Annotated in this window: 215 protein-coding genes, 1 tRNA gene, 1 other RNA gene and 2 pseudogenes (2 of these 219 only partly in view); 93 read left to right on the top strand and 126 right to left on the bottom strand. The window is 68.2% G+C overall.

What is annotated here, in order from left to right; translation table 11 throughout:
- From murQ to AC5Y4S_RS03595, 6 genes and pseudogenes are all read right to left on the bottom strand, one after another.
- Positions 1-434, bottom strand: the 5' end (the start) of a protein-coding gene (gene murQ, locus AC5Y4S_RS03620; RefSeq protein ID WP_500032114.1) for an N-acetylmuramic acid 6-phosphate etherase. It extends 457 nt beyond the left edge of the window; 434 of the gene's 891 nt are visible here — the first part of the coding sequence; the start codon lies at positions 432-434; its stop codon lies off the left edge, out of view.
- 105 nt (positions 435-539) lie between these two features.
- A pseudogene (locus AC5Y4S_RS03615) lies at positions 540-1262 on the bottom strand (BadF/BadG/BcrA/BcrD ATPase family protein); the annotation flags it as partial.
- Positions 1263-1304: 42 nt separating this feature from the next.
- On the bottom strand, positions 1305-1658 hold the full coding sequence (locus AC5Y4S_RS03610; protein WP_500029899.1) for a UBP-type zinc finger domain-containing protein: 354 nt from the start codon (positions 1656-1658) through the stop codon (positions 1305-1307).
- Positions 1659-1693: 35 nt separating this feature from the next.
- Positions 1694-2710, bottom strand: coding sequence for an NADP-dependent oxidoreductase (locus tag AC5Y4S_RS03605; RefSeq protein WP_500029894.1), 1017 nt, complete (start codon positions 2708-2710; stop codon positions 1694-1696).
- A gap of 3 nt (positions 2711-2713) precedes the next feature.
- Positions 2714-3679: an LLM class F420-dependent oxidoreductase gene (locus AC5Y4S_RS03600; protein WP_500029892.1), complete on the bottom strand. Its 966-nt coding sequence runs from the start codon at positions 3677-3679 to the stop codon at positions 2714-2716.
- Entirely contained in the window at positions 3676-4800 is a 1125-nt protein-coding gene (locus AC5Y4S_RS03595; protein ID WP_500029890.1) for an acyl-CoA dehydrogenase family protein, read from the bottom strand. The genes AC5Y4S_RS03600 and AC5Y4S_RS03595 overlap by 4 nt, the downstream gene beginning before the upstream one ends.
- An 80-nt stretch (positions 4801-4880) precedes the next feature.
- Between AC5Y4S_RS03595 and AC5Y4S_RS03590 the strand changes: the two genes are divergently transcribed.
- Entirely contained in the window at positions 4881-5363 is a 483-nt protein-coding gene (locus AC5Y4S_RS03590) for a winged helix-turn-helix transcriptional regulator (protein WP_500029886.1), read from the top strand.
- A 30-nt stretch (positions 5364-5393) separates the two neighbouring features.
- Here the strand turns inward: AC5Y4S_RS03590 and AC5Y4S_RS03585 are convergent, their stop codons facing one another.
- From AC5Y4S_RS03585 to lipY, 3 genes are all read right to left on the bottom strand, one after another.
- Positions 5394-5633 (bottom strand): hypothetical protein, encoded by a 240-nt coding sequence (locus AC5Y4S_RS03585; RefSeq protein WP_500029882.1) that lies wholly within the window; start codon positions 5631-5633, stop codon positions 5394-5396.
- Between the two features lie 76 nt (positions 5634-5709).
- Positions 5710-8733, bottom strand: coding sequence for a hypothetical protein (locus AC5Y4S_RS03580; protein ID WP_500029879.1), 3024 nt, complete (start codon positions 8731-8733; stop codon positions 5710-5712).
- A gap of 157 nt (positions 8734-8890) precedes the next feature.
- A complete protein-coding gene (gene lipY, locus AC5Y4S_RS03575; RefSeq protein WP_500029875.1) occupies positions 8891-10081 on the bottom strand; it encodes a triacylglycerol lipase LipY in 1191 nt (396 codons plus the stop codon).
- 203 nt (positions 10082-10284) lie between these two features.
- Between lipY and AC5Y4S_RS03570 the strand changes: the two genes are divergently transcribed.
- The gene (locus AC5Y4S_RS03570) at positions 10285-11880 is read left to right on the top strand and encodes a protein kinase family protein (RefSeq protein WP_500029873.1); all 1596 of its coding nucleotides are present in this window, start codon (positions 10285-10287) and stop codon (positions 11878-11880) included.
- Here AC5Y4S_RS03570 and AC5Y4S_RS03565 read toward each other — a convergent pair.
- The 13 genes from AC5Y4S_RS03565 to prfB form a co-directional block, all read right to left on the bottom strand.
- The gene (locus AC5Y4S_RS03565; protein ID WP_500029868.1) at positions 11867-12775 is read right to left on the bottom strand and encodes a DUF808 domain-containing protein; all 909 of its coding nucleotides are present in this window, start codon (positions 12773-12775) and stop codon (positions 11867-11869) included. The genes AC5Y4S_RS03570 and AC5Y4S_RS03565 overlap by 14 nt on opposite strands.
- Positions 12776-12800: 25 nt before the next feature.
- Complete coding sequence (locus tag AC5Y4S_RS03560; RefSeq protein ID WP_500029864.1) at positions 12801-13610, bottom strand: crotonase/enoyl-CoA hydratase family protein; 810 nt, start codon at positions 13608-13610, stop codon at positions 12801-12803.
- Positions 13611-13688: 78 nt separating this feature from the next.
- Positions 13689-14156 carry a glucose-6-phosphate dehydrogenase gene (locus AC5Y4S_RS03555; protein WP_500029862.1) on the bottom strand — a complete coding sequence of 156 codons (468 nt, stop codon included), beginning with the start codon at positions 14154-14156 and terminating at the stop codon, positions 13689-13691.
- Positions 14157-14342: 186 nt separating this feature from the next.
- Positions 14343-14710, bottom strand: a transfer-messenger RNA (tmRNA) gene (gene ssrA, locus AC5Y4S_RS03550).
- 176 nt (positions 14711-14886) lie between these two features.
- The gene (locus AC5Y4S_RS03545; protein ID WP_500029860.1) at positions 14887-15849 is read right to left on the bottom strand and encodes a ferritin-like domain-containing protein; all 963 of its coding nucleotides are present in this window, start codon (positions 15847-15849) and stop codon (positions 14887-14889) included.
- Between the two features lie 148 nt (positions 15850-15997).
- Entirely contained in the window at positions 15998-16843 is an 846-nt protein-coding gene (locus AC5Y4S_RS03540) for a maleylpyruvate isomerase family mycothiol-dependent enzyme (protein ID WP_500029858.1), read from the bottom strand.
- A 33-nt stretch (positions 16844-16876) separates the two neighbouring features.
- Positions 16877-17722, bottom strand: coding sequence for an EamA family transporter (locus AC5Y4S_RS03535; protein ID WP_500032111.1), 846 nt, complete (start codon positions 17720-17722; stop codon positions 16877-16879).
- Positions 17719-18228 carry an SsrA-binding protein SmpB gene (gene smpB, locus AC5Y4S_RS03530; RefSeq protein WP_068175674.1) on the bottom strand — a complete coding sequence of 170 codons (510 nt, stop codon included), beginning with the start codon at positions 18226-18228 and terminating at the stop codon, positions 17719-17721. The genes AC5Y4S_RS03535 and smpB overlap by 4 nt, the downstream gene beginning before the upstream one ends.
- 2 nt (positions 18229-18230) lie before the next feature.
- Entirely contained in the window at positions 18231-19124 is an 894-nt protein-coding gene (ftsX, locus tag AC5Y4S_RS03525) for a permease-like cell division protein FtsX (RefSeq protein WP_067153867.1), read from the bottom strand.
- Positions 19125-19814, bottom strand: a complete 690-nt coding sequence (gene ftsE / locus AC5Y4S_RS03520) for a cell division ATP-binding protein FtsE (RefSeq protein ID WP_067153866.1) — start codon at positions 19812-19814, stop codon at positions 19125-19127.
- A 43-nt stretch (positions 19815-19857) separates the two neighbouring features.
- Complete coding sequence (locus AC5Y4S_RS03515) at positions 19858-20343, bottom strand: Rv3103c family proline-rich protein (protein ID WP_500029850.1); 486 nt, start codon at positions 20341-20343, stop codon at positions 19858-19860.
- The gene (locus tag AC5Y4S_RS03510) at positions 20340-21338 is read right to left on the bottom strand and encodes a mechanosensitive ion channel family protein (RefSeq protein ID WP_500029846.1); all 999 of its coding nucleotides are present in this window, start codon (positions 21336-21338) and stop codon (positions 20340-20342) included. Before AC5Y4S_RS03510 ends, AC5Y4S_RS03515 begins: the two co-directional genes overlap by 4 nt.
- Positions 21328-22446 (bottom strand): peptide chain release factor 2, encoded by a 1119-nt coding sequence (gene prfB, locus AC5Y4S_RS03505; RefSeq protein ID WP_500029844.1) that lies wholly within the window; start codon positions 22444-22446, stop codon positions 21328-21330. The genes AC5Y4S_RS03510 and prfB overlap by 11 nt, the downstream gene beginning before the upstream one ends.
- Positions 22447-22586: 140 nt before the next feature.
- Here prfB and AC5Y4S_RS03500 point away from each other — a divergent pair, with 140 nt between their 5' ends.
- A complete protein-coding gene (locus AC5Y4S_RS03500) occupies positions 22587-23957 on the top strand; it encodes an FAD-dependent oxidoreductase (RefSeq protein ID WP_500029839.1) in 1371 nt (456 codons plus the stop codon).
- Positions 23958-23966: 9 nt separating this feature from the next.
- Here AC5Y4S_RS03500 and AC5Y4S_RS03495 read toward each other — a convergent pair whose 3' ends face one another.
- Both AC5Y4S_RS03495 and AC5Y4S_RS03490 read right to left on the bottom strand, forming a co-directional pair.
- A complete protein-coding gene (locus AC5Y4S_RS03495) occupies positions 23967-24617 on the bottom strand; it encodes a response regulator (RefSeq protein ID WP_500029837.1) in 651 nt (216 codons plus the stop codon).
- A 9-nt stretch (positions 24618-24626) separates the two neighbouring features.
- A complete protein-coding gene (locus AC5Y4S_RS03490; protein WP_500029833.1) occupies positions 24627-25415 on the bottom strand; it encodes a universal stress protein in 789 nt (262 codons plus the stop codon).
- A gap of 400 nt (positions 25416-25815) precedes the next feature.
- Between AC5Y4S_RS03490 and AC5Y4S_RS03485 the strand changes: the two genes are divergently transcribed.
- On the top strand, positions 25816-26976 hold the full coding sequence (locus AC5Y4S_RS03485; protein WP_500029830.1) for a PPE family protein: 1161 nt from the start codon (positions 25816-25818) through the stop codon (positions 26974-26976).
- A 3-nt stretch (positions 26977-26979) separates the two neighbouring features.
- On the opposite strand, the gene AC5Y4S_RS03480 is transcribed toward AC5Y4S_RS03485, so the two are convergent.
- The gene (locus tag AC5Y4S_RS03480; protein ID WP_500029828.1) at positions 26980-27309 is read right to left on the bottom strand and encodes a hypothetical protein; all 330 of its coding nucleotides are present in this window, start codon (positions 27307-27309) and stop codon (positions 26980-26982) included.
- A gap of 100 nt (positions 27310-27409) precedes the next feature.
- Between AC5Y4S_RS03480 and hisN the strand changes: the two genes are divergently transcribed.
- From hisN to AC5Y4S_RS03465, 3 genes are all read left to right on the top strand, one after another.
- Positions 27410-28186: a histidinol-phosphatase gene (gene hisN / locus AC5Y4S_RS03475; protein WP_500029826.1), complete on the top strand. Its 777-nt coding sequence runs from the start codon at positions 27410-27412 to the stop codon at positions 28184-28186.
- Positions 28187-28275: 89 nt separating this feature from the next.
- The gene (locus AC5Y4S_RS03470) at positions 28276-29697 is read left to right on the top strand and encodes an acyl-CoA dehydrogenase family protein (protein ID WP_500029824.1); all 1422 of its coding nucleotides are present in this window, start codon (positions 28276-28278) and stop codon (positions 29695-29697) included.
- 32 nt (positions 29698-29729) lie between these two features.
- Positions 29730-30935 carry an acyl-CoA dehydrogenase family protein gene (locus AC5Y4S_RS03465; RefSeq protein WP_068102903.1) on the top strand — a complete coding sequence of 402 codons (1206 nt, stop codon included), beginning with the start codon at positions 29730-29732 and terminating at the stop codon, positions 30933-30935.
- Here the strand turns inward: AC5Y4S_RS03465 and AC5Y4S_RS03460 are convergent.
- Complete coding sequence (locus tag AC5Y4S_RS03460; protein ID WP_500029821.1) at positions 30928-31449, bottom strand: GNAT family N-acetyltransferase; 522 nt, start codon at positions 31447-31449, stop codon at positions 30928-30930. The two genes, AC5Y4S_RS03465 and AC5Y4S_RS03460, sit on opposite strands and share 8 nt — an antisense overlap.
- On the bottom strand, positions 31449-32306 hold the full coding sequence (locus AC5Y4S_RS03455; RefSeq protein WP_500029819.1) for an oxidoreductase: 858 nt from the start codon (positions 32304-32306) through the stop codon (positions 31449-31451). Before AC5Y4S_RS03455 ends, AC5Y4S_RS03460 begins: the two co-directional genes overlap by 1 nt.
- Positions 32307-32377: 71 nt before the next feature.
- On the opposite strand from AC5Y4S_RS03455, the gene AC5Y4S_RS03450 reads away from it, so the two are divergent.
- The 26 genes from AC5Y4S_RS03450 to nuoN all read left to right on the top strand — a co-directional run bounded on the left by AC5Y4S_RS03450 (position 32378) and on the right by nuoN (position 58380).
- Complete coding sequence (locus AC5Y4S_RS03450; RefSeq protein ID WP_500029817.1) at positions 32378-33349, top strand: NADPH:quinone oxidoreductase family protein; 972 nt, start codon at positions 32378-32380, stop codon at positions 33347-33349.
- A 257-nt stretch (positions 33350-33606) separates the two neighbouring features.
- The gene (locus AC5Y4S_RS03445) at positions 33607-34698 is read left to right on the top strand and encodes a homogentisate 1,2-dioxygenase (protein ID WP_500029815.1); all 1092 of its coding nucleotides are present in this window, start codon (positions 33607-33609) and stop codon (positions 34696-34698) included.
- Entirely contained in the window at positions 34698-35873 is a 1176-nt protein-coding gene (locus tag AC5Y4S_RS03440; RefSeq protein ID WP_500029813.1) for an alpha/beta hydrolase family protein, read from the top strand. The genes AC5Y4S_RS03445 and AC5Y4S_RS03440 overlap by 1 nt, the downstream gene beginning before the upstream one ends.
- Positions 35870-37069: a CaiB/BaiF CoA transferase family protein gene (locus AC5Y4S_RS03435; protein WP_500029811.1), complete on the top strand. Its 1200-nt coding sequence runs from the start codon at positions 35870-35872 to the stop codon at positions 37067-37069. The genes AC5Y4S_RS03440 and AC5Y4S_RS03435 overlap by 4 nt, the downstream gene beginning before the upstream one ends.
- Positions 37066-37962 (top strand): hydroxymethylglutaryl-CoA lyase, encoded by an 897-nt coding sequence (locus AC5Y4S_RS03430; protein ID WP_500029809.1) that lies wholly within the window; start codon positions 37066-37068, stop codon positions 37960-37962. The genes AC5Y4S_RS03435 and AC5Y4S_RS03430 overlap by 4 nt, the downstream gene beginning before the upstream one ends.
- Entirely contained in the window at positions 37962-38579 is a 618-nt protein-coding gene (locus tag AC5Y4S_RS03425) for a TetR/AcrR family transcriptional regulator (protein ID WP_500029806.1), read from the top strand. The genes AC5Y4S_RS03430 and AC5Y4S_RS03425 overlap by 1 nt, the downstream gene beginning before the upstream one ends.
- 2 nt (positions 38580-38581) lie before the next feature.
- Positions 38582-39820, top strand: coding sequence for an acyl-CoA dehydrogenase family protein (locus AC5Y4S_RS03420; protein ID WP_500029804.1), 1239 nt, complete (start codon positions 38582-38584; stop codon positions 39818-39820).
- Entirely contained in the window at positions 39817-40815 is a 999-nt protein-coding gene (locus tag AC5Y4S_RS03415) for a phosphotransferase family protein (protein ID WP_500029800.1), read from the top strand. The genes AC5Y4S_RS03420 and AC5Y4S_RS03415 overlap by 4 nt, the downstream gene beginning before the upstream one ends.
- Positions 40812-41153, top strand: coding sequence for a DUF6285 domain-containing protein (locus AC5Y4S_RS03410; RefSeq protein WP_500029797.1), 342 nt, complete (start codon positions 40812-40814; stop codon positions 41151-41153). The genes AC5Y4S_RS03415 and AC5Y4S_RS03410 overlap by 4 nt, the downstream gene beginning before the upstream one ends.
- Positions 41154-41164: 11 nt before the next feature.
- Positions 41165-41566 (top strand): nuclear transport factor 2 family protein, encoded by a 402-nt coding sequence (locus AC5Y4S_RS03405; RefSeq protein ID WP_500029794.1) that lies wholly within the window; start codon positions 41165-41167, stop codon positions 41564-41566.
- A gap of 34 nt (positions 41567-41600) precedes the next feature.
- Positions 41601-42137 (top strand): YceI family protein, encoded by a 537-nt coding sequence (locus AC5Y4S_RS03400; RefSeq protein WP_500029791.1) that lies wholly within the window; start codon positions 41601-41603, stop codon positions 42135-42137.
- A 29-nt stretch (positions 42138-42166) separates the two neighbouring features.
- Positions 42167-42568, top strand: a complete 402-nt coding sequence (locus AC5Y4S_RS03395; protein WP_068175606.1) for an Rv3143 family two-component system response regulator — start codon at positions 42167-42169, stop codon at positions 42566-42568.
- A gap of 263 nt (positions 42569-42831) precedes the next feature.
- Positions 42832-43209, top strand: coding sequence for an NADH-quinone oxidoreductase subunit A (locus tag AC5Y4S_RS03390; RefSeq protein WP_068138774.1), 378 nt, complete (start codon positions 42832-42834; stop codon positions 43207-43209).
- Between the two features lie 8 nt (positions 43210-43217).
- Positions 43218-43772: a NuoB/complex I 20 kDa subunit family protein gene (locus AC5Y4S_RS03385; protein ID WP_500029787.1), complete on the top strand. Its 555-nt coding sequence runs from the start codon at positions 43218-43220 to the stop codon at positions 43770-43772.
- A complete protein-coding gene (locus AC5Y4S_RS03380) occupies positions 43769-44497 on the top strand; it encodes an NADH-quinone oxidoreductase subunit C (RefSeq protein ID WP_500029784.1) in 729 nt (242 codons plus the stop codon). Before AC5Y4S_RS03385 ends, AC5Y4S_RS03380 begins: the two co-directional genes overlap by 4 nt.
- Positions 44497-45795, top strand: a complete 1299-nt coding sequence (gene nuoD, locus AC5Y4S_RS03375; protein WP_500029779.1) for an NADH dehydrogenase (quinone) subunit D — start codon at positions 44497-44499, stop codon at positions 45793-45795. The genes AC5Y4S_RS03380 and nuoD overlap by 1 nt, the downstream gene beginning before the upstream one ends.
- Positions 45792-46550 carry an NADH-quinone oxidoreductase subunit NuoE gene (nuoE, locus tag AC5Y4S_RS03370; protein WP_500029776.1) on the top strand — a complete coding sequence of 253 codons (759 nt, stop codon included), beginning with the start codon at positions 45792-45794 and terminating at the stop codon, positions 46548-46550. The genes nuoD and nuoE overlap by 4 nt, the downstream gene beginning before the upstream one ends.
- A complete protein-coding gene (nuoF, locus tag AC5Y4S_RS03365; RefSeq protein WP_500029774.1) occupies positions 46550-47884 on the top strand; it encodes an NADH-quinone oxidoreductase subunit NuoF in 1335 nt (444 codons plus the stop codon). The genes nuoE and nuoF overlap by 1 nt, the downstream gene beginning before the upstream one ends.
- Positions 47885-47891: 7 nt before the next feature.
- Entirely contained in the window at positions 47892-50387 is a 2496-nt protein-coding gene (locus tag AC5Y4S_RS03360) for an NADH-quinone oxidoreductase subunit G (RefSeq protein ID WP_500029768.1), read from the top strand.
- Positions 50388-50395: 8 nt separating this feature from the next.
- Positions 50396-51655: an NADH-quinone oxidoreductase subunit NuoH gene (gene nuoH, locus AC5Y4S_RS03355; protein ID WP_500032106.1), complete on the top strand. Its 1260-nt coding sequence runs from the start codon at positions 50396-50398 to the stop codon at positions 51653-51655.
- Positions 51648-52193, top strand: coding sequence for an NADH-quinone oxidoreductase subunit NuoI (nuoI, locus tag AC5Y4S_RS03350; protein ID WP_500029765.1), 546 nt, complete (start codon positions 51648-51650; stop codon positions 52191-52193). Before nuoH ends, nuoI begins: the two co-directional genes overlap by 8 nt.
- A complete protein-coding gene (locus tag AC5Y4S_RS03345) occupies positions 52190-52975 on the top strand; it encodes an NADH-quinone oxidoreductase subunit J (RefSeq protein ID WP_500029761.1) in 786 nt (261 codons plus the stop codon). The genes nuoI and AC5Y4S_RS03345 overlap by 4 nt, the downstream gene beginning before the upstream one ends.
- On the top strand, positions 52972-53271 hold the full coding sequence (gene nuoK / locus AC5Y4S_RS03340) for an NADH-quinone oxidoreductase subunit NuoK (RefSeq protein WP_007168303.1): 300 nt from the start codon (positions 52972-52974) through the stop codon (positions 53269-53271). Before AC5Y4S_RS03345 ends, nuoK begins: the two co-directional genes overlap by 4 nt.
- 12 nt (positions 53272-53283) lie before the next feature.
- Positions 53284-55170 (top strand): NADH-quinone oxidoreductase subunit L, encoded by a 1887-nt coding sequence (nuoL, locus tag AC5Y4S_RS03335; RefSeq protein ID WP_500029758.1) that lies wholly within the window; start codon positions 53284-53286, stop codon positions 55168-55170.
- A gap of 64 nt (positions 55171-55234) precedes the next feature.
- Complete coding sequence (locus tag AC5Y4S_RS03330; protein WP_500029753.1) at positions 55235-56803, top strand: NADH-quinone oxidoreductase subunit M; 1569 nt, start codon at positions 55235-55237, stop codon at positions 56801-56803.
- On the top strand, positions 56800-58380 hold the full coding sequence (gene nuoN, locus AC5Y4S_RS03325; protein WP_500029751.1) for an NADH-quinone oxidoreductase subunit NuoN: 1581 nt from the start codon (positions 56800-56802) through the stop codon (positions 58378-58380). The genes AC5Y4S_RS03330 and nuoN overlap by 4 nt, the downstream gene beginning before the upstream one ends.
- Positions 58381-58392: 12 nt before the next feature.
- On the opposite strand, the gene AC5Y4S_RS03320 is transcribed toward nuoN, so the two are convergent.
- From AC5Y4S_RS03320 to AC5Y4S_RS03300, 5 genes are read right to left on the bottom strand one after another with little or no spacing between them, the layout of a single operon-like run.
- Positions 58393-58842: a hypothetical protein gene (locus AC5Y4S_RS03320; RefSeq protein ID WP_500029749.1), complete on the bottom strand. Its 450-nt coding sequence runs from the start codon at positions 58840-58842 to the stop codon at positions 58393-58395.
- Complete coding sequence (locus AC5Y4S_RS03315) at positions 58839-60098, bottom strand: DUF58 domain-containing protein (protein ID WP_500029747.1); 1260 nt, start codon at positions 60096-60098, stop codon at positions 58839-58841. Before AC5Y4S_RS03315 ends, AC5Y4S_RS03320 begins: the two co-directional genes overlap by 4 nt.
- Positions 60099-60103: 5 nt before the next feature.
- Complete coding sequence (locus AC5Y4S_RS03310; protein WP_068102835.1) at positions 60104-61072, bottom strand: AAA family ATPase; 969 nt, start codon at positions 61070-61072, stop codon at positions 60104-60106.
- The gene (locus AC5Y4S_RS03305) at positions 61069-61551 is read right to left on the bottom strand and encodes a hypothetical protein (RefSeq protein ID WP_500029744.1); all 483 of its coding nucleotides are present in this window, start codon (positions 61549-61551) and stop codon (positions 61069-61071) included. The genes AC5Y4S_RS03310 and AC5Y4S_RS03305 overlap by 4 nt, the downstream gene beginning before the upstream one ends.
- Positions 61548-62507 carry a DUF4129 domain-containing protein gene (locus tag AC5Y4S_RS03300; RefSeq protein ID WP_500029742.1) on the bottom strand — a complete coding sequence of 320 codons (960 nt, stop codon included), beginning with the start codon at positions 62505-62507 and terminating at the stop codon, positions 61548-61550. The genes AC5Y4S_RS03305 and AC5Y4S_RS03300 overlap by 4 nt, the downstream gene beginning before the upstream one ends.
- A gap of 446 nt (positions 62508-62953) precedes the next feature.
- Between AC5Y4S_RS03300 and AC5Y4S_RS03295 the strand changes: the two genes are divergently transcribed.
- From AC5Y4S_RS03295 to AC5Y4S_RS03250, 10 genes are read left to right on the top strand one after another with little or no spacing between them, the layout of a single operon-like run.
- Positions 62954-63847 (top strand): MlaE family ABC transporter permease, encoded by an 894-nt coding sequence (locus AC5Y4S_RS03295; protein ID WP_500029740.1) that lies wholly within the window; start codon positions 62954-62956, stop codon positions 63845-63847.
- 9 nt (positions 63848-63856) lie between these two features.
- A complete protein-coding gene (locus AC5Y4S_RS03290) occupies positions 63857-64717 on the top strand; it encodes an MlaE family ABC transporter permease (RefSeq protein WP_500029738.1) in 861 nt (286 codons plus the stop codon).
- Positions 64718-64720: 3 nt separating this feature from the next.
- Complete coding sequence (locus AC5Y4S_RS03285; RefSeq protein ID WP_500029735.1) at positions 64721-65776, top strand: MlaD family protein; 1056 nt, start codon at positions 64721-64723, stop codon at positions 65774-65776.
- Entirely contained in the window at positions 65773-66783 is a 1011-nt protein-coding gene (locus AC5Y4S_RS03280) for an MlaD family protein (RefSeq protein ID WP_500029733.1), read from the top strand. The genes AC5Y4S_RS03285 and AC5Y4S_RS03280 overlap by 4 nt, the downstream gene beginning before the upstream one ends.
- Positions 66783-67805: an MlaD family protein gene (locus AC5Y4S_RS03275; RefSeq protein ID WP_500032104.1), complete on the top strand. Its 1023-nt coding sequence runs from the start codon at positions 66783-66785 to the stop codon at positions 67803-67805. Before AC5Y4S_RS03280 ends, AC5Y4S_RS03275 begins: the two co-directional genes overlap by 1 nt.
- A 1-nt stretch (position 67806) precedes the next feature.
- On the top strand, positions 67807-68964 hold the full coding sequence (locus AC5Y4S_RS03270) for an MlaD family protein (RefSeq protein ID WP_500029731.1): 1158 nt from the start codon (positions 67807-67809) through the stop codon (positions 68962-68964).
- Positions 68961-70022, top strand: coding sequence for an MlaD family protein (locus AC5Y4S_RS03265; RefSeq protein ID WP_500029729.1), 1062 nt, complete (start codon positions 68961-68963; stop codon positions 70020-70022). Before AC5Y4S_RS03270 ends, AC5Y4S_RS03265 begins: the two co-directional genes overlap by 4 nt.
- On the top strand, positions 70019-70984 hold the full coding sequence (locus AC5Y4S_RS03260) for an MlaD family protein (protein ID WP_500029727.1): 966 nt from the start codon (positions 70019-70021) through the stop codon (positions 70982-70984). Before AC5Y4S_RS03265 ends, AC5Y4S_RS03260 begins: the two co-directional genes overlap by 4 nt.
- A 16-nt stretch (positions 70985-71000) precedes the next feature.
- Entirely contained in the window at positions 71001-71729 is a 729-nt protein-coding gene (locus tag AC5Y4S_RS03255; RefSeq protein WP_500029725.1) for a hypothetical protein, read from the top strand.
- A 10-nt stretch (positions 71730-71739) separates the two neighbouring features.
- Positions 71740-72513, top strand: coding sequence for a hypothetical protein (locus AC5Y4S_RS03250; RefSeq protein ID WP_500029723.1), 774 nt, complete (start codon positions 71740-71742; stop codon positions 72511-72513).
- 4 nt (positions 72514-72517) lie between these two features.
- On the opposite strand, the gene AC5Y4S_RS03245 is transcribed toward AC5Y4S_RS03250, so the two are convergent.
- Positions 72518-72859: a hypothetical protein gene (locus AC5Y4S_RS03245; protein ID WP_500029721.1), complete on the bottom strand. Its 342-nt coding sequence runs from the start codon at positions 72857-72859 to the stop codon at positions 72518-72520.
- 103 nt (positions 72860-72962) lie between these two features.
- Here AC5Y4S_RS03245 and AC5Y4S_RS03240 point away from each other — a divergent pair, with 103 nt between their 5' ends.
- Complete coding sequence (locus AC5Y4S_RS03240; RefSeq protein WP_500029719.1) at positions 72963-73568, top strand: class I SAM-dependent methyltransferase; 606 nt, start codon at positions 72963-72965, stop codon at positions 73566-73568.
- 106 nt (positions 73569-73674) lie between these two features.
- Here the strand turns inward: AC5Y4S_RS03240 and AC5Y4S_RS03235 are convergent, their stop codons facing one another.
- Both AC5Y4S_RS03235 and AC5Y4S_RS03230 read right to left on the bottom strand, forming a co-directional pair.
- Entirely contained in the window at positions 73675-74547 is an 873-nt protein-coding gene (locus AC5Y4S_RS03235; protein WP_500029717.1) for an SDR family NAD(P)-dependent oxidoreductase, read from the bottom strand.
- Positions 74544-75146, bottom strand: a complete 603-nt coding sequence (locus AC5Y4S_RS03230) for a TetR/AcrR family transcriptional regulator (protein WP_500029715.1) — start codon at positions 75144-75146, stop codon at positions 74544-74546. Before AC5Y4S_RS03230 ends, AC5Y4S_RS03235 begins: the two co-directional genes overlap by 4 nt.
- A 58-nt stretch (positions 75147-75204) precedes the next feature.
- On the opposite strand from AC5Y4S_RS03230, the gene AC5Y4S_RS03225 reads away from it, so the two are divergent.
- Positions 75205-76338: a phosphotransferase family protein gene (locus AC5Y4S_RS03225; protein ID WP_500029713.1), complete on the top strand. Its 1134-nt coding sequence runs from the start codon at positions 75205-75207 to the stop codon at positions 76336-76338.
- A complete protein-coding gene (locus AC5Y4S_RS03220) occupies positions 76338-77453 on the top strand; it encodes an Rv3169 family protein (protein WP_085187060.1) in 1116 nt (371 codons plus the stop codon). Before AC5Y4S_RS03225 ends, AC5Y4S_RS03220 begins: the two co-directional genes overlap by 1 nt.
- A gap of 32 nt (positions 77454-77485) precedes the next feature.
- Here the strand turns inward: AC5Y4S_RS03220 and AC5Y4S_RS03215 are convergent, their stop codons facing one another.
- From AC5Y4S_RS03215 to AC5Y4S_RS03205, 3 genes are all read right to left on the bottom strand, one after another.
- Positions 77486-78862 (bottom strand): LLM class flavin-dependent oxidoreductase, encoded by a 1377-nt coding sequence (locus tag AC5Y4S_RS03215; RefSeq protein WP_500029710.1) that lies wholly within the window; start codon positions 78860-78862, stop codon positions 77486-77488.
- A gap of 4 nt (positions 78863-78866) precedes the next feature.
- Positions 78867-80105: an MFS transporter gene (locus AC5Y4S_RS03210; RefSeq protein WP_500032102.1), complete on the bottom strand. Its 1239-nt coding sequence runs from the start codon at positions 80103-80105 to the stop codon at positions 78867-78869.
- Positions 80106-80237: 132 nt separating this feature from the next.
- Positions 80238-81215: a TIGR03617 family F420-dependent LLM class oxidoreductase gene (locus tag AC5Y4S_RS03205; RefSeq protein WP_500029708.1), complete on the bottom strand. Its 978-nt coding sequence runs from the start codon at positions 81213-81215 to the stop codon at positions 80238-80240.
- Between the two features lie 80 nt (positions 81216-81295).
- Here AC5Y4S_RS03205 and AC5Y4S_RS03200 point away from each other — a divergent pair, with 80 nt between their 5' ends.
- Positions 81296-82642 carry a flavin monoamine oxidase family protein gene (locus AC5Y4S_RS03200; RefSeq protein WP_500029706.1) on the top strand — a complete coding sequence of 449 codons (1347 nt, stop codon included), beginning with the start codon at positions 81296-81298 and terminating at the stop codon, positions 82640-82642.
- Here AC5Y4S_RS03200 and AC5Y4S_RS03195 read toward each other — a convergent pair.
- A complete protein-coding gene (locus AC5Y4S_RS03195) occupies positions 82637-83566 on the bottom strand; it encodes an alpha/beta fold hydrolase (protein WP_500029704.1) in 930 nt (309 codons plus the stop codon). The two genes, AC5Y4S_RS03200 and AC5Y4S_RS03195, sit on opposite strands and share 6 nt — an antisense overlap.
- A gap of 149 nt (positions 83567-83715) precedes the next feature.
- Between AC5Y4S_RS03195 and AC5Y4S_RS03190 the strand changes: the two genes are divergently transcribed.
- Positions 83716-85071: a flavin monoamine oxidase family protein gene (locus AC5Y4S_RS03190; RefSeq protein ID WP_500029702.1), complete on the top strand. Its 1356-nt coding sequence runs from the start codon at positions 83716-83718 to the stop codon at positions 85069-85071.
- Between the two features lie 6 nt (positions 85072-85077).
- Here AC5Y4S_RS03190 and AC5Y4S_RS03185 read toward each other — a convergent pair whose 3' ends face one another.
- The 3 genes from AC5Y4S_RS03185 to AC5Y4S_RS03175 are packed head-to-tail and all read right to left on the bottom strand — an operon-like array spanning position 85078 to position 87748.
- Positions 85078-85515, bottom strand: a complete 438-nt coding sequence (locus tag AC5Y4S_RS03185) for an SRPBCC family protein (RefSeq protein WP_500029700.1) — start codon at positions 85513-85515, stop codon at positions 85078-85080.
- A gap of 47 nt (positions 85516-85562) precedes the next feature.
- Positions 85563-86627 carry a helix-turn-helix transcriptional regulator gene (locus AC5Y4S_RS03180; protein WP_500032098.1) on the bottom strand — a complete coding sequence of 355 codons (1065 nt, stop codon included), beginning with the start codon at positions 86625-86627 and terminating at the stop codon, positions 85563-85565.
- Entirely contained in the window at positions 86609-87748 is a 1140-nt protein-coding gene (locus AC5Y4S_RS03175; protein ID WP_500029698.1) for a glycosyltransferase, read from the bottom strand. The genes AC5Y4S_RS03180 and AC5Y4S_RS03175 overlap by 19 nt, the downstream gene beginning before the upstream one ends.
- Positions 87749-87927: 179 nt before the next feature.
- Here AC5Y4S_RS03175 and AC5Y4S_RS03170 point away from each other — a divergent pair, with 179 nt between their 5' ends.
- Entirely contained in the window at positions 87928-88785 is an 858-nt protein-coding gene (locus tag AC5Y4S_RS03170; protein WP_500029696.1) for a chemotaxis protein CheB, read from the top strand.
- A 30-nt stretch (positions 88786-88815) separates the two neighbouring features.
- On the opposite strand, the gene AC5Y4S_RS03165 is transcribed toward AC5Y4S_RS03170, so the two are convergent.
- Genes AC5Y4S_RS03165 through AC5Y4S_RS03155 form a run of 3 tightly spaced genes read right to left on the bottom strand, consistent with a single transcriptional unit; the run spans position 88816 to position 92480 of the window.
- Positions 88816-90657, bottom strand: coding sequence for a CheR family methyltransferase (locus AC5Y4S_RS03165; RefSeq protein WP_500029694.1), 1842 nt, complete (start codon positions 90655-90657; stop codon positions 88816-88818).
- A 52-nt stretch (positions 90658-90709) separates the two neighbouring features.
- Positions 90710-91468 carry an STAS domain-containing protein gene (locus tag AC5Y4S_RS03160; protein WP_500029691.1) on the bottom strand — a complete coding sequence of 253 codons (759 nt, stop codon included), beginning with the start codon at positions 91466-91468 and terminating at the stop codon, positions 90710-90712.
- Positions 91461-92480 carry a chemotaxis protein CheB gene (locus AC5Y4S_RS03155; RefSeq protein WP_500029689.1) on the bottom strand — a complete coding sequence of 340 codons (1020 nt, stop codon included), beginning with the start codon at positions 92478-92480 and terminating at the stop codon, positions 91461-91463. Before AC5Y4S_RS03155 ends, AC5Y4S_RS03160 begins: the two co-directional genes overlap by 8 nt.
- A 96-nt stretch (positions 92481-92576) precedes the next feature.
- On the opposite strand from AC5Y4S_RS03155, the gene AC5Y4S_RS03150 reads away from it, so the two are divergent.
- Both AC5Y4S_RS03150 and AC5Y4S_RS03145 read left to right on the top strand, forming a co-directional pair.
- Complete coding sequence (locus AC5Y4S_RS03150; protein ID WP_500029687.1) at positions 92577-94697, top strand: catalase; 2121 nt, start codon at positions 92577-92579, stop codon at positions 94695-94697.
- 21 nt (positions 94698-94718) lie between these two features.
- Complete coding sequence (locus AC5Y4S_RS03145; RefSeq protein ID WP_500029685.1) at positions 94719-94976, top strand: DUF7218 family protein; 258 nt, start codon at positions 94719-94721, stop codon at positions 94974-94976.
- A 149-nt stretch (positions 94977-95125) separates the two neighbouring features.
- Here AC5Y4S_RS03145 and AC5Y4S_RS03140 read toward each other — a convergent pair whose 3' ends face one another.
- Entirely contained in the window at positions 95126-95695 is a 570-nt protein-coding gene (locus tag AC5Y4S_RS03140; RefSeq protein ID WP_500029683.1) for a nucleotidyltransferase family protein, read from the bottom strand.
- Between the two features lie 167 nt (positions 95696-95862).
- On the opposite strand from AC5Y4S_RS03140, the gene AC5Y4S_RS03135 reads away from it, so the two are divergent.
- From AC5Y4S_RS03135 to AC5Y4S_RS03120, 4 genes are read left to right on the top strand one after another with little or no spacing between them, the layout of a single operon-like run.
- Positions 95863-96816: an acyl-CoA dehydrogenase family protein gene (locus AC5Y4S_RS03135; RefSeq protein ID WP_500029681.1), complete on the top strand. Its 954-nt coding sequence runs from the start codon at positions 95863-95865 to the stop codon at positions 96814-96816.
- Positions 96813-97586, top strand: a complete 774-nt coding sequence (locus tag AC5Y4S_RS03130) for a PIG-L deacetylase family protein (protein ID WP_500029677.1) — start codon at positions 96813-96815, stop codon at positions 97584-97586. Before AC5Y4S_RS03135 ends, AC5Y4S_RS03130 begins: the two co-directional genes overlap by 4 nt.
- Positions 97583-98152 carry a class I SAM-dependent methyltransferase gene (locus AC5Y4S_RS03125; protein WP_500029675.1) on the top strand — a complete coding sequence of 190 codons (570 nt, stop codon included), beginning with the start codon at positions 97583-97585 and terminating at the stop codon, positions 98150-98152. Before AC5Y4S_RS03130 ends, AC5Y4S_RS03125 begins: the two co-directional genes overlap by 4 nt.
- A 45-nt stretch (positions 98153-98197) precedes the next feature.
- On the top strand, positions 98198-98962 hold the full coding sequence (locus tag AC5Y4S_RS03120) for an endonuclease/exonuclease/phosphatase family protein (RefSeq protein ID WP_500029673.1): 765 nt from the start codon (positions 98198-98200) through the stop codon (positions 98960-98962).
- Positions 98963-98966: 4 nt separating this feature from the next.
- Here AC5Y4S_RS03120 and AC5Y4S_RS03115 read toward each other — a convergent pair whose 3' ends face one another.
- Both AC5Y4S_RS03115 and mbp1 read right to left on the bottom strand, forming a co-directional pair.
- On the bottom strand, positions 98967-99242 hold the full coding sequence (locus AC5Y4S_RS03115) for a DUF3349 domain-containing protein (protein ID WP_500029671.1): 276 nt from the start codon (positions 99240-99242) through the stop codon (positions 98967-98969).
- Positions 99243-99354: 112 nt separating this feature from the next.
- On the bottom strand, positions 99355-99591 hold the full coding sequence (gene mbp1, locus AC5Y4S_RS03110; protein ID WP_500029668.1) for a microaggregate-binding protein 1: 237 nt from the start codon (positions 99589-99591) through the stop codon (positions 99355-99357).
- A 168-nt stretch (positions 99592-99759) separates the two neighbouring features.
- Here mbp1 and AC5Y4S_RS03105 point away from each other — a divergent pair, with 168 nt between their 5' ends.
- The 5 genes from AC5Y4S_RS03105 (at position 99760) to AC5Y4S_RS03085 (ending at position 107434) form a co-directional block, all read left to right on the top strand.
- Positions 99760-100602 carry an SDR family oxidoreductase gene (locus tag AC5Y4S_RS03105; protein ID WP_500029666.1) on the top strand — a complete coding sequence of 281 codons (843 nt, stop codon included), beginning with the start codon at positions 99760-99762 and terminating at the stop codon, positions 100600-100602.
- A gap of 280 nt (positions 100603-100882) precedes the next feature.
- Positions 100883-101281, top strand: a complete 399-nt coding sequence (locus AC5Y4S_RS03100) for a heme-binding protein (RefSeq protein ID WP_500029664.1) — start codon at positions 100883-100885, stop codon at positions 101279-101281.
- 111 nt (positions 101282-101392) lie between these two features.
- Positions 101393-102448 (top strand): DNA topoisomerase IB, encoded by a 1056-nt coding sequence (locus AC5Y4S_RS03095; RefSeq protein WP_500032096.1) that lies wholly within the window; start codon positions 101393-101395, stop codon positions 102446-102448.
- A gap of 270 nt (positions 102449-102718) precedes the next feature.
- On the top strand, positions 102719-104512 hold the full coding sequence (locus AC5Y4S_RS03090; protein WP_500029662.1) for a thiamine pyrophosphate-requiring protein: 1794 nt from the start codon (positions 102719-102721) through the stop codon (positions 104510-104512).
- Positions 104513-104527: 15 nt separating this feature from the next.
- The gene (locus AC5Y4S_RS03085; protein ID WP_500029660.1) at positions 104528-107434 is read left to right on the top strand and encodes an FAD-binding and (Fe-S)-binding domain-containing protein; all 2907 of its coding nucleotides are present in this window, start codon (positions 104528-104530) and stop codon (positions 107432-107434) included.
- On the opposite strand, the gene AC5Y4S_RS03080 is transcribed toward AC5Y4S_RS03085, so the two are convergent.
- Both AC5Y4S_RS03080 and AC5Y4S_RS03075 read right to left on the bottom strand, forming a co-directional pair.
- On the bottom strand, positions 107431-108084 hold the full coding sequence (locus AC5Y4S_RS03080) for a UdgX family uracil-DNA binding protein (protein ID WP_500029657.1): 654 nt from the start codon (positions 108082-108084) through the stop codon (positions 107431-107433). The two genes, AC5Y4S_RS03085 and AC5Y4S_RS03080, sit on opposite strands and share 4 nt — an antisense overlap.
- A 14-nt stretch (positions 108085-108098) precedes the next feature.
- A complete protein-coding gene (locus AC5Y4S_RS03075; RefSeq protein ID WP_500029655.1) occupies positions 108099-108659 on the bottom strand; it encodes a hemerythrin domain-containing protein in 561 nt (186 codons plus the stop codon).
- Between the two features lie 164 nt (positions 108660-108823).
- Here AC5Y4S_RS03075 and AC5Y4S_RS03070 point away from each other — a divergent pair, with 164 nt between their 5' ends.
- Together AC5Y4S_RS03070 and AC5Y4S_RS03065 are read left to right on the top strand one after the other, a co-directional pair.
- On the top strand, positions 108824-109858 hold the full coding sequence (locus AC5Y4S_RS03070) for a YncE family protein (RefSeq protein WP_500029653.1): 1035 nt from the start codon (positions 108824-108826) through the stop codon (positions 109856-109858).
- Positions 109859-109874: 16 nt separating this feature from the next.
- Complete coding sequence (locus AC5Y4S_RS03065) at positions 109875-110246, top strand: hypothetical protein (protein WP_500029650.1); 372 nt, start codon at positions 109875-109877, stop codon at positions 110244-110246.
- On the opposite strand, the gene AC5Y4S_RS03060 is transcribed toward AC5Y4S_RS03065, so the two are convergent.
- Genes AC5Y4S_RS03060 through AC5Y4S_RS03050 form a run of 3 tightly spaced genes read right to left on the bottom strand, consistent with a single transcriptional unit; the run spans position 110218 to position 112513 of the window.
- Positions 110218-110505: a hypothetical protein gene (locus AC5Y4S_RS03060; protein WP_500029645.1), complete on the bottom strand. Its 288-nt coding sequence runs from the start codon at positions 110503-110505 to the stop codon at positions 110218-110220. The genes AC5Y4S_RS03065 and AC5Y4S_RS03060 overlap by 29 nt on opposite strands.
- A gap of 2 nt (positions 110506-110507) precedes the next feature.
- On the bottom strand, positions 110508-111998 hold the full coding sequence (locus AC5Y4S_RS03055; protein WP_500029641.1) for a molybdopterin-dependent oxidoreductase: 1491 nt from the start codon (positions 111996-111998) through the stop codon (positions 110508-110510).
- An 8-nt stretch (positions 111999-112006) separates the two neighbouring features.
- Positions 112007-112513 (bottom strand): oxidoreductase, encoded by a 507-nt coding sequence (locus AC5Y4S_RS03050; protein WP_500029638.1) that lies wholly within the window; start codon positions 112511-112513, stop codon positions 112007-112009.
- A gap of 178 nt (positions 112514-112691) precedes the next feature.
- On the opposite strand from AC5Y4S_RS03050, the gene AC5Y4S_RS03045 reads away from it, so the two are divergent.
- A complete protein-coding gene (locus tag AC5Y4S_RS03045) occupies positions 112692-113630 on the top strand; it encodes a sensor domain-containing protein (RefSeq protein WP_500032093.1) in 939 nt (312 codons plus the stop codon).
- A gap of 21 nt (positions 113631-113651) precedes the next feature.
- On the top strand, positions 113652-114620 hold the full coding sequence (locus AC5Y4S_RS03040; protein WP_500029634.1) for an aldo/keto reductase: 969 nt from the start codon (positions 113652-113654) through the stop codon (positions 114618-114620).
- On the opposite strand, the gene AC5Y4S_RS03035 is transcribed toward AC5Y4S_RS03040, so the two are convergent.
- The 5 genes and pseudogenes from AC5Y4S_RS03035 to AC5Y4S_RS03015 all read right to left on the bottom strand — a co-directional run bounded on the left by AC5Y4S_RS03035 (position 114617) and on the right by AC5Y4S_RS03015 (position 119936).
- Positions 114617-115375: an SDR family oxidoreductase gene (locus AC5Y4S_RS03035; RefSeq protein WP_500032090.1), complete on the bottom strand. Its 759-nt coding sequence runs from the start codon at positions 115373-115375 to the stop codon at positions 114617-114619. The genes AC5Y4S_RS03040 and AC5Y4S_RS03035 overlap by 4 nt on opposite strands.
- A 104-nt stretch (positions 115376-115479) precedes the next feature.
- Entirely contained in the window at positions 115480-117630 is a 2151-nt protein-coding gene (gene glgX, locus AC5Y4S_RS03030) for a glycogen debranching protein GlgX (protein WP_500029631.1), read from the bottom strand.
- Positions 117631-117699: 69 nt separating this feature from the next.
- Complete coding sequence (locus AC5Y4S_RS03025; RefSeq protein ID WP_500029626.1) at positions 117700-118881, bottom strand: zinc-dependent alcohol dehydrogenase; 1182 nt, start codon at positions 118879-118881, stop codon at positions 117700-117702.
- Between the two features lie 64 nt (positions 118882-118945).
- A pseudogene (locus AC5Y4S_RS03020) lies at positions 118946-119386 on the bottom strand (ANTAR domain-containing protein); the annotation flags it as partial.
- Positions 119387-119558: 172 nt separating this feature from the next.
- Positions 119559-119936 carry a MerR family transcriptional regulator gene (locus AC5Y4S_RS03015; RefSeq protein ID WP_500029623.1) on the bottom strand — a complete coding sequence of 126 codons (378 nt, stop codon included), beginning with the start codon at positions 119934-119936 and terminating at the stop codon, positions 119559-119561.
- 155 nt (positions 119937-120091) lie between these two features.
- Here AC5Y4S_RS03015 and AC5Y4S_RS03010 point away from each other — a divergent pair, with 155 nt between their 5' ends.
- Entirely contained in the window at positions 120092-120541 is a 450-nt protein-coding gene (locus tag AC5Y4S_RS03010; RefSeq protein WP_500029619.1) for an Hsp20/alpha crystallin family protein, read from the top strand.
- 65 nt (positions 120542-120606) lie between these two features.
- Positions 120607-121299 (top strand): PAS and ANTAR domain-containing protein, encoded by a 693-nt coding sequence (locus tag AC5Y4S_RS03005; protein ID WP_500029617.1) that lies wholly within the window; start codon positions 120607-120609, stop codon positions 121297-121299.
- On the opposite strand, the gene AC5Y4S_RS03000 is transcribed toward AC5Y4S_RS03005, so the two are convergent.
- Positions 121289-122668: a WS/DGAT/MGAT family O-acyltransferase gene (locus tag AC5Y4S_RS03000; RefSeq protein ID WP_500029615.1), complete on the bottom strand. Its 1380-nt coding sequence runs from the start codon at positions 122666-122668 to the stop codon at positions 121289-121291. The genes AC5Y4S_RS03005 and AC5Y4S_RS03000 overlap by 11 nt on opposite strands.
- Positions 122669-122776: 108 nt before the next feature.
- On the opposite strand from AC5Y4S_RS03000, the gene ppsA reads away from it, so the two are divergent.
- Complete coding sequence (gene ppsA / locus AC5Y4S_RS02995; RefSeq protein WP_500029613.1) at positions 122777-125173, top strand: phosphoenolpyruvate synthase; 2397 nt, start codon at positions 122777-122779, stop codon at positions 125171-125173.
- A 193-nt stretch (positions 125174-125366) separates the two neighbouring features.
- On the opposite strand, the gene AC5Y4S_RS02990 is transcribed toward ppsA, so the two are convergent.
- From AC5Y4S_RS02990 to AC5Y4S_RS02970, 5 genes are all read right to left on the bottom strand, one after another.
- Positions 125367-126254 (bottom strand): 3-oxoacyl-ACP synthase, encoded by an 888-nt coding sequence (locus AC5Y4S_RS02990; RefSeq protein ID WP_500029611.1) that lies wholly within the window; start codon positions 126252-126254, stop codon positions 125367-125369.
- Positions 126238-127341 carry a 3-oxoacyl-ACP synthase III family protein gene (locus AC5Y4S_RS02985; protein WP_500029609.1) on the bottom strand — a complete coding sequence of 368 codons (1104 nt, stop codon included), beginning with the start codon at positions 127339-127341 and terminating at the stop codon, positions 126238-126240. The genes AC5Y4S_RS02990 and AC5Y4S_RS02985 overlap by 17 nt, the downstream gene beginning before the upstream one ends.
- A 15-nt stretch (positions 127342-127356) precedes the next feature.
- Positions 127357-128367 (bottom strand): Acg family FMN-binding oxidoreductase, encoded by a 1011-nt coding sequence (locus tag AC5Y4S_RS02980; protein WP_500029604.1) that lies wholly within the window; start codon positions 128365-128367, stop codon positions 127357-127359.
- A gap of 108 nt (positions 128368-128475) precedes the next feature.
- Positions 128476-129939, bottom strand: a complete 1464-nt coding sequence (locus AC5Y4S_RS02975) for a bifunctional aminoglycoside phosphotransferase/ATP-binding protein (RefSeq protein ID WP_500029602.1) — start codon at positions 129937-129939, stop codon at positions 128476-128478.
- Between the two features lie 38 nt (positions 129940-129977).
- Complete coding sequence (locus AC5Y4S_RS02970; protein WP_500029600.1) at positions 129978-130865, bottom strand: universal stress protein; 888 nt, start codon at positions 130863-130865, stop codon at positions 129978-129980.
- A 126-nt stretch (positions 130866-130991) separates the two neighbouring features.
- On the opposite strand from AC5Y4S_RS02970, the gene otsB reads away from it, so the two are divergent.
- Positions 130992-134663 (top strand): trehalose-phosphatase, encoded by a 3672-nt coding sequence (gene otsB, locus AC5Y4S_RS02965; protein ID WP_500029598.1) that lies wholly within the window; start codon positions 130992-130994, stop codon positions 134661-134663.
- 71 nt (positions 134664-134734) lie between these two features.
- Positions 134735-135574, top strand: a complete 840-nt coding sequence (locus AC5Y4S_RS02960; protein ID WP_500029594.1) for a universal stress protein — start codon at positions 134735-134737, stop codon at positions 135572-135574.
- Positions 135575-135592: 18 nt separating this feature from the next.
- On the opposite strand, the gene AC5Y4S_RS02955 is transcribed toward AC5Y4S_RS02960, so the two are convergent.
- From AC5Y4S_RS02955 to AC5Y4S_RS02910, 10 genes are all read right to left on the bottom strand, one after another.
- Positions 135593-136957: an HNH endonuclease signature motif containing protein gene (locus tag AC5Y4S_RS02955; protein ID WP_500029592.1), complete on the bottom strand. Its 1365-nt coding sequence runs from the start codon at positions 136955-136957 to the stop codon at positions 135593-135595.
- 73 nt (positions 136958-137030) lie between these two features.
- Positions 137031-137405: a SpoIIAA family protein gene (locus AC5Y4S_RS02950; RefSeq protein WP_500029590.1), complete on the bottom strand. Its 375-nt coding sequence runs from the start codon at positions 137403-137405 to the stop codon at positions 137031-137033.
- Positions 137402-138286: a universal stress protein gene (locus AC5Y4S_RS02945; protein ID WP_500029586.1), complete on the bottom strand. Its 885-nt coding sequence runs from the start codon at positions 138284-138286 to the stop codon at positions 137402-137404. Before AC5Y4S_RS02945 ends, AC5Y4S_RS02950 begins: the two co-directional genes overlap by 4 nt.
- Positions 138274-138822, bottom strand: coding sequence for a GNAT family N-acetyltransferase (locus tag AC5Y4S_RS02940; protein WP_500029582.1), 549 nt, complete (start codon positions 138820-138822; stop codon positions 138274-138276). The genes AC5Y4S_RS02945 and AC5Y4S_RS02940 overlap by 13 nt, the downstream gene beginning before the upstream one ends.
- A gap of 58 nt (positions 138823-138880) precedes the next feature.
- Entirely contained in the window at positions 138881-140533 is a 1653-nt protein-coding gene (locus AC5Y4S_RS02935) for a sensor histidine kinase (protein ID WP_500032088.1), read from the bottom strand.
- Positions 140534-140769: 236 nt separating this feature from the next.
- Positions 140770-141441, bottom strand: coding sequence for a hypoxia response regulator transcription factor DosR/DevR (gene dosR / locus AC5Y4S_RS02930; protein ID WP_500032086.1), 672 nt, complete (start codon positions 141439-141441; stop codon positions 140770-140772).
- Positions 141442-141500: 59 nt separating this feature from the next.
- Positions 141501-142325 (bottom strand): universal stress protein, encoded by an 825-nt coding sequence (locus tag AC5Y4S_RS02925; RefSeq protein ID WP_500029580.1) that lies wholly within the window; start codon positions 142323-142325, stop codon positions 141501-141503.
- Positions 142326-142335: 10 nt separating this feature from the next.
- On the bottom strand, positions 142336-143118 hold the full coding sequence (locus AC5Y4S_RS02920; RefSeq protein WP_500029577.1) for a universal stress protein: 783 nt from the start codon (positions 143116-143118) through the stop codon (positions 142336-142338).
- Positions 143119-143185: 67 nt separating this feature from the next.
- Positions 143186-144163, bottom strand: coding sequence for a 1-phosphofructokinase family hexose kinase (locus AC5Y4S_RS02915; RefSeq protein ID WP_500029574.1), 978 nt, complete (start codon positions 144161-144163; stop codon positions 143186-143188).
- 16 nt (positions 144164-144179) lie between these two features.
- Positions 144180-144449, bottom strand: a complete 270-nt coding sequence (locus tag AC5Y4S_RS02910; protein ID WP_500029572.1) for a DUF1918 domain-containing protein — start codon at positions 144447-144449, stop codon at positions 144180-144182.
- Between the two features lie 250 nt (positions 144450-144699).
- Between AC5Y4S_RS02910 and AC5Y4S_RS02905 the strand changes: the two genes are divergently transcribed.
- Both AC5Y4S_RS02905 and AC5Y4S_RS02900 read left to right on the top strand, forming a co-directional pair.
- Positions 144700-145677 carry an Acg family FMN-binding oxidoreductase gene (locus tag AC5Y4S_RS02905; RefSeq protein WP_500029570.1) on the top strand — a complete coding sequence of 326 codons (978 nt, stop codon included), beginning with the start codon at positions 144700-144702 and terminating at the stop codon, positions 145675-145677.
- Positions 145678-145737: 60 nt separating this feature from the next.
- Positions 145738-146172 (top strand): pyridoxamine 5'-phosphate oxidase family protein, encoded by a 435-nt coding sequence (locus tag AC5Y4S_RS02900; RefSeq protein ID WP_500029568.1) that lies wholly within the window; start codon positions 145738-145740, stop codon positions 146170-146172.
- A 137-nt stretch (positions 146173-146309) separates the two neighbouring features.
- On the opposite strand, the gene AC5Y4S_RS02895 is transcribed toward AC5Y4S_RS02900, so the two are convergent.
- The 10 genes from AC5Y4S_RS02895 to AC5Y4S_RS02850 form a co-directional block, all read right to left on the bottom strand.
- A complete protein-coding gene (locus tag AC5Y4S_RS02895) occupies positions 146310-146783 on the bottom strand; it encodes a hydrogenase maturation protease (protein WP_500029564.1) in 474 nt (157 codons plus the stop codon).
- A complete protein-coding gene (locus AC5Y4S_RS02890; RefSeq protein WP_500029561.1) occupies positions 146780-148072 on the bottom strand; it encodes a Ni/Fe hydrogenase subunit alpha in 1293 nt (430 codons plus the stop codon). The genes AC5Y4S_RS02895 and AC5Y4S_RS02890 overlap by 4 nt, the downstream gene beginning before the upstream one ends.
- Complete coding sequence (locus AC5Y4S_RS02885) at positions 148069-148827, bottom strand: NADH-quinone oxidoreductase subunit B family protein (protein WP_500029557.1); 759 nt, start codon at positions 148825-148827, stop codon at positions 148069-148071. Before AC5Y4S_RS02885 ends, AC5Y4S_RS02890 begins: the two co-directional genes overlap by 4 nt.
- Complete coding sequence (locus AC5Y4S_RS02880) at positions 148828-149643, bottom strand: FAD/NAD(P)-binding protein (protein ID WP_500032084.1); 816 nt, start codon at positions 149641-149643, stop codon at positions 148828-148830.
- 31 nt (positions 149644-149674) lie between these two features.
- Positions 149675-150793 carry a 4Fe-4S dicluster domain-containing protein gene (locus AC5Y4S_RS02875; protein WP_500032081.1) on the bottom strand — a complete coding sequence of 373 codons (1119 nt, stop codon included), beginning with the start codon at positions 150791-150793 and terminating at the stop codon, positions 149675-149677.
- A gap of 8 nt (positions 150794-150801) precedes the next feature.
- Entirely contained in the window at positions 150802-151779 is a 978-nt protein-coding gene (locus AC5Y4S_RS02870) for an Acg family FMN-binding oxidoreductase (protein ID WP_500029555.1), read from the bottom strand.
- A 127-nt stretch (positions 151780-151906) separates the two neighbouring features.
- Positions 151907-152131, bottom strand: coding sequence for an Rv2628 protein family (locus tag AC5Y4S_RS02865; RefSeq protein ID WP_500029554.1), 225 nt, complete (start codon positions 152129-152131; stop codon positions 151907-151909).
- Between the two features lie 98 nt (positions 152132-152229).
- Complete coding sequence (locus AC5Y4S_RS02860; protein ID WP_500029550.1) at positions 152230-153384, bottom strand: cation:proton antiporter; 1155 nt, start codon at positions 153382-153384, stop codon at positions 152230-152232.
- Positions 153385-153487: 103 nt separating this feature from the next.
- Positions 153488-154426, bottom strand: a complete 939-nt coding sequence (gene phoU / locus AC5Y4S_RS02855; RefSeq protein ID WP_500029547.1) for a phosphate signaling complex protein PhoU — start codon at positions 154424-154426, stop codon at positions 153488-153490.
- Between the two features lie 103 nt (positions 154427-154529).
- Positions 154530-154967: a cupin domain-containing protein gene (locus tag AC5Y4S_RS02850; protein WP_500029543.1), complete on the bottom strand. Its 438-nt coding sequence runs from the start codon at positions 154965-154967 to the stop codon at positions 154530-154532.
- Positions 154968-155099: 132 nt separating this feature from the next.
- Here AC5Y4S_RS02850 and AC5Y4S_RS02845 point away from each other — a divergent pair, with 132 nt between their 5' ends.
- Together AC5Y4S_RS02845 and AC5Y4S_RS02840 are read left to right on the top strand one after the other, a co-directional pair.
- The gene (locus AC5Y4S_RS02845; protein WP_500029541.1) at positions 155100-155489 is read left to right on the top strand and encodes a heme-binding protein; all 390 of its coding nucleotides are present in this window, start codon (positions 155100-155102) and stop codon (positions 155487-155489) included.
- Positions 155490-155503: 14 nt separating this feature from the next.
- The gene (locus AC5Y4S_RS02840; protein WP_500029540.1) at positions 155504-155794 is read left to right on the top strand and encodes a hypothetical protein; all 291 of its coding nucleotides are present in this window, start codon (positions 155504-155506) and stop codon (positions 155792-155794) included.
- Positions 155795-155808: 14 nt separating this feature from the next.
- On the opposite strand, the gene AC5Y4S_RS02835 is transcribed toward AC5Y4S_RS02840, so the two are convergent.
- From AC5Y4S_RS02835 to AC5Y4S_RS02810, 6 genes are all read right to left on the bottom strand, one after another.
- Entirely contained in the window at positions 155809-158028 is a 2220-nt protein-coding gene (locus AC5Y4S_RS02835) for an acyltransferase family protein (protein WP_500029538.1), read from the bottom strand.
- Positions 158029-158103: 75 nt separating this feature from the next.
- Positions 158104-158586, bottom strand: a complete 483-nt coding sequence (locus AC5Y4S_RS02830) for a MarR family winged helix-turn-helix transcriptional regulator (RefSeq protein ID WP_500029536.1) — start codon at positions 158584-158586, stop codon at positions 158104-158106.
- A 64-nt stretch (positions 158587-158650) separates the two neighbouring features.
- Positions 158651-159592 carry an NADP-dependent oxidoreductase gene (locus AC5Y4S_RS02825; protein WP_500029535.1) on the bottom strand — a complete coding sequence of 314 codons (942 nt, stop codon included), beginning with the start codon at positions 159590-159592 and terminating at the stop codon, positions 158651-158653.
- Positions 159593-159711: 119 nt separating this feature from the next.
- The gene (locus AC5Y4S_RS02820; protein ID WP_500029534.1) at positions 159712-160095 is read right to left on the bottom strand and encodes a DUF4267 domain-containing protein; all 384 of its coding nucleotides are present in this window, start codon (positions 160093-160095) and stop codon (positions 159712-159714) included.
- 19 nt (positions 160096-160114) lie between these two features.
- Positions 160115-160426: an NIPSNAP family protein gene (locus AC5Y4S_RS02815; protein ID WP_500029533.1), complete on the bottom strand. Its 312-nt coding sequence runs from the start codon at positions 160424-160426 to the stop codon at positions 160115-160117.
- A 33-nt stretch (positions 160427-160459) separates the two neighbouring features.
- Positions 160460-160936: a DUF1772 domain-containing protein gene (locus AC5Y4S_RS02810; RefSeq protein ID WP_500029532.1), complete on the bottom strand. Its 477-nt coding sequence runs from the start codon at positions 160934-160936 to the stop codon at positions 160460-160462.
- A 98-nt stretch (positions 160937-161034) separates the two neighbouring features.
- On the opposite strand from AC5Y4S_RS02810, the gene AC5Y4S_RS02805 reads away from it, so the two are divergent.
- Positions 161035-161625 carry a TetR/AcrR family transcriptional regulator gene (locus AC5Y4S_RS02805; RefSeq protein WP_500029531.1) on the top strand — a complete coding sequence of 197 codons (591 nt, stop codon included), beginning with the start codon at positions 161035-161037 and terminating at the stop codon, positions 161623-161625.
- Between the two features lie 806 nt (positions 161626-162431).
- On the opposite strand, the gene AC5Y4S_RS02800 is transcribed toward AC5Y4S_RS02805, so the two are convergent.
- Entirely contained in the window at positions 162432-165245 is a 2814-nt protein-coding gene (locus AC5Y4S_RS02800) for a PE family protein (RefSeq protein ID WP_500029530.1), read from the bottom strand.
- Between the two features lie 212 nt (positions 165246-165457).
- Between AC5Y4S_RS02800 and AC5Y4S_RS02795 the strand changes: the two genes are divergently transcribed.
- Positions 165458-165730, top strand: coding sequence for a hypothetical protein (locus AC5Y4S_RS02795; protein ID WP_500029529.1), 273 nt, complete (start codon positions 165458-165460; stop codon positions 165728-165730).
- Positions 165731-165911: 181 nt separating this feature from the next.
- On the opposite strand, the gene AC5Y4S_RS02790 is transcribed toward AC5Y4S_RS02795, so the two are convergent.
- The 5 genes from AC5Y4S_RS02790 to AC5Y4S_RS02770 all read right to left on the bottom strand — a co-directional run bounded on the left by AC5Y4S_RS02790 (position 165912) and on the right by AC5Y4S_RS02770 (position 170859).
- Positions 165912-165985, bottom strand: a tRNA-Met gene (locus AC5Y4S_RS02790).
- Between the two features lie 65 nt (positions 165986-166050).
- Entirely contained in the window at positions 166051-166662 is a 612-nt protein-coding gene (locus AC5Y4S_RS02785; protein ID WP_500029528.1) for a DsbA family oxidoreductase, read from the bottom strand.
- Positions 166655-167800 (bottom strand): glycerate kinase, encoded by a 1146-nt coding sequence (locus tag AC5Y4S_RS02780; RefSeq protein ID WP_500029527.1) that lies wholly within the window; start codon positions 167798-167800, stop codon positions 166655-166657. Before AC5Y4S_RS02780 ends, AC5Y4S_RS02785 begins: the two co-directional genes overlap by 8 nt.
- Positions 167800-169488: an L-lactate permease gene (locus AC5Y4S_RS02775; RefSeq protein ID WP_500029526.1), complete on the bottom strand. Its 1689-nt coding sequence runs from the start codon at positions 169486-169488 to the stop codon at positions 167800-167802. The genes AC5Y4S_RS02780 and AC5Y4S_RS02775 overlap by 1 nt, the downstream gene beginning before the upstream one ends.
- A complete protein-coding gene (locus AC5Y4S_RS02770) occupies positions 169489-170859 on the bottom strand; it encodes an FAD-binding oxidoreductase (RefSeq protein WP_500029525.1) in 1371 nt (456 codons plus the stop codon).
- A 249-nt stretch (positions 170860-171108) separates the two neighbouring features.
- On the opposite strand from AC5Y4S_RS02770, the gene AC5Y4S_RS02765 reads away from it, so the two are divergent.
- The 4 genes from AC5Y4S_RS02765 (at position 171109) to AC5Y4S_RS02750 (ending at position 175482) form a co-directional block, all read left to right on the top strand.
- Positions 171109-171969: a hydroxypyruvate isomerase family protein gene (locus tag AC5Y4S_RS02765; RefSeq protein ID WP_500029524.1), complete on the top strand. Its 861-nt coding sequence runs from the start codon at positions 171109-171111 to the stop codon at positions 171967-171969.
- Complete coding sequence (locus AC5Y4S_RS02760; RefSeq protein WP_500029523.1) at positions 171966-172850, top strand: 2-hydroxy-3-oxopropionate reductase; 885 nt, start codon at positions 171966-171968, stop codon at positions 172848-172850. Before AC5Y4S_RS02765 ends, AC5Y4S_RS02760 begins: the two co-directional genes overlap by 4 nt.
- A gap of 4 nt (positions 172851-172854) precedes the next feature.
- Positions 172855-174621, top strand: a complete 1767-nt coding sequence (gcl, locus tag AC5Y4S_RS02755; RefSeq protein ID WP_500029522.1) for a glyoxylate carboligase — start codon at positions 172855-172857, stop codon at positions 174619-174621.
- Between the two features lie 90 nt (positions 174622-174711).
- Positions 174712-175482, top strand: a complete 771-nt coding sequence (locus AC5Y4S_RS02750) for an IclR family transcriptional regulator (protein ID WP_500029521.1) — start codon at positions 174712-174714, stop codon at positions 175480-175482.
- 120 nt (positions 175483-175602) lie between these two features.
- Here the strand turns inward: AC5Y4S_RS02750 and AC5Y4S_RS02745 are convergent, their stop codons facing one another.
- From AC5Y4S_RS02745 to AC5Y4S_RS02735, 3 genes are all read right to left on the bottom strand, one after another.
- Positions 175603-177000 (bottom strand): FAD-dependent oxidoreductase, encoded by a 1398-nt coding sequence (locus tag AC5Y4S_RS02745; RefSeq protein WP_500029520.1) that lies wholly within the window; start codon positions 176998-177000, stop codon positions 175603-175605.
- Between the two features lie 321 nt (positions 177001-177321).
- The gene (locus tag AC5Y4S_RS02740; protein WP_500029519.1) at positions 177322-178362 is read right to left on the bottom strand and encodes a methyltransferase; all 1041 of its coding nucleotides are present in this window, start codon (positions 178360-178362) and stop codon (positions 177322-177324) included.
- An 866-nt stretch (positions 178363-179228) separates the two neighbouring features.
- Positions 179229-180017 carry an SDR family oxidoreductase gene (locus AC5Y4S_RS02735; protein ID WP_500029518.1) on the bottom strand — a complete coding sequence of 263 codons (789 nt, stop codon included), beginning with the start codon at positions 180015-180017 and terminating at the stop codon, positions 179229-179231.
- Between the two features lie 902 nt (positions 180018-180919).
- Between AC5Y4S_RS02735 and AC5Y4S_RS02730 the strand changes: the two genes are divergently transcribed.
- A complete protein-coding gene (locus tag AC5Y4S_RS02730; RefSeq protein WP_500029517.1) occupies positions 180920-181609 on the top strand; it encodes a helix-turn-helix domain-containing protein in 690 nt (229 codons plus the stop codon).
- A gap of 40 nt (positions 181610-181649) precedes the next feature.
- Here AC5Y4S_RS02730 and AC5Y4S_RS02725 read toward each other — a convergent pair whose 3' ends face one another.
- From AC5Y4S_RS02725 to AC5Y4S_RS02685, 9 genes are all read right to left on the bottom strand, one after another.
- Positions 181650-183206, bottom strand: a complete 1557-nt coding sequence (locus AC5Y4S_RS02725) for a GMC family oxidoreductase (RefSeq protein ID WP_500032079.1) — start codon at positions 183204-183206, stop codon at positions 181650-181652.
- 135 nt (positions 183207-183341) lie between these two features.
- Positions 183342-184049: an alpha/beta fold hydrolase gene (locus AC5Y4S_RS02720; protein ID WP_500029516.1), complete on the bottom strand. Its 708-nt coding sequence runs from the start codon at positions 184047-184049 to the stop codon at positions 183342-183344.
- Positions 184050-184603: 554 nt separating this feature from the next.
- A complete protein-coding gene (locus AC5Y4S_RS02715) occupies positions 184604-185605 on the bottom strand; it encodes an LLM class flavin-dependent oxidoreductase (RefSeq protein WP_500029515.1) in 1002 nt (333 codons plus the stop codon).
- Positions 185602-186240: a DsbA family oxidoreductase gene (locus tag AC5Y4S_RS02710; RefSeq protein WP_500029514.1), complete on the bottom strand. Its 639-nt coding sequence runs from the start codon at positions 186238-186240 to the stop codon at positions 185602-185604. The genes AC5Y4S_RS02715 and AC5Y4S_RS02710 overlap by 4 nt, the downstream gene beginning before the upstream one ends.
- On the bottom strand, positions 186240-187139 hold the full coding sequence (locus AC5Y4S_RS02705; RefSeq protein WP_500029513.1) for an alpha/beta hydrolase: 900 nt from the start codon (positions 187137-187139) through the stop codon (positions 186240-186242). Before AC5Y4S_RS02705 ends, AC5Y4S_RS02710 begins: the two co-directional genes overlap by 1 nt.
- 65 nt (positions 187140-187204) lie before the next feature.
- Positions 187205-188797 carry a UbiD family decarboxylase gene (locus tag AC5Y4S_RS02700; RefSeq protein ID WP_500029512.1) on the bottom strand — a complete coding sequence of 531 codons (1593 nt, stop codon included), beginning with the start codon at positions 188795-188797 and terminating at the stop codon, positions 187205-187207.
- A gap of 30 nt (positions 188798-188827) precedes the next feature.
- Positions 188828-189457 (bottom strand): UbiX family flavin prenyltransferase, encoded by a 630-nt coding sequence (locus AC5Y4S_RS02695; protein WP_500029511.1) that lies wholly within the window; start codon positions 189455-189457, stop codon positions 188828-188830.
- A 234-nt stretch (positions 189458-189691) separates the two neighbouring features.
- On the bottom strand, positions 189692-190405 hold the full coding sequence (locus AC5Y4S_RS02690) for a nitroreductase family protein (RefSeq protein WP_500032073.1): 714 nt from the start codon (positions 190403-190405) through the stop codon (positions 189692-189694).
- A gap of 91 nt (positions 190406-190496) precedes the next feature.
- Positions 190497-191537 carry a methyltransferase gene (locus tag AC5Y4S_RS02685; protein WP_500029510.1) on the bottom strand — a complete coding sequence of 347 codons (1041 nt, stop codon included), beginning with the start codon at positions 191535-191537 and terminating at the stop codon, positions 190497-190499.
- A 143-nt stretch (positions 191538-191680) separates the two neighbouring features.
- Here AC5Y4S_RS02685 and AC5Y4S_RS02680 point away from each other — a divergent pair, with 143 nt between their 5' ends.
- Positions 191681-192652, top strand: a complete 972-nt coding sequence (locus AC5Y4S_RS02680) for a GlxA family transcriptional regulator (RefSeq protein WP_500029509.1) — start codon at positions 191681-191683, stop codon at positions 192650-192652.
- Positions 192653-192676: 24 nt separating this feature from the next.
- On the opposite strand, the gene AC5Y4S_RS02675 is transcribed toward AC5Y4S_RS02680, so the two are convergent.
- The 8 genes from AC5Y4S_RS02675 to AC5Y4S_RS02640 all read right to left on the bottom strand — a co-directional run bounded on the left by AC5Y4S_RS02675 (position 192677) and on the right by AC5Y4S_RS02640 (position 203679).
- The gene (locus AC5Y4S_RS02675) at positions 192677-193579 is read right to left on the bottom strand and encodes an SDR family NAD(P)-dependent oxidoreductase (RefSeq protein WP_500029508.1); all 903 of its coding nucleotides are present in this window, start codon (positions 193577-193579) and stop codon (positions 192677-192679) included.
- 119 nt (positions 193580-193698) lie between these two features.
- Entirely contained in the window at positions 193699-196461 is a 2763-nt protein-coding gene (locus AC5Y4S_RS02670) for a helix-turn-helix transcriptional regulator (protein ID WP_500029507.1), read from the bottom strand.
- A 56-nt stretch (positions 196462-196517) separates the two neighbouring features.
- A complete protein-coding gene (locus tag AC5Y4S_RS02665) occupies positions 196518-199229 on the bottom strand; it encodes an ATP-binding protein (RefSeq protein ID WP_500029506.1) in 2712 nt (903 codons plus the stop codon).
- A gap of 299 nt (positions 199230-199528) precedes the next feature.
- Positions 199529-200032, bottom strand: coding sequence for a Dps family protein (locus AC5Y4S_RS02660; protein ID WP_500029505.1), 504 nt, complete (start codon positions 200030-200032; stop codon positions 199529-199531).
- 43 nt (positions 200033-200075) lie between these two features.
- On the bottom strand, positions 200076-200780 hold the full coding sequence (locus AC5Y4S_RS02655; RefSeq protein WP_500029504.1) for a nitroreductase family protein: 705 nt from the start codon (positions 200778-200780) through the stop codon (positions 200076-200078).
- A 17-nt stretch (positions 200781-200797) separates the two neighbouring features.
- Positions 200798-201448: an HD domain-containing protein gene (locus AC5Y4S_RS02650; protein WP_500029503.1), complete on the bottom strand. Its 651-nt coding sequence runs from the start codon at positions 201446-201448 to the stop codon at positions 200798-200800.
- A 122-nt stretch (positions 201449-201570) separates the two neighbouring features.
- A complete protein-coding gene (locus AC5Y4S_RS02645; RefSeq protein ID WP_500029502.1) occupies positions 201571-202941 on the bottom strand; it encodes an FAD-dependent oxidoreductase in 1371 nt (456 codons plus the stop codon).
- 87 nt (positions 202942-203028) lie between these two features.
- Positions 203029-203679: an HD domain-containing protein gene (locus tag AC5Y4S_RS02640; RefSeq protein ID WP_500029501.1), complete on the bottom strand. Its 651-nt coding sequence runs from the start codon at positions 203677-203679 to the stop codon at positions 203029-203031.
- A 79-nt stretch (positions 203680-203758) separates the two neighbouring features.
- Between AC5Y4S_RS02640 and AC5Y4S_RS02635 the strand changes: the two genes are divergently transcribed.
- On the top strand, positions 203759-204733 hold the full coding sequence (locus AC5Y4S_RS02635) for a GlxA family transcriptional regulator (protein ID WP_500029500.1): 975 nt from the start codon (positions 203759-203761) through the stop codon (positions 204731-204733).
- Positions 204734-204757: 24 nt separating this feature from the next.
- Positions 204758-205771: a TIGR03617 family F420-dependent LLM class oxidoreductase gene (locus tag AC5Y4S_RS02630; RefSeq protein ID WP_500029499.1), complete on the top strand. Its 1014-nt coding sequence runs from the start codon at positions 204758-204760 to the stop codon at positions 205769-205771.
- 79 nt (positions 205772-205850) lie between these two features.
- Here the strand turns inward: AC5Y4S_RS02630 and AC5Y4S_RS02625 are convergent, their stop codons facing one another.
- Entirely contained in the window at positions 205851-208853 is a 3003-nt protein-coding gene (locus AC5Y4S_RS02625; RefSeq protein WP_500029498.1) for a UPF0182 family protein, read from the bottom strand.
- Positions 208854-208977: 124 nt separating this feature from the next.
- Here AC5Y4S_RS02625 and AC5Y4S_RS02620 point away from each other — a divergent pair, with 124 nt between their 5' ends.
- Complete coding sequence (locus tag AC5Y4S_RS02620; RefSeq protein ID WP_500029497.1) at positions 208978-209457, top strand: hypothetical protein; 480 nt, start codon at positions 208978-208980, stop codon at positions 209455-209457.
- Here AC5Y4S_RS02620 and AC5Y4S_RS02615 read toward each other — a convergent pair.
- Positions 209454-210476 carry a YlbL family protein gene (locus AC5Y4S_RS02615; RefSeq protein WP_068188125.1) on the bottom strand — a complete coding sequence of 341 codons (1023 nt, stop codon included), beginning with the start codon at positions 210474-210476 and terminating at the stop codon, positions 209454-209456. The two genes, AC5Y4S_RS02620 and AC5Y4S_RS02615, sit on opposite strands and share 4 nt — an antisense overlap.
- A 77-nt stretch (positions 210477-210553) precedes the next feature.
- On the opposite strand from AC5Y4S_RS02615, the gene AC5Y4S_RS02610 reads away from it, so the two are divergent.
- The 4 genes from AC5Y4S_RS02610 (at position 210554) to AC5Y4S_RS02595 (ending at position 214079) form a co-directional block, all read left to right on the top strand.
- Positions 210554-211936: a zinc-dependent metalloprotease gene (locus AC5Y4S_RS02610; RefSeq protein WP_500029496.1), complete on the top strand. Its 1383-nt coding sequence runs from the start codon at positions 210554-210556 to the stop codon at positions 211934-211936.
- Positions 211937-212011: 75 nt separating this feature from the next.
- Complete coding sequence (locus tag AC5Y4S_RS02605) at positions 212012-212752, top strand: C39 family peptidase (protein ID WP_500029495.1); 741 nt, start codon at positions 212012-212014, stop codon at positions 212750-212752.
- 219 nt (positions 212753-212971) lie between these two features.
- The gene (locus tag AC5Y4S_RS02600; RefSeq protein WP_500029494.1) at positions 212972-213769 is read left to right on the top strand and encodes a hypothetical protein; all 798 of its coding nucleotides are present in this window, start codon (positions 212972-212974) and stop codon (positions 213767-213769) included.
- 55 nt (positions 213770-213824) lie between these two features.
- A complete protein-coding gene (locus tag AC5Y4S_RS02595; RefSeq protein WP_500029493.1) occupies positions 213825-214079 on the top strand; it encodes a hypothetical protein in 255 nt (84 codons plus the stop codon).
- A gap of 67 nt (positions 214080-214146) precedes the next feature.
- On the opposite strand, the gene AC5Y4S_RS02590 is transcribed toward AC5Y4S_RS02595, so the two are convergent.
- Positions 214147-214653 carry a PE family protein gene (locus tag AC5Y4S_RS02590; protein WP_500029492.1) on the bottom strand — a complete coding sequence of 169 codons (507 nt, stop codon included), beginning with the start codon at positions 214651-214653 and terminating at the stop codon, positions 214147-214149.
- Between the two features lie 268 nt (positions 214654-214921).
- Here AC5Y4S_RS02590 and AC5Y4S_RS02585 point away from each other — a divergent pair, with 268 nt between their 5' ends.
- Positions 214922-215782 carry a cyclodehydratase gene (locus tag AC5Y4S_RS02585; RefSeq protein WP_500029491.1) on the top strand — a complete coding sequence of 287 codons (861 nt, stop codon included), beginning with the start codon at positions 214922-214924 and terminating at the stop codon, positions 215780-215782.
- Between the two features lie 62 nt (positions 215783-215844).
- On the top strand, positions 215845-217188 hold the full coding sequence (locus AC5Y4S_RS02580) for a macrolide-binding ATPase MABP-1 (protein WP_500029490.1): 1344 nt from the start codon (positions 215845-215847) through the stop codon (positions 217186-217188).
- 75 nt (positions 217189-217263) lie between these two features.
- On the opposite strand, the gene AC5Y4S_RS02575 is transcribed toward AC5Y4S_RS02580, so the two are convergent.
- From AC5Y4S_RS02575 to AC5Y4S_RS02565, 3 genes are all read right to left on the bottom strand, one after another.
- Positions 217264-217530 (bottom strand): WhiB family transcriptional regulator, encoded by a 267-nt coding sequence (locus AC5Y4S_RS02575; protein ID WP_500029489.1) that lies wholly within the window; start codon positions 217528-217530, stop codon positions 217264-217266.
- Positions 217531-217667: 137 nt separating this feature from the next.
- Positions 217668-217829, bottom strand: coding sequence for a hypothetical protein (locus AC5Y4S_RS02570; RefSeq protein WP_500029488.1), 162 nt, complete (start codon positions 217827-217829; stop codon positions 217668-217670).
- 102 nt (positions 217830-217931) lie between these two features.
- Positions 217932-220043: an ATP-dependent DNA helicase UvrD2 gene (locus tag AC5Y4S_RS02565; RefSeq protein WP_500029487.1), complete on the bottom strand. Its 2112-nt coding sequence runs from the start codon at positions 220041-220043 to the stop codon at positions 217932-217934.
- A gap of 160 nt (positions 220044-220203) precedes the next feature.
- Here AC5Y4S_RS02565 and mrx1 point away from each other — a divergent pair, with 160 nt between their 5' ends.
- Positions 220204-220449, top strand: a complete 246-nt coding sequence (mrx1, locus tag AC5Y4S_RS02560; protein WP_068126539.1) for a mycoredoxin Mrx1 — start codon at positions 220204-220206, stop codon at positions 220447-220449.
- A 7-nt stretch (positions 220450-220456) separates the two neighbouring features.
- Here the strand turns inward: mrx1 and nudC are convergent, their stop codons facing one another.
- Genes nudC through AC5Y4S_RS02540 form a run of 4 tightly spaced genes read right to left on the bottom strand, consistent with a single transcriptional unit; the run spans position 220457 to position 228881 of the window.
- A complete protein-coding gene (nudC, locus tag AC5Y4S_RS02555; RefSeq protein WP_500029486.1) occupies positions 220457-221380 on the bottom strand; it encodes an NAD(+) diphosphatase in 924 nt (307 codons plus the stop codon).
- A gap of 6 nt (positions 221381-221386) precedes the next feature.
- Positions 221387-222457 carry a potassium channel family protein gene (locus AC5Y4S_RS02550; protein WP_500029485.1) on the bottom strand — a complete coding sequence of 357 codons (1071 nt, stop codon included), beginning with the start codon at positions 222455-222457 and terminating at the stop codon, positions 221387-221389.
- A 5-nt stretch (positions 222458-222462) separates the two neighbouring features.
- The gene (locus AC5Y4S_RS02545) at positions 222463-225759 is read right to left on the bottom strand and encodes an ATP-dependent helicase (protein ID WP_500029484.1); all 3297 of its coding nucleotides are present in this window, start codon (positions 225757-225759) and stop codon (positions 222463-222465) included.
- The gene (locus AC5Y4S_RS02540) at positions 225756-228881 is read right to left on the bottom strand and encodes an ATP-dependent helicase (protein ID WP_500029483.1); all 3126 of its coding nucleotides are present in this window, start codon (positions 228879-228881) and stop codon (positions 225756-225758) included. The genes AC5Y4S_RS02545 and AC5Y4S_RS02540 overlap by 4 nt, the downstream gene beginning before the upstream one ends.
- 76 nt (positions 228882-228957) lie before the next feature.
- Here AC5Y4S_RS02540 and AC5Y4S_RS02535 point away from each other — a divergent pair, with 76 nt between their 5' ends.
- Entirely contained in the window at positions 228958-229155 is a 198-nt protein-coding gene (locus AC5Y4S_RS02535; RefSeq protein WP_085183613.1) for an Rv3202a family protein, read from the top strand.
- Positions 229152-229326, top strand: partial view of an alpha/beta fold hydrolase gene (locus tag AC5Y4S_RS02530; RefSeq protein ID WP_500029482.1) — the start only. Its footprint extends 623 nt past the window's final position; 175 of the gene's 798 nt are visible here — the first part of the coding sequence; it begins with the start codon at positions 229152-229154; its stop codon lies off the right edge, out of view. Before AC5Y4S_RS02535 ends, AC5Y4S_RS02530 begins: the two co-directional genes overlap by 4 nt.

The raw sequence follows: 229326 nt of genomic DNA, 5'->3' as shown, positions 1-229326 counted from the left end.
AGCACGTAGGGCGTCCGACCCGACGCCGTGATCCCGACCAGCGCGTCGGCGGCGCTGAGATCGGCGAGGTCGGCGGGGTCGAACGCGTCCTCCGCGCCCTCGATCGCCTCGGTCAATGCCGCGCTCCCGCCGGCGATCACGCCACGCACGAGGTCGGTGCCGAACGTCGGCTTGCACTCGGCCGCGTCGAGCACTCCCAGGCGTCCGGGTGTCCCGGCCCCGACATAGATCAGGCGGCCTCCCCGCTCGAGCCGCGCGACGATGGCTTCGGCAGCCGCGGCGATCCGCGGGACCGCCGCCGTAACCGCTCCGTGCGCCTCGCCCTCGGCGGCGACGAGCAGCGCCACGACATCGCCGACCGGCCTCAGGTCCAGGTCGTCGAGGCCGGGTCGGGAACCTTCGGTGGCGAGCGCGTCGAGCCCATGCCGAGCCATGTTTTCCGGGGCCGCCTGCACGCGGATCACGTGCGGCTCGTGAATCGCGGCGAGCCGCAGCGCGCCGTCGAGCGCGTCGCCGGCGGCCGGGATCAAGTCGAGCTGTTTACGCAGCGCTTCCGCCCCCGCCAGGCCGCCGACCATCGCGACCGGCCCATCCCCGGCCGCGCGGGCGGTCGCGGCAAGCGACTCTGCGGCGGCGTTGACAATTGACGATGCGACGGCGTCGTCCTCCGCCGCCAGGACGTCGGGCGCGAACGACGCGATCGCCGCGGCATCGGTGAGCTGCGCCGGCCAGGATTCCGGCGCACCGAATCGGGCGCGGGCCGCGTCCAACAGGGCCGTGGATCGGCCGCGACCGTCATGGGCGCGCAGCGCCGCGCGCAGGCCCGCGGCGCCGATCCACGCGCCGCCCCCCTCGTCGCCCAGCCACGGGCCCCAGCCGTCGGCGGTTCGCAGCGCGCCGTCCGCGCCGATGGAGAGCGCCACGACTCCGGTCCCGGCGACCAGCACGACGCCCGGCTCCCCGTCCAGCGCACCCGCGTGGGCAATCACGCTGTCACCTGTCACGGCGACCCGCTCGGCCCGCAGCGACGGCAGCAGCGACTCGGCCAGCGCCCGCGCCGCGGCCGGCGCATTCAGCGCCCCGGCGGCCCCCACGATCACCTCGTCGACCGGGCCGAAGTCTCGCGCGACGGCGAGGATCGCCGCCTCCGCGGCCCGCACGCCGCCCGGCGTCGCGAGGCCCGGAGCGCCCGCCCCCTCGGCCCTCCGACCGCCCCCGGACGCTCGACACGACGTCTTGCCCAGGTCGATGGCGAGGATCATTGCACCCATATTTTCATCGCGGTCAGCCGCCGACTCTTGGGCTCAGTCGTGTTGCTGACGGAGCAGTTCGGCCCAGTTGCGCGGCACCCGATCGCGGGGACCTGGGGCCGTCTGGTCCCGGGGACGGCATTCCGGCGGGGAGAGTTGGGGACCCTCGTAGTAGTCATTGGCCTCGTAGTCCCAGAACCAATCCTCGCCCGGCTCGAACGATCGGATGATCGGGTGCCCACTCTCTCGCCAGTGCTTCGTCGCATGCCGTGCCAGCGAATCGTCGCAGCAACCGACGTGGCCGCAGGCGGCGCACCGCCGCAGGTGCACCCACCAGCCGCCGGTGGCATCACACTCGGCGCAGCCGGTCCCACTGGGCGGCACCGATGGATCGACAGCAGCAGTCATCGCGCCTCCCGGAACAATGTGCCAATAATCGGGCCCTAGCGAGGGCCGTCGAGCCCGAGAACCAGTTTGCCGGTGTTATGCCCGCGGAACAACGCCAACAGGACCTCGGGAAAGTCGCCGACGTCGCCGTGGATGACCTGCTCACGCGAACTCAACTCACCGCTGCGCAGCCAATTCGCCAGCTGCGCAACGGCTTCGCCGTATCGATCGGCATAGTCGAATACGACGAAGCCGGTCATCGATGCCCGCGCGACCAGCAGCTGCATGTAGTTCGCCGGGCCGCGGCGTTCGCTCGCGGTGTTGTACTGCGAAACAGCCCCGCAGATGACGACACGCGCGCCGCGCGCCAGCCGCGACAGCGCGGCCTCCAGGGCCTCTCCCCCGACGTTGTCGAAAAAGACATCAATGCCCTTGGGGGCGTGCGTCTTCAGCTCCGCACGAAGGTCGCCGGCCTTGTAGTCGATGGCGGCGTCGAATCCCAGCTCGTCCACGAGCCAACGACACTTGTCCGCGCCGCCGGCGATGCCGATGACCCGACAACCGTTGATCCGGGCGATCTGCCCGACGATGTTGCCCACCGAACCGGCGGCCCCGGAGACGACGACGGTCTGGCCCGGCTCCGGGCGACCAACGTCGAGTAGCCCGAAGTAGGCCGTCAGTCCGCTGCCGCCGAGGGCCCCGAGATGCACCGGAGCGGGCGCGAGGGTGGTGTCGACCGGGGTTACGCCATCCCCATCGGAGAGCGCGTAGCGCTGCACCCCGAACATGCCATACACCTCGTCGCCGACCGCGAAATCCCCGTTACGCGAGTCGATCACGCGCCCGACGCCACCGGCGCGCATAACCTCGCCGATCCCGACCGCCGGCACGTACGACCGCCCCGCGTTCATCCACGTCCGCATCGCCGGATCGACCGACAGGTACTCGACGCGCACGAGGAACTCGCCGTCCGCGGGACTTCCGGCGGGCTCGTCGGTGATCTGCCAATCCGACGGCTTGGGCAGGCCGCTCGGACGCGCAGCCAGGCGGCATTGGGTGTTGATGAGCGTCAAAATTCACCTCTTCTGGATAGCGCCGAGGGTTTCCCGGCCGCCCGGGTCTTCGGCGGTGGAGGGCACCACCGCGACGCAGTCGGCGCCGGCTTCGCGGTAGGCGTCGAGCCGTTCGGCGACTCGATCTGCGGTCCCCAGTGCGCCCACCCGGTCGGGCAATTCGACGGGGATGGCGGCGGCGAGTTCGCGGCGGGTGGCACCGGCACGAGCCTTTCCGACGAGGTCGGCAAAGCCCAAGGCGCTGAACATTTCCCCGTAGCCGGGCGGGCCGAGATAAACCGCCAGCTGAGCGGCCAGCTGGGCGTGCGCGGCGGCACCGGGATTGAGCGCGACCGGCACCCACACCGTCAGGCGCGGGGCGGGGCGCCCGGCAGCGGCGGCTGCGACGTCGATCGCCTCTCGAACCTCGGTGACGCGGGCCGTCGAGGCGAGGTTGAGCACGACCTCGTCGGCGCGCCGCGCGGCCAGGCGGATCATGCCAGAGCCAAACGCCCCCAACGCAATTCGCGTATCGGGCCGCGGATCGCGCAGCCGGAACCCATGGCTGCCGACATGCCGGCCGCTGTACTCGACGCGTGTGCCAGTCAATATCGCCCGCAGACATTCGATGGTTTCCCGCATGACAGGGACGTGGTGCGCCCATTCACGGTCATGCCAGCCGGTCACGATCGCCGGACTGGACGCCCCCAACGCGATGTCGACCCGGCTACCGGTGAGGGAGGCGACCGAACGGACACCCAGCGCCAGTCCCACCGGGCCGCGAACACCAACGGCCAGCGGCCCGATCTTCAGGGTCATGCCGGGCGCGCGCAGCCCGACCGCGGTCGCGAGCGCGAACGCGTCATAGGTGGCCATCTCGCCGATCCACACCGCGTCGAAGCCCGCATCGGACGCCGCCCGCGCGACATCCATTGCCTCGTGGTCGGGCCGGTCGAGCCAGAACGGCAGCGCGACTTCGATGCCGGTCACAGCATCGACGCGTCGGACGGCAGGTCGAGCAGGAGCCGGCCGGGCAGCTCGCGCGATGCCTCGTTGACCTGAAAGTGGGCGGTGGCCGTGAACGCGTCGCGGAACCGGCGCTGCAGGGGTGCGCTGTCGTAGATCGCGCTGCCACCCGCCAGGTCATACATGGTGCGCACCACGTCGGCCGACGTCCGCACCGCGTGCGTGGCCGCCAGCCGGAGCCGGTTGCGCATTGCCACCGGCACCGCGTCAGGATTTTGGCTGGCCCGCCAGGCCTCCTCGATTGCCTCGTAGTACAGCGCGCGGGCGGCGCCCAGCGTGGCCTCGGCGGTCGCCACCGCCGCCTGGGTCGCCGCCCGTTCGGCCAGGGTCCGCGTCGCGCCCAGTCCCTTCTTGCCGCCGGCCAGCTCGACGAGATCGTCGATCGCGGCCCGGGCGTTCCCCAACGCGGCCGCTCCGATGCACAACGCGAAGAATCCGAACACCGGGAAGCGATACAGCGGGCGGTCTATCACCGGCCCGTCGAACACCGAGAGCACGCGATCGGTCGGCACGAAGACCTCGTCGGCGACGGTGTCGTGGCTGCCCGTACCGCGCAGGCCCAACGTGTGCCAGGTGTCGAGCACCTGCAGGTCGTCTTTGGGCAGCGCGACGACGGAGGGCACGCGCTGCTCGTCGACAAAGCAACCGGCGAACATCATGTCGGCGTGGTTGATCCCGCTGCAGAAGGGCCAGCGCCCGGACACCACCACCCCGCCGTCGACCGACCGTGCCTTGCCGCGCGGCGCCCACACGCCCGCCGCGACGCCCCGGCCGCCGCCGAACATCTCGCCGCGGCTCGACGCCGGCAGGTAAGCGACCAGCAACGCGCTGGTGATCGCGATCGACACGCACCATCCGGCCGATGCGTTGCCGCGCGCCACCGCTTCGGCGCACCGCAGTGCGGGTCCGGGCGCTAGCTCCAGCGCCTCGACCTCCCGAGGCATGGTGGCGCGCAACAGCCCGGCCTCGCGCAGCTGGGCTACCAGTTCGTCCGGAAGTCGGCGATCGCGGTCGATCTCGGCCGACATCTCCCGGGCCGTCAGCGCGATCTTCTCGGCGAGGCTGTCGGTGTCGCTATGAGTCATTGGGGCTCCCGGTGGCGGTGGTGGTTCAATTACGTTACCACCTATGGTTCAGCAATTGAACCGGGTAAAGTTATTAAACTATGGCCGCCGATCTGTCCCACCGCTTCGAAGGGGAGTCGGTCGGGCGTGCGCTCGAATTGGTGGGCGAGCGGTGGACGCTACTGATCCTGCGCGAGGCGTTCTTCGGGGTGCAGCGCTTCGGTCAGCTCGCGCGCAACCTCAACATTCCGCGTCCCACGCTCTCGTCGCGGCTGCGGATGCTCGTCGATGTGGGCCTTCTCGACCGGGTGCCCTATTCCCGGGATCCCGAGCGCCACGAGTACCGGCTCACCGATTCGGGACGCGAACTCTTCGGGGCGATCGTCGTGCTCATGCGGTGGGGTGACGAGCACTTGCCGAACCCCGACGGGCCACCGATCGTGCTGCGCCACCAAACCTGTGGCGAGTCCATCGAGCCCCGCCTGATCTGCGCGCACTGCGGCGACGAGATCACCGCACGCAATGTGACACCCGAACCCGGGCCGGGCTTCCGCGCCAACCAGGCATCGCGTAGCTGGCCGTGACCGGCTCAGAAATCGAGATCAGCTGGCACGTCAGCGAACTGGATGTAGTCCCACGGACGCCGGCGCGATGACGTTTCCCGTGACCGGATCCGTGCAGTTGGCGCCCTTCACGTTGCCGCCCGCATGCGCGCAGCAGTAGTCGTTGCCCTGGCCAAGGTTCGTGATGCAGAACTCGTAGAACTGCTGATTGAAGTCGGCGCGCGCGACGGCCGGCGCTACGAACGGACTGACGACGAGCGCAAGTGCGGCGCTGAAGAGGGCGGCAGACACGAGCCGACCTCCAGGTGTATGGCGGGCGGTACTCGTCCTCGGGCGGGTGATCATCGAAAGGCTCCTTTCCCTGTCGTCATGCCGCCGGTCTGGGCGGCTCTTCGGGTTCGGCGTCGCTCACCGCCTGCACCGGGGGTTCGGTCGCGGGGATGCTGCCGTCGCCGGGGACTTTCATAGCACTCACCGCGATGCTGCGGCCAACCTCGGTGTACGCGGCGAACTGCCCCTCGGAAAACCATTGGTCAGATGTGTTGTCGTGGGGGAACTCTGCGCCGCCGTTCTCCGCGGCATAGGTCAAGACCCAGTCGGGCAACTCCCGCCACAACACGGCCTTGGCGATGATCAGCCAACCGGTTCTGGCTTCCTCCGACTCGATTCCGGCTGCGTCGGGATACGTGATTTTTCCCCTCGCCACAGCGCATCTGGTGATCCGGGAGTTGAGGCTGCAAAACGCATTACTTTCGGAGAACTGCTCACCGGATCCCGGTGCGAGGTTTTCCACCCCGAACGGTCCGCCGTTCTCCATGGTGATCTCGACGCCGAGCTCGAACCTGGCGAGCCTGATCGCTTCGGACAGACCGGACAGCAACGGCGGACAGTCGCCGCTGCTGTCGATGCAGTAGATCAGCCGGCACCGCCGACGCAGAGCCTCGACGAGGCCGAGATTTTCGTAGTGTCCACCGTCGGTGACCTGAACGAGTCGCGCATCGAACCTGTTGATCCCCAATAGCTCTCGATAGAAATACCCGGCTCCGCGCACCGAGGGCAGCGCCTTGGGGAACGAAGGGTCGGCGGCTTTGAGTTGAGCGTTCCTGACGAAAAGCGGGTTGGGGAGCCAGGTTCCGAGCCGGGCACCGGACAGCGCGAGCAGCGACTGGATGCCTTTGCTCTCCCTTCCCATTGCCGACGCGAACGCCGCTCCGCTCACCGCCATCGCCGCTTCTACGGTGAGGTCGCGTTGGATGCGCGGGGGTGACGCGTGGCGAAGCTCCGCGGTCTTGAGCCAGCCCAGCGCCGGTCCCCCAACGTAATCGGCGGTCATGACGAACGACACGGCATTCAGGCCGGGCGCCGGGCGGATGTCGCCGTCAGATATGGCGGCGGCCGCGGCAAACACGAATTTCGGTCCACCGGTCTGCGCCTTGCCGTACTGGTCGAGCCACGTCGATTCGCTGGGCTCGTATTCCACTGCCTTCCCGCCGAGGCGGCGCACCGCGAATGTGTGTGCCAATCGTTGCCGATAGAACGGATGCAGGCTCAGCGACGTCACGTCGAAGCAACCCAGGAACAGCGCAAGCAGCATGATCCCACCCAGGTATAGCCACTGCGGGTCCGACGTCAAAGGCTGGCGGCTGCGGCCCGGATGGTCGATCGCTTGTTGGATCTCCATGTTGAAGACGTGACTGGCGACGACTCCGAGTAGCAGCAGCCATGCGACCAGCAGCACACCCAACGTCAAAACCACCAAGGCGATGCGCACGACTCCGGAAGGAACCAATTTCAGCCACCGCGATGGATTTACCGGGCTGTCCTTCTTCGACGTCATCGACAAAAGTGTCGTCGCGTACTGCAGGCCAACCACCGCCACAATGCCACCGATCGCGCCAATGGGGCCTTTATCCGGTCGTTGCAAACACAGCCACATCAGTGCGGGCCCGGCGACGCTGAGACCGAATACCAGCAAGGCCAGCAACGCGGCCCTACGACCCAACCAGACGAACCTGTTTTGCCATGCGGTGCTCCCCCGCGACGTGGAGGCCCACTCACAGACCAGACCGCCGATGACGCACAAGATCACTGCCGCAACGGAAATCGCGATGGCCGCAACCGCCGCCACGGGGCGGGCATGAAGCGCTTCGATATCCAACCGCGGGTGCGCAGTCGGGTTGGCCGGCGATACGCCTTCCCTATAGGGGACCACCGCCCGGAACGGGAAATAGTTGACGAATATGCCCAGCAGCCAGCCCAGAATCACGGCCGACGAGGCCAGGATGAGCAGTGACGCCAGGAGGTTCTTGAAAACCTCGGCGAGTGCCCGCAGCAGCGCGAGCGGCGAATCCGCGAGGTAGTCGCAGCGGCGGCGCAAGGAGTCGAATTCGACTGAGCCCGCGCTGAAACGCTCGGACAGCCGCGCGATCGCGCCACCTACCCCGCCGCCGGGCGTTGGCTCAGGTTGAACACCGAGCACCCGCGCCCCGGCGCTGAACCCGCCCCCCGACACCGAGATCACATAGTCGAAATCGTCAAGCGCAGGCGTCGTTGGCCACGCGTCAGCGACCGCTCCTCGCGGGCCGGCGAGCTGCTGCATTGCGCCCATCGCCACACAGGCAGAGCGGATTCCGCCGCCCGACAGACACAGCGCCGTCGGCGTCGGAACGCAGCCGCCACCGTCATGGCCGCCCGGACCTTCGTCGTCAGGCACGTAATAAGCCCGGCGCCAGGCCGCCTCGATGTCACCCTCCTCCGGCTCCGGCGCCGGGTTCGGCAAAGCGTCGTCCCACCAGTTTCGGCCGCCGTGTTGTCGTCGGTACCTGCGCACGCGCCGGTGCGACAGGGCCGCCCTGATTACCGCGAACACGGAAGCGGGTACCGCCGTCACCGCCACGATGAGCGCGCACCATTTCACGGTCGCGACAGCAGCGGGCGCATAAATCCAAAATGCATCGGGCAGTTGACTGAGCAACCCACCGGGCGTCCGGTGCAGTACGCAGTAAATCAACGCGTCCTCGAGCGCGTGTGCGACCGTGGCGACTACCGCCGCAGCCAGGATGTAACAGCTCATCCTCTTGCCCGCTTCGGAGAACGCCAGAGACCTGAACACCACCGCACAGGTAATGAGCGCCAGGCAGTAACCAGGGATCACCCAGTGGTCGAAGTGCAGGGCGTCACTCAGCGCCTGCGCCACAAAGGGCGGTATTCCCTTCCAGAGAAACTCCGGATTCTTCGAAAAGATCACCGTGAACAGGTATTCCGCGTCGGCCCTCCCCCAGTACGCGGCGAACAGATATGCGCCCAAACCAATCAATATCGCGCTGGCAATGCCATGCCACCAACGAAATCGTCTCGGCACGAAGCTGCGTGGGCTTGCCGCGGCGGTCATGATGGTCCCGCCAGTCGGTCAGTGGCGCACTGGGTCTTTGATTCTTGGGCGTCCATGACTACCCCTTCGCAGCGAACGACGGTGTTGCTGTGTGCTGCTGCTGAGGATTCCGCCGCGGACGCCGGGCCGGCTAGAGTAATCGACTACCTGAGTCGCGTCAGTGCACGAGACCGAGTTCCTGATCGATCTGCGCCCAGTACCGGGGGCCGGTCGGGGTCAGCAGAATCCAGTCGTGAACTTGGCCCTGCGCCAGCACGAAGCCGATCGGGGCGTCGTTTTCCAGGGCTATTTGCTGGAGGGCAAGCGTCTCGTTGTAGAGGGAATCGAACGAGCCCGAGTAGACATACGTCGGCGGAAGGCCCGTCAGTGGCCCATACAGCGGACTCACCTCGGGGTCGGTGATGGAAAGACCACCGGCCCACACCCTGCCGATCTGACCCCCGTCACGCGCCAAGTCCAGCCAGGGGGACAACAAGACCATCGACGACGGCTCGGTTTGACCGTTGGCCGCCAGGTATTTGGCAGCCGCCAGGGCGAGGTTGCCGCCCGCGGAGTCACCGGTCACGCTGACGTGCGAGGCACCGTGCAGGGTGATCTCCTGCGAGATGAGGCCGGCGATATTGGGCACCACCGTGCCCGCGGTGCCGCCCTGCTGCAGCAGCGGGTAGATCGGCACCTCGATGGTCGCGCCGGTCTGATAGGCCATCACCGTGTAGTCGATCCAATGGAAGATCGAGGGCGGGAGGATGAACGCGCCACCGTGAATGGCCACCACATAGTCGCCGTCGGGATGCGCCGGGGTGATCTGCACGACGGGCATCCCGTTATAGGTGGTGTGCTGCACCGTTTCTCCGAGCAGCAACGTCAACAACCGCGGCGGGTTGTTGGTCCCGATGATGCCGGTCAGCGGATTGTCGCCGGTAAGCAGCGCCAACAGCGGCGAATGCGGGTCCGCGAACAGAACATCGAATCCCTGGCTGAATCCGTTCCCCAGCGCCGTGGGGATCTGCTGGATCTCCTGCTGCACACCGAGCAACGCCTGCTCAAAGAGCGCCAGAGGCGATGCGTTGGCCGCCTCGGCGGCGGCATACGCGCCGGATGCGTCGTTCAAGGCCTGCACGAACCAGTTGTGGTAGGCCGCCGCCTGCGCGCTGAGGGCCTGGTAGCCCTGGCCGTGCGCGGAGAACACGGCGGCGATCGCCGCGGAGACCTCGTCCTCGGCGGCGGCCAACACCCCGGTGGTGGCGCCTGCCACGCCGCGGTTTGCCGTCGCGACCACCGAACCAATCGAAGCCACGTCCGTGGCCGCGGCGGACATCACGTCTGGCAACGCAACAACATACGACACCGCGCCGCTCCCATTACCGATCGCCGAATAGCCAGAGCTTATGCCCGCGCGGCGGAGTCGGGAACAAGTTTGCGAGGACTGCCGCCCCTGCGACTACCGGGTTTAAGAGTGTCCACGCCCGGCTATGTATGGATGACCAATATCAGCGTCCGTGCGCGTCCGGCCGATGCGGTCGGTGAGCACCGCGGGAGCGAGACGAAGCGATGACCGCCACGCAACCGGTTGCACCTGATCCGCCGACGGCTGACATTCCCCGCTACTGGGCAGAGCCGTATTCGCCCAGAGAAAAGGCGCCCCTCGTTGCCGGTGCCACGATCGCGGGCGGCCGGATTCGGCTAATGATCTTCTACGGCAAATCTCCGCATCTTCAGTTCTGGCAAGCCGCTGACACGGTCACGGGGCAACATCTGGCCGTCACGGTGGTCGACTCCGAGAACTCTCTGCCGACCAGTACTGTCGACGCGATTCTTTCCAACACGTCAAATCTGCGCGGCATCGCGTCGCCAGGCTTGGCGAGGGTGATCGATGTGGGACGCGACTGGTGCGGCGGAGTAATTGTTTCCGACTGGACGCGCGGTGCCACGCTGAAAGAAGTAGCCCGTACGCAGCCGTCGCCCGTCGGGGTCGCAGACGCGGTGTTATCCCTGGCGGAGACCGCCGACGTCGCGCACGGGGCAGGTTTCGCGTTGTCAATCGACCATCCCGAGCGAATCCGGGTCAGCGTCGACCGGCGCCTGGTGTTGGCTTTTCCGGCGACCATGCCAAATACCACGCCGCGGGATGACCTTCGGGGCATCGGTGCGGTCATGTATGGATTGCTTGTCAACCGCTGGCCTTCCAAAGTCGTTGCCCCGGTTGAGGATTGGGAGAGCGTCGAGACCGATGCGGAGGGCCTGATCCCAGCGCCCGCGGTCCTCAACCCGCAAGTTCCGTTCCTGATTTCATCCACTGCCGCGGGGCTGGTGCGTGATGGCGACGGCATCCGCAGTGCCAAGACGATTTCGACGTTGCTGCGCGAGGCCAGCGAGGACGCCAAGAGTTACGCGGCGCCCTCCACCACTCGCGAGCTGCTCCTACCTCCACCGCCCGGCTGCTATGCCAGCTTTCGCAATTTCGGACCGGCCGAAAAGGCTGAACATGCTCGCCGTCAGCTGTTGAAAACACTGCTAGGGACAGCGGCGGCGGTCTTTCTCGTCGTGTTGATGACGTTCGCTAGCGCGATCAGTCGGATAGTGGGCGCCGTCAACACCGACGCAGCGATGCACCCGGATAGGCTGGGACTTCAGACCACGACGCCGAGTCCGGCGACGCCGGCAGCGCCTCCGCCTGCCGCTCGAAGTGGAACGGTAAAGCCGCTCAAAGCCTCAGTCTTTTCACCCGGCGGCGCCCCGGACAGCCCAGACTCGGCCGGGCTGGCGATTGACGGTAACCCCGCCACGGCGTGGTCGACCGACACTTACTTTGACCCCGAACCGTTCCCAAAGTTCAAGGACGGGGTCGGATTACTGTTGCAACTTCCCGAGCCGACATCCCTGAGTGCCGTGACCGTCGACCTGGACAGCACCGGCACGGTGGCACAGATACGGTCATCGGCGGGCGCAGCTCCCGCCAAGCTCAGCGACACCGTCGAACTCAGCCCGCGCACCGGTTTGCGGCCCGGCCACAACGTCATCGCCGTGAACAAGCCCGCCCCGGTGACCGTCGTAGTGCTGTGGATAAGCACCCTCGGCACCACCGGAGGGAAAAGCCACTCCGACATTTCCGAGGTAACACTTCAGCGGGCAGTCAGTCCGAGGTGACGAACAAAGCAGTCCCGATCTGCTTCGACAGCCGTATGACCACAAAGACCGCGAATCCGACGACCAGCCCAACCACCGCAGATATTCCGGTGTCCACCAACCAGCCCAGCACCGCACCAAGAGGCTTGACACTGTGGCGAACCTGATCCTCGGCATGGTGGAGCAGGTCATACGGCAGGTGCCAACCGAGGCGGTCGCTGCCCGTCAGGAGTATGTGGCCGCCGACCCAGAGCATCGCCAGCGTCCCGACGGCTGACAGCGCCGAGAGCACCATGGGCATCCCAGCGACGAGACCTCGGCCGACCCGTTGCCCGATTCGGGATGTGGTCTCCGTGAGGTGCAGGCCGACGTCGTCCATCTTGACGACGACGGCGACGACGCCGTACACGACGACGGTGAGGACCAAGGCGACGACGATGAGGATGATGAGCCGCGGAACCAACGCCTGGTCGGCCACCTCGTTGAGGGCGATCACCATGATCTCGGCGGACAAGATCATGTCGGTCCGGATCGCTCCGCTCACCACTTCGTGCTCGGCGACTGGCGGAGGATCGGCATCATGACCGCGGATGCTCTCCCAGATCTTCTCGGCGCCTTCGTAACACAGGTAGGTGGCGCCGAGCATCAACAGCGGGGTCAGCAGCCGCGGCGCGAACTGACTGAGCAGCATCGCGACCGGCAGGATCACCACGAGCTTGTTACGCAGGGATCCGATCGCGATGCGTTTGATGATCGGCAGCTCGCGTTCGGCGGCGATGCCGTGGACGTATTGGGGCGTCACCGCGGTGTCATCGATGACGACGCCGGCCGCCTTGGCGGTCGCGCGGCCGGAGGCGGCGGCCAGCCGCGCGAGGACCGCGACGTCGTCGAGCAGCCCGAAAAGCCCGGCACTCATCGCGTCTCCCCGATCGCGTGAGAGGTTACTTGGCTGCGGGGTTGGCGAAGACGGGTTGCTCCCCGGACATTCCGGCGACGACGGCAGCGATCTGGTTGGGCGTGCCGATCAACCCCGTTTGCAGAACTGATTCCCGCGCAAGAGCCGTCGCGGGTTCGTTGCTCATCCATGTTTCGTTGTAGAGGCGCTTCGCGGCCCGGACGGCATCCGGTGACTTCAGCGCGATCTCGCCCGCGAGTGCCAGCGCCGCTGACAGCGGATCCGCGGCTGTCCGGGTGACCAAGCCGAGCTCGGAACCCTCGCTGCCGGAAACGATGCGGCCGGTGAACGTCAACTCCTTCGCGACGTCGATCGGTAGAAGTCTCGGCAGTGTCTGCGTGATGCCCATGTCGGGAACGAGGCCCCACTTGATCTCCATGATGCTCAGCCTCGCGTCCGGCGCCGCGATCCGGATGTCCGCGCCGAGCGCGATCTGCAGACCGCCGCCGAAGCAGTTGCCGTGGATCGCGGCGATGACCGGCGCCGGTACCAACGACCAGTCGTAGCTCACGCGCTGAGCGAGGTTGGCGGGCCGGTCCTGGTCTCTGTCCAACAGGACGCCCGTGCCACGTTCGCCACCCATGAAGCTCGCGACGTCCAAACCCGAGCAGAAGCTCTTGCCCTCACCGTGCAGAACGACCGCGCGGACCGAGGTATCACCGGCCAGCTTCTCCGCGGCGTCCACCAAGGCTTCGAACATCGCTTGGTCGAGCGCGTTGTGTTTGTCGGCGCGCACCATCGTCGCCGTGGCCACTCCGTTGTCCGCGATCCGCACACGGACCCTGTCTTCGCTCACGGTTAGCAATGTATCGGGCCGGCACCCGACCAAGTCGGCCGCGGCAACCAAAGGTGGAGCTGCCGGAAATTCCAATAGCTAACCGGGCAGACCCACTCGCAGCGCAAGGTGCTCATCGAGTATCCGGCGCAGCGCAGCGTCCATCGGATGAGCGGATGCGAGGTCGCGGCCGAACCGATTGTCCACCGCAACCGCCGCGCCTTCACGCAGTTCGGCGGTGTCGACCTGATCGACGAAGGGATCGAACAACGCGGGCGGCGTGGCCAGGTAATACAGCGCCCGGCGCGACTCGGTCAACCCGACGGCATACATCAGTCCGTGTTGGGTGATCACGAAGAGTTCGGAGGTGACCCTGGCATTCGGGGTCTCGGTCTCGCCCCATGCCATTGCGGCGCGGCGGGTCTGCGCCAATCGATCCGGAACGTGGTCGGTGAGCGTGAGCAAACTATCGACGAGTGCTCCACCGGTCCGCGGATATGCGCCGATGGCTGGTCCGAAGTACCGCAGGAAGATCTCGCCGAAAAAGTCGTACAGTTGCTCGCTCATCGCGCACCCCCGGGGTTCAGACAGGCACCTCAATTGTGCGCCCAAAATCGTCAGCTGGGCAGCACGGGTTTGGCCTGAACGCCGACCCCGCTGCCCCGCAATCAATGCCGCACCGCCAGGGTCACGCCCGGAGATGAACTTCCCGCTGGGGTAGGGCTGGACTGTACTTGCCAGCTGCATCTTCTGTTGTGGAGCTGCCGGGAATCGAACCCGGGTCCTACGGCATTCCCTCAAGGCTTCTCCGTGCGCAGTTCGCTATGCCTCTACTCGGATCTCCTGGTCACGCGAACCAGCCAGGATGACGATCCCAGTCGCTGTGTATGTCCCGGTGAGTCCCGCGACCGGACTCACCGGTGGATCCCTCTAGCTGACGCCAGGCTCCGGGTCGAGGGCGTTCCCGGTCTGACGGACTAGCTGTCGCTTAGGCAGCGAGAGCGTAGTCGCGCTGATGTGAATCGGCGCTTATATGGTTGCAACGACGCTTACGGTGGTCTCTTGCCTGCACCGGCACGCTTCCCTTGATTCGATGCGCGAAGTCGAAACCTTTCAGCCCCTTGTCTTTGTTGCTTCGAGCATCCCTGCCGATTTTCGGCAGGACAATCAATGGTACGCGGTAACCAACGACGGGCAACGGAATTAACTTCCCACGCCGACCGCCAAAAGCCGAGTACCCCCGGTCGGGCGACTGCAGGGGGGTACTCGGTGCCGAGGCGGCGCTGTTGGGTATCGGCTACTTGATCCCGACGACGTCCTGCGCGATGGCGGCGACGTGGGTCTGCGCGGCGGAAACGATGCGTTGCCGGTTCTTGTGCGCCTCCTCGTAGGCGATGATCGCCCGAACGTCGCTGGGGTCCGTCAGCTTTCTGATCGCGGCCACCGCCTCGTTGACGTTCAGGTCGTCGTACTTGCGGATCGGCAGCTCCTTTGCGTCCAAGACACCGGCGGCCGTCCGGCCCGAGTGCAAGGCGTTGGCGGCCCCGTCGGCCCCCTCGGACCGGGTGACCCGCTCGGCGGCCTTCAGCGCCGCGCTCTGGGAAGCGGACAGCGCCTTCGCCGCGATCTCGCCGGCGTTGCCGCCCCGCTTGACCAGGTCGTTGAACGCCGGACCCGCCGAGCGCAGCGCCTCAACGGTCCGGTCGACCCCCCGCGCCGACCACGCTGCCGGCAGGTTGACCAGCTTCACCGCGGTGCCGGCGGCCGCCTGCAGCGGCGTGCGGCGCAGCGCGGCCGGCCCGCCAAGCGCGTCCTCGGCCAGCACGGTCGTGATCCAGTCCACGGTCGCCGAATGGGCAGTGATCAGGCGCTCGGCCAAGTTCTCGATGTCCTGGCGCTTTGCGGCGACGGCCAGCGCCTTGAGGTACCGAGCGCGGTCCAACAGCTGGTCCTCGAGCGCGAGATCGCCCAGCAGCGCCTCGTCGAACGGTTGCGCCTGCTCGGTCAGCGCCTTGACTGCCGCGGCGGCACGACCCAGGAACGGACCGATGACGTCGGGGTAACCCCCCACCTTGCGGATCGCGGACTCAAGGGACGCGGCGCGCTTGCGGGCATTGGCCGCGTTCTGCGACAGCTCGCGGCGCACGGCGTCGGTGCGCGCCTGGATAACGCGGGTTTCCGCGATCTGGATCTCGGTGTTGGTCAAGTCGAGCAGCGTGCGCAGCTGCGCGAGCAAACGGGTGGTCTCGGGTGCAGTCATTAGTGTCGGCCTCCTGGCGTTGACGATTTCGATGTCGGCGCAAGGTGCGCCTGTAAGTTCCGGCTACCCGATCGCCCCCGGAGAACAAACCCCCGCGCGCGGGGTGTGAGATTTCGCTTTGTTTATCGCGCGTGCGCCAAATATGTTCTCAGATCACGAAATTGAGGTTTTCAGCGACCTGTCTGGCGATGTCGTCGTCGCCGCCGAGCTCGACGTCCTGGGCGCGCGCAGGGCACATGGGGCGGCCGCCCGAAAGCCGGGTGAACTGCAGCCCGTCCAGCCGAATCGTCGCCGTCGGTTCCTGGTCGCCGAAGTCCTCGACCAGCTGGGCGCGACCGTCCACGCTGACGCGGATGACGCGGGCCACCGGGCCGGTCAACTCGAACAGAATGCGCGAACCGTCGGGCGCCTTGCCGCGCTTGCCAACCACGTAACCCATGGTGGCCGCGATCTCGTCGAGCGAAAGCTCCGACGCGGGCCCGACGAGCTCGTTGTCGGACGACGGCCGCGACAGCGCCTCGCGGATGTCCTGCTCGTGCATCCAGCAGTCGAACGTGCGCACCCGCATGAACCGGCCGTACGTTTCCGGGCCCACCGGCGTCGGCATCACCGCGTTCCACTCCTCTTCCGACATGCCGGCCAGCGCCTTGCGTCGATCGGCGGTGATGTCCCTGAACCGCGCGAGCACTTCCGCGCCCGACTCCCCACTGAGGTGGCGCACCCAGCACTCGTTCATCGCGCCGATGTCGTTGCGCACGTGGTCGAGCGCCGACACGTCGATATCGGGCTGTGGGGCCGCGATGCCGGCCAGGAACGACTCGGTGCCGATGATGTGCGACACCACGGCCTTGACGTCCCACCCGGGTAGCGGCGTCGGCGCCAGCCAATCGCCCTCCGGCAGCCCGTCGAGCAGCGCGTCGATCGAGTCCCACACGGCGAAGAGCCCGGACAGGACGTCGGATTTATCCAGCTGCGTGACGGGGCGGTCGGCCATGGTCGGATACTAGGCCGATCGCGAGCCGATCCGTTAGCTTGCGGCGATCATCGCCACGGAACCCATGGCCATCACCATGCCGACGCCCTGGCATCGGCTCACCCGCTCGCGCAGCACCACCATCGCCAAGACGACCGTCGCCGCCGGATAGAGCGAGATCAGGATGCTGGCCAGCGAAAGCAGCCAGGTGTGCAGCGCCAGCAGCATGGTCACGTTCGCGCAGATGTCCAGCACGGCCACGCCCAGCGCCAGCTTCAGCGGCTTGCCGGCGGGCATCTTCAAGTTCTTGCTCATCGCCGACATGGCGAACACCACCGCGGAGGCGGACAGCCGGGCGAACACCAGCGGCCAGAGTTTGGTCTCGTGCGGCGCCTGATGAAGAAACACCAGGTTCAGCCCCATCGCCGAGCCCGCGACCACCGTGAGCCAGGCGACCTTCGGGGTGAATCGATACGGCGTCACTCCCTCGGCCGCGGCTTCGCGGCTGACCAGCATGACGGCGACCAGGGCCAGCACCACGCCCACCGAGGCCGCGCGACCCGGCCGCTCCCCCAGCGCCACACCGACCGCCACCGGTACCGCGGCATTGAGCACGGCGGCCAACGGTGAGACCACCGATATCGGCCCGGCGCCCAACGCGGCGAAAAACGCCCACATGCCGAACGCCATCCCGACGCCGTACAGGCAGCCCCACACGACCGCGCCGGACTGAATCGGGCCGCCCACCACGACGGCCAGCAGACCGAGCAATACTGCCTCGACGGGGTAGGCCACGAGCATCACTCGCAGCGCCGCTACCCGCCGAGCGGCCACACCGCCCACGAAATCGCTGACGCCGTACGTAACGGCTGACAGCTGGGCGTAAGCCGCCCCGATCAGTTCATGCCCTTGGCGCGTCGCCCCAGTTCGCGAAGCACTTCGCGCTGGGCATCGCGCTGGGCCATGTCCTGACGTTTATCGTGAGCCCGCTTGCCTCGTGCCAGCGCGAGCTCAACTTTGACCTTGCCCTCGGAGAAGTAAAGTGACAGTGGCATCAGGGCGAGGTTACCATCTCGTATCTTGCCGACCAGTCTGTCGATTTGTTGCCTATGTAACAACAACTTTCGATTGCGACGCGGGTCATGGTTGGTCCAGCTACCGTGCTGGTACTCCGGAATGTGCAAGTTACGCAACCACACTTCGCCGTCGTCAATGGTTGCGTAGGCATCGGCTAGAGAGGCGTGCCCTTCCCGCAGGCTCTTTACTTCAGTGCCCTGCAAAGCGACTCCCGCCTCGAAAATCTCGAGGATCGAATAGTTGTGCCGCGCTTTGCGATTGGTGGCCACGATCCGTTTGCTGCCGGGCTTGTCGCCGGCCGCCTTGGCCCCGCGGGAGTCCTTGGCCACAGCTATCGCCGTACGTACAGGCGCAACGTCACGTAGGCGGTCAGGGCGGCCATCGACACGCCGAGCAGGAACAGCCAGGGCGAGATGTAGATGATGTCGGCGTAATCGACCCGGGCGATCAGGTTGGCTTGGTAGAACTGGTTCAGCGCGTTGTCCAAAAACGTTGCCCGTACCAGGATTAACCCCGCAACCGAGATCGCGACACCGACCGCCGCGGCGACCATCGCCTCGACCAGGAACGGCAGCTGGGTATACCAGCGGCTCGCGCCGACCAGGCGCATGATCCCGATCTCCGTGCGGCGCGTATACGCCGCCACCTGGACCATGTTGGCAATCAACAGGATCGCGCCGACGGCCTGCACCAGGGCGACGGCGAACGCGGCCTTGCTCAGGCCGTCCAGGACCGCGAACAGGCGGTCAATCAGATCCTTCTGGTTGAGCACCGAAAGCACGCCGGGCTGTCCCTGCATAGCAGAGTCAAAGTCCTTGTGCTGCTCGGGATTGTCCAGCTTGACGATGAACGAGGCTGGGAAGGAATCCTTTCCGGCAACGTCCTTGTACTGCGGGAACTTCCGGATCGCGTCGTCGTAGGCGTCCTGACGGTTGAGGAAGCGCACCGATTTGACGTCTTGCCGTGCTTCGATCTTTTCCCGCAGCGCCTTGCACGGGTTGGTACCGCAGGACGGGTCGTTGGCGGACACGTCCTCGGTGAGGAACACCTGCGTCTCGACGCGGTCCAGGTAGATGGCGCGGGAATGGTCGGCCAACAGGACCACCAGCAGCCCGCCGCCGAACAGGCCGATCGAGATCGCGGTCGTCAGGATCATCGCGGCCGTCATCGTGACGTTGCGACGAAGGCCGGTCAGGACCTCGTTGAGCAGGAAGCCGAAGCGCACTTAGCGATCCATCCCGTAGATGCCGCGCTGTTCGTCGCGAACCAGCCGGCCCAGCGACAGCTCGACGACCCGCTGCCGCATGGAGTCGACGATGTGGTGGTCGTGCGTCGCCATCAGCACCGTGGTGCCCGTGCGGTTGATCCGCTCCAACAAATCCATGATGTCCTTACTGGTGTCCGGGTCGAGGTTGCCGGTCGGCTCGTCGGCCAGCAGCACCAGCGGGCGGTTCACGAACGCCCGGGCGATGGCGACGCGTTGCTGCTCGCCGCCGGACAACTCGCCCGGCAGCCGGTTGGCCTTCCCGGACAGCCCGACCGTCTCCAGCACCTCGGGCACCGTCCGGTTGATCGCCTCGCGGCGCTTGCCAATGACCTCCAGCGCGAAAGCGACATTTTCGTACACGGTCTTTTGCTGCAGCAGCCGGAAATCCTGGAATACGCAGCCGATGACCTGACGCAGCTTCGGCACGTGGCGCCCGGGGAGCTTGTTCACATGAAACTTCGATACCCGGATATCACCGGTGTTCGGGCTCTCCTCGGCCAGCAACAGCCGCATGAACGTCGACTTGCCCGACCCCGAAGGGCCGATCAGGAAGACGAATTCACCCTTGTCGATTTTGACGTTGATGTCGTCCAGCGCCGGACGAGCCGACGCTTTGTACTTCTTGCTGACGTTGTCAAGGGTGATCATCACGGCACGCCAGTGTAGCCGTGAATTTCGCTGGCGAGCCAAGTCAGCTGACCGGTGGCGGGGAACTCGGCACCGGACCAGGCCCGGGCTGGGGTAGCTGCGACGGTGTCGGCGTCGGACTCGTGCTGGGCGGGCAGAAGGGCGGCGGCAGCAGGCACGGCGGCGTGGGCAACTGGAACGGCGGGGGCGCGGTGGTCGTCGTCGTGACGGGCGGCGGCACGCTGGTGCTTGGAGTCGTGGTCGGCGTCGGCGTCGGCGTGAACGTGACGGTGGCCGGCGGCTGCTGCACGCGGCTGCGCGGCACCCAGGTGTAGTTGGGGTCGGGCACGAAACCCGGCGGCACCACCTGCGGGGCCGGCGGTTTGGGGGCCGTTTCCGGACGGTAGGTGTCGTAGACCCACCACACCGCGAAGAACGCGACGATCAATATCAGCGTGGACGTGCGCATCCGGCCGCCGAAGAGGTGGCTCCAGCGTCGTCGTTGCTTGTCCTCGCTGCGCCTCTCGAGGATGCTCACGGTGAACTTCACCGCCGTTGCACCGCGTCTTCGGCTTTGCCGTCGGTCGACTTCTCGGCGGCCTGGGCGGCCGGCACGGAGGGGTCGTCCTCAACCAGGCCTATCGTCGCGTCCGCCGCGGTCACGATGCCCACCCGGGCCAGCGCCCGAATGACCAGGACACGCAGCTGCCGCCCAACCTCGAACTGCTTGCCGGGCAGGGTGCGGGCCACCACACGCAGGGTGACGGTGTCGACCTCGATGCTTTCCACGCCCATCACGGTCGGCGGGTCCAGCAGCAATTCCCCGAGGACCGGGTTCTCCATCGCGCGGTCGCACTCCTGGTGCAAGACCTCGTTGACCCGGTTCAGGTCGGCGCTGGTCGACACTGGGATGTCCACCACCGCGCGCGCCCAATCCTTGGAGAGGTTGACCACCTTGACGATCTGCCCATTGGGGATGGTCAGCACCTCGCCATCCGGTGAACGCAGTCGCGTCACCCTCAATGTCACGTTCTCGACGGTGCCGGTGGCTTCCGTCGAGGAGACGACGGTCAGGGTGACCAGATCACCGAACCCGTACTGCTTCTCCACCAGGATGAAGAAGCCGGAAAGCAGATCCCGCACCAGCTGCTGGGCGCCGAAACCCAGCGCGGCCCCGACCACGGTCGCGGGCGCGACCAGTCCTCCTACGGAAAACTGCAGCACGTTGGCGATCTGCATCATGACCCAGATGCCGATGATGACGACCGACACCCAGGAGATCACCGACGCCAGCGCCTGACGGTGCTTGGATGTCTCCGAGCGCACCAGCGCGTCGCTCTCGGCGAAGCCCTCGGTGAGCTGGCGGGTCACCTGTTGCGCCACCCAGTTGACGAACCGGGCCATCAGGACCGCCGCGATCAGCACCATGACGATGCGCAGGCCGCGGGTGATGATCCATTGGCCGGCCTCGCCGCGCCAGAAGTCGTGCCAGCCCAGCGCCTTTATCGAAGCGGTCGATGCAAGAACAGTGGTGTTAGTCGTCATCTTTTCGGTTGCGCCACCGGATTCCCGCTTCCAGGAACCCGTCGATGTCTCCGTCCAGTACGGCGGCCGGATTGCCCACCTCGTATTCGGTTCGCAAATCCTTGACCATCTGATACGGGTGCAGTACGTAGGAGCGCATCTGGTTACCCCAGGAGCTGCCGCCCTCACCCTTCAACGCGTCCAGCTCAGCGCGCTCTTCTAATCGCTTGCGCTCCAACAACTTTGCCTGAAGCACTCGCATTGCCGAGATCTTGTTCTGCAGTTGCGATTTTTCGTTCTGGCAAGTCACGACGATACCCGTTGGGATGTGGGTTAAACGAACCGCCGAGTCGGTGGTGTTCACCGACTGACCGCCGGGACCGCTGGAACGGTAGACGTCCACCCGCACGTCCCCGTCGGGAATGTCGATGTGATCGGTGGTCTCCACCACCGGAAGCACCTCGACTTCGGCGAAGGAAGTCTGACGCCGGCTCTGGTTGTCGAACGGGCTGATCCGCACCAGCCGGTGCGTGCCCTGTTCCACGGACAGCGTGCCGTAGGCGTACGGCGCGTGCACCGCGAACGTGGCGCTCTTGATCCCGGCCTCTTCGGCGTAGGAGGTGTCGAACACCTCGACGCCGTACTTGTGTTGCTCGGCCCAGCGGATGTACATCCGCATCAGCATCTCGGCCCAGTCGGCCGCGTCCACCCCACCGGCGCCCGAGCGGATGGTGACCAGCGCCTCCCGCTCGTCGTACTCGCCCGACAACAGCGTGCGCACCTCGGCGGCCTCTATATCGGCGCGCAACGCCTTTAGTTCGGCGTCCGCCTCGGCGAGCGCGTCGACGCCGCTGGCGGCATCCCCTTCTTCTGCCGCCAGCTCGTACATCACCGGAAGATCGTCGAGGCGCTGGCGCAGCTCTTCGACGCGGCGCAGCTCGCCCTGCGCGTGGGACAACTCGCTGGTCACCCGCTGCGCGTTGCTCTGGTCGTCCCACAGTTTGGGATCGGAGGCCTCGTGCTCGAGCTTCTCGATGCGGCTGCGCAGACCGTCGACGTCGAGCACCCGCTCCACCGTGGTCAGGGTGGAGTCAAGGGCGGCAATGTCGGCTTGACGGTCGGGTTCCACAGCCGCCCACGTTACCGGCGACGAATGCACAAGCCGTCGTCCGGGCCGCAGCGTTTAGCATCAGGTGACCTGTATGTGCAGCCCGGACCGCGACGCTCAGCCCCCTCACGCGCGGCCCGGCACGAGTAGAAGGCTCGAGGATGCGCTTATATCACGTCGCGATTGTCGGCTCCGGGCCGTCGGGTTTCTTCGCCGCGGCATCGTTGCTCAAGGCGGCCGACGCGTCGGAGGACATCGACGTGGCGATCGACATCCTCGAGATGCTGCCGACGCCCTGGGGGCTGGTCCGCTCCGGCGTCGCGCCCGACCACCCGAAGATCAAGTCGATCAGCAAGCAATTCGAGAAGACCGCCGAAGACCCCCGCCTTCGCTTCTTCGGCAACGTGGTGGTCGGTGAGCACGTGAGCGCCGCCGAACTCGCCGAGCGCTACCACGCGGTGATCTACGCCATCGGGGCGCAATCGGATCGGTCGTTGAAGATTCCCGGCGAGGACCTGCCGGGCAGCATGGCCGCCGTCGAATTCGTCGGCTGGTACAACGCGCACCCGCACTTCGAGGCGTCGACCCCGGATCTGTCGGGCGCCCGGGCGGTGGTGATCGGCAACGGCAACGTCGCGCTGGACGTCGCCCGCATCCTGGTGACCGACCCCGACGAGCTCGCGCGCACCGACATCGCCGACCACGCCCTGGAGTCGCTGCGCCCGTGCGGCGTCGACGAGGTGGTGGTCGTCGGCCGGCGCGGGCCGCTGCAGACGGCGTTCACCACGCTGGAGTTGCGCGAGCTGGCGGATCTCGAGGGGGTCGACGTGATCGTCGACCCGGCGCAGCTCGAGGGCATCAGCGACGAGGACGCGGCCGCGGCGGGCAAGACGACGAAGCAGAACATCAAGGTGTTGCGCGACTACGCCGCGCGGGCGCCGCGCCCCGGCCACCGCCGAATAGTCTTCCGCTTCCTGACTTCGCCGATCGAGATCAAGGGCGACGGCAAGGTCGAGAGCATCGTGTTGGGCCGCAACGAACTGGTCACCGATGAGAGCGGGTGGGTGTCGGCCAAGGACACCGGCGAGCGAGAGGAACTGCCGGCCCAGTTGGTGGTGCGGTCCGTCGGATATCGCGGAATGCCCACGGCCGGGCTGCCTTTCGACGACAAGAGCGCAACCATCCCCAACACCGACGGCCGCGTGCACGGTAGCCGCAACGAGTACGTCGTCGGGTGGATCAAGCGCGGGCCGACCGGAGTGATCGGTACCAATAAGAAGGACTCCCAAGACACCGTCGACACGCTGCTGAACGACCTGGCCGGCTCTGAACTGAAGGGCGCGCTCGCAGAGTTCCCCGACGACCACGCCGACAAGCTGGCCGAGTGGCTGGCGTCCCGGCAGCCGAAAGTCGTGACGTCGGCCCACTGGGAGATGATCGATCGCCACGAGCGCGCGGCCGGCGAGCCGCACGGGCGTCCCCGCGTCAAGCTGCCGAGCGTGGCCGAAATGCTACGAATCAGCCACGGCTGACCCGGCGCCTCAAAACCATTGGCGGTAAGCCCGATTGGGCTGGCGGGACACCCCCAGTTTGACCAGCAGGCGCGACACCAGGTTCTTCACGACGTCCTCGGCAAGCAACATCCGGTCGGCGATTTGGCGGTTGGTCAGGCCGTCGCCGAGCAATCCCAACAACGTTCGCTCCCGCTCGTTGAAGGCCCACAACTCGTCGCTGTTCTCGATAGTCCACCACAGCCTCGCCATCAATGCCGCCGCGGCATGAGTGTCGAGCAGCGACCGGCCGGCGCCCACATCCTTGATGGCGCAGGCCAATTCCATTCCCTTGACGTCTTTGACGACATAGCCGCTGGCACCGGCGAGGATCGCGTTCAGCATCGCCTCGTCGGAGGTGAACGACGTCAGGATCAGGCAGCGCAGCTCCAGCATGCGGGACAACAGTTCTCGGCACAGCTCGATGCCGTTGCCGTCGGGCAACCAGTCGTCGAGCACCGCGACGTCCGGGCCGACCGCGGGAATCTTGTTCATCGCCTCGGCGAAGGAACCGGCCTCGCCGACGCAGTCGAGTTCGGGGTCCGCACAAAGCAAATCGACCAGGCCGCGCCGCACCGCCTCGTGATCGTCGACCAGAAATACTCTTAACGCCGCTCCTCCGGAGCCCAACCGAGTCCCCACCCGATGCCTCTACAAGTTGCTCGAACGCGCGGCGAGAACGGAGGTTCCCGGGTGGTGCGCGCCGCACAGGTCGAAACAGGCGCGCGCGTCGGTGACGAACAGCTGATCCCGGTCCCCGTCGGCGGCCAGGTATTGCTCGGCGGACCCGCGCACGACGGCGGATTCGACGCGCACGTCGGGATACAGGCGGGCCCACCGCGCGATGCGTCGCCTCAGCTGTGCTCCCGCCGAACATTCCGTGTCGGCATCGTCGTCCCCCGCGGCCACCGCGATCGCCAGCACCGGCGCGTGCCGCAGCATCGCCTCCTCGAAGGCATGGCGCAGCGCCACCGCGTTGTCCGCCTGCACGATCACGCGGTCGAGCTTGGCGGTTGCCGGCCTGCCCGCCGGGCGGCGGATGACGGCTACCGGACAGAGGGCCGACGCGGCCAGGCTCGCCGACAGGGACCCGGCCCCACGGGCCGCGTGACTCAGTCCGATGGATCCGACACAGATCATCGCCGCCGACCTCGACTCTTCGGCCAGCTTGGCAAGCGGACTGCCCCAAAGGATTTCAGCTTCGATCTTCACCTGTCGCCCCGTCGCCTCGACCGCCCGACGAGCGTCGTGCAACACGGCGCGGGCCGCGGCCAATCGGCCGTCATGAGCCCAACGTGGTGAATCCGGCGGCGCGACCACATAGACCAACCGCAGCGGTATGTCTCGGCTGACCGCCTCGTCGACCGCCCAGCGCGCCGCATCGGTGGCCGTCTTCGACCCGTCGACACCAACGACGACCGTCGGGGCTGGCTGAAGCATCGCGGTCTCCTGTGCTGATCAGAGGGGACAAATCACGGATTCGTCCCACCCAACGGTATTGAGGCGGGACCGGCGCTACCCAGGGGCATTCGGTCTACAAACGGAGGCCATTAGTCCCTATCGATGGCGGGACAGACGGTCGCCTTCGTCGCAATGCCGCATCACATGGCGGAATGCGCTGCGGACGCCCGACCCCATAAATGAATTCGGTCGTTTTCAGGTATCGCAATCCGGCGGACGTTATCACAATGACCCACTTGCCTTTTCGTCTTAAAACTCCAGTAAAGACACGGATTGGCGCCTACATTTTTATGACCATCGCCGACGAGCCGGCGACGGAAAAGGTGCCGATTCGGGCTCGGCACGGTTCACCCGGCACACCCATAGGAGAGATCTGACAATGGATTACGCCTTTTTTCCGCCCGAATTCAATTCCGCCAGGATGTACAGCGGTCCGGGTTCCGGGTCGCTTTTGGCGGCGGCGGGAAGCTGGGACTCGCTATCCGCCGAACTGGGCACCACGGCCGAGACGTATGGCTCGGTGCTCTCGGCCCTGACCACGCTGCACTGGCATGGCCCGGCGTCGGCGGCGATGACCGCCGCGGCGACTCCCTACGTCGAGTGGCTGACCACAACCGCCCAGCAGACGAAGCAGACCGCGATGCAGGCGCGGGCGGCAGCCGCGGCGTTTGACCAGGCGTTCGCCATGACGGTGCCCCCGCCGGTGATCGCGGTCAACCGCGCGCAGCTACAGGCGTTGATCGCGACGAACTTCTTCGGCCAGAACACCGCGGCGATCGCGGCCACCGAGGCCCAGTACGCCGAGATGTGGGCCCAGGACGCCACCGCGATGAACGGCTACGCGGCGACCTCGGCGGCCGCTTCCCGATTGACATCGTTTGCGTCCCCGCAGCAGACCACCAACGCCGATGGCGTGAACGAGCAGACCGCCGCGGCCAATCAGGCGGCCAGCAACCCGTTTGCCGATTTGTACTCGACGCTGCGGGCGTGGAGCGATCAGATTTACGACAACCTCAACGACTTGCTGAAGCTCAGCCCCATTCCCCTCACCTCCAACGGGCTGGACAGCCTGAACGTGCTCGACGGCATCCTGGCCACAAACACGGCGACCAGTTCACTCGCCAACATCGAGGGCATCCCGGTGTCGCTCATCGGCGCCCAAAGCAATCTGACTTATCTCGCCGGCGCTGCCGCGCCCGCGCCCGCGCTCGGGCCCATCGGGTTGGTGCCCAATTTGACCGGTGCGGCGGGCAGCTCCGGACTCGGCGGCATGCCCAACGCGATCACGGTCAGCATGGGGCGGGCCAACGCGATCGGCCCGATGTCGGTGCCCGCCAGCTGGTCGGCGCCGTCAGCCAGCCGCGTCTCGGCGCTGCAGCCCGCCGGCCTCACCACCCTTCCGGGCACCGACGAGCTGGCCGGTTCCGGCTATCCGGGTGTTCCCGGGATGCCGGCGGGGACGTTGGCTCGTGCATCGGGCGTCCTGCCGCGCTACGGAACCCGGCTCACGGTGATGACGCGCCCGCCCGCGGGCGGGTGACCGCTACGCCGCCGGCGGTTCGGCGGGAGCGAACCGCCAATTGTCGGGGTTCTTGGGCGAATAGACCACCGGGAGCAGCTGGCCCATGGTCGGCCAGTGGTCGACGTCGACCGCCATGCGCTGATACACCTCGTACTCGCTGACCGTGGGTCCGTTGATGACGCCGGCGACGGTGACGTACTGCTCGCCGGTCGCGTCCGGCCGCGGGCTGACGCCCGTCACCAGGAGGGTGCCGTGCGCGAGCTCACCGCGGGGGCCGCGCGAGGCGAACCGCTGCGCAAGGGCCACCCCCAGGACCGCCACGAGCAGAATCAACACACCGTATTCCCACATCCGGCCATGGTAGGACTGCTCCATGAGTCGCGCCGACGACGAGGCAGAACGTAGTGATGAGGTGGGGGCACCTCCCGCTTGCGGGGGAGAGCGGGGCCAAATGAGCGACGATCTGGCGCTGGCGCTCGCGTTGGCCGATCACGCCGACGCGCTGACCTCCGCACGGTTCGGGGCGCTTGACCTGCGCGTCGACACCAAACCCGATCTGACCCCGGTCACCGACGCCGATCGCGCGGTCGAAACCGAACTGCGTGACGTGCTCGGGCGCGAACGGCCGGACGACGGCATCGTCGGCGAGGAGTTCGGTGGAACCGCCACCTTCAGCGGGCGGCAATGGATCATCGATCCGATCGACGGCACCAAGAATTTCGTGCGCGGGGTGCCGGTGTGGGCCAGCCTGATCGCGTTGCTCGAGGACGGCGTTTCGTCGGTCGGCGTCGTGAGCGCACCGGCGCTGCGCCGCCGGTGGTGGGCGGCGCGTGGGCGCGGCGCGTTCGCCGCGGTCGACGGCGGTCCGCCGCGAGCGCTGTCCGTTTCCTCAGTGGCACAACTGGATTCGGCGAGCCTGTCGTTCTCCAGCCTGTCGGGATGGGCGCAACGCGGCCTGCGCGATCGCTTCGTCGGCCTGACCGATGCGGTGTGGCGGGTGCGGGCGTACGGCGACTTCTTCTCCTACTGCCTGGTCGCCGAGGGGGCGGTCGACATCGCCGCCGAGCCGGAGGTGTCCGTGTGGGACCTGGCGGCGCTCGACATCCTGGTGCGCGAGGCGGGCGGAACGTTCACCGGCCTGGACGGGACCGCGGGCCCGCACGCCGGCAGCGCCGTGGCGACAAACGGACTGCTGCATGAGCAGGTGCTTTCGCGCCTGCGCGCTTAATCTTTGTGAATTAGTTAACAGGCGGTCGCATCTATCTTACTCCGGAGTAAGATAGGTTTTATCCGCAACGCCCATCGATAGAGGCTGAAATGACCGACACCCGTTCCGGTTCAAAACAGACTTCAGAAAACACTCGCTCACGCAGCCGACGGCGCGGCCGTAAGACCGGCGTCGGGCTGCAACCGCACAAGCGCACGGGCATCGACATCACCCTGGCGCTGCTCACCCCGCTGGTCGGCCAGGAGTTTCTGGACAAATACCACCTGCGCGACCCGCTGAACCGGGGCCTGCGCTACGGCACGAAGACCGTCTTCTCCACCGCCGCGGCCACTTCCCGCCAGTTCAAGCGGGTCCAGAACCTGCGCGGCGGACCGACCCGGCTGAAGTCCGGCGGCAAGGACTACTTCGACCTGACGCCCGACGACGAGCAGAAGATGATCGTCGAGACCCTCGACGAGTTCGCCGCGGAGGTGCTGCGTCCCGCGGCGCACGACGCCGACGAGGCCGCGACCTATCCGCCCGACCTGATCGCGAAGGCCGCCGAGTTGGGCATCACCGCGATCAACATCCCCGAGGACTTCGACGGCATCGCCGCGCACCGCTCCAGCGTGACCAACGTGCTGGCGGCCGAGGCGCTGGCCTACGGCGACATGGGCCTGGCGCTGCCCATCCTGGCGCCCGGCGGTGTCGCCGCGGCCTTGACCCATTGGGGCAGCGCCGACCAGCAGGCCACCTACCTGCAGGAGTTCGCCGGGGAGAACGTCCCGCAGGCGTGCGTGGCGATCGCCGAACCGCAACCGCTGTTCGACCCCACCCGGTTGAAGACGACCGCCGTGCGCACCCCGAGCGGCTACCGGCTGGACGGCGTGAAGTCTTTGGTTCCCGCCGCGGCGGACGCCGAGCTGTTCGTCGTCGGCGCCCAGCTGAACGGCAAGCCCGCGCTGTTCATCGTCGAATCATCCGCCAAAGGCCTTACCGTCAAGGCGGATCCGAGCATGGGAATACGCGCCGCGGCCCTGGGCCAGGTCGAGCTGTCCGGCGTATCGGTGCCGCTGAGCGCCCGCCTGGGCGAACCGGATGCCCCCGACGCGGAATATGACGGGGCCTATTCGGAGGCGATCGCGCTGTCCCGGCTCGGCTGGGCGGCGCTCGCGGTCGGCACCTCGCACGCCGTGCTCGACTACGTCGTCCCCTACGTCAAGGAACGCCACGCCTTCGGCGAGCCGATCGCGCATCGTCAGGCCGTGGCCTTCATGTGCGCCAACATCGCCATCGAATTGGACGGGCTGCGGCTGATCACCTGGCGTGGCGCCGCCCGCGCCGAACAGGGCCTGCCGTTCACCCGGGAGGCGGCGCTGGCCAAGCGGCTCGGCGCCGACAAGGGCATGCAGATCGGCCTGGACGGCGTGCAACTGCTCGGCGGTCACGGCTTTACCAAGGAGCACCCTGTCGAGCGCTGGTACCGCGACCTGCGGGCCATCGGCGTCGCCGAGGGCGTTGTCGTTATCTGAGTCACCACCTTCCCCGAGCCGAAAGTTCAACCATGGCAATCAATCTGGAACTGCCCCGCAAGCTGCAGTCGGTGATCGTCAAGACCCACCAGGGCGCCGCCGAGATGATGCGGCCGATCGCCCGCAAGTACGACCTCAAGGAGCACGCCTACCCGGTCGAACTCGACACCCTGATTAGCCTTTTCGAGGGCGCCTCCGAATCGGTCGCATTCGCCGGGGCCGACGCGCTGCGCGACGAGGACGAGGACAGGGACCGAAACCACAACGGCGCCAACATGGCCGCGCTGCTGCAGACGATGGAAGCCTGCTGGGGCGACGTCGCGATGATGCTGTCGGTTCCCTATCAGGGACTCGGTAACGCCGCCATCTCCGCGGTCGCCACCGACGAACAGCTGGAACGCCTGGGCAAGGTATGGGCGGCGATGGCCATCACCGAGCCCGGCTTCGGATCCGACTCGGCGGCGGTGTCCACCACCGCCAAGCTCGACGGTGACGAGTACGTCATCAACGGCGAGAAGATCTTCGTCACCGCGGGCTCGCGCGCCACCCACATCGTGGTGTGGGCCACGCTGGACAAGTCACAGGGCCGCGCGGCGATCAAGTCGTTCATCGTGCCGCGCGAACATCCCGGCGTCACCGTCGAACGCCTCGAGCACAAGCTCGGCATCAAGGGTTCGGACACCGCGGCGATCCGGTTCGATAACGTCCGCATTCCCAAGGACAATCTGCTGGGCAACCCCGAAATCGAGGTCGGCAAGGGCTTTTCGGGGGTGATGGAGACCTTCGACAACACCCGCCCGATCGTCGCCGCCATGGCCATCGGGGTCGGCCGCGCCGCGCTGGAGGAAATCCGCAAGATCCTCACCGAGGCCGGGGTCGAGATCTCCTACGACAGGCCCTCACACGCCCAAAGCGCGGCCGCCGCGGAGTTCCTGCGGATGGAGGCCGACTGGGAGGCCAGCTACCTGCTGTCGCTACGCGCGGCGTGGCAGGCCGACAACAAGATCCCCAACTCCAAAGAGGCCTCGATGAGCAAGGCCAAGGCCGGGCGGATGGCCAGCGACGTCACCCTCAAGTCCGTCGAATTGGCAGGCACCGCAGGGTATTCCGAGCAGTCGATGCTGGAAAAGTGGGCGCGCGACTCCAAGATCCTGGACATCTTCGAGGGCACCCAACAGATCCAGCAGCTGGTGGTCGCGCGGCGGCTGCTGGGGCTGTCGTCCGCGGAGCTCAAGTAGCGATCGGTCGCGGCGGAGCCGCATCCTCGTCGGGGCCGAGCAGGTCGAGCTGCCACCACTCGACGTCGTGCCAGGCGCCAAGCTTCCACCCCACGCGCGGGTAGTAGCCCACCGGACGAAAGCCGAACGCCTTGTGCAGCGCGTTGCTGGCCTCGTTGGGTTGGGCGATGCCGGCGAACGCCCGCCGGAAACCGCGTTCGGCGAGCCGGTGCAGCAGTTCGGTGTAGAGCAGCCGGCCCCCGCCGGAGCGCAGCCGATCCGGGGCGAGGTAGATGCTCGTCTCGACCGACCATCGGTACGCCGCGCGCGGATTGAATTGGTGCGCATAGGCGTAACCGGTCACGACGTCGTCGTCCTCGAGCACCAGCCATTCACGGGCGCCCGCGATGCGGCGCGCCATCTCCTCGACGGTCGGCACCTCCGTCTCGAACGAGATGACGGTGTCCAGCACGTAGGGCCGGTAGATGTCGACGCACGCCGCGGCGTCGGCGGCGGTGGCGGGTCGGACGCGCATCAAGCAGCGACGGCGTTCAGCCGCTCGCGGGTGTCGTCGTCCAGCTCGACGGACGCGACGTCCATGTTCTCCTCGAGGTGCGCCACCGACGAGGTACCCGGGATCAGCAGCACGTTGGGCGCCACGCTCAGCGTCCACGCCAGCGCGACCTGAGCGGGAGTCCGGCCGAGACGCCGGGCGGTGTCGATCACCAGCGGGTTGGTGAGCACCGGGTTCGGCTTGACGAAGGCCGCGCCGAGCGGAAAGAAGGGGACGAACGCAATCCCCCGCCGAGTGCATTCCTCCAGCACCGCGGCCGACTCTCGCTGAACGAGATTGAAAGCGTTTTGCACACAGGCGATCTCTGTCCGTTCGAGCGCGTGCAGCAGGTGTTCACGGTTGATGCTGCTCAGCCCGATCCCACCGATCAATCCCTCGTCACGCGCGTCGATCATCACCGAGAGCTGCTCGTCGAACAGCTCGTCGGGCCCGTCGCTCTCGAAGAGCCTCAGGTTGACCGCGGCCAGTTGGTCGACGCCGAGGGCGCTCAGGTTGGCTTCGATGTCGCGGCGCAAGTCGGCCGGCTCGTCGACCGGCAGCCAGGCTCCGGATTCGTCACGGCGCCCGCCGACCTTGCTCACCAGGGCCAGGTTCTCCGGGTACGGATGCAGCGCCTCGCGGATGAGCTCGTTGGCCACGTCGGGGCCGTAGAACTGGGCGGTGTCGATGTGGTCGACGCCGAGTTCGACCGCCCGGCGCAGCACCGCCAGCGCTTCGTCACGGTCCCGCGGCGGCCCGAAAACGTTAGGGCCGGGCAGCTGCATTGCGCCGAAGCCGATGCGGGCAACGGAAAAGCCACCGAGTGGAAAAAAATCCATGAGGTGAGGTTAGCGCCGTCGATATGGGCACGTTGCGGGCGGATTCAGAGTCGGCGTTAGGCTGTCCGACCATGCGGGCGGCACGGGTGACTCGGCTAGATGGTCCAGACGCGATCGAGGTGGCGGAGGTCGACGAACCCTCCGGGGACGGTGTGGTCGTCGAGGTGCACGCCGCCGGCGCGGCGTTCCCCGACGCGCTGCTGACCCGCGGTCTGTATCAATACCGGCCGGAGCCGCCGTTCGTGCTCGGAGCCGAGATCGCCGGCGTGGTGCGGTCGGCCCCCGACAACATCCACGTCAAGGCCGGCGACCGGGTCGTCGCGCTGACGATGCTGGCGGGCGGAATGGCCGAGGTGGCCATCGTGCAGCCCGACCGGGTGTTCAAGCTGCCGGACAACGTCAGCTTCGAGGCGGGCGCCGGCCTGCTGTTCAACGACCTGACGGTGTACTTCGCGCTGACCGTGCGCGGCCGCCTGGCCGACGGCGAGTCCCTGCTGGTGCACGGCGCGGCGGGCGGGATCGGGACCTCGACGCTGCGGCTGGCCTCGCTGCTGGGGGCGTCGCGCACCATCGCGGTCGTCAGCAGCGAAGACAAGGCCGACGTCGCGACGGCCGCCGGCGCCACCGACGTGGTGCTGGCCGAGGGGTTCAAGGACGCCGTCAAGGAACTCACCGGCGGCCGCGGCGTCGATGTGGTGGTCGACCCGGTCGGCGGCGACCGCTTCACCGATTCGCTGCGCTCGCTCGCGCCCGGCGGTCGGCTGCTCGTCATCGGGTTCACCGGCGGCGAGATTCCGAGCGTCAAAGTGAACCGGCTGCTGCTCAACAACATTGACGTCGTCGGCGTGGGATGGGGAGCCTGGACCGCGACCCACCCGGACGCGCTGGCCGAGCAGTGGGCCGGGCTCGAGCGCCTGCTGAGCTCGGGCCGGCTGGCCGCCCCCACGCCGGAGGTCTACCCGCTGGAGCAGGCGGCCGCGGCGGTCGCATCGCTCGAGAATCGTACGGCCAAGGGCAAAGTCGTGGTGCGGGTCCGGGACTGACGCACTCCGGTCACATCTGCCACACAGGCCGCAGCGGAGAAGGAATTGCCTCTTTGCCCGCCTCGCAGCGACAGCGGCCGCAGTGGTCTTGCACCAAGGAACAGTCGCTGCGAGGCGGGCACAAAGGGTGTCCCTTCCCCCGGGAGACGCTTGGGGCGGATGTGACCAAAGCTACGAAGCCCTCGCCCCTTGTGCGGCGGAAAAACAAAAAGTAATGTCACTTTCAGTTTTGAGGCGCCGGAGCCAGGAGTCGCCCCATGGAATCCTTCGTTCACCTGCGAAAAGGCAAGACGCCGCGGCGGTTGCACGCCGACCTCGATGGGCTCAAGGACGACGAGCTGGGCCGGGGCGGCTTCACCGGGCGGACCGCCAACATGTACCGGCGCAACGACCCCACCGCCTATCGGTCGGTCGGCCCGCTGCGCCCGGTCGACGTGCTCGCCGGAGAGCTGAAACCCAGCGATGCCACCGACGCCGGCGGCGGCCCGCTGCTGATGTTCAGCAACGACGACTGCCGAATCCTGTTGAGCCGCCGCCACGAGCCGATGCCCTTCTACGTCCGTCACGTCGACGGCGACCTGCTGTGCTTCGTGCACCGCGGCGCGGGCCTGCTGGAGACCGAGTTCGGGCCGCTGCGTTACCGGGAGGGCGACTGGCTCTACATCCCGAAGGCGTGCACCTGGCGGCAGCTGCCCGATACCGAGACGACGCTGCTGATGATCGAGGCCAGCGACGAGTTCCGGGTGCCGCCGCCCGGCGCGCTCGGCCGCCACTTCCCGTTCGACCCGTCGCAGGCCACGATCCCCGAACCACAGCCGTTCGAGGATGACGGGCGCGACGAGTACCAGGTCCGGCTCATCCATGAGGGCGGGCCGACAACGCTGTTCTACCAACACAATCCGATCGATGTCGAAGGCTGGCGCGGTGACAACTTCCCGTTCACCTTCAACATCGCCGACTACAACGTGGTCACTTCGGACAGCGTTCACCTGCCGCCGACCGTGCATCTGTTCATGCAGGCCACCGGCGTCTACGTGATGAACTTCCTGCCCAAACCTGCCGAGGGGGTCCCCGGCACCGAACGCACACCCTGGTATCACCGCAACGTCGACTACGACGAGATCGCCTTCTTCCACGGCGGGTCGCTCTACGGCATCCCGATGCCGCCCGGCCTGATCACCCATGCGCCGCAAGGGGTTCACCACGGCGCGCCGGAGAAGGCGCGGGAACGCGCGCGCCGCAAGTTCGACGAGCATTCGCGGGTGGACTGGCAGGTGATCGCCGTCGACGCCCGTCGGCGGCTGACCCCGTCGCCCGAGGTGCTGGCGCACGACCTCGGGCAGCACTGATGAAACACGAATACGACCGCATCCCGTATCTCGTTGCGTTCCAGAACAATTCCGCGGTCCGCGACGTGTATGGCGGGCTGGCCGAGATCACGGTGCTGGAAAGCTATCTGCTCAAGCCCAGGGACAAGCCGTCCGACACCGTGTTGGTGTTCATGCATCCCATCGGCGGCGGCGCCTACCTGCCGATGACGGGTGCGCTGGCCCGCGCGGGCCACCACGTCATCTACTGCAACAGCCGGTTCCGCGGCACGGATTCGGGACTGCTGATGGAGAAGGTGGTCGAGGATCTCGGCGAGTGCATCAAGGACGCCAAGAAGAGGCTGGGCTACGCCAAGGTGGTGCTGGCCGGATGGAGCGGCGGCGGCTCGCTCTCGATGTTCTACCAGCAGCAGGCCCAGCACGCGACCGTCACGTCGAGCCCGTCCGGGGACGGCCCCGACCTGACGCGGCTCGACCTGCCGGCGGCCGACGGCGTCATGCTGCTCGCCGCGCACATCAGCCGGCACGGCACGCTCACCGAGTGGCTGGACGCGTCGATCCTCGACGAATCCGATCCCACCAAGCGCGATCCCGAGCTCGACCTCTACAACCCCGACAACCCCAACCAACCGCCCTACCGCCAAGAATTTCTGGCCCGCTACCGGCAGGCGCAGATCGATCGCAACCGGCGCATCACCGCATGGGTCAAGGAAAAGCTCGCCGAACTGCGGGCCGCCGGCCGCCCCGACGACGAATTCTGCTTCGTCGTGCACGGGACCATGGCCGACCCGCGCTGGCTGGATCCGACCGTCGATCCCAACGAACGCACCCCCGGAACCTGCTACCTGGGCGATCCTCAAGTGGTGAACATGAGCCCGGTCGGGTTGGCCCGGTTTTCGACGCTGCGCGGCTGGCTGTCGCAATGGAGCTACGACGACGCCCGCGGCGACGGGGTGGCGTGCGGGCGCGACCTCGCGGTCCCGGCGCTGGTGATCGGTAACCTGGCCGACGACGCCTGCACGCCCAGCCACACCCGACGGCTTTACGAGGCGATCGGGCACCCGGACAAGGAGATGCACGAAATTCCCGGCGCCACACACTATTACGCGGGCCCCGACCAGCGGGACAAGCTGCGGCACGCCGTCGACGTCGTCACCGACTGGCTGGTCCGCCACGACTTCGCGAGCAGACAGTGACGGGCCCGCTGGACGGCGTCCGGGTGCTGGAACTCGGCACCCTGATCGCCGGGCCGTTCGCCGGCCGGCTGCTCGGCGACATGGGCGCCGACGTCGTCAAGGTGGAACCCCCCGGCGCGCCGGACCCGCTGCGGACCTGGGGCCAGGCCGAAGTGGACGGGCATCACGTGTTCTGGACGGTGCACGCGCGCAACAAGCGCGCCATCACGCTCGACCTGCGAAAGCCACGCGGCCGCGGGCTGTTCGTCGACCTCGTCGCGAAATCCGACATCGTCGTGGAGAACTTCCGCCCGGGCACCCTGGAGAAATGGGAGCTGGGCTACGACGTGCTCTCCGAGCGCAACCCGGGCATCATCCTGGTCCGGGTCTCCGGCTACGGCCAGACGGGGCCCGAGGCGCACAAGGCCGGCTACGCGTCGGTGGCCGAGGCCGCCAGCGGGCTGCGGCACCTCAACGGATTCCCCGGCGGGCCGCCGCCCCGGCTGGCGCTCTCGCTCGGCGACAGCCTGGCCGGCATGTTCGGCGCCCAGGGCGCGCTGGCCGCGCTGTATCGCCGCGGCGTCACCGGGCGCGGGCAAGTGGTCGACGTTGCGTTGACCGAATCCTGTTTGGCGGTCCAGGAATCCACGATCCCCGACTACGACGTCGGCGGCGTGGTGCGCGGGCCGTCGGGAACCCGGCTGGAGGGCATCGCGCCGTCCAACATCTACCGCAGCGCCGACGGCTCGTGGGTGGTGATCGCCGCCAACCAGGACACCGTGTTCGCGCGCCTGTGCAAGGCGATGGGGCGCCCGGAGCTGGCCACCGACGACCGGTTCGCCACACACGGCGGCCGCGGCCGCAATCAGGACGAACTCGACGAGATCATCGGCGCGTGGGCCGCCGACCGCCAGCCCGGCGAAATCATCGAAACCCTTTCCGCCGCAGGCGTGATCGCCGGGCCGATCAACACCGTCGCCGAGGTGGTCGACGACCCGCAGCTGCGGGCCCGCGGCATGCTGGTCGAGCACTACGACGAACGGGTCGGCCGCAACGTGCTCGGACCGGGCGTCGTCCCGGTGCTCTCGGACTCCCCCGGCAGCGTCCGCTACGCCGGCCCGGCGCGCCCGGGACAACACAACGACGACGTCTACATCGGGTTGCTCGGCAAGACCGCCGCGGAGCTCGAAGAGCTAAGGGCTGAGGGGGTTTTATGACACAACACGTCGACATTCGCGAGGTGGCCCTGCGCGACGGCCTGCAGATCGAAAGGCCAATCCCGTTGGCCGCCAAGTTGGAGCTGCTGGCCGCGGTGGCCGCCACCGGGGTGCGCGAGATCGAGGCCACGGCGTTCGTGTCCCCGTCAAAGGTGCCGTCGATGGCCGATGCCGCCGAAGTCGCCGCGCACCTGCACACCTACCCCGACATCGAGTTCTCCGCCCTAGTAGCCAGCCCCAACGGCACCCGGCGCGCGGTCGCCGCGGGGCTGCGCTCCGTCGAATACGTGGTGGCCGCCAGCGACGCGTTCAGCGAGGCCAACGTCGGGCGCGACAGCGCCGAGGCCACCAGGCAGATCGAGGAGATCGTCGCCATCGCGCACGACGCCGGCGCCACCGTCGAAGTCATCGTCGCCACCGCGTGGGACTGCCCGTTCGACGGGCCGACGCCGCCAGGGCGGGTGCTCGAGATCGGCGCGGCCGCCCGGGAACAACATGTCGACCGGTTCTCCATCGCCGACACCATCGGCACCACCACCCCGCGACGGGTGAGTTCGCTCGTCGCCCAACTGCGTCCGGTGATCGGCGACATGCCGCTGGGCGGCCATTTCCACAACACCCGCGGCACCGGGCTGGCCAGCGCCTACGCGGCCGTCGAATCCGGGGTCACCCGGCTGGACGCGTCGATCGGGGGCCTGGGCGGCTGCCCCTTCGCCCCGGGCGCCACCGGCAACATCGCCACCGAGGACCTCGTCTACCTGTTGACCGACAGCGGTGTCGACGTCGACGTGGACCTGCGGGCCGCGATCGCCGCGGCCGAGGCCGCCAAATCCGTTGTCGGCCACGACCTGCCGAGCGCCCTGCTGCGCGCCGGCGACCGAATCCGGAACTGATGCCGACCGACACGTTGACGGCAAAGGGTCGCCAGACCAGGCAGGCCATCGAACAGGCCGCCCGGAAGCTGTTCGCCGAACGCGGTTTTCACGGCACCACCCTGGCCGACATCACCTCGGCCGCGGGCAAGTCACCCGCCGTGTTCTACCGGTATTTCGACGACAAGGAAGACCTGCTGGCCGCCCTGGCGGAGTCGTTTCTGCACGAGGTCGTGGCGCCGCCCGGACTGCGCCTCGAGCTCCCCGAATCCCCCGACGACGACGCGTTCTTCACGTCGGTGGTCACCGGGTACTGGAACATGTTCAAGCAGAACATCGGCATCATGATCGCGGTGGCACAGCTGGCGGCCACCCAGCCGCGCTTCGCGAACGTACAGAACGAATTCCGGCGCTTCGGCATGGACATCGTCGCCGCCTCGGTACGCCGCGCGCAGCAGCAGGGCTACGGAACCGAGCTCAATCCCCAACACACGGCGGCCGCGATCGCGCTGCTGTTCGAGAACTTCACCACCGTCTTCGCGGGCCCGTCGGGCCTGGACCTTCAGATCAGCGACCACGACGCCATCACCACCTTGTCGACGGTCTGGAAGAAAACCCTCTACGGCGCAAAGGAGTAACCGTGGATTTCACTCTGCCAGAACATCTTCCGGGAGTGCTCGCCGAGATGGATGCGTTCATCGAGTCGGAGATCAAGCCGCTGGAACGTGACAACATCCAGTATTTCGACCATCGCCGCGAGCATGCTCGCACCGATTGGGAGAACGACGGCATCCCGTCACGCGAGTGGGAGGATCTGCTCGCCGAGATGCGCAGGCGCGCCGACAAGGCAGGCTGGCTGCGCTACGGCCTGCCGACGTCGCTGGGCGGCCGCGACGGCACCAACCTGGACATGGCGGTCATTCGGGAACACTTGGCGCACAAGGGCCTTGGTTTGCACAACGACCTGCAGAACGAGTCGTCGATCGTCGGGAATTTCCCCCAGGTGATCATGATGGAGCGCTTCGGCACCGACGAGCAGCGCCGCGACTGGTCGGAGGCGTTGATCACCGGGGAACGGTCGATGGCGTTCGGGCTGACCGAGCCGCGGCACGGCTCCGATGCGACCTGGCTGGAAACCCGCGCCGAACGCGACGGTGACGGGTGGGTGCTCAACGGCTCGAAGCGGTTTAACACCGGGGTGCACCGGGCCACCCACGACCTGATCTTCGCGCGCACCTCCGGCGAGCCCGGGGCCGCGCTGGGCATCACCGCGTTTCTCGTCCCGACGGATGCGCCCGGGTTCCGTGTCCCCTACTACTGGTGGACGTTCAACATGCCCACCGACCACGGCGAGGTCGAGTTGACCGACGTGCGGGTCCCCGCCGACGGGGTGCTCGGCGAAGTCGACCGCGGCCTGGAAGTCGCGCAAACGTTCCTGCACGAGAACCGGATCCGGCAGGCGGCGAGCAGCCTGGGCGCCGCCCAATACTGCATCGACCGTGCCGCCGAATACGCCGGCAGCCGCATGGTTTTCGGCAAGCCGCTGTCGGTCAACCAGGCCGTGCAGTGGCCGCTGGCCGAGCTGCAGACCGAGGCCCAGATGGTGCGGCTGCTGGTGCAATACGCGGCCTGGCATCTGGACCGCAACCACCACATGGAGGTCTCGGACAAGGTGTCGATGGCCAATTACCGCGCCAACCGGCTGGTCTGCGACGCGGCCGACCGGGCCATGCAGGTCTTCGGCGGCCTCGGCTACAGCCGCCACGAGCAGTTCGAGCACATCTACCGCCATCACCGCCGCTACCGGATCACCGAGGGCGCCGAGGAGATCCAGATCCGGCGGGTGGCGCAGCGGCTGTTCAAGTTTGGCCACAAGTGACCGACAACGGCGAACTGGCCGGCAAGCTGGCCCGGGTGCTGGCGCCGGCGCTCGGCGCGAGCCCGGTGATCGAGAACCTGCGGGCGCTGACCGGCGGCGCCAGCCGCACCACGTGGGCGTTCGACGCCGTCGCGGGCGAGCAACGCCGTTCGCTGATCCTGCGCACCGGCCCGCCCGACGACGTGCACGCCGGCATGGAGCTCGAAGCACGCGCCCAGGCCGCGGCCGCGGCGGCCGGTGCGCCGGTCCCCCACATCCTGGTCGCCGACGATTCGGTTGCCGCCCTGGGCAATCCGTTCCTGATCTGCGACGCGATCGGCGGCGAGACCATCGTCCGGCGCATCCAGCGCCAGCTCGACGCTACCGACGGCCACGCGGGCCGCACCCGCCTGCTGCAGCAGTGCGCGCGGGCGCTGGCCGCCATCCATCGCGCCGATCCGGACATTCCCGGCCTGGCACACGAGGACCAACTCGCGCAGTGGCGCGAGCGGCTCGACGCCATGGGCGACACCACCGCCACCTTCGAGTGGGCGTTTCGCTGGCTCGAGGCGAACCGGCCGCAAAAATCCGAGCCGTCGAGCCCCGTTCTGGTGCACGGCGACTACCGGATGGGAAACCTCATCGTCGACGGGTCCGACCTGGCCGCCGTCCTGGACTGGGAGCTGGTCCACCTCGGCGAGGCGTACGAGGACCTGGCCTGGTTCTGCATCCGGGCCTGGCGGTTCGGCGCCCCGGCCGGCCTGGCCGCCGGCGGCCTCGGCAGCATCGAGGCCTTTCTCCGCGCCTACGAGGAGGCCGGTGCCGCCGGCGTCGACCGGGTGGCGTTTCACTGGTGGCTGGTGCTGGCCACACTGCGCTGGGGTGTCATCTGCCGCTACCAGGCCGAGCGGCACCTGAGCGGCGAGTTCCGCTCGGTGGAGCTGGCGACGATCGGGCGCCGGGTCTGCGAGACGGAATGGGACCTGCTCGACCTGCTGGAAGGAGCGCCAGCGTGATCGGCGCATACGGCCGCCCGCTGGCGGCCGAGCTCGTCGCCGCGGTGGCCGAGTTCCTCGAAACCGACGTCCGCGAGGCCACCACCGGGCAGGTCAACTTCCACGCCAGGGTCGCCGCGAACGCGCTGCGCATCGTCGAGCGCGAACTGCTTGACGAGAGCGAGGCGGAGGCCGGCGCGGCGCTGGCCGGCCTGGGCTTCGCGGACGAGGAAGAGCTTGCCGCCGCGATCCGGTCCGGCGAGCTGGACGACCGCGCCAACGACGTCACCGCCTGCCTGCGCACCCTGGTCCGGCGTCGCCTGGCCATCGCGCATCCCGGATACGAGCAATCGGACTAATAGGAGCCCCTATGCCCGCAGCCTCCCAGCAGACCGTCGTCGACGTGGCCGACCGCCTGTTCGCGGCGATCGAGAACACCGACGTGCCCGCGGTCGATCGACTGTGGAGCAACGACATCGCCGTCTGGCGCACCGGCGCGCGCCGCGACAACGACAAGGCCCGGGCGATGCGGGTCATCGACTGGTTCATCACCGCCACCACCGAGCGCCATTACGAAATCCTCGACCGGCGGGTCTTCGATGACGGCTCCGTCGCGGGCTTCGTCCAGCAGCACATCCTGCACGCCACCGGCCATGCCGGCCAATCGATCTCCATGCGGGTCTGCATCGTGATCAGGGTGGGCGCCGACGGGCTCATCGATCGGATCGACGAATACTTCGACCCCGTCGAGATCGCGCCGTTGCTCGCCTAACGGCTAGATTTGCCACGAGTCAGAAGGGGGGACGATGACGACACTGGAGACACTGCTGAGCGATCCCGACCTGGCCGGCGTGTGGAGCCTGGATCCCGATCGCTCGACCATCACCTTCAAGGTCAGAAACTTCTGGGGCCTGCTGAACGTCAAGGGCCGCTTCGGCGAGTTCAGCGGCGACGGACAGCTCACCGGCAAGGGCGCCGTTTTCGGCCGCGTCGACATCCGGGCCTCGTCGCTGTCCACCGGCATCGGCCGCCGCGACAAGCACCTGCGCTCGGCCGACTTCTTCGACGTCGAGCGTTTCCCAGAGATCAGCGTCGTCGTCACCGGAGTGCACCCAACCAAGGGCAACGCCGCGGAACTTCGCGCCAGCTTCACCATCAAGGGCGTCACCGCGCCGCTGGCGCTGCCCGTCACGATCACCGAGCTGGAGGACGGTTCGATTCGGATCTCGGGCGAAACGAAGGTCGACCGGTCCCAATTCGACCTGGGCTGGAACAGGTTCGGCATGGTCGCCGCGACGGCAACGGCGGCGGCGCAGGCGGTCTTCGTTCGGGCAACCCGGTAGGGCTTGCGCGCCACCAGTACCATCTGAGCGTGCCCGACTCCAGCAGCGCCCTGCGGATCCTCGTCTACAGCAACAACGTCGAAACCCGCGAACGGGTGATGCGCGCGTTGGGCAAGCACCTGCACCCGGACCTCCCCGAGCTGACCTACGTCGAGGTGGCGACCGGCCCCATGGTGATCCGCACGATGGACGAGGGCGGCATCGACTTGGCCATTCTCGACGGCGAGGCGACGCCCACCGGCGGCATGGGCATCGCCAAACAGCTCAGGGACGAACTCGAGACCTGCCCGCCGATCGTGGTGCTCACCGGCCGCCGCGACGACGCGTGGCTGGCCAGCTGGTCGCGCGCCGACGCCGCCGTACCGCATCCGCTGGACCCCATCGTGCTGGGCCGCACGGTGCTCGGCTTGCTCCGCGCCCCCGCTCACTAGCAATCACCGCTCTCACCTGCGCCGACACGGAACCGTAGACCGTGTGGGCGGGTGCTCAGCACCCCCGCGACGACTCGCCCGAATGCGGGGACGTTAAAACCGGGCAAATAGCACCACCCCGAGCACGTGCGCCGACGCCAACGACGCTATGTTGAAAGTCACTGTGACGGGCCACAGACCCGGTTCGTCACAGCAGCCCGGTCACCGCCCGGCCGCCCGCTCAGTCGAGAAGGCGGCCGCATTACGACGGATCATGGAGCGAGTTGAACGTCTACATACCCATCCTGGTACTCGGCGGGATTGCCGCCGCCTTTGCCGTCGGCTCGGTCGGAATCGCGAGCCTGGCCGGGCCGAGGCGCTACAACAAGTCGAAGCTGGCGGCCTACGAATGCGGGATCGAGCCCACCGAATCCCCGGTGAGCGGCCCGCACGCGACGGCCGGGCAGCGGTTCCCGGTGAAGTATTACCTGACCGCAATGCTGTTTATCGTCTTCGACATCGAAATCGTGTTCTTGTATCCCTGGGCCGTTAGCTACGACGCGCTCGGGACCTTCGCGTTGGTCGAAATGGTGGTGTTCATGCTCACGGTCTTCGTGGCCTACGCGTACGTGTGGCGCCGCGGCGGCCTGACATGGGATTGAGGTAAAGAGTGGGCCTGGAAGAACAGCTGCCCGGTGGCATCCTGCTGTCCACCGTCGAGAAGGTGGCCGGCTACGTCCGCAAGAACTCGCTGTGGCCGGCGACGTTCGGGCTGGCGTGCTGCGCGATCGAGATGATGGCAACCGCCGGACCGAGGTTCGACATCGCGCGGTTCGGCATGGAACGGTTCTCGGCGACGCCTCGGCAGGCCGACCTGATGATCGTGGCCGGCCGGGTCAGCCAGAAGATGGCCCCGGTGCTGCGCCAGATCTACGACCAGATGGGCGAGCCGAAATGGGTGCTGGCCATGGGCGTGTGCGCGTCGTCGGGCGGAATGTTCAACAACTACTCGATCGTGCAGGGCGTCGACCATGTCGTCCCGGTCGACATCTACCTGCCCGGCTGCCCGCCCCGCCCGGAGATGCTGCTGCACGCAATCCTGAAGCTGCACGAGAAGATTCAACAGATGCCGCTGGGCGTCAACCGCGAAGAGGCCATCGCCGAAGCCGAACAGGCCGCGTTGGCGGTCACGCCCACGATCGAGATGCGCGGACTGCTGCGATGAGCTCTCCCGACCACGACCCGACGGTAGCGGCCAGCGAAGTGGGGGGATCCGTCCCGACGGCCGACGAAGAAGTGATCGACGTTCGTCGCGGCATGTTCGGGGTGCGCGGCACCGGCGACACCTCCGGTTACGGGCGGCTGGTGCGCGAGATCACGCTGCCGGGCAGCAGCCCCCGGCCCTACGGCGGTTACTTCGACGACATCGCCGACAAGCTGGCGGAAGCGCTGGGCCGCAACGGCATCGAATTCGACGACGCGATCGAGAAGGTCGTGGTCGACCGCAACGAGCTGACGCTGCACGTCCGCCGCGATCTGCTGCCGCAGGTCGCCCAGCGGCTGCGCGACGAACCCGACCTGCGGTTCGAGATGTGCCTGGGCGTCAACGGGGTGCACTACCCGCACGAGACGGGCCGGGAGCTGCACGCCGTCTACCCGCTGCAGTCGATCACCCACAACCGTCGGCTGCGGCTGGAAGTGGCTGCGCCCGATAGTGATCCGCACATCCCTTCGCTGTACGGGGTCTACCCCACCAACGACTGGCACGAGCGGGAAACCTACGACTTCTTCGGGATCATCTTCGACGGCCACCCGTCGCTCACCAGGATCGAGATGCCCGACGACTGGCACGGGCACCCGCAACGCAAGGACTATCCGCTGGGCGGCATTCCGGTCGAGTACAAGGGCGCACAGATACCGCCGCCCGACGAACGCAGGGGCTACAACTAATGACTCAAGCTGAAACGGTTCTGGTCGCCGGCGGTCAGGACTGGGACCAGATCGTCGACGCCGCCCGCAACGCGGACCCCGGCGAGCGCATCGTCGTCAACATGGGGCCCCAGCACCCGTCCACGCACGGCGTGCTGCGGCTGATCCTGGAGATCGAGGGCGAGACCGTCACGCAGGCCCGGTGCGGAATCGGCTACCTGCACACCGGGATCGAGAAGAACCTCGAATACCGCTACTGGACCCAGGGCGTCACCTTCGTGACCCGAATGGACTACCTGTCACCGTTTTTCAACGAGACCGCCTACTGCCTGGGCGTGGAGAAGCTGCTCGGCATCACCGACGAGATACCGGAGCGGGTCAACGTCATCCGGGTGATGATGATGGAGCTGAACCGGATCTCGTCGCACCTGGTCGCGCTGGCCACCGGCGGCATGGAACTGGGCGCGATGACCCCGATGTTCGTCGGCTTCCGGGGGCGCGAAATCGTCCTGAACCTGTTCGAATCGATCACCGGCCTGCGGATGAACAGCGCCTACATCCGGCCCGGCGGCGTCGCGCAGGACCTGCCGCCCAACGCCGAAACCGAGATCGCCGAGGCCCTCGAGCAGTTGAAGCAGCCGCTGCGCGAAATGGGCGAGCTGCTCAACGAAAACGCCATCTGGAAGGCGCGTACCGAGGGCGTGGGCTACCTGGACCTGACCGGCTGCATGGCGCTGGGCATCACCGGCCCCATTCTGCGCGCCACCGGGCTGCCGCACGACCTCCGTAAGAGCGAACCCTACTGCGGCTACGAGAACTACGAGTTCGACGTGATCACCGACGACGGTTGTGATGCATACGGGCGCTACATCATTCGCGTCAAGGAGATGTGGGAGTCGATCAAGATCGTGGAGCAGTGTCTGGACAAGCTGCGACCGGGCCCGACGATGGTCGAGAACCGCAAGATCGCCTGGCCCGCCGACCTGAAGGTGGGGCCCGACGGCATGGGCAACTCGCCCGAGCACATCGCGAAGATCATGGGCAGCTCGATGGAGGCGCTGATCCACCACTTCAAGCTGGTCACCGAGGGCATTCGCGTTCCGGCCGGCCAGGTTTACGTCGCGGTGGAATCGCCGCGCGGCGAGCTCGGCGTGCACATGGTCAGCGACGGCGGCACCCGACCCTACCGGGTGCACTACCGGGACCCGTCCTTCACCAACCTGCAGTCCGTCGCCGCGATGTGCGAGGGCGGGATGGTCGCGGACCTGATCGCCGCGGTCGCCAGCATCGACCCGGTGATGGGCGGGGTGGACCGATGACCGGGCCGCAGGGCCAGCCGGTGTTCATCCGGCTCGGACCGCCGCCCGGGGAACCCAACGCGTTCGTGACCGAGGGTGCGCCGCAGTCGTATTCGCCCGAGGTGCGGGCGCGCCTCGAGGTCGACGCCAAGGAGATCATCGGCCGCTACCCCGACAAGCGTTCGGCGCTGCTGCCGTTGCTGCACCTGGTGCAGGCGCAAGACTCCTATATAACGCCGGCGGGCCTGGAGTTCTGCGGCGAGCAGGTCGGGCTGACCGGCGCCGAAGTGTCCGCCGTCGCAAGCTTTTACACGATGTATCGCCGCGGCCCCACCGGCGACTACCTGGTCGGCGTCTGCACCAACACGCTGTGCGCCGTTATGGGCGGCGACGCGATATTCGACTCCCTCAAGGAGCATCTGGGCATCGGCAACGACGAGACCACCGACGACGGGTCGGTCACCCTGCAGCACATCGAGTGCAACGCGGCGTGCGACTACGCGCCGGTGGTGATGGTCAACTGGGAGTTCTTCGACAACCAGACGCCGGGCTCGGCGCGCGAACTGGTCGACTCGCTGCGGGCGGGCAAGCCCGCCGCGCCGACCCGCGGCGCTCCGCTGTGCGTGTTCCGCGAGACGTCGCGCATCCTGGCCGGCCTGCCCGACGAGCGCCCCGACGAGGGCCAGGGCGGCGCAGGCGCCGCGACATTGGCCGGGCTGAAGGTGGCCAGGGAACTCGGCATGGAGGCGCCGCCGGCCCCCGGGAAGGAAGACTGATGGCCTCTGCCGGCGCGCAGGCGACGCCGTTGACTCCGGTGATCAGCCGCTATTGGGACGATCCCGAGTCGTGGACCCTTCAGACCTACCGCCGCAACGACGGCTACCAGGCCATGCAGAAGGCGCTGGCGATGGATCCCGACGAGGTGATGGGGGCCGTCAAGGACTCCGGGCTGCGCGGGCGCGGCGGCGCGGGCTTCTCCACGGGGACGAAGTGGTCGTTCATTCCGCAGGGCGACAGCGGCCCGGCCGCCAAGCCGCACTACCTGGTGGTCAACGCCGACGAGTCGGAACCCGGTACGTGCAAAGACATTCCGCTGATGTTCGCGACGCCGCACCTGCTCGTCGAGGGCGTCATCATCGCCTCCTACGCGATCCGGGCGAGCCACGCGTTCATCTACGTGCGCGGGGAAGTGGTGCCGGTGCTGCGCCGGCTGCAGAACGCGGTGGCCGAGGCCTACGCCGCCGGCTACCTGGGCCGCGACATCAACGGCTCCGGCTTCGACCTGGAGCTGGTGGTGCACGCCGGGGCCGGCGCCTACATCTGCGGCGAGGAGACCGCGCTGCTGGACTCGCTGGAGGGCCGCCGCGGCCAGCCGCGGCTGCGCCCGCCGTTCCCCGCGGTGGCCGGCCTCTACGGATCGCCCACGGTGATCAACAACGTCGAGACCATCGCCAGCGTCCCGCCGATCATCCTCAACGGCGTCGAGTGGTTCCGCTCGATGGGCAGCGAGAAGTCGCCCGGCTTCACGCTGTATTCGCTGTCCGGGCACGTGGCCCGGCCCGGCCAGTACGAGGCCCCGCTGGGAATCACGTTGCGCGAGTTGCTCGCATACGCCGGCGGGGTGCGGGCCGGGCACCGGCTGAAGTTCTGGACTCCCGGCGGATCGTCGACGCCGCTGCTGACCGACGAGCACCTCGACGTGCCGCTGGACTACGAGGGCGTGGGCGCCGCCGGTTCGATGCTGGGGACCAAGGCGCTCGAGATCTTCGACGAGACAACGTGTGTGGTGCGCGCGGTACGCCGCTGGACCGAGTTCTACAAGCACGAATCGTGCGGGAAGTGCACGCCGTGCCGCGAGGGCACGTTCTGGCTGGACAAGATCTACGAGCGGCTGGAAACCGGCGGGGGCACGCTCGAGGACATCGACAAGCTGTCGGACATCTCCGACACCATCCTGGGAAAGTCGTTCTGCGCGTTGGGCGATGGCGCCGCCAGCCCGGTGATGTCGTCGATCAAGCTGTTCCGCGACGAGTACGTCGCCCACGTCGAGGGCGGCGGTTGCCCGTTCGACCCCCGGGATTCCATGCTGAGCGCGAACGGAAAGGCCTGACCCGCCGATGACGAGTGCGGCTAAAACCGAATCCGGCGACGGGGTACGTCCGCCGGACATGGTGACATTAACCATCGACGGCGCCGAGATCAGCGTTCCCAAGGGCACTTTGGTGATTCGCGCGGCCGAGCTGATGGGCGTCCAGATCCCCCGGTTCTGCGACCACCCGCTGCTGGACCCGGTGGGAGCGTGCCGCCAGTGCCTGGTCGAGGTCGAGGGACAACGCAAGCCGATGGCGTCGTGCACCACGGTGGCCACCGACGACATGGTGGTGCGCACCCAGCTGACGTCCGAGGCCGCGGACAAGGCGCAGCACGGCGTGATGGAGCTGTTGCTGATCAACCACCCGCTGGACTGCCCGATGTGCGACAAGGGCGGCGAATGCCCGCTGCAGAACCAGGCAATGTCCAACGGCCGCGCCGAATCCCGGTTCACCGACGTCAAGCGCACGTTCGCCAAGCCGATCAACATCTCCTCGCAGGTGCTGCTGGACCGCGAGCGCTGCATCCTGTGCGCCCGCTGCACGCGGTTCTCCGAGCAGATCGCCGGTGACCCCTTCATCGACATGCAGGAGCGCGGGGCCCTGCAGCAGGTCGGCATCTACGCCAATGAGCCGTTCGACTCGTACTTTTCGGGCAACGCGGTGCAGATCTGCCCGGTGGGGGCGCTGACCGGCACCGCGTACCGCTTCCGGGCCCGCCCGTTCGACCTGGTCTCCAGCCCGAGCGTGTGCGAACACTGCGCCTCGGGGTGCGCGCAGCGCACCGACCACCGCCGCGGCAAGGTGCTGCGGCGGCTGGCCGGCGACGACCCCGAAGTCAACGAGGAGTGGAACTGCGACAAGGGCCGGTGGGCGTTCAACTACGCGACCCAGCCGGACGTCATCACCACTCCCCTGATCCGCGACGCCGACGGCACGCTGCAGCCGGCGTCTTGGTCGCACGCGATCGTGGCGGCGGCCGAGGGACTCGAAGCGGCCCGCGGGCGCACCGGCGTGCTGGTCGGCGGCCGGGTGACCTGGGAAGACGCCTACGCGTACAGCAAGTTCGCCCGAATCACGTTGGACAGCAACGACATCGACTTCCGCGCCCGCCCGCACTCCGCCGAGGAGGCCGACTTCCTGGCCGCCCGCGTCGCCGGCCGGCCGGTGACCGTGAGCTACTCGGACCTGGAGTCGGCGCCCGTGGTGGTGCTGGCCGGCTTCGAGCCGGAGGACGAGTCGCCCATCGTGTTCCTGCGGTTGCGCAAGGCCGCCCGCAAGCACGGACTGCCCGTGTACGCGATCGCGCCGTTCGCGACCCGGGCGCTGACGAAGATGAAGGGCCGGTTGGTCAAGACCGTTCCCGGCGCCGAGGCCGCCGCGCTGGACGGGCTCGCCACCGGCGAAGCGGGCGAGCTGCTCTCGAAGCCGGGCGCCGTCATCATGGTCGGCGAGCGCCTGGCCACGGTGCCCGGCGGCCTGTCCGCCGCGGCGCGAGTCGCCGAGGCCACCGGTGCCCGGCTGGCTTGGGTGCCGCGCCGCGCCGGTGAACGCGGCGCGCTGGAAGCCGGCGCGCTGCCCACGCTGCTGCCCGGCGGCCGCCCCGTCGCCGACGACGCCGCCCGCGCGCAGGTCGCCGCCGCGTGGAACGTCGACGAATTGCCTTCTGCCCCTGGGCGGGACGCCGAAGGCATCCTGGCCGCCGCCGCCGACGGGTCCCTCGCGGCGCTGCTGGTCGGCGGCATCGAACCCAACGACTTCCCCGACCCGGAGGCGGTGCTGGCCGCGCTGGACGCTGCCGGATTCATCGTCAGCCTGGAATTGCGGCACAGCCCCGTCACCGAACGCGCCGACGTGGTGTTCCCGGTCGCGCCGACGACCCAGAAGTCCGGCGCCTTCGTCAACTGGGAAGGGCGCTACCGCGCGTTCGCGCCGGCGCTGCGCGGCACCAGCGGCGAGGCCGGCCAGTCGGACCACCGGGTGCTGGACACGCTGGCCGACGAGATGGGTGTCTACCTGGGAACGACCACCGTCGAGGCGGCCCGCGAGGAACTCGCCGCACTCGGCGCCTGGGACGGCGGACATGTCGCCGACCCGCAGGTCGCGGCGTCGGAACCGGCCACTCCCGGGCAAGGTCAGGCCGTGCTGGCGGGATGGCGGTTGCTGCTCGACGAGGGCCGAATGCAGGACGGCGAACCGCATTTGGCGGGTACCGCCCGCAAGCCCGTCGTGCGGCTGTCGGCCGAAACCGCCGCCGAGATCGGCGCGGCCGACGGTGACAACGTCACGGTCAGCACGCCGCGTGGCTCGATCATGTTGCCGCTGGCCATCACCGACATGCCCGACCGGGTGGTGTGGCTTCCGTTGAACTCGCCGGGTTCGGCGGTGCACCGGAAGTTGGGCGTAACCGTCGGGAGCGTCGTCGAGATCGGAGTGGGCACCGCCGGCGACGATGCACTGGGGGTGCCCCCAGCCGCGCAGCGGCGAGGGGGACGGAGCGATGAGGAGGAGCGGCGCAAATGACGGTCCCCTTGTCCGCCTTCGGACACGACCCGTGGTGGTTGGTGCTCGGCAAGGCGCTGGCCATCTTCGTCTTCCTGATGCTGAACGTGCTGCTCGCGATCCTGCTAGAACGCAAGATCCTGGGCTGGATGCAGCTGCGGCCCGGACCGAACCGGGCGGGCCCATGGGGCGCGCTGCAGAGCCTGGCCGACGGGATCAAGTTGGCGCTGAAGGAGAGCATCACTCCGGGCGGCGTCGACAAGTTCGTGTACTTTACGGCGCCGGTCATCTCGACGATTCCGGCGTTCACCGCGTTCGCGTTCGTCCCGTTCGGTCCGGTGGTGTCGGTGTTCGGCCACCGCACGCCGTTGCAGCTGACCGATCTTCCGGTGGCGGTGCTGTTCATCCTCGGCCTGTCGGCAATCGGGGTGTACGGCATCGTGCTGGGCGGCTGGGCGTCGGGGTCCACCTACCCGCTGCTCGGCGGGGTGCGCTCCACCGCGCAGGTCATCTCCTACGAGGTGGCGATGGGGCTGTCGTTCGCCGCGGTGTTCCTCTATGCGGGCTCCATGTCGACGTCGCAGATCGTCGGCGCACAGGACCGCGTCTGGTACGTCTTCCTGCTGTTGCCGTCCTTCGTGATCTACCTCATCTCGATGGTCGGTGAAACCAACAGGGCGCCATTCGATTTGCCCGAGGCCGAGGGTGAGCTCGTCGCCGGATTCCACACCGAGTACTCGTCGCTGAAGTTCGCGATGTTCATGCTGGCCGAGTACGTCAACATGATGACGGTCTCGTCGCTGGCCACGGCCCTGTTCTTCGGTGGCTGGCATGCGCCCTGGCCGCTGAACATGTGGGCGGGCGCCAACACCGGCTGGTGGCCGGTGCTCTGGTTCACCGCCAAGATGTGGACCTTCCTGTTCATCTATATGTGGCTGCGAGCCTCACTGCCCCGCCTGCGCTACGACCAGTTCATGGCGCTGGGCTGGAAGCTGCTGATCCCCGCCTCGCTGGTGTGGGTGCTGATCGCAGCGGTGATCCGCACCGCGCGCAACCAGGGGTACGCGCATTGGACGCCGATCCTGGTGGTCAGCAGCCTGGTCTTCGCCGTGGCGCTCGTGCTGCTGTTGCGAAAACCGTTCAGCACGCCGATGATTCGCGCGATGGAGCGCGAGCTGCGCCGCGAGGGCGGGGAAATCCCAGCCCCCCAGGCCACCGAGCCGGCCTTCCCAACACCGCCGCTGCCGGCGCAGAAAGTCGGCGCGAGCAAGGAGAAAGCACGTGCCTAAATTCTTCGACGCCGTAGCAGGATTCGGCGTGACGTTCGCGTCGATGTTCAAGAAGAGGGTCACCGAGGAGTATCCGGAAAAGCCGGGCCCGGTCGCGCCGCGCTACCACGGGCGCCACCAACTCAACCGGTATCCCGACGGGCTGGAGAAGTGCATCGGGTGCGAGCTGTGCGCCTGGGCGTGTCCCGCCGACGCGATCTACGTCGAGGGCGCCGACAACACCGAGGAGCTGAGGTATTCGCCCGGGGAACGCTACGGCCGGGTCTACCAGATCAACTATCTGCGCTGCATCGGCTGCGGCCTGTGCATCGAGGCCTGCCCGACCAGGGCGCTGACCATGACCAACGACTACGAGATGGCCGACGACAACCGCGCCGACCTGATCTACGAGAAGGACCGGCTGCTCGCCCCCCTGCTCCCCGACATGACCCCGCCGCCGCACCCGAGGGCGCCCGGCGCCACCGACAAGGACTACTACCAGGGCAACGTCACCGCTGAGGGATTGCGGGCGCGCGAGAACGCGGGAGACACCCGATGATCGCAACGCTCGCCTCGGAGACCATCGTTCGCACCTCCACCGGCGAGGCGGTCACGTTCTGGGTGCTGGGCGCCGTGGCGTTGATCGGCGCGCTCGGGGTGGTGCTCGCCGTCAACGCCGTGTACTCGGCGATGTTCCTGGCGATGACCATGATCATCCTGGCGGTGTTCTACATGATCCAGGACGCGCTGTTCCTGGGTGTCGTTCAGGTGGTCGTCTACACCGGCGCGGTGATGATGCTGTTCCTGTTCGTCCTGATGCTGATCGGTGTCGACTCCGCGGAATCGCTGAAGGAGACGCTGCGCGGCCAGCGCGTGGCCGCGGTGATCACCGGCCTCGGGTTCGGGATCCTGCTGCTGGCCGGCATCGGCAACGTGGCGACCGGAGGGTTTCTCGGGCTCACCACCGCCAATTCCGGCGGCAACGTGGAAGGCCTGGCCGCGCTGATCTTTTCGCGTTACCTGTGGGCCTTCGAGCTGACCAGCGCCCTGCTGATCACCGCGGCGGTCGGCGCGATGGTGCTGGCGCACCGGGAACGTTTCGAGCGGCGCAAGACCCAGCGCGAGCTTTCCGAAGAACGCTTCCGGGCCGGCGGCCGCCCCACCCCGCTGCCCAACCCGGGCGTCTACGCGCGCCACAACTCGGTCGACGTCGCCGCGCTGCTGCCCGACGGCTCGTACTCGGAGTTGTCGGTGTCCCCCATCCTGCGGATCCGCGGCGCCGACGGCGGAGACGTCGCAGCGCCGCGCTCCACCGAAGCGGTCAGGGGCGGTGCGTCGTGAATCCGGCCAACTACCTTTACCTTTCGGCGCTGCTGTTCACCATCGGGGCGTCGGGGGTGCTGTTGCGCCGCAACGCCATCGTGATGTTCATGTGCGTGGAGCTGATGCTCAACGCCGTCAACCTGGCGTTCGTCACGTTCGCGCGAATGCACGGCCACCTCGACGGACAGATGATCGCGTTCTTCACGATGGTGGTGGCCGCGTGCGAGGTCGTCGTCGGCCTGGCCATCATCATGACGATTTTCCGTGCCCGCAAATCCGCTTCCGTCGACGACGCGAACCTACTCAAAGGCTAAAAGAACGCCGAGATGACTGACTACACCTGGCTGCTGGTGGCGCTGCCGTTGGCGGGTGCCGCGATCTTGTTGTTCGGGGGCAGGCTCACCGACGCCTGGGGCCACCTGTTGGGTTGCGCCACCGCGCTCGCGGCGTTCGGGGTGGGCGCGACGCTGCTCGCCGACATGCTCGGCCGCGGCGAGGCCGACCGCGCCATCCACCAGAAGCTGTTCACCTGGATCCCCGTCGGGCAACTCCAGGTCGACGTCGGGCTGCAGATCGACCAGCTGTCGATGTGCTTCGTGCTGCTGATCACCGGGGTCGGGTCGCTGATCCACATCTACTCGGTCGGCTACATGGCCGAAGACCCGGATCGCCGAAGGTTTTTCGGCTACCTCAACTTGTTCCTGGCCTCGATGCTGCTGCTGGTGGTCGCCGACAACTACCTGGTGCTCTACGTCGGCTGGGAGGGCGTCGGCCTGGCCTCCTACCTGCTCATCGGTTTCTGGTACCACAAGCCGTCGGCCGCCACCGCGGCCAAGAAGGCGTTCGTCATGAACCGGGTCGGTGACGCCGGGCTGGCGGTGGGAATGTTCTTGATGTTCAGCACCTTCGGCACGCTGTCGTACGGCGGGGTGTTCGCGGGCGCGCCTTCGGCTTCGAGCGGCGCGGTAACCGCGATGGGGTTGCTGTTGCTGCTGGGCGCCTGCGCCAAGTCCGCGCAGGTTCCGCTGCAGGCGTGGCTCGGCGACGCGATGGAAGGCCCGACGCCGGTGTCCGCCCTGATCCACGCGGCCACCATGGTGACCGCCGGCGTGTACCTGATCGTGCGGTCCAATCCGCTCTACAACCTTTCGCCCGGAGCGCAATTGGGCGTCGTCATCGTCGGCGCCGTCACCCTGCTGTTCGGGGCGTTCATCGGCTGCGCCAAGGACGACATCAAGCGCGCCCTGGCGGCGTCGACGATGAGCCAGATCGGCTACATGGTGCTGGCCGCCGGCCTCGGCCCGGCGGGCTACGCCTTCGCGATCATGCACCTGCTCACCCACGGCTTCTTCAAGGCCGGCCTGTTCCTCGGGTCCGGGTCGATCATCCACGCGATGCACGAGGAACAGGACATGCGCCGCTACGGCGGCCTGCGCAAGGCCCTCCCGATCACGTTCGCCACGTTCGGGCTGGGATACCTGGCCATCATCGGCGTGCCGCCGTTCGCGGGCTTCTTCTCCAAGGACAAGATCATCGAGGCGGCGCTATCCACCGGGGACACCCGCGGCTACGTGCTGGGCGGCGCCGCGCTGCTGGGCGCCGGTGTCACCGCGTTCTACATGACCCGGGTCATGCTGATGACCTTCTTCGGTGAAAAGCGTTGGGCCCCCAACGCGCATCCGCACGAGGCGCCGGCCGTGATGGCGTGGCCGATGATCTTGCTCGCCGTCGGCTCCGTGTTCTCCGGCTTCCTGCTGTGGTGGGGCGGCGCCCTGCAGCGCTGGCTCGAGCCCGTCGTCGGGGTGCATGAGGAATCCGCTCACGCCCTGCCGGCCTGGGTCACCACCGTCGTGGCGCTGGGCGTCGTCGCCGTCGGTATCGCGGTGGCCTACCGGATGTACGCCACCGCGCCCGTCCCGCGGGTCGCCCCGGTGCGGGTCTCGGCCCTCACGACCGCCGCGCGCGCCGACCTCTACGGCGACGCGCTCAACGAGGAGGTGTTCATGCGCCCCGGGGCGCAGCTGACCGAGGCACTGGTCGAGGTCGACAACGCCGGCGTCGACGGCTCGGTCAACGCCCTGGCCGCGCTCGTGAGCCGGACGTCAAACGGCCTGCGGCGCTTCCAAACCGGCTTCGCCCGCAACTACGCATTGTCGATGCTCGCGGGCGCCGTGCTGGTGGCCGCACTGATCCTGGCGGTGAGGGTGTGGTGAGCGGAAGTTTTCTTAACCGCGCCGGCGACGATGCAGAGCGAAGCGATGAGGAGGAGCGGCGCTTATGAACGTACCGTGGCTGAGCGTCCTGTGGCTGCTGCCGCTGGCGGGCTCCCTGCTGATCATCCTGCTGCCCCCGGGGCTGCGACAGCTCGCCAAGTGGACCGGCCTGGTCGTCGGCGTGCTGACGCTGGCGGTGGCAATCGTCGTCGCCGTCGGCTTCAAGGCCGGCGGTCCCACCTATCAGTTCGTCGAAAGCCACCGGTGGATACCGGCGTTTGGCGCGGGCTACTCGCTCGGCGTGGACGGCATCGCGGTGGTGCTGGTGCTGCTGACCGCGGTGCTGATCCCGCTGCTGCAGGTGGCCGGGTGGAACGACGGCAACAAGGGCACCCAGGCGAATACCCGTAGCGTGCACGCCTACGTCGCGCTCACGCTGGCCATCGAGGCGATGGTGCTGATCTCGGTGGTCGCGCTGGACGTGCTGCTGTTCTACGTCTTCTTCGAGGCCATGCTGGTGCCGATGTACTTCCTGATCGGCGGCTTCGGGCAGGGTTCCGGCCGGTCGCGCGCAGCGGTGAAGTTCTTGCTTTACAACCTGTTCGGTGGCCTGATCATGCTGGCAGCGGTCATCGGGCTGTACGTGGTCACCGCGCAACACGGCTCGGGCACCTTCGACTTCCGTGACATCGTGGCCGGCGTCGCATCGGGCCGCTACGGCACCGATCCGGCGGTGTTCAAGGCGCTGTTCCTGGGCTTCATGTTCGCGTTCGCGATCAAGGCCCCGCTGTGGCCGCTGCACCGCTGGCTGCCCGATGCCTGCGTCGAGGCCACCCCGGCGACGGCGGTGCTGATTACGGCCGTGATGGATAAGGTCGGCACCTTCGGCATGCTGCGCTACTGCCTACAGCTGTTCCCCGACGCCTCAACGTATTTCCGTCCGGCGATCGTGACGCTGGCCATCATCGGCGTGATCTACGGCGCAATCGTGGCGATCGGCCAGACCGACATGATGCGCCTGATCGCCTACACGTCGATCTCGCACTTCGGGTTCATCATCGCCGGCATCTTCGTCATGACCAGCCAGGGGCAGAGCGGGTCGACGCTCTACATGCTCAACCACGGAATCTCCACCGCCGCGGTGTTCCTGATCGCGGGATTCCTGGTGACGCGGCGCGGCAGCCGGGCGATCGCCGACTACGGCGGCGTCCAGAAGGTCGCACCGATCCTGGCCGGCACGTTCCTCGTCTCGGCCATGGCCACCCTGTCGCTGCCCGGGCTGGCGCCGTTCGTCAGCGAATTCCTCGTCCTGCTGGGCACTTTCAACCGGTACTGGCTGGCCGGCGCCTTCGGGGTGACCGCCCTGGTGCTCGCGGCCATCTACATGCTGTGGCTCTACCAGCGGATGATGACGGGACCGGTGGCCGAGGGCAACGACCGGATCACCGACCTGCGGGCGCGCGAATTGGTCGTCGTGGCACCGTTGCTCGCGCTGCTGTTCGTGCTGGGCGTCTATCCCAAGCCGGTGCTCGACATCATCAACCCCGCCGTCGAGAACACCATGACCACCATCGGCCAGCATGACCCAGCGCCGAGCGTGCCGCCCCGGACCGCCGAAGGACCGCACCGATGACCCTGCCCACCCCAAGCGTCGAGTACTTCCTGCTGTGCCCGATGCTGATCGTCTTCTCCGTCGCGGTCGTCGGCATCCTCGTCGAGGCCTTCCTGCCCAGGCGGATTCGCTACTACGCCCAGATGACGCTGGCCCTCGGCGGCCTGATCGCGGCGCTGGTGGCGGACGTGGAAGTCGCCGAGTCGATTCCCGCGTCCGGTCGCACCGCCGTGCTGGGCGCGGTGGCCATCGACCGGCCGACGCTGTACCTGCAGGGCACGGTGCTGCTGGTCGCGGTGCTGGCGGTCATCTTCATCGGCGAGCGGACCCAAGCCAAGGCCGAGAGCAAGGCCGCCGCGAAGGTGGGCTCGGGCGGGTTGGATTCCTTTACGCCGCAGGCGTCCGCGGTTCCCGGCGGTGAGGCCGAGCGCGAGGCCGAGCGGGCCGGGGCCGCGCAGACCGAGCTTTTCCCGCTGGTGATGCTGTCGGTCGGCGGCATGATGGTGTTCCCCGCGTCCAACGACCTGTTGACGATGTTCGTCGCGCTGGAAGTCTTGTCGCTGCCCCTGTACCTGATGTGCGGGCTGGCCCGGCATCGCCGCCTGCTGTCCCAGGAAGCGTCGATGAAGTACTTCCTGCTGGGCGCGTTCTCCTCGGCGTTCTTCCTCTACGGCGTCGCGCTGCTCTACGGCGCGACGGGCACGCTGCTGCTGCCCGGGATCCGGGATGCCCTTGCCGCCCATGGCGATAGCTCGATGGCGCTGATCGGCGTCGCGCTGCTGTCGGTCGGCCTGCTGTTCAAGGTGGGCGCCGTCCCGTTCCACTCCTGGATTCCCGACGTCTACCAGGGCGCGCCCACCCCGATCACGGGGTTCATGGCGGCGGCCACCAAGGTGGCGGCGTTCGGCGCGCTGCTGCGCGTGGTCTACGTAGCGCTGCCCCCGCTGCACCACGAGTGGCGCCCGGTGCTGTGGGCGATTGCGATCCTGACCATGGCCGTGGGCACCGTGACGGCGGTGAACCAGGCCGACGTCAAGCGGATGCTGGCCTATTCCTCGGTCGCGCACGTGGGCTTCATCCTCACCGGCGTGATCGCCGACAACACGGCCGGCCTGTCCGCCACGCTGTTCTATCTGGTCGCCTACAGCTTCAGCACCGTGGGCGCGTTCGCCATCGTGAGCCTGATCCGCAACGCCGACGGCGTCGAAGACGCGAAGATCTCACACTGGGCCGGGCTCGGGCAGCGCTCTCCCATTGTGGGCGTGATGTTTTCGATGTTCCTGTTGGCCTTCGCCGGCATCCCGTTGACAAGCGGATTCGTCAGCAAGCTCGCGGTGTTCAAGGCCGCCGCCCAGGGCGGCGCCGTGCCACTGGTCATCATCGGCGTCATCGCCAGCGGTGTGGCCGCGTACTTCTACGTGCGCGTCATCGTGTCGATGTTCTTCACCGAAGCGACCGACGACACCCCGCACGTGGTGGAGCCCGGCATCCTGAGCAAGATCGCGATCGCGGTATGCGCCGCCGTCACAGTGCTTTTGGGGATCTTCCCGCAACAGCTGCTGGATCTGGCCGACCAGGCGGCCCAGCTGCTGCACTAGAAATCCCCCGCGTCAGCTCACGAACGGGCGGGTGGCCAGCACGTAGATCGCCAGTACCCCGACCGGCGCGGCCAGCGGCAACCACGGCAGCTGCAGCGGGAAGGCCGTCGCGACCAGGCCCGCGAACATAAAGCCCACGGCGGCAACGGCGGTCGGCCAGCTCCACATGACGCCGCCGGCGGCCGTCCCGACCGCGTGCCGGCACACCAGATAGGCGACCGCGCACAGGCCGGACCAGGCGGCGAAGACGAGCGAGGGGTCCGACGCCAGGATGGTCGCCACCGACAGCAGCACGGCGACCGTCGCCGCCGGTCGGAAAACCACCGAGACACCCACCGCGACGGCGGCCGCCACGCCCGCGACGACCGCGGGCCCGTGCGACCCGAAGGACGCCAGCCCCACCATGAGTGCGCCGAAAACCGTTGAGATGCCCAGTGTTGCGGGACGCGCGATCGGGCTCATGCCCGCAGCCGTCCCCGGACGCGATGGCGGCGGTCGGGCAGGACGGCCATCGACTGGTCGAGCGTGCTGTCACCTCGCCACGCCACGATGTCGACACCGACCGTCGCCATGTCGCGATACATGGCCGAGCGCTGCAGCGCCCACATCCGGTCGATCAGCGGATCCTGCTGGCTTTCGAAGGGCGAGCTGTCGAGGATGTCGACGGCGATCACGACGTGGCCCCGCTTGCGCAGGTCGATCAGGGCCAGCGCGAATTCCGTGTCGAGCAGCGTGGAGAACGCGATGACGATCGCACCCACGGGAACCGCGGCGCGCGGCGCCAGTGTGCCGGTGGTGTTTTCGAATCGGTCGCCGGCGCCCAGGACGGTGTCGAGCACCCGGTAGAACTGGCGCTGTCCGATGTCGGCGCCCAGCCAGCGCGGGCGGTTGCCGCCCAGGGCGACGATCCCCGCGCGATCGCCGTGCCGCAGCGCGGTCTGCACCACCTGCGCGGCGCCGCGCACGACGCGTTCGGTGGCTTCGGTTGCCGGGCCCGCGGGTTGGCGATACGTGTCGATCAGCACCACCACGTCGGCGGCGCGGTCGGTCAATCGCTGGGTCACGTGCAGCTGACGCCGGCGCGCGCTCACCGCCCAGTTCACCGCCCGCAGCTGATCACCGGGCACGTAGGGGCGGATGTCGGCGTACTCCACACCGGGGCCGATGTGGCGGGTCAGGTGCGCACCCAGCCGGTCGAGCAACTCGATCTGCGGGATCGGTGTCGACTGCGGGGGCGTCAGCGGGAACACGATCACATCGGCGGCGTCGACGGTGCCCGTCCCCGTCAGCAGCCCGCCCCGCGCCAGCACCTCGACCCGGGCCCGCACGGGGTAGCGGCCCCAGCGCTGTGCCGTTGCCGCAACGGTTTTCGCGTGCGGGGAATCGGCGTCGAGCGCTTCGAGCTGCATGCCCGCGACGGGCGGCACGGTCAGCTCCACCGCCGCGGGCCCGTTGCCGTCGTCCCGGGTCAGCCAGATGCGCACCCGCGCCTGTTCGTTTTCGAAGCATCGCTGCGAATCGGGCGCTCCGTGCACGCGGATCTTCGGCACCGCGGGTTGCCAGCTGATCGAACACAGCACACCCAGCAGCGGCGCGGCGAACGCGAGCAGCTGCCAGCGTGCGCCGATCACCGCGGCGGCCAGCGCAACCCCGGCGCAGGTCGCGATCGAGAGGGTCAACGGCGATGCGCGCCAACGGAACTCGACTTCGGTGCCCATCGGGGTCAACCGTGTCCCCCGCTCGTTCGGGGCACCGGCAAGCGTCGTAGCAATTCCCCGACCACGTCGGCCCCCTGGATCTTGCGGACCCACATCTCTGGCCGCAGGGTGATGCGATGCGCGACGGCCGCGACGGCGAGCGCCTTGACGTCCTCGGGGATCACATAGTCGCGTCCGAGCAACAACGCCCGCGCGCGGGCGAGTTGAACCAGGTCGAGTTCGGCGCGCGGGCTGGCGCCGACGGCGACCTGCGGGTGGTGCCGGGTGGCGGTGGCCAGCGACACGACGTAGTGCAGGACGTCCTCGTGCACGGTCACCTGCTCGACCGATTCGCGCATCGCCAGCAGGTCGTGCCCGTCCACCACTTGGTTGACCGTCGGCTCGGCCGAGCCACGTTCGAGCCGGCGGCGCAGCATCGAGGTCTCGTCGCGCTCGGAGAGGTATCGCAGTTCCAGCCGAATCGCGAACCGGTCAAGCTGCGCCTCCGGCAACGGATACGTGCCCTCGTACTCGATCGGGTTGTCGGTCGCCAGGACGATGAACGGCGTTGGCAGCTTGTGGGTTTCGCCGTCGATGCTCACCTGGCCTTCGGCCATCGCCTCCAGCAGGGCCGCCTGGGTCTTCGGCGGCGTGCGGTTGATCTCGTCGGCGAGCAACAGGTTGGTGAAGATCGGTCCGGACCGGAACGCGAAGTTGCCGGACTGCATGTCGTAGATCGTCGAGCCGAGCAGGTCCGCGGGCAGTAGGTCCGGGGTGAACTGCACCCGGGTGAATCGAAGCCCCAGCGCGGCGGCGAAGGACCGCGCGATCAGCGTCTTGCCGAGGCCGGGCAGGTCCTCGATGAGCACGTGGCCGCGCGCGAGCACCGCGGTCAGGATGAGCGTCAGCGCCGAGCGCTTCCCCACCACCACCCGTTCGATTTCGTCTAGGACAGCCTCGCAGCGTGCGGTGGTGGTCGCGACCGGCAGCGTCATATTTGCTCCAACTTTCGCAGAATCTCCTCCAGCACCCCGCGGCCGGGCCCGGGTTCACGGTCACCGGTGCGCGCGACGTTGTTCGGATTGACCCATTCCCACAGTTCCGGGCCGAAAAGCATTCGGCCGCTGGCGTGATACGTCGCGGGGTCCTTGGATTGCTTGTGCCCCGTGGTCATTTCGTAGCGCCGGGCGAGCATGGGGCGCAGATGCCGGTCCCAGTCCGCCCGGGTGGAATCCGACCGCCGGATCGTCGTCTCAGTGGTGGAAAGCCAGCGGCGCAACGAATCCCCCAGTTCGTCGTAGTCCGGCTCGGCCGCGGGTTCGTTGCCGCGCCCCACGTAACGGCGAACGTTGAGCAGCACCAGGGCCAGGCCGACACCGGAGGCGGCCAACAGGAAGCGGTGGCCGTGCAGCGTCAACGCCAGCAGCTCGATCCCCACGACGAGGCAAACACCCAGGACGATAAGCCTTTTCATACCGGGCTCCGCAACTCGGCCAGGACCAGCCGCAGGACATCGACCGCCACCTCGCGATGCCCCTCGTTCATCACGTGCGGGGAAAAACGCGCCTCCTCGAACAGGTTGACCAGCCGCTCCGCGTTCTCGGCGTGCAGCGCATGGTGTTCGACGGCCCGAACCAGTACCTCGGTCGGCGTATCGAAGTCCTGCGGGGCAGCGCCGGGCACGCGGGCGAGCTCGCGTTCCATCGCCGCGTAGCACGCGATGATCGCCTCACGGGGTTCGCGGTTGAGGTCCCCGATCTCGGCCAGCCCGACTTCGGCCGCACGGGCCAGCGACTCCGACGGCGGCTCCGGTGCCGGCGATTCGATGCGATCGTCGGCCGCAATGACGGGTCGGGGCGCCCGCCACCGCCGCCGGGCCATGATCAGCGTCCCGGCGACGATCACCAGCATCATCGGGATCGTGCCGGCCAGCAGGACACCGAACATGTCCCCCGAACCATGGCCCGGCGGCCGCTGGGTGGTCCCCGGGCCGTTGGGGGGCGCCGACGGCTGCGCGGCAGGGACTTGGGTGGGGGCCGACGGATTGGCGTGGTGCGGCACCAGGTAGCGGACCAGCAGGGTCACGATCAGCAGCCAGGCCACGATCAGCACCAGTCCGATCAGCAGCACGCGCCAGCTCGGCCGGCCCTTGCCGGTGCCGAGCAGGTCGGACAGGTCCGCCTGAGCGGGCGCCGGCGCGCGCGGATCCCGCAGCCGCGCGATGACCGCGATCGCCAGCAGCGCGAGCGCCCCACCGAGGGCCGCGATGACGAAAAGCAGGGCCGCCCGGCCGCCGCCCGGCTCCGCATGAGCCGCATGGCCTTGGGCCGGGAAGTACCCCCGCAGCGCGGCGGCGGCGAAGATCAACAGGACGATCAGGGCAACCACGCGCCCCGTCGGCTTGTCAATACCGGGCTTCATAACGGGCAAGGGGCACCACCCGACCGGTTGTGTACGCGGTTGCGGCTCTGTCTTGGTTCATACTGGCACGTCAAGCGGCCATCCCGCCAGGAACGACGCCGGCGCCGACGCGCGCCCCCGACCCCGGGACGGACCTCGGTTGCGGCTTTGTCCACAGGCCAGAACCGCCGCCGCTCACGGTGTGCAACTTCAACGGATTGTGGCGTACGTCACACTCTTGCTACCGCCGGTACAACCCGCGTACTCGGTGCGACTATTGGACGCACGTCGACCAAGCCCCCAATCTTTGATTGGCTGAGAACCCGTGGCAGCGATTAAGGAGGGACCCGCCGTTGACCGCCGTATACAACGCGACAGCGGCTGAACCACCGACTGAGACCGAAGGCGACGCAGTCGCCTGTATCGACGCCGACGCCGGCACCATCACAAACGGCGGGCCTGCCCCCAGTCAGGCGGTGGAGACGCCTGACCAACCGGAAGACGGCCGAGCGGTCCCGGAGGCCGCCATCGCGGCGCCGACGGGCTCCCGGACCGGCACGGCACTGGGCAAACCCTTCCGATACGTCCTGCGCCAGCTCGATTCCTCGATGCAGACGCTGGGCCGCTTCTTCGACCTGGCCGCCCAGTCCTTCAGGTACCTGCTCACGGATTTGATCCGGTTGCGCCACCCCTGGCGGGACACCATCAACCAGGCCTGGTTCATCATCAGCGTCACCGCGATACCCGCGTTGCTGGTGTCCATCCCGTTCGGGGTCATCGTGGCGGTGCAGGTGGGCAACTTCGTCCAGCAGGTCGGCGCCTCGTCGGTGTCGGGCGCGGCCGGTGGCCTCGGGGTGATCCGGCAGGGTGCGCCGGTCGTCGCGGCGCTGCTGCTGGGCGGCGCGGCCGGTTCGGCGGTGGCCACCGATCTCGGCGCCCGCACCATTCGCGAGGAGGTCGACGCGCTGCGCGTGATGGGCATCAACCCGGTGCAGCGGCTCGTCACCCCCCGGCTGGCCGCGATCGTCATCGTGGCGCCGGTGCTGTGCTCCTTCATCATCTTCATGGGGCTGGCGGCGGGCTACGCGATCAACGTCGGCTTCCAGTCCGGCACCCCGGGCAGCTACATCGCGTCGTTCGCGTCCTTCGCCAGCGTCAACGACGTCGTGGTGGCCGTCCTCAAGACCTGGCTGTTCGGCGTGATCGTGATCCTGGTGGCCTGCCAGCGCGGGCTGGAGACCAAGGGCGGCGCCCGGGGCGTGGCCGATGCGGTCAACGCCTCCGTGGTCATCGGCATCGTCTCGGTGTTCGTTATCAACCTGGTGATCACGCAGGGGCTGTCGATGTCCATGCCGCTGCGAGTGGGCTGACGGCCGCCGATGACAGAGCCGGCTCGATACGTACCCACGCCGCTGCGGGCCCCGCGATGGTTCGCGCGCCGGGGAGATTCGCTCGTCCAGCGCCTCGGCCACCAGGTCACCTTCGGCGCCCAGGTGCTCGGCGCGATTCCGCACACGCTGAAGCGCTACCGGCACCAGACCGGCGTGCTGCTGGTCGACATGATCTGGGGAAACGGGTCGCTGATCGTCGGCGGCGGCACCATCGGCGTGCTGGTGTTCATGGGCGCGGCGGTCGGCGGTTCGGTGGGGGTCGAAGGGTATGGGGCCCTCGACATGGTCGGCATGGGCCCGCTGACCGGCTTCGTCTCCGCGTACGCGAACACCCGCGAGATGGCGCCGATGATCGCGGGGATCGGCTTCGCGGCCCAGGCCGGGTGCCGCATGACCGCGGAGATCGGCGCCATGCGGATCTCGGAGGAGATCGACGCGCTGGAAGCCCTTGGCATTCAGTCGGTCCCGTTCGTGGTCACCACCCGGGTGATCGCGGGGATGATCACCATCGTCCCGCTGTACGTGGTGACGCTCGCGTTGAGCTACGCGTCGTGCGCGATGGTGGTCAACGTGCTGCACGGACAGTCGTCGGGCACCTATTACCACTACTTCGACTCGTTCATCCAGCCGAGCGACGTGGTGTTCTCGGTGCTCAAGGCCGCCATCTTCGTGACGCTGATCATCGCCATCCACTGCTATCAGGGCTACTACGCCAGCGGTGGTCCCGAAGGTGTCGGGCGGGCCTCGGGCCGGGCCATCCGGGCCAGCATCGTCACCGTGGTCGCCGCGGACATGGTGCTGACGTTGTTGTTCTGGGGCAACAGCCCTGGCATTCGGATATCGGGATAGTCCATGGCGACACTGCCGGGTGCGGATCAGGGAGCGCGGGCGCCCAGCTCGCGCTCGTTGCGGATCCGTGGACTGATCTCCGCCATAGCGCTGGCGATCGCGGGCGTCGCGCTCTATCAGCTGGGCACCGGCACCTACGCCGACACGTTCACGCTGACGGTGGTGGCCGATTCGATCGGTGAGGGCCTGACGCCGGGCGCGGAGGTCAAGTTCCGCGGCCTGACGATCGGATCGGTGAAGACGCTGCAATCGGTCGGATATAACAGGCAGAAGATCACGGTGGAACTCGAGCCGCGGCAAGCCAGGGCACTGGCCGCGGACACGACGGCGAATTTCATGTCGTCGAACACTTTTGGCCTCGCGGCGGTCGAACTGGTCAGCAGCGGCGCCGGCCCCCGGCTGCGGCCGAACCAGACGCTGTTGATCGGCGCCAACGCGCGGTCGGCCTCCATCACCGGGCTGCTGCGTCAGGGCCAAAAACTCGGCCGGATCGCGGACTCTCCCGATGTCGACCACATCATCGAGGTGGTGCGCCGGCACGCCGACCTGACCGAGCCGGTCACCCGGTCGTACTTCGATCTGGTCAAGATGCTCGTCGACTCCCAGAAAGTGCCGTTCTCGCAGTCGCTTTCGGTGTTCGCCTCGGTGGTCAACGGCGCCAGCGACTCCATCCCCCTCATCGGCCTGGCCTACGACCTGCTCAACGGGATGGAATTCCTGGCGCACCCCGACGGGGTCGACCGCATGAACGTGATCCTGGACCAGACCGCAAAGCTGCTCTTCACCAGCGACAAGATGATCGTCAAGAACGTCACGTGGCTGGCCCCGTTCATGCGCGCGACGACCGACGTCTTGCTGCCGCTCTCGTACATGCAGGGCAGCATGGCGCCGGTCTATGACCGGCTCTCGGGTCTGCTGGACCGCACCAGCGCGGCGTTCCCCATCATCGACGGCAAGGTCCGCATGCAGATCGAGGTCACCCTCGACACGATGCCGGGGCTGGCGGCGGCCCTGCCGGCCCCTGCGCCCGCGGCGCCGCCGCAGCGGGGTGGCCGATGAGAAGTGTCACCAAATCGGTGGTGTGGCTGACGATCTTCACCGCGGTCGCGGTGGTGTGCACGCTGATCGTGTTGACCGCCTTGCGTTCCCCGGTCACCGGGGCGGTCTCCCGCTACACCGCCGCGTTCTCCGACGTGTCGGGGCTCTACGTCGGCGACGACGTCCGCATTTCCGGTGTGCAGGTCGGCAAGGTGGAAACCATCCGGCTCGACGGGCGGATCGCCAAGGTCGATTTCACCGCGCAAAACGATCACCCGGTGTTCGCCAACACCGTCGCCGCGGTGCGCTATCAAACCCTGCTCGGTCAGCGCTACGTCGAACTCGTCCAGGCCGCCAAGCCGGACCAACGGCTGCCGGCGGGGGGGACCATCGCGCTGGCGCAGACGATCCCCTCGTTCGATGTTGCCAAGCTGTTCAACGGGTTTCGGCCGATCTTCCAAACCCTGGACCCGGCCCAGTTCAATCAGTTGGGCGAGAACCTGCTGCGGCTGATCCAGGGCGACGAAAACGGCATCGGCCCCTTCCTGCATGACCTCGACGTCATTTCCAAGCTGGCCGTGGACCGGCAGGCGGTCATCGCCGGCGTGCTGCGCAACCTCAGCGCGATCTCGGCCGACCTGGGCGGCAAATCGCAACAACTGTTCCACCTCATCGCCACGCTCAACGACGTGGTGACGAAGTTCGCCTCCAAGGGCGAGGAGTTCAGTCAGGCGATGGAAGCCGGACTGCCCGTCCTGCGGAACACCACCCATTTCCTGCAGTACTTCGAGCGCATCTTCGACGGGACCACGGTCCCGCTGTACGACCTGTTCAGCCGGATGTGGCCGCAGACCGCGACGATCATCGCGGGCCTGTCGCTGGCGCCGTCGCTGATCCAGGGCATGCGGGACTGGCTGGCCGACGAAAAGCCCGCCACGCCAACGTTTAACTGCTCGCACGGCGAAGTGACGCTGCCCGGGATCGGGCAGGTGTCGTTCGCGCAACAGAACTTGGTGGTGTGCCGGTAATGGTGTTCGGCGACAAGGGGACGGGACGGCGGCGCCCCGTGCTCGACGAGCGCGCGGCCGCCGTCCGCAATCGCCGCAACGGCATCGTGGGCGTCGTCGTCATCGTCGCGGCGTTGGCCGCGACCGCGATGGCCTACCTAAATCCCACCGGCCAGACCGGCTACACCGCACACCTGCCCAACTCCGGCGGCGTGCGCGCCGGCGACCAGGTTCGGATCGCGGGCATCCCGGTCGGGAAGGTGACCGGCGTTCGGCTCGCCGGCGCCGTCGTCGAGATGAAGTTCGACATCGAGCAATCGGTGGTGGTCGGCTCGGAATCCACCCTGGACATCAAGCTGCTGACCCCGTTGGGCGGCCACTATGTGGCGCTCGACCCGAAGGGCGGTTTGCCGCTGGGCCGCAAGGTGATTCCGCCGCAACGCGTCACGCTGCCGTTCGAGGCCAACGACATCATCCAGGCGGCGACGCCCCTGATCAAGCAAGTCGACGGCCAGGTCATCCACGACACCTTCACCGAGGTGGCCAACGCGGCCAACAGGTATCCCGACGCGGTGCGCGACCTGCTCCGGTCGGCCAACGCGCTGACCGCGTCGTTGAGCAAGACGACGGCCGACTTCCATCGCGGTCTGGACTTCGTCAACAACGGCCTGCGCGCCACGGTCGCCGAGCGTAAGCAGCTCATCACGCTGTTCGAGCAGCTCGACATCCTCGGCCAGGCCTACACCTCGAGGTCGGTCGACATCATCGAATTCTTCGGCCTGTTATCCGAATTGGCTCGCATCATGGACCGCATCACGGTGTTCTGGGGCCGGGAGGTCGCGCCGGTCGTCAACGGGCTCGACGACATCAGCGAAACGCTGGGCGCCCACCCCGAGCGCATCGGCCAGGCGCTCGAGAACCTGGGTCAGACCCTCAACATCGTGGGGCCGATGCTCAGCGGGAACGGGGTCGTCTTCGACAAACACAACCGGCTGGTGCCCGGGCAGGATCTGTGTCTACCCAACATCATGAGGAACTGTTGAGGTGGCCCGGATTTCGGCGCTCGGCTCGCGGCTGCGGTCCCCACTGGGGATCGCAGCGGTGCTGGCCGTCGTCGCGGCGGTCGCGGCCGCGGCGGTGATCGGCGCCAAGCTCCTCGCACCGGGCCACAGCCGCGCGATGTGCGCCGAATTCACCGACGCGGTAGGGCTGTACCCGGGCAACAAGGTGGCGCTGCTGGGTATCGAGGTCGGCTCGACGACCGCGATCGTCAACAAGGCCGACCACGTCGAGGTCGACTTCACCGTCCCCACCGACCTCGACCTGCCGGCCGACGTCGGGGCGGTCACCTACTCGCAATCGATTGTCACCGACCGCCATATCGAACTGACCAAGCCCTACACCGGGGGCCCGAAATTCACCGGCCCGGGCTGCATCAAGCTGAAGTCCACCAAAACGCCGATCAGTGTCAGCGAAACCTTCTCCGCCGTAGGCAAGCTCGCCGACACCATCATGGGTCCCCAACCGGGCCAGGACCCATCGAAGTCGCCGGGTGTACAGGCCATCAACGACAGCCTGCGGGCGTTCAGCCGCTCGCTGGACGGCACCGGCCCCGGACTCAACCAGACGCTCGGCAACCTGGTCACGATGCTGGCCGACCCGTATAAGGCCGACGCCGACTACCGGCAGCTGTTCGAGAACAGCGAGATCCTCACCTCCGACTTTCTCAAAAACTGGGACAGCTTCGCCTCGTTCGTCCGGATGCTGCCGACCACCACCGAATTGATCGAGGGCCTCTCGGACAACTTCGGCGCGGCCCTGAGCCACATGTCGCACCTGCTGCCGATCCTGGTCGAGGCGCTGGACCGGTGGGGGCCGCGGCTCTATCAGAAGCTGGACAAGGCGATCACCTGGCTGCGGGACATGCTGAACCGGCACACCCCGGCCATCCTCGCGATGATCAACTCGTGGCCGCAGTTCAGCCACTGGATCAGCGACATCTACGAGCCGGCGTGGGGAACCCACAACGTCACGTATATCCCGCCGCAGGTGGCGATTTCGCCGTCGCAGGCCGGCGCCATCTGCGAGGGGCTGCGGAAACGCAATGTCCCCGGTGCCGCGGCGGCGTGCGCGTCGCGCACCGCGTCGGATCCGGTCACCCTCGGCCTGACCGATCTCATCCTGGGGGCCGCGCTGTCATGAGCAGACGATCGATGCGCGTACTGGTGGCCCTGCTGACGATCGGCCTGACCGCGGCATGTTCGCTGGATCCGACGCGGCTGCCCGTCCCGGGCGCCTACAGCCCCGAACACTCCTACCGGGTCAAGATCCAGTTCTCCAGCGTGCTCAACCTGCCCGCCCGCGCCAAGGTGGACTTCGGTGGGATCCAGATCGGTGTGCTCGACCACGTCCAGCTCGACGCCACCACGGCGGTCGCCTACGTCGATATCGCCGGCGACAGCAGGCTTCCCGCCAATACCCGTGCCGAACTGCGCCAGGCCACCCCGCTCGGGGACATCTACATCGCGCTGCTGCCGCCGGCGGATCGGGCCGAGGATCGATCCGGGGACCGATCGGTGGCACTCTTGCGTGACGGCGACACAATTCCGTTGCGCAACACCGCGCCGGCCGACAACGTCGAAGACGTGCTGCGCTCGGTGTCGAACCTGGTGGCCGGCGGCGCGATCGGCACCCTGCAAAGCACCGTGGTGAACCTCAACCACGCGTTCCCCAAGGATCCCGCCGAGCTGACGCGGGCCCAGCAGACCGTCGCCGGCGTGCTCAACGACCTGGCCGCCAACCAGGACACCATCGACGGAATCCTGTCCAGCATGGACAACATCACCACCAACGTGGCCGCCAACACCACGGTGTTCAACCGGCTCGTCACCGAAGGCCCGCCCAAGCTCCAAGGGCTGTCGGCGATCACCCTGGCCATCCTGAACGTCGTCGGGGACTCCAGAGAAATCGGCGACCTCGGCGGGCAGATCCTCAACCCGGTCGCCGGGGACATGATGCAAATGCTCTCCTACATCACGCCATTGGTCGGAACCGTGGCGACCCTCGACACCACCATTCCGGTGCTGGCCGACAAGCTGATCGCGTTCTTGCACTACAAGCTTCTCGGATTTTTCCGCAACGGCGGGCCGAAATACATTGTCTCCGAACTCCATCCACCCACCGGACACGAGGGCGTCGATCCCGCCGACAAGGCTGACGCGGCGGTCTCGGCGATGCAGACGATGGGAATGCTGCCATGAAGTTCAATGCCGGCGTCACGCTGGCCATCCTGGCGGTGATGACGCTGCTCGGCGCGGCCTACATGTCGATCGGCGTGCTCGACATCGGCCCGACGAAACAGGTCACCCGACTCACCTTGCTGCTCAACACTTCCGGTGGCCTGATGCCCACATCGGAAGTCACGATGCGCGGCATCAAAGTCGGGCGGGTGACCGGCATCCAGACCACCGCGACCGGGCTGGCGGTCTCGATCGACCTCGACCGCGAACACCCGGTGCCCGCCGACAGCCCGATCAGCGTGGAAAACCTCTCCGCGGCCGGCGAGCAGTACATCGACTTCAAACCGAAACTCATTGCGCCGCCGTACTTCGCCGACGGGGCGGTGATCCCGCCGGACCGCGTCGCGCCGATGGTTACCGGCGCCGACTTGCTCACCAAGGTCAATGCCCTGGTCTCGGCGCTCAACCTCGACCAGGTACGCACCATCATCAGCAACGTCGCCGCCGCGTTCGCCGGCAACGACGCCACCCTCGATTCCCTTGCCACCACGGCGGGGTTGACGGCCAAGGTGATCCACGACGACAAGCAGTTGATGGCCACCCTGTTCGCGAACGTCTCGACGATGACCACCAACCTGGGTGACATCAACGCCGGCGAGGTGATCAGCGAGACGGGAAAGCTGCTGCCGCGTTCGGTGCCGGCGTTCCTGCGGATGGTCCACGAATTCGAAACCCTTTCGCACACCGGCGTCGGCGTGGTGGGCCCCGACGACCCGGCCGGCATTCTGGTGGGCAAGATGAGCCAGTACATCGACATGCTGGCCGGTCCGCTGAGCACCTTCGCCACCGTGCTGGAACCCGCGCTCGCACCGCTGCACGACGTCAAGGTCGACGCCGGGCATTGGCTCGACTTCTGGGAATCGACCTTCAACGACACCGGCGGCATGCGGGTTCAACTGAACGTCCCGGCATGGCACCAATGATCAAGAAAGAACGGACATGACCAACTCAACTGTCGACAAAGATGAAGCCGTGGACGACACCGAGCCCACGGCGCCCGACGACGGCGCAGAAGAGACCGACGAGGCCGACGCGCCGCCCCGACGATTTTCAAGGTTCCGGCCGAAGATCTCGAGGCGATGGGGGGCGGCCGTTGTCTCGGCGGCGGTGCTCGCCGGTGGGGTGTTCGGGTTCATCAAGTACCACCAGGTGACCGGCCAGCTCGCACAGCTGCGTCAGCAGCAGGCCGACCGCGACGCCGCGGCACAGCTGGCCAAGGACTATGCGCTGAAGTCGCTGACCTACAGCTTCGAAGACCCGGACGCCTTCTTCCGTTCGGTTGAAGACGGTGTGTCGCAACAACTTAAGGACAAATACGTCAACGCCTCCGACCTGCTGAAGAGCATCATGCTGCAGGCGCAGGTCACCTCCACCGGTGAGGTGCTGGCCACGGACCCGGTGGCTCAGCCCGGTGGGGTTTACCAGGTGGTGGTGTCGGCCCATCAGACCACCCGCAACCTGCAAAACCCGACGCCGAAGGTGTCGATCATCCTGCTGCAGGTCACGGTGAACAGGGTGGGCAATGCCTGGCAGGTCGCCGACATCGGCCCCAAGGCCGGCGCCCGCCCGCCGATCGAGCAGCAGCTCCCGGCGCCCGAGCCGCCTCCCCCGGCCGCTCCCGCTCCGGCCCCGGCTCCGGCTCCGGCTAAGCCGACACCGAAACGGTAGGCGCGCACCCGTGCGGCGGCTGGCCCTGCTGGGCGCGATCGTGACGATGGCGACCGCGGGCACCGTGTGCCCGATCGCGTCCGCCGACACGTCGTTGCCTTCGTGCCCGCAGACGGCCGCGGTGATCGCGCCGAGCGCGGTGTCGCCACACACGGACTGCCGAATGCATTCCGGCGCGCTGGATTTCGCGGTCACCTACTGGACCGTGCCCGAGCTGCCCGGGCCCCGCGCGGTCAAGGTCGTCGTGACCGACGCGTCGGGCGAGGTGGTGCAGACGATCGACGAGCTGTTGGAGCCGTCCAGTCCGGGCGGCGTCGGGTTGGAGGACATCGACGGCGACGGGCGCGACGAGCTGATCATCCCGATCGCGCGACACCCGTTCAACGGCAGCCCGAATACCCGATTCACGGTGTGGCGGGCGCCGGGCGACCGGCTGCATTTTGAACGCACCCAGATGGTCGCGCAGGCCGCGTATCCCAGCGGCGACGGCTACCTGGTGACCAACGCCGGGGCGCTGGACAGCCGAGACCTGACCTTCTATCTGCCGACGGGAGCCGGCTACACGCTGGTCGTCGTGTTGACCATCGAGGCCGAGCAAGTCGACCCCGACACCCACCGGGTCCTGACCGTCATCTGCCGCGCCCACCAGGAGGACGGCCTGCACGCGGTCGACATGAGCCTGCGCCAGGCGGAGGAAACGTTCTGCGCGTCGCCGGCCGCCATGGCCATCTGGCCGGGCGCCGAGCGCCTCGACATCCGGCGCTGGCGCCGCGGGCAGCAATGACGTCTCAGGGGGCGCACGCCGCGCGGGAGGCCGCCAGCTGCTGTCGCGCCTGGACGAGATCGCCGGCGAGTAGTTCCGGGCTCGCCGGTCGGTAGGGGTCGCTGGCGTCGATCTGCGCCGCCAGCATGTCCGATCGAAGCCGCAGGTCGACCGCGGCCGGACCGCGCAAGCCGTTGAGCGGCGACAGGGCGTTTCGTATCTGGCCCGCCACGTAGGGCGGTGTCCCGGAAGGCGAAACCAGGTCGAGGACCTTCTCGAGCCGATCGGCGACCGGCAGGACGACGCCGCACTCCCCGTCACCGGAGGCGGATGCCGGCGGGCAAATGGTGACCGCGGCAACCGCCACCGGAACAAGAATTCGTCTTAACCGTTCGAGCATTGCCTTCAGCCTCGCACTCCCCCGATCGTTGTGTCGCCACTTTCATGGATCTACGTGGGACACTGGGCCGGTGCCGCCGCACCGCGATCTGGCCGCGTTCAACGACCGAGCGCCCGAGTACGACAACGGGTGGCGCGGCCGGCTGCACCACGAGATTTCCGAACGCACCGCCGACCTCGCGGTGGCGACCGCCGCGTCCGCCGGCCGCGTGCTGGACGTCGGCTGCGGGACGGGCTACCTGCTGCGCGCCCTCGGTCGTCGCTACCCGGGCGCTCGGCAGCTTTGCGGCATCGACGCCGCACCGCAAATGATTGCTACGGCAACGGCTTTGGCGGCTGACGACCGACTGAGCTTCACCGTCGGGGTGGCCGAGGAGCTCGGCTACCCCGACCGCAGCTTCGACCTCGTCGTCAGCACGACATCGTTCGATCACTGGACCGATCAACAGGCCGGGCTCGTCGAATGCGCGCGGGTGCTGCGCCCCGGCGGTCACCTGGTGCTCGTCGACCAGTTCTCGCTGTGGCTGCTGCCGACCCTGGCCACCAGCCGGCGCGGCAAGGCCCGTACCCGAGGCCGTGCCACGGCGCTGCTACTGCGCGCGGGGTTTCGTTCCCCGCAATGGCATCGCGTCTACGCGCTGATCATCAACGGCGTCACGGCCATCAAGCCGGTCTAGTATCTGCCAGGCTTCGGGGGCCATCCCCGCGCCGAGATTGCGATGGTGGCTGTGATCCGGCCGCGATCACGACCATGACGGCAATCTCGACGAAAACCGATCGACATCAGCCCAGACTGAACGGGGCGAAGCTGCCGTCGAGCACGTTCAGGTGCCCGATCGTGCGCCCGGTGACCACGGCTGGATCCACCAGCGCCAATTCGACCGCGGCGCGGGAGAATTCATCGGCCGAGGCGGTGTCCACAAAGCCGCTGGCGTAATACGCCAGGCCCGGCGTGAGGATCGGTTTCGACGGCGACAGCGCGTTCACCGCGATGCTGTGGTCGGCCAGGTCGTACGCCGCGCACTGGGTGAGGTGCTCGAGGGCCGCCTTGGATCCGCCGTAACCGGGCAGGACGCCGCCGCTGCGGTCGGGATAGGGTCCGTCCCCGGGCATCCGCGACGCGACCGAGGTGATGTTGATGATCGAGCCGCCGCCCGCGTCGAACATGTCCGGACACACCAGTTGCATCAGCTCGTAGGCGGCGAACACCGCGATGTCGAAATGGCGGCGAAACGCCTGCAACGGTGTGCTGACGAACCCCGGCCAGCCGGGCTTGGCGCCGCCGCCGGCGGCCTTGGGCGGTTTCGCGCGCGGTGGCGAACCGGGGACCGGTGGCCGGCCAGGCGCGGTGAAGGCCGCGTTGTTGACCAGAATCGTGATGGGCCCCAACGCCTCTCGCGCCTCGCCCACCAGCCGCGCGACGTCGTCGCGGTCGGTCAAGTCGGCGCGGATCGCGACGGCGCGCCCGCCGGCCCCCTCGACCTCGGCGACCGTCTCGCCGATGGTGCCGGGCAGCCGGTCGTCCCACACCTGTTCGGTGCGCCCGACGACGGCCACCGCCGCGCCTTCCGCGGCCAGGGCCAGCGCGATCGCCCGGCCCAGCCCGCGGCTGGCGCCGGTGACGATCGCGGACCGTCCCGCCAGTCGCCCCGTCATCCTGTCACCCCGTGCACGACGATGGCGGTCGTCTGCTCCACCCAGGTGTCGTCCAGCTGCTCCTCCGGGCGCAGCAACATCCGCAGCATCGTCGCCCCTCCGATCAGCTCGATCAACCGGTCCGGGTCCACGTCGGGATGCGCCTCGCCCCGGTCGATGGCCCCGCGCAGCCGCACCCGCACCGCGGTGAACAGACCGGCGAAGCGCGACATCACCCGGGCGTTCAGGGCGGGATCGGCGGTCATGTCGGCCACCAGGCCGGGCAGGGCCGCGCGGACCACCGGCGTGGTGAAGACGTCGCGGGTGGCCTCGATCATCATCCGCACGTCGGCGGCGATGTCGCCGGCCGGGGCCTGCAGCGCGGTGGGTGCTGTCGGAAACGCCGCCTCGTGCACCAGTTCCGCCTTGCTCGACCACCGGCGATAGAGCGCCGATTTGGTGGTCCCGGCGCGCTCGGCCACCGCGGCGAGGCTGAGGTTCGAATAGCCGATCTCCACAAGCAGTTCCGCGGTCGCCGTGAGGATGGCCGAATCGATGCGCGGGTCCCGGGGCCGCCCGGCGCCCGGGGCCTTGTCAAGGCAAGACGGGTCTGCTTTCATAACGCTACCTACCGTATCGTAATTGCCTCACGGAAGTCTCGAAGAATGGAGGCACCTTATGTCGAACGAACCTGTGCTGGACAAAGTCGACCGACTTCAGCGCTCCAGCCGGGACGTCACAAAGCTGCCCGCGGTGATGTCGCAGTGGCTGTCGACCGTGTTGCCGGGCGGGGTAAAGCCGCAGGTGACGGTCGAAAGCGGCGTGGACGCCACCGGCATGTCGTCGGAAACCATCATCTTGACCGCACGCTGGCAACAGGACGGCGAACCGATCGAACAGCGGCTGGTGGCGCGGGTGGCGCCGACCGCCGAGGACGTGCAGGTCTTCCCGACGTATCGGCTCGACCACCAATTCGAGGTGATCCGCAAGGTCGGCGAAATCACCGACGTGCCCGTCCCGCGCGTGCGCTGGCTCGAGCCCACCGGCGACGTCCTGGGCACGCCCTTTTTCGTGATGGATTACGTCGAGGGCGAGGTGCCGCCCGACGTCATGCCCTACACGTTCGGCGGCAACTGGTTCGCCGACGCCCCCGCCGAACGCCAGCGCGCACTGCAGGACGCCACGGTGGGCGTGCTGGCCAAGTTGCACGCGATCCCCAACGCCGAGAAGACATTTGGGTTCCTCTCCTCGCAAGACGGCGACACGGCGCTGCGCCGGCACTTCAACTGGGTCCGCGAGTGGTACGACTTCGCGGTGCCCGACATCGGCCGATCGCCGCTGCTGGAGCGCACTTTCGCGTGGCTGGAAGACAACTGGCCTGACGAGGCCGCCGCGGCGGAGCCCGTCCTGCTGTGGGGCGACGCGCGGGTGGGCAACGTGCTGTACCGCGACTTCGCGCCGGTCGCGGTGCTCGACTGGGAGATGGTGACGCTGGGGCCGCGCGAGCTCGATATCGCGTGGATGATCTATGCGCACATGGTGTTTCAAGAGCTTGCGGGCCTAGCGACGCTGCCCGGGTTGCCCGACGTGATGCGCGAGGACGACGTCCGCGCCACCTATCGGCGACTCACCGGGGTGGAAGTGGGCGACCTGCGCTGGTTCTACGCCTACTCAGGGGTGATGTGGGCGTGCGTGTTCATGCGCACCGGCGCGCGCCGGGTGCACTTCGGCGAGACCGAGAAGCCCGACGATGTCGAATCGCTGTTCTACCACGCCGGATTGATGAGACGCCTCATCGGAGAGGATCAGTAATGCTTGGCCCGCTTGACGAGTTCCCGGTACATCAGGTTCCCCAACCGATCGCGTGGGCCGGTTCCTCGGACCGCAACTTCTACGACCGCTCCTACTTCAACGCCCACGACCGCACCGGCGACATCTTCGTGATCAGCGGCATCGGCTACTACCCCAACCTCGGCGTCAAGGACGCGTTCTTCCTCGTGCGGCGCGGGGACACGCAGACGGCGGTGCACCTGTCCGACGCCATCGATCAGGACCGGCTGAACCAGAACGTCAACGGCTACCGCATCGAGGTCAGCGAACCGCTGCGCAAGCTGCGTTTGGTCCTCGACGAAACCGAGGGCATCGCAGCCGATCTCACGTGGCAGGGCCTGTTCGACGTCGTGCAGGAACAGCCGCACCTGATGCGTTCCGGCAACCGGGTGACACTGGACGCGCAGCGGTTCGCCCAGCTCGGTTCCTGGAGCGGGCGCATCGCCATCGACGGCGAGGAGATCGCCGTCGACCCCGCGACCTGGCTGGGCAGCCGCGACCGGTCCTGGGGCATCCGGCCGATCGGCGAGCCCGAGCCCGCGGGCCGGCCCGCCGACCCGCCGTTCGAGGGCATGTGGTGGCTCTACGTGCCGATGGCGTTCGACGAGTTCGCGATCGTGCTGATCATCCAGGAGGAGCCCAACGGGTTCCGTTCGCTCAACGACTGCACCCGGGTGTGGCGCGACGGGCGCGTCGAGCAACTGGGCTGGCCGCGGGTGAAAATCCACTACCGCTCGGGCACCCGCATCCCGACCGGGGCCACCATCGACGCGACCGCGCCGGACGGCACCCCGGTGCACTTCGACGTGGAATCCAAGCTGCCCGTGCCGATCCACGTCGGCGGCGGCTACGGCGGCGATTCGGATTGGCTGCACGGCATGTGGAAGGGCGAAAAGTTCGTCGAGCGGCTGACTTACGACATGACCGATCCGGCCATCGTCGCGCGGTCCGGCTTCGGCGTGATCGATCACGTGGGCCGCGCGGTCTGCCGCGACGGCGACGGGGATCCGGTGGAGGGCTGGGGGCTCTACGAGCACGGCGCGCTGGGCCGCCACGACCCGTCGGGCTTTAAAGACTGGTTGACGGTCGCGCCGTAGCCGGACGACGGCCAGCGCCGGGACCGCGCGAGTTAGGAGTCGGGTAATCGACCGAGCCGGTATCCGGCGCCGGGGTGCTCGGCCGGCAACAGGGGCCCGGCGCCGCCGAGCCGTTCCCGCAAGGTGGAACGCGGCAGGCTCTCGGGGACGCGCCCGCGCCGGCGCAGTTCGGGCACAACATGTTTCGCGAAGTCGACGAACGTGCCGGGGGTCGTCACGTAGGCCACGTTGAAGCCGTCGACGTCGGCCTCCTCGACCCAGCGCTCGAGCTCGTCGGCCACGTCGCGCGGCGAGCCGACCAGGACGGGCCCCCGCCCGCCGATGCCGATCTCCTCGGCCAATTCCCGCACGGTCCAGGTGCGGTCCGGCGCGGCAGTGGTGAACGAGGCCAGCGCGGATCGGTTGGCTTCCGTTTCGACGTAGCGCAGCGGTTCGTCGGGATCGAGCCCGGCGAGGTCCACCCCGGTCCAGCCGCCGAAGAGCGCCATCGCACCGGCCGGGCTGACGAACCGGCGGTAATCGGCGAGCTTGGCGACGGCCTTTTCGTGCGTCTCCGCGACCACCGGGGTGACCATGGTGAACACCTTGATGGACCGCGGATCCCGGCCGAGTTCGGCCGCGGCGGCGCGCAAGGCCCGTACCGGGCCCCGGACCACCCCCGGCGTCGGGCCCGACACGAACACCGCCTCGGCGTGGGCCGCCGCGAACCGCACCCCGCGCGGCGAGGCGCCGGCCTGGAACAGCACCGGCGTGCGTTGCGGCGACGGCTCGCACAGGAACGGACCGGGGACGGTGAAATAGCGGCCCTTGTGCCCGATGTCGTGCACCTTCGCGGGGTCGGTGAACACTCCCCGCCGGGGGTCGCGCACCACGGCGTCGGGCTCCCACGACGCCTCCCACAGCTTGTAACACACCTCGACGTACTCGTCGGCGATCTCGTAGCGCTGATCGTGTGGGATCTGCGTGTCCAGCCCGAGGTTGCGCGCGGCGCTGTCCAGGTATGAGGTGACGATGTTCCAGGCCATCCTCCCGCCGGTCAGGTGATCCAGCGTCGAGAGCCGCCGCGCCAGCGCGTACGGCTGCTCGTAGGTCAGCGACAGCGTGATCCCGAACCCGAGCGTCTCGGTCACCGCCGCCATGGCCGAAACGGCCGCGGTCGGCTCGTTGACGGGGAACTGCGCGGCGTCGATCACCGCCGCGTCGCGCGAAGCGCCGTACACGTCGTAGACGCCCAGCACGTCGGCCAGGAACAACGCGTCGAAGCCCCCGGCTTCCAACGCCCGGGCCAGCTCGGTCCAATAGCCGAGCTCGCGGTACCGGTAACCCTGGTCCTCGGGATGGCGCCACAGCCCCGCAGACTGGTGCCCGACGCAGGCCATGTCGAACGCATTCAGGAAGATCCTGCTCATCGTCTCAATCGATTTCGTCCGCGTAGGTCTCTTTAGCAGCGTAGGCGGCCGCGACCGTGATCGCCGCCAATACCGCGAAGTACGCGACGATGAGCCACGGCCTGCCCCCGCCGACGGCCAACAGCGACGCAGCAATAAGCGGTGCGAAGCCGCCCGACACCACCGCGCCGATCTGGTAACCGAGCGACGAGCCGCTGTAACGCACCCGCGTGTCGAACAATTCGGCGAACCAGGCGGCCTGGGGACCGTACATCGCGTCGTGAACTACATTGACGCCGAACACGATCGCCAGCACCACAGCGACGGCCGACCCGGTTGCCGCGGCCACGAAGAACAACGCCAGGGCCGCCACTCCGGCCAGCGCACCGAACATGTACGGCGGCCGTCGTCCGACCCGGTCCGACACGAACGCCCACCACGGCGTGCTGAACAACCCGAGGCCGGACGAGATCAGCACGGCGACCAGCCCGACTTCGTTGCCCTTGCCGAACGAATCCTGAAGATAGGTAAGTGAATACGTGGTGAGCAAGACGAACAAAGCGATCTGTGACAGCCGCAACCCCGTGGTGATCAGAACATTTCGCGGCGCGGTGCGCACCACCTCGACAACCGGCAGGCGCGCCAGCTCGTCCCGCTGTTTGAGGCGGTCAAAGGACTCGGCATCGGCGAGCCGGAGGCGCACCACCAGCCCGACGGCGACCAGAAAGACGCTGAGCAAGAAGGGAATTCGCCACCCGTAGGCGAGGAACGCGGCCGCACCGGTGGCCTTGCGGGTCACAAAGAACACAGACGTCGCCAGCAGCATGCCGGCCGGTGAACCGATCTGGGTGAAGCTGCCGAACAAACCGCGTCGGCCGGGCGGCGCGTGCTCCACCGACAGCACGGCCGCGCCACCCCACTCGGCGCCGACGGCAAGCCCTTGCAGCACACGCAGAATCGCCAGTAGCGCGGGCGCGAGCAGCCCGGCCTGGGCGTAGGTGGGCAGCACCCCGATCGCGGTGGTGACGAGGCCCATCACCAGCAGCGCGCCCACCAGGACGGCCTTGCGCCCGAGCCGATCCCCGAAATGACCCGACACGACGGCGCCCACCGGCCGGGCGCCGAATCCGGCGGCGTAGGTGGCGAACGAGGCCAAAGTACCGGCCGTCGGCGAAATATGAGGGAAGAACAGCGGTTTGAACACCAGCGCCGACGCGGTCGCGTACAGGTAGAAGTCGTACCACTCGATCGTGGTGCCAATCATGCTGCCCAGGGCGACGGCTCGCAGCGGCGGTCTGGTGTCAGCGGCGAAGGGCGGGGCGGTAACGATCACGTGATGGCAGGATAGGCAAGGCGTCGTCGGCCGCGTATGGTTGCGGTCGCCGTGATGCGAACGTCAGCGCAGCGCGTCGACGATCTCCGACAGCGTTTCGAGCCCGATGGGCGACGGCTGATACAGGCACACGGTGTCCGAGACGCCGTCGACGCGATCGCGGATGTGTCCGGCGATCTCCTTGGGCGTCCCGCAGGCGGCGATGGTGTGCAGTATGTCGTCGTCGATGAGGCCGCCCATCTCCTCCCAGCGGCCCTGCTTGGACAGCGCGTTGAGCTCGGGCTGCAGGCCCTCCCAGCCGTGGGCGGCCAGCACCGGCCGGTAGGCGGGGGTGGACCCGTAGAAGGCCAGCAGCCGCCGGGTGGCCGCGTGATCCGAGCCGGCCGACACGATGATCTCGGGGATGACGGCGAACTCCTCGGGCCGCCGGCCGGAAGCCCGTAGGCCGTCGCGCACCGCGGGCATCGTGTGCTCGTGCAGGAAACGCTTGGTGCCGAACGGCATCACCAGCAGGCCGTCGGCGTGCTCGGCGGTGGCGCGGGTCAGCCGCGGCCCCAGCGCGCCGACGTAGATCGGCGGCGGACCGTATGGATTCGGGCCGGGGCTGAACGTCGGCGTCATCAGGGTGTGCCGGTAGTACTCGCCGCGAAAGTCCAAGCGGCCGCCGGTGTTCCAGGCCTCGAAGATCGCGCGAAGGGCCGCGATCAACTCGGTCATGCGGGCCACCGGCTGGTCGAACTGCGCGCCGAATCGCTTCTCGATCTGCGGACGAATCTGGGTGCCCAGGCCGAGAAAGAATCGCCCGCCGCTCAGCAGCTGGTGATCGTTGGCCTGGTGTGCCAGGTGGATCGGGTTGCGCGGAAACGCGATGGCCACATTGGTCATCAGGTCCAGGCCGCCCACCGTGGCGGCCAGCGTCAGCGGGGCGAACACGTCGTGCTGACCCTCGAACGTGGCGACACCGCTGGCCCCGGCGTCGCGCAGCGCCCGGGCGCGCCCGGCCGCCTCGACCGGCCCGTACAACGCCGTGAAGACCCTCATTTGCCCACCTTGAGCGCGTACTTAGACCGGCAATGGAAATTTATCCTACGAAATCGTCAAAATGCTGTTGACTAGACGGCGTGACAAAGCCGCCGCCGGTCGTCGACGTCGTCGTGGTCGGTGCCGGATTTGCCGGGTTGTCCGCCGCGCGCGAGCTGACGAGGCAGGGCCACGACGTCCTCGTGTTCGAGGGACGGGAGCGGGTCGGCGGCCGCTCGTACACCGGCAGCGTCGCCGGGCTGCCCGCCGATCTGGGCGGCACTTTCGTCGGCCCGACCCAAACCGCCGTCCTGGCGCTGGCGGCCGAGCTCGAGGTGCCAACCACTCCCACCCACCACGACGGCAAGAACGTGATCCACTGGCGCGGCTGGGCGCGCCCCTACCGCGGCACCATCCCGCGCGTGTCGCTGACCGGACTGCTCGACATCGGCCGGCTGCGTTGGCAATTCGAGCGGATCGCGCGCAGCGTGCCGGTGGCGGCGCCCTGGGACGCCCGCCGCGCCAGCGAGCTGGACGCCATGTCGCTGGGCCAATGGTTGCGCTCGGTGCGCGCGTCGGCGTCCTCGCACGACCTGATGGCCATCGTGGCCCGGGTGACGTGGGGGTGCGAACCCGACGAGGTGTCGATGCTGCACGCCGCGCGCTACGTGCACGCGGCCGGCGGGCTGGACCCGCTGCTCGACGTCGAAAACGGCGCCCAGCAGGATCGTTTCCCGGGCGGCACCCAGCAGATCGCCGAGGCCGCCGCCGCCGAACTCGGCGCGCGCGTGGTGCTGGGCGCCCCGGTGCGGCGGATCGAGCGGCACGGGGCCGGGGTCACCGTCACGACCGACGTCGGCTCGGCCGAGGCCGGGTTCGTCATCGTCGCGATCCCGCCGGCCCATCGCGCGTCGATCGAGTTCGCTCCCCCGCTGCCCGCCGAATACGAGCAGCTCGCCGCAAACTGGCCGCAGGGCCGGCTCAGCAAGGCGTACGCGGCCTACGAAACGCCGTTCTGGCGCGCCGACGGGTTTTCCGGGCAGGCGCTGTCCGACCAGGGCCCGGTGTTCATCACCTTCGACGTCAGCCCGCACCCCGACGGCCCGGGCATCCTGATGGGCTTCGTCGATGCCCGCGCGTTCGACTCGCTGCCCACCGAGCAGCGCCGCCGCGACACGTTGCGTTGTTTCGCGTCGTTGTTCGGCGACGACGCGCTCAAACCCCTCGACTACGTCGATCAGCGTTGGGGCGCAGAGGATTTCGCGCCGGGCGGTCCGACCGCGGCGGTGCCGCCCGGCTCGTGGACGCGGTTCGGGCCGTGGTTGCGCGCGCCGGTCGGGCCGATTCACTGGGCCGGCACCGAGACGGCCGACGAGTGGACCGGATTCCTCGACGGCGCCGTCCGGTCCGGACAGCGGGCGGCCGCCGAGATCGCCGCCCTACTATGAGCTGATCCGGCGCACCCGCGCGTCCTGGGTCACCGATTCCACCAGGGCCCGCAGGTGGCGGTTCACCTCGCGCGGCTGTTCGAGCATCGAGCAGTGGCCGCCGGGCAGCTCGACCAGGCCGACGACGTTGGGCGCGGTGCGCGCGATCCTGCGGGACTGGCCGATCGGCGTCAGGCGGTCGCGCTCGCTGCCGATCACCAGGGTCGGCACGGTCAGCCCGTCCAATTCGAGATGCCGCGACCCCAGCGCGTCGACGAGCATCTTGGCGCAGCCGCCGCGCCCGGCGGGCGAGGTCTGCGCGAACAGCTCGTAGACGACGCGCGCGGCGTCCGGGTCGGCGTCCTTGGCGACGGCCAGCATCGCAACCACGTAGCGGCTCGGGATCCGGGCCGCGGCCGGCACGGGGAACCCGCCGAAAGCGGTGATCAGCCCGCGGGCCGCCAAAACCCTTGCCGCTGAGAGTTCGCGCGGCACCGACAGCAGTCTCACCTGTCGCACCAGGTCCCCGGTGGTGGTGTTGATCAGCGCCACGGCGTCGGCGCGCCGGCGGACCTTGTCGCGGTAGTGCGCCGACCACGCGGCGATGGCGATGCCCCCCATCGAATGCCCCGCCAGCACCGCCCGCTCGCGCGGCGCCAGCGTCGCCTCGAGTACCGAATCCAGGTCGGCCGCAAGGTGTTCGAGGCTGTAGCCGCCGCGCCGGGGAACGCCGCTGCGCCCGTGGCCGCGATGGTCGAACGCGATGACCCGGTATTCGGTCGCCAGGTCGGCGATCTGGTGGGCCCAGGCGCGGATCGCGCACGTGATCCCGTGCGTCAAGACGATCGGATAGCCGTCGGGCGGGCCGAAAACCTCGGCGTGCAGCGCGGTCCCGTCGGCCGCTCGCACATTCAGGGTGCGGCTTGGTGGCAGCTCGGCACTCATCGCCGTTCCCCCTTCGAACACGGCCCCATCGCCAGTTCTGGACGTAGGCGAAGTGTAGCCCCACCTCAACGACGAACTGCTGAAAACGGCCCATTACACGCGGCGATTTCGGGCACGATCGTGCAACAACTTGTGAGACGCTGACAGCCGTGAACCCGATGTCCCGTCGGGAGTTCTTCGCGGCCACGACCAGCCTCGTGGGCAGCGGGCTGGCGGCCGGCTGTGGCTCGGGCCCGCCGCCCACGCCGGACAGCAAGGCCGTGCTGGTCGTCGGCGCCGGCATGGCCGGCCTGTCCGCCGCCCGCAGCCTGGCCGACGCGGGATGGCCGGTGCGCGTCATCGAGGCCCGCGACCGCATCGGCGGCCGGGTGTACACCGACCGGGGCTGGGGCGCACCGCTCGAGATGGGCGCGTCCTGGATCCATGGCACCACGGACAATCCGGTGATGGAGCTGGCGCAAAAGGCGCGCGCGCAGCTCGCACCCACCGATTACTACGGATGGGCGAAGCTGGCCGTCGATCCGCGGCTCCCCCCGCTGGCCTACGACCCGCAAACCTGGCGCACCTTCGTGAAGCGGGCGCGCGGCCGCGTCGACGACGGGAGTCTGGGCGCCGCGGTCGACGCCGCGGCGACCCGCGCCGAGCTTGCCGATTCCGACCGGGCCCAATTGGCTTTCTACCTTACCTCCGAGATCGAGAACGAATACGCCGCCGGCGTGGATCAATTGTCCGCCAAGACCTTTGACCGCGGCGAGTACGCCGACGGCGACCAGGACGTGATCACCAACGGCTACGACGCCCTGCCCCGGCTGCTTGCCGAGGGCCTCCGGATCGAACTCAAGACGCCGGTCACTGCGATCGCGCGCCGCGACAGCTCCGTCGTCGTGCGGGCCGGCGACCGGTCGTTCGAGGGGCCCGCCGCGATCGTCACCGTGCCCCTGGGAGTCCTCAAGTCCGGCGCGATCACCTTCGAACCGCCCCTTCCGGACGAGCATCGAAAGGCCGTGCAGGCGCTGGGATTCGGCGTGCTGTCCAAGAGCTACTTTCGCTTCGCCCGGCGAACGTGGGACGTAGAGAACGCCTTCTACCAGTACATCGGCAGCGAGCCGGGCGCGTGGTCACAATGGTTCACGCTGCCGAGCGGAGCGGGCCCAATCGTGTTGGCTTTCAACGCCGGTGAGCGTGGCCGGTGGGCGGAGTCGGCCGTGCCGGGCGACCTCATCGCCAGCTCGCTGCCGATCGCCCGCCAGCTGTTCGGCGGTGACGGCGCCGCGGTCGACGTGCGGACGTCGAATTGGAGCGTCGACCCCTACGCGCTCGGCTCGTATTCGTTTCATGCGCCCGGTTCCGGTCTCGCCGATCGGCGCCGGCTGGCCGAGCCGATCGGCGATCGGCTGTACCTGGCGGGTGAGGCCGTCGGCGTCAACAATCCGGCCACCGTGACCGGCGCCATGGTCAGTGGGCGGTACGCCGCGGGCCAAGTGATGCACCGGCTGAGCGGGTGAGGGCGGTTATTCGGTCTCGAGCGCATTCGCGCAGGCATCAAGGATGGCAAGGAAACTCGAGCGCAGCAGCCGATAGCTGACCACCTCCAGCAGCTTGCCCCCAGCCAGAGCGGGATGGGTGTAGTTGCTCAGCCAGTCCACGTGGGTGCCGTCCCCCGAGCCGGTGAATGTCAACGTGCCGCCCTCGTGGTTGAACGGCGGAAACGACCGAACGATGAGATATGAATAGCCGCCCGGCCGATCGTAGGCCGTGATCTCCTCCCGGAACCACGTGCCGATGCCGACCACCTCGCGCACCGCGCCCGCGCCGTGGCCGGGCGAATCCTTCGCATAACCGGCCTTGAGAACCAGCGGAGCGGCGGCCAGATTTGCGGGGTCGGCCAGCCAGTCGAAGACCTGTTCCACGGGTGCGGCGATCGTTCGTTCCACGTGAATCTCGACCATTCGGCCCATGCTATGCGCCGCTCAGAACCCGGCGGCCGGTAGAGCCGTTACCTGACCTGTTTGAGCGTGGTGTGGGGGCTCTGGCCGTAGGTCTGTCGATACAGCACGGCGAAGCGCCCGGTGTGCGCGAAGCCCCAACGCTGCGCGATCTCGGTGACGGTGGTGCCGGCGCGCTCACCGGCGAGCAGCTCCTGGTGCGCGCGATGCAGCCGCACGCGACGCATGTACTCGGTGGGGGTGGTGTCGAGCTGGCGCCGGAAAAGGTATTGGACCGCCCTGGGTGTCAGGTGCACGGCCCCGGCGATGTCGTTGATGCTCACGTCAGCGGCGGCATGCCGGTGGATGAAAGCCACCGCCTCCTTCAGCGTTTCGGGCAGCGAGGGGTCACCCGCCAGGTCCTGTTCGGTCGCGTTGGACGGGTAGCACTCCAGCAGCGCGCCCGCCAGGAGCGGGGCCATCGCGGCCACGATCATCGGCTGCTGGGCTGTGTCCGGCGCGGCCAATGCGGCGGTCACGTAGTCGAGCGCCCGATGCCACGCGCGCACGGCGCCCCGCGACCGTGGGCGCCAGTTGAGGAACCGGATGCGCTGCGACGGCGGCGAGCGCCAGTCCATGGTGATCTTGTGCAACGCTTCGGGCGCGATGGTCACCACATCGAACCGCGCGCCGTTCACCTGCAGCGCGCACGACAAGCCGTGGGCGACCAGGACGGGGCAGTCGACATTCGGGAATGGTCCACCCGTCACGGTCAAGGAACCGGCGCGGGGTTGAATCACGACAACCGTTTCGGCGGGCGGGATTTCGAAGATCGCCGGACCGTGGATCAGCACTTCGTCGATCGCCAACGAATCCACCGCGCAGCGCCGATAGGTGAGGGCCGAGCGGGTCGTGAGGCCGCTGACGCGCCAGCCCGGCGAGTACGCGCCCGCAAAGAACCGGCGCATGGCGTCGGGCTGGACGGTGCGGAATTGCTCGTACCGGACCGCCGCCGCACCCTGGGCCGGCGCCGGGCCGCGCGCGACGGCGGGGCGCAGGTCGACCTGAATCTCGTCGGGTTCGCCCGCTATAGCGACCGCGCCGTCGGCGGTGGTCGTCATGATCGGGCGGCCGATCGCCGCACCGGCGCTCCGTCCGTCGCGACCGCGGCGGGCCCCGACAGTTGCGAGGCGAGTTGCCGATAAATGTTCAGCGCGTCGAGCCCGATCCGGTCCCAGGAGAAGCGTGAGACCGCGCGGCTTCGCCCCGCCGCGCCCATGCTGTCACACTGAAAGCTCTGGGCCAGAAGGCTTCTCAACGCGGCGGCGACCGTGGCGGGGCTGCGCCGCGGCAGCAGCAACCCCGTAACGCCGTCCACCACGGCATCGGTCAGGACGCCTACCGGTAGCGCGACCACCGCCACACCGCTGGCCATGGCCTGCAATACCGGGGTCGCCCGCGGTGGTTGCCGCGGCGTGCACACGACCACGTCGGCGGACCGCAGCAGCGACGGGAGGTCGTCGTCGCCGACCGCGCCCGCGAAGCGGACCCGCTCGGCGACGCCCGACTCGGCGGCGAAACGTTTCAGCTCGGCGCGCGCCCGGTCGTGGCCGGGCTCGCAGGCGGCGGTTTCGGCGATCACCAGCTCTGCGCCCACGAGCTTGGGCAATGCCCGAATGACAACGTCAAGCCCATTGTCAGGCAAGGGATTTGGGGCGACGCAGAGAATGCGAAGACTCCCATTGCGAGCCACCGCGGGTCCCACCGGGCTGTACCGTTCGACGTCGACGCCGCTGCACAGGCTCGACGCCCGAGCCCGCCCGCCCCGCCACCGGGCCAGCACGTCGACGTCGGCAGTGCATTCACCAGTCGCCCACGTCGCACCCCGCGCCAACAGCGGCTCGATGCGTTCGCGCCCAGGCTGCGCCCCAGCGCCACCGTGGGGCCGTGATGTCACGGCCAAACCCTGGAAGCTCTGCACGGTCGGTATGTGTTGGCGCCGCGCGGCCAGCTGGGCGGCCAACCCACCCAGCCAGCCGTACGCATGCACGATGTCCGGCCGCTCGGCAGACCACAGGCGCTCCAATGCCTGCGCCCAGTCGCCGACATACGGCAGGCCCGCACCCGGTCTTGGGTGGGTCCGGCCCTCGCCCCTGACGTGGGCGGTCGCAGCGTGGCCCCGGGCCGTCAGCGCCGCGCAAAGTTGCTGGGGGTCGTCGCCGACGATGTCGTCACCGGTGACGATTGCAACCTTCATCACGGCTCCCTTCCAACCCGCGACGCGCGATTCCAAAGAACTACCCGATATACGGCGGGCGAAACACCGGATTTCGCCCCCTTCGCTCCCGTGGCCGATGTTTCGCCTTACGGATATTTTCGCCTTACGGATATGTCGGCCGGGCTGGGCCGGAGCCTCCCTGGGGGAACACTGGGAGGATGACGACCGCCGTGCCCCGCCCGTCAGTCGAGCTGGTGGTACTGCTGGCGTCGGCCGGTGGCTTGGACGCGATTTCCGTGGTCTTGCGCGACTTGCCGACCGACTTCCCAACGGCGATCGTCGTGCAGCAGCACCTCGGCGGCCTGTCCAGCGTGCTGCCCACAATTCTGAGCCGGCAGACGTTCCATCGGGTCAGTTGGGCGCAGGACGGTCAGGCCGTCGCACCGGGGCAGGTCGTGGTCTGCCCTCCGGGGATGCACCTGGAAGTGATGCCCGGTGCCCGCTGTCGCCTGCACAAAATGGCCGCACGGCTCGAGCCGCGTTTCGACGTGCTGCTGGCGTCGGCGGCCAAATCGTACGGAGCGCGCAGCGTCGCGGTGTTGTTGTCGGGATCTGGGCAGGACGGCGCCGTCGGCACCGTCGCGATGAGGCAGGCCGGCGCGATCGTGGTCGCCCAGAGCCCGGAAACCGCCCGGTACCCGTCGCTGCCGCTCGCGGCCGCGCGGGCCGGCGCCGATTTCGTGCTGCCGATTCACGAGATCGGGCGCGTCCTGGCGGACATCGTCAGTGGCGCACCCCTACCCGAAATGGGCCCGTCCGTAGTGCCACCGAGGCCGCCGACGCCGGGCCCGTCGGACCGATCGACGGACCCCGCGCCAAATAGCGCGGCCACCCGCGCCGAGCGGGCGCGACTGCGCGCAGCGGAGCTGCGGCGCAGGCGACAGGATCTGTCCGACGGTTTCGGGGCGACCGAGCAAACTGTGTCGATCGCCCGCCGCCGGGCCCAGGAGTCGCTGCGCCGCGCGCAATTGGCGCACCAAGCGGCCTCGGAGGCGTCCGAGCGGTCGGGACACTGACCCGCGCGCCGCCCTGCGACTGAGCCACGGCTAGTTCACGACCTCCATCAGCAGCAACGCGCCGCCGACGGTTCCGTCGCCCGACCGAAACGATGTGCAAACAACTCGTACCCGGGCCTGCCGGCCGCGCCGGTTGACGGCGTCCACCACGGTTTCGCCGGAGCTGTCCGGATCGACGAATGCGTTGCCGATCAAGGGCCGCACCGTGTCCAGTGGCAGTCCGAACTCCATCTCGCTCAACCGGGTTCCCGTGGTCTCATCGGCCCGCAGCCCCCAGAGGTCCTCGCAGCCCCGGTTCCACACCACCACCCGCATCTCGCGGTCCACCACCGCCATCCCCAACCGAATCGAGTTGGTCAGCGAATCCAGGAAGTTCTTGGCGTCGTCCAGTTCCGCGCTCCGTTCGCGCAGCGTGTCGTTGATGGTGTGCAGCTCGTCGTTGGTGGACTGCAGCTCCTCGTTCATCGTCTCGAGCTCTTCGTTGGTGGACTGCAGCTCCTCGTTGGTCGTCTCGAGTTCCTCCACCGTGGACTGCAGTTCCTCGTTGGTGGTCTCGAGCTCCTCGTTGGTGGACTGAAGTTCCTCGTAGGCCGTCTCGAGCTGGTGATTGGTCTGCACGACCTTGTCGAGCAGCGCGCGCGTCGCCGTGACGTCGAAGAATACGATCGACACGCCGAGCAGACCGTTCTCGGCGTCGACGAGCGGATTGACGTGGATCTCGAACCACGCCGTCTCGGCGCCGGGCCGCTGCCACTTGACATCCGGGATCCGGGCCGACCGCCGCTCCACCTTGGCCTGCTCGAGGTAGGCGCGCAGCTCGACCGGGCGGTAGGAGACTTCGAGGTCGCGCAGGAGCCGGCCGATGTCGCGGGCCGAGAGCCCCAAGGCGGTCTCGGCCTGCTGGTTGATCATCGCGACGGTGTCCTCGCCAGTGACCACGATCTGGGCCACCGGGCTGGCGCGAAAAGCCAAGTCGCGCACGGTGGTCAGGCCCTGCAAGTCGCCCTGGCGCTCGTAGAACACCGCGGCCGGATCATAACGATCGGGCAAGCCCTGGGACCCGGCGACCTTGCGGAAGATGCGGTTCTTGAGGCTCAGCGCGGCGAAGCGTTCGCTGTGGCTCAACAGCATTTCGGCGTGCCCGAGGAACAGCGTGCCGTGGGGGGCCAGCGCGAAAGCTAGGCGCCCCACCACGTTTCGCTGGGTCTCGGCGTTGAGATACATCAGGGTGTTGCGGCACACCAGCAGATCGACGCGCGAGATCGGCGCGTCCTTGACCAGGTCGTTGCGACCGAAGATCACCGCGCGGCGCAGATCCTTGTGAAAGACGTAGCGGCCGTTGACCTGTTCGAAGTAGCGCGCCAACAGATCTCGCGGCACCGACTCGACGGCCTTGGCGTCGTAGGACGCCATGCGCGCCTCGGTGAGCGCCTCCTCGTCGATGTCGGTGGCGTAGATCTTGACGCGCTGCCGGAAAGAATCGGGTCCCATCGCCTCGGCCAGCAGCATGGCCAGCGTGTAGGCCTCCTGGCCGGACGCGCATCCCGCGCTCCACACCCTGATGGGTTCGGCGGGCCCGCGCTCGGCCAGCGTCCGGGGGATAACCTCCGCGCTGACGAACTCCCAGGCCTCCGGGTCCCGGAAGAAGGCGGTGACGTTGATCAGGATGGTGTTGAATAACGAGGCGAATTCGTCGGCGCTGGCCTGCAGCACGTCGAGGTATTCCTCGAACGCGGTGTAGCCCGCTTGCTCCATACGGTGCCGGACCCGGCGCATCAGCGACGTGCGCTTGTAGCCCGTGAAGTCGAAGCCGCGGGAGTCGCGCATGTAGCGCAACAATGCCTCGAAGGCCTCGTCCGTCGTGCCGTCCATCAAGGTCCCGTCGCAAGTACGTTCGCCGTCGGACTCGAACACTACTCCGACGTCACAGCAGATTTTCGCGTCCGACCACCGCCCACACCGTCTTGCCCGACGACGTCGGGATGGACCCCCACGCGCGGCACAACGCGGACACGATCGCCAGGCCGGAGACGATTTCGACGCCGCGATCGGCGTCTTCGTGCCGACCGGGCAGGCGGTCGCTGCGGTCCTCGACCGCGACGGTCACGGTGTCCCGATAGCTCTCCGCGATCAGCACCGGTGGGCTGTCGGTGTGGTCGAGGACGTTTTCGACGAAAACCGTGCCCACCGTGGCCGCGACCGGAATCAGGTCGCGCTGGTCCCAGTGGGTGAGCCAGTCGGTGATCATGGCGCGGGCCAGGCCGACGCCGGCAGCGGTGGCTGGAAGGTCGCTGTGCGCGCGCCGGCGGACGGCCATCGGCAGGCGGCGCGCAGCCTCCAGCGCCGACAGCAGGGTGGGGTGCACAGGCACGTATCGGGTCACGGCACCTTCGGCGATGGCTTGCCGAATCTCCGATCGCGCGCACACCAGCAGGATGGGCACGTCCGGCCAGACGCTGACGTGCCAGCGGGCGCTGGTGAACACCGACCACGCCGACGCGGACGGCACGCCCAGGCGGTCGACGTCGACGATCACCGCCCGCGGCTCGTCCAGCGCGGCCTTGATCACCGTGTCACGGACCGTCCGATACGTCGCGCTGTCCAGCAATCCGTCCATCACCAGGATCGATACATCCTGCTGAGGCTCCACATCGATCCGGATGGCGGGCCCGGGTTCAAACACCGGGATCACCGCGATCGGGGGTGTTGGCGGCCAGCCGGTCACCGAGCACCGTCAGCGCCTTCTCGCTCTCCTCGGCCACCGTGGTGTAGTGCCGGGCGACCGGGCCCCGACCTGCCTTGTCGGCTGGTTGCCGGGCCAATTTGGCTTTCTCCCGCGGGCTGCGCAGGGCAACCCAGAGCGCGCCCTCGATCTCGTGGTCCCGCGCGGCCAGCAGGGCGTCGGACGTCCAGGCGTGCCCGACGTGGCAGCGAAAGTGGCCCTCGCCGACCGCGATCAGGGAGCCGTGGCAGTCGGGGCAGGTGTATCCCGACGGCGCGCCGAGTTCCCGGGTGTCGAAGTCGGTCGCAAACCGGGAGGTCATGGCGATCCGGTTCTCGAGGTCCAGCGCCGCGTCGGGCTCCATGCTCGTGTCCTCTATTTCTCTGTGCGCCAACTCTTTGAGGACGGCGCCGATTTCGGCCGCCATGGCCTGTCGGTCGAGCACGCCGGCGTCGCGCGCGTTGGCCGGCAGCGCCCCGAACAGCGCGTCCTGCGGTGTCTGACCGATGGTGGTGCCGCCACACGAACGGATCGCGGCCAGCCCCAGCACGCCGTCGTCGAGGACGCCCGACAGCAACACCCCGATCGCGCGCGGCCCGAACGCGACCGCGACCGACCGGAACAAAGCGTTGATGGCGGGCCGATGGCCGTTCTCGGTCGGCCCCTGCGACAGCACGATGCGATGGTCGGCCACCAGCAGATGACGGTCCGGGCCGCCGACGTAGATGCGGCCCGGCGCAAGCGGCGCGCCGTCCTCGGCGGTGACCGCCGGCAGGGGGCCGCTGCGGTCGACGATCTGGGCCAGAACGCTGGGCGCACCGGCGGGGAGGTGCAGCACGATCATGTAGGCGTAGGGCAGATCCGGCGACAGGCCGGCGGCCAAACGCGAGAGGGCTTCGACTCCCCCGGCCGAGGCGCCGATTGCGACCACTCCGCGCAGCCCGTCGTTTTGGTTGGTCGCGTCAATCACCACCCTCGACTACCCGCATCAAGCCTACGTAACCGGGCGGCCGGTGGACAGGGACAGACAGGCCCGTTTATGACCGGTCAATCGTGGTAACCGAAAGCCATGGCAGGCAACCACGAATCCGATCCGAAACAGCGCGACCTCGAGCCGTCGCGGGTCCGCCGCGACACCGGCTACCTGACCACCCAGCAGGGCGTCCGGGTCGACCACACCGACGATTCGCTGACCGCCGGCGAGCGGGGACCCACGCTGCTGGAGGACTTTCACGCCCGGGAGAAGATCACCCACTTCGACCACGAGCGGATCCCCGAGCGCGTCGTCCACGCGCGCGGCGCCGGCGCATACGGCTTCTTCGAACCGTACGACGACTGGCTGGCCGAGTACACGGCGGCGAAATTCCTGACTACGCCGGGCAGCCAAACCCCCGTGTTCGTGCGGTTCTCCACGGTGGCCGGGTCGCGCGGCTCGGCCGACACCGTGCGCGACGTGCGCGGCTTCGCCACCAAGTTCTACACCGAGCAGGGCAACTACGACCTGGTGGGCAACAACTTCCCGGTCTTCTTCATCCAGGACGGCATCAAGTTCCCCGACTTCGTCCACGCGGTGAAACCCGAGCCGCACAACGAGATTCCGCAGGCCGCCTCCGCGCACGACACACTGTGGGACTTCGTCTCGCTGCAGCCCGAGACGCTGCACGCCATCATGTGGCTGATGTCCGACCGCGCGCTGCCGCGCAGCTACCGCATGATGCAGGGGTTCGGTGTGCACACCTTCCGCCTGGTAAACGCCAGCGGGGAAGGCACTTTCGTGAAGTTCCACTGGAAGCCCCGCCTCGGCGTGCACTCGCTGATCTGGGACGAATGCCAGAAGATCGCCGGCAAGGATCCCGACTATAACCGGCGCGACCTGTGGGAGGCAATCGAGTCCGGCCAGTATCCGGAATGGGAACTCGGGGTACAGCTCGTGGCCGAGGCCGACGAGTTCAAGTTCGACTTCGATCTCCTCGACGCCACGAAAATCATTCCGGAGGAACAGGTTCCGGTCCACCCGGTCGGCAAGATGGTGCTGAACCGCAACCCGGACAACTTCTTCGCCGAGACCGAGCAGGTCGCCTTTCACACCGCCAACGTGGTGCCCGGGATCGACTTCACCAACGACCCGCTGCTGCAGTTCCGCAACTTCTCCTACCTGGACACGCAGTTGATCCGCCTGGGCGGGCCGAACTTCGCGCAGCTGCCGGTCAATCGGCCGGTGGCCGACGTCCGCAACAATCAGCAGGACGGCTACTCCCAGCACGCCATCCCACAGGGGCGGTCCAGCTACTACAAGAACACCCTCGGCGGCGGGTGCCCGGCGCTGGCGAACGACGACGTGTTCCGCCACTACACCCAGCGGATCGACGGCGCCGCAATGCGCAAGCGCGCCAAGTCCTTCGAGAATCACTACGGTCAGGCGCGGATGTTCTGGAAGAGCATGTCGCCGGTCGAGGCCGAACACATCGTCGCCGCGTTCGCCTTCGAACTGGGCAAGGTCGAAGTGCCCGACATCCGTTCCGCGGTGGTGGCCCAGCTCGCTCGCGTCGACCATGGGCTGGCCACTCAGGTGGCGGCGAAGCTGGGGCTGCCCGAACCGCCCGACGAGGCGGTCGACGGCGAGGTGGCGTCCTCGCCGGCGCTGTCCCAGATCGGGGTGGCCGACAGCATCGAGTCGCGCAAGATCGCCGTCCTGGCCGCGGACGGCGTGGATGTCGTTGGGACGCAACGCTTCAAGGAGCTGATGGCTGAGCGCGGCGCGACGGTCGAGGTCCTGGCCCCCGTCGCCGGCGGCGCCCTGCGCGGCGGGTCCGGCGGGGAGCTCCCCGTCGACCGGGCGTTCACCACGATGGCGTCGGTCCTCTACGACGCGGTGGTGGTGGCGTGCGGACCGGATTCGGTGGCGACGCTTTCCGAGGACGGTTACGCCGTGCACTTCGTGGTCGAGGCCTACAAGCACCTGAAGCCGATCGGCGCGTACGGCAAGGGGATCGATCTGCTGCGCGCCGCGCACATCGACACCCGCCTCGCCTCCGACAGCGACTCGGCCACCGACGTGGTGACCGACCGCTCCGTCGTGACGACGAAGGCGGCCGCCGACGACTTCCCCGACCAGTTCGCCGAGGAATTCGCCGCCGCACTGGCCCGGCACCGCTGCTGGGAACGCCAGACCGACCCGGTACCGGCATAACCCACTCAAGGAGGAAAAACGATGCCACGTTCGTCGATCAAGAACGAAAAGATGTATCAGGATCTGCGCAAGCAGGGTGATTCCAAGGAAAAGGCCGCGCGGATCTCCAACGCGGCCGCGGGCCGGGGCAAGTCGTCCGTCGGCCGCAAGGGCGGCAAGGCCGGATCCTATGCGGACTGGACCGTTCCGCAATTGAAGAAGAGGGCCAAAGAGCTTGGCATGTCGGGCTATTCGAGCCTGACCAAGGACAAGCTGATCACCAAGCTGCGCAACCACTGACGCGCGCGTGCCCAGCCGTGGCCTTCGGACGTTGCGTGTGAATTGTGGCCCTTGCGTGTGAATCCTGGGCGGAAGAATCGCCCGAATCCCACCATCGGTGCACACGGAAAACCGCCAGCGCACACTCAACGCGGCTAGCCGCAACGCGACTAGCCGGTGAGCCCGAGCCGATCGGCCAGCACCAAAAACGCGACCGCGTAATCGTTGTCGGCGGTCCGCGACCTGATGTGCTCCCAGTCCAGCCTTTCGCGGACCGCCCGGACCGGCGGCAGCAGCTTGGCGAAGTCGCAGTGATGTTCGTTCAGGGAGCGGAGCTTCTGGATGACCACCATGGTCGGCGGCAGGACCGGCATCGCGATCGCCAACACGTCGCGCTGTTCGGCGCAGTCCAGCGTCGCCGGCTCCACGGGCTCGCCGTTGATGCGGTGCAGGACGTCGACGACGGTGTCGCCGGTTCGCGCCTTGAACAACCAGTCCTCCGGGGGGTGTTCGATCGCGAATCCGGCGCCGGCGAGGGTGGCCTCGGCGCTGGCCACGTCGGTTTCGGCCACGACGAGATCCACGTCGTGGCTGGGCTCGGGCGCGCCGAAGGCCCACAACGCGTACGTGCCGGCCAACGCGAAGCGCGGCCCGTTTTCCTTGAGCGCCGACGCCGCGCCGCGCAACGCCTCCCGCAGCTCATTGCAGGACACGCCCGAGGGGGTCTGGGTGGCTGTCATCGTGCATAGGTGATACCCCCCTTTCGGTCGGACAACCTGTTGCGGATTCGCGTGACATCGTTCGTCGTCCGTTTAAGCGACCGTCACACTGGCAAGTCTTGTGTTATGTCAGCCCCTGTCTTGCACGTATGCGAGGGGGCTGCCGTCGTGATCGTGGGTGATCGTGCATGACGGCGGGGTTGGTGCGGCACTGGCTCGAGTCGGGACGGCTCGAGCTGCCGTTGCCCGCCTCGGGACGGACCGCCGAGCGTTGGCAACGCCTGGCCCGGCTGGCCGAGGAGGACATCGTGGCGGCCCGGATCGCCGAGGCCCACGCCGACGCCGTCGCGATCCTGCACGAGCTGGGCGGCAAGCCGCCCGATTCCGATCAGCTGTGGGGCGTGTGGGCGGCCGAATCGTCCGACGATGCGCTGATCGCCACCAGGATCCGCGGCGGCGCGATCATCCTCAACGGCACCAAGGTGTGGTGCTCGGGCGCCGGGTTCTGCACGCACGCGCTGGTGACCGCCCGCCTCGACGACGGACGGTGCGGGCTGTTCGCGGTGCCGGTCACCGAACCCGCCGTCAAGGCGCTCCCGACCACCTGGTGGAACGTCGGGATGGCCGGAAGCGACACCAGGGCCGTGCAATTCACCAACGCGCGCGCCGTCGGCGTGGGCGATCCCGACGACTACCTGACCCGGCCCGGGTTCTGGCACGGCGCCACCGGTGTCGCGGCCTGCTGGCTCGGCGGTGCGCGGCGGGTCGCGGAGCCGTTATACCGCTGTGCCACAAGCGATTCCGCCGACGCCTACTCCCTGGCGCACCTGGGTGCGGTGGACGCCGCGCTGGCCGCGGGAGAGGCCATCCTGACCACGGCGGCGATGCAGATCGACACCGATCCGTTCGACCGGTCCAATACCGCTCAGCTGCTGGCCCGTCGCGCGCGCACGGTCGTGGAGCACGCGGTCGACGAGGCCATCACGCGCACCGGCCGCGCCCTGGGGCCGGGCCCGCTGTGTCAGGACGGGCGACACGCCCAGCGCGTCGCCGACCTGACCATCTACGTCCGGCAAAGCCACGCCGAGCGGGACCTGGCCGAGCTCGGGCGCCTCGCCGGGCAAAGGCCATCAAGGCCATGAAAACCCTGCTGGCGAGCAATTGCGCCAAGTTTGCGGCCAAGCCGCTGACCCGCGGCGGCACGCCGGCGCCGGTGTGGCTGGCAGCGCTGCACTGGAAACCGCTGCCCCCGCTGGATCTGAGCGCGTGTCCCGGGTTGGTCGTCGTCGCGGCCCACCCCGACGACGAGACGCTGGGACTCGGCGCGGCCACCGCCCAACTGGTCGCCTCGGGGGTCGACGTGCAGGTCATTTCGGTCACCGACGGCGGCGCGGGCCGCCCGGGTGCGACGGCGCGGGAGCGGACGCGCTGGGAGATCACCCGCAGGTACGAACTGTGCCGTGCGGCAAGCATTTTGGGCATCCCGAAGCCCGTGTCGCTGGGACTGCCCGACGGGCAGCTGGCCGACCACGAGGACAAGGTCGCCGAACTCCTCACCGGCATCCTCGACGCCGCCGCGCCCGGGACGTGGTGCGCCGCCACCTGGCGCGGCGACGGGCACCCCGATCACGAGGCCGTGGGGCGCGCGGCCGCGGAGGCCTGCCGGCGCACCGGCGCCGTGTTGCTGGAATACCCGGTGTGGATGTGGCACTGGGCCAGCCCCGCCGACCCGACGGTGCCCTGGCACCGCGCCCGGTCGGTGCCCGTGCCCACCCGCGCGCTCGCCCGCAAACGCCTCGCCGCGCGCTGTTTCCGCAGCCAACTCGAGCCGCCCGCCGTCGGGGCGGCGCCCGCCGTCCCGCCGTTCGTGCTGCAACGGATCCTCGCGGTGGGCGAGGTGGTATTCCGGTGACCGCCGCGGCGCATGCCGGCATCGAGGATCCCCGGCCGCTGCCGACGCCGGCGTGGTACCAACAACGCAGGGACGCGATCACCCTGGCGGTGCTGCCCGACCGCCGGTATCGGCACGCTTTGCAGCCGGGCTGCTCGACCGGGACGCTGACCGCCCAGCTGGCCGCGCGGTGTGATCGCGTGACCGCGATGGACGTCTCCGATGCGGCGCTGCGCAGCGCGGACGCGCGGCTGCGGCGGGCGGGCAGCCGGGATCGGGTGACGCTGTACCTATCGCCCCGGGACGCGCCCTGGCCGCCCGGGCCCTTCGACCTGCTGATGCTCAGCGAGGTCGCCTGCGACCTGGAAGCCGACGCGCTGGCCGCGTTGCTGTCCCGCGAATGCCCGCGGCTGCGGCCGGGGGCGAAAGTCGTTGCCGCACACTGGCGCCACCCCCTGGCCGACCATCCGCTCACCGGCGACGCGGCCCACGCCGTCATCGCGGAGACGCCCGAGCTGACGTCCGTCGCCCGGTACGGGGACCGCGATCTCGTCATCGAGGTCTTCGACACCGGCGGCGGCCGCTAGCCGCGAATTGGTGACCGCGGCCCGGGAGTGGGTATCGAAAAGGGTATGCGCGTAGCGACCTTCAACATCCTGCACGGCCGCACCGTCGGAAACGGGGTGGATCCGGCGCGGCTGCGTGACTGCGTGCGCCGCCTGGATCCCGACATCCTCGGGTTGCAGGAGGTCGACTGCGATCAGCCGCGCTCCTCCCTCGCCGACCTCACCGCGGTCGCGGCGGACGCCATGGGCGCCGTGGAGCATCGGTTCGTTGCCGCGATCTCCGGCACGCCGGGCGCGACGTGGATGGCCGCTACGGGCGAGGAACAACCCGGCACGGCGGCCTATGGGATCGCGCTGCTGTCCCGGTATCCCGTGGCCAGCTGGCAGGTGGTGCGATTGCCCCGTATTCCCGTGCGGTTTCCTATGTATCTGCCCGGACCGAACCGGGTGATGGTCGTCGACGAGGAACCGCGCGCCGCCGTCATCGCGCAGCTGGACACCGCGTGGGGCGGCCTCACGGTGGCCAACACGCATCTGTCGTTCGTGCCCGGCTGGAACCGGCGCCAGCTGCGCCGCCTGATCCACGACCTGCGCGGCTTCCCGGGTCCGCGGCTGCTTACCGGTGACCTCAACATGACGCCGGACGCGGTGCGCCGCTGGTCGGGCATGCGGTCCCTGGCCGCGGCCGCAACCTTTCCCGCCCAAGCCCCCAACCGCCAGCTCGACCACATCCTGACCGACGACCCCGGCCTGCGCGGCGGCGCCGTTCAGTCCGAAGTGATGCCGATCTCCGATCACCGGCCGCTGGCGGTCGACCTGGAGCACTCCTGAGCGCTCAGGCCCAGCCCATCGCGTCGAGTCGCCGTTGGACCCGGTCGACGTCGTCCGGGGCGGGCATCTCGTCGGTGACCCGGAGGATCTCCGCCCCGACGTCGGCGTCGTCGATCGACCGGCGCTGGGTAAGGGCGGTCGCGATCGAGGTGACCTCGTCGTCGCACACTTGCCGCGGCAACAACGCCAGCAGCGGCGCGTAGCCGAGGGACGGCGCGCCGGTCGGGTAACCGGCGCGCAGAAACGCGATGACGCTCGACACCGTGTCGCGTAAGACCATCCCTCACCTCCAGCCGCCGCGCCGGGCGGTCTTACCAGGAATAACCCGGCGTCTCCGTTTGAAACCAAAGGGGCCCGGTCCGACTGCCGGACCGGGCCCCAGTGGAGATGGCTTACTGGTTTTCCTTCTGGCGCTCTTCGGCGGCCTTGGCGCCGGCGCGCGCCGAATCGGCTTCGGCTTCCTTCTTGCCCGCGTCGCGCTGGGCGTCGGCCTTGTCCTGCTGAGCCTGTCCCTCTTCGACGAGGTCGTCGCGACCGGTGACGGTTCCGCCAACCTCCTTGACCTTGCCCTTGACGCCTTCGACGGTGCCCTTGACGGCCTCTTGTGGTCCGCTCTTCTGATCGCCCATTGGTCGACCTCCCTCTCGGTGGTTACGTCTTGATTTGCATCTACCGGCTTCCCGCCCGGCGCAGGGCCAAACACCCTCGCCCGGCTGCGGGCGAGCGTTTCGCTGTGCGGACTCCTTCGTTTGAAAGCGGTAATTCCGGGTAGTTACTGCCCCCGACTGCTCGAGGGGGTGGAGTCACTGAGCACTATCGGTGTCATAGGGGCGACCGGCACGGCCGGGTCCCGCGTCGTCGCCCGGCTGAAGGCCCGCGACGTCGAGGTGGTCGAGATCTCCCGCGCTCACGGCGTCGACGTCGTCTCGGGGCGGGGGTTGTTCCAGGCGCTGGCGGGGGTCGACGTCGTCATCGACGTCTCCAACCCCATGCCCGCCGACGGGGGGTCGAACATCACCCAGACGGTGGCCACCGCAACCCGCAACGTCGTGGGAGCGTGCGCCGCCCGCGATGTGCAGCGGCTGGTGGTGTTGACGGTCGCCGGAATCGAAGATCCCTCATTCGACGGCTTTCCGTATTTCGAGGCCAAACGCGCCGCCAAGGAGATCGCGCTCGACGGCCCGGTGCCGGTGACCCTGGTGAAGTCCACCCAGTGGTACGAGTTCGCCACCAACCCCGCCGCGGTGAGTTCCCGCGACGGCGAGGTGGTCGTCCAGGACTGGCTGATCCAACCCATCGCCGCCGACACCGTCGCCGACGTGCTGGTCGAGGCGGCCCTGGCGCAGACGCATCGCCCACGCACGATCGCCGGCCCGCAGGCCGTCCGCCTCCCCGAACTGACGTCGAAACTGCTCGCCCGCCGCGGCGACAACCGCCGCGTGCGCGCCGTCCCGCCCGCGCTCGGTGCGCTCGCCACCGGCGCGCTGTTGGCGTCCGACGGCGCCATCGTGATCGGCCCCGACCTCGACACGTGGCTGCACTCCCTATCGTCCCCTGGCACGGACGGCGAGTCGGCCGCGGACGGCGCTGATCCACCGACGGCGCTGCGAACGCGGGATCTCTCCCCCACCAGCCGTTAGGCCGATTGAGCTAGGCCCAGCGAGGTCACGGTTGCGTCACGATCGATGTCACGATTGGTTAAGAACCGGGCCCGTTCTCTAAGAATTCTCAACATAACCGGTCATATTTATTTGCTCGCTTAGCGAAAATGGGGCTCGTGGGGCGATCGGGCCCTGCGTGATTCGCAGTGTTCGGTTCAAGCGAACGTCCCCGCTTTTGGCTTCCGCTACCTTGGTTTTCGAGGATCGGGAGCCTCTCTGCACGAAATCAATTGATCAATTACAAAGGACAAGACTGATCATGAAAAACAGCAGTATCGTCGCGCGCCGGCGAGTTGCCGGCATCAGCGCGGGCTTCCTGCTCGGGGGATTGACCGTGGGCATCATCGGCGCCCCATCGGCGGCCGCAGCGCCCGACTGCAGCCCGGCCGGGGTGAACTCCACCGTGTCGTCGGTCCAGGGCGCGGCGCAGCAATACCTGGCCGCCCACCCGGACGCCAACCAGGTGGTCACGGCCGCCTACGGCCAGCCGCGACCCGAGGCCGAGTCGAGCCTGCGCGGCTACTTCACCTCGCATCCGCAGCAGTACTACGACCTGCGCGGCATCCTGGCGCCGATCGGCGACACGGAACGGCAGTGCAACGTCAAGGCCCTGCCGCCATTCCTGGAGTCGGCCTACCAGGAGTTCATGGCCGGCTGACCCCGACCGAGAGACGACCCGCCACAACGCCGTGGCGGGTCGTTTCGCGTGTACCGCGGGCGGGTATTGAGCCGGTACTTGTGCAGTCGGCCAATGGGACTGGAGGCAACCATGCGGCTGCGTCGCAGCGATCTGGGCAAGCCGGGGATCGCACGCAAACGCCGGGGCAAGGGCTTCGCCTACTACGACCCCGAGGGAAATTTGCTGTCCGATCCGGGCACCCTGGCGCGCATCAAGGACCTTGTCATCCCGCCCGCATGGAAGAAGGTGTGGATTTCGCCGGATCCCAAGGGCCACATTCAGGCCGTTGGCACGGACGCGGCCGGCCGCCGGCAGTACCTCTATCACACGGCCTGGCAGCAGGAGCGTGCCGAGGAGAAATTCGACCGCGTGCTGGAACTGTCGGTGCAGTTGCCGCTGTGGCGGGCGCGCATCGCCAAAGACCTGACGCGCCGCGGCTTGACGCGCGAGCGGGTGCTGGCGGTCGCGCTGCGCCTGCTCGACCGCGGCTACTTCCGCGCCGGCGGTGAGCAATACGCCGAGGAGCACGAGTCCTACGGATTGGCCACCCTGCTGTGCAGCCACGTGACAGTGCGCCGCCACGCGGTCGCATTCGACTTCCCCGCCAAGAGCGGCGTGCGGCGCACGGTGGAAATCGAGGACGCCGAAATCGTTCGCGCGGTGCGCGCCCTGGTCCGCCGCCCGCAGCGCACCGACCGACTGCTGGTGTGCCGTACCGGATCCGGATGGGTCGACATCCGCTCCGACGACCTCAACGCCCGGTTCAAGGAGATGGTGGGCGACCAGTACACCGTCAAGGACCTGCGCACCTGGCACGGCACGGTGCTGGCGGCGGCCGCCTTCGCCGACGCGGACCCGCCCGTGTCGCAGCGGGTGATCAAGCGCGTCGAGTCCGCGGTCATGAAGGAAGTCGCCGAGGAGCTCGGCAACACCCCCGCGGTGGCCCGCGGATCCTATGTCGACCCCCGCGTCGTCAGCGGCTACGAGCAGGGCCTGACGATCCAAACGGCAGTGCGCCGAGCCGAACGCGCCCGTCGACCCGAGGCCAAACAGGAAATCCTGGAGAAGGCGACCCGCATGCTCATTCGACGAGTTGCCAAGGGCCACAGCGCATCCGGGGCTTCCGCACTGCCCAAGAGCGCGTGAACCGAGGCGTCGCGCGGCCGCGGGCTTCGGTACCTGGGAATATGGGGCGCCGAACCCCGAAAACTCCCAGCGAGCGCCCAGGAATAAGGGCCGCGAATTCGGGTATGCGCTGATTTGTGCGCCGAAGCACGCGCGAAAGTGCTGCTCGGAAAGCCGCCCGGAAAGTCGAACCCATGGCGATCCGGTCTCGTTCGGCGCGGCGACCAAGCCGACGCGGGCAAAGATTCGCGCGCCCAACGACACCCCAACGTCTGTCGAGGAGGGCATTGAATGTCTAAGCAAGAGGTCTCGGACTACCTACTGGAGCGGCTGCGGACGTGGGGCGTCGAGCACGTGTTCGGCTATCCCGGCGACGGCATCAACGGCATCCTGGCCGCGTTCGGGCGCGCCGACAACCGGCCCATGTTCATCCAGTCGCGGCACGAGGAGATGAGCGCCTTCGAGGCGGTGGGGTACGCCAAGTTCACCGACCGGGTCGGGATATGCATGGCCACCTCGGGTCCCGGCGCGATCCATCTGCTCAATGGCCTCTACGACGCCAAGCTCGACCACGTTCCGGTGGTGGCCATCGTCGGTCAGACCAACCGCAGCGCCATGGGCGGGTCCTATCAGCAGGAGGTCGACCTGCTGAGCCTGTTCAAGGACGTCGCCAGCGACTACGTCCAAATGGTCACTGTCCCAGAGCAATTACCCAACGTGCTGGACCGCGCGATCCGGGTGGCGATGGCGGTTCGAGCGCCCACGGCGCTGATCATCCCGGCCGATGTGCAGGAGCTGCCCTATTCGCCGCCCACCCACGCCTTCAAGATGGTGCCCTCGAGCCTCGGCATCGAGTGGCCGGCGGTTTCCCCCGACGACGCGGCGATCCGGCGCGCGGCCGACGTGCTCAACGCCGGGAAACGGGTCGCCATGCTCGTCGGCAACGGCGCCAGAGGGGCTCGCGGGGAGCTGGCCGAGGTTGCCGACCTGCTCGGCGCCGGGGCGGCCAAGGCGCTGTTGGGCAAGGACGTCTTGAGTGACGAATTGCCGTGGGTCACGGGCTCGATCGGCCTGTTGGGCACCCGGCCGAGCTACGAGCTGATGCGCGATTGCGACACGCTGCTGACCGTGGGGTCCAGCTTCCCCTACACGCAGTTCCTGCCCGAGTTCGGGCAGTGCCGCGCCGTGCAGATCGACATCGACGGCCGGTTCATCGGCATGCGCTACCCCTACGAGGTGAACCTGGTCTCGGACGCGAAGGCCGCGCTGCGGGCCCTCATTCCGCACCTGCGCCGCAAGGAGGACCGCAGCTGGCGCGAAACCGTCGAGGCCAACGTGTCGCGGTGGTGGGAAACCATGGACATGGAGGCGAAGGTCAGCGCCGACCCGATCAACCCGATGCGGTTGTTCTCCGAGCTGTCCCCACAGCTTCCCGACGACGCCATCGTCACCGCCGACTCCGGTTCGGCGGCCAACTGGTACGCGCGCCAACTGAAGTTCCGCGGCAACGTCCGCGGCTCGCTGTCGGGCACCCTGGCGACCATGGGCCCCGGCGTGCCCTACGGCATCGGCGCGAAATTCGCGCACCCGCAACGGCCGGTGATCGTTTTCAGCGGTGACGGCGCCATGCAGATGAACGGCATGGCCGAACTCATCACGATCAAGCGGTACTGGCAGGAGTGGGGCGACCCGCGCCTCATCGTCGCGATCCTGCACAACAACGACCTGAACCAGGTCACCTGGGAGATGCGGGCGATGGCTGGTGCGCCGAAATTCGCGGAATCGCAGAACCTTCCGGACATCGACTTCGCCGGGTTCGCCGCCAGCCTGGGCCTGAACGCGATGGCCATCAAGGACGGCGACGAGCTGGCGGACGCTTGGCGCAACGCGTTGTCCGCGGACCGTCCCACCGTGTTGGACGTCTACACCGACCCCGACATGCCGCCGATCCCGCCGCACGCCACCTGGGACCAGTTCAAGGCGGCCACCGCCGCGGTGCTGTCCGGTGACGAGGACCGCGTCGGCTTCGTCAAGGTGGGCCTGAAAACGAAGGCGCAGGAGTTCCTGCCGCACAAGAAGAATTGAGGAGCGGGCCGAGCGATGACTGGGACCCGATCGCCCAAGTTGTTCGAATCGCTGGCCGCCGATCTGCGCGCCGAGGTCGACGGCGAAATCCGGTTCGACCCGGGGTCGCGCGCGACCTACTCCACGGACGCCTCCAACTACCGGCAGGTGCCCATCGGGGTGGTGCTGCCGCGCACCCCGTCGGCCGGCGCCGACGCGATCGGCGTGTGTCGCCGCCACGACGTGCCGGTCTTGTCGCGCGGCGGGGGCACCAGCCTGGCCGGGCAGTCCTGTAACGCCGCGGTGGTCATCGACTGGAGCAAGTACTGCACGCGGATCGGGTCGGTCGACACCGAAGCGGGAATCGCCGTGGTGGAGCCGGGCATCAAGCTCGACGTCCTCAACGACCGCCTGAAGTCGGCGAACTGGATGGTGGGTCCCAAACCCTCCACCCACGTCAGCTGCGCCATCGGCGGGATGATCGGCAACAACTCCTGCGGCTCCAGCGCCCAGGCGTACGGCAAGATGGTCGACTCGGTGCGCCGCCTCGAGGTGGTGACCTACGACGGTCTGCGGATGTGGGTCGGGCCGACCGGCGACGACGAATTCCGCCGCATCCTCGACGAAGGCGGCCGCAGGGCCGAGATCTATCGCGGCCTCAGGGCGATCGCCGAGCGGCACGCCGACGAGATCCGGTCGCGCTATCCGGACATCCCGCGGCGCGTCTCGGGGTACAACCTCGATTCGTTGTTGCCGGAGAACGGCTTTCACGTCGCGAAGGCGCTGGTGGGCTCGGAGAGCACCCTGGTCACCGTGCTGCGCGCGGAGCTGCAGCTGGTCCGGCCGCCGGCGGCGACCGCGCTGGTGGTCCTCGGCTTCGACGACATCGGAGCCGCCGCCGACGCCGTGCCGGCCGTGCTCGAGCATGAGCCCGCCGCGCTGGAGGGCCTCGATGACCGCCTGGTCGAGCTCGAGCATTCGCGGCGGCTGGCCGAGAAGGCGCTGCGGGAGCTACCGGACGGCAACGCCTGGCTGATGGTGCAGATCGACGGCGACGACCAGGACGACGCCGACCGCAAGGCCAAGTCGATGATCCACGCCCTGCAAAAGCACGTGCACACCGAAGCCACCGTGCTGGACGACCCCCAACGCAAGCAGGAGGTGTGGGCCGCTCGCGAGGCCGGCCTCGGCGCCACCGCATACCCGCTCAACGAGCCCGAAACCCACGAGGGGTGGGAGGACGCGGCCGTGCCGCCGGACCGGCTGGGCGACTACCTACGGGATTTCCGCAAGCTGCTCGAGCGCTACGACTACGCGAGCGCGTCGCTGTACGGCCATTTCGGCCAGGGCTGCGTGCACACCCGCATCCCGTTCGTGCTGCGGACCGCCGAGGGCATCGCCAAATACCGTTCCTTCGTGGAGGATTCGGCGCGGCTGGTGGTGGATTACGGCGGCTCGCTGTCCGGCGAGCACGGTGACGGCCAGTCGCGCGGCGAGCTGTTGCCGATCATGTTCGGCGAGAGCGTGGTCAAAGCCTTCGAGCAGACCAAGGCGCTGTTCGATCCGGACAACCGGATGAATCCCGGCAAGGTCGTGCACCCGTACCGGCTCGACGAGAACCTGCGCTTCGGCGTGGATTACCGCCCGGCCGAACCCAAGGTCATGTTCTCCTATCCCGATGACGACCACCGCTTCTCGCGGGCGGCCGCGCGCTGCGTCGGGGTCGGCAAGTGCCGCGGCCACGAATCGGGCGTGATGTGCCCCAGCTATCGGGCCACCGGCGAGGAGGAGCACTCCACCCGCGGGCGGGCGCGCCTGCTGTTCGAGATGCTGCAGGGTGACGTCATCACCGACGGTTGGCGATCCGCCGAGGTGCACGACGCGCTGGATCTCTGCCTGGCGTGCAAGGGCTGCCGCAGCGACTGCCCCGTCGACGTCGACATGGCGACCTACAAGGCCGAGTTCCTGTTCCATCACTATCGCGGCCGCTTCCGGCCGATGGCGCACTACTCGATGGGCTGGATCCCGTTGTGGGCGCGCCTGGCCGCGGTGGCGCCGCGCGCGCTCAACACCGTGGCGCACGCGCCCGGGTCGTCGACACTGCTCAAGAAGGTCGGCGGCATCGACCCGCAGCGCGAGTTGCCCCGCTTCGCCGACGAACGGTTCACCGCGTGGTTCGAGCACCGCACCCCGGCCGCCGCGGTGTCGGCAAGGGGGCCGGCAAGGGGCCGGGTGGTGCTGTGGCCGGACAGCTTCGTCAACAACTTCGAACCCGACGTCGGCAAGGCCGCCGTGGCCGTGCTGGAGTCGGCCGGGTTCGAGGTCGAGGTGCCGCGGCGCACCGTGTGCTGCGGGCTGACCTGGATCTCCACCGGGCAGCTCAAGGTCGCCAAACGCGTTCTGCGGCGCACGCTTACGGCGCTGCGTCCGGCGCTGCGGACGAGCACACCGGTGGTGGTCCTGGAGCCCAGCTGCGCCGCGGTCTTCCGATCGGACCTGCCCGAGCTGCTGTTCGGCGACGAGGACGCGCACCGGCTGGCCAAGCAAACCCGCACGCTCGGCGAGTTGCTGGCCGAGAAGGCGCCCGACTGGGAGCCGCCCCAGATCGGCGCACACGCGGTGGTTCAACAGCATTGCCACCAGCACGCGATCCTGGGCTACACCAAGGACAAAAAGATGCTCGCCGATGCCGGCGTGGACGTGGACGTCCTCGACGCCGGATGTTGCGGCCTGGCCGGCAATTTCGGTTTCGAGAAGGGCCACTACGACGTCTCGGTGGCATGCGCCGAGGACAAGCTCATACCAGCCCTGCGCGACGCCGACGCCGACGCGCTGGTGCTGGCGGACGGATTCAGTTGCCGCACCCAGATTCGCGCGCTCGCCACCGACCGGCGCCCGATGCACGTGGCGCAGGTCCTGGCCAACGCCCTAACCGAGCCCTAACCGAGCGCCGAACGCGCGCTGCGCAGGTCGTCGACGAATAGCTGGTAGGCCTCGTCGTGGGAGTCGCTGCGGTCGCGCAACACCGACGACGGGTGCACGGTCGCGACCAGGATCGGCTCGGGCGTCACGTCGACATCGACCGCGGCAGGCAGCTGGATGACCTCGCCGCGCTGGGCGGACACCCGAAAGCTCGCTCCCAGAAGCGATTGCGCCGCGGTCGCCCCGAGGCAGACGATCACCCGCGGGCCCACCGCCTCGATCTCCGCGATGAGCCAGGGGCGGCACGCCACCACCTCGGTGCGGCTCGGCTTCTGGTGGATGCGGCGCTTGCCGCCCTTGCGGGTGAACTTGAAGTGCTTGACGGCGTTGGTCTGATACGCCAGCGTCGGATCGATCCCGGCGTCGTCGAGCGCCCGGGCCAGCAACCGCCCCGCGGGCCCGACGAACGGCAGTCCGGCGCGGTCCTCCTGGTCCCCCGGCTGCTCACCGACCAGCATGATGGGCGCGCCACGGTGCCCGTGGCCGAACACCGTCTGGGTGGCGTCGGCGAACAACGGGCAGCCGTGGCAGCGCTGGGCTGCGGTTTTCAGCGAATCCAGCCCGCGGTCCTGCGGCAGGTAGCGCGCGGCGCTGGTCTTGGGTGCGGCCATGATTCAGGCCATGATCAGCCCTTGCCCATGATGGCGTCACGGGCCCGGTCCATCATCGCCGCGAAGGGGCCCGCGGTCAGGTTCGCCGCCTGGGACTCGACGCCGGCGTGCGGCCGGGTGGGCGCGACGGCCTCGGCGAGCTTGGCGGCGCGGCCCATCCTGGCCAACTCGTCCTCGCTCAATTCCTCGCTCAGCTTGGCGAACTCGTCTTTCTCCTCGTGCTCGGCGTGATCGATCACGGCGTCACGGAGTTCCGTCAGATGGCGGGTGAATTCCTCGCTGTCGACGTCGAGCTTCTCGAGCTTCTGCAAGACCGTCTTGGCCTCGTGCTCCTCCTCCAGGCGCTTGTCCACCACCGCGGCGCCATCGGCGATCTTCCGCTTGGCGCGCGGGTGAACGATCTCCTCCTCCGCCGTCTCGTGCACCGCGAGCAGTCGCCGGAGCCCGACGAAGGCCTTCTCCCGCTCTTTCCCCGAGGCCGACAACGTTTCGGCGAACATCGACTTGATCAGCTCGTGCTGACCGACCAGAAAGTCGACGACGTCGGAGCGCGACTTGATGGCGTGTTCTGCCATGATGTCCCTCCCCTTTCTCACTCAGCAGCGCGCGGGCTGTTGCGCGCTCCCTAGCGGCTACCCGAGGCACACAGGTACCAAACGGCGCGCGTCGCGGCCACAAAAAGGCGTGTGAGGTGCGCGGTTTGGGGTAATTCTCCGAAATGAGCGGCTGGTCTCGACGGATGCGACGCCTGGGCGCGGCCTTGGCCCTGGGCGCGGTCACGGTGGCGCCGGGTTGCGCGGCGCCGGGCACGTCATTGGAGAGCGCCCCCGAGGTGGCGCTGTGGCACGTGGGCGCGGCGCTGCGGCAGCCGGTCTGGTCGTATCGCACGCACGCCCTGGTCGCGATCACCGATGACAACCGGCTGGCCGCGGTGACCGCCGGCGCCCGTCCCGACGCGGCGAACACGCGGCTGTCCGCGCCGATGCCGGTGGGTCGCAACCTGCAGATCAGCCAGAAGGACGACCGAGTCGTGTTCGTCCCGCAACCGCAGCGCGGCAAGGTGGCCGCCGTCGACCTGGAAAGCCTGCGCCAGACCGCGGATTTCGACGCCGGACCCGCTCCGGCATACCTGGCCGAGGACGCCGGGATGGGGATCTTGCTCGCCCTGTCCGCGGACGGGACGGCGGTGACGCCGGTGGACCAGTACGGCTTCCGGAAGCTGCCCACCGCCCCGGTCGGCGAGGCGCCCGCGGACAGCATCGACGGCGCCAATCGCGGGCGAAAGATCGACTATCACGTCTACGCGCCGTCGGGAATCCGCTATTACGAAGGCTTCTCGTCGCCACCGCAACACCGCGGCTCGCTGGGCATCGACGTGGCAGTCTCGGCCGGCGACGGCGCCGCGGACACCCGCAACTATGTGGCCGGCCACGACAGCAGCACCCTCTACGCGGTCGACTCGCGCCGCGGCGGCAGGGGAATGCAGGTGCTGGCCAGCGCCCGGCTGCCGTCGCCGATCCGCGAACTCGGCACCGACGACACCCGCATCTACGCGGCCACCGACCGCGAAATAGTCACGCTCGAGGCGAACAGCTTCACCGGCTTCCCGGACCAGAGCATTCCCGAGATCCACGTGACCAACTACCGGTCGGCCCTGCCCGGCGGCGCCGCGCAATCCGCACGGCCGTCGGGCATGGCCATCGGGCCGCACCGCATCTACCTCACCTTGGCCGACACGCCCTATGTGGTCAGCGTCGCCAAGCCGCACCTGTAACGCAAGGGAGAAAACGATGAGCGCGACACAAAACCCCGCACGGGCGGCGGCTGCACCGGTCGACATCGACAGCGACGTCGAGCTGATCACCGGACAGATCAGGGCGCTCAAGGACCTTGCCAAGCAGGACGACGAGGCGCCGATCAGCGAAGGGCAACGATACGACTTCAGCATCCGGTGGGGCACGGTGCTGGCCGGGCGGCTGCGACGCCTGGTGCACTACAGCTCGCTGGGCCGGCTCACGGACGCCGACGAGCGCACCTTTGCCGCGTTGCGCCACGAGCTGCGCTCGCTGTCGCACCTGATCGAGCGGTTCCGGCTCGCCGAACCGAACTTCACCGAGGGTCCGGCCCCGGGGGTTAAGCGCTTTCGTCCGCGCCGTCGCTGAGAAAGTCCCCGGCGCTCAGGACGATTCCGGTCCGCGGCTTGGCGCAGTCGCGGTTGCGACAGTTCAGCGCGATCATGTACGCGTCGCGCTCCTCGTCGAGGAAGAGGAAGCCGAGGAACAGGGCGCCGCCGACGTCGAAACCCGTTGCGCCGCAGCATTCGCAGTAGCCGCCCTTCGCCGCGATCTGTTCGGTGACCCGTTCGCGGGCGGCCGCGTCCAAGGCGATCAGCTCCGGGCGCACCATCGCGTCGGCGGTCATGTCTAGATCTCCACGTCCTTGTCGTAATGCACGTTGTCCTCCCGCCAGCCACCCAGGCCGTAGCCGATGCCGCGGTGATCGTCGACGAACTCGATCGCGCTGATCCACTTGGCCATCTTGAAGCCGACCTGAGTCTCCACCCGCAGGCGCAGCGGCGCACCGTGCTTGATGGGCAACGGTTTTCCGTTCATCTCGTACGCCAGGATCGTCTGCGGCTTGTAGGCCAGTTCGAGATCCATCACCTCGTAGAACTGCCCCTGGCCCTCCGCGCTCGGTTCGTCGCGGCCGGTGTCCTGCATCGTGAGCAGGCACAGGTAGCGCGCCTGCGGGAGCGGGCGCACCCGGTCGGCCAGGGCGGCCAGCGACAGGCCCGTCCACTCGCCGATGCTCGTCCAGCCCTGCACGCAGTTGTGCAAAACCCGTTGCCGCTGCGGCTCGGCCAGCGCACGCAGCGCGGTCAGGTCGAACGTCATCGGCTCCTCGACGAGCCCACCGACCCGCAGCCGCCAGTCGACGAAGTTGTGCACCGCCATCACCTTGTACTCGGTCGAACAAGGCGGTTTGCCGTTGACGCGGTGTTCTTCCGACAGCATCCGTTCCGGATAGTCCTGCCGGGAGTCCAACGGGCGCAACAGGATCAGCCGCGCCCGGGTGATGATCGCCCCGAGGATGCGGCGAACCTGGACCGGCTTGCGCAGGCTCCACACGGTGGCCGCGACGTGGACGGCGACGATCGCACCGATGATCACGAACGACAACACGACTCCCAGCGTGACGTTGCGGACGGAGCCGAAGATCATCGACGCGTTGAGTTGGCCCCAGCCCCAGAAGAAGACCATCGCCACGTGGATCGCGATGAACACCAAAAACGCGACGAGCCCCAGGAAGTGCAGGCTGCGGGCGGATTGCCGTCCGCCCCAGAGCCGCACGAACCAGGGAAACCGCGCCTCGATCGCGGGGGATTGTGCCGCGCCGGTGAGGATTTGGAACGGCGCGAGTCCGAAGACGACGCCCGCGTAGGTCAGCTTCTGGATGGCATCCAGCGGTTCGTTGGGCAGCAGCGGGGGCAGGTTGAACGTCGCATAGGTCAGGATGTCGTTGCCGGCTTCGACGAAGGTCGCCCACGACTGCGGCCAGTACCGATGCCACTGGCCGGTGGCGAACAGCAGCACGTAGTAGGACAACCCCACCAGCACCCAGCCGATCACCGAGATGAAATGCCAGTGCCGGCCCATGCCGAGCCGCTTGTGGCCGGGCAGGGCGATGAGCGCGCTGTAGTCCTCCTCCTCGTCGAGCGTGTCGTAGAGCCGGTCGGTCGGCATCGTCTTCGTGGTGAACCGAGCCCACTCGGTGCCGGGCTTGCTGTCCTCCCGCCAATATAGCTTGGGATGCGTGGAAAGGATCTCAATGCCGCTGCGCAGCAACAGGGTTAGGAACAGCACGTTGAGCCAGTGGTCGATGCGCAGCCACGCCGGGTAGTCCAGGGTTATCACGCGCCTGCTCAGTCCTCCCAGCGCTGGCGCTGCGGATAGGCGACGTTGATGCCCAGCAGCAGTGTGGTATGCAGTGCGAGGAATGTGCCCGCGAACGCGAACGCGAACGATGCCGGCGCGAAATCCCACCGTCCGGTCATTGCCGTGAGGGCGGGCAGATAGACCACCCGGGTGAGAACGTCGACGCCGATCACGACAACCGAAAGCAGGCTGCCGAAGTACCAACCCGCTTGTGCCACCTGGGGATTGCGGCCGATCGGCAGGGCGAGGCCGGCCAGCAGGCAACCGGCGATCACCCCCACCGCGTACACCACGAGATACCAGGGCAGTGTCCCTTGGGCGGCCTGAATGGCCAGCGCGTAGACGTGCGTTGCGCCGACGCCGACGAGCAGGATCGCGCCCAACCCGGTCACCAAGCGGGGCAGGTCGAAGGCGACGTACCCGCCGAGGCTGAGGACCCGAAACAGCCGGCTGCGGTGCCAACTTTCTGGCCACGTCTCGACGAGAAAACCCACGCTGCGCACGTACCCGGGGAAGGGTTTCTCAAACGTGGACTCATAAGAATTGCCGTTTTCGACGGAGCGCCGCCGCTCGGCTACATTCGGGGCAAGAGGCCGGGCTAAGGAGGCCACTGGCGTGAATCCTCAGGATCCTTACGGATACGGCCCGCTGAGCTACGACCCGCTCGGTCGCATGCCCCCCGCCGCCCCGCCGGTGCAACCGCCGGTCTTGCCACCGCCACCCCCAGAGCCGTACCGCCCGCCGGTCAACGCGATGGCCACCCAGTCGCTGGTGTTCGCCTTCGCGTCCCCGCCCGTCGGCGCCGTGCTGGGACACCTGGCGCTGGCCCAGATCCGCCGCACGGGCGAGCTCGGCCGAAACCGCGCGCTGGCCGCGTTGGCGCTGTCCTACGCGATCATCGGCCTCGCGGTCGTCGCCCTGGCCGCCTGGGCCACGCTGGCCGCATTCACCTCGACCCCGAATCGTTCGGCGACGCCGGCCACCACCGCCGCGGCGCCCGCGGGCCCGACCGTCGCGCCGGACGCCATTGCCACGGTCCTGCCCAGCCTCGGCGACCTGCAGACCATCACCGACGACCAGAACCTCGAGACGGGCCAGACGTGGGACCATCCCAGCAGGTCCGACCGGGAGGGAACCATCGACCGTGCGGAGTGCTGGGGAAGCATCGCCCCCGGGACCCCGGACGCCTACAACGTCGACGCCATCTTCGGCTACCGCGCGGCGGAATTCTCCGACACCCGCACCCTGCTCAAGTCGGTTCAGGTCATCGAGGCCGTAGCCGCGTTTCGCGATGCACCGGCGGCGCAATCGCAGCTGGCGAAGCTGTTGGACGGATGGCGCCGGTGCGGGGGCACGACGGTGAGCGTGACGATCCCCGAGGCGGGGGGCATTCCGTTCGCCCTGGGCGAGCCCACCGACGCCGGCAACGGCATCACCACGTTGGACCTGACGCCCAAGGGCCTGCAGGTGCGCTCCGCCCGCGCCGTCGCGGCCAAGGCCAACGTCGTGGTCGACCTGTACGTGTCGTACAGCGGCACCACCGACGGCGCCAAGGCGCGGCAATCGGCCGTGAGCATCGCCACCGCCGCGCTGAACAAGATCCCGGGATAGGGATCTCCTAAGGTGGGCGGCATGAAATATCTCGACATCGACGGGGTCGGACGGGTCAGCCGAATCGGCCTGGGCACGTGGCAGTTCGGGTCGCGCGAGTGGGGCTACGGGGAGGGCTACGCCGCCGGCGCGGCCCGCGACATCGTGCGGCGCGCCCGCGCCCTGGGGGTGACGCTGTTCGACACCGCCGAGGTGTACGGCCTGGGCAAAAGTGAGCGGATCCTGGGTGAGGCGCTCGGCGACCAGCGCGCCGAGGTCGCGGTGGCCAGCAAGATCATGCCCGTGGCCCCCTTCCCCGCCGTCATCAAGCAGCGCGAGCAGGCGAGCGCGCGGCGGCTGGGACTCGACCGCATCCCGCTCTACCAGATCCACCAGCCCAACCCGGTGGTCCCCGACTCGGTGATCATGCCCGGCATGCGCGACCTGCTCGACGAGGGCAAGATCGGCGCGGCCGGCGTCTCCAACTACTCCCTGGCGCGGTGGCGAAAGGCCGACGCCGCGCTCGGGCGGCCGGTGATCAGCAACCAGGTGCACTTCTCGCTCGCCCACTCCGGCGCGCTCGAGGACCTGGTGCCCTTCGCCGAGCGCGAGGGCCGCATCGTGATCGCCTACCAACCGCTGGAGCAGGGGCTGCTGGGTGGCAAATACGGCGTGGACAACCGTCCCGGCGGCGTTCGCGCGGTGAACCGGTACTTCGGCACCGAGAACCTGCGCCGCATCGAGCCGCTGCTGCGGACGCTGCGCGACGTCGCCGCGCAGGTCGGCGCCAAGCCGGCGCAGGTGGCGCTGGCCTGGCTGATCAGCCTGCCGGGCGTCGTGGCCATCCCCGGCGCCTCCAGCGTCGAACAGGTCGAGTTCAACGTCGCCGCCGCCGACCTCGAGCTGCCCGCGGATTCCCGCGACGCGCTGACCGGCGCGGCGCGCGCGTTCCGGCCGGTGTCGAACGGGCGCTTCCTGCTCGAGAAGGCCCGCGAGAAGTTGGGCGTTTAGGTCTCCGCGAACGCCGGGGGGCTGGCGGGGGCGCCGCGCGCCACCACCAGCGGCATCGACGTCGTCGCGTTGGTGCGCAGGATCGTGTGCACCACGTCGATGAGGTCCTCGACCGGCATCAGCTTGCCGGGCATGCAGCCGCGGGAGGCCCACAGCGGGGCGGCCTTCATGGCGAGGTCCATATCCCAGCCGGTGGTCATGCCCGTCGCCGCGTCGCCCTCGCCGCCCCCGCACTCCCCCACGATCAGGTTGGTGAAGCCGATGTCGGGGTGCTCGGCGCGCCACGCCTCGACGAGCCGCTCGAGGGCCGCCTTGCTGACGCCGTACGCCCCCAGACCCGGCCAGGGCGGGCCGTACGTGCCCGCATCGGAAGCCAGGTACACCACCTTGCCCGCCGACTCGGTCAGGCGCGGCACCGCGGCGGCCGTGACCAGCGCCGCGCCAATCACGTTGGTGTCGAAGACGCGCCGCCACGTCTCGGCATCGGTGTCGACCATGCGGACCAGCGGGCCGATGGCGGGGGTGTACACGAGGTTGTCGATCCCGCCGAACGCGTCCGCGGCCGCGCCGATCGCCGAGCGGCAGGACGCCTCGTCGGTGACATCGCACTCGATGGCGATCGCGCCGGGCCCGGCCTCATTCGCCGCGGCCTCGATGCGCTCACGGCGCCGGGCGAGCAGCGCCACCTGATCGCCGCGCTGCGCCAGGCCGACGCCGATGCAGCGCCCGAGTCCGCTCGAGGCGCCAACCACCACTGTCCTTGACATATTCGCCCTCTCCTGTAACGAGCACGCTGCAGGCAACAGCGTATCGATCAGGGAGCGGCTAGGTGACGTTCGGGCGGTTTATGTCAACCCGGTCATGCCCCGTCAGGCGCCTGCAGCACCACGGCGGTGTGCGCGTCCACCGTGAGGGCGCCTCCGCCGGGCACCTCCTCGGCGGGCGTCTCCTCCTCGGGCCCGGTGAACACCACGAGCTGCCACGCCGCACCGAATTCCTTTGGCGGAAGCGTGAATTCGATCGGCTCGTGATGAGCGTTGAAGCACAACAGGAACGAGTCGTCGAACACCCGCTGCCCCCGCGCGTCGCTGTCGGGGATGCCGTGGCCGTTGAGGAACACCGCGACGGACTTGGCGAATCCCGCGCCCCAGTCCTCGTCGGTCATCTCGGTGCCCTCGGGGGTGAACCAGGCGATGTCGGGCAGCCCGTCCTGACCGCGGCGGCCCAGCGGCTTGCCGGAGAAGAACCGGCGCCGGCGGAACACCGGGTGGTTGGCGCGCAGCGCCGACACGACGCGGGTGAACTCCAGCAGGCCGTTATCGGCTTTTGCCCAGTCGATCCAGGTGAGCTCGTTGTCCTGGCAGTAGCCGTTGTTGTTGCCGTTCTGGGTGCGGCCGAGCTCGTCGCCGTGACAGATCATCGGCACACCCTGGGAGAGCAGCAGTGTGGTCAGGAAGTTGCGCTGCTGGCGGGCCCGCAGCGCGTTGACCTCCGGGTCGTCGGTCGGCCCCTCCACGCCGCAGTTCCACGACCGGTTGTGGCTTTCCCCGTCGTTGTTGTCCTCGCCGTTGGCCTCGTTGTGCTTCTCGTTGTAGGACACCAGGTCCCGCAGCGTGAACCCGTCGTGCGCAATGACGAAGTTGATCGACGCCACCGGACGGCGCGCGGTGTGCTCGTAGAGGTCGGCCGACCCGGACAGGCGGTAGGCGAACTCGTCGAGGGTCGAGGGCTCGCCGCGCCAGAAGTCTCGGACCGCGTCGCGGTACTTGCCGTTCCATTCCGTCCACTGCGGCGGGAAGTTGCCCACCTGGTAGCCACCCGGGCCGACGTCCCACGGTTCGGCGATGAGCTTCACCTGGCTGATCGTCGGATCCTGTTGCACCAGTTCGAAAAACGTCGCCAGGCGGTCGACGTCGTAGAACTCGCGGGCCAGCGTCGCGGCCAGGTCGAAGCGGAAGCCGTCGACGTGCATCTCGAGCACCCAGTAGCGCAGCGAGTCCATGATCAGCTGCAGCGCGTGCGGATGCCCGACGTTGAGGCTGTTGCCGGTGCCGGTGTAGTCCATGTAGTAACGCTTGTCGTCGTCGACCAGCCGGTAGTAGGCGGCGTTGTCGATTCCCCGCATCGACAACGTGGGGCCCATGTGGTTGCCCTCGGCCGTGTGGTTGTAGACGACGTCGAGGATGACCTCGATGTCGGCCTCGTGCAGGGCCCGCACCATCGCCTTGAACTCCTGGACCTGTCCGCCCGGGGAAGCCGCGCTGGAGTATTTGAAGTCGGGGGCGAAGAACCCGATCGTGTTGTAGCCCCAGTAATTCGACAGGCCCTTGTCCACCAGGGTCGAATCGTTGGCGAAGTGGTGCACCGGCATCAGCTCGATGGCGGTGACACCGAGGCTCTTCAGGTGCTCGATGATCACCGGGTGCGCCACGGCCGAGTAGGTGCCGCGCAGCTGTTCGGGGATGTCGGGATGGGTCTGGGTCAGGCCCTTGACGTGCGCCTCGTAGATGACGGTGTCGGCGTACTGGTGGTCCGGCGGCCGGTCGTTGCCCCAGTCGAAGTAGGGGCTGATCACCACCGACTTGGGCATGCTGGGCGCGGAATCGTCGTCGTTGCGGCTGTCGGGGTCGCCGAAGTTGTAGCTGAAGAGCGACTGGTTCCACTCGAAGGTGCCGTCGATGGCCTTCGAATACGGGTCCACCAGCAGCTTGTTCGGGTTGCACCGCAGGCCGTTCTCCGGCTCGTACGGACCGTGCACCCGGTAGCCGTAACGCTGGCCGGGCTCGATGCCCGGGATATAGGCGTGCCAGACGAACCCGTCGACCTCGGGCAAGGGGACGCGGCTCTCCGTCCCGGCGGCATCGAACAGGCACAGCTCCACCCGCTCGGCCACCTCGCTGAACACCGCGAAGTTGGTGCCCGCGCCGTCGTACGTCGCGCCGAGCGGATAGGCCCGACCCGGCCACACCTCACCGGTGGGAGTGGGCGCGAGGTTTTCTGCGGATGTCATGCGGCTTTCCATACCCTACCCGGGCCTTCCCCAAACGGCGGTCCGGAAGGGCTTGCAGCAGAACGGTTTTCAAGGTTTTAACATGACCTTTACCGCCCCGTCCCGCTTCTTCTGGAAGATCTCATACCCGTGCGGCGCCTGGTCCAGGGGCAGCACGTGGGTGGCGAACGTGTCCACGCCCAGGGGATCGTCGTCGGTCAGCAGGGGCATGATGTCATCGACCCACCTCTTCACGTTGGCCTGCCCCATCCGCAGGGTCACCTGCTTGTCGAAGAGGGTGAGCATCGGCATGGGGTCGGCCATTCCCCCGTAGACGCCGATCAGCGAGATGGTTCCCCCGCGCCGCACGATGTCGATGGCGGAGTACAGGGCGGTGAGCCGGTCCACGCCGGCGGTCTGCATGATCCGTTTGCCGATGAAATCCGGCAACATCCCGCTGGCCTGCTGCGCCAGCCGGGCGGCCGGGGACCCATGCGACTCCATACCCACGGCGTCGATCACGGAGTCGGTGCCGCGGCCGTCGGTCAGGTCGCGGATCGCGTCGCCGAGGGGCGCGTCGAGCCGGCTCAGATCGATCGTGTGGATGCCGCGCCCGGCCGCGCGGGCCAGGCGTTCGGGCACCAGGTCGACGGCGATGACGCGATACCCGAGATGGTCGGCGATGCGTGCGGCCATGTCGCCGATGGGACCCAGGCCGAGCACGGCCACCGAGCCCCCGTCCGGGATGTCGGCGTAGGCCACCGACTGCCAGGCGGTCGGCAACACGTCGGAGAGGTAGACGAAGCGCGAATCCGGCGGTCCCTCAGGGACTTTGATGTGGGTGAACTGGGCTTGCGGGACGCGCAGCAGTTCGGCCTGCCCGCCGGGGACCTCGCCGTAGAGCTCCGAGTAGCCGAACAACGCCGCGCCCATCCCCTGGTCGCGCACCTGGGTGGTCTCGCACTGGGTGTAGAGCCGCATGTCGCACATGTGACAACGGCCGCAAGAGATCTGGAACGGGACGACGACCCGCTCACCGACCCGCAGATCGCCCGTCTGGCCGCCGACCTCCCGGACGATCCCCATCGGCTCGTGCCCCAGGATGTCCCCCGGGTTCATGAAGGCCCCGAGAATTTCGTAGAGATGCAGGTCCGAACCGCAGATGTTGGTGGAGGTGACTTCGACGATGGCGTCGGTCGGCCGCTCGATCTTGGGATCGGGCACCGATTCCACGCGGACGTCGCGCTTGCCCTGCCAGGTGACGGCTTTCATGTGCAAGGCACATACCCGTGTCGCGCCGGCCGAAACGCCGGCGCGCGGCTACGAGCGCGCGCCGCGATGCCGCGATGTCGATCAGCTTGGTGTTGGACTGCTGGGACAGCCGGGTGAGGAGTTCGAAAGCCTCGACGGCGTCGAGGTTGAAGCGCTCCATGATAACGCCCTTGGCCTGACCGATGGTGTCCCGCGACGCCAGGGCGCTGCGGAACTGGTCCTGCCGGCGCATCATCGACCAGGCCAGGGCCACGTGGGTGGCGAAAATGCCGCCGATTTCCAGTGATTCGTCCAGGACCGCCGCGTAGCGGTGGGTGGCGACCACGCTGGTGACCGTGTTGCCCCGCTCCGCAAGGGTGATCCCGGCGTACTGGCAGCCCGGCATGTGCCAAACGCCGCTCTCGATCAGTTCGCGGAGGCCAGCCGTCGTTTCGGTGCCCTCGCGCTGCAGGCTGGTCATCAGTTCCGACAACTGGACGACGACCGTGCTCTTGTCATCCGGCATTTCATCACCCCCTCGAGGGTTTTCAGGCCGCGCGCCGGCGGTGGCATACCCCCTGCGTCGACGCATAAAACGAAGCCTACGGGCCAAACAACGAAGTGCAAACACGGTAAAGGGGCGGCACGGGAGGCGCCCGCGCGCCGGATCGCCGAGCGGCTAGGTAGACCGTTGGTGGTCAACGGTTTTCGCGCCGGGTCCCGTTTTTCTTCGGGCCCGCGCCCTTGGCCGCGTTCCGCAAGGTGCGGTTGCTGGAGCGCAGGTCGGTGTTGACCGCCGAGAGCTCGGCGTTGTGGTCTTCCAGGCTCAGGATGCGGGCGATGCCGGCGAGGTTGACCCCGGCGTCGAGCAGGGCGCTGATGCGCTGCAGCCGGGCCAGGTCGTTGGCGCTGTACCGCCGGGTTCCCCCGTCGCTGCGAGCGGGACTCAAGAGCCCATGCCGCTCGTAGAGACGCAGCGACTGCACCGGGATGCCGGAAAGTTCGGCGGCCACGGAGATCCCGTACACGCCGCGGTCCGACGCCGGCGCGCCCGCCTCCCCAATGCTCTCGGTCATCGGCCGTCCCCTCAATGAGCTTCCTCAGAAAACCTCTCTATCACACTTGCGGTCTTCTGTCGATAGTGATATATGAAATCTATGTCTTCTGACATAGAAAGACACACGGGAATTGACCACTTCAGAGCCGCAGATTGGAGTGAAAGGTGACCGCCATGCTGATGCGTACCGACCCCTTCCGTGACCTCGACCGATTCGCCCAGCAAGTGCTCGGCACGGCCGCCCGGCCGGCGGTGATGCCGATGGACGCGTGGCGCGAGGGAGAACAGTTCGTCGTCGAGTTCGACCTGCCGGGCATCGACGCCGACACGCTCGACATCGACATCGAGCGCAACGTCGTGACCGTGCGCGCCGAGCGCCCGGGCGTCGACCCCAACCGCGAGATGCTGGCCACCGAGCGGCCGCGCGGGGTGTTCAGCCGCCAGCTCGTGCTCGGCGAAAACCTGGACACCGAGAGGATCGACGCGTCCTACTCCGAAGGCGTTCTGCGCCTGCGCATCCCGGTGGCCGAGAAGGCCAAGCCGCGCAAGATCTCCGTCAGTCACGGCAACGGCCACAAGGCCATCAACGAGGACGCCAACAAGCGCGAGGTGATCGACGCCTGACGACCGGCGGGTGGGGCGGCTTTCGCCGCCCCACCAAACTTGCCCACGGAGGCGGGGTTCCAACCATGAAATGGCATCTAGACGGCCAAGCGCCGGAGATCGAAGAGGCTCTGGCAGGCGGGATTCCGCAGCGGGTGGGCTGGTTCCGGTTCTACTTCGCCGACCAGCGCTGGGAGTGGTCGGACCAGGTGCAGCGGATACACGGCTACGAGCCCGGCAGCGTCACCCCGACCACCGACCTGGTGCTCGCACACAAGCACCCCGACGACCGCGGGCAGGTCGCGGCCACGATCGATCAGATCCTGAACACCCACGAGGCCTTCAGCACCCGGCACCGCATCATCGACACCGCCGGCAACGTGCGCCACATTGTCGTCGTCGGTGATCAGCTCTTCGACGACCAAGACGAGGTGATCGGGACGCACGGGTTCTACGTCGACGTTTCCCCACCTCCGCAGCAACTCGCGCAGGAGGACCTGGTCACCGCGCGGCTGGCGGAGATCAAGGAGAATCGTGCCGGCATCGAACAAGCCAAGGGCATGCTGATGCTGGTCTACCGAATCAGCGACGACGCCGCGTTCAACCTACTCAAATGGCTGTCCCAGGAGGCAAACGTCAAGCTGCGGCTGTTGGCCGAGCAGATCATCGAAGACTTCCTTGCCGCCGGCCTACCGCTCAACACACATGAATTCGACCATCTCCTGCTGACCGCGCACCAGCGCATCCGCCGCGAAAACGGCCGACCCGTCAAACGCTGACCGGTTGGCGGGCAGCCTGCACCAGCTGCGCGACGCCCTTCTCGATCCCGGCGGCGAGTGCCTCGATGTCGGGTGCGGTGTCGTAGTCGGCGGTGATGCCGAAGATGAACGCGTCGGCGTAGCTGAGCATCGCGATGCCGGTGCGCAATTGCAGGGCGATCGGCGGGATCGGGAAGATCTCCAGGACGCGGCGGCCCATCAGCTTCTGCTGTTTGCGTGGACCCGGAACGTTCGTCGCCAAGGCGACCACCGCCCGCTGGGGAAGCCGCGCCAACAGCCGAATCGCCCACGCGGAGAACACAAACGGGACGTTCTTGGCGGCCGCCACCACCGCGCTGCCGCCCTCGCGCTGGCCGCTGCCTTTGGCCCGGGTGAGCCGGCCATGCACCAGCCGCAGCTGCTCGACCGGGTCGCCCTCGTCGACCGGCAGCAACGGCAGCATCGCCGAAACCTGGTTGTCGGCCACGTCGAAGTGGTTCGTCGGGCGGACGGAGACCGGGACGAGCGTGCGCAACGAGTTGCGGGCAGGGTGTTCGCCGCGATCCATCAGCATCGTGCGGTAGCTGTCGGTGATGGCCGCCAGCGCGACGTCGTTGAGGGTCACGCCGAACGCCGCGGCGACCTCCTGCAGATCGGCCAGGCGGACCCGGGCCACGCTGAACCGGCGCATGCTCGTGACGGGCCCGTTCAGCGAGGAGTCCGGGGCGGGGCTGAACAGGCTGGCCGTCAGTTCGACCGCGCCCACCGCGACCTGTTCGGCGGTCGCCGCCGCGGCGAGTGCGCTTCGCCCGAGCCCGCTCACCCAGCTCAGCGGGTTGAGGGTGAACTTGGGCAGGCTCGGCCCGGGCCGCTGCGGCTCCTTGGCGGCGCGGATGTCGGTGGCGAAGGATTCGCGTTGGTCGCGGTCGTCGCTGAACCTCGCCAGCATCTGCGTCGTCGCGATGCCGTCGGCGATGCAGTGGTGGATCTTGGTCAGCACGGCCCAGCGGTCGTCGGCCAGCCCCTCGATGAGGTAGCACTCCCACAACGGGCGCTCGCGGTCGAGCCGGCGCTCCATCACGGCCGCGATGGTCTCGAACAGTTCGGCGTCGCCGCCGGGGTGCGGGAGCGCGAGCCGGTGCAGGTGGCGCGCGATGTCGAAGTGCGGGTCGTCCACCCATTCGGGTGCGCCGAGATCTAGCGGGTGCGTCCGCAGCACCTGCGTGCAGCGCGGGATGTCCGGCACGCGTTTGGCGAAGGCGGCGACGAACTCGTCGAAGTCGGGAACGGGGCCCTCCACGATCGACACGCCCCCGACCGCCAGGCTCACGTGCGGGTCGGAGTCTTCGACTTCGAGGAAGGTGGCATCGAGGGCGGTCAGTTGCTCCATTTCGCTACTTTCCGCCCCGCGCGCCCGCGGAGTCAGAGTCAGAAGTCCCCAACTTTCGGGGTCTAATGCCGGCTGTGCCGCGGCAAAAGCGGCCATATCGTGAGGCCCATGAGCAGGTTCAACTACGTTCGCTTCTTTGAAGAGATCGGCATCGACGACGTGCCGCTGGTCGGCGGCAAGAACGCCTCGCTCGGCGAGATGGTCCAGAAGCTGTCCGGGCAGGGCGTGCGCGTTCCGCACGGGTTCGCCACCACCTCGGGCGGCTACCAACACATGTTGGACCGCGCCGGCGCCTGGGACGCGCTGCACGCCGAACTCGACGACCTCGACCCCGACGACGTCGCCGAGCTGGGGCGCCGGGGCAAGCGGGCCCGTGAAATCGTCTACGGCGCAGGGCTTCCCGACGACCTGGCCGCCGAGATCGTGGCCGCCTACCGCCTGCTTCAGGCGGAGTATGGCGAGGACGTCAGCCTCGCGGTGCGCAGTTCGGCGACCGCCGAGGACCTGCCGACGGCCAGCTTCGCCGGCCAACAGGAGACCTTCCTCAACATCACCGGCGCCGAGAGCCTGCTCGACGCGTGCCGCCGCTGCTTCGCCAGCCTGTTCACCGACCGGGCCATCCACTACCGCATCGACCAGGGCTTCGACCATTTCAAGGTCTCGCTGTCGATCGGCATCATGAAGATGGTGCGCTCCGACCTCGCCTCGTCGGGCGTGATGTTCACCATCGACACCGAATCGGGCTTCAACGACGTCGTTTTCGTCACCGGCGCGTACGGGCTGGGCGAGAACGTGGTCCAGGGCGCCGTCGACCCCGACGAGTTCTACGTCCACAAGCCGACCTATCAGGCCGGCCACCGCGCCGTGCTGCGCCGCCTGGTCGGCGACAAGGCGGTGAAGATGGTCTTCGTCGAGGGCGGGACCAAGCAGACCACCCGCAACATCCCGACGCCGAAGGCCGACCGCGCCCGCTTCTGCGTCACCGATGACGACGTCCTCGAGCTGGCCGGCTATGCCTGCACCATCGAGCGGCACTACGGGCGGCCGATGGACATCGAGTGGGCCAAGGACGGTCTGGACGGGCAGCTCTACATCGTGCAGGCCCGCCCGGAAACGGCGGCGTCCCAGCGCAGTTCGACGACGGTGGAGACGTACGTGCTCGAGGGAAGGGGCGAGATACTCACCGAGGGCCGGTCGGTCGGCGAGAAGGTCGCGTCGGGTAGGGCGAAACTGATCGACAACCTCGAGCACCTCGCCGACTTCCAGCCCGGCCAGGTGCTCGTCGCCGACACCACCACGCCGGACTGGGAGCCGGTCATGAAGATCGCCGCCGCGATCGTCACCAACCGCGGCGGGCGCACCTGCCACGCCGCCATCATCGCGCGCGAACTGGGCATTCCAGCCGTGGTCGGCGCGGGCGACGCCACCACGAGCGTCCCGAACGGCGAGGTCGTCACGGTGTCCTGCGTCGAGGGCGATACCGGGCGGGTGTACCGCGGCGAGGTCGGTTTCCACGTCGATCGCACCGAAGTGGCCGGCCTGGCGCGGCCGCGGACCCAGATCATGGTCAACCTCGGCAACCCCGACCTCGCGTTCAAGACGTCGTTCTTACCGAATGACGGTGTGGGACTTGCCCGGATGGAGTTCATCGTCAGCGAATACATCAAGGTCCACCCGCTGGCCCTGCTGCACCCCGAAAGGGTCGGCGACGCCGAGGCTTTGCGCACCATCGAACGGCTCACCCGGGGCTACCCCGACGGCGGCGCATTCTTCGTGGAGCGCCTCTCCGAGGGAATCGGCACCATCGCGGCCGCCTTCTGGCCCAAGCCCGTCGTGGTGCGGATGTCGGACTTCAAGACGAACGAGTACGCCAGCCTCGTCGGCGGCAGCGCGTTCGAGCCGGTCGAGAGCAACCCGATGATCGGGTTCCGCGGCGCCTCGCGCTACGCCCACCCCGCCTACGCCGAGGGCTTCGCGCTGGAATGCCGCGCGATGAAACGCGTCCGCGAGGACATGGGCCTGACCAACGTCATCATCATGCTCCCGTTCGTGCGCCGGGTGACCGAGGCGGACCTGGTCCTACAGACCATGGCCGACCTCGGCCTGCAGCGCGGCCAGAACGGGCTGCAGGTGTACGCGATGTGTGAGATCCCGAACAACGTGATCCTGCTCGATCAGTTCGCAAAACGCTTCGACGGCTTCTCCATCGGTTCGAACGACCTGACCCAGCTCACCCTCGGCGTCGACCGCGACAGCGAGATCGTGGCCTTCGACTACGACGAGCGCGACGAGGGCGTCAAGGAGATGATCCGCCTGGCCGTGGAAGGCTGCCGCCGCAACGGGATTCATTCGGGGCTGTGCGGGCAGGCGCCGTCCGACTACCCGGACATGGCCGAGTTCCTGGTCCGCGCCGGCATCGACTCGATCAGCCTGAACCCCGACGTGGTGGTGATGACCACCCGCCAGATCCTCGAGCTGGAGCGCCAGGCGGTCACCCTGCAGTGACGGGCCCGCGTGTGGCCGTACGCCCTTGCGCAACTGACCATTAGGCGAGTCTCATTTGTGATAGCGTCGGCGATATCACAAATGGGGATCGCCTTATGGCCCGGATACGGAACTCATGTGGCTGATGGGATTGCGAGCGTGACACTTGCGTCGAGTCTGCGTCCAGAGCGGAAATTTTCGCGATTTGACGCTCTCACCGCAGCCTCGACGACGGCGGCTGGCGATACAGCGCGGCACCGGCGGTGACGCCCGCGCCGGCGGCGACGAACAGTACCCGGGCACCCGCCGGGAAGTTTTCGGCGGCCGGTTCGAACGCGGCGGCCAGGGCGGCCGTGTGCATGCGGTGATCGGCTGCCACGCAGACCTTTTCGTGCGCCACCCCGAGCAGACGGCTCAGCGCCGCGCGGTACTCGGGCCGGGACGGGGCGGCGACGATCAGGTCGACGTCGTCCAACCCAGTGGCTTGCGCGTCCAGGCACGCGCGCACGGCCGCGGCGGCCGCCGCGGCGAACCGCTCGTCCATGTCTGCCGAGTGATTGAATCGCAGCACATTTCGCGCGTCGGCGAATCCGACCGTCGCCGAGAACGCCTCGGTGTCCTCGGTATTGACCCAGGACACGCGGCTCAGCCCGTAGTCGTCGTCGGTCCAGTGGCACAGCAGGGCCGCGCCGGCGGCCGAGAACGGAAAGTGCTCGCTCATCCCGTGACCCGGGTCGGCATCACTGGCCACGACGAGCGCGCGGTTGATGCTGCGCGACCGCAAGAACCCGTCGACGATCTGCAGTCCGGTCAGGACCCCGCAGGCCCCGTTGGCGATGTCGAACGAGAAGGTGCCGTGCGCCCCGGCGTGCGGATCCTCCGGATTGGCCCCGATGTCGTCCTGAATCAGCGCGGCCAGCGCCGGCTCCCCCAGGTTGCGATCCCGGTAGATCCCTGCATTGACGACCAGATCCAGCTCGTCGGGATCGCACCCGGCCCGGTGCAGGCAGTCCTTGGCGGCGATCACCGCAAGGTGCAGCGCGCTGTGGCGGCCACGCAAGTGCGGGTGTGCGACGTCTATTCGATCAATGACCGTGCCCATAGCGATTCACCAAATCCTCATCCAGGGTGAGCAGGACGACGCCGATCTCCAATCCGGAAGCCAGCGCGAGCAACGCGACCCGCTCGCCGGGCCGGATGTTCCCGGCCTCGAGTTCCTCGACGAGCGCCACGGTGTGGGTCGTCGACGCCGTGTTGCCGTACCGGTCGACGGTGATCACCGCGTCGTGGCGCGGGCTGTCGCCGAACGCCTCCGACATGCGCTTCATTCCCTTGCGGATGGCCCGCGCCGAGGTCTGGTGGGTGATCACGTGATCGATGTCGTGGATCGAAAGGCCCACCGCGTCAAGCACTTCGCTCAACAGCAGCGGGGTGTTGGAGATCGCGGCCTTCTGGATGGCGCGGGAGTTGGTGAACATCCGCGCGCCCGGGTCGTGTCCCTCCGGATAGGCCAGGCAGAGCCGGCTGTAGTCGGCGACGGTGGTGAACCCGGCCAGGCCTATGCCCGCGGAGCCCGCCGGGGCCCGCTCGAGCAGGAGCGCCGCACCGGCGTCGCCCAGGGTCAGGCAGGCGAGTTCCTTGCTCATGATGTTGCGGATGTGACGGGCGGCGTTGTGGCTCAGCTGGGAGATGTACTCACCGCTGACGACCAACCCGCGCTCGACGATGCCTTGCCGGACCCAGTTGTTCAAAATGGTTACCCCGGTGAGCATCCCGGCGCACGCGTTGGACACGTCGAAGGTCATCGCCTGGGGCGCACCGATCGCGCGGGCCACGGCGCTGCTCATCGTCGGCTCGAGCCACTGGGTGAGGCCGCCGCGGAATTTCGTGATGCTGCAGCTGATCACCACGTCGAGCGCGGCGGGGTCCTGTCGCGCAGTGGCCAGCGCGTTGAGCGCCGCCGACGTGGCCAGGCTGTAGGAATCCTCGTCGCCCACCGATACCCGGCGCTCGCGGATCCCGGTGAGCCGTTCCAGGTCGATGTGGGTGCGGTGGCGCGTGGTCGCCATCAATTCGTCGGTGGTGAGCCGGGTTTCGGGCAGCTGCCGCCCGGCGCCCGCCAGCCGGGCGACGAACGGCGCCGCAACGCCCTCCCCGGCGGTCTCCATCACCAGCCAGTGCCGAGCCATCGGCGCCACCTCCTTTCAGTTCCCTCGCGATCGCGGGTCACTGCGAAACTTGAGGACCTCGGTCACTAGCCGCCGCGCGGTGGGCTCGACGTGGTAGCCGTTCGGCGCCGGCCGGCCGACCCGGATCAGCAGCTGCGGCTGGCCGGCGGTCCCGGTGATCTGCGTGATGATGTTTCGGCTCATCGACATCTCGGTCATGTGGGTCAGCGTGCAGGTGGCCAGGCCGGCCATGGTGCACTCGAGCAGCACCGCGGACAGGGCCTCGCCGCAGCGCAAGACGTCCAGCCGGGCATCCCCGTGGTGGGTGGACAGCACCAGGATCTTCGAGTGGTCGCGATCGACGGCGTCGCCCCGGTGGCCCCCGCCCGCCGGCGGGAAGGTCCGCGCCACGTCGATCTGGGCGGCCTCCGTGCTGGACACCAGGGAGCTTTCCGGCACGTGGGTGGCGTCCGACTCGAACGGCGAGGTCCACCAGCGTAATTCGGACAGGTAGGCGGCGTCGTGGCGCCGCAGTTGCTCGGTGAGCGCGGACGCCTCCGCCAGGGTCGGCCGCGCCTCCTCGGGCACCACGTCGAGCAGGACGTCGTGCGGATGGACCGCGAGGCGCAGCTGCGCCTCCACCACCGTCCAACCGGCGGGCGCGGCGAACGGCAACCGGTCGGTGCGGCGACTACGGATGGCGTCGGCACGCAGCCGTTGGGCCTCCGTCACGGCGTCGGCGGGGCAGAACTCGACGGTGGCCAGGTGATTCGGCTCGAAGGGATCCGGGAGGCGCTCGGTGGCGCTGTCCCAGCCGGCGGCGGCCATGGCGACCCGGAGATGATCGAGGACCGCGCCGCAGCTCAACGTCAGTTCCCGGCCGGTGCGGTCGGTGGCGGACATCAGCCGGCGGGGGTCGGCCCACAGCTGCAGCCGCGCGCCCTCGACCACCCACTTCCACGGCTGGCTGTTGTGCAGCGAAGGCGCCCGGCTCGCCAGCATCACGGCGTCGCGGATGACTTCGGAATCCGGCGCTTTCAAGGGCATCTCAACCACTCCACTCAAGTCTCGAACTGACCATAAGGACGTGGCTCGCATCGCTGACAGGGCCGTTGGTCCCCTACGACCGGGGCGTTCGACTCCTGGAACCGGGGCCTAAATCGTTCGGCGCCAGGCGTCGACGGCCTCGCGCGCCGAGTCCTCGACGGCCCCGGAGGTGTCGATGCGGTGCGCGGTGTCCCAGCCGGCGCGCTCGGCGGCCATCGCCGCGGCGATCTCCGGGGTCACCTCCGAATTGCCCGGCCGCCGGGTGGTGATCCGCCCGGCCGCCGTGTCGAGGGTCGACGAGCACATGAGTTCCACCGTCGCCGAGTGTGTTTCGGACGCGACGCGATGCGCCCGCGCGCGCAGTTCCGGGTCCCGCCAGGTGCCGTCCAGGATCACCGATTGCCCGTCGCCCAGCAACGACCGCGCCCGTCGCAGCGCGGTCTCGTACACCACCGCGACGTTATCCGGGCTGTAGAGCCCCTGATCCAGGACGCCGGCTTCCCCCGCGATGGTGCCGGCTTCGCGCAGTTCCCGGCGCACGTCGTCGGTCGAGATGACCTGGGCCCCAGTGCGTTCGGCGAGCGTGCGGGCGACGGTGGACTTGCCGGTGCCGGGGTTTCCGCCGATCAGGGCCAGGCGCACCGCGCCGCTGCGGAGGTGCTCGTCGGCGATCGCGAGGTGCCGGGCGGCGTCGCCGGCGGCCTCCGGCTTGCCCTGGGACAGTCGCACGCAGTCGGTCTTCGCCCGCACGACCGCGCGATAGGCGACATAGAAGTGCGCGAGCGCCGGCGGCGCCTCCCGCGCCGAGTGCGCGGCATAGCGCTGCAGGAAGTGCTCGCCCAGGTCCTTGCGGCCGAGGAACTCGAGGTCCATGGCGAGGAAGGCGGCGTCGTCGACGCAGTCGACGTAGCGAAGTTTGTCGTCGAACTCCAGGCAATCGAGCAGCGCCGGTTCGTCCTGGCCACAGAAGATGTCGTCGGCGAGCAGATCGCCGTGGCCGTCGACGATGAGCCCGTCCTCGACGCGGCGCCGGAACAGGGGGTCGCGGCCGGCGATGAATTCGGTTGCGAGCCGCCGGATTCGCGACAGCGCCGCGCTGGGCACCGTGTCCGGGTAGCGGTCCAGCTCCACCAGGTTGTCGCGCCAGCGTTTCTCGATCGCGGCCCCGTCGCCCTGCGCTTCGATCGCCGGGCCGCGCTCGGCGCGCTCGTGGAAGCGGGCCAGCACGGCGGCGATGCTGTCCAGCAGCCGTCGCACCGAGCCGTCGGTGTCGCGGCGCGCGATGGACGCCAGCCGGTCCTCGTCGCGGTAGCGACGCATGACGACGATCGGTTCGGGCGGGCCGCCGCCCGGGTCGGACAGCTGGGCGACCCCGAGGTAGCTGTCCGGCGACAGCCGGCGGTTGAGCTCGACCTCGCGGCGGCACGCGAGCTCGCGGCGCTCCGGCGTGCGAAAGTCGAGAAAGTCGGTCAGCACCGGCTTCTTGGCCTTGAATGCCCGATCGCCCGCGAGCACGACCACGCCCGTGTGGGTTTCGTGCACATCGATATAGGGCGCTCGGGTCTCGGTCACCGCTTAAGCCTCGCCGCCGCGGGCGCCCGTGCCAAGCCTTACGTGGGGCGCGCGACGATCACGGGCATCCGGACCGAGTGCACGACGGCGTTGCTGACCGAACCCAGCAGCGTCCGGGCGAGGCCGCCCCGGCCGTGGCTGCCGACGACGACCAGTTGGGCGGACTCCGATTTCTCGATCAACTGGCGGGCCGGCTGATCACACACGAGCAGTCGCCGCACCGTGACGTCCGGATAGCGTTCCTGCCAGCCGGCCAGCCCTTCGGCGAGGCTGCGCTCGGCTTCGGCCTTCACCACCGCCCAATCGAATCCGGGAAGTTCGAGCACCTGAACGTCGCTCCACGCGTGCAGCGCGTGCAGGTCCACCCCGCGGCGGGAGGCCTCATCGAACGCGATGGCCGTCGCGAGCTCGGAGGCGGGCGAGCCGTCGATGCCCAGCAGCACGGGAGCCTGCTGCGGGTGCGGCATCAACGGGTCTTCGTCCCGCACGACGGCGACCGGGCACTTCGCGTGCCGCACGACGCCCGAACTGACCGAACCCAGCAGCGCCCGGCCCAACGCGCCACGCCCGTTGCTGCCGACGACGATCATCTCGGCCTCTTCGGACAGGTCGATCAACGCCGGAACCGGCGGCGAGCACTTCAGTTCGGTGCTTATCGCGACCTGCTGGTCGCCCTTGACGGCGTCTTCGGCGATCTTGACCGCCTGCTCGAGGACCTGCCGTCCGTCCTCCTCCTGCCACACCGCGACTCCGGTCGGAAGCGGGATCTGGGGAAACGTCGGCACGTAGGTGCTGTACATGTGCACCAGGGTCAGGGGGACGTTCCGCATCGCCGCGTCCGGGGCCGCCCAGCAGACGGCGGCGTTCGATGCGGGCGACCCGTCGACTCCGGCGACGATGCCGTGGCGGTTCGTGGGTGTGGACATCTCGTTCCTCCTCCATCTGCTCAAAACGCTATTGGCCAAACGCTCGTCGAACATGAGGCTTTAGTCCCCAAACCCGTGGACATCAGGCCCCGTTGACCCGGGCCGTCAAGTGGCATCGTCACAGAAGTGACCGAATGGGCCGCCACCGTTGATCGGCGCTACCACGATGCGGTAATCCTCGGGCTGGACAGCCTGATCACCGAGGCGGCACCAGGTGCCGTCGAGGCACGCGATTCGGCCGTCCCGCTGCTGCGGCGGCTGCGGGACGCCGGCGTCGCGGCGGCCGTCTACTCGCCCGGCCGCGACTGCGCGGAAGCCCTGCGCGCCGCGGGGATCGACGACCTCGTCGGCCTCGCGCTCGACGGGCCGTCGCCAACCGAAACCGCCCGCCGCCTCGGGGTGCGCGCCGTCCGATGCGCCGTGATCGACCGCGACGACGCCGGGGTCAAGGCCGCCGGGGACGGGGGCTTCGGCCTCGTCATCGGCGTCCAGCGCAACGGGCACGCCGCCGGGCTGCTGTCCTGCGGCGCCGACGCCGTGGTCGCCGACCTGGCCGAGATCTCGGTGCGCCGCGGCGGCGCGGCCATGTCGCGGATCGCCGACGCGCTGCTGGCCTACGGCCAGGTCAAAGAGCTGGTGGCGAACCGGCGACCCGTGGTTTTCCTCGACTTCGACGGCACGCTGTCCGACATCGTCGATCATCCGGAATCGGCGAAACTCGTCGACGGTGCCGACAGAGCGTTGCGCGCGCTGGCCGCGCGGTGTCCCGTCGTGGTGATCAGCGGCCGTGACGTCGCCGACGTCCGCGAACGGGTCAAAGTCGACGGCGTGTGGTACGCGGGCGGACACGGCTATGAGGTGATCGCGCCCGACGGCTCCGTGTTGGAGAACGCCGCCGCCGACGTCGCCGACAGCGTGGCGCGCGCTGCCGACCGGTTGACGGAGAGGCTCAGAAACGTCCCGGGAATCGCGGTGGAGCGCAAGCGTTTTGCGGTCGCCGTCCATTACCGCAATGCCGAACCGCAGAACGTCGACCGGGCGATCGTGGCCGTGCGCGAGCTTGCCCGCACCGAGTGCTTGCGGATCACCCCCGGCCGCAAGGTCATCCAACTTCGCCCGAACATGGACGGAGACAAGGGCACGACGCTCGGCTGGTTGCTGCAACGCATCGTTGATGGTGACGGCGCGGAACACGGCGCCGTGCTGCCGATCTACATCGGTGACGACATCACCGACGAGGACGCCTTCGACGCCGTCCAATTCGACGGGGTGGGAATCGTGGTGCGCCACGACGAGGACGGCGACCGGCCGTCCGCGGCGCCGTTCAGCCTCGAAAATCCCGGTGCCGTAGCCGAATTCGTCCACCGGCTGGCCCTGGACCTCGAACAGGCGGCGGCGACGCCGGGCGACGCGTGGGAACTCGTCTACGAGGGCTACGACCCGAAGTACGAGCGGCTGCGCGAGGCGCTGTGCACCGTCGGGAACGGCTACCTGGCCACCCGGGGCTGCGCGACGGAGGCGGCGGACTGCGAGGCCCATTACCCGGGCACCTATGCCACCGGGGTATACAACACGCTGACCGACCGGGTCGCGGGCCGGACGATCGAGAACGAGAGCCTGGTCAACCTGCCCAACTGGTTGCCGCTGACGTTCCGGATCGACGGCGGGGCATGGTTTTCCGTCGACGACACGGAATTGTTGTTCTTCCGGCAGACATTCGACCTGCGCAACGCGACGCTCAGCCGCAGTCTGCGATTTCGCGACGGCTCGGGCCGGATCACGACGCTGACCCAGCAGCGGTTCGCCTCCATGCACCAGCCGCACCTGCTCGCCATGAAGACCACCGTCGGCGCCGAGAACTGGTCGGGCACCGTCGAATTCAGGTCCCTGCTGGATGCGAGCGTGCAAAACACGATGGTCGAGCGCTACCGGTCGTTGTCCGGCGCGCACCTCACCGCGACGGCGATCGAGGAAACCGGTTCCGACTCAACGATATTGCGGACCGAGACCTCGCAGTCGCGGATCGCGATCGCCGTCGCGGCCCGCACCACCGTGTGGCGCGACGACGCCCCCGACGTCCGCGCCGACGCGCGCTACGCCGTCGTCGCCGACGGGGACCGTGGCGGTCACGACATCGAGGTCACGCTGTCGGAGGGCCAGTCCGTCACGTGCGAGAAGGTGGCGACGGCCTTCACCGGCCGGGACACCGCCATCTCCGAACCGGTCAGTGCCGCACAGCAATACCTCGATGCCGCCGGCCGCTACGCCGACCTTCACCAGCAGCACACCCGGGCCTGGGCGAGGCTGTGGGAGCAGTGCGACGTCGGCCTCACCGACAGCACGCCGGCGCTGCGAGTGCTCCGGCTGCATCTGGTGCACCTGCTGCAGACCCTTTCGCCGCACACCGCCGAATTGGACGCCGGGGTCCCGGCGCGCGGGCTGCACGGCGAGGCCTACCGCGGCCACGTGTTCTGGGACTCGCTGTTCGTCTCGCCGGTCCTTAGCCTGCGCCTGCCGAACGTGTCCCGGTCGCTGCTGCTGTATCGCTATCGGCGGCTCCCCGAGGCGCGCCGCGCCGCGCGCCGGGCCGGCTATCTCGGCGCGATGTACCCGTGGCAGTCGGGCAGCGACGGCCGCGAGGTGAGCCAGGAGGTGCACCTCAATCCGCAATCGGGCCACTGGAATCCGGACGCCAGTGCCCGCGCGCACCACGTCGGCCTCGCGGTCGCCTACAACGCCTGGCAGCACTACCAGGTGACCGGTGACCGCCAATTCCTGATCGACTACGGCACCGAGATGCTGGTCGAGATCGCGCGCTTTTGGGTTGGCCTGGCGAGCTTCGACGACACCCGCGGCCGCTGCACGATCCGTGGAATCATCGGACCCGACGAGTTCCATTCCGGTTACCCGGGCAAGGAATACGACGGCGTCGACAACAACGCGTACACCAACGTGATGGCGGTCTGGGTGATCCTGCGGGCAATGGACGCGCTGGAGCTGCTGCCGCTGCGCGACCGGCTCGATCTGGTCGGCAAGGTCGGCCTGACGACCGAAGAGCTGGACCGCTGGGATGACGTGACGCGGCGAATGTTCGTCCCCTTCCACGACGACGTGATCAGCCAGTTCGAAGGGTATTCGGAACTGGCCGAACTGGATTGGGAGCGCTACCGGCAGCGATACGGCAACATCCAGCGGCTCGACCGGATCCTCGAGGCCGAGGACGACAGCGTCAACAACTACAAGGCGTCCAAGCAGGCCGATGCGCTGATGCTGTTCTACCTGCTGTCGTCGGAGGAGTTGCTGGGCCTGTTCGGCCGGCTCGGCTACCGTTTCGAGCCCGAGCAGATCCCGAAGACCATCGAGTACTACCTGTCGCGCACCTCGGATGGCTCCACGCTCAGCGCGATCGTGCACGCCTGGGTTCTCACCCGCGCCAACCGTCACCACGCCATGCGGTACTTCGTCCAGGTGCTGGGTTCCGACGTCGCCGACATCCAGGGCGGCACCACCGCGGAAGGGATACACCTGGCCGCGATGGCCGGCAGCTTCGATCTGGTGCAGCGGTGTTTCACCGGGCTGGAAACGCGCGACGACCGCCTGGTGCTCGGTCCGCACTGGCCCGCGGCGCTCGGCGCCATCGAGTTCCCCTTCGTGTACCGCGGCCACCGGCTGCACCTCCGGATCAGCGGACGGACAGGGGATCTGACCTCCGAGGCCGGCAACGCCGGTCCGATCGTGGTCGAATGCCGCGGCCGCGTGCAGCATCTCCTGCCCGGGCAGAGCATCGAGGTCGCCTGAAGCCCTTATGCCCAGGGATGGGGGTCGAACGGCCCTGCCGACACGCCGGCCTCCCTCAATAACGTCAGCGAATGGCGGCCCCGCCGCCGGATCGGGAGGACGTGATGAACAAGCCGCCGTCATCGGAGCGGATCGTCGTGGGCATCGACGGGTCGAAGGCCGCGATCAACGCGGCAAAGTGGGCGGTCACCGAGGCGGTCAGCCGCAACGTGCCGCTGCGGCTGGTCCAAGCCGTCCCTGGCGATGTGGGGAACGATGCCAGCCTGGAGGTCGAGTACGCCCAGGAGTCCCTGCGCGCCGCCGACGCGGCCCTTGCAGCCATGGGCGAGCCGGTCAAAGTCGAATGCGACATCGTGAGCGGATCGCCGGAGGGCGTCCTGATCGACGAATCCCGCAGTGCTGCAATGGTTTGTGTGGGATCTGCGGGGATCGGATGGGTCGCACGCAAGATACTCGGCTCGACCGCCGACACGGTCGCCCGGAAAGCGCACTGCCCGGTGGCAATCGTCCGGGACAACGGCGATGCCGCGGCGAAGGATCGCGGGTACGTCGCCGTCGTCGTCGACGATTCACCGGGCAACGACGCTGTCCTCGAACACGGCTTCCGGGCGGCGCGGCTGCGCGGGGCGTCGATCCTGGCGCTCGGAACCTGGCGGTGGGGGTTGGGCGAGATCCCCTACCAGCAACTCGATCATCGGCTCGGCCCCTGGGCGTCTCACTATCGCGAGGTGCACGTCATGCCGGCCGCCGCCAGGCGCGGGGCAGCCGAATTCCTCACCCACACAGAGGAATCCGTGGATCTCGCGGTGGTGGGCAGCAAGGAGGCCGATAAGGTCGCCCAGATCATCGGCACGTCGGATCGATCCCCGCTCGGCCGCAACGGATGCTCGGTGCTGGTGGTGCGCGACTGAAGCGTCGAGCGATTGCTGTCAAACGGGTTCGTCGTCGTCGGTGTCGCGCAGGAATCGTTCGGGGTGGTGAAAGCTGTTGGTGCGGGGTTGCCCGTGGTCGAGGTGGGGTGGGGGGATCCATTCGGTTTCGCCTTGGGTGTTGGTGCGGGTGGTCCAGCCTTGTTCGGCGAGGCGGTTGTCGGGTCCGCAGGCCAGGGTGAGGTCGTCGATGTCGGTGCGGTGGGTGGTTGTCCAGCCGCGGGTGTGGTGGACCTGGCTGTGATAGGCCGGGGCGGTGCAGCCGGGTTTGGTGCAGCCGCGGTGTTGGGCGAAGAGCATGAGGCGCTGCGCGGGGGTGGCCAGCCGCTTGCTGTGATACAAAGCCAGCGGCTTGGCCCGATCGAAGATCGCCAGATAGTGATGCGCGTGGCCGGCCCAGCGGATCACGTCGGACATCGGCACCAGGGTGCCGCCGCCGGTCAGGGCCTTGCCGGTGGCCGCCTCCAAATCCTGCAGCGTCGTGGTGACGACGATCGATACGGGTAGGCCGTTGTGGGTGCCCAGCTTTCCGGTGGTGAACAGGGCGTGCAGCGCGGCCGCAAACGCGTCGTGGTTGCGTTGGGCTGGGGATCGGGTGTCGCGGCGCACCGCGTCCTGGTCGGGACTGTCGTCGAGCACCGGGGTGTGGTCGTCGGGGTTGGCGGTGCCGGGGGCGGCCAGCTTGGCCAGCATCGCTTCGATCGCGGCGCGTAATTCGGGGGTGATCAGGCCGGTGAGGCGGGACATGCCGTCGAAGTCTTGGTGGCCCAAAGTGATGCCGCGTTTGCGGGCCCGTTCGGCGTCGCTGAAGTCGCCGTCGGGGTGTAGCCAGTCCATGATCCGTTTGGCGTATTGGGCCACCTCGTCGGGGCGATAGTGGCGGGCCTTGTCGGCCAGATCGGCCTCGGCGGCTTCCCGGGTGCACAGGTCGACCTCGGCGGGCAGGTGGGCGAAAAAGCTGCGGATCACCCGCACATGCGCATCGCCGATGCGCCCGTCGCGGACCGCGGTGGCGGTCGCGGCCAGCTGCGGGGCCAACGCTTCCCCGGTCAACGCCCGGCGCTCCCCGAGGTCCTCGGCGTCGTCGATGCGCCGGGCGGCCTCGGCTTTGGTGATGCGCAGCCGGTCGGCCAGCGCGCCGCGCAGCGTGCCGCCGAGTTCTTTGGCGCCGGCGTGGGCGGCGAGTTGGTTGATCAGCGTGTGCTGCGGGGCGCGCAGCCGGCGCGCCGCGGCTTCCACCCGCTCGAGGACCCGGAGTCGTTCCGGGGTGGTCAACACGTCAAAAGACAAGTCGCACAAGCGTTTCACGTCATGATCAAGCGCGTCGAAAACCTCGACGATCTCCTCCCGACTGCTCGCACCCATACCCGAATCGTACGAACCCCCACCGACAAAAACCGTCCCGATGTGACCCCTGAAACCAAAGTGGTGCAAGGGGTTACGAAGCCCCGGCGGCCCATTCCTTCGCGCGGTCAAGCTCGTCGAGCCCGAACACTGCGAGCTCGCCGGGCATCATCCACGCCACCGCGTGCATGACGTGGCCGACCCAATCCTTGTCCGACACCACGGCAATCCGCTTGAAGTCCGAGTAATGCGTGAAAAGCGCTCCGAATCCCAGCTTGAGGTCCTCGGCGAATCCGCCCGGCCCGAAGCCCTCGTAGTCGGGCGCGATGACCTCGACGATCCTGATCTCGCCGTTCTGCAGCATCTTTTCCATCTCGGGCTTGAAGTGGCGCAGCTCGTTGCCACGCAGCCGGCCCGACACCCGGATGCCGGTCACGCCCTGCGGCATGTCCCCCAACACTTCGATCATCGATTCTCCTCACGGACAACAATCACGGGAACTTTCGCCGACTGCGCCACGGTGGAGCTCACCGACCCGAGCAGCATCCCGGGAAATCCGCCGCGCCCGCGGCCGCCGACCACGACCAGCTGGGCGTGCTCGGACTCCTTGAGCAACCAGTGGGATGGCTTGTCGCAGAAGAGCAATCGCTCGACGCGCACGTCCGGATACCGTTCCTGCCAGCCGGCCAGGCGCTCGGCGAGGGCCTCCTGCCCCTCGCGCTCGCGGTCCCGCCAGTCCATCCCCAGCACCGGAAACACCCCGACGTCGCTCCACACGTGCAGCGCGCGCAGCCCGACGCCGCGGCGCGAGGCCTCGTCGAAGGCCAAGGCCGTCGCCGCCTCCGACGCGGGCGATCCGTCGATGCCCACTACCACGGGCGCGTCGGCGGCGGCCGCCCCATCGGAGTGGATGACCGCGACCGGGCAGTGCGCGTAGTGCAGCAATCCCGTGGTGACCGAGCCCAACAGCAGCCGGCCCATCGCACCCAGGCCCTGGCTGCCGGCGACGATCATCCACGCGTCCTTGGAGGCCTCGATCAGTGCCGGCACCACGCCGGAATACACCACCTCGGTGCGGGTTTCGGGTGACGCAATCCCCGCTAAGGCGGCGGTCAGCGTCTTGTGGGCCTGATCGATGACGTGCCGCGCGTCGTCGCGTTGCCACTCGGGCATCTCGTCGTACAGTTGGCCCACCGGCCAGCCGACGACCACCGGTGTGACCGCGTGCATCAACGTGAGGGGCAGGTCGCGCAGGATGGCCTCGCGCGCGCCCCAGGCGACGGCGGCATCGGATGCCGGCGACCCGTCGACCGAGACGAGGACCCCGAATTCACCTGTCACGCGGGGCATTTCGCGTCCTCATCGCCGAAGTTGGGCAGCTCGATCTCGAGGTGACGGACGGATCCGTACTGTGCCGGCTCGCAGCGCCAGCCGAGGTCGAACACGACCATCAGCATGAGATGGTTCTCACTGAGGACGTCGGCGACGAAGTGCCCGATTCGCTGGGCCTGGGCGACCCGCGCCAGGTGTTTGAGTAAGGCCGTTCCCACGCCGAGCGAATGATCCTCATGGGCAACCACTATCGCGAACTCGGCCGCTTTTGGATGCTCGCGCACGACGGTGTAGTTCGCCACACCGATCAGCCGGTCCGCGTCGAATGCCCCGAGGGCGTATCGGCCGTCGGCGGGTTGGGTCAGCTTGTCGACGACTTCGTCGAGCTGGACCGGCTGGATCGTGAAGAAGCGGTAGTAGCGGTCGTGATCGCTGAGGTGTTGATGCAGCGCCATGACGGCCTGCGCGTCGCTGCCGGCGAGGGGGCGCAACGACACGACGCGTCCGTCGAGCAGCCGGGCCGTACCGGCGGAGCCCACCGCCTGATCGCTCATGATCCACGACGTTATTCGGCTTCGGCGCCACTCGGCAGGGCCGTTAGACCCCAGCCCGTTAGTCGTCGGTCAGCGGGGCGATCCAGTGCACCCGCGTGCCACCTTCCGGCGGGTTGGTGACCTCGCAGGTGCCGCCGAGTTGTTCGGCCCGGTATTTCATGTTGGCCAGCCCGCTGCTGCGCACGTTGTCGGCGGGGATGCCGCAGCCGTTGTCGCTGACGTCGAGGATGAACATGTCGGCGACATCCACCTCGACGGTCAGACGCGACGCACCGGAGTGGCGAAGGCAGTTGCTGACGGCTTCGGCGGTGACCGCCTCGGCGTGCTCGGCGAGTTCGCCACCGACCGCGGTCATCGGGCCGTGCAGCCGCATCGTGGTGACGATCTCGCGATTCTCGGTGAGGTCGGCAACCACCTGTTGGATCCGCTGGCGGAAGTCGGCGCCCTTTCCCAACGGCGATTTGAGCTGGAAGATCGTCGTCCGGATCTCCTCGATGATGGTCTGCAGATCGTCGAGGGTGCGGTTGAGCCGTTCGGCCACCTCCGGGGAACGGGCCCGGGCAAGCGTGCCCTGTAAGTCCATGCCCGCTGCGAACAGCCGCTGGATGACATGGTCGTGCAGGTCGTGGGCGATGCGCTCGCGTTCGGCGACGATGGTCAGCTGGCGCGAGTCGTCCCGGGCGGCGGCCAGGACCAGGGCTATCGCGGCGTGGGTGGCGAAATCGCTGACCAGGTCGAGGTAGCTCTCGTCGAACGGTGGCTGGTCGGCGCCGCGGGCGATCGCGATGACGCCGGCGACCTGGTCGTCGGTGCGCAGCGGCATCAGGATTGCGGGGCGCTGCCCGACATCGGTGAACGCCTGGATCGGGTACTGCAAGGACTCGGTGATTATCGGTTGGCCGGTTCGGAAGACCTCGCCGCTGGTGGAACCGTTGACCGGGACCTGGCGGCCGATCACGTCGTCGGCGTGAATGCCGACCGCGGCGGACACCACCAGCGTGTCGGTTTCGTCATACGGCAGGTCCGCGTCGGCCGGGACGAGCACGATCGCCTGTTCGGCGTCGGTCAGGGCGCGCGCGCTCTCGGCGATCAATTGCAGCGGGCGCCGGTGCGGTTCGGTGTTGGACAGCAGCGCGGTCGTGATCTCGCGGCTCGCCTCCATCCACTTCACCGACAGCCGCTCACGCTCGAAGAGCTGCGCGTTGTCGATGCTGGCCGCGGCCGCGAACGCGAGCGCGCGGGCGGCGACCTCGTCGGACTCGGAGAACACCCGCGCCGGGTCGACGTGGGTCAGGTAGATGTTGCCGAACACGATCCCGCGGATGGTGATGGGCACCGCGAGGAAGGCACGCATGGGCGGGTGATGCTCGGGGAACCCGGCGGCGGCCGGGTGTGTGCTCATGTCGTCCACGCGCAGGGCCGGGGTGTCGAGGAGCGACAGGCTCAGCAGGCCCTTGCCCACCGGCAGGGGTCCGATGCGTTCGACCGTTTCGGGGTCCATTCCCTCGTGGATGAACCTCAGCAGGGTGCCGTCGGGGTCGCGGATGGCGAGGGCGCCGTAGGGGGCGGAGGTCAGCTCCCTGGCCGCGGCGATGATCCGGTGCAGCGTCGCGTCAAGGTCGTCGACGTTCGCGCCGATCTCGACGAACACGCGAAGCAGCTGCTCCATCTGATCGCGCGCCGCCAGCAACTCGTCCAGCTGCGCGTGCATTCTGCTGACCAGCCCACGCTGGCCGAGCCCGGCTAACGCCGAGCCGCGTTCGTCGCCGCCGGTCACCCGACCTCATACCTCCACGACAACTTGGCCAAGAGGCAGCTTGCGTAGGCAAACAGCGAGTATCTACGGAACGCGAGATGCCGCAGTCAGCTTAACCCCAAGGGGTCGGGCACCCAACCTGGCGAGCCGTGCGCCGGAGCCGCCCTCAGCAAAGCGATTCGGGCCGCCGGCTAGTCCCGCGGCGATTCTGTCGACGTAGGCGGCCTGCCCGACCGTTGATCCAGCTTGGAGGCGAACACGGCAGCCTGCGTGCGGCGCTCCATGCCCAGTTTGGCCAGCAACCGCGACACGTAGTTCTTCACCGTCTTTTCGGCAAGAAACATCCGCGCGGCGATCTGCCTGTTGGTCAGACCTTCACTGAGCAGCCCGAGCAGCGTCCGCTCCTGTTCGGTCAGCCCGGAGAGCGGGTCTTCGCGTTCGGTCGTCCCGCGAAGCTTCGCCATCAGCGCGGCGGCGGCGCGGTTGTCCAGGAGGGATTTGCCGGCGCCGACCTCTTTGATCGCGTGGGCCAGCTCCATGCCTTTGATGTCCTTGACGACGTAACCGCTGGCGCCGGCCAGGATCGCTTCCAGCATCGCCTCGTCAGAAGTGAATGACGTCAACATCAGGCACCGCAGGTCCGGGTGGTCGGAGACCAGATCGCGGCACAGTTCGATTCCGTTGCCGTCGGGGAGGCGCACGTCGAGGACCGCGACGTCGGGCTGCAAGGCCGGTATGCGCGCCTTCGCCTCCGACACGGATCCGGCTTCGCCGACGATTTCCAGTTCGGGGTCCGACGCGAGCAGATCGGCAAGACCACGCCGCACGACCTCATGGTCATCGACGAGGAAAACCTTGACCATCAAGAGCCCTTTCTTAAGCGGCCGACTCTCAATATCGCATGTTTTCATTATCGGCCGCGTCATAAGTGCTGCTGATTGACGACCAACAACGAACAGTCGGCGTCCTGCAGCACCGCGCTGCCGGCCGGTCCAACGAGCTCCCCCAGCTGCCAACGGTCGCGGGCGCCGGCGATCACCAGGCCTACCGAGCCGCGGTTGTAGGCCAAATACTCCAGCAGCCCGCCGTGCACGGCCACCGACTCCACCCGCAGATCCGGATACTGCCGCGTCCAGCGGGCCAGCCGGCGATCCAGGTCGGCGAGTGCCCGGCGATCGCCGTCTCGGTCGTCCGGCCCCTTCTCGTCCGGCGCAGTCCGGCGGCAGATGATCGCCCGGATGGCGGCGTTGCGCAGCCGGGCCTCCGCAGCGGCGGCGCCCAGCAAGACGCCGTTGTCGGGCGACCCGTCCAGCTCGACGACGATCCCGTCGGGGCAGCGCGGGTGGTCGTCGCGGGCGCGGATGATGCCGACCGGGCAGCGCGCCGACATCGCCAAGGCCGCGGCGGTGGAACCCACCCGGCCGGGTCGGAAGTGACGCAATCCGACCGCGCCGACGCACATCATGGCCGCCGCCGCCGACGCGCTGATCAAGCAGCCGATCGCCGGGCCGTGGACCACCTCGGCTTCGATCTTCACCGGCTTGCCCGCGGCCTCAATTACCTTGACAGCCTGGCGAATTGCCGCCTGGCCAGTGGCCGGCGTGCCATCCTGTTCGGTCGCGCACACGAGGCGCAGGGGGGCGTCACGGCTCACCGCCTCGTCAAGTGCCCAGAGCGCCGCCCGGATCGCCGCCTTGGAGCCGTCGATGCCGACCACGATCGACCGCGGCGTAGCCAATTCGTTCACGGACTGTCCTCTAATGACGGACCACGAGGACGGAACAGTCGGGATAGCCCGCGATCGGGTGGCAGTTCGGCGTGGCCAGCCCGGCGATCTCGAGGGCGTCGGCGCTGCCGACGACAGCCAATTGGGGAGCCAATCCGATGGCGCCGCCCTGCCTTTCGCCGGTTTTCACGCCGGTGCCCGCCGCGACCGTCTGTACGTGCACGTCCGGATAGCGCCTGACCCAGCTGTTCAGTCGCCGATCGATCTGTCGGACGGTCGCGTGGCGGCGCCGGCCCTGCTCCATGGCCTGGCGCACGACTTCGTCGTTGTCCGGCTCGTCGTTGAGCACGACGGCGATGACGCCGAGCTCGGTCGGCGAGCCGTCGGGGTTGGTGCGGATGATCGCGACCGGGCATTGCGCCTCGGCGACCAGCGTGGTGGCGGTCGGCCCCAGCAGGCCGTCGGACGCCCACCCGCGCCTGGAGGTGCCGACGCAAACCAGTGCCGCGTCCCGCGATTCGTCGACCAGCACTTTGCCGGGATCGCCTGAGAGGATTGCCGTTTCGACCTCGACCGGCTTTTTCGCCTGTTGGATGGCGCACTCGGCTCGGGACAGCGCCATCTCGGCGCGCTCCAGCTCCCACTCGGACAGTTGCGCGGAGCTGGTGTGTTCCTCCGGGCGAGGGATGACGTAGACGAGGCGCATCGGCAGCTGCCGGCTCAGCGCCTCATCGACCGTCCACTTGGCGGCGTTAACCGCGGCTTGTGAGCCGTTGACGCCCACGACCACCGACTTGGCGTCCAGCTGGTTCATGTCGGCTCCTGACTCTTCAAATTTCAGGCTATTGCCGCGCCGCTCGTTGCAGAGGGGTCGTTAGGCCTTATCTGGGTAGCCGTTCGTCATTTGCGAGGTCGCAGGGTTCCGCCGATTGGGCGAACAGCTTCTCCACGTCCGCGCGAAGGCAGGCTGCCGTGCCGGGCGTCATCAGCATCGCAGCGCCCGCCGCGATGCCCAGCCGAACGGCCTTGACCAGCGGCCAGCCGCGAGAGAGCCCGACCGTGATGGCCGCGACCATCGCATCGCCGGCCCCCACGCCGCTCCCGCCGGGCATCGGGATCGCCGAAAAGCGTTGGCTGGCATGGGCCGTCGCGAGCAGCGCGCCCTTTGACCCCAGGGACACCAGCACCGCTTCGGCGCGACCGCTGTCGACGAGTTCGTGTGCGGCGGCGAGTTGTTCGGCCTCGGTTTCCAGGTGGCGGCCCACGCATTCCCGCAGCTCTCGGACGCTGGCCTTCAGGAGAAACACGCCGGAGGAGACGTGCCGCAGGCCGCCGCCGGAGGTGTCCAGGATCAGGCGGGCGCCGACGTGGCCGCACATGTCGGCCACCCGCTGGTAGAAGTCGGTGGTCACGCCCGGCGGCAGACTGCCGCTCGCCACCACGAATTCGGCCGACTTCGCCGCCATCCGCAGCTGCTCGAGGCAGTGCGCCTGTTCACGCAGCGTCAGTTGCGGCCCCGGCAGGACGAAGCGGTACTGGCGGCCGCTGCTGTTCTCGTTGACCGTGAAGCTCTCGCGCGTGGCGGCGCCGATCGGGACTTGCCAAAACGGCACGCCCTCGTCGGCGAGGAGCCGCGCGATCAGGCCACCGGTCGTCCCGCCGACGGGAAAGACGGCCAGCACCGAGCCGCCGAGCTCGTGCGCGATGTGCGCGACGTTGATGCCGCCGCCACCCGGGTCGTAACGGGTTTCGGCGCAGCGCAATTTGTCCGTCGGGCGCACGACGTCGACGCTTGTCGTGATGTCCAGCGCCGGGTTCATGGTCAGCGTGACGATTTGGGGTCCGCTCTGCGTCTGCATGGTCGGTGCATCCGGGCTAGCGGCCGTGCGCCCGGCCCGCGATGGCGGCCTGCACCGCCGCGAATCGCGACCGGCCGCGCTGGTCGGCGGCCTGCTGCTCGGCGGGCGTGACGACAATCGCGTCGGGACCCGGAAACACGGTGGCTTCCTCGTCGGTGTCCAGCCATCGGACCCCGTATGGCGGCTCACCATCGGGCGAAGGCACTGCGGTGATCAATCCCCTCAGATCCCGGTGCCCGATCGTGCCGCGCTTGATCACCAGCCAGTCCCCGACGTTGGCCTTCATCGTTAGCTCCTAGGTAAAGAGGCTGGGCAATAGCCGAATTGGCGATTCGAGCCTCAGGCATGCGAACGCCGCCCGCCAGGGTCCTTGGTCCCCAGCCCCACGTCATTGGACCCCGGTGCGATTGCCGCCTGCCCAAAGGCCTTTTGGCCTACCAACGACCCCGGCGACCGGGACGAATGACCCTCGCCACCACCCGGGTTCGGGCCTACCGTCGATGGTGACGCGAAACCTCGGCAAGGAATTGACGGCCATGAAAACGACGGTGGACACGCAGACACTCAGACAAGCGGTGCAGCTCGCGTGCCGGGCTCCGTCGGTGCACAACAGCCAGCCGTGGCGGTGGGTCGCCGAGGACGGAGCCGTGCGGTTGTTCGTCGACCGTGACCGAACGGTGCCGGGCACGGACCGTTCCGGCCGGGAGGCGATCCTCAGCTGCGGCGCCGCGCTCGATCACCTACGGGTCGCGATGCTCGCATCGGGATGGGGCGCCGAGGTCGAACGCTTTCCCAATCCGAACGACCCCGACCATTTGGCGACTGTCGAGTTCCGCTCCGTCGAGTACGTCACGCGCGCGCAGCGCGACCGCGCCAACGCGATCCTGCAACGCCGAACCGACCGGCTCCCGATGGGACAGCCCACCTACTGGGACCTCTTCGAACCCGTGCTGCGCAGCACGTTCGACGAGAGCCTGGTGACACTCGACGTGCTCCGCGACGACGAGCGACCCACGCTGGTCAAGGCGTCACAGCTCACCGAGGCGCTGCGCCGCGACGACGCGTCGTATCACGCCGAACTCGAATGGTGGACTTCGCCTTTCGCGATGGACGAGGGTGTGCCGCCGGACGCGCTGTTGTCCGGCAAGGAAATTGGCCGCGTGGACGTGGCGCGGGAATTCCCGGCCAGGACGGAACAGGATCGCCGTCCCGAGGTCGCGGTCGACTGGTCGAAGATCTTGGTGCTGTCCACCGCCGAAGACACCCGGGCGGACGTGCTGCGGTGCGGCGAAGTGTTGTCGACCGTGCTGCTGGAATGCACGATGGCGTTCCTGGCGACCTGCACGCTGACCCATCTGATCGAGCTGGACGAAAGCCGCGACGTCGTGCGCGGTCTGCTGGAACACGACGCCCAGCCGCAGGTGCTGATCCGCGCCGGCATCGCGCCGCCGATGGAAGCGGCGCCCGCCCCGACCCCCAGGCGTGCAGCGGAGGACGTGCTGCGGATTGGCTAGCTACGCTTGCCCGAACGGCCTAGCAGTTAAATGACTTTGACCTATCGAAGAAGGGTGCTGATGTCCATAACCGATGACCGTGTGACGATCCTGCCGGAGCACGAATGCTGGGAACTGATGTCCGGCGTGGCCCTGGGACGACTGGTCACCAGCGTCGACGGCCTGCCCGAGATCTTCCCGGTGAACTTTGTGGTTCAGCACAAGTCGATCCTGTTTCGCACGGCGGAGGGCACCAAGCTGGTCAGCACCGCGATCAACAACCGCGTGCTGTTCGAGGTCGACGAGCACAACGTGGCGGAGGGCTGGAGCGTGATCGTCAAGGGCAGGGCCCGCTCGCTGCGCACCGACGAGCAGATCCAGGAAGCCGAACGCGCGCAGCTGTTGCCGTGGCTGTCCGACGAGAAGACGCACTACGTGCGGGTGCTCCCCGACATGGTCACCGGCCGCCGGTTCCGGTTCGGCCCGCCGCTGCTGGGCAGCCGCGACCGCGCCTGAGTGAACGCCAGCGGAAGGCGCAGTCCGCCATTGGCTTTCGCGACATCAACGATCAGATGAGCCACGGAGTCCGCTGAGTCGGCCACCAAGCGATCCCCATTTGCGATAGCACCGGCGCTATCACAAACGAAACCCACCTATGGGTTGGCCGCGCGACGGGTGAGCTCGGCCACCGCCATGCCGACAACTTCCGGCACCGCTCGCGCGACTCGGGGGGTCAAACCGGTCCCGTGACCGGTGTCGGCGACTTCCACCGTCAACAGCACCAGTTCGTCGGGCACTCGCCCAAGCGCCTCGCCCAGCGCGTGCGTGCGAACGATATCGATGCTGTGCGAACTCAATCCGTCACCAGCCGCCACCTCGCTCAGGCCGCAGCGACGGATGCGGCCCGGCGTCGGCGGCGTCCCAACCGCGGCGTCGATCACCACGGCGAGTGCGGCGCCCGACCACGCGTCGAGCAGGCTCGTCGGTTCGGCAATGTCGGTCACCACGCGAACCGCGGGCAGCGCCAGTCGGTCCAGCTCGGCGGCCACGGCGACGCCGACGCCGTCGTCGCCGCGGTAGCGGTTGCCCAGGCCGATCACGACGGTCCCGCCCGACGCCGTCGTCATCCCCGTTGCACCGTCAGCGTCAGGAAGTGCGCGGAACACGAGATGCACGGGTCGTAGCTGCGAATCAGCTGCTCGCACAGCGCCGTCAGCGCGGCGTCGTCGAGCGCAAGGTTCCCGGAAACCAGCTTGGCCAGGTCGGCTTCGATGGCCGCCTGGTTCTGGGAGGTGGGCGGGACGATGGTCGCCGCCGAAACCAGCCCGTCCTCGCCGATGCGGTAGCCGTGGTACAGCAGGCCGCGGGGCGCCTCGCTGACGCCGTGGCCGACGCCGGCGCGCGCCGGGACCTCGACAAACGGGCGCGCCGGGCGCTGGTATTCGTCGATGATCCGCAACGCCTCCTCGATCGCGTAGACCACCTCGACGGCGCGGACGATGATGCTGCGGAACGGGTTTCGGCATTCGGTCGCCAGGCCGGCTTGCGCGGCGGCCTGCGCCGCGACGGGTGAGAGTGCCGAGGAGTTCAGCGAGTACCGAGCCAGGGGTCCGGTCAGGTGGCGGCGGCCGTCGAGCGTCGCATGCAGGGCGGTGGAGTGGGGCACCTGGGACTCGACGACGTGGTCGGTGAACTCGGCGACGGGAAACGGCGGGCCGGCGCTGCGCGCGATGGCGCCGTTCTCGATCGGGTATCGGCCGGGCGCCGTGAGCGCCAGGAACTCGTGGTCCAGCTCGAGGTCGGGGAACTCGAAGCGCGACACCCATTCGACGGTCACGAGCGCGTCGTCCAGGGCCCGGCGCAACCGCTCTTCGAGCGGCGCGAAGTCCGATCGCGTTGGCACCGAATAGAATCCGCCCAGCCGCACGTTGACCGGGTGGATCGCACGACCCCCGACGAACTCCATCAGCTGGTTGCCCGCCTTCTTCAGCGACAGCCCGCGCTCGACGTCGCGCGCGTGGTCGCGCGCCATGCCGATGATGTCGGGGTAGCCGAGGAAGTCCGGCGCGTGCAGCAGGTAGATGTGCAGGATGTGGCTGTGGATCCACTCGCCGCAGTACAGCAGGCGGCGCAGCTCGACGAGCTCCTGGTCCACCTCGACACCGCAGGCGTCTTCGATGGCGTTGCACGCGCTGACCTGATAGGCGACCGGGCAGATGCCGCACACCCGCGCCGTCAGGTCGGGCGGCTCGGTGTGGGCGCGCCCGCGCAGGAACGCCTCGAAAAAGCGGGGCGGCTCATAGATGTTCAGCTCGACGCTTTCCGGTTGTCCGTCCTTGAGCGCGACACGCAGCGCGCCTTCGCCCTCGACGCGTGTCAGCGTGCCCACGCTCAGCGTGCGGGTGGACGGGTTCACTGGTTGCTCCGCTCGGCGGCAAAGGCGGTCACGTTGAACGTCGAGAACACCCGGTCCACGTCGCCGTCGGACATGCCATCGCGGCGCAGCAGCGGGATCAGCGTCGCGGTCCGCGGCGCCGCCGATGGCCCGAAACAGCCGAAGCAGCCGCGATGGTGCCGTGGGCACAGCGCCCCGCAGCCGGCGTGGGTGACCGGCCCGAGGCACGGAATCCCTTCCGAGACAACCACGCACGTGACGCCGCGGAGCTTGCACTCGGTGCACACCGTCTTGGCCGGGATCTGGGGTTTGCGCCCGATCAGCAGGGCGGCGAGGGTGTCGAGCAGCTGGCCGCGGTCGATCGGGCAGCCGGGCAGCTGGTAGTCGACCTTGACGTGCGCCGACGCCGGCGTGGAGGTCGCCAGCGTGTCGACGTACTCCGGTTTGGCGTAGACGACGGAGGCGAATTCGGCGACGTCGGCGAAGTTGCGCAGCGCCTGCACTCCCCCGGCCGTCGCGCACGCGCCGATGGTGACGAGAACCTTTGACTGCTCGCGGATCTCGCGGATGCGCTGCTCGTCGTGGTGGGTGGTGACCGAGCCTTCGACCAGCGACACGTCGTACGGTCCGCCGACCATTGCGCTGGACGCCTCGGCGAAGGTGGCGATCTGCACCTGGTCGGCCAGGGTGAGCAGCTCGTCCTCGCAGTCCAGCAGGGTGAGCTGACAACCGTCGCAGGACGCGAACTTCCACACGGCCAGTGTGGTCGGGCTCATCTAAAGCTCCTTCACGGAAAGCAGCGGGCCGGCGACGTCGTAGCCGACGACCGGGCCGTCGCGGCACAGCAGCAGGGGACCCAGCTGGCAGTGGCCGCACCACCCGATCCCGCATTGCATGTTGCGTTCGAGCGAGACCCGAATGTCCTGGGCGGCCATACCTTTCGCCAGCAACGCCTCCGCGCCGAATCGCAGCATGGGCTCCGGCCCGCACAGGAAGGCGGTGGTGCGATCGGGGTCGAGCGCGAGCCGATGCAGCGGCTCGGTAACCAGGCCGACCTCGCCCCGCCAGCCCTGGACCGGAACGTCGACCGTGACGTGCAGGTCGATCTGCGGGTCGTCGGCCCACTTTTCGAGTTGTTCGGCGAACACGAAGTCCGCCCGCGAGCGCGCGCCGACGATGAGAGTCACCTTGCCGTAGCTCGATCGTCCGGCCAGTGCGCCCAGCACCGCCGGGCGCAGCGGGCACAGGCCCACGCCGCCGGCGACCAGGACCAGGTCGCGCCCGACGGCTTCCTGTAGCCCCCAGGTGGTGCCGAAGGGACCGCGGACGCCGATGACGCTGCCGGGTTCGGCGTTGTGCAGGGCCCGGCTCACCGCCCCCACCGCGCGGATGGTGTGGGTGATCGAGCCGTCGGTCACGGTGGGGTCGCCGCTGATCGAGATCGCGGCCTCGCCCACGCCGAACGCGTAGAGCATCATGAACTCCCCCGGCAGCGGGGTCCGCAGCGACTCGCCGACGGGCTCGAGGCACAGCGTCGCCGAATCGGGGCTCTCCACGATGCGGCTGCGAACCCGGTACGGCACCGGCGCCATCGCCGATGCCGGCTCGCGCCGTTCAGTCCGTTCAGTCACTGCCGGCCATCTTGTTCATCTCCGCGGTGATGTCGATGCCGGTGGGGCACCAGGCGATGCACCGACCGCAGCCGACGCAGCCCGACGTGCCGAACTGGTCGTGCCAGGTGCTCAGCTTGTGGGTCAGCCAATGCCGGTAGCGCGACGCCCCGGACTGGCGCACGCTGCCGCCGCCGTGGACGTAGGTGAAGTCGAACTCGAAGCACGACGCCCAGTGCCGCCAGCGCTCGGCGTGCTCGCCGGTGAGGTCGCTGACGTCCTCTGTGGTGGTGCAAAAGCAGGTCGGGCACACCATCGTGCAGTTGCCACACGTCAGGCAGCGGCTGGCCACCTCGTCCCATTGCGGTGATTCCCGCGACGCGATCAGCAGCTCCCGCAGGTCCGTGTCCGGCATCCGGCGGCCCATGTGATGGGCCGCCTCCTCGACATCGGCACGCGCGGAAGCGATTTCGTCATCGCCGGCGGCCCGGTGCGCCACGGCCGCAAGCACGTCGGCGCCTTCCTCGCTGCCGACGTCGACCACGTACCACGGCGCGTCTCCGTCGAGACGCTCCGTCAGGGCCAGGTCGTAGCCCGGCCCGGCCGCGGGGCCGGTGCCCATCGACGCACAGAAGCACAGCCCGCCCGGCTCCGTGCAGTTCACCGCGACCACAAAGGCCCGTCGCCGCCGGCCGACGAAGGAGTTGTCCGGATACTGGGAGCGGCCGAGCACCCCGTCGAGGGTCGCGATCGCCGCCAGGTCGCACCCGCGCACACCGAGGAACGCGTAGCGGGGCGCTTGCTCTTCGGGGTCGTCGCCACCGTCCCGGGTGCCGGCCCACAATCGCTGCCGCGGCGGGTGCAGGAATTGCTTCCACGACTGCGGCCCGGCCGAGTGCCCGAACGCGGCGGCGTCGTCGCGGCGGTGCACCCGATAATGCCCGGGAGAGACATCCACACCCCAGCCGCGCGGCAGCTCGTCCGCGGACTGCAGCTCCGCCAGCACGATCGCGTTGTCCCGCAACGTCGGACCGACCACGCGGTAGCCCCGCTCGATCAGCACCTCGACCAGCCGGTGCAGCCCGGCCGCGTCGAACGACGCGACCCGATGTTGTTCGCCCTCTCCGTTCACGGGCACACTTACTCGTTCGCCCACGCGACGAAATCGGTCAACTCGCGCCGGGGCGTCGCGGGCAGCGGGTCGGCGTTGATGGGCGCCCACCCGACCCGAAGCAGCATTTGCGGGTAGTTGCCACCGCCGAAGACGCCCGAGCGAACCCGCTCGCGGGTGTCGGCGATCTCCAGGGGTTCGGTGACCGGGCAGCTGGCCAATCCCATAGACGTCGCGGTCAGGAGTACGACGCTGGTGGCCTCGCCGGCCCGCAGCCGCGCCAGCCGGTCGTCGGCCCGCGTGCCCAGCGCAAGCACGACGGCGTTGTCCTCCGCGGAGGACGATTCGGGCGCCTGCGGCAGCGTGGGGCCGGCGAAGAACCGCCCGGGTATTTTCGCCGCGGGGTCCGAGGCCGGCGTGCTGTGCGCGGGGACGCCCGCCACCGACGCGTAGCGCCCACTCCACGCCGTCAGCTCGGCGAGGTAGTCGCGATTGAAGTGCTCCGCAACGGATTCGGCGACGATCTCGTTCAGCTTGTCGAGGTCCTCGACCTGGCACAGCGTCACGCCATTGCGGGCGGCCCGCGCGGCCATCAGCGCGATGTCGCCCATCGGCACGGGCCAGGAGCTGTAGTGGCGACGGTCGGTGCGGCGCCGCGGTATCGCCGCGGCGAGCGCGATGTCGACGGCGTCGGCCGGGTACGGCGACAACTCGATCGCGGCAAGGTGATTGGGGTCGTCCGGATTCGGCAACCGGGTCACCTTGGACAGCCAACCGACGGCGGCGAACGCGACGACGCAGTGATGCAGCGCGGTGCCGCAGCTCAAGATCAGGTCCCGGCCGTCCGGGTCGGTGTTGGGCAGCTGGCGTTCGGCGTCCGCGTACAGGTGCAGGCTGGCGTCGTCGACCCGCCACCGCCACGGTTGCGTGTTATGCACCGAGGGTGCGCGGCCCGCCAGGGTCAGGACAGTCCGGACGGTGCCGGCATCCGGAAAGCGCGCGTTCATCGCTGTGGTTCCCTTCGGTAACGCTTCGTCACGTCAACCATCGCGTAATCACGTGGGACGATGCGAGAGCAGGACGGCACTTGGCAAAAGGACTTTGGGCCAATTGCGGAGCTCGACACGACAAGTCCTAGGCCGCGATGACGGCGACGTAGACGGACAGCTGGTCGCCGACCGTGCGGGCCGCCGCCCAATCGCCGACGCGGACCGCCCGTTCGAGGTCGTCCGCCAGCGGGCTGTCCGCGCCCAGCTCGGCGAGCCACGCCGACACCACGTGGGCGATCTCGTGACCGGGCACCGCGACGGTGCGACCCTCGTGCAGGCGATCGGAGACGCGGTACAAACGATTCCTCATGGCAGCCCCCTAGATCGGCCTAAGGTTTCATCCGACCACTGCGCTGCGTGGGCCCGTAGGGCCAAACGGACCCGGCTGGGAGTGCTTCGGTCCCTTCATCAGCCGGGGCGTTGTGCGGCCGGCCTGCCGCGCGCCGCTAGCGCGCCCGCGAGCGACGTGCCGGCGATGGTCAGCAAGGCGCCGAACATCAACGCCGAGGCTTCGCCCACGACGAGAAGGTGTTCCTCAGTGCCAATGGTGGCGGCCGCCACCGGCACGCCCAGCTGCGCGGCGGACAGCGCCGCCAACGTCAGCGGCTGGCCGAGCAGCCGTCCCACGCAATGCGCCAGCACGGCACCCAGCCCGAGGCCGAGCCCCAGCAGGATGAGCTTCGGGTGCGCGCCCAGCTCGCGCACCTGTAGCGAGGCGCCCAGCCAGACGAAGAACAGCGGGCTGAAAAACCCCTCGGTGATACCGAAAAGCTGGCGCGCCAGCCGTCGCGGCTCGCCGACCATGGCGATCACCAGACCCAACGCGAAGCCCGCCAGCATGATCGACACGTGGGTGCTGGACGCCAGCGCCGCCAGGGCGAACAGCACGACCAGGTTGGTGCGCAATTCCAGTGCGAAGCGCCGCTTTTCGGAGTACTTGTGCAGGCGCTGCCGCCAACCCTTGCGGTCGGCCGCGCGCAGGACGACGAACAGCAGTACCGCGCAGGCCGCCACCGCAAGCGCACCGAGCGCCGCGATCGGGGCCCGCCGCAGGTCAATTACCAACGGCAGCAATACAATACCGGCGGTGTCGGCGATGGCGATCTGCACCGTCACCGACAGCACGTCGGGCCCCTGCAGCCGCAGCGAATCGATCACCGGCAGCGCCAGCGCCGCCGACGAGGACGCCATCAGCACCGCGTAGAGCGCGGCGTGCCCGGTGCCGAACGCCTCCCCCAGCCCGACGCCGAGGACCGCCGCCGCGGCGCCGACCAAGACCGCGCGCAGCAGCGCCCGCGGCGCCGCCGCACGCAGCTGTGGGTCACGGACGGGAACATGGGTGCCCACGACGAACATCACCAGCGCGAAGCCGATGTTCGCCAGCAACTGAAGGGTCGGGTTGGTGTCGTCGATGAGGCCGAATCCGGTCTTGCCGAAGATAAGTCCCGCCAGCAGCTCGCCGATGACCACCGGAATGCGCAGGTGCGGCACCGACGCCAGCAGCGGGCCGGCGAAGCCGATCGCCGCCAGCAACGCCAGCGTGTGGAAGCCGAACCCGTGCACGTCAACGGCCCTTCCGCGCGGTCAGCACCAAGTCATTCTGCATCCCGGTCCTCGGCCGGCACGCAAATGACGCCCGGAGAGTCCCGCGACGGCCTTTTCCGCCCTAGGCGGGAAACTCGTCGCTGACCGGCCATCCGCACATCTCGAGACGCCGCTTGACGCGTTCGACCTCCTCGGGCGCGGGCATTTGGTCCGTAATTTTGCTGATCATGACCCGGATAGCCGTGGCGTCCACGGGCACGTCGCCGTGCTCGACGAGCTCATGTGCGATCTGCATGACCTCAAGATCGGACAGACGCCGACGTAGGAACGCCAGCAACGGAAAGGTGTCGGTCGCCGGAATCCCCGCGGGGTAGCCGGCGCGCAGGAACCCCACAATTCGTGCGATGACCTCGGAAACAGACATCGGCTCTCCTCGGGCCTGGAATACAACTCGGCGCCCGATCTCGACGGCGTGATCGGCGAAGCGTTCGTAGTACCGGCCGAGCAGGGTGACGTCGACCGTGGCGGCCACGCCGTGGTTCCACGGTCTGTCAATCATCAAGGTGAACAGCTGGCGGTGCAGCTCGTCCATCACGTCGTCGTCGTGCCGCATTCGCGCAGCGGCGACCGGGTCTCGGGATCGCACGACTTGTCCGGCGCTGGTGCTGAGATCGATGGCGATGCGACCCATTTCGGCGAAGTGACCGATCGCCTCTTCGGGCAGTGCGCACGCGGGGTAACGACGGCGTGCGATATCCGCCACGTGCGATGCCAAAGCACCCATGCGCTCGGCATCAGCGATGTTCTTGAGGTCGCCGATGACCACTCGAAGCTCACCGGCCACCGGGGCCTGGAGCGCCAACAGCGCCAACGCCTTCCGTTGGGCGGAGACACCGTGCCGGATGATGTTGTCGTGGTCGTTAAGGACACATCCGGCGAGCGACACATCGGCGTGCAGCACCGCGTGCGTGGCACGCTGCATCGCACCAGCGGCCCGCGCGCACATGTCGGCGACGGAGGCTGTCAGAGCCTCCAATTGACGATGGAATGCGGTGCGCATGTGCGCCCACACTAAGGCGGCTGTTTCTGCGCGACAACGACTTTGGCTCCTGACAGCGCTCGTTGCCAAAACTCCGGCCGCAGTCGGGACGCGCCGAACGTGCTCATTCGAAGTCGCAGCCGGGGTTCGGTGCGCCGTCGGAGGTGGGCGCTCCGGCCGGGTCGATGTAGGTCACGTCGAGGATCAGCGGCGTCGTTCCCAGGTTGCGGGCGAGGTGCACGTGGTCTGGGCCGGTGGGGTCGGTGATCGCGGCCCCGGGGCCGTAGACGCCGTCCTGCTGACAGTCCGACCCGTAGTGGGTCAACACGCCGGACTTGATGACGCCGTAAATCTCGCCTTGGTGCGTGTGCCAGCCGGTGCTTCCGTTTGGTGCGACCGTGATCTCGCTGACGATGTAATCCTTGCCGTCGACGGTTTGCTTCGACAAGGTCACCGCGCTGACCCCGATCGGCGGCGTCGCGTGTGCCGTCGCGGGCATCACGATGGCCGTCGCCAACGCCGCTGACACCAATCCGGCGATCCGCGCGCGCAAATGGTTCACTGCATCCCTTCCTGTCGGCGCATTGGACATTAACTGAATCTGGCCCCGACGAGGCCGGCCTTGCCAGCTCGCGCCCCTTCCGGAACCGACCACGCTGGCAGAAGATGAGCTATGCGCAGGAAGGAGCCCGCTATGTTTCGCCCAATCTCCATTCGGCGCCGGCTGATCGTCGGTGCGATCGGCGCCGGCGCGGTCGCCGGCACGCTATTGGCCACCGCGGGGGCCGCCGCGGCCGATCCGCCACCCCGGCCGGCCAACTGCACGGCCGCCGACATTGCCGGTGTCGCAGCGAGTGTCGCCGCGTCGCTGTCGACGTACCTGTTCACGCACCCGGACGTGAACGGGTTCTACACCGGCCTTCAGGACCAGCCCAAGGACCAGATCCGCGACAACGTGCAGAACTACTTCAACGCCAACCCCCAAGAGCAGGCCGACCTGGAGAACATCCGTCAGCCGCTGGCCGACGCCAGGCAGCGCTGCCAATGGACGCCGTTGCTCGGCGACAGCGGCGCCACCCCCTAGCGAAGGAGATCGCGATGAAACTGTGGGCGCGGTCGTGGACCGCCGCGGGGGTCACTGTGTTGGCCCTCACGGCGATCCCGGAAATCTATGCGGTCGTGCAACCCCCCGGCGTGGCCAACGCCGACGTCTGCGCGAGCGTCGGTCGGCGCGTTTCGGTGAGCGGGTGCACCAACGTCGCCGACACGGTCAACACCTACGCCCCCCCGCCGGGCGACTACGCGCCTCTGCCACAAGACTTTCCGCCACCGAACGTGAGCGTGTGCGCCGGTGTCGGCCGGCGAGTCCATGTGAGCGGCTGCGCGTAGACGCAGTGTGGGCGTCAGCCCCCGGCGAGCGCGCGGTCGGCCAACGCTGCGATGGCCGGCGCCAACAGCCGGGAGTATTCGAGCGTCAGGTGCCCCGCGTCGACGTAGACCAGGGTGTTGCCGACGACGACCGGGCAGCGCTTCAGGGTGCAGAACAGTTCGGAGAGGTCCGCGTATTGCCCGCCGCCGGCTTTGACGGCCGCGGCCTCGGCGGCCATGCCGGGTCGGTCGAACGCGTATGACATGGGCGGCGAGCATGCCGTCGCGTCCTCGAGGTGCTCGGACAGGCAGCCCGGCACCGAGGTGGTGAGGTGCGGGAGCGGCCCGAGCACCAGCACCTTGGCGCCGGTCTCGCGCAGTTGACGCACCAGGCGGGTCAGGCCGTCGTTCCAGGCCGGGTCGTACGACGTGAAGCCCGAGCGGAATCCGTTGCTGTGGGTGGCGGTGTACCCGCGGAACACGCTCACCATGACAAGCGCGGGGTGCTCGGCGCGCAGCCGGTCCATGATTTGGCCGCGCCACCGCCCGCAGCGCTGGATGTATTCAACCAGCGGACTGACAAGTGGGTTGGCGAGCGGCAAGTCCATCATCGGGCAGGCCGCCTTGGCCATGGCTTCGAGTCGCCAGGGCCGCTGCGTGCCGATCTGCTGGAAGGCCGGAATCCACATCGACGAATGCGAATCGCCGACCATGGCCACCGTCGTCTTGGAGTTGGTGTCACCCATCGCGCACTCGGGCTGCCCGGCTTGCAGCGGTGCGCGCAGGCAGCCGTTGAACAACATGGCCCCGATTTCGCCCGCCGCATCGCCGATGGACGGCTTCAGGTTCGACGGCACGGCCTTCACCTCGGCCGATGCCGCGACCGCGGCCTGCACCTGCGAGAACACGTTCTGCACCGCCGCGTCGTAGGCGTCGAGGTTGGTCCCCGTCGGGACGGGCCCGGCGGTGATGGTCAGCGGCGCCGCCTGCGCGCCGCGCGCGACCGCGACGGGCATCGGCAGCGAAGACACCCACATCAGCAACGCCACACTCACACACGCCGCCGCCGACGTGGCGAACCCGCCGACCGCCAGGCTTTTCGCCGGTGACTTGCGCAGGACAGCGGCGTATCGCAACGGGTTCTCGATGAAACGCAGGGTGAGCCAGCCCAGCCCGCCGGAGACGACGACCGCGGCCACGAACCTGCCGGCCAGGCCCAGCGGATGGCCGACGATGATCGGCGCGAACACCAGCACCGGCCAGTGCCACAGGTACCACGAGTAGGACAGCCGCCCGATCGCCCGCATCGGGGACCAGCCCAGGATCCGCCCCGCGCCCTGGTTCGGTGTCGAACAGCCGGCGCCGAGCACCAGCGCGGTGCCCAGGACGGGCAACAACGCGGCGGTGCCCGGATAGGGCACGTCCGGGGTCAAGAAAACGCAAGCCCACAGGACCACGGCCGTTCCGACCCATCCCGTGATCACCGCGGCTCGCGCCGGAAGCCGGCTCCAGTACTCGGCCGTCAGGGCCACCAAAGCGCCGACGGCCAGCTGCCATGCCCTGGTGAAGAGCGAAAAGTACGCCGCGAGCGGCATCACGTAGGTGATCAGCAGCGACAGCGCGAAAGACACGGTCGCGATCACCGTCACGAGCGCCAGGTACGGCCTCTTCGACACGGGTGCGTCGGTCTTCTCGCGTCGGCGCGTGCGCCGGATCAGCCACGCCGTGCCGACGATCAAAGGCGGCCACAACAGGTAGAACTGTTCCTCCACGCCCAACGTCCAGTAGTGCTGGAACGGCGAGGGCGTGCCGCCGGCGAAATAGTCGACCTGTTGGACGATGAACCAGAAGTTCGGAACGTACAACGCGCAGGCGATGGCGTCCTTCAGGGCGCCTTGGGCCTGCACGACGGGCAGCAAGACGGCCGCGGCGATCGCGGTGATGACGCCCACCGTCGCCGATACGGGCAGCAGTCGGCGGGCCCGGGCCCCATAGAACTTGCGCAGTCCGATGGTGCCGGTGGTGCTCACCTGGCGCCAGAGCTGCCCGGTGATGACGAAGCCCGATATTTCGAAGAAGATGTCGGGGCCGACGAAGCCGCCGCTGACGCCGGGCATCGAGATGTGAAAGCCCAGGATGGCCAACAGCGTGAAGCCGCGCAAGCCCTCGATGTCGTCGCGGAATCCGGTCTCCCCCGGCCGCTGAGCCTGCACCCGTTCGACGGGGCGAACGGCGTCGGCCTCGCGCGTGGTCACCGGCCTATGGTCCCAGAGGCGCTCGGGCTTGGGACGGAAATGGCCGGGGAGAAACCTGTGAGGTCATTTCCCCTGCTAGCGGCGACGCCGCGGGGCGGCGGAGCGCGGTGGCCGAGCACGCATGTGGTCGCGGGCGCGGCTCATCATGTCACCCAGGGTGCGCACATCGCGATCGGACAGCGAGCCGAACAGCAGGTCGCGCACGACCTCGATATGGCCGGGCAGGACGGCGGCGACCCGGGCCCGGCCCGCCTCGGTGATGCTGACGACCGTGGCGCGCTGGTCGTCGGGCGAACCCGCGCGCGTGATCAGGCCTTCCTTTTCCAGCAGTCCGGCCTGATGAGTCAGGCCGGAGCGGCTGTACACCACCCCGTCGGCCAGGTCGGTCATGGTGAGGGGGCGTTCGGCGTCGGCAAGTTTGGCCAGGATTTCGAACTGCACGTAACTGAGGCCCCCGTCGGCCTGTAACTGCTCCCGCACGGCGTACTGCAGCAAGCTGACCGCCTCCATCAGCGCGAAGTAGGTCTGCAGCTGGACCGGGTTGAGGGCCTTGACCACGCCTCGAGCGTAATGCTTCGACATCGAAGTTCCACCCGCTCGAGGCGTGGCTCAGTGGCCCGAACTACTCGGCGGGGATGAGGAGGGTCTTGCCGTGCAGGCGGCCCGAGTCCGAGTCCTCGTGCACCGCCGCGGCCTGCTCGAGCGGGCGGCGGTCGGCGACCTCGATGCGCAGTTGCCCGTCGTCGACGCGGCGGACCAGACCGCCCAGCTGGGCGGCGTCACTGCGGACGAAGACCCGCTGTGTGCGCACCCCGCGGCCCGAGTTCTGCGGCCCGAAAACCATTGTGCCGACATGGAATCCACCGTCGGCGACCACGCCGATCAGGGCTTCGGTCTGCTCGTCGGTGGTGCTGATGAGGTTCAGCACCACGTCGAACGGTGCGCCCTCGACGTCGATCGGCGAGCGGGTGTAGTCGATGTAGTCGACGATCCGGTCCGCACCGAGGCCGCGCAGCCGCTCGGCGTCGCGGGCCTTGGCGGTCGCGGTGACGACGGCTCCGGCCTGCTTGGCCAACTGAACGGCGTAGCCGCCGACCGCACCGGAGGCGCCGTTGATCAGAACCGACTGACCATCGGCCAGCCCGGCGATCTCGAACAGGGCCTGCCACGCGGTCAGCGCGGGTTCCGGCAGCGCCGCCGCATCGGCCAACGGCACCGACGCCGGGGCGGCGGCCAGCGATTCGGCCGGCACGACGGCGAACTCGGCGGCAGCGCCGTCGGCGTCCAGCGGCAGAAAGGCAACCACGGCGTCGCCCACGTTCCAGCCCGTCACGCCCTCGCCGATCTCGGCGATGGTCCCCGCCACGTCGACGCCGGGGATGTGCGGGAAGTCGATCTTGTACACCTCGGCCAGGTAGCCGCCGCGGATGCCGGCATCCACCGGATTGAACGAGGTGGCGGCGACCTGCACCAGCACCTGCGACGGGCCGGGCACCGGGCGCGGGGCCTCCTCGACTCGCAGAACGTCGCTACCGCCGTACTCGTGGTACCGCACTGCCTTCATGATGTCCCTCCTTGGCTAGTTGCTTCGAGTTCGAAGCAGTTACGCCGCGTACAACTCGCTTCGATGTCGAAGCAATTCCCGGGCGTTAGTGAGCGTCGTCATACCGCCCGAGGCCGGGCTCAGGAGACGAGCAGCAGGGCGGTGGTGACGAGCATGACGGCGGCGGTGACGCCGTGGACTCCGTAGGCGATCGACTTCGAGCCGCCGTTGCGCAGCACGATCGCCGCGTCGGCGAGCGGAATGATGGTGGCGGCCAATATCGCCCAGCCGACCAGATGGGTCGCGCCGGCGACCATCAGGACGATGACGACCAGTCCCGAGGCGATGTCGCGCACGCCCTTGACGCCCAGGTAGGCGCCGACGCCCGGTTGGTCCGGGTCGGGTAGCACGCCGTAGCCGGCGGCGGCGACGCGCGGTGCGACGAGGAAGCGCGCGCCGATGAAGATGATGCCGGCGGCGAGGAGCCCGGCGAGGACGTAGCCGATGGTGGTGGTGATGGTCATGTCGAGCACTCCTAGTTCGTCAGTGAATTGGTGAAAACGATGTCGGATCGAGCAATCTCGTCTGAACGTCGACGATGTTCTCGACGTCGAAGCCGGCCATGTCGGCGGCGAATTCCGGGCTGGCCATGATGCGCCGCGTCAGTTCGTCCGGGTCTGCGTCCGTCGGGTAGCCGATCAGCGCGACGAGTCGATCGGCACCTTGCTCCGTCCAGACCCCGTGAGTGGTGACCCCGAACGCCTCGAAGGTCGGGAGGTGCCGCGCCCAGTGCACCGTCGCGTACTGCCGCAGCGCTTCGGGCGATCGCAGGGTGTAGATCCTGAGCTGAAACATCGAAACCTTGCTCCTCGCAGTGTGATTCGTCTACTAGATCATCAGCACCGCGCACAGGGCGGCCACGGCCAGACCCTGCAGCGACGCGCGAACGTTGATGATCGAATCCCATTTCTCTTGCAGCGCACGCCCGTTCGGCAGCGCCCGGCCTGCGTCGGCGGCCGCCGTCATTTGCCTGTTGATGGGTGCGCTTACCCGGGTGTAGAGCGCGAGCCAGATCACCAGCAGGATCAGCGCGGCGCCCGCCGCGAGCGCCTGCGGCCATTGCGCGCCGATCGCGGCCAGGACCGCGCTCGCCGCGGCGGCCACGATCCCGAGCACTCCGGGGAGCGGCATGCGCCCGTCCCCGTACCGGTGCACGCGGCCCATGACGGCGACCAGGGCCGCGTCGTCGACCGACGCCAGGGCCGGTCGCATCACCATCGCGCAGAACACGTCGGTGCCGTAGACCACCGCGGTGCCCAGCACCGCGATCAGTGCGGCGGCCCGGGTGACGTCGTGCAGAACCATGTCGTACTCCCCTCGTCCGTAGGTGTTAGCAACGCTAACCCCTCTTGGCGGGCGCGTCAATAGCGTTGCTAGTTTTTCTAGCTATGATATCTTTGGGCATGCCCATCGAGGATCGTCGTGAGCGCGACCGGACCGCCCGCCGCCGGCTGATCGTCGGAACCGCGCGCAGGCTGGCCGAGGCCGAGGGCTGGGAAGCCGTCACGACCCGGCGGCTGTCCACCGAGATCGAGTACAGCCAGCCGGTGTTGTACAAGCACTTCGCCGGCATGGAACAGATCGCCGATGCCGTCGCCCTCGACGGGTTCGCCGAGCTCGCCGAGGCGGTCCGGGCCGCCCACTCCGACGCCGGCGCGGCCAGCGACACCTTGACCCGGGTCGCCCGCGCCTACCTGGATTTCGCGCGCGATAACCCGGCGGTGTACGACGCGATGTTCACCCGCGCGACCACGCTGCGCTTCGCCGCCCAGAACACCCCGCCCCAGCTGATCGCGGCCTTCGAAGCGTTGCGTCAGGCGGTCGGTAGGGTCGCCGGCGACCAGGACGCCGACACGCTCACCGAGGTTTTCTGGGCCGCCCTGCACGGGCTGGTCACCCTCGGCCGGACCGGACGACTGCGCCCCGAGTACGACTCGGAGCGTTTGCAGCTGCTCGTCGACGAGTTCGCCCGCAGACGAGAAACGACGGCATGAAAAATGGCTCCCGGCAAGCCATCCCGGAGCGGGCTGCCGGCGTGACAGTCAGCCACGCTGCCCTAGCAGATCGACCTGCCCGTCGCACTGTTTAGCAAAAGGAAACCTATGGCGAGCCCAGGGAATCCGTTTATTGTGGAACGGTCGAGGTCGCCGCGCGAAGGAGCCACCGACGGTCAACAGAGGTAAGACCCCGCCGACCGACCCGCTCACACCTGGCGAACGCCGTGCGATGCGGATAGCGGTCGTCGTTTTCGTCGGGGCTATTGCCGCCGGCTCGACAGCATGGGTTTTGACCGACCACTCATCGGACCCGTACGACCGATCGGGTGATGGCTGCGTGAATGTCACGTTCGCGAGTTCGATGGGCGGGGCACTCCAGCACGCATGTGGTGCGGCCGCGCGTGACTGGTGTCGCGCCGTCTACGCGCAACATGACGCCCACGCGGAAGCGGTTCAGGCTCAATGTCGCGTCGCGGGGATTCTGCCGTAGGGCCGTGCCGGCTCGTGACCAGCGAGCCCGCCCCACACGGAAAAAACCCCGAACCTAACGTAGGTTCGGAGCTATTCCGATGTCCTGCGACATCACACCCCAGCCGCTCAGCGACTGGTAGCCCGGGCCTCCCGCGACCCACACTGCCAGTGCGAAACCGGTTGTGCCGCCTTGTGTTTCAGCATCGAGTGCGTGACGGTTCGTGCACGTCAGCGGGCCGTTTTCGTACTCATACGTTCAGTGTGTGTTTGCGGGTGATCCGAAGTCGCCGGACGCAGTTAGGACACGCCGAACGGATGTTCGTGGGGTGAGGTTAGCCGGACTGGCCAGGCTGGCCTGTGGTGCCGTTGCCGGCGGGGCCGGTGCCGCCGTCACCGCCGGGGCCGCCGTGTCCGCCGGTGCCGATCAGACCGGGGCCGCCGCCGTCTGCGCCGTCTCCGCCGTCTCCGCCGTGACCGGTCGGGGAGTTGCCGCCGGCCCCGCCGGTACCGCCGTCACCGCCGTTGCCGAGTCCGATCGCCTGGCCGCCGGCGCCGGCCGCCCCGCCGGCCCCGCCGGTATCCCCGGTACCGGGTTGACTGCCGGTCACGGCGCCGGAGTCGCCGCCGGCACCGCCAGCGCCGCCATGACCGCCGCTGATGCCGATCTCGTTGATCCCGCCGCCACCGCCGGAGCCTCCGGCCCCGCCGATATCGCCCGTGGAGATGGTGCTGTTGGTGACGGCCCCGCCGGCCCCACCGACCCCACCGGCACCGCCGATCCCGCCGTTGCCGAGCACGAGTACCGCGCCGCCGGCTCCGCCGATCCCGCCGGCCCCGCCGACATCGCCGAAGCCGACGTTGCTGTCGGTGACGGCCCCACCGACCCCACCGGTGCCGCCGTTACCGCCGGTGCCGCCGTTACCGACATCCGAGGCGAGGCCGGCGGCGCCGCCGGTGCCCCCGGCCCCGCCGATGTCGCCGGTGATGACGGTGCTGGATCCGCTCACGGCCCCCCCTGCCCCGCCGACACCACCGGCCCCGCCGTTGCCGCCGTTACCGATTAACACGGCTAGGTCGCCGTTGCCTCCGGTCCCACCGGCCCCACCGACATCGCCCTTGGTCACGATGCTGGATCCGCTCACAGCCCCACCAGCTCCGCCGGCCCCACCGGCCCCACCGGCGCCGCCGTTACCGACATACCCGCTAAGGTTGCCGTTGCCGCCTGCCCCGCCGGCCCCGCCATCGTCGCCGACGGTGACGGCGCTGGATCCGCTCACGGCCCCACCAGCTCCGCCGGCCCCGCCGGCCCCACCGGCCCCCCCGTCACCGATCTGCCCTGCATAGGCGCCGTTGCCGCCGGCACCACCGGCCCCACCGTCGTCGCCGACGGTGACGGTGCTATCGATGACGGCCCCACCAGCTCCGCCGGCCCCGCCGGTGCCGCCGTCAGCGCGATTACCAGCAACGATGCTCCCGCCAGCGCCGCCAGCCCCGCCGTTGTCGCCGGAGTGAACGGTGCTGCCCGTGACGGTCCCGCCGGCCCCGCCGGCCCCGCCATTACCCCCGTGAATAACCACGGTGCCGTTGGTACCGCCGGAGCCGGTGCCTCCGGCCCCGCCGGCCCCGCCGTCGTCGCCGGTGGTGACGGTGCTGGACGCGCTCACGGCCCCGCCTGCCCCGCCGTTACCGCCGGCGCCACCGTTACCGCCGTTACCGAATAACCCGGCATTGTCGCCGGCGCCGCCGGCACCACCGGCCCCGCCGAAGTCACCCGTGCTGACGGAGGAACCGCCGGTGACCACCCCGGCGTCGCCGCCGCTACCGCCAGCACCACCGCTCCCGCCGGCACCGACAAACCCGCCAAGGCCACCGCCCCCGCCGGCGCCGCCGTTGCCGCCGGTGTCGCCGGCCTGCACGACGCTATTCGTGACGGCGCCCCCGGCACCACCCTTACCGCCGGCGCCGCCGTAACCTCCGTCGCCGAAATTCCCGGTGTAGTTGCCGGCGCCGCCGTTGCCGCCGGCTCCACCGGTGTCGCCGGAGTACACGGTGCTGTCGGTGACGCTGCCGGCGGCGCCACCGGCCCCGCCGGCACCGCCATTACCAGCCTGGCCGCCGAAACCCGGGCCGCCGACGCCGCCGGTCCCGCCCGCCCCGCCGACGTCGCCGGAGTAGACGATGCTGGATCCGCTCACGGCCCCACCCGGCCCGCCGGCACCGCCGGCACCGCCGGCACCGGCGTTACCCAGCAGGCCGCCCGCCCAGCCGCCAGCCCCACCGGCACCGCCCGCCCCGCCAAAGTCGCCCGATAAGACAGTGCTGCCGCTGACCGCCGCGCCGCCGCCGCCAGCCCCACCGTTACCGCCGCCCCCGCCATCGCCGACAACACGCCCGGCGTTACCACCGGCCCCGCCAGCCCCGCCGGGCCCGCCGTTACCGCCGGCGACGGTCGCGTCACCGCCAGCCCCGCCACTGCCGCCCGCACCCCCGTTGCCCAGAAAGCCCGCGGACCCGCCGGCCCCGCCAGCCCCGCCAGCCCCGCTGCCGGTGGCGGCGCCACCAACCCCACCCATGCCACCGTTGCCGTAAAGCAAACCGGCGGCACCGCCGCGACCACCGGCACCGCCGCCAGTGCCCGCACCGCCGGCACCACCACTCCCGATCAGCCCGCCGGCCCCGCCGGTGCCGCCCTGTCCAGCCGCGTCGGTCGCGCCGGCCCCGCCGTTACCGAACAGAATCCCGCCGGCACCCCCATTGGCTTGCGCCAACGTGCCGCCCCCGACCCCGTCAGCGCCGTTGCCGACCAGGGGTCGTCCCAGGAGCGCTTGGGTGGGCGCATTGACGGTGTTGAGCAGATCCCGACTGATGCTGGCCTCGGCAACTGCGTACTGCCCGGCACCGGCTTTCAGTAGCGCCACGAACTGGCCGTGAAAAGCCGTCGCCTGAGCGCTGAGTGCCTGATAGGCCTGCGCGTGTGAGCCGAACAGTTCGGCGACAGCCGCCGATACCTCGTCGGCCGCCGCCGCGGCCACGCCTGTCGTGGGCGGCGCCGCGGCCGCGGTGGCCGCTCTGATTGTCGAACCGATGTTCGCCAAATCTGTTGTGGCTGCGGCTATTACGTCAGGCGCCGCGATCACATACGACATTGCGTACCTCCGACCGGCACTTCACGACCCGGCGGTCGCCTGGCGCGGTCGTCGAGCCCTGTCGAAAACGCTCAACAGCTTAGCGTAATCACGGCAGCACAAACGGAGTTTTCTTTAATGCGGACAGATGGCCCGGAACAGCAAACTCTAAGCGTTGTGCTTCAAGGGCTTTCATGCGCACACTCCGCACGCGGCCCGCGATCGCGGCCGGCTTGAGCGACCCGTTCGACACCGCCCATCGCCGCGTCAACGGCCCCATCGTCCTGACCGAATTCCGCAAAGTCATTGCCATCCACGGCATTCCGGCCTCAACGCTGACCGACAACGGCATGGTCTTCACCACCCGGCTCTCCGGCGGCAAAGGTGGGCGCAACGGGCTAGAAAGCGAACTGCACCGCCTCGGCGTAAGCGCCACGCCACCAGCCTCGCCGCACGCCTCCACCACATCGGCGTCGGACGAACCTACACCGGCACCCGCGTCCTAGTCCTCATCCAGGACCTACACATCAGAATCATCCACGCCGCCGGCCAACTCCTGCGCGAGCTAACCCTCGACCCCACAAAGGACTACCAACCCACCGGCGCCCCCAAAGGCCCCACACGGAAAAAAGGCCTGAACCTAGCGCAGGTTCAGACCTATTCCGATGTCCCGAGACATGACATTAGTAGCGGGGACAGGATTCGAACCTGCGACCTCTGGGTTATGAGCCCAGCGAGCTACCGAGCTGCTCCACCCCGCGTCGGTAAATGACAGGTTACCGAACGTCCGTCGCGCCGGCCAAATCGCGGGCTGACCAGGCCATTCTCAGCGATGCACGCGGACGGGCAGGTTGCCGCAATGCACGAAGTCGCGCACCGGCTGCAGGCCGATCATCAAACGCCCGCCCACCAGCCAGGCCGGCGTGCCGTCGACGCCGCGGTGCCGCGCGACCCACTCGGCCTGCCCGACGGCGGCCACCGCGCTGCCGTCGGCCAGGGCGGCGCGCAAACGGCCGACGTCGACGCCCGCCGCCAAGGCGTGCCGGTCGATGACGGCCTGGTCGTCGATGTCCTCCCCGAAAACGAACTGCGCGTCGAACAGCAGGCGGTGCAGCTCGGCGAAGGCGCCGGGCTGGTTGAGCCGCGCCCATTCGGCGGCCGCCAAAGCCCTGCGGCTGTGCGGTATCCGCGAGGGCCAGCGCAACGGCATCCGCACCGCCCGGGCCTGCCGCTCGATGGTCGCGTACCTCGGCCCGTGGCCGTGCCGCATCGGCAGCCCGCCGGGCGGCATGCCGGGGTGCGCCTGGAATGGCAGCAGGACGACGTCGAATCCGGCCTCGCGGAGGATGGCGGTGCGGTGCTGCCCGACGTAGGAGAACGGGCACGCGAAGTCGTACCAGTGCAACACCGTGCGTTCGTCGTAGTAGGGCTCAGTCATGGTTTCCTCCCTGGCGCGGCGTGCATTCCCGGATGAGCGCTTCGGTGGCCAGGCTGAGCAAGCTTGCGGCGTGCGTGGCGCAACGCCGCAGATCCGGCTCGAACTCGTTGAGGGTGCGGACGGCGGCGAACCCCGCCGCGCGAGCCTGGGCACTGGTCAGGGTCGAAACCCCCGCGATGGCGAACGTCGGCACGCCGTGCCGGTGGGCGCACCGGGATACCCCGACGGGCGCCTTGCCGCGCAGCGACTGGACGTCCAGGGACCCCTCCCCCGTCACTACCACCTTGGCGCCCAACAGGTTTCGCTCCAACTCGATGAGCTCGAGGATCATGTCGATGCCGGGCCGCATGCGCGCGCCCAGCACCGACAGCGCCGCAAAACCGACGCCGCCCGCGGCGCCGGCGCCGGGCCGATTGCGGCAGTCGGTGCCGGTCGCGCGGTCGACGAGGTCGGCCCAGCGGGAAAGACCGCGCTCGAGCGCCGCAATCTGGTCGCCGTGGGCGCCCTTCTGGGGTCCGTAGACGATCGCCGTGCCGTGCGGTCCGCAGAGCGGGCTGTCCACATCGGCGGCCAGCGTGAAGGCGCTTTCGCCGATGGCCGGATGCAACCCGCTCAGGTCGAGCCGATCGGCCTGTGCCAGGCCGCGGCCGCCGGGCGGAATCGGATTGCCTTGGTGGTCAAGGATTTCCGCGCCCAGCCCGACCAGCATGCCGGCGCCGCCGTCGGTGCTGGCGCTGCCCCCGACGGTGATGACGATGTCGCGGCAGCCTTCGTCCAGCGCGAGGGCGATCACGCTGCCCAACCCGTAGGTGGTGGCCGTCATCGGCGCGGGCGACCCTGACGGGAGCCGCTGCAGGCCGCAGACGTCGGCCATCTCGATGACCGCCCGCGTGCCGGTGCGGGCGTAGGCGGTGTGCAGCCCGGCGCCGGTTGGTCCCGTGACGTAGGCGTGCATGCGCCGGTATCCGGCGGCCAGCACGGCGTCGAGGGTGCCCTCGCCGCCGTCGGCGACGGGGCAGGTGATGGTGGTCGCCTGCGGATCGGCTCGCCACACGCCCTGCGCCATCGCCCGCGCGGCTTCCTCCGCGCGCAACGATCCCTTGAATTTGTCGGGCGCCAGGACGATGTGGCCGCCCATCAAACGACCATCCAGCCGAGCCACGAGGTGCTCTGCAGGTACACCAGCACACACATCAGCGCCAGCAACAGCAGGCTCCACTTGAACACCTTGCGGAACAGGTCCCCCTCTTTGCCCTTCATCTGCACCGCGGCGGTCGCGATGACCAGGCTCTGCGGCGAGAGCATCTTCCCGATCACGCCGCCCGACGAGTTGGCCGCCGCCAGCAGGGTCGGGCTCAGCCCGGCCGCGTGTGCGGCGCTGACCTGCAGCACCCCGAAGAGCGAGTTGGAGGAGGTGTCCGATCCGGTGACGGTGACCCCGAGCCAGCCGATGATCGGGGCGACGATCCCGAGCAGGCCGCCGGCGCCGGCGATCCACAGGCCCAGCGTGGTGGTCTCGCCGGACAGGTTCAACAGGTACGCGAGCGCCAGCACCAGCCCGACGGTGATTGCGGCGCTGCGCAATTGGATCGCCGCCTGCGCATACGCCCGCACCGCCTGGCCCACCGAAGTCCGTAGCACGAGCATGGTGAGCAGTCCGCTGACGAAAAGCAAAGTGCCGGCGGCGGAAAGGAAGTCGAGCTTGTAGGTGGTCAGCGGGGAGGCCTTGTGCGCGGCGTTGGCGACGTGCAGGCCGGGCCAGGCGATGCTGGTGCCGCCGTGCTTGAGCAGGGCGGTGAACGGCTTCCACATCGACAGCGAGAAGATCGCGGTGACCATGACGTACGGCGCGTAGGCCAGCAGGACGTCCTTGCGGGAGTCGACCACCTCGTCACGCACCCCGCTGGTCGCGGGCGCGGTCAGCACCGCGCCTTCCAAGCGGCCCAACGCCGCTGTTGTGCCTTCCGTTTCGTGTGTTACCGCCACCTCTTCGGGCGCGCCGGTGAGTGGGGCCTTCGGACGCCACACCCGGAGCAACAACACGATGGAGCCGGCGCTGATGATCGATCCGGCGATGTCGGTGAGCTCCACGGAAAAGAAGTTGGAGCAAAGGAATTGGACGATCGCGTAGACGCCGCCGCCCATCGCGGCCGCCGGCCACGCGTGTTTGAGGCCGTTGCGGCCGTCGACCATGAAGATCAGGATGAACGGCACGATGCAGGCCAGGATCGGTGTTTGCCGACCGACCATGGCGCCGAGCGTGTCCAGCGGCAGACCGGTGACTCCCGACAGCGCGACGATCGGGATTCCCAAGGAGGCGAACGCCACCGGCGCGGTGTTGGCCACCAGCGCAACCGAGGCGGCCTTCAGCGGCGAGAAGCGCAGCGCGACCAGCATCAGCGACGTGATGGCGACCGGGGTGCCGAAGCCGGCCAGGCCCTCGATCAGCGCGCCGAAGCAGAACGCGACGATGACGGCCTGGATCCGGTGGTCCGGGGAGATCGACGCCATGGACCTGCACAGCACGTCGCGATGGCCGGTCTGGACGGTCAGGTTGTAGATCCAGATCGCGTTGAGCACCAACCACATAATGGGAAACATGCCGTAGGCGAACCCGAGCACGGCCGAGTCGGCGACCTGCGCCGCGGGCATGTGATAGACCCCCCACGCGATCAGGGCCGCGGTGCCGACGCCGACGGCCGCGGCGATGGGCGCGCGCATCCGAAGGCCGCCGAGCAGGACGAACATGATGACCAATGGCAGCGCGGCGACGGCGGCGCTCCAGCCGAGGGAATGCGCGACGGGGGTGAAGTCGGGTTGAAACATCTAGAGCACCGCCCCGGGGTTGAGGATGTTCTGCGGGTCGAGGGCCCGCTTGATGCGGCGGGTCAGTTCCATCACGTCGGGGCCCACCTGATCCGGCAGCCAGGCCTTTTTGAGCCGCCCCACCCCGTGCTCGCCGGTGATGGTGCCGCCGAGTTCGAGTGCGAGGTGCATGATTTCGCCGAACGCGAGGTGCGCGCGCCGCGACTGGTCGGGGTCGCTCGCGTCGTGCACGATCAGCGGGTGGGTGTTGCCGTCGCCGGCGTGCGCGATGACCGCGCAGACGATGTCGCGCTCCTTGGCGATGGCCTCGATGCCCTCGACCAGCGCGGGTAGCGCCGGCAGTGGCACGCCGACGTCCTCGAGCAGCAGGTCGCCGAGGCGCTCGACGGCCGGGATGGCGAACCGCCGCGCGGCGGTGAACGCCTCGCCCTCGTCGGGGTTGTCGGTGGCGAAGACGTCCGTCGCATTGGCATGCGTGAAAACCTGGGCGATGAAGGACATTTCGCTCTCGCGGTCGCCGGGTGAGTCGGACTGGGCGATGAGCATCGCGCGGGCGCCGAGATCCAGGCCCATCCTGAAATGGCTTTCGACCGCGGCGATCGTGGTGTGGTCCATGAACTCGAGCATCGCGGGCCGCATGACGCGGGTGATGTTGCAGACCGCTTCCGCGGCGTCGCGTACCGACGAGAACGAGGCCACCACGGTGCTGGCCGGCGGCTGCGGGGGCAGCAGTCGCAGGGTCAACTCGGTGATGACGCCGAGCGTGCCCTCGCTTCCCACGAACAGCTTGGTCAACGACAGGCCGGCCGAATCCTTGAGGCGCGGCCCGCCGAGTCGCACCACGGTCCCGTCGGCGAGGACCACTTCGAGTCCGAGAATGTAATCGGTTGTGACGCCGTACTTCACACAGCACAGGCCGCCCGCGTTGGTCGCGGCGTTGCCGCCGATGGAACAGAATTCGAAGGACGACGGGTCCGGGGGATACCACAACCCGTACTCCGCCACCGCCCGTTTGACCTCGGCGTTCATGAGCCCCGGCTGCACCACCGCGGTGCGCGTCACCGGGTCGACCTCGATGGAGCGCATCAGCTCGGTGGTCAGCACGATGCCCCCGTCGAGCGCCGTGGCGCCGCCCGACAAACCGGAGCCGGCGCCGCGCGGCACCACCGGGACGCCGGCCGCGGTGGCCCAGCGCATCACCGCCACAACGTCCTCGGTGCCCTTGGCCCGCACCACCGCCAACGGGCGCCCGGCGTCCGGATCTTTGGCCCGGTCTTGTCGATAACTCTCGATCACGTCCGGGTCGGTGAGCACAGCCACGTTCGGGATGCTGGTGAGCAGGTCACCGCCGCGTTCGTCCAGTGCCGTCATTGGCGAGTTCCATTTCGTATGTCGGAATTGTTATTTCGTGAATGCCACCGTGGCATGGCTCACGTTTGACTGTCAAAGGAAACGCGGGTTGTCAGTAGGCCCCTGTCTCCAACTGCACCGTGGTTGACCGGCCCTCACGGGAAAACCGGCTCTTTACCGGTTGACAACGGGCCCGAGGGAGGCCTTCACTGATTTCGACATTCGGTTTATCAATTTCGTATTGCGAAATCACTATCGGAGGGAAGTCCCGTGTCGCCAGCGACCTACACGGTGAACTGTTCGATCCTGTTCACCGATCTGCCCCTGCTCAAGCGGCCGGAGGCCGCACGGCGGGCGGGCTTCGATGCGGTGGAATTCTGGTGGCCGTTCGCCGAGGCCGCACCGCCGGACGGCGACGTCGAACCGTTCGTCCGCGCCATCCGCGAGGCCGGGGTTCAGCTGAGCGGGCTGAACTTCGCGGCCGGTGACATGCCCGCCGGCGACCGGGGCATCCTGTCCGACCCCGCGTCGGTGACCGCGTTCCGGGACAGCGTGGACGTCGCCGTCGACATCGCGAAGACGCTTGGCACGCGAGCCTTCAACGCGCTGTATGGAAACCGCGTCGAGGGCTTTTCGGCGGCGGTCCAAGACGACATCGCGGCCGAGAATCTCGCGTACGCGGCTCAGGCCGCCCAACGCATCGGCGCGACGGTGCTGATCGAGCCGGTCAGCGGCGCGCCCCGCTACCCCCTCAGGACCCTGGCGGACGCGGTCCGGGTCGTCGAGCGCGTGCGGAGCCGCTCGCGGTACGAAAACCTGCGCGTGCTAGCCGATCTCTACCACCTCTACGTCAACGGCGACGATCTGGCCGCCGCGCTGCATGCGCATGCCGACCGGGTCGGCCACGTCCAGATCGCGGACGCGCCCGGTCGCGGCGAACCGGGGACCGGCGAGATCGCGCTCGACAAATACGTCGGAATACTGCTCGATCGCGGGTATGACGGGTACATCGGCCTGGAATACAAGCCCAGTCGGTCCGACACCTTCGACTGGCTGCCGACGGCCGAGCGGTGCCGCGGCGGCCTCAACATCGAATCCCTTGCGGCACATGCGGGAACGAGGAACCAATGAGCACCATCGCTTTCATCGGGTTGGGCATCATGGGCAGCCCCATGGCATGCCACCTGGCCCGGGCCGGCCACACGGTCATCGGCTATAACCGTTCGCCGGGGCGCACCGGCGCGCTGGTCGAAGCCGGCGGGGCCGCGGCGGAGTCGATCGGAGAGGCGGTCAAAGACGCCGACGTGGTGGCCGTCATGGTCCCCGACTCCCCCGACGTGCAGGACGTGTTGTCCTCGGAGGGCGGCGTTTTCGCACACGCCCAGCCCGAAACCCTGGTGATCGACTTCTCCTCGATCCGGCCCGACGTCAGCAAGGAGCTGGCTGAGGAGGCAAGGCGACGGGGCCTACGCATGATCGACGCCCCGGTATCCGGCGGTGAGGCCGGCGCCAAGAACGCGTCGCTGTCGATCATGGTCGGCGCCACCGATCGCGACTTCGCCGACGCCAAGCCAATCCTGGAAGTCGTCGGCAAGACGATCGTCCACGTCGGCCCCAACGGGGCGGGCCAGACCGTCAAGGCCGCCAACCAACTGATCGTCGCGGGAAACATCGAACTCCTCGCCGAGGCGATCACGTTTCTGCGGGCCTACGGGGTCGATCTGGAAGCGGCGGTCAAGGTGCTGGGCGGCGGCCTGGCCGGCTCGGCGGTGCTGGACCAGAAGGCCGCAAAGATGTTGGCCCGCAACTTCGATCCGGGCTTCCGGATCGAACTGCACCACAAGGACATGGGCATCGTGACCAGCGCGGCCCGCGAGGCCGACGTCGTCATCCCACTGGGGGCGGTCGTCGCGCAGCTGATGGCGTCCGCGCTCGCCAACGGCGACGGGGGCCTCGATCACTCGGGCCTGCTGCTGGGCGTCGAGCGTTTGTCGGGGCGCGGGGAAAGCTAGCCCGATGACCCGGATGCGCACGGTCGACGCGGCCGTCAGGATTCTCGAGATCGAGGGCGCCACACAGGCGTTCGGCCTGCCCGGCGCGGCGATCAACCCGTTCTATTCGGCGATGCACGCCCACGGCGGGATCAAGCACGTGCTGGCCCGGCACGTCGAGGCCGCCAGCCACATGGCCGAGGGGTACACCCGCGCCGCGCCCGGCAACATCGGCGTCTGCGTCGGCACCTCCGGCCCGGCGGGAACCGACATGATCACCGGGTTGTATTCGGCCAGCGCGGATTCCATCCCGATCCTGGCGATCACCGGGCAGGCGCCGGTAAGCAAGCTGCACAAGGAGGACTTCCAGGCCGTCGACATCGCGGCGATCGCGGCACCGGTGACCAAGATGGCCATGACGGTGCTGGAGCCCGGGCAGGTGCCCGGCGCGTTCGCCCAGGCGTTTCACCTGATGCGATCGGGCCGGCCCGGGCCGGTGCTGATCGACTTGCCCATCGACGTACAGCTCGCCGAGATCGACTTCGACCCAACGACTTACGCCCCGCTGCCCGTCTACAAACCCTGCGCCGGCCCCGCGCAGATCAACAAGGCGCTCGACATGTTGCAGACGGCGCGACGCCCGCTCATCGTCGCGGGCGGGGGCATCATCAACGCCGACGCCTGCGACCTGCTCGTCGAACTGGCCGAGGTGCTCAACGTCCCCGTGGTGCCCACGCTGATGGGCTGGGGCGCGATCCCCGACGACCATCCGCTGGCCGCCGGCATGGTCGGGCTGCAGACCGCGCATCGCTACGGAAACGCCAGCATGCTCGACTCCGATTTCGTGCTCGGGATTGGAAACCGCTGGGCCAACCGCCACACCGGCGGGCTGGAGACCTACCGGCGCGGCCGCCGCTTCGTACACATCGACATCGAGCCCACCCAGATCGGGCGCGTGTTTCCGCCCGACCTCGGCATCGTCTCCGACGCCAAGGCGGCACTCGAACTACTGGTTGCGCTCGCGACGGCGCGGGCCGCCGCGGGCACGATGCCGGACTGGAGCGGCTGGGTCGGTGACTGCCAGCGCCGCAAGAAGACCATGCACCGCAAGACCCACTTCGACGACGTCCCTATCAAGCCGCAGCGCGTGTACGAGGAGATGAACCGCGCCTTCGGCCGCGACGTCCGCTACGTCACGGCGATCGGGCTCTCACAGATCGCCGGCGGCCAATTCCTCAACGTGTTCAAGCCCCGGCACTGGATCAACTGTGGGCAGGCCGGGCCGCTCGGCTGGACCGTGCCCGCCGCGCTGGGCGTGGTCACCGCCGACCCGACCGCCACGGTCGTCGGTTTGTCCGGCGACTACGATTTCCAATTCCTGATCGAGGAACTCGCCGTCGGCGCGCAATTCAACCTGCCGTACGTCCACGTGGTCGTGAACAACTCCTACCTCGGGCTCATCCGTCAGGCCCAGCTGAACTTCGACATGGACTACTGCGTCTCGCTGGCCTTCGACAACATCAACGCCCAGGAGGACGGCGACACCGACCTGCCCAAGGGGTACGGCGTCGACCACCGCAGCGTCGTGGAAGGGCTGGGCTGCAAGGCCATTCAGGTCACCGAGCCGTCCGGCATCGGCCCGGCTCTGGCCCGGGCGCAACAGCTCGCGCGCGAACACAAGGTCCCCGTCGTCGTCGAGGTCTTCCTGGAACGGGTCACCAACATCGCGATGGGCACCGAGATCGACAACGTCACCGAACACAACGAGCTCGCGACGCTGCCCGCCGACTGACCGACGCGCTGCTTGCTGTCGACGTCAATTCCGTGATACGAAAAAGCGCAGGCGGGATGACGGGCCCTCGGGGCTGGATCGGAAGCGGTGATGGCTCGCGAAGCTGTACGTACGGGCGGCGTTCAGTCGGTGGAGCGGGCGTTCGAGCTGCTCGAGATCCTGGCGACCATGGGTGGGTCGGCCGCGCTCGGCGACCTCGCGGCGCGTTCGGACCTGCCGGCGCCGACGATCCACCGGCTCGCGCGCACCCTGGTGGGCATGGGTTACCTGCGGCAGTTACCCAACCGGCATTATTCGTTGGGGCCCAAGCTGATTCGGCTCGGCGAGAGCGCGGCACAGCTCGTCGGCACGTGGTCGCGGCCGCATCTGCTGGAGTTGGTGGAGCGCACCGGTGAGACGGCGAACATGGCGCTCATGGACAACGACATGGCCGTCTACGTCGCGCAGGTGCCCTCACCGCACTCGATGCGGATGTTCACCGAGGTGGGCCGGCGCGTCTACCCGCACTGCACCGGCGTCGGCAAGGCGCTGCTGATGCAGCTGCCCAACGACGCGGTGCGCGCCCTGGTGGCGCGGACCGGGATGCCCGCCTCGACCGAGAACTCCCATACGACCCCGAAGGAGCTGCTGCGGGACATCGAGCTGTGCCGTTCGCGCGGCTACGCCGTCGACGAGGGCGAGCAGGAAGTCGGCGTGCGGTGCTTCGCCGTGCCGGTGCCCGACGCGCCGTCGTTGACCGCAATCTCGATCTCGGGCCCCGCGGCCCGGGTCACGCTGAAATCCGCCACGGAGATCACTCCCCTGCTGAAGCGGGTCGCCCGCGACATCGCCTCGGAGTTCGACAAGGAGGCCGCCGGGTAGGCGGGCTCAAAGCCCGCTTTGGGCGCCGGCCGGGGTGTACCGGACCGGGAATCTCCGGGGACCGGTGATGAAGGTCGACGTGGGCCATTCAATCGGCCCATCCATGAAAGCTTGACGCATTCAATCGCCGCACCGTTGCGGCTGGTCGATGTGTTCAACCTGCTGATGGATTCGCCGTCGAGTCAGGATCGCCTTCACGATCCGGCGAACTATGTGCGGCCGGAAAAGCACTGAAGTTCCATCCAACATCCAAACCACCCGCAGAAATTGCTGGGCTACCACCGGATCGGTCTCGGTGGCGGTCAGAAGCCGGTCCATGTATAGGTTAATGACGCGAACGGACAGCGGGCGTCGGCCGGGGACCTGCGGGAGTGCCAAATCAGAGTTGACCGCCGTCCGCCAGGCCACCTGAATCTTCTTCGCCGACTTCCGGTAGAAGCGCCGAGGCAGATCGGAGTCTCCCTTGCGTAGACACTCACGCAACGCCTCGGCTTCGAGTGCCGCGACGGTGATTCCCTGGCCGTAGATCGGGTTGAACGAACAGATTGCGTCGCCGAAAACCACCAGCCCGTCCGGTGTGCGAGCGAGCTTGTCGTAGCGCCGCCACCGGTTTGACGGAAACCGATACTGTGCAACATCGGCGAGCGGTTCGGCCGATTGGAGGGCTGCCATGATGTGGCGTGGGGTCAATGGGGCTATGAAGTTGAGCAATTCGGCACGGTCAGCCGGAGGGTCTTCACCACCGATCGTGCCGCCGAGCACCAGATACGTGTCATTCTCGCACGCAAACATCACGTGCATTGTCGGACGCGACGGAATGGGAAAGTTCCCCACCACGAGTTCACGTACCATGCCACGTGGAATGTGCACTGGCAAAGTGGCATAGGCGATATGCACCTCGACCTCGTCGACTCGAGGCCGGCGGTATCCGAGTTCTTCCAGGAATACAGGCGTTCGGGAGCCTCGCCCGGTCGCGTCCACAACGAGATCTGCCTCAATCACCGTTTCGTCGCTGCTTCCATGCTTGTGCACGCGAGCACCGGTGACACGAGCATGATTGGGGTCGGCGGTGATTCCGACGAAATCGCGTTCCTCGAGGATTTCTACATTCGGAATTTTGAGAACCGCATGGCGCACTGCGAATTCCAGTAGCGGTCTGCTCAGGTGGTAGTCGGTCACCAAGGTGGCGTCCGGAATTGTCGAGCGCACCATCAGGTGACCCGCGAACGTTGTCCAGAATCTCGAAAGGTCGCCGTCGTTCCACCTCAGCGCGCCATCGTCCACCAGCTCATCGAATATTCCGGGAAACAGGTCGCCAGTTATTTCGACCGCCTTGCCAAGTAGCGCGTGCGGATGTCTGCCCTGCGGCACACCACGTCGATCTACCGGATCGTCGGGTAGGCGGTCGCGTTCCACTACGGTGACGGTCCGGTAGAAATCGGCCAGAACCCGTGCTGCGAACAGGCCGCCCATACTTGCCCCCAGGACGACGGCCTTGTTCCGATCCTCGTGTTGCATCAACTTCTCCTAACCATGCCATCGGGCGGCGACGCCCAGGATACCCGCGGCTAACCGTGTTGCATCTGATCCGACTGACGTCTGTGCGCAATGACAATCACTGCCGTAATCGCTGAAAACTGCTGCCTCCCTGGAAGAGAACTCGTGCCTCAGACAGCGGCATCCTTGGCTGCATTGCGCTAGCGGACTTGGCACTGACCGGCAAGCGATCAGCGGCCAGTTGACTACCCGGCGCGCTTGACGCAGTGATCTGCTCCGCCGTCCGGCAGGCGCTCAGACCGGCCATTTGCATCTCCGTTGGCCGGTCATGCGTCACCCACCTCAGATCGCGCGGGCTTCGACAGCGCTGAAGTCCGTTCCGGTGTCGATCACTCGGATCATCTCGAAATCGGCTTCACAGAGTAGCCGTCGGTACTCTGCGGCCGTACGCTCTCGCCCATCGTTGGTAACCAGCATCGCGAGATCCGTAAAATTTCCACTGAACTCGTTGTCCCCCTCGGGAATAACCGCCTCGACGAGGAGCAACATGGCGCCAGCCTTCGTAGCTCTTCGCACATTGCGCAGGATCTCAAGGGCTTCGTTATCGGACCAATCGTGGATTATGTGCTTGAGCACATATACGTCGCCGCCGGCCGGTATCTCCAGGAAGAATGAGCCCTCGGCGACCTGAACGCGGTTGGCGACGCCCATCTGCTCGAGCAATGGAATCGCGTCGGCCACCACATGGGGAAGGTCGAACAGGACACCCCGGGCAGCTGGCGCTGAAGTCAGGATCGCTCCGAGCAAACGGCCGTGACCACCCGCGACATCGACGATGGTGCGGTACGGCGCGAAGTCATAGGACCCGACAAGAGGTCCGTCGACATACGCGGACACGCTCGTCATCGCGTCATTGAAGATTCGAGCGAATTCTGGCTCGTCGCACAAGTACTCGAAATATCTCTTGCCCCGCAGCGCAAGAACGGGTGATGCACCGGTCTTGATGGCTTCGGTCAGCATGCTCCAGTGTTCGCGTTCTTTTGGTGCGCCGAGGTAGCGCGCCAAGGCGGCCAGCGATGCCGGGACGTCGGAGCGCAGTGATTCGGCTAGCGGAGTCAGTTCGTAGCGACCGTCGCAGCGTTGTGCGAATATGCCCTTGCTGATGAGCGCTCGCAAGAGTCTCGTCAGAGTGTCGGGATTGGCGCGAACTCGGTCGGCCAACTCCGCGATGGGCAGTGGCTCGTCGGCGAGCGCATCGGCCACGCCCAGGTCGGCGACCGCGGTGATGGCCTGAGTGATCCATGCGCCAAACAGCAATTCCAGGATAACTCGTGCAGGAGGACCTGAATGTTGGCCTAATGATGGGGTTTCGGAGAGCGTCATCGGTATTCCTTTGTGATTGCAGCTTTCTCGAGTAGGCCGGCGTGTGTCCGAGCCGACGGGTCAGCAGGCGCGCCGCGAGACACTGCTATGAATACGCGACAGTCCTGGATCCGCAAACAACGTGTTCCGAGGACCGGAACACTGTGTGCCGATCGCCGCCCAATCATGGTAGACATCATCGGACATCTCCTTGACATGCGGAGGAACACAATGGATGTCATCCAATCGGAGCCCCCGGGCGCGGATGTGCGGCCACCCGAAGCTCAGGCGACACCGGACGTGCAATTTCCACAGCACCACCCAAGGCAGTTACCGTCTCCGAGCGCCACTTTCCAAAAAGTATTCGCACAAATCTTGATTGCGCTGCTGCTGATCCTCATGTGCACGATATTGTTGGCGGCTACCTTCGGAAGGCTCTCGATGTTCGTCGAGCCTCCTACACATTGCCACGGGCACAACTTCGGCCAGCGCCCCGCTGCTCGACTCGGACACACACAGACATCACCGATAGACATCGCAACAGAGGTGGTTGAGATTCGCTAATAGCTGTTGATGGAGCTGTTGTTGCTTCTCAACAACATCAGTGGCTCCAGCGGCGCAATGGTTTCCGCAATCCTTTGGGCTGCCACGGGGTCAAGGCTGCCGATGGCGCGCTGCTGCACCCTGCGCGGGTGCCCACTCGCCGTAGCAAGATCTGATTGATCAACCTTCTTGGTCGCTGGCGCCGCGGCGAATCAGGATCGAGAACCGAGAGGTTTACTTGTTGCACTTCCTCTAGCTCCTCATAATTTTGCGCTAGAGCCGCGGTCGCCTTCGTGGTTCGTCCGACTATGCGGCGCCGCGTGGACCAACCGTCATAGCTCTGCTCACTCAGTCTCTTTGGCCGTAGCACTCGTAGAAGGGCAAGGTGGCGCGTCTTTGGAAGCGGCTGGAGGCGGCAACGAAACGATGCGGTCCTGCAGGCGAGCGGGGCCCACAAACAAGGTATTTAGTTCCATGCCACCGTCAATCGAAATGTCCTGCGCGGTGATGTACCCGGCGCCATCACCGGCGAGGAAGGCGACCAGATCGGCGACCTCCTGCGGGCGGCCGAAGCGACCGCTCGGCAGCGCGGCGCGGATACGTTCTTGATCCGCCTCAGGCAAAGTCATCGCCTTGGGCGTGGCGATGACGCCCGGCAGGACGGAGTTGGCGGTGATTCCAAGGGAACAGTTCTCCATCGCGATGGTGCGAATCATGCCGTGCAGCCCGGCTTTCGATGCGGCGTAGGCGACCTTGCCTAACGCTCCATTGCGTCCCGCCACGCTCGAAATCGCCACAATGCGACCAAATCGACGCTCCCGCATGCCCGATAAACATGCCTGGATGACCCGAAAGGCACCGGTCAGGTTGACGTCGATGTCGCGCGACCACTGTTCGGCCGACATCGAGTGCGAGGGAGCGTAGGTGTCGACAACGCCCGCGACCGCCACACAGATGTCGACGTCGCTGCCGAACCACTCGGGTATCGGGTCGGCGGCCAGATCCAGCACAGCATCTGCTGGGCCGACGACATCCATCGTCCGTACCTCGATGCCGTCGGCCCGCAGCCGCTGACAAATCGCCGACCCAATCCCCCCGTTCGCGCCCGTGACAACCGCACGGCGTTTGGTCATACCGCCCTCCTATCGACGAGTCCAATGTCCGATTGGTCCAAGGCTGCAGAACGCCTCACGCCGACGTGCCCGTTGTAGGAACCGGTGCGCCGGGCTATCACCAACGCCACGATTTGGGTGGTTATCGTGAGTCCTTCCGTTGTCCACCATCAGCTTGCAGCGAACCGACTCGCCTCGAATCCGCCGGTGGCCAGTGATTGCTGCGGATCGCGGGGAACGGTGTCCAGCGAAGACCATCCAGCGAGCACACCGGGGGCCAACAGCCCCATGAACGACTGCAGTACCGCGCAATTCGGGCGAATCCATGTTTGGGGTACCCCCTTGCAGCGGCGAGTAGCCGACAGACGCTGGCTAACGCACGAAGGATCGATTCGATCGCCCGGCGTGGGGGCAGCTCGAACGTGACCGTCAAGCCAACGACAGAGCACACGACCACCGGAGGTAGATGCTCGCCATTCCACCGTCCGCCACCGCGCGTGGTCCACCGCACTTCCACTCATCCTCCGGTGTCGTGAACTCAGCGACGATTCCATGAGCGTCGAACGTCGCCGTGCCGTTGAGGTTTGGGGATTGTGTTCCTCCTATGGCCGTGCGATGCCATGACAGATTTTTCCTTCTGATCGTTGAAAATACGTTCGACGCGGAACCATCCGACGCGCCCATTGCGCCATCTATCCCACAAAATGCGACACCTCGCGGCCTACTTCGCTAGTCGTCGATTCGGGGTCATCGGATTGCTATTAGTCGTCTCAGAGTGGGTCTTGGCCCCGCTGCGCCATAACGACTAAAGACCGTTCCGATGACCGGAATGGCTGATGGGCGGCGAAATGATCTGGCGTCGAGCTCTTGTCGGCATGTTCACAGGTTCCGTCTTGGTAGCGAGACGCGGTTATGATCGCTCGATGGAATTCGAAAACTTCGATGAGGTGTCGGCGGCTGGACTGTCGGCGGAGTCGGTGGAGCAGGAATCTCAGCCCACTAGTGCGTTGCACAGCACCTTCGTCCTACTCCGGGCGCTCGGACGGATTCAACAGCACCCGGTTGGGGTCACACGCCTCGCGGCGGTCACCGCTATTCCCAAAACGACCGTGCATCGACTCCTGGAGCAGCTCGAAAAAGAGAATATCGTGCGGCGCGAAAACCATAGGTGGACGTTCGCGCCTGGCCTATATGAATTGGACCGCCGGCGTGGCGATCTGGCCAGCGTTGCGCATCCTCGGCTGCGGGGCATCTCGCAGGCCACGGGGGCATCGCTAATCCTGTTCGAGGCGGCAGAGGACGATTTGAAACCCATTTCCCGTGCGCACGGGTCACGTTTCAATGGGATCTTGAGCCCATCCGCGCAATGCTTGGCCGCGCAAAGCCCGGACTCCGCCGTCGCTCACGCGCTCGAAAAGGGGCACATGGCATCCGAATACGGCGTGGTACATCCGGAATGCTCATGCATCGCTACGCCCTTCGAGCTTCCCTCGGGTAGGCCCGGGATCCTCTGCTTCGGCCGCCCAATGACTGGCGACCTCGAATCATTCAAGCGACCGCTGGAGCAGGCCGCGAAACGTATCCAGTCTGATATGCGTCGCCTGGCTTCCTGAGCAGAGCGTCGAAGTCAGCCGACGGGCAGTGCTGCGGGCATTACAGGGAGTGCCGGTCTCGGATGTACTCCGCGGCGCGTTCACCGATCACGACGCAGGGGGCCATCGTGTTACCGGACGGGATGCGCGGGATGACGGAAGCGTCTGCGACTCGCAGGTTTTCCATACCGTGCACGCAGAGATCACTGCCAACCACCGAGAACGGGTCATCGCCCAATTTGGCGGTCCCCGAAAAGTGCCAGTAGGGGACCACCGCGTTTCGGATGAATTTACGTAGCTCGTCGCCTTTGAGGTTGCCTGGCATCACCTCCCGTTTGACGAACGGCCGCAGGGCGGCCGAATTTCCGAGCTCCCGCAGAAACTCGACGCAGGATACCGCGAGCTCGAGATCGTCGGGATTTGACAACGAGTTGAGGTCGATACGGACGGGGTCATCGAATGATGAGCCACTCAAACGAACAGAGCCACGGCTGCGCGGGTGGGTGAGCGAACCGGCGAAAGTCCAACACGACGGGGGCAATTCGCCAAATCTGGCCGTATTCTCTGGACTTGCTATCGGTGCCATCACTTGACAGCAGAACAGATCGGGAGCCTCCGATTGGGAGTCGCTCGTCCAGAACAGTTGGATTTCGCCTTGGTTTGTCATGGTAATCGGTTCTGGGAACTCGTAGTTCAGCGGGACGCATGGATGGTCTTGAAGATTCTTTCCGACGCCGGGGAGGTTTTGCCGAACCTCGATCGCGAACTCACGCAACTCGCGCGCATCGCCGATACCCGACTGCATCAATACCTTCGCGCTGTTGATCGCTCCCAGCGACAGCACGACCTCCTCGCGGGCGCCGATATGCTGCAGCTGCCCGCCGCGGCGTATCTCAACACCAGTAACTCGGTTGCCCGCGATAGAAAGCCGGGTCACCAACGCGCGCGTAGCGACCGTCAGATTCGCGCTGTCCAGAATTGGGTAGACGAACGAGCGAAACATTGACTGGCGCCGGCCATCAACAACGGTCACGTCGACGGTCGCTGCGCCGCCGCCGCATTGCATCATCTTGCCGTTGGGATGCTCGAAGGTGGGGAGTCCGACGGCGCGGGCGGCCTCGAGCGCCGCCGCGCCGAGCCCACCAGAGCTGGAGGCCGGCTGAACGCCGACGGGTCCGCCCGTACCTCGATACCGGGGGTCTGGCGCGCCGCCCCAGTCTTCAATGCGACGGTAGATGTCGACAACCGCTTTGTAGCTCCAAGCCGGGTCTGCGGCTTTGGCCGCATAGAAATCCCAGTCGGCCTGGTGGCCGCGTGACCAGGCCATCACGTTAATGCTGGATCCACCACCGAGGACCTTGCCCATCGACATCGGCAGCACGCGGTTGTTGATGTGCGGGTTGGGTTCGCTTCGGAACGCCCAGTCGCGTTCGGTTCCAAGGTTTGTGGGCCACAGAGCGGGAACCATCACCGATGTTGCCGCGTCGTGAGTACCAGCTTCAAGTAAAAGCACTGACGCGTCGCCGTTTTCGGCGAGCCTCCGGGCGACCACCGAACCCGACGATCCGGATCCGCACACGATGAAATCGTATTCGGCAGCCAAAGTCGCATACGCCAGCCGCTCCACATCGCGACCACCCGGTACGGCTGCTGCTTGTACAAATTTGTCCTGCTGCAATGGTTGCGTCACAGCTGACCGCCTTTCACTACCTATGACGTTGAACAATGAAGAGTTTGCTGCCGGGTGACCTTGTTAGGCCGGGCCGTGGTGGTTGGCCGCCTCCACGATGAGGTCGGTCAGAGCCAAGGGCATCGACAACAAAGGCATGTGATCCGCCGGTAGACGACGCACGTTGGTTGCTCGCGCTGCAATGGCGTCTTGGTCGGCGACCGCCTGATCGTTCTCGCACACTATGTAGGTGGACGGCACGGTATGCCAGGCCGCGGCGGTCAATTTCTCCGTGACGGCGACGAAGCTGAACGGCTTCATCCGGGCGATCGCGCGATCCGAATCTGCCTGCGACACCTTGCTAAACAGAATCTCGCGAGTGTTGTGAGTCGTCATGGTGTCGCCGTCAACGTTCCACCACGGGAGAACGCCGCTGAGCTCTATCAAGGACTCTCCAACGTCTAGTTGAAAAGCGCAGACGTACACAATGTGTCGGACGTTCGCCAGGCCGGCAGCGCCCTGCGACGCGACGGCACCGCCGTACGAATGCGCGACAACGACCACCGGGCGAAGGATTTGTTTGATGCGTTCCCTGACCATCGCGGCATCGTCGTGCAGGCCGAAACGTGGCCCGCCTCGGTCGGCCACGCTGGGCAAATCGACAGTCTCGACCTCCCAGCCGCGCGCTGTTAGCTGCGGTTGCACCTTCTCCCAACTCCACGCGCCAAGCCACGCGCCGTGCACCAACAAAAGCACGGGCTGCGAGGTGCCCTCCCGCAATGATGTCGTCATAGCTGACCACCTTTCGTTGCAATCTCCGGTTTCCGGATTCGGCTGTAACAGTGGGCACTCCGCACGTATTGCCGCCGATCATCTGCCGGTATGGCTAGTCACTTCCGACAGCCACTGTTAGAAATACGGGGAACACTTGAGGGCTCAAAATCCCTGTTCCGAAAGCCGGAATGGGTACCGGGAGAGATAGAGACGCAACACGGCGTGCCTCTAAGGGTGACCGACGAGACCAGGAAGCCGATGATTTAGGGCGTCACTCCACGCCAGTGCGTCTAGCGATAATTCCGGTCCACTGGCGAACGGGCCCGCCGGATCTAGATTGCGATGAGACTCCGCTATTCGGACCAGGCGATGTTCAGAATGATGTCCACGACCTTGCCACGGGCGGATGTGCGACATCGCACGGAACCGTCAGTGCCGTGCCGCCGCAAAAACGACGTCATCGTCGATTTCATGGGGGCCAGCGCGATTTTCGGTGTAATCGATGTACGACGGCCGTGCCGGCTTGCGTGAGCCGACGGGCCTCCCCATGTCCGGCGATGATCGCGACGCAGTCAGTCATGTACGGCCGCCATGAACCTGTCGAGTTCACGCGGAATGTCGGGACCCGAGGGCTCGATGATGACTTCGGTGGCGCCGGCTTCGGCCATTGCGGCCACGGCCTTCCCGACGGTGTCGGCCGTCCCGGTCAGGGTGACCGACGGGACCGAGGCAGAGCCTCCGGCACGCCAAGCGGCAAGGTCGGCCTCATTCATCTCGACCATGGTGCCCTGATGAATGTATAGGTGGCGCAGGCGTTGTGGTACCTTCTCGACCACACCCAGCCACGCGGCGCCACCGGGCATCTCGCGCAGCGCCTCGGCGCCCTTGGTGGTGTAGATGAAGTGATATGCCGCGGCCCACGAGGCGCCGACGGCCGAGCGGACCCGGTCGCCGGCCAGGTCTTCGCTCTCGTCCAGGACGGTGCCCATGGTGGCCACCACCGCGCGCGTGAAGTCGCGCTGGCCGGGAACGACGTCGAACATGGAGATCACCCCATCGGCGCCGAGCCGCTTGGCGACGCCGGCACCCTTGGGCCCGGTTGCCGCTATTAGCAACGGGATTCGTAAGGGCAGTGCGTCGGCTTGCGCCGAGGTGAGCATCAGCTTGATGGGCGCGCCTTCCCAGTCGACTGCCTCTCCCGCCAGCAGCGCCTGGTAGGCACGGATGTAACCCTCCATGTAGGACCATCGGATCGGCGGCTGGCCGATGGCCGCGCGGCTGGAGAACCCGGTGCCGAACGAGGTCACGACGCGCCCCGGCGCGCGCCGGTGCAAAGAGACGGTCTCGGCGGCGTTGACCAACGGGTGGCGCTGGGTCGGAATCAGTACCGCGGGACCCAGCTCGATCGTCGTCGTCCGCTCCGCCGCACGGTGCAAGCCCAGCCAGACGTCGTCGCCGCCAAACGGAGTGTCGTAGAGATAGGCCCGGCGATAGCCCAGTTTCTCCGCGGCGACAATGTGCTGAGCGGACTCGAATGATGGTGGTAGCGCCATACTTACGTCGATTGCGGTCATGTGCTGGTCCTCTCTGATCGTGCTCGCAGAGCCAAAGCAGCTTGGGCAATGCGTTCAAACTCCGACACGGGCTGCAGCCCGGCCACCAACCGGCCGCCGAGCAGCCACGCGGGTGTGCCGTGGACGCCGCATTGCTGTCCGGCCCTTTCCGACAAATCGACCGCGGCGTAGGCGGTGCCGTCGGCGAGCGCGGTGTGCAGTGCACCCGGGTCCACGCCGGCCTTCACCGCGTGCCGGTCGATGACCGCCTGATCGCCGATGTCTTCACCCAGAGCGAAGTGCGCCTCGTACAACCCGCGCTGGAGTGCGTCGAAGGCGGCCGGCTGATTGCGGCGAACCCATTCGGCGGTGGCTAAAGCCCTCCTGCTGTTCGGGATACGCTCCGGCCAGTTCAGCAGCAGCCCCTCCGCGGCCGCCTCCCGCTCGAGCATCTCGGACACCGGCCCCTCACGGGGACCGATAACAAGACCGCCGGCCGGGATGTCGGGATGCGCCTGAAATGGCAGTGAGATGACCTCGAGGCCGGCCGCTACTAGGAGGGCGGATCTCGACTGTCCGATGTAGCAGAACGGGCATATCAAGTCGTACCAATGCAGCACCGGTCTCGGTGCGTTGTCGTCAACGGCGTCGCTCATCAGTTCCTCACTGGCGGATACGATTTCAATGACTGCCGCAGTACGTCGATCGCTTGGGTGATCGCCGCCTTCGCCGCGGCAGTTTCCTGCAGGGCGTTCAGCATCATGAAGTCATGAATCGTGGCGTTGTAGCGGACGCTGGTGCAGCGCACCCCGGCGGCGGTGAGCTTGCGGGCGTAGGCCTCGCCTTCGTCGCGCAGGACGTCGCATTCGTCCACGACGACGAACGCCTCGGGCAGTCCCGCGAGTTCGCCGAGGTCCGCCCTGAGCGGTGAGGCGAGGACGTCGTTGCGTCGAGCCCTGTCGGGCAGATACGCGTCCCAGAACCAGGCCATGGCCTTGGCGGTCAGGTGCGGACCTTCGGCGAATTCGCGGTAGCTAGCTGTGTTTTGGGCGGCGTCGGTCACCGGGTAGTACAACGACTGGTGCACGAAGGTGACATCGCCGCGCCGCCGGGCCAGCAAGGCCAGCGCGGCGGCGAGGTTGCCGCCGGCGGAGTCACCGGCGACGGCGAGGCGGGTGGCGTCGAGACCGGCGCTCGCGCCGTGTCGATGGATCCAGCGGGCCGCCGCGTAGGCCTGCTCCAGCGCGACCGGATAGCGGACCTCCGGTGCACGGTCGTACTCGACGAACAAGACCGCGGCGTGCACGCCCACAGCAAGCTCGCGAACCAGCCGCTCGTGGGTTTTGGCGCTGCCGAGCACCCATCCGCCACCGTGCAGGTATAGCACTGTTGGTAAAAGGCCTCTTGCCCCAATCGGTTTGACCAGGAGGACGCGCACCTGGGCGCCACCGGCCCCGACGGTCATCCATGCGCTGTCGACGTCGGGCTTGGCGGCCGGATTGGACTGGATGTCCTCGAGACCTGCGCGCGCCTCGGTTGGCGTCAGTTCGTACACCGGTGGAGAATGGGCCGCGGCGGCAGCGAATTCGGCGGCGGCCGGCTCGAGGACGGAATCCGATATCACACTTCCGGCATCCGTTTGCTGAGTTTCTGTAGGGTCAGCATTTCGCGCCCGTGGTCGTCGAGGTAGGGGATGCCGATCCCGTATTCCTCCCAGCGGCTTGCGATTTTGGACTCCAGCTCGGGTTCGAGCCTGTCGGTCGGCGGGAAGCGGCGCCCGCCCCACTCCTTGCGCGGGTCGATCTCCCAGCTACGGGTAGCGTCGATGAGCACCCGCGTCCATTGGCCGGCGCCGTATTTGTTGGTGTCATTCAACGCCGGCGGGGTCGATGGATCGAGCGATGAGCCGAGACCCGGGCCGAAGAATGCGATATCGCCGAGGCCGGCGTTGACCCGGTAGGACATGGCCCAGTCCAGCGCGACCGGGTCGTGGAGGTCGATGTCCTGCTCGACGACCATGACGTTCTTGTGAAACCACACCGATCCGCCCGTGCCCCACAGCGCCGAGGCGATCTGCTGAGCGTGGCCCCGGTAGCGCTTCTGGATCTGCACCAGAGTGTTTTGGCCGTTGGTCACCTCCGTCATCCACAGGTCGGTGATGCCACCGATCCCGAGGTCGTCGAGCACGTTCCAGGTGATCGCCGACCGCGCGAAGTTGACGATGCTGTCTTCGTTGAAGCATCCCGGCCGGATCCCTTCGAGGGTGCCGCGCAGCACCGGATCGTTGCGGTGGGTGATCCGGGTGACCCGCAGCACCGGCGCCGGTGCCGCGCCCCCGATGAAGCCCGGGTACTCGGCGAAGGGGCCCTCGACGACGAAGGTCGACGGGTCGGGATCGATGAAGCCCTCGACAACGATCTCCGCGGTCGCCGGGACGTGCAACGGCACCGTTTCACAGGCGACCAGGTCGACCGGGCGCCCGAGCAGGGCCCCCATCATGTCCCATTCGCAGACGTTCTTCGGGAACGGGCTCCCGGCGCAGAACCCCAGCACGTCGTGCCACCCGTAGACGACGGCGACCGGCATCGGCTCCGGCTTGTACTCCTCCATGTGGCCGCCCCAACCCTGACTGGGCACCAAAAGCTTGGCGATCTTGTCACGGTCGACGATCTGGCCCCGGTAGCAACCGATGTTGTCGCGTCCCGTCACCTTGTCCTCCGTGACCACACCGCAGAACGTGTCGATGTAGCGACCACCGTCCTGGCCGTGCCACTTGGGGACCGGTAACTCCGACAAATTGATGTCGTCGCCCTCGAGAATGTTCTCCTTGACCGGGCCGGACTCGACCACGCGCGGCGGGATCGGTTTCTTGAACGCCTCCCGGAGGTGGCGCACGATCGCCGAGTCGCTGGTGTCTTCGCCCAACCCCAGCATCAGCTGCACCTGACGGCGGCTGCCCAGCGCCGACGTCAGAAGCTTTGTGCACCGGGTGTTCTCATGGCCAATAATGTTCTCGAACAGCAGCGCCGGGCCGCCGAGGCAAAGGTTCGCGCGGGTGATCGCACCGATCTCTTCGTCCCAGTCGACGGGGGCGGTGATGCGGCGCAACTGGCCGGCGGCTTCGAGGGTGGCCAGCCAGCTGCGCTGATCGGGTCCTGCTTCCCCGTTCGTCGCCTGGGCGAGGCTGGCGGGAAGGCTTGTCCCCATGGTCATTTCGTTCTCCTCACAGGGTCGGGGGTTCTTCTATCGGTGGTTGTTGACCATCCAGTCGTCGGCTTCCGCGAGGTGTCGGTGACCGTTCACGCGGACCGGAGGCTGATCCTCCTTCCACCGGTTGATCAGGTTGTGGTCGATCCCGAGTTGATCGATGACGCGCCCGACAACGTAGTCCGTTACCTCCTCGACGGAACTGGGCCGCGAATAGTACGCCACCGTGGGCGGGAAGATGACGGCGCCGGCGCGCGCCAGGTAGTGCATGTTCTCCAGGTGGATCTCGCTCAACGGTGCCTCCCGCGCGACCAGGACGAGTTTGCGGCGTTCCTTCAGCGTCACGTCGGCGGCGCGGGTGATCAGATTGTCGCTGAAGCCAATTCGGATGGCGGCTAACGTCTTCATGCTGCACGGGCAGACAACCATGCCGTCCGTGCGGAAAGATCCACTGGAGATGCCTGCGGCAAGGTCGCGGGCGCTGTAGGAATGCGAGGCCAGCGACCGGACCTCCTCCACGCTGGTATCGGTCTCCATCTTGATCGTCGCCCGCGCCCAGTCGCTGAGAATCAGGTGTGTCTCAACCCCTAGCTGCCCAAGTGCTTCCAGCAAGCGAATGCCCAGAGCGGCTCCGGTCGCTCCGGTCATAGCCACCACTAGGCGCATCGCCTTCCTCCTCTCGATGGGCGGCCCACCATGGAGCGCGAGCTCCGCGAGCCGCCCGTTGATCTCGGACTCAGCCCGTCCCGGATGATCAACGCAAGTACTTCGTGCTTCACGGTGAGCATGCAGAAAACCGACGCGCGATCGCATCCGCCGGTGGCTAGCCATATCTCCCGTTGCTTCAGCTCGCGATGCACACCCTCGGCGCCGTCTGCGAGGCAGAGAAAATCACTGCTTTCAGCACCGCGTGCCTCCGCGGACCGGCCCTTGCAGCGTGGAGTCCACATTTGCACCGGGCCACAACGGGTACGGCACCTCGACGCCGAACGGCCCACCCCAACGGTTGCGCGATGAGACCTCGTGCACGGGATGGCGATTGGCGGCGACACGCCAACTGCCCAACGGATAGCCGAATGCCACCATCGCCGACATCTTCCAGCCGTGCTCAACGGGCACCCCCAGCAAATCGTTGACCGTATGCGCGAAGTACCGCAGCAGCGTGGTCATCACTCCGCCGACGCCTTCGGCGCGTGCGGCCAGCAACGCGCTCCAGATCGCCGGAAAGATGTTGGCGCCGCCATGGTCGTCGATGGCGAAAACGAAGAGCAGCAGCGGGACCGCCTCGAAGTGATCGGCCAGGTAGTTTGCCGATCGGATGATCCGGTGCAACGTCTCGTCGTGCGCGCGAGGATCCCTCCCCGGCGCGGTCGACGCCATGGTGCCGCCCATGAACTCTTCGTGCTCGAGGTCGCTGGCGCGCCGATAGAGGTCGCCGAATCTGCGCTTGAGCTCCGGATAGTCGACGACCAGAAAATGCCAGCGCTGCGTGTTGCCTCCATTCGGCGCGCGGATCGCGGCATCGAGAATGCGTGCCTGCGTGCCCAGCGGGATGGGATCCGGTCGCATCCGCCGCATCATCCTGGTCGTGTAAAGCGCTTCGTAAACGTCCAGCGATCGTCTCCTCACTTGAGATGGGTTGTCCGGGCAGCGGTGTCGGCGGGCGGTGAGTCAGGCTGACGGCAGCCGTCGTGGCGGCCGCTAGCTAGACGGCACGGGCCTCGATGAGGCTGAATTCCGTTTTGGTGTCGATCACTCGGGTGATCTCGAAATGGGCTTCGCCAAGCAGGCTGCGGTACTCATCGGCAGTGCGTTCGCGTCCATCGTTCACGGCCAACATCTCGATATCGAGGAATTTCCCGGTGCAATCGCTGTCGTCGTCGGGGATCACCGCCTCGACCAGCAGCAGCGCCGCGCCGGTCGCCGCCGCCCTTCTCACGTTGCGCAGAATCCGCAACGCTTCCTCGTCGCACCAGTCGTGGAGTATGTGCTTTAGCACGTAGGCATCGCCACCACTTGGGATCTCCTCGAAGAATGAACCTTCGGCAACCTGAACACGTTCTGCGACACCGAATTCCTCGAGCAAGGGGCTCGCTTCTGCCGTCACTTCGGGAAGGTCGAATAGCACCCCCCGGGCGTCGGGCGTGGACGACAGGATCCCGGCGAGCAACCGGCCGTGACCGCCGGCGACGTCGACTATGGTGCGGTACGGCGTGAAGTCGTACGCATCGACGAGGGGTCCATCCACATACGCCGACAGGCTCACCATCGCGTTGTTGAAGATCTCACCGAAGTCGGGCTCGTCGCGCAGGTAATCAAAAATTCTCTTGCCGCGCAGCGTGGAGACGCAGGAATTTCCGGTCTTGATCACTTGGGTGAGCATGCTCCAATGTTCGCGGTGCTGCGGTGCGCCGACGAATCGCGCCAGGGCGGCCATCGATACCGGGGCATCGGAGCGCAAAACCGCTGCCAGCGGGGTCAACTCGTAGCGACCGTCATCCCGCTGAGCGAATATGCCCTTGCCGATCAAGGCCCGCAACGCTCGGCGCAACGCGTCGGGATCGGCATCGACTTTGCTGGCCAGCTTTTCGATCGGTAGCGGCCCGTCGCGAAGCGCATCTGCCACACCCAAATCAGCGATCGTGGTGATCGTTTGGGCAACCCACGCCCCGAGCACGAGTTGGAGCATCACCTTTTCGGGAACCGCTGTGTTGAGGCCGGGTGAGGGCGTGTCGGAAACTGTCACGTGTTCCTCTTCGATTGTTGGAAGTCGTGTAGTCAGTTTCCGGGTTCGTCGGCAACGCCAGATCTGGAATTCCTGCCGTCCATCGCACAAATTGCGACACGGCTGCCTTGAACCTGATACGGCCGACGCGACACGATAGGAGGGTGGCCAGCGTCAGAGAAACACCCCGCGTCGTGGTGATCGTCGTCTTCGACGGCGTAAAGCTGTTGGACGCGGCAGGACCCGCCGAGGTCTTCGTCGAAGCCAATCGCTTCGGCGCGAACTACTCGCTGGAGATCGCGTCGGTCGACGGGAACGACGTAACCACTTCGATAGGGACGCGGTTCGCCGTCACTCGGAGCATTTCGTCCATCGATTCCGCCGATACCGTCCTGGTCGCCGGAGGCGACAACCTGGTCGGACGACCGATCGATCCCGCGCTCATCGAGGCGCTCAAAACAGTGCCGGCCCGCACGCGGCGGCTGGCATCGGTATGCACGGGTTCGTTCGTCCTGGCGCAGGCGGGGCTGCTGAACGGCCGTCGCGCCACCACGCATTGGCGGCATACCGGACGCTTGGCAAGAGCCTTCCCCGACGTCGGGGTCGAACCGGATGCCATCTTTGTCCGCGATGGCGACGTATTTACCTCCGCGGGTGTCTCATCGGGCATCGACCTCGCGTTGGCGTTGGTCGAACTCGATTACGGTTCCGAGTTGGTCCGCGAAGTCGCGCGCGCGTTGGTGGTCTACCTCAAACGCGCTGGCGGACAGTCGCAATTCTCGGTCATGGTCGAGGCCGATCCGCCGCCGGATTCTCCGCTGCGGGCGGTCAGCGACGCCATCACCAACGACCCGGGGGCCGACCACAGCGTGAAAAGGCTTGCGGACCGGGCCGCTCTGAGCACCCGTCAACTGACCCGGCTGTTTCAGTCCGAGCTCGGATTGACGCCCGCGCGTTACGTCGAATTGGTGCGAATTGACTTCGCGCGCACTGCACTCGAAGCCGGTCGCACCGTCACCGAGACCGCACACCTGGCAGGATTTGGCAGCACGGAAACTCTGCGGCGGGTATTTCTCAATCATCTGGGCATAACCCCGAAGGCCTACCGGGACAGATTCCGCACGGCTTGCGCCTGAACCCCGCTGCGGCAACTCACGTCCCTAGCCCAACCCGGCCGGTTTCAAAAGATCCGACAAGCCCACACGATGCAACATCTCGGCCCTGAGCCGGTCGAGGACGGCAAAACCGACATCGGCGCCGTCGTTCGCGGGGTCGACGTGGACCCGAAACGGCCGCTTCCCGAAGGGGGTGTCGACCACCTTGACCACAGCGTCGGCGACCGCGGACACGTCGGCGTCGGGCGGCACGATGGCGGCGAACGCCTCCCGGACCCGGGTTCCGAAACCCGCGTAGGGTCCGCCCTCGTACGCACTGACGATCGCCTGGTCCGCGGGTGAGCCGGCACCGGCGAAGTGGTTGGTCCCATTCGTGAAAGCGCCGGGAACGATGATGGAAGTCTCGATGCCCCAACCGGTTAGCTCGCATGCGTAGGCCACCGCGAGCGAGTCCATCGCGGCCTTGGCAGCGAAATACGGCGCTAGATACGGTGGCATGCCGCCCGCGGAACTGCTACTCGACACCCACACCAGAAGACCTTGCTGCTGACGGCGCATGTGCGGCAGCACCGCTCGGTTGACGCGTTGCGCGCCCACAACGTTGACGTCGTACAGTTCGGCCAGCTGCTCGGGCATAAAGGCTTCGGCCGGCCCAAACGCCATGTGTCCCGCGTTGTGTACCACCACATCGATACGGCCGTTGGCGATGTAAATCCTTTCGACCGCGGCGTCCACCGAAGACTGCGACTGGACGTCCATTTCCACAGTCCGCAGCTCAACTCCGTTGTCCTTGGCGAAGCAGCCGATCGCTTCGACCTGAGATGTGTTGCGGCCGTTGGTATCACGCATCGACGCGTAGACCGTGTGGCCGGCCAACGCCAGCGCCTCGGCGCTGAGCCGGCCGAAGCCACTCGATGCGCCGGTCACCACGATCACGTCCTGACCCATCAATGAAGCTCCCCGTCTCGGTGACGCGCGCGGCGGTACGTCAATGAGAGCTTGCCGGCGATGAGCCGGCAGTCGCATCCGCCGGTGGCTAGTCAACGCCGCCGCCGAACGCTTGTTCGCTAGCTCAACACATATTCGAGCTGGCTGCGCGAGGTGATGTCGAGCTTCGCGAAGACCTTGCGCAGGTGGTACTGGACCGTTTTGGCGCTGATGAACAACCGGGCGCCGATCTCGGGGTTGGACAGCCCGTCGCGGGCCAGGCGAGCTATCTGGGTCTCTTGGGCGGTCAATTCAACGGTGCTCGTGATGGCTGTGCGCTTGCGCGCGGTCGCACCGATGGCTACCAGTTCGCGCCGCGCACGATCCGCGAACGCCGACAAACCCATGGTCTCCAGCATCTGGTGAGCGGTGTGCAGCTGCTCGCGCGCGTCGACCCGTCGGCGTTCCCGGACGAGCCACTCGCCGTAGATCAGGTGCGCGCGGGCGAGTTCGGTGCGGACGCGGCTTCTCCCGAAGTGCATGATCGCCGCCTGGTAGAGGCGCTCGGCGTTGTCCCCCAGCGCCATCAGTGCGCGCGAGCGCTTTTCCACCCCGAGCGCCCAGTCGGTGCCACTGGCGGCGGTCATCTCGGCCAGCCAATCGAGGGCGACGGTCGCGGTCTCGGTCATCTCGGTGCGTACGGCGGCCTCTATGAGCTCCGCCGCGGCCCAGTTCGCAATGCCGGGATAACGGACATCGGGGTACTCCTGGTGGTACAGAGCCAGCTGCGCAGCGGCCATCGCCTCCGGGTACTCGCCAAAGCCGTTGTGCAGCACGGCCCTCGTCCACTCGGCGCAGGCCACCCCGATGCCTTCGCCTCGCTTGGCCACCTCGCTGATGGTGGCCTCGATCAGGGCGGACGCCTCCGCCTTCCTGCCACGCATCGCGGCGAGGCGCATCGCGGTGTAGGGCGCAAGGTTGCTCCCCGTCGCCTCCGTCACCGTCGATTGCTCGTCGATCAAAGTGCTCGCGGCGGTGAGGTCGCCGACCCACAACAGCATCATGGCCCGCGTGCTCAGGGCCAGCGGCAGTTCATTCAGGGCACCAACCTCGCGCGCGAGCTGAAGGTAGCGGACCGAGAGGACGTCCCAGCGCGCGTCATCCCACAGGTGCAGGGCCGCCAGGTTGATGAGCCACATCCAGCGCAGCTCCTCGTCATTCGACATGTCGCTGCCGAACGTCGTCAGCGCGTTCCGCAGGCCAGGCACCGCCGGGGCGTACCCCTCGACGAAGTTCGCCGCCAGGCCGTCAAGGAGGACGTCGGGCGCGCGGCGAGCGCGCGGCGGTGGCGGGGCCGCGGCCGCGGCTCGAGCCACTTCAAGAATGCCGCCGCCGCCGCTGGCCAGGCGGCCGGCGAACGCGGCGGCGTTGATGGCGTCGAGGTAGGTCTCCCTGGCGAGACCGGCATCGATCGGCTCGAACCGCCTCGCGGCCATCAGCAGTAGGCGTGGGGCGTCGCCGCCCCGGCTAGTGGCGAACGCGACCTGAGCCCGCAGGAGGTCGACACGCGCCCGTTGCAGCTCGTCGAGCGGCCCCGCTTTCGCCTTCGCCAGCAGCGCCTCCGCCGCATCGAACGCGCCCGCCTGCACCTTCGTGTGCGCCGCTGCGAGCGCCCGGCGGGCCCGCCTGCCCGGGTCGAGCGTCAACCGCGCGGCGCGTTCGAGGAACGCCGCAGCGGCGGCCAGCCCGCCCCGCGCCAGTACCTGGTCGGCGCAGCGCTCCAGCTCCTCGGCGATGTCATCGTCCGGTCCCGCAGCGGCCTCGGCCAAGTGCCAAACGCGGCGGTCGCGATCGAGGGTCGGATCGGTGACCTCCGCGAGCGCGCCGTGGACCACCCGGCGCTCGGCGGGTGACGCCGACCAATAGGTCGCCGAGCGCGCCAAGGGGTGCCGGAACCGCACCCTGGTGTCGATCTCGGCCAGACCCGCCTCCGTCGCGTCGGCCGCGGCCGCCGCCGAGATACCCAGCCGCTCCGCCGCAGACCAGACCAGCGTTGGGTCGCCGGTGGGGTCGGCCGCAGCGACCAGGAGCAGGCGTCGCGCGTCCGCCGGCAATGCCGCGTGGCGGCGCCGGAAGCTGTCCTCGACGGCACTTGCGAGGGGCGCCGCCGCGGGCAGCCCGAAACCGCCGGCCAGTTCTGCCGGGGTCATGCGGCGTGGCAGCTCCATGAGGGCCAGTGGGTTGCCGCGCGTCTCAGCGACGATTTGATCGCGCACCCGGCCGTCCAGCGACCCCGGCAGTGCCGAGTCCAGCAGCGCCCGCGCGTCCCCTTTCGGCAGACCGCCGACGACCAGCTCGGGCAGGCCGGCCAGCTCCACTCCGGGCACTCTGGTCGCGAAGACAATGCCGACCGCTTCCGCGCCCAGGCGGCGGGCGACGAACGAAAAGATTTGAGACGAGGCGCGGTCCAGCCACTGCTGGTCGTCGATCAGGCACAGCACCGGCTGTTCCTCGGCCACGTCCGACAGCAGGCTCAGGATTGAAAGGCCGATCAGAAACTGATCCGGCGCCGATCCCGTGCTCAGGCCGAACGCAGTCTCCAGCGCGTCTCGCTGCGGCGCCGGAAGGCGCCCCAGCCGATCCAGCATCGGGGCGGACAGCTGGTGCAATCCGGCGAACGCCAGCTCCATCTGCGACTGGATCCCGGCGGCGCGCAAGACCTTACAGCCAGACGCCTGCCCCACCAGATACTCCAGGAGCGCCGTCTTGCCCACCCCCGCCTCACCGTGCAGCACGAGGGCCCGACTCTCACCGGCGCACACCGCGGTCATCAGTCGACCGAGCGCACCACGCTCGGCGTGGCGACCTATCAGTCTCAACTCAGTGCGCTCGCGCCGCGACACAGAACCGACGCTATCCGAGCCTCCAGCCCACCGCACGCCGCGCAGTTACCGGCGAGTCAAACGACGCGGTCGAGCTGGCTACGTGAGCTTATGTCCAGCTTGGTGAAGACTTTCCGCAGGTGGTATTGGACTGTTCGAGCGCTGATGAACAGCCGCGCGCCGATCTCGGGGTTCGATAGCCCCTCGCGGGCCAACCGCGCGATCTGGGCTTCCTGCGCTGTCAGTTGTTGTCCATCGGCGGAAGCTGTCGTGCGTTTGCGCGCGGTCTCCCCCGTAGCCTGCAGCTCGCGCCTGGCCCGCTCGGCAAAAGCTTCCATTCCCATGGCCTCGAGCATCCCGTGGGCGATTCGCAGCTGGGCCCGCGCGTCGGTGCGACGGCGTTCGCGGCGCAACCATTCGCCGTATAGCAGGTGAGCGCGGGCAAGTCCCGTACGAATGCGGGTGCGCCCGAGCCGCTCGATTGCGTCGAGGTACCGGCGCTCGGCCTCGACTCCATCCGCCAGCAACGCCCGCGCACGCGCTTGGATACCCAGCGCCCAATCGGTGCCACTGGCATTGGTCACCTCCGTCAGGCGAGCAAGGGTGTCGGTCGCGATGTCGGTTCTGCCACAGCGCACCGCCGCCTCGATGAGCTCGGCAAGGCACCACTGCGATGTGCCCAGATCTGTTGGGTGCTCGGCCGCGCGTTGTGCTGCGGCCATGGCCACCTGATAGTTTCCGATCCCATTGTTGAGCACCGCTTCGGCGTGCTCTCCGACGGTTAGCCCGATACCTTCACCACGGCGCCTGACGTCTTTCGTCGTCGAGTCGACGAACGCAGACACCTCGGCCTGGTCGCCGCGAAACGCGGCCTGCAGTAGCGCGCCATACGGTGCGAGTCCGGCGCCGGTCGCCTCGATCACCACCTGCACTTCCTGCACGAGCGTCTCGGCGGCCGCCAGTTCGCCGGCGAATTGAAGCATCACCGCGCGCATGCTCAACGCAAGCGGCAGCTCCATCAGCATCCCGGTGGTGCGGGCAACCTCGACGTGTCTCTCCGAGAGCACATCCCAGCTTTCGTCATCCCACAGATCCGCCGCGGCGACACTCGCCAACCACAAAAAGTGCGACGCCTCGCCCGACGACGCCAGGGCCTCATTGACCGCGCGGCGCAAGATCGGCACCGCCGCCGCATACCGGTCGGTGAAGCGCGCGACGTAGCCATCGAGCATCAGGTCGGACAGGCGCGGCGTCGACGGCCGTGGCGATGCCCCGGCGGCGCGTGCCACGTCGACGACCCCGCAACCCGCCGCCAACCGACCGGAGAACATCGCCGCCGAAATCGCCTCCAGATAGGTTGCGCGCGAAAGCGTTACGTCGATTGGTTCGAGCTGGTTGGCGGCCTTCAGCAGCAGCGGCGGGGCGTCGCTACCGCGGTTGGTTACGAAGGCCAGCTGAGCGCGGACCAGGTCGACGCGTGCGCGCTGGAAGTCGTTCAAGGGCCCGGCCTCAGCCTGGGCGATCAGATCCAGCGCGGCGTCGAATGCACCGGCTTCGACCTTGGCCGCCGCGGCGTCGAGCGCCCGTTGCGCCCGCAGGACCGGGTCGAGGGTTAGAACCGTGGCGCGCTCGAGAAAGGCGGCCGCGGCGGCCACCCCGCCACGCGCGCGCGCCCGATCGGCGGAACGAAGCAGCTCGGCGGCTACGTCCTCGTCCGGCTTGGCCGTGGCGTTGGCCAGATGCCAGGCGCATCGGTCGGGATCCGAGCCGGGATCTGTGACGCGCGCGAGCGCCCGGTGGACGCGCTGTCGTCGCGACACCGACCCTGAGCGGTAAGCCGCCGAACGGGCAAGGGGGTGCCGGAACCACAGCCGGGCGCCGAGCTCCACGAGGCCGGCATCGACCGCGGGAATCGCCGCGTCGGCGCCGATCCCCAGCTGCGCCGCAGCCGGCCAGATCCGCGCCGGATCACCGGTCGGCTCCGAGGCCGCGATCAGTAACAGCTCGCGGGTCGGATCCGGCATGGCGCTGATACGCCGCCGAAAGCTTTCCTCGAGGGTTCCGGAAAGCCTTGCGGCACTGGGCAGTCCGAAACCGCCCGCCAGCTCTTGGGCACTCAGTCCGTGCGGCAGCTCTACCAATGCCAGCGGGTTGCCGTGCGTCTCGGCGATGATCTGGTCGCGCACCTGCGCGTCCAACGGCCCGGTCAACGCCGTGTCCAACAGCACAAGGGCATCAGCATCCGCCAGACCCCCCACCGCGAGGTGTGGCAACCCGGCGAGATCACGGCGCGGGATTCGCGCGGCAAACACCAACCCGACGGATTCCGCAAGCAAGCGCCGTGCCACGAACGCAAGCACCTGAGCGGACGCCTGGTCGAGCCACTGTTCGTCATCGACCAGGCAGACCAGCGGCCGCTCGTCCGCCGCCTCGGAGAGCATGCTCAAGAAGGCCAATCCGACCAGAAACCGGTCCGGTGGTGGTCCGGCAACCATGCCGAACGCCGTCTGCAGCGCCTCACGCTGCGGTCCGGGAACCCGCGCCAGCTGATCCATCATCGGGGCGCACAGTTGATGCAGTGCGGCGAAGGCAAGCTCCATCTCGGACTCGACACCCGCCGCGCGTATCACACGGCAGTGGGATGCTTTCTCCGCCAAATAGTCCAGCAGCGCGGTTTTTCCAACTCCCGCTTCGCCGTGAATCATCAGCGCCCGACTGTCCCCGGCGGATATGGCCTCGACAAGCTGGTCGAGAACCGCGGTTTCCGCTTGCCGGCCGATGAGCTCCACGGCTCCGCTTACTCCGCGACCTCAATCGGTATAGGCACGACCCGAGCTATACCATCGCATCGCTGGCCTGTAAACCGTATCTGTTGCGAAGACTTCGCGTTGCTACGGTGCCGAGGCGGTTTGCCCCCGACCGGCCATGCGATCCAACCTCCCGGACTCGACTTGCGCAGCCACGCCCCTTGTTTCGCGCGGGTCGCCCCGAGAACGCGGGCACGGTGATACCGACCGCAGCGTTCTCGCCCGGCTGCACCACCGTGACCCCCGTTTCACCCGCACCGGCCATGTTCGACCCACTCATTTCAGTGCGCTGTGGCGTTTTCCGACTTGAGCAGCCACGCCTCTTTTTCCAGCGCATCAATGATGCCGTGCAACAGGTCGGCAGTCGAGGGGTCGACGGCGTCGACGCCGTCGTGCACGATGCGAATCGTGCTCACGGCTGCATAGATCCGATTGGCGATCATGTCGACCGTGTCGGTGACGCTGAGCAGACCCGGCGGCATGGCGGGGACCGTCGTCGTCGCCACGATCGTGTCCGAGCGACCGTCGGGGACGGCGTCCAGGGCGCGCATGCGTTCGGCGATCGTGTCGCTGGCTTCGCGCGCAGCGTCGACGATGCCGTCCAGCTGCAGATGGAGGTCGCGGAAGTTGGTGCCCACGACGTTCCAGTGGGCCTGCTTGGCCTGCAGGTGCAGCTCGATCAAGTCGACGAGGACCCGCTGCAGGTCGTCGAACAAGGTGGCCGGCGCCTGGAACGCCCGGACGTCGTCGGTGTCACGGCGATTGGCGGACAGTGAGGTTGTCATGTCAATTCCCTTCCAATTCAGGGTAATCGGGCAGCGCTCGGCCTCATCCCACTGCGGCCAGGCTGGTCGTCGGCGCGTCTTCAGGCGACCACAGCGGCTCCGGCACCTCGACACCGAACGGCGCGTCCCAGCGGTTGCGGGACGAAACCTCGTGCACAGGGCGGCGATTGGCCGCCACGCCCCATTTGCCCAGCGGGTAGCCGAGGGTCAGCATGGCCGACATCTTCCAGCCCTCCTCGACGGGCACGCCCAGCATCTCGTTCACCTTGTCCCGGAAATTGTTGAGCACCATCGTCATGACGCCGCCGACACCCTCGGCCCGGGCGGCGAGCAGGATGCTCCAGATCGCGGGATAGATGTTGGCGCCGCCGAGATCGTCGATCGCGAACACGAAAAGCAGCAGCGGAACTTCGTCGAAGTGGTCGGCGAGATAGTTTCCCGAGCCCTTGATCCGGCGCATCGTCTCGGCGTGAGCGGCGAGGTCCGCGCCGGGCCCGGGCACGACCATCGGTCCCTGCCCCGTCTGGAACTTCTCGTATTCGACGGCACGGGCCTGCCGGAACAGGTCGCCGAACTCGTGGATGAGCTGTGGATCGTCGACGGCGACGAAGTGCCAGCGTTGGGTGTTGCCGCCGTTGGGTGCGCGAACGGCCGCATCGAGGATGCGGGCCTGCACGTCCAGCGGAACCGGGTCCGGCCGCAACCGCCGCATCATCCTGGTGGTGTACAGCGCCTCGTGGATTTCCATTGGTCCGCTCCCTTCCATTATTCGGGCCAATTGCTGTTGAGAACGAAGTCGACCATGTTTCCCGGCTTGAACGTAGGGTCGAAGTGCGCCAGCACGTCGGCGTTCATCGTCCCGAAAGTCGTGTCGGGGCGATGCTTCATGCCGTCGTTGAAGGCCGCCAGGATGCGGTTCTTGAAGTCGAGACGCGGGTGCGCGGCGGTCACCGCGTCGACCGCTTCCGGGTCCAGGGCCTCGAGGCCGACACCGACCACGTCGGTCTTGACACCGGCTGCCAGCAAGGCGGTTTCGGGGTCGAGGCGCGCCGGAACCTCGGGCGTCGAGTGCAGGGCGATGCCGAGCCACACCTTGTCCGCGTCGGACTGCCCGACGCCGTGCTCGAGCAGGAACTCGCGCGCCGCGTCGGCGCCGTCCATCTCGAAGCGCTGGGTCGACGTGCCGTAGCGAGCGGTGAGGCCGAGGTCATGGAACATCGCGCCCACGTACAGTAGCTCCGGGTCCGGCGAAAGGCCGAGCCGGAGCCCGTGCAGCGCGCCGAACAGGAACACCCGCCGTGAATGGTGGAAGAGCACGTCGTCTTCGGCGCTGCGAATGAAGTCGGTGGCGTCCCCGGCGAGTGCGGTGTCGGGGATGACGATGCCGGCGATGGTCTCGATGGACTGGATTGCCATGACCGCTTCTCCTTCGTGGACTAGGTCCATCTTCCGGCGCCGAGCGGCCATTCACCGGCGCCGTTCGGGCCGTCTTTCCCACAGAATCCGACACGCGTCGGGCAATCCTCGGCAGACCATCCTTATCTCATTGCGGATAAGCGCTTTCGGGGTCTGGCGATCATCTGCAGCATTGTCGACGGATGGAACAACTCGGCGCGCTGGTTGACCATGTTCATCATCCGCAGGAATTTCTGGACGATCACCGGCTCGGTCTCCGCGGCGGACAGCACGTGGTCCAAGTAGGCGTTGCGGAGCCGAATGGACACCGTTCGATTCCCGGCTATTTGCGGCAATGCCAGGTCGGAAGCCACGGCGGTCCGCCATGCCACGCCAATCTCTTTGGCGGCCTGGCCGAAGAACCGCCGCGGCAGGCCTTGTTCGCCTTGCTCTAGACAGTCGCGCAGGATCAGCGCCTCGATGGCGGCCACCGACATTCCCTGCCCGTAAAGAGGATTGAAGTTGCACATCGCGTCGCCCATCACGATCAGGCCGTCGGGCACGCGCTCCAGCTTGTCGTACCGTCGCCACCGGTTGGCGGGGAACTTGTACTGCGCGACGTCGGTGAGCGGTTCGGCGGACCGCGCGGCGGCCAGGGCATGCGGGGGCGCGACGTCGGTCAGGCTGTTGAGCAGAGCCGCGCGGTCGGTGGGCGCCGGCCGCCCGGCCATCGTTTGCACGGCGAGCACGTAGGTGTCGTCTTCACCCCCGAACATCGCGAATGCGACGGGACGGCCGGGCTCGGCCGCGTTGATAATGAAGTTCTCCCGCAACGTGCCCGGCGCTACATAGACCCGCATGCTGGCGTACGTGACGTGGACCGTCAATTTGTCTTCGCGTGGCGGCCGATAGCCGAGTTGCTCGAGAAGCAGCGGCGTCCTCGAGCCACGCCCGGTGGTGTCCACGACGAGATCGGCCGTGAGGGTCCGTTCGACCCCAGAGTCCCGCGGAGCCAACACGACGCCGGTCACGCGCTCGCGCTGCGGGGTCGAGGTCAGCCGCACCACGTCGTGGGCATCCAGGAACGTCACGTTGGAAATGCCACGCACGCGGCGACGCAAATTCCACTCGAGAAACGGCCGGTGAACGTGGTGGATAACGATGGACGCAGGATCGGGGACCTTGCCGGAACGAAGCAGCGGGTGCCCGGCGAAGGTCAACCAGTGCCGTGACAGGTCGCCGTCGTTCCAGACGCGCGCGCCGCTGGCGACCAGCTCGTCGAGGAAGCCGGGGAACAGCTGGTCCATGATCCCTGCCGCCCGGGTCGGCAGGGTATGGGGTTGGGCGCCCTGCGGCACTCCGCGACGGGTCTGCGGCCCGTCCGGGAGGACGTCGCGTTCGACCACGGTCACGGTGTCGTAGAAGTCGGCGAGTACCCGGGCGGCGAGCAGCCCGCCGACGCTGGCCCCGAGAACTAATGCGCTGCCTTTGGATTCGGACGCGTTTGTCGACAAGCTATCTCCTGTGCTCAGTGTTGAGAGATTGGTGGCCTGGCGATGCGCCCGCGCAGGCGGGCGCATCGGAATCAAATAGAGCGGCGCCTATTCGGGCCAGGTGTTGCCCAGGATGATGTCGACGAAGTTGTCGCGGGCGAACGTCGGGTCGAAGTGCGCCAACACGTCGTCGTTGACCGTGCCAAACGTGCTGTGCGGGCGGTGCTTCATGCCGTCGTTGAAGGCCGCCAGGATGCGGTTCTTGAAGTCCGGCCGGGGATGGGCGGCGGTGACGGCGGCGAGGGCTTCGGGCGACAGGTCGTCGCGGCCGATGCCCAGGACGTCGGTTTCGACACCCGCTGTGACCAAGGCGATTTCGGGCTCGAGGAACTCGGGGATGCCGGGCGTGGTGTGCAGGGCGATGCCCAGCCACACCTTGCGGGCGTCGGCTTCGTCGACGCCGTGCCGCAGCAGGAAATCGCGCGCGGCGTTGGCGCTGTCCACCTCGAAGCGCAGCGTGGACGTGCGGTAGCGCTCGGTGAGGCCGATGTCGTGGAACATCGCCCCGGCGTAGAGCAATTCCAGATCCGGTTGCAGCCCGAGGCGGCGGCCCTGCAGCGCGCCGAACAGGAACACCCGGCGGGAATGGTCGAAGAGCAGATCGTCCTCGGCGTCACGGATGTACTCGGTGATCTCCCGCACCAGCGGGGTGTCCGGTACGACGATGTCGGCGATGGTTTCCATCGGCTGAGTAAACATGTGACCAGTTTGCGGGCGCGAGGGCCCGTCGACCCGTGGCGATTGAGCCGTCTTTGCCCCAGATTGCGACAATGAGTCGGTGGCGGAAGCCGGTGCGCGCCCGCGAGTGGTGGTCATCGTCGTCTTCGACGACGTGACGATGCTGGACGTCGCGGGGGCGGGCGAGGTATTCGCCGAGGCCAACCGGTTCGGCGCCGACTACCAGCTGAAGATCGCGTCGGTGGACGGCCGGGACGTCACGACCTCGATCGGCACCCGGCTGGGGGTCACGGACGCGCTGTCCTCGATCGAGTCGGCCGACATCATCCTGGTCGCCGGCAGCGACAACCTGCCGCGCCGGGCGATCGATCCCGCGCTAGTCGACGCGGTCAAGTCGGCCGCGGCGCGGACCCGGCGCCTCGCCTCGATCTGCACGGGGTCGTTCATCCTCGCGCAGGCCGGCCTGCTCAACGGCCGGCGCGCCACCACGCATTGGCATGACGCCCGGTTGTTCGCCCGGGTCTTTCCCGACGTCGCCGTCGAGCCGGACGCGCTCTTCGTCCGCGACGGCGACGTCTTCACCTCGGCCGGGGTGTCGTCGGGCATCGACCTGGCGCTGGCGCTGGTCGAAATGGATCACGGCTCCGAGCTGGTCCGCGACGTCGCGCGGTGGCTGGTCGTCTATCTCAAGCGCGCGGGCGGTCAATCGCAATTCTCGACGCTGGTCGAGGCCGAGCCGCCGCCACAGTCCCCGCTGCGCAAGGTTGCCGAGGCGATCGCGGCCGACCCGTCAGCCAACCACAGCGTGAAAACCCTTGCCGCGCAAGCCTCCCTGAGCACGCGGCAGCTGACCCGGCTATTCCAGTCCGAACTCGGCACGACCCCGGCCCGCTACGTCGAAATGGTGCGCATCGACGCCGCCCGCGCCGCGCTCGACGCCGGCCGCAGCGTCGCCGACACGGCCCGCATCGCCGGGTTCGGCAGCCCCGAAACCCTCCGGCGCGTATTCGTCGACCACCTCGGCGTCTCGCCGAAGGCGTACCGGGACAGGTTCCGGACCGCGTCCCGCGGCTGAGCGACGGCAGCATACTGTTCCGCCATGCACATTGATGTGATGGCGATCCCGCAACCGTTGGGCAGGGTCGGTGACCTGGCTCGCCGCACCCACGCCGCGGGGTTCTCCGGCCTGCTGCTGACCGAGACCGGGCGCACGCCCTACCTCAACGCCGCCGTCGCCGCGCAGGCCGCGCCCGGCCTGGAGCTGTCGACCGGTGTCGCGGTGGCCTTTCCGCGTAGCCCCTTCATCACGGCGGCCACGGCGTGGGAGCTTCAGGAGGCGACCGGCGGGAAGTTCCGGCTCGGCCTCGGCACCCAGGTGCGCACGCACGTCGTCCGGCGCTACGGCACGGCATTCGAGCGCCCCGGCCCGCGGTTGCGCGACTACGTGCTCGCGGTCAAGGCGTGCTTCGCCGCGTTCCGGACGGGCAAGCTCGACCACCACGGCGAGTTCTACGATCTCGACTTCATCACACCCCAGTGGAGCGCCGGACCCATCGACGCGCCCGACCCGAAAGTCGATGTGGCGGCGGTGAATCCGTGGATGCTGCGGATGGCGGGCGAGGTGGCCGACGGCGTGCACGTCCACCCGCTCGGCGAGCCGGGCTACCTCGCCCGTCACGTCGTGCCCAACATCGCGGACGGGGCGGCGAGGGCGGGGCGCTCGGCGTCGGAGCTCGCGGTGATCGTGCCGGTGATGACGATCGTCGGGGACACCGACGAAGAGCGCGACAACGAACGGGAGTCGGTGCGCGCCAGCATGTCTTTCTACGGCAGCACCCCCAACTACGCGTTCATCTGGGACGAGGCCGGGTTCGAGGGGACGACGGCGCGCATTCGCGAGAGGCAGAAGGCCGGGGACTTCGCCGGGATGGCGGCCCAGATCAGCGACGAGCACATCGCCGCCTTCGCCACCGAGTCGACGTGGGACGGCCTGGCCGACGCGCTGAGGGACAAGTACGGCGGGATCGCGACGCGGTTGGTGTTCTACAACGCCCAGGGCGCCCAGGAGCGCTTCGAGCGCTACGGCGAGGTGGCCCGCCAGTTGCAGGGCTGAGCCTCGGCGAGGGTCCGCGAAATGCCAGCGTTTACGGCGTGTCGCCGCACAGACACGGCCGCTCGCGGCGCGGGCGAGATTACTTGGTGGCGTTGTACTTGTTGATCGCGTCGTCCAGCCGCTGCAGCGCGGCGCCGTAGCCGGCGAAATCGCCCTTCTTCTGGGCGTCTTTCGCCGCGCCGAGCGCGGCCTGGATCTCCTGCAGCGCAGCCGCCTTGGCCGGCGACAGCGTCGTCGAGCCGTCGGGCGACGGCGGCACCGCGGTGGGCGGCGGCGGCCCCGGGGGCGCGGCGGGCACCGGGGGGCTGGCCGGGCCGGCGGGGCTGGCGGGCGGCGTCGGGTTCGGGGCGGCACCGGGCTCGGTGGGCACTATCCCGGTCGCGGTCGCGCCCGCGCCCGGGCCGAACAGCCCGTTGAGGGCGTCACCCACCGTCGGGCCGTACCCGATCTTGTCGTTGTACATCATCGCCACCCGGATCAACCGCGGGTACGACGAGGCGGCGTCGCTGGCGCCGGGCGAGGCGTACACGGGTTCGACGTAGAGCAGCCCACCCTGGCCCACCGGCAGCGTGAGCAGGTTGCCCCACCGGATCCGGTTCTGGTTGTCGCGCCCGATGACGCCGAGGTCCTGGGACACCGCCGGGTCGGTGGTGATCGCGTTGTTGGCCAGCTTCGGGCCGTTGACCTGACCCGGAATGGTCAGCACGGTGAGCTTGCCGTACGTCGCCGGGTCGGAACTGGCGCTGATGTAGGCGGCCAGGTAGTCCCGCTTGAACCGGTTCATCGCGCTGATCAACTGGTATGACGCCGAATTATCGTTCTTGGCAATGTTTTTCGCGACGATGTAGTACGGCGGCTGGTAGCTGCTGGCGGTGGGGTTCGGATCCAGCGGCACGTCCCAGAAGTCCGACGTCGAGAAGAACGTCACCGGGTCGTTGACGTGGTACTTGGCCAGCAGCATCCGCTGCACCTTGAACAGGTCCTCGGGATAACGCAGGTGTTCGGAAAGCTCGGGAGTGATGTCGCTCTTGGGTTTCACCGTGCCGGGGAACACCTGCATCCAGGCCTTGAGGACCGGATCCGATTCGTCCTGCTGGTACAGCGTGACGGTGCCGTCATAGGCGTCGACGGTGGCCTTCACCGAGTTTCGGATGTAGGAGACCTTCTTGTCGGGCGCCAGGCGGTTGAACGCCACCTCGGTGGAGTCGGCGGTGGCGGACTCCAGGGAGGTCAGCTCCGAGTACGGGTAGTTGTCCAGGGTGGTGTAGCCGTCGATGATCCACACCAGCCGCTTGTTCACGATCGCCGGGTACACCGCGCTGTCGGTGGTCAGCCACGGCGCCACCGCCTCCACCCGGCGCGCGGGATCCCGGTTGAACAGGATCTTGCTGTTGGAGCCGATCACGTTGGAGAACAAGAAGTTTCGCTCGGCGAACTTGGCGGCGAACACGCTGCGGGAGATCCAGCTGCCGATCGGCACTCCCCCGAGCCCGCTGTAGGTGTAGTTCTTGGTTTCGGCGCTGGTCTCGTAGTCGTATTCGCGGTCGTTGCCGTTCTTTCCGACGATCGCGTAGTCGGCGGACGTGTTGGAGATGACGGGCCCGTAGTAGATGCGCGGCTGGTCCAGCGGCGCCGGCCCGTCGGACACCACGCTGCCGTTGGCGCCGACGACGTTGACCAGAAACTCGGGGTAGCCACCGTTTTGGTTGGGGTCGTTGGCGATTCCGCGCACCGTGTTCGCCGGCGACGCGATGAACCCGTTGCCGTGGGTGTAGACGCTGTGCCGGTTGATCCAGTCGCGCTGGTTGTCGATCAGCCTGTCCGGGTTGAGCTCCCGGGCCGCGACGACATAGTCGCGCAACGCCCCGTTGCGGTCGAGGTAGCGGTCGATGGACAGCTGGTCGGGGAAGAAGTAGAAGTTCTTGCCCTGCTGAAACTGGGTGAACGCCGGGCTGACGATCGTCGGGTCGAGCAGCCGGATGTTCGAGGTGGTCGCGCGGTCGGCCGCGACCTGCTGGGCGGTGGCCTGCCCGTCGCCGGTGTAGTTGCGGTAGCTCACCTGCTCGGAGGTCAGGCCGTAGGCCTGGCGGGTCGCGGTGATGCTGCGGCTGATGTATTCGCTTTCCTTTTGCGCGGCGTTGGGCCGGACGCTGATCTGTTCGACGATCAACGGCCACCCGGCCCCCACGATCAGCGACGACAGCAGCAGCAGGACCAGGCCGATGGCCGGAATCCGCAAGTCGCGCAGCACGATTGCCGAGAACACCGCGGCGGCGCAGATCAGGGCGATCGCCATCAGGATCAGCTTGGCCGGCAGCACGGCGTTGATGTCGGTGTAACCGGCACCGGTGAACGGCTTGCCGCCGCGGGTGTGTGACAGCAGCTCGTAGCGGTCCAGCCAATAGGCAACGCCTTTGAGCAGCACCAGCACGCCGACCAGGCTGACCAGCTGGATGCGCGCCGAGCGGCTCAGCGCCCCGGTGCGACCGGACAGCCGGATGCCGCCAAAGATGTAGTGCGCCAAGATGTTCGCCAGGAAGGCCAGGAACACCGCCACGAACATGTAGGACAGCAGCAGCCGGTAGAACGGCAGCTCGAACGCGTAGAACCCGAGGTCCTTGCCGAACTGGGGGTCCCTGATGCCGAAGGTTCCCCCGTGGATGAACAGCTGGACGCGCACCCAGTAGCTCTGCGCGATGATGCCCGCCAGCAGGCCGACGGCCGCGGGGATTCCGATGCCCACAAGCCGCAGGCGCGAAACGACGACGGCGCGGTAGCGGGCCACGGGATCGTTGGTGTTGCTCGGCACAAACACCGGACGGGCGCGGTAGGCCAACGCGAGCCCGGTGAACACGATGCCGCCGACCAGCAGTCCCGCGACCAGGAACACCACGATGCGGGTGACCAGCACGGTGGTGAACACCGAGCGGTAGCCCAGCTCCCCGAACCACAGCCAGTCGACGTAGGCGTCGATCAGCCGCGGACCGGCGAGCAGCAACACGATCACACCGAGTGCGATCAGGATCAGAATCCGGCTACGCCGAGTCAGCTTCGGCATCCGTGCGGTGGGCCGCATCCCCACTGGCTACGCTCCCTGATCTCGCTGCCCGGTGCTAGAGATTTTCTAGAACGGTCACAACTCTACGCATTGCCCGACGCCGGGTGTGTTCTGCTTGGGCGGTGCTGGAACAGAGCGGACGCGCCGGGTGAGCACCGGACCCACGATTGCCAAGGCGGTGTGGACCGAGGCGGACTTCGACGAGATGAGCTGGCACGACTGTGCCGTGCACGCGATTGCGGTCGAGCCCGCGCCGCCGCATCCCGGCCGGCTGCTCGTCGACCTCGACTACATCGTCGAATGGGTGCGCCCCACCCCGCCGGAAGACGCCTTCAGCTTCTGGCTCTGCCCCGCCACCCTGGTGTTCGACGAGGCGTGGGACCTCGTCGGCGACATCAACCTGCGGGGGTTCAGCTTCGAGCTGTCGCTCGAAACGCTCGAGCGGTCCGGTCCGGACGAGCACGACGCGTTCCAGTGGACCCTCGTCGGCCACGAGTTCACCCTCGCGCTGTGCGCCCCCGGTTTCACCCAATACCTGCGCCGCCCGCCCGTCCGCAGCCCGCAGCAGCGGCTCTCCGTCTCGGAACGAGGGGGGCTCAGCTTCGACCGGCGGAACTACCTCGGCTAGCAGCTCGGGGTCTGACCGCCCGCCTTGATCGCGTGCAGCGCGTCCACCGCCTGGGCGAGGGTCTCGACCTTGACCAGGCGCAACCCGGACGGGTTGTCGGAGGTGGCCTCGTAGCAGTTCTTCGCCGGCACCAAAAACACTGTGGCGCCGGCCGAGTGCGCGGCGGCCATCTTGTGGGTGATGCCGCCGATCTGGCCGACCTTGCCGTCGACGGAGATGGTCCCGGTCCCCGCGATGAACGTCGAGCCGGCCAAGTCGCCGGTGGTGAGCTTGTCGACGACGGCGAGGCTGAACATCAGCCCGGCCGAGGGCCCGCCCACGTTGGCGAGGTTGAAGTCGACGACGAACGGCGCCCACGGCGCGTCGAGCACCGCCACCCCCATGAAGCCGTAGTCGCGATCCTTGTTCGTTCCCAGCGTAATTTGTGCGACCCCCGCGGGCTCGTTCTTGCGGCGGTAGTCGATCGTCACGACCTGACCGGGCTTGGTGTTCTTCAGGAATCCGGTGAACTGCTCGACGCTGGCGACCGGGGTGCCGTTGACCGCGTCGATCGCGTCGCCGGACTTCAGCTTGCCCGCCGACGGACCGGGGTCGGTGACGGTCGCGACGGTGACCGCGACCGGGTACTTCAGGAAGCCCAGCGCGGCGTAGGCGGCGCTGTCCTCGGACTGCTTGAAGTCGGCGTTGTTGGCCTTGTCGACGTCCTCGCGCGACTTGCCCGGCGGGTAGACGAGATCGCGCGGGATCAGCTGTTCCTGGCCGGATAGCCACAGCGTCAGCGCTTCCCCGAGGGTGAGGTCGTCGCGCTGGGACACCGTCGTCATGTTGAGGTGGCCGGTCGTCGGGTGCGTCTCGGTGCCCTCGATCGCGACCACCTGCTTGCCGTCGACCTCACCGAGCGTGTCGAACGTCGGGCCCGGGCCCAGGGACACAAACGGCACCGTCACCACCGCGAGCAGCACGCCGAAGACCACGATCGGCACCAGCGCGACGATCAACGTGAGAATCCGCCTGTTCACGCGCCTACCCTATCCGGCGCCTGCTCAGGCTCGTTCAGCTACGAGCGTGACCACAGATGGCGCGTTGCGTCCCCGCGGTGAGTACCGTTGACGTTATGCCTGACCTGCCATTCGGCTTCTCCTCCGGCGACGACCCGGAGCGCGAGAAGAAAGATCCCGGTTCCGGCTCGGGGGGATCCGATCCCATGGGCGCCTTCGGCATGGGCGGGGAATTCGGCATGGGCGACCTGGGCCAGATCTTCACCCAGCTGGGTCAGATGTTTTCCAGCGCGGGCACCGTGATGGCCGGCGGCAAGTCGTCGGGGCCGGTGAACTACGAGTTGGCGCGCCGGGTCGCGTCGAGCTCCATCGGTTTCGTCGCGCCCATTCCCGCGTCGACGACCAAGGCGATCGCCGACGCGGTCCACCTCGCCGAGACGTGGCTGGACGGCGCGACGGCGCTGCCCGCGGGCACGTCGAAGGCGGTGGGCTGGAGCCCCAGCGACTGGGTCGACAACACGCTGGAGACCTGGAAGCGGCTGTGCGATCCGATGGCCGAGCAGATCGCGACGGTGTGGGCGTCCTCGCTGCCCGAAGAGGCCAAGAGCATGGCCGGCCCGCTGATGGCGATGATGTCGCAGATGGGCGGCATGGCGTTCGGCTCGCAGCTCGGCCAGGCGCTGGGACGGTTGTCCCGCGAGGTGCTGACGTCGACCGACATCGGTCTGCCGCTCGGCCCCAAGGGGGTGGCCGCGATCCTGCCGGACGCCGTCGACTCGTTCGCCTCCGGACTCGAGCAGCCGCGCAGCGAGATCCTGACGTTCCTTGCCGCCCGCGAGGCGGCGCACCACCGGCTGTTCAGCCACGTGCCGTGGCTGTCCAGCCAGTTGCTGGGCGCGGTCGAGGCCTACGCCAGCGGCATGAAGATCGACATGTCCGGGATCGAGGAGCTGGCGCGCGACTTCAATCCCGCGTCGCTGTCCGATCCGGCGGCCATCGAAGAGCTGCTCGGACAGGGGGTCTTCGAGCCGAAAGCCACACCGGCGCAAAAGCAGGCGCTGGAACGGCTCGAGACGCTGCTCGCATTGATCGACGGCTGGGTGCAGGTGGTGGTCACCGCGGCCCTGGGCGACCGGATCCCGGGCACGGCCGCGCTCAGCGAGACGCTGCGGCGGCGCCGGGCCAGCGGCGGGCCGGCCGAGCAGACGTTTGCGACGCTGGTCGGCCTCGAGCTGCGGCCGCGCAAGCTGCGCGAGGCCGCCGTCCTCTGGGAGCGGCTGACGGAGGCCGCCGGGGCCGACGCGCGCGACGCCGTCTGGCAACACCCCGACCTGCTGCCCGGCGCCGGGGACCTCGACGAGCCGGCCGGCTTCATCGACCGCGTCATCGGCGGGGACACCAGCGGCATCGACGAGGCCATCGCGAAATTAGAGAAAGGCCCCGACGCTGAAGGCTCTGCCGGCGGCGCCGGCGACAACTGATCAGCTCGCGGCCGTTTGCTGGCGGTGCTACGTTGCACACCAGTCGAATGTCGGGCCGACTGTCTGCGAGCGAACATGGTCAGGATTGCCACCGCGATGCGCACCGCCCTGGCGGGAGCCTGCATCGGGGTGGCCGGCGTTTTGCTGGTATCCGGGTGCGGCACGGCGCCGCCCTCGACGCGGGCGACGCCGTCGGCTCCCGCCGCTGCCGCCTCGGGCACCCCGCCCGCGACGGCGAGGACGACCGCCGACGGCGTGTACGGCGACCCGGATGCGGCGGCCAAGTATTGGGTGCAGCAGTCGCTGGAGGACACCTGCGGGCTGGCTTCGGTGGCCGACGTGGTCGGTGAGGTCACCGGCAACCCCCCGACGGAGCAGCAGATCATCAAGCTGGCCCAGAGCACGCCCTCGGTGATCCGCGACGGCCCGATCTACCTGCCCACCGGCGACCCGGGCCACGAGACCGAAGCCGGCGGCATCGACATGGCCGACACCGTCGTGCTGCTCGAGCACTACGGCATCAAGTCGCGCATGATCTACGACACGCAGCCGGACCAGACCGGGTTGTCGGCGCTGGAGCAGTACCTCGGTTCCGGCCGCAAGGTGATCGCGTGGGTCAACGGCGGAACCATTTTGAACAGCGACGACCAGCGCACCTCGCCCGATCACTTGCTGGTGGTCACCGGGGTCGACACCAACAACGACACCGTGCACCTCAACGACCCCTACGCCGACCACGCCAACACGAAGGTCAGCATCAAGCGCTTCATGACGGCCTGGAAGGTCGGGCAGAAATCGATCGTCGTCACCGGTTGAACGTGCGGCCGCGGCGCTGTGGATAACTGAGCCCGGGGTCGCCCCGCCGGCCTGGCACTGTCTCTCGCCATCCTCCGATCGTCCGAAGTAGTCCTCCGGCGTGTCTGCATTATTGCCAGATCGAAGGACGTGACGTATGGTTCATCCGTACGCTCGATACTATAGGTATGAACTACTCGCTTAGTGGTCTACCTAAGGTTTGGCGACGGAAGGAAGCCAATGAGTGCGCTTTCACTAAGCACTGCAGTCCGCGACGGGTTTTCTCTTGGGCATGGCCTTACCTGGCGTGATCCGGACATCGGGTGCACGCTGGTTGTTTCGCAGCCGTCCGCAGACCCTGACTTGTGGTCCGAGTATGCGGCGGGCGCCCAGTCCAGCTATCGCAGTCATGGTGTGGAGTGCGCTCTCGACATCGAAGCACTGCGCAGCGGAGCCGACACCACCATGTTCTTCGCCGTCATCGATGATGACGGACGGGTCGTGGCCGGCGTGCGAGCCAAGGGCCCACTGAGGTCGGCCGAGGATGCGCATGCGGTCGTTGAGTGGGCGGGGCAACCTGGCGAACAGGCCGTCCGAGATATGATCGTCGACCGCATACCGTCCGGGATTCTGGAAATGAAGTCGGCCTGGGCAGCCGACAATTCGGACCGGAAACGTAGTCTTACCCGCGCTATAGCCCGCAGCGGTTTCCATATGATGGTCATCCTTGATTCGCAATTTTGTCTGGCGACAGCCCCGACAACCATTCTGAATCGGTGGCGTTCTTCTGGCGGAGTGGTGGCCGCCATTCCGGCGACTCCCTATCCGGACGAACGCTATCGAACCAAGATGATGTGGTGGAACCGGCGTGATTTCTTTAACCACGCGGAACCAGATCAGATTGCCAAGACCGTCGTCGAGACGAAGTACCTCCTCCACGAGTTATACCGCCGCGGTCGGGTCGATGCCGTTCATCCCAAGTGGATCACCACCAATCACAACCAACTAATCCGCCCTAGCCGTTCTGAGGTCGCCTGACATCCCCATCGTCGGGCGTCGAAAATCCCAATCCGAAAATCTCAAAGGTCTTGCAATGGATAACAACCCGGATGACGTCTGGATCATGTTCATTACGGATATCGAATCCCGCGACAAATTGCTCAGCTACAGCAGAGGGTCGCAATGGGAGGTGGATCCGAATACCGCCGCGGCGCTGATCTTGGTGGGCGCGGCGGTGAGGTCGCCCACGCCCACCCAACCACAAGAGGGACCCGTCAATGGGGTCAATGGAGTCAATGGGGTCAACGGGGTTGTTGGTGTGCCCGCAGCCTCTGTCGAGAGCCCCTGACGTTCGTTGGGCGCCGGTGGGCCTGCGGATGATTGAGCGCGGTCATAGTGTCTCGAAAGCCGTCTCGTTAGATACCGAACGCTGCTAATAGCGGGGCGAATTGCTGGCTGAGTTGTAAAAGAATTATCAGACTAACGATCGCTGCTAGCCAAAAGGCAACAAATAGAACGAAAGGTGGCCCCACAAAACCCAAGAACAGGAAGGTCGCGAGGACCTGCGGGTCGGCGGCGACCGCGCTGACCAACCCGCTCGCCTCCGCAGGCAATTCCTGCAAGTTCTGCAGAAACGAGGCGAGGGCGGCCTCGATGTCGGTGTACGAGAACGCACCGGCAGTCAGGTGCTGCACGAACTGGTCGTTGAACGCCGCTGCCTGACCGGCCAGCGCCTGATAGTTCGCGGCGTGGTGAGCGAACACCTTGGCGATCGCACCGGACACCTCATCGGCCGCCGCCGGCACTATCGCCGTGGTCGGCGCCGCCGCCACCTTGTGCGCGGCCTCGACGTCCAGGCCGATATTGGCCAGATTCGCCGCCGCCGTGTGCAGCGCCTCCGGGGTGACCATTACCTGCGACATCGGCCCACCTTCTAGCTAGCCCCTGGAGTTCACGAGCCCCGGCGGTCCTCCCGCCCGTCAGAACAGGAATGTCTAGCGTATTTCGGTGCTGCGGCGCGGCATTAAGTAACCGAATACTGCACTTTCCCGCCTTGGCGCGGCGTCCTCCACCGCCAGAACAGAAAAATTGAAGGCCGTCTCGGGTTGTCGTTAAATGCCTTTCGCCCAGAGGCGGCGCTGTGGATAACTGAGCGCGGCGCTGGGCGCCTGGCTGGCACAGTCTGGATCCATGACCCAGGCCGCCACGGTTTCGCTGTATGCGCTGGACCCGGGGATGCCGGTGCTGCTGCGGCCCGACGGCGCCGTGCAGGTCGGCTGGGATCCGCGCCGCGCCGTGCTGGTCCATCCGCCGTGCGGACTGGCCGCGGCCGAGCTGGCCACGCTGCTGCGGTCCATGCGGTCGCCGATTCCGCTATCCGAGCTGCGGCGCCAGGCCGTCGACCGCGGATTGCAGGACGGTGACGGCCTGACCCACCTCGTCGCGCAACTGGTCGGGGCGGGCGTCGCGACCGAGTGCCGGCGGTCCCGGGGCCGGTCGGCATCGATCCGCGTCCACGGGCGCGGGCCCTTGTCCGAGCTGATCGTGGAATCGCTGCGCTGCTCGGGGGCCCGCGTCGCGCACAGCAGCCAGCCCCACGCCGCCGTGTCCCCCGGCGACGTCGACCTCGTCGTGCTGTCGGACTACCTGATCGCCGACCCGCGCATGGTGCGCGACCTGCACGCCCGCGGCGTTCCGCACCTTCCCGTTCGCGTCCGCGACGGAACCGGTCTGGTGGGCCCGCTGGTCATCCCCGGCGTGACCAGCTGCCTGGGATGTGCCGACCTGCACCGCAGCGACCGCGACGCCGCCTGGCCGGCGATCGCCGCCCAGCTGCGCGACACCGTCGGCGTGGCCGACCGGGCCACCCTGCTCGCGACCGCGGCCCTGGCGCTCAGCCAGGTGAACCGGGTGATCGCGGCGGTCCGCGGCCAGGAGGCGGTGCCCGACCCCGCGCCGCCGCCAGCGCTCAACGCAACGTTGGAGTTCGACCTGGGCGCCGGCTCGATCGTCGCGCGCCAGTGGACCAAGCACCCGCTGTGCTCGTGCTAGCCGAGCCGCCCCGTGCAAAGACAACCTATGGTCCGGATCACGGGCCCCACGCGCCGAGCGTCGTGGATGATGGAGACGTGGCAGACATCAAACGCGGCCGCGCTGCGCGCAACGCGAAGCTGGCCAGCATTCCCGTCGGCTTCGCCGGCCGGGCGGCCCTGGGCTTCGGCAAGCGGCTCACGGGCAAGTCCAAGGACGAAGTCCAGGCCGAGATGCTCGAGAAGGCCGCCAACCAGTTGTTCACCGTGCTGGGTGAACTCAAGGGCGGGGCGATGAAGGTCGGCCAGGCCCTGTCGGTGATGGAGGCCGCCATCCCGGAGGAGTACGGCGAGCCCTACCGCGAGGCGCTGACCAAGCTGCAGAAGGACGCCCCGCCGCTGCCCGCCGCCAAGGTGCACCGGGTGCTGGACGCCCAACTCGGCACCAAGTGGCGGGACCGATTCAGCTCGTTCGACGACACCCCCATCGCCTCGGCCAGCATCGGCCAGGTGCACAAGGCGGTGTGGTCCGACGGCCGGGAGGTCGCCGTCAAGATCCAGTACCCGGGCGCCGACGAGGCCCTGCGCGCCGACCTGAAGACCATGCAGCGGATGGTCGGCGTCGTCAAACAGCTCTCGCCCGGCGCCGACGTCCAGGGCGTGGTCGACGAGCTGATCGAGCGCACCGAGATGGAGCTCGACTACCGGCTGGAGGCCGACAACCAGCGCAAATTCGCCAAGGCGTACCACGACAGCCCCCACTTCCTGGTGCCGCACGTCGTGGCCAGCGCGCCGAAGGTGGTGGTCCAGGAGTGGATCGAAGGGATCCACATGGCGGAGATCATCCGCGACGGGACCCGCGAGCAGCGCGACCTGATCGGCACCCGCCTGCTCGAGCTCACCTTCGACGCGCCGCGCCGGCTGGGCATGCTGCACGGCGACGCGCATCCCGGAAATTTCATGCTGATGCCCGACGGCCGGATGGGCGTCATCGACTTCGGCGCGGTCGCGCCCCTGCCGGGCGGCTATCCCGTCGAGCTCGGGATGACGATCCGGTTGGCGCGCGACAAGAACTACGACCTGCTGTTGCCGACCATGGAGAAGGTCGGCTTCATCCAGAAGGGCCAGCAGGTGTCGGTCCGCGACATCGACGAAATGCTGCGCCAGTACGTCGAGCCCATCCAGGTCGACGTCTTCCACTACACCCGCAAGTGGCTGCAGAAGATGACCCTGGTCCAGATGGACCGGTCGGTTTCTCAGATCCGGACGGCCCGGCAAATGGACCTGCCGCCCAAGCTGGCGATACCGATGCGCGTCATCGCGTCCGTCGCCGCGATCCTCTGCCAGCTGGACGCGCACGTGCCGATCAAGGCGCTCTCGGAGGAACTGATCCCCGGCTTCGCCGAGCCCGACACCGCCGTCGTCTAACTCCACGAGGGTGCAACTACCGACGCCTCTCTCGAGAAACGCGTCGCCAGTTGCACTTTCGCGGCTTAGGTTTCCCTAGGCGGCGACATCTTTGCGCGGGCGCCCGCGCGGTCGTTTGCGGCTGACGATCGACCCCCGCTCGAAAATCTCGCCGCCCCACACGCCCCAGGGCTCGGCTCGCTCCAGCGCCGCCGTCAGGCACTGGCGCCGGACCGGGCAGCCCGCGCACAGCGTCTTCGCGCGTTCGAGGTCGGCCGGGGCCTCGGCGAACCACAGGTCGGGATCGGCGACGTGACAAGGCAATTCCGGCAACCTCGGTCTTGGGACTGACAGTGCCGACATGTCCTGTTCACCTGCTTCCTGGTCGGGGTGGCTATCCTTCGCGGTGATCCGGACCAGGTTGGGAGGCTTCCCAAATAACTGTGGCCACGGATCCTGTTGACTTCGGGTCCGTGGCCATCTGGGCAAAACCGGGCTAGTTAGGTATAGCCCCGATTCACGGACGCGTCGGTCGCGGCGGCGACACGGTGCTTCACCGCGGCCGCCGACACGGCGGCATGGGCGGCGTGGGAGGTGGACTTGGACCGGCCTTCAGCGAGCACCGAGGCGGCCGCGCATACACCGAACGCGTTGGTAATCATCGGGGCGGGCCTCCTCTCAGCTGGCAGCGGTCTGCGGCTTCGAGGGTAAATGGTAGCGGACACCGCCCACAACCGATTTTCTGACCTGCGGATTCGGCGCCCTCAGCGGGACTGCCAGACCAGCTCGAGCACGTCGGGCCCGTACTGTTCGAGCTTTCGCGCGCCGATGCCCGGGATCGAGATCAGCGCCGTCTCGTCGTCGGGAAGCAGCTCGGCGATCGCGATCAGGGTGTTGTCGGAAAAGACGATGTACGGCGGCATCTTCTGTTCGGTGGCGATGTTCAGCCGCCACGCCTTGAGCTTGAGCAACAAGTCCTCGTTGACGTCGCCGGCGCACGTCGTGCAGCGCCGCAGCATGATGGCCGCCGGGGTGGTCAGGTCGTTGTTGCAGATCCGGCAGCGCGTCGCCGTCCCCCGATTGCGCCGGGACTTTGCCGGCGCGGCGTCCGCGCGCGTCTGCGGCGCAATGCCGTTGAGGAACCGCGACGGCTTGCGGCTCTGCCGCCCGCCGGGGCTGCGGGCAAGCGCCCAGCTGAGCGCCAAATGTATTCGCGCCCTGGTGATTCCGACGTAGAGCAGCCGACGCTCCTCCTCGACGGCCTCACTTTCGGGGCCGTGCGCCAGCGCGTGCGAGATCGGCAGCGTGCCGTCGGCCAGCCCGACCAGGAACACCGCGTCCCATTCGAGCCCCTTCGCGGCGTGCAGCGAGGCCAGCGTGACGCCCTGGACCACCGGCGGGTGGCGGGAGTCGGCGCGCATCCGCAGCTCGGCCAGCAGCCCGGGCAGATCGAGCTGCGGGCGCTGCGCCACCTCGTCGTCGACCAGCTCGGCCAACCCCGCCAGCGCCTCCCAGCGATCCCGGGCCCGGGCGCCGGTCGGTTCCTCGGCCGTCAGGCCCAGCGGCTCGAGGACCGCGCGGACGACCTCGGGCAAGGGGGCTGCCGGATCTGCGTCGCCCCGGCCGGCCGCGCGCTGCAGCGCTAACAGCGCCTGCTTGATCTCCTGACGGTTGAAAAACCCCTCGCCGCCGCGGATCTGGTAGGTGATGCCGGCCTCGGTCAGGGCCTCCTCGTACACCTCGGATTGCGCATTGACCCGGTAGAGAACCGCGATCTCCGATGGCGCCGTGCCGGATTCGATCAGTCGGGCGATCGACTTGGCGACCGCGGCGGCCTCGGCGGTTTCGTCGGGGTGCTCGTGAAACGACGGCGCCGGGCCGGGCGCGCGCTGGCCGGACAGCTGCAGCTTGCTGCCGGCGACGCGGCCCCGCGCGGCGGCGATCACCTGATTGGCCAGCGACACCACCTGCGGCGTGGACCGGTAGTCGCGTTCCAGGCGCACCACGGTGGCGTCCGGGAACCGCCGCGAGAAGTCGAGCAGGAACCGCGGCGTGGCCCCGGTGAACGAGTAGATGGTCTGGTTGGCGTCACCGACGACGGTCAGGTCGTCGCGGTCGCCCAGCCAGGCCGCGAGCACGCGCTGCTGCAGCGGCGTGACGTCCTGGTACTCGTCGACGACGAAGCAGCGGTAGCGCCCCCGGAACTCGTCGGCGACGGCCGCGTCGTTCTCGATGGCGGCGGCCGTGTGCAGCAGCAGGTCGTCGAAGTCCAGCAGCGTCACCGATTCGTCGCGGACCTTGAGCGCCTCGTAGGCGTCGTAGACGGCGGCGATCTGCTTGGCGTCCATCGGGACGTCCCGGCCGGCGTCGGCCACGGCGGGCGCGTACTCCTCGGGGCCGATCAGCGATGCCTTGGCCCACTCGATCTCCCCGGCGAGGTCGCGGACGTCGTCGGTGCTGACGTTCATCCGGCAGCGGCTGGCCGCGCGCGCGACGACGGCGAACTTGCTGTCGAGCAGCTGCCAGCCGGTGTCGCCGACGACGCGCGGCCAGAAGTACCGCAGCTGGCGGTGCGCGGCGGCGTGGAAGGTCAGGGCCTGCACGGCGCCGACCCCGGGACCCGCGTGCCCGGCGTTGGCGAGCGTGCGCAACCGGGAGCGCATCTCCCCTGCCGCACGCTGGGTGAACGTGACCGCCAGGACCTGGCCGGCCGCGACGTGACCGCCCGCGACGAGCTGGGCGATGCGGTGGGTGATGGTGCGGGTCTTGCCCGTTCCGGCGCCCGCGAGCACGCAGACCGGTCCGCGGGGCGCCAGCACCGCTTCGCGCTGCTCGTCGTCCAGCTCGGCGGTCAGTGCGTCGGCGACCATCGGCATGGCGTCCATCTTGTCAGCGATGGCCGACAAACCGGGTGCGGCGCCACGTGTGAATCGGGTCGCTTCGGAATTCGTGGCCCGCTCCGCTTACCCCGATTGCCCAACTCCTCAGCATCCCGCTGCGCGGAATCCATCGTCGTCGCGCTACGTTGAATGGATCATGTCCTCGCTGACCATGTACACGACCTCCTGGTGTGGCTTCTGCCACCGGCTCAAGACGGTGCTGCGCTCCGACGGCATCTCCTACGACGAGGTCGACATCGAGCGAGACCCCGCCGCGGCGGAGTTCGTCAGCTCGGTCAACGGCGGCAACCGGACGGTCCCGACGGTGAAGTTCGCCGACGGGTCCACGCTGACCAATCCGAGCGCGGCCCAGATCAAAGCGAAGCTGGCCGAAGTCGGCTAAACGCAGCTCAGTCGAGCACGGCCCAGGATTCGATGATCACTCGGGCGATCGAGATCGAGCCGGGCAGCAGGAGTTCGGAGTCTGAGGCGCTGCTCCAATCGCCGACAGCAAGCGCCGCGCGCACCTCGTCGCGGGTGAACCATCGCGCCTCGGCGATCTCGCCGTCGTTGAAGGAGAACTCCTCGCTCGGGTCGGCCACGGCATGGAAGCCGACCATCAGCGAGCGCGGGAACGGCCACGGCTGGCTCCCCAGGTAGCGCACGTCGCGCACAGTCAGCCCGATTTCCTCACGGATCTCCCGGGCGACGCACACCTCGAAGGACTCGCCGGCCTCGACGAACCCGGCGAGCAACGAGAACATCCGCTCGGGCCACACCGCCTGGCGGGCCAGCACCGCCCGGTCGCCGCCGTCGTGGACGAGGCAGATCACCGCCGGGTCGATGCGCGGGAACTCCTCGTGGCCGGTGACCGGGTTGACCCGCGCCCAGCCGCCCCGCGCCGGGCGCGTCGGTGAGCCGTCCACCGCGCTGAATCGCGCGCTGTCATGCCAATTGAGCAGCGCGATGGCCGACGACACCAGTTGGCTGCTGGTGTCGTCGAAGATCGGGCCGAGGCTGCGCAAGTTCAGCACCTCGGTCTGGACGTCGGGGTCTTCGGGCGCCTGCAGTGCGCCGCGGACGGCCCAGACATGCCGACCGCCGTCGATGCGGCCCAGGAACACCGCTTCGGGCGGCGGCTTGTCGCCCAGCGCGGCCGCGGCGCCGAGCACCACCCGGCCGTCGGCGACCAACACCTGGTTGCGCGAATCCACCCGCAGCAGCGCCGCGTCCGCCCACCCCGCCGTCGCGGCGTCGACGTCGGTGCGCAGCTGGTCGGCGCGGTCGGCGCCGACGCGCGACAGCAGCGGGACGCTCTGCAGCTGGAAGTCCACGATCGCCTAGTGCCCCGCGTGCCGGATGTAGAGCAGCCGGTCGGTGGCCTCGATCGCGTCCACCTCGGGGGCGCCGATGCGCAGCAGGTGGCCGTCGCGCACCACGCCGAGCACGATGTCGCGCAAATGCCTTGGCGAGCCACCGATTTCGGTCTGCTCGACCTCGCGTTCGGCGATGGCCAACCCCGCGTCGGGGGTCAGCAGGTCCTCGATCATCTCCACCACGCTGGGCGTGCTGGTGGCAAGGCCGAGCAACCGGCCGGCGGTTTCCGAGGAGACCACCACCGAGTCGGCGCCCGATTGCTGCAACAGGTGCTGGTTCTCGGCCTCGCGGATGGACGCCACGATCTTGGCCTTCGGCGCGATCTCCCGCGCCGTGAGCGTCACCAGCACGGCGGTGTCGTCGCGGCTGGTGGCGACGACGATCGAGGCCGCATGCTGCGCGCCGGCCAGCCGCAGCACGTCGGACCGGGTGGCGTCGCCGCGGACGGTGACCAGCCCGGCCGCCGCGGCGTGCTCGAGGGCGGACGGGTCCATGTCGACGACGACGACCTCGCCCTGCGAGGCCTCGTCGCCGAGGATCGCGCCGACCGCCGTCTTGCCCTTGGTGCCGTACCCGATCACGATCGTGTGGTTGCGCACTTTGCTCCTCCAACGCTGAATCTTCCACGCCTGCCGGGACCGCTCCGAGAGCACCTCGAGCGTGGTGCCGACCAGCACCGCCAGGAACGCGATCCGCAGCGGCGTGAAGACCACCGTGTTGACCAGGCGCGCGGTTTCCGAGTAGGCGGTGATGTCGCCGTAACCGGTGGTCGACAGCGACACCGCCGAGAAGTACAGGCAGTCCAGGAACGTCAGGGGCCCGCCCCGCACGTCGCGGTAACCGCCGCGATCCAGGTATACGACGACGGTGGCGGCCAACAACACCAGCAGCGCGATCGCGACCCGGCGGGTGATGACGCGAGTGGGGCTCGCGGGGTCTTCGGGGATGCGCAGCACGCCGACCAACTGGTGACCGGGCTGGGCGGTCAGGGTTTCGTCCAGGCCGCTGAGTTTGCGCGCCCTACCGTTGCCCACGAGTCCTATGTAACCACGCTGGCGAGCCTCCCATCGGGCGGACGGTCGCCGAGCAACGCGGCCAACTCGTCGGGATCCGGCAGTTCCCCGGGCGTCACGGTGGCGCCGGTGCGCACGTAGTAGAACGCGGTGCGCACCGACGACTCCGGGAGTTGCGACAACGCGGCCCAGGCCAAGCGGTAGACGGCGAGCTGGACCGCGGCCTGCCGCATGGCTTCGGGCCCGCGCGGGGGCTCGCCGGTCTTCCAGTCGACGACGGTCGCCCCGCCGTCGGGGTCGGCGAACACGGCGTCGATGCGGCCGCGCACGACCGTCTCGCCGATCGGCATCTCGAACGGCACCTCGACCGCCACCGGCGTGCGCGCCGCCCACCCCGAGTTCGCGAACGCCTCCTGCAGCGCGGCCAATCCCCGGGTGTCGCCGACCTCGGAGTCTGCCGCGCCCGGCAGGTCGCCGAGGTCGAACAGCGAGTCGGCACCGTAGAACCGCTGGACCCAGGCGTGAAAGGCGTTGCCCAGCAAGGCATGCGGGTCCGGGCGGGTGGGCAGCCGGTGCACCAGCCGCTGCGCCGCGGCCACCGGGTCACGCGCCAGGTCCACCAGGCCGCTGACGGAGACCTGGCTGGGCAGGGCGTGCGCGGCCGGGCCGGCCGCCCGCGCCCGCTCGGCCAGCAACGCGTCGACGTCGGCCGCCCACCCGTCGACGTCGGCACCGGTCTCGTCCGGATCGCCCGCCATGGCCCCGGTCACCAGAGCGGCCCCGGCTTCGACGGCGCCGCGCCGCGCGGCCAATGGGTCGGCGGGCCAGACCGCCTCGACGACGTTGTCGCGCATGGGATTTCGTTCACCGTCGGCGGGATCGGGTGCCCAGTGTTCCACCACCCCGCACGGGTCGCCGTCGGCGGCCGAGCGGTCGATGATGTCCTTGAGCTCGCACAGGAACTCCGACGGGCCACGCGGTTTGACCCCGGTGGATCCCCATTGATGGCCGGACACCAGCAGCGTGTCCTCGGCTCGGGTGATCGCCACGTACAGCAGCCGGCGTTCCTCGTCGACGCGCCGCTGCTCGAGTTGGCGACGATGCTCGAATATCTTGTCCGACAGCTGCTTTCGATTCGTGACGGCCGACGTGTCCAGCACCGGGACGCCCAGCGACCCCGCCGCGGCGCGGTCGCCGCGCAGCAGCGGCGGCAGCTCGGCGGCGTCGGTGAGCCAGCTGCTGCGCGACGCGGTCGACGGGAAGATGCCGCCGGACAGGTGCGCGACCGCGACGACCTGCCACTCCAGACCCTTCGCCGAGTGCACCGTGAGGATCTGCACCCGGTCGCGCGCGACCGCCGACGGGGCGGGCGGCAGACCGTTCTCCACGGTCTCGGCGACGTCGAGGTAGGCAAGCAGGCCGGCGACCGATGCCGTCACCGACTGGTCGGTCGCCACCCGTGTTCGCTCGGCGTAGCCGGCGACGACGTCGGCGAAGGCGTCGAGGTGTTCGGTGCCGGTCCAGCCGGCCGAGATCGCCGCGCCGGCGCGGACTTCGCAGTCCACACCCAGCGCGCGGCGCACCTCGGCGACCAGGTCGGGCAGCGAATGGCCGAGGTGGCCGCGCAGCGCGCGCAGTTCGGCGGCCAGCGCGGTGATGCGCCGATAGCCGGTGGCCGAGTACGCGCCGGCCGGGCCGGGATCGCTGATCGCGTCGGCCAGGCAGGCCGTATCGGGCTCGGGGCCGGCCGCCATCGCGATCGACTCGGGCGACGCCGGGTCCGAGCGTTCCCCGGCCAGGGCCAGCGCGCGCCGCCACAGCGCGGCGATGTCGCGACCGCCGAGGCGCCAGCGCGGGCCCGTCAGCACCCGCATCGCCGCCGCGCCGGCCGTCGGGTCGGCCACCAGCCGCAGCATGGCCACCAGGTCGGCGACCTCGGGGATGGACAACAGGCCGGCCAAACCCACCACCTCGACCGGAATTCCGCGCGCGCGAAGCGCGTCGGCGATGGGCGCCGCGTCGGCGTTGCGGCGCACCAGGACCGCGGCCGTCGGCGGGCCGGCGCCGTCGCCCTCGGCCTGCCGGTACCGCTGATGGATCTGGTCGGCGATCCAGTCGCGTTCGGCCACCACGTCGGGCAGCAACGCGCAGCGGACCGTGCCGGGCGGGGCGTCCGGGCGGGGGCGCAGGGCGCGCACGGCGACCGACCGCCGCCGCGCCTCGGCCGAGATGGCGTTGGCCACCCGCAGGGCGCGCGGCGGGTTGCGCCAGCTGGTCCGCAGCTCCAGGACCGGCGCCGGGGTGCCGTCGGAGCGGGGGAAGTCGGTGGAAAACCGCGGCAGGTTGGTCGCCGAGGCGCCGCGCCAGCCGTAGATCGACTGAATCGGGTCACCGACGGCCGTCAGCGCGAGCCCGTCGTCTGGAACATTGGAGCCACCCCCGCCGAACAGCGCCGAGAGCGCGATTCGCTGGGCATGCCCGGTGTCCTGGTACTCATCCAGCAGCACCACCCGGTACCGGTTCCGCAGCTCCTCACCCACCTGCGGGAAGGCCACCGCCAGCCGCGCGGCCGACGCCATCTGCATGCCGAAGTCCATCGCCTTCGCGGCGTGCATCCGCTCGTGCAGCGCGTCGAGCAGCGGCACCAGCTCGGCGCGCTCGGTCTGGGTGGCCAGCAGGCGCAGCAGCCACTGGCTGGGCCCGCGGTCGCGCTGATAGGGGCCGGCCGGCAGCGCGTGGATCAGCCGTTCCAGCTCGACGTGGGTGTCGCGGAGCTGCCCGGTGTCGACGAGGTGCTCGGCCAGCTGTCCCCACAACCGCAGCACCATCGAGGTGACCGCGGCCGGTGTCTTGTCGGTGCGCAGCTCCCCGCGGTACCCGCTGACGACGTCAAAGGCCAGCTGCCACAGCTCGGTCTCGCCGAGCAGCCGGGTGTCCGGCTCGACCGGCAGCAGTAGGCCGTGGTCGCGCAGCAGCGAGCCGGCGAAGGCGTGGTAGGTGCTGACCGTCGGGCTGCCGTCCGGTTCGGGGGTCGCGCCCAGACCGATGCCGGCCAGCCGTGCCAGCCGCGAGCGGACCCGGCGCAACAGCTGACCGGAAGCCTTGCGAGTGAACGTCAACCCGAGCACCTGGCCGGGCGCGGCGTAACCGTTGGCGACCAGCCACACCACCCGCGCCGCCATCGTCTCGGTCTTACCGGCGCCGGCCCCCGCGATGACGACCAGCGGCCCCGGCGGCGCGGCGATGACGGCGGCCTGCTCGTCGGTGGGCGGGAAAAGACCTAGCGCACAAGCCAATTCGGTCGGGGTGTACCGGGGGTTCACGACGCCGCCCCGTCGACGTGGGCGGGGCAGCACCGCCGGATTGGGCAGTGCGCGCAGCCGTCGTTGCGCCGGGCGATGAACTGCGGCCCGGCCGTCGCATCGGCGGCGCGCCGGACCATGTCGCGCCATTCGTCGCGGGCCGCCGCGGTCAGCGGATCCTGCTCGCGCACGGTCGCGCCGCAGGCCCCCGTCTTGGCGACGTAGACCAGCCGCGCGCCGCCCGGCTCTTCGCCCGCATCGATCATGCCCTCGGCGACCGCCAGCTGATACATCGCCAGCTGCGCGTGTTGCTGGGCGTCGTCCTTGCTGACGGGCGACTTGCCGGTCTTGATGTCGACGATCACCAGCCGGCCGGCCGCATCGCGTTCCAGCCGGTCGACCCGCCCGCGCAGCCGGATCTCGCCGCCGTCAGCGCGCGGCTGCGTCAGGGTCCCGTCGAGGCCCACCTCGACGCCGACCTCGGTCAGCTCGCCGCGGGTCTGCGCCCGCCACGCCACGAACGCCTCGACCATCGCGCGGTGGCGGGCCAGCTCGTTGGCCGAATGCCACCGCGCGTCGAACGGCAGGTGCTTCCAGGCCCGGTCCAGCTCGGCGAGCAGTTCCGATTCCGTCTTGGCCGGTTCGGCGATCAGCGCGTGCAGCACCGAGCCGATGGTGGAGCGCAGGTCGCGCGCGTCGGTGCCGCCGTGCCGCTCGGCCAGCCACCGCAGCGGGCAGTCGTTGAGCGTCTGCAGGGTCGACGGCGTCAGCGTGACGGGGTCGTCGGCGGACCGCAACGGTTCGGTGGTGCTGACCGGGATCAGGCCGTGCCAGCCGGCCGGGTCGGCGCCGGGAACGCCGGCTTTGGCCAGCCGCGCCAATTGCGTTGCCGCGCAGCGGCGCACGGCGTCGTCCACGGCTCCGTCGGGCGCGCACACGACGCCACGCAGCCGGCCGACCAGCGCCGCCGCGGACAGCACTCGGGGCGCCGAGACCGGTTGCGCCTCAACGGGATCACCGTCGGACCACTGCGCGATCTCGGAGAAGAACGCCGAGGGCAGCGCGGTGTCCCCGTCCGTCCCGTCCGTGTCGCTGTCCACCGCCGTCACCAGCAGCCGGCGCCGCGCCCGGCCCATGGCGGCCACCAGCAGCCTGCGCTCCTCGGCCAGCAGCGGAGCGCGCACCGAGGCGTCCGCGGTGACGCCGTCGAGCGCATCGAGCAGCCGCTGCGTGTTCAGCACGCCGCCGCGCGGAACGGTGTTGGGCCACAAGCCTTCCTGCAGGCCGGCGATGATCACGAAGTCCCATTCGTGTCCCAGCGCGGCGTGGGCGCTGAGCACGCTGACCTGCTCCGCCTGCGACACCGGCTCGGCGTTGGCGCCGGGCAGCTGCAGCGCGGCGACGTGCTCGACAAGCCCGCGCAGCGACGCGCCGGGCGTGCGGGACACGTACTGGTCGGTGACGTCGAACAGGGCGGTCACGGCCTCGAGGTCCCTTGTGGCCTGGCCGCCGGCGGGGCCGCCGCGCTCGCTGGCCGACAGCCAGCGGCGCTGCAGGCCGGACCGATGCCAGGCGGCCCAGAGGATGTAGCGCGGATCTTGGCCCTCGCCGTGGCAGCGCGCGGCCGCGTCCAGGACGGCACGCACCCGACCCAGCGCGCGGGCGTGCGGCCCGGGCAAGGGCGCGTCGGCCAGCAGGGCCGCGACGAGAAGGTCGCCGAGGTCGTCAGGCGCACGATCGGCGTTGGCGCGCCGCAGGGTTCGGCGCAGTTGCCGCAGCGACACCGGGTCGACGCGGCCGATGGGTCCGGTCAGCAACGCCAGCGCCTGCTCGCCGTTGAGTCCGTCCGCGGTGGCCGCCAGCACCGTGAGCAGCGTGCGCGGGGCGGGCTCGTCCGACAGCGGTCCGCTTGACGCGGGCGCGGCCACCGGGACGCCGGCGGCGGCCAGGGCGCGCGGCAACCGCGCCCCGGCGCGTGGCACCGACCGCACGATGACGGCCATCTGCGACCACGGAATCCCGTCGATCAGGTGGGCACGCCGCAACGCGTCGGCGATCAGGGCCGCCTCCGCATTTGCCGACGCGGCCAGCCGGGCGGTGACGGCTCCCTCTTCGGGCCCGACGCCCTCGATGCACCTGCCCGCGCCGCCGCCGGGCAACCGGCGCGCGATGCCGCTGACGGCGCGTGCGACGGCGGGCGCGCAGCGATGGGATGCCGTGAGCGTCACCGACGGTGAATCGTCGGTCAACAATCCCGACGCCTCGCCGCCCCGGAAGCCGAACACCGCCTGGTTGGGATCACCGGCGACCAGCGTCACCTCGGTGCCGGCGGCCAGCACCCGAACCAGGCGGGCGGCCTGCGGGTCGAGCTGCTGGGCGTCGTCGATCAGCAGGACGCGCACCCGGGCGCGTTCGGCTGCCAGCAATTCCGGGTCGACGGCAAAAGCCTCCAGCGCGGCCCCGACCAATTCGGCGGCGCCGAGCGCCGGCGAGGTCGCCTGCGGCGCCGCCGTCCCGACCGCCGCGCGCAGTAGCATCACCTGCTCGTACTGCCGCGCGAATTGGCCGGCGGCGGTCCATTCGCCACGCCCGCGCAGACGTCCCAGCCGCTCCAATTCCTGCGGGTCGATGCCCCGTTCGGCGCAGCGCGCCAACAGGTTTCGCAGCTCGGTGGCGAAGCCGGCGGTGGCCAGCGCGGGCCGCAGGTGGGACGGCCACGCGCTCGCCGCCCGGGGCCCGTCTTCGAGGTCGCCGGCCAGCAGTTCGCGGATGATGGCGTCCTGTTCGGCGCTGGTGAGCAGCCGCGGGGGCGGATCGCCGGCGCGCTCGGCGGCCCGGCGCAACACCGCGTACGCGTAGCTGTGCACGGTGCGGACCAGCGGCTCGCGCACCGCGGCACGGCCCGCGGCAGTGCGCGATCGCAGCAGCGCCGTCGTCAACGCGCTGCGCGCCCGCGGCCCCATCCGCCCGGAACCGGTAAGCAGCAGAACCGATTCCGGATCGACACCCGCGCCGATCTGGGCGATGGCGGCGTCGACCAACAGGCTGCTCTTGCCGGTGCCGGGCCCGCCCAGGACACGCACCCGTCCGCGCAGGCCGGGCGCCAGCACGGCGCGGGCCTCGTCGTCCCAGGTGTATGACATGGCTGCATGCAATCACGAGGGTCTGACAGCTTCCGGGATACTGGACCCGAGAAGCCGAAACGCGAGGAGGGGATGGATGAGCAACGGTCCCGATGACGTGGTGCCGGAGGCGGACGCGGCCGAACAACGCCTGGCCCTCGACCCGGAGGAGGAGGCCGGCCTGGACACGGCCTACCTCGACGCCGCCGCAGATCGCGATGCCAACGAGGCGGACGTCATCGAGCAGGCGTATATCGTCCCGGTCGACGACGACTGGGACGACTCCGCCGGGTGACCGCCGACCTGCACGTGCACCGTTACGGCCCGGGTGGTCCGGTGCGAATGCTTGCCCTGCACGGGCTGACCGGTTACGGCGGGCGCTGGCAACATCTGGCCGGCTACCTGCCCGAAATCGCGATCGCCGCACCGGATTTGCTCGGCCACGGTCGATCGTCGTGGGCGGCGC

It is taken from the genome of Mycobacterium sp. NGS64, from assembly GCF_059812245.1.
The sequence above is the reverse complement of the archived record's forward strand: the minus strand, read 5'-3'. Positions and strand labels throughout refer to the sequence as shown.

Coding starts and splice junctions, on each gene's coding strand:
- AC5Y4S_RS03610 (WP_500029899.1), bottom strand. CDS start 1,658: ATGACTGCTGCTGTCGATCCATCGGTGCCGCCCAGTGGGACCGGCTGC.
- AC5Y4S_RS03595 (WP_500029890.1), bottom strand. CDS start 4,800: ATGACTCATAGCGACACCGACAGCCTCGCCGAGAAGATCGCGCTGACG.
- AC5Y4S_RS03590 (WP_500029886.1), top strand. CDS start 4,881: ATGGCCGCCGATCTGTCCCACCGCTTCGAAGGGGAGTCGGTCGGGCGT.
- AC5Y4S_RS03580 (WP_500029879.1), bottom strand. CDS start 8,733: ATGACCGCCGCGGCAAGCCCACGCAGCTTCGTGCCGAGACGATTTCGT.
- AC5Y4S_RS03570 (WP_500029873.1), top strand. CDS start 10,285: ATGACCGCCACGCAACCGGTTGCACCTGATCCGCCGACGGCTGACATT.
- AC5Y4S_RS03565 (WP_500029868.1), bottom strand. CDS start 12,775: ATGAGTGCCGGGCTTTTCGGGCTGCTCGACGACGTCGCGGTCCTCGCG.
- AC5Y4S_RS03555 (WP_500029862.1), bottom strand. CDS start 14,156: ATGAGCGAGCAACTGTACGACTTTTTCGGCGAGATCTTCCTGCGGTAC.
- AC5Y4S_RS03545 (WP_500029860.1), bottom strand. CDS start 15,849: ATGACTGCACCCGAGACCACCCGTTTGCTCGCGCAGCTGCGCACGCTG.
- AC5Y4S_RS03540 (WP_500029858.1), bottom strand. CDS start 16,843: ATGGCCGACCGCCCCGTCACGCAGCTGGATAAATCCGACGTCCTGTCC.
- ftsE (WP_067153866.1), bottom strand. CDS start 19,814: ATGATCACCCTTGACAACGTCAGCAAGAAGTACAAAGCGTCGGCTCGT.
- AC5Y4S_RS03510 (WP_500029846.1), bottom strand. CDS start 21,338: ATGACGACTAACACCACTGTTCTTGCATCGACCGCTTCGATAAAGGCG.
- AC5Y4S_RS03500 (WP_500029839.1), top strand. CDS start 22,587: ATGCGCTTATATCACGTCGCGATTGTCGGCTCCGGGCCGTCGGGTTTC.
- AC5Y4S_RS03490 (WP_500029833.1), bottom strand. CDS start 25,415: ATGCTTCAGCCAGCCCCGACGGTCGTCGTTGGTGTCGACGGGTCGAAG.
- AC5Y4S_RS03485 (WP_500029830.1), top strand. CDS start 25,816: ATGGATTACGCCTTTTTTCCGCCCGAATTCAATTCCGCCAGGATGTAC.
- AC5Y4S_RS03480 (WP_500029828.1), bottom strand. CDS start 27,309: ATGTGGGAATACGGTGTGTTGATTCTGCTCGTGGCGGTCCTGGGGGTG.
- hisN (WP_500029826.1), top strand. CDS start 27,410: ATGAGCGACGATCTGGCGCTGGCGCTCGCGTTGGCCGATCACGCCGAC.
- AC5Y4S_RS03470 (WP_500029824.1), top strand. CDS start 28,276: ATGACCGACACCCGTTCCGGTTCAAAACAGACTTCAGAAAACACTCGC.
- AC5Y4S_RS03465 (WP_068102903.1), top strand. CDS start 29,730: ATGGCAATCAATCTGGAACTGCCCCGCAAGCTGCAGTCGGTGATCGTC.
- AC5Y4S_RS03460 (WP_500029821.1), bottom strand. CDS start 31,449: ATGCGCGTCCGACCCGCCACCGCCGCCGACGCCGCGGCGTGCGTCGAC.
- AC5Y4S_RS03455 (WP_500029819.1), bottom strand. CDS start 32,306: ATGGATTTTTTTCCACTCGGTGGCTTTTCCGTTGCCCGCATCGGCTTC.
- AC5Y4S_RS03450 (WP_500029817.1), top strand. CDS start 32,378: ATGCGGGCGGCACGGGTGACTCGGCTAGATGGTCCAGACGCGATCGAG.
- AC5Y4S_RS03445 (WP_500029815.1), top strand. CDS start 33,607: ATGGAATCCTTCGTTCACCTGCGAAAAGGCAAGACGCCGCGGCGGTTG.
- AC5Y4S_RS03440 (WP_500029813.1), top strand. CDS start 34,698: ATGAAACACGAATACGACCGCATCCCGTATCTCGTTGCGTTCCAGAAC.
- AC5Y4S_RS03430 (WP_500029809.1), top strand. CDS start 37,066: ATGACACAACACGTCGACATTCGCGAGGTGGCCCTGCGCGACGGCCTG.
- AC5Y4S_RS03425 (WP_500029806.1), top strand. CDS start 37,962: ATGCCGACCGACACGTTGACGGCAAAGGGTCGCCAGACCAGGCAGGCC.
- AC5Y4S_RS03405 (WP_500029794.1), top strand. CDS start 41,165: ATGCCCGCAGCCTCCCAGCAGACCGTCGTCGACGTGGCCGACCGCCTG.
- AC5Y4S_RS03400 (WP_500029791.1), top strand. CDS start 41,601: ATGACGACACTGGAGACACTGCTGAGCGATCCCGACCTGGCCGGCGTG.
- AC5Y4S_RS03380 (WP_500029784.1), top strand. CDS start 43,769: ATGAGCTCTCCCGACCACGACCCGACGGTAGCGGCCAGCGAAGTGGGG.
- nuoD (WP_500029779.1), top strand. CDS start 44,497: ATGACTCAAGCTGAAACGGTTCTGGTCGCCGGCGGTCAGGACTGGGAC.
- nuoE (WP_500029776.1), top strand. CDS start 45,792: ATGACCGGGCCGCAGGGCCAGCCGGTGTTCATCCGGCTCGGACCGCCG.
- nuoF (WP_500029774.1), top strand. CDS start 46,550: ATGGCCTCTGCCGGCGCGCAGGCGACGCCGTTGACTCCGGTGATCAGC.
- AC5Y4S_RS03360 (WP_500029768.1), top strand. CDS start 47,892: ATGACGAGTGCGGCTAAAACCGAATCCGGCGACGGGGTACGTCCGCCG.
- AC5Y4S_RS03345 (WP_500029761.1), top strand. CDS start 52,190: ATGATCGCAACGCTCGCCTCGGAGACCATCGTTCGCACCTCCACCGGC.
- nuoL (WP_500029758.1), top strand. CDS start 53,284: ATGACTGACTACACCTGGCTGCTGGTGGCGCTGCCGTTGGCGGGTGCC.
- AC5Y4S_RS03330 (WP_500029753.1), top strand. CDS start 55,235: ATGAACGTACCGTGGCTGAGCGTCCTGTGGCTGCTGCCGCTGGCGGGC.
- nuoN (WP_500029751.1), top strand. CDS start 56,800: ATGACCCTGCCCACCCCAAGCGTCGAGTACTTCCTGCTGTGCCCGATG.
- AC5Y4S_RS03320 (WP_500029749.1), bottom strand. CDS start 58,842: ATGAGCCCGATCGCGCGTCCCGCAACACTGGGCATCTCAACGGTTTTC.
- AC5Y4S_RS03315 (WP_500029747.1), bottom strand. CDS start 60,098: ATGGGCACCGAAGTCGAGTTCCGTTGGCGCGCATCGCCGTTGACCCTC.
- AC5Y4S_RS03310 (WP_068102835.1), bottom strand. CDS start 61,072: ATGACGCTGCCGGTCGCGACCACCACCGCACGCTGCGAGGCTGTCCTA.
- AC5Y4S_RS03305 (WP_500029744.1), bottom strand. CDS start 61,551: ATGAAAAGGCTTATCGTCCTGGGTGTTTGCCTCGTCGTGGGGATCGAG.
- AC5Y4S_RS03290 (WP_500029738.1), top strand. CDS start 63,857: ATGACAGAGCCGGCTCGATACGTACCCACGCCGCTGCGGGCCCCGCGA.
- AC5Y4S_RS03285 (WP_500029735.1), top strand. CDS start 64,721: ATGGCGACACTGCCGGGTGCGGATCAGGGAGCGCGGGCGCCCAGCTCG.
- AC5Y4S_RS03280 (WP_500029733.1), top strand. CDS start 65,773: ATGAGAAGTGTCACCAAATCGGTGGTGTGGCTGACGATCTTCACCGCG.
- AC5Y4S_RS03275 (WP_500032104.1), top strand. CDS start 66,783: ATGGTGTTCGGCGACAAGGGGACGGGACGGCGGCGCCCCGTGCTCGAC.
- AC5Y4S_RS03265 (WP_500029729.1), top strand. CDS start 68,961: ATGAGCAGACGATCGATGCGCGTACTGGTGGCCCTGCTGACGATCGGC.
- AC5Y4S_RS03260 (WP_500029727.1), top strand. CDS start 70,019: ATGAAGTTCAATGCCGGCGTCACGCTGGCCATCCTGGCGGTGATGACG.
- AC5Y4S_RS03255 (WP_500029725.1), top strand. CDS start 71,001: ATGACCAACTCAACTGTCGACAAAGATGAAGCCGTGGACGACACCGAG.
- AC5Y4S_RS03235 (WP_500029717.1), bottom strand. CDS start 74,547: ATGACGGGGCGACTGGCGGGACGGTCCGCGATCGTCACCGGCGCCAGC.
- AC5Y4S_RS03230 (WP_500029715.1), bottom strand. CDS start 75,146: ATGAAAGCAGACCCGTCTTGCCTTGACAAGGCCCCGGGCGCCGGGCGG.
- AC5Y4S_RS03225 (WP_500029713.1), top strand. CDS start 75,205: ATGTCGAACGAACCTGTGCTGGACAAAGTCGACCGACTTCAGCGCTCC.
- AC5Y4S_RS03220 (WP_085187060.1), top strand. CDS start 76,338: ATGCTTGGCCCGCTTGACGAGTTCCCGGTACATCAGGTTCCCCAACCG.
- AC5Y4S_RS03215 (WP_500029710.1), bottom strand. CDS start 78,862: ATGAGCAGGATCTTCCTGAATGCGTTCGACATGGCCTGCGTCGGGCAC.
- AC5Y4S_RS03210 (WP_500032102.1), bottom strand. CDS start 80,105: ATGATTGGCACCACGATCGAGTGGTACGACTTCTACCTGTACGCGACC.
- AC5Y4S_RS03205 (WP_500029708.1), bottom strand. CDS start 81,215: ATGAGGGTCTTCACGGCGTTGTACGGGCCGGTCGAGGCGGCCGGGCGC.
- AC5Y4S_RS03195 (WP_500029704.1), bottom strand. CDS start 83,566: ATGAGTGCCGAGCTGCCACCAAGCCGCACCCTGAATGTGCGAGCGGCC.
- AC5Y4S_RS03185 (WP_500029700.1), bottom strand. CDS start 85,515: ATGGTCGAGATTCACGTGGAACGAACGATCGCCGCACCCGTGGAACAG.
- AC5Y4S_RS03175 (WP_500029698.1), bottom strand. CDS start 87,748: ATGAAGGTTGCAATCGTCACCGGTGACGACATCGTCGGCGACGACCCC.
- AC5Y4S_RS03170 (WP_500029696.1), top strand. CDS start 87,928: ATGACGACCGCCGTGCCCCGCCCGTCAGTCGAGCTGGTGGTACTGCTG.
- AC5Y4S_RS03165 (WP_500029694.1), bottom strand. CDS start 90,657: ATGGACGGCACGACGGACGAGGCCTTCGAGGCATTGTTGCGCTACATG.
- AC5Y4S_RS03150 (WP_500029687.1), top strand. CDS start 92,577: ATGGCAGGCAACCACGAATCCGATCCGAAACAGCGCGACCTCGAGCCG.
- AC5Y4S_RS03145 (WP_500029685.1), top strand. CDS start 94,719: ATGCCACGTTCGTCGATCAAGAACGAAAAGATGTATCAGGATCTGCGC.
- AC5Y4S_RS03140 (WP_500029683.1), bottom strand. CDS start 95,695: ATGACAGCCACCCAGACCCCCTCGGGCGTGTCCTGCAATGAGCTGCGG.
- AC5Y4S_RS03135 (WP_500029681.1), top strand. CDS start 95,863: ATGACGGCGGGGTTGGTGCGGCACTGGCTCGAGTCGGGACGGCTCGAG.
- AC5Y4S_RS03130 (WP_500029677.1), top strand. CDS start 96,813: ATGAAAACCCTGCTGGCGAGCAATTGCGCCAAGTTTGCGGCCAAGCCG.
- AC5Y4S_RS03120 (WP_500029673.1), top strand. CDS start 98,198: ATGCGCGTAGCGACCTTCAACATCCTGCACGGCCGCACCGTCGGAAAC.
- AC5Y4S_RS03115 (WP_500029671.1), bottom strand. CDS start 99,242: ATGGTCTTACGCGACACGGTGTCGAGCGTCATCGCGTTTCTGCGCGCC.
- mbp1 (WP_500029668.1), bottom strand. CDS start 99,591: ATGGGCGATCAGAAGAGCGGACCACAAGAGGCCGTCAAGGGCACCGTC.
- AC5Y4S_RS03100 (WP_500029664.1), top strand. CDS start 100,883: ATGAAAAACAGCAGTATCGTCGCGCGCCGGCGAGTTGCCGGCATCAGC.
- AC5Y4S_RS03095 (WP_500032096.1), top strand. CDS start 101,393: ATGCGGCTGCGTCGCAGCGATCTGGGCAAGCCGGGGATCGCACGCAAA.
- AC5Y4S_RS03090 (WP_500029662.1), top strand. CDS start 102,719: ATGTCTAAGCAAGAGGTCTCGGACTACCTACTGGAGCGGCTGCGGACG.
- AC5Y4S_RS03085 (WP_500029660.1), top strand. CDS start 104,528: ATGACTGGGACCCGATCGCCCAAGTTGTTCGAATCGCTGGCCGCCGAT.
- AC5Y4S_RS03080 (WP_500029657.1), bottom strand. CDS start 108,084: ATGGCCGCACCCAAGACCAGCGCCGCGCGCTACCTGCCGCAGGACCGC.
- AC5Y4S_RS03075 (WP_500029655.1), bottom strand. CDS start 108,659: ATGGCAGAACACGCCATCAAGTCGCGCTCCGACGTCGTCGACTTTCTG.
- AC5Y4S_RS03070 (WP_500029653.1), top strand. CDS start 108,824: ATGCGACGCCTGGGCGCGGCCTTGGCCCTGGGCGCGGTCACGGTGGCG.
- AC5Y4S_RS03065 (WP_500029650.1), top strand. CDS start 109,875: ATGAGCGCGACACAAAACCCCGCACGGGCGGCGGCTGCACCGGTCGAC.
- AC5Y4S_RS03060 (WP_500029645.1), bottom strand. CDS start 110,505: ATGACCGCCGACGCGATGGTGCGCCCGGAGCTGATCGCCTTGGACGCG.
- AC5Y4S_RS03045 (WP_500032093.1), top strand. CDS start 112,692: ATGCCCCCCGCCGCCCCGCCGGTGCAACCGCCGGTCTTGCCACCGCCA.
- AC5Y4S_RS03040 (WP_500029634.1), top strand. CDS start 113,652: ATGAAATATCTCGACATCGACGGGGTCGGACGGGTCAGCCGAATCGGC.
- glgX (WP_500029631.1), bottom strand. CDS start 117,630: ATGACATCCGCAGAAAACCTCGCGCCCACTCCCACCGGTGAGGTGTGG.
- AC5Y4S_RS03025 (WP_500029626.1), bottom strand. CDS start 118,881: ATGAAAGCCGTCACCTGGCAGGGCAAGCGCGACGTCCGCGTGGAATCG.
- AC5Y4S_RS03015 (WP_500029623.1), bottom strand. CDS start 119,936: ATGACCGAGAGCATTGGGGAGGCGGGCGCGCCGGCGTCGGACCGCGGC.
- AC5Y4S_RS03010 (WP_500029619.1), top strand. CDS start 120,092: ATGCTGATGCGTACCGACCCCTTCCGTGACCTCGACCGATTCGCCCAG.
- AC5Y4S_RS03005 (WP_500029617.1), top strand. CDS start 120,607: ATGAAATGGCATCTAGACGGCCAAGCGCCGGAGATCGAAGAGGCTCTG.
- AC5Y4S_RS03000 (WP_500029615.1), bottom strand. CDS start 122,668: ATGGAGCAACTGACCGCCCTCGATGCCACCTTCCTCGAAGTCGAAGAC.
- ppsA (WP_500029613.1), top strand. CDS start 122,777: ATGAGCAGGTTCAACTACGTTCGCTTCTTTGAAGAGATCGGCATCGAC.
- AC5Y4S_RS02990 (WP_500029611.1), bottom strand. CDS start 126,254: ATGGGCACGGTCATTGATCGAATAGACGTCGCACACCCGCACTTGCGT.
- AC5Y4S_RS02985 (WP_500029609.1), bottom strand. CDS start 127,341: ATGGCTCGGCACTGGCTGGTGATGGAGACCGCCGGGGAGGGCGTTGCG.
- AC5Y4S_RS02980 (WP_500029604.1), bottom strand. CDS start 128,367: ATGCCCTTGAAAGCGCCGGATTCCGAAGTCATCCGCGACGCCGTGATG.
- AC5Y4S_RS02970 (WP_500029600.1), bottom strand. CDS start 130,865: ATGTCCACACCCACGAACCGCCACGGCATCGTCGCCGGAGTCGACGGG.
- AC5Y4S_RS02960 (WP_500029594.1), top strand. CDS start 134,735: ATGGCGGCCCCGCCGCCGGATCGGGAGGACGTGATGAACAAGCCGCCG.
- AC5Y4S_RS02955 (WP_500029592.1), bottom strand. CDS start 136,957: ATGGGTGCGAGCAGTCGGGAGGAGATCGTCGAGGTTTTCGACGCGCTT.
- AC5Y4S_RS02950 (WP_500029590.1), bottom strand. CDS start 137,405: ATGATCGAAGTGTTGGGGGACATGCCGCAGGGCGTGACCGGCATCCGG.
- AC5Y4S_RS02945 (WP_500029586.1), bottom strand. CDS start 138,286: ATGCCCCGCGTGACAGGTGAATTCGGGGTCCTCGTCTCGGTCGACGGG.
- AC5Y4S_RS02940 (WP_500029582.1), bottom strand. CDS start 138,822: ATGAGCGATCAGGCGGTGGGCTCCGCCGGTACGGCCCGGCTGCTCGAC.
- AC5Y4S_RS02935 (WP_500032088.1), bottom strand. CDS start 140,533: ATGCACGCGCAGCTGGACGAGTTGCTGGCGGCGCGCGATCAGATGGAG.
- dosR (WP_500032086.1), bottom strand. CDS start 141,441: ATGGTCAAGGTTTTCCTCGTCGATGACCATGAGGTCGTGCGGCGTGGT.
- AC5Y4S_RS02920 (WP_500029577.1), bottom strand. CDS start 143,118: ATGAACCAGCTGGACGCCAAGTCGGTGGTCGTGGGCGTCAACGGCTCA.
- AC5Y4S_RS02915 (WP_500029574.1), bottom strand. CDS start 144,163: ATGCAGACGCAGAGCGGACCCCAAATCGTCACGCTGACCATGAACCCG.
- AC5Y4S_RS02910 (WP_500029572.1), bottom strand. CDS start 144,449: ATGAAGGCCAACGTCGGGGACTGGCTGGTGATCAAGCGCGGCACGATC.
- AC5Y4S_RS02905 (WP_500029570.1), top strand. CDS start 144,700: ATGAAAACGACGGTGGACACGCAGACACTCAGACAAGCGGTGCAGCTC.
- AC5Y4S_RS02900 (WP_500029568.1), top strand. CDS start 145,738: ATGTCCATAACCGATGACCGTGTGACGATCCTGCCGGAGCACGAATGC.
- AC5Y4S_RS02895 (WP_500029564.1), bottom strand. CDS start 146,783: ATGACGACGGCGTCGGGCGGGACCGTCGTGATCGGCCTGGGCAACCGC.
- AC5Y4S_RS02885 (WP_500029557.1), bottom strand. CDS start 148,827: ATGAGCCCGACCACACTGGCCGTGTGGAAGTTCGCGTCCTGCGACGGT.
- AC5Y4S_RS02880 (WP_500032084.1), bottom strand. CDS start 149,643: ATGGCGCCGGTGCCGTACCGGGTTCGCAGCCGCATCGTGGAGAGCCCC.
- AC5Y4S_RS02870 (WP_500029555.1), bottom strand. CDS start 151,779: ATGAACGCGCGCTTTCCGGATGCCGGCACCGTCCGGACTGTCCTGACC.
- AC5Y4S_RS02865 (WP_500029554.1), bottom strand. CDS start 152,131: ATGAGGAATCGTTTGTACCGCGTCTCCGATCGCCTGCACGAGGGTCGC.
- phoU (WP_500029547.1), bottom strand. CDS start 154,426: ATGCGCACCGCATTCCATCGTCAATTGGAGGCTCTGACAGCCTCCGTC.
- AC5Y4S_RS02845 (WP_500029541.1), top strand. CDS start 155,100: ATGTTTCGCCCAATCTCCATTCGGCGCCGGCTGATCGTCGGTGCGATC.
- AC5Y4S_RS02840 (WP_500029540.1), top strand. CDS start 155,504: ATGAAACTGTGGGCGCGGTCGTGGACCGCCGCGGGGGTCACTGTGTTG.
- AC5Y4S_RS02825 (WP_500029535.1), bottom strand. CDS start 159,592: ATGAAGGCAGTGCGGTACCACGAGTACGGCGGTAGCGACGTTCTGCGA.
- AC5Y4S_RS02820 (WP_500029534.1), bottom strand. CDS start 160,095: ATGACCATCACCACCACCATCGGCTACGTCCTCGCCGGGCTCCTCGCC.
- AC5Y4S_RS02815 (WP_500029533.1), bottom strand. CDS start 160,426: ATGTTTCAGCTCAGGATCTACACCCTGCGATCGCCCGAAGCGCTGCGG.
- AC5Y4S_RS02810 (WP_500029532.1), bottom strand. CDS start 160,936: ATGGTTCTGCACGACGTCACCCGGGCCGCCGCACTGATCGCGGTGCTG.
- AC5Y4S_RS02805 (WP_500029531.1), top strand. CDS start 161,035: ATGCCCATCGAGGATCGTCGTGAGCGCGACCGGACCGCCCGCCGCCGG.
- AC5Y4S_RS02800 (WP_500029530.1), bottom strand. CDS start 165,245: ATGTCGTATGTGATCGCGGCGCCTGACGTAATAGCCGCAGCCACAACA.
- AC5Y4S_RS02785 (WP_500029528.1), bottom strand. CDS start 166,662: ATGACTGAGCCCTACTACGACGAACGCACGGTGTTGCACTGGTACGAC.
- AC5Y4S_RS02780 (WP_500029527.1), bottom strand. CDS start 167,800: ATGGGCGGCCACATCGTCCTGGCGCCCGACAAATTCAAGGGATCGTTG.
- AC5Y4S_RS02775 (WP_500029526.1), bottom strand. CDS start 169,488: ATGTTTCAACCCGACTTCACCCCCGTCGCGCATTCCCTCGGCTGGAGC.
- AC5Y4S_RS02770 (WP_500029525.1), bottom strand. CDS start 170,859: ATGACGGCACTGGACGAACGCGGCGGTGACCTGCTCACCAGCATCCCG.
- AC5Y4S_RS02760 (WP_500029523.1), top strand. CDS start 171,966: ATGAGCACCATCGCTTTCATCGGGTTGGGCATCATGGGCAGCCCCATG.
- gcl (WP_500029522.1), top strand. CDS start 172,855: ATGACCCGGATGCGCACGGTCGACGCGGCCGTCAGGATTCTCGAGATC.
- AC5Y4S_RS02750 (WP_500029521.1), top strand. CDS start 174,712: ATGGCTCGCGAAGCTGTACGTACGGGCGGCGTTCAGTCGGTGGAGCGG.
- AC5Y4S_RS02745 (WP_500029520.1), bottom strand. CDS start 177,000: ATGCAACACGAGGATCGGAACAAGGCCGTCGTCCTGGGGGCAAGTATG.
- AC5Y4S_RS02740 (WP_500029519.1), bottom strand. CDS start 178,362: ATGACGCTCTCCGAAACCCCATCATTAGGCCAACATTCAGGTCCTCCT.
- AC5Y4S_RS02735 (WP_500029518.1), bottom strand. CDS start 180,017: ATGACCAAACGCCGTGCGGTTGTCACGGGCGCGAACGGGGGGATTGGG.
- AC5Y4S_RS02730 (WP_500029517.1), top strand. CDS start 180,920: ATGGAATTCGAAAACTTCGATGAGGTGTCGGCGGCTGGACTGTCGGCG.
- AC5Y4S_RS02720 (WP_500029516.1), bottom strand. CDS start 184,049: ATGACGACATCATTGCGGGAGGGCACCTCGCAGCCCGTGCTTTTGTTG.
- AC5Y4S_RS02715 (WP_500029515.1), bottom strand. CDS start 185,605: ATGACCGCAATCGACGTAAGTATGGCGCTACCACCATCATTCGAGTCC.
- AC5Y4S_RS02710 (WP_500029514.1), bottom strand. CDS start 186,240: ATGAGCGACGCCGTTGACGACAACGCACCGAGACCGGTGCTGCATTGG.
- AC5Y4S_RS02700 (WP_500029512.1), bottom strand. CDS start 188,797: ATGACCATGGGGACAAGCCTTCCCGCCAGCCTCGCCCAGGCGACGAAC.
- AC5Y4S_RS02695 (WP_500029511.1), bottom strand. CDS start 189,457: ATGCGCCTAGTGGTGGCTATGACCGGAGCGACCGGAGCCGCTCTGGGC.
- AC5Y4S_RS02675 (WP_500029508.1), bottom strand. CDS start 193,579: ATGGGTCAGGACGTGATCGTGGTGACCGGCGCATCGAGTGGCTTCGGC.
- AC5Y4S_RS02660 (WP_500029505.1), bottom strand. CDS start 200,032: ATGACAACCTCACTGTCCGCCAATCGCCGTGACACCGACGACGTCCGG.
- AC5Y4S_RS02655 (WP_500029504.1), bottom strand. CDS start 200,780: ATGGAAATCCACGAGGCGCTGTACACCACCAGGATGATGCGGCGGTTG.
- AC5Y4S_RS02650 (WP_500029503.1), bottom strand. CDS start 201,448: ATGGCAATCCAGTCCATCGAGACCATCGCCGGCATCGTCATCCCCGAC.
- AC5Y4S_RS02640 (WP_500029501.1), bottom strand. CDS start 203,679: ATGTTTACTCAGCCGATGGAAACCATCGCCGACATCGTCGTACCGGAC.
- AC5Y4S_RS02630 (WP_500029499.1), top strand. CDS start 204,758: ATGCACATTGATGTGATGGCGATCCCGCAACCGTTGGGCAGGGTCGGT.
- AC5Y4S_RS02605 (WP_500029495.1), top strand. CDS start 212,012: ATGGTCAGGATTGCCACCGCGATGCGCACCGCCCTGGCGGGAGCCTGC.
- AC5Y4S_RS02600 (WP_500029494.1), top strand. CDS start 212,972: ATGAGTGCGCTTTCACTAAGCACTGCAGTCCGCGACGGGTTTTCTCTT.
- AC5Y4S_RS02595 (WP_500029493.1), top strand. CDS start 213,825: ATGGATAACAACCCGGATGACGTCTGGATCATGTTCATTACGGATATC.
- AC5Y4S_RS02590 (WP_500029492.1), bottom strand. CDS start 214,653: ATGTCGCAGGTAATGGTCACCCCGGAGGCGCTGCACACGGCGGCGGCG.
- AC5Y4S_RS02585 (WP_500029491.1), top strand. CDS start 214,922: ATGACCCAGGCCGCCACGGTTTCGCTGTATGCGCTGGACCCGGGGATG.
- AC5Y4S_RS02575 (WP_500029489.1), bottom strand. CDS start 217,530: ATGTCGGCACTGTCAGTCCCAAGACCGAGGTTGCCGGAATTGCCTTGT.
- AC5Y4S_RS02570 (WP_500029488.1), bottom strand. CDS start 217,829: ATGATTACCAACGCGTTCGGTGTATGCGCGGCCGCCTCGGTGCTCGCT.
- AC5Y4S_RS02565 (WP_500029487.1), bottom strand. CDS start 220,043: ATGCCGATGGTCGCCGACGCACTGACCGCCGAGCTGGACGACGAGCAG.
- mrx1 (WP_068126539.1), top strand. CDS start 220,204: ATGTCCTCGCTGACCATGTACACGACCTCCTGGTGTGGCTTCTGCCAC.
- AC5Y4S_RS02540 (WP_500029483.1), bottom strand. CDS start 228,881: ATGTCATACACCTGGGACGACGAGGCCCGCGCCGTGCTGGCGCCCGGC.
- AC5Y4S_RS02535 (WP_085183613.1), top strand. CDS start 228,958: ATGAGCAACGGTCCCGATGACGTGGTGCCGGAGGCGGACGCGGCCGAA.